The sequence below is a fragment of the Pseudomonas sp. GM41(2012) genome (assembly GCF_000282315.2).
Taxonomy (GTDB): domain Bacteria; phylum Pseudomonadota; class Gammaproteobacteria; order Pseudomonadales; family Pseudomonadaceae; genus Aquipseudomonas.
On the sequence record NZ_AKJN02000008.1, the window covers coordinates 56837 to 285708 of the forward strand.

216 protein-coding genes, 4 tRNA genes, 3 pseudogenes and 1 riboswitch (2 of these 224 running past the window's edge) are annotated in these 228872 nt (G+C 58.6%); of the genes and pseudogenes, 120 read left to right on the top strand and 103 right to left on the bottom strand.

Annotated elements, in window-relative coordinates:
• The 9 genes from rnhB to ispD form a co-directional block, all read left to right on the top strand.
• Positions 1-158: the 3' portion of a ribonuclease HII gene (gene rnhB, locus PMI27_RS08005; RefSeq protein WP_008154045.1), read on the top strand. It extends 469 nt beyond the left edge of the window; 158 of the gene's 627 nt are visible here — the last part of the coding sequence; the start codon falls outside the window, past its left edge; its stop codon occupies positions 156-158.
• An 83-nt stretch (positions 159-241) separates the two neighbouring features.
• On the top strand, positions 242-3763 hold the full coding sequence (gene dnaE / locus PMI27_RS08000; protein WP_008154042.1) for a DNA polymerase III subunit alpha: 3522 nt from the start codon (positions 242-244) through the stop codon (positions 3761-3763).
• 139 nt (positions 3764-3902) lie between these two features.
• Positions 3903-4850, top strand: coding sequence for an acetyl-CoA carboxylase carboxyltransferase subunit alpha (locus PMI27_RS07995; protein WP_008154040.1), 948 nt, complete (start codon positions 3903-3905; stop codon positions 4848-4850).
• Between the two features lie 123 nt (positions 4851-4973).
• The gene (tilS, locus tag PMI27_RS07990; protein ID WP_008154038.1) at positions 4974-6287 is read left to right on the top strand and encodes a tRNA lysidine(34) synthetase TilS; all 1314 of its coding nucleotides are present in this window, start codon (positions 4974-4976) and stop codon (positions 6285-6287) included.
• A gap of 274 nt (positions 6288-6561) precedes the next feature.
• Positions 6562-8193, top strand: a complete 1632-nt coding sequence (locus PMI27_RS07985) for a CTP synthase (protein ID WP_008154036.1) — start codon at positions 6562-6564, stop codon at positions 8191-8193.
• 5 nt (positions 8194-8198) lie between these two features.
• A complete protein-coding gene (gene kdsA, locus PMI27_RS07980; RefSeq protein WP_008154034.1) occupies positions 8199-9044 on the top strand; it encodes a 3-deoxy-8-phosphooctulonate synthase in 846 nt (281 codons plus the stop codon).
• Between the two features lie 147 nt (positions 9045-9191).
• Entirely contained in the window at positions 9192-10481 is a 1290-nt protein-coding gene (gene eno / locus PMI27_RS07975) for a phosphopyruvate hydratase (protein ID WP_008154033.1), read from the top strand.
• 171 nt (positions 10482-10652) lie between these two features.
• A complete protein-coding gene (gene ftsB, locus PMI27_RS07970) occupies positions 10653-10931 on the top strand; it encodes a cell division protein FtsB (RefSeq protein ID WP_008028992.1) in 279 nt (92 codons plus the stop codon).
• Positions 10928-11635, top strand: a complete 708-nt coding sequence (gene ispD, locus PMI27_RS07965; protein WP_008154030.1) for a 2-C-methyl-D-erythritol 4-phosphate cytidylyltransferase — start codon at positions 10928-10930, stop codon at positions 11633-11635. The genes ftsB and ispD overlap by 4 nt, the downstream gene beginning before the upstream one ends.
• Positions 11636-11713: 78 nt before the next feature.
• On the opposite strand, the gene PMI27_RS07960 is transcribed toward ispD, so the two are convergent.
• On the bottom strand, positions 11714-12610 hold the full coding sequence (locus PMI27_RS07960) for a LysR substrate-binding domain-containing protein (RefSeq protein ID WP_008154028.1): 897 nt from the start codon (positions 12608-12610) through the stop codon (positions 11714-11716).
• Positions 12611-12717: 107 nt separating this feature from the next.
• Here PMI27_RS07960 and PMI27_RS07955 point away from each other — a divergent pair, with 107 nt between their 5' ends.
• From PMI27_RS07955 to rpoS, 8 genes are all read left to right on the top strand, one after another.
• The gene (locus tag PMI27_RS07955) at positions 12718-13830 is read left to right on the top strand and encodes an S-(hydroxymethyl)glutathione dehydrogenase/class III alcohol dehydrogenase (RefSeq protein WP_008154027.1); all 1113 of its coding nucleotides are present in this window, start codon (positions 12718-12720) and stop codon (positions 13828-13830) included.
• Between the two features lie 8 nt (positions 13831-13838).
• Positions 13839-14684: an S-formylglutathione hydrolase gene (gene fghA / locus PMI27_RS07950; protein WP_008154025.1), complete on the top strand. Its 846-nt coding sequence runs from the start codon at positions 13839-13841 to the stop codon at positions 14682-14684.
• 43 nt (positions 14685-14727) lie between these two features.
• Complete coding sequence (gene ispF, locus PMI27_RS07945; protein ID WP_008154023.1) at positions 14728-15201, top strand: 2-C-methyl-D-erythritol 2,4-cyclodiphosphate synthase; 474 nt, start codon at positions 14728-14730, stop codon at positions 15199-15201.
• A complete protein-coding gene (gene truD / locus PMI27_RS07940) occupies positions 15198-16256 on the top strand; it encodes a tRNA pseudouridine(13) synthase TruD (protein ID WP_008154021.1) in 1059 nt (352 codons plus the stop codon). The genes ispF and truD overlap by 4 nt, the downstream gene beginning before the upstream one ends.
• Positions 16244-16993, top strand: coding sequence for a 5'/3'-nucleotidase SurE (gene surE / locus PMI27_RS07935; protein WP_008154019.1), 750 nt, complete (start codon positions 16244-16246; stop codon positions 16991-16993). Before truD ends, surE begins: the two co-directional genes overlap by 13 nt.
• 41 nt (positions 16994-17034) lie before the next feature.
• Positions 17035-17670, top strand: a complete 636-nt coding sequence (locus PMI27_RS07930) for a protein-L-isoaspartate(D-aspartate) O-methyltransferase (RefSeq protein WP_177327881.1) — start codon at positions 17035-17037, stop codon at positions 17668-17670.
• A gap of 211 nt (positions 17671-17881) precedes the next feature.
• Positions 17882-18739 (top strand): peptidoglycan DD-metalloendopeptidase family protein, encoded by an 858-nt coding sequence (locus PMI27_RS30660; RefSeq protein ID WP_008154014.1) that lies wholly within the window; start codon positions 17882-17884, stop codon positions 18737-18739.
• A gap of 105 nt (positions 18740-18844) precedes the next feature.
• Positions 18845-19852 carry an RNA polymerase sigma factor RpoS gene (rpoS, locus tag PMI27_RS07920; protein ID WP_008154012.1) on the top strand — a complete coding sequence of 336 codons (1008 nt, stop codon included), beginning with the start codon at positions 18845-18847 and terminating at the stop codon, positions 19850-19852.
• Between the two features lie 483 nt (positions 19853-20335).
• Here rpoS and fdxA read toward each other — a convergent pair whose 3' ends face one another.
• Together fdxA and mutS are read right to left on the bottom strand one after the other, a co-directional pair.
• On the bottom strand, positions 20336-20659 hold the full coding sequence (gene fdxA / locus PMI27_RS07915; protein ID WP_008154011.1) for a ferredoxin FdxA: 324 nt from the start codon (positions 20657-20659) through the stop codon (positions 20336-20338).
• A gap of 142 nt (positions 20660-20801) precedes the next feature.
• The gene (gene mutS / locus PMI27_RS07910) at positions 20802-23381 is read right to left on the bottom strand and encodes a DNA mismatch repair protein MutS (protein WP_008154009.1); all 2580 of its coding nucleotides are present in this window, start codon (positions 23379-23381) and stop codon (positions 20802-20804) included.
• A 211-nt stretch (positions 23382-23592) separates the two neighbouring features.
• On the opposite strand from mutS, the gene PMI27_RS07905 reads away from it, so the two are divergent.
• The 12 genes and pseudogenes from PMI27_RS07905 (at position 23593) to recX (ending at position 30955) form a co-directional block, all read left to right on the top strand.
• Positions 23593-24327 carry a LexA family transcriptional regulator gene (locus PMI27_RS07905; RefSeq protein WP_033053549.1) on the top strand — a complete coding sequence of 245 codons (735 nt, stop codon included), beginning with the start codon at positions 23593-23595 and terminating at the stop codon, positions 24325-24327.
• A gap of 493 nt (positions 24328-24820) precedes the next feature.
• On the top strand, positions 24821-25009 hold the full coding sequence (locus PMI27_RS30665) for a Com family DNA-binding transcriptional regulator (protein WP_081757428.1): 189 nt from the start codon (positions 24821-24823) through the stop codon (positions 25007-25009).
• Between the two features lie 7 nt (positions 25010-25016).
• Positions 25017-25598: a DUF642 domain-containing protein gene (locus PMI27_RS07900; protein ID WP_008154004.1), complete on the top strand. Its 582-nt coding sequence runs from the start codon at positions 25017-25019 to the stop codon at positions 25596-25598.
• Positions 25599-25727: 129 nt separating this feature from the next.
• Positions 25728-26075, top strand: coding sequence for a phage holin family protein (locus tag PMI27_RS07895; RefSeq protein ID WP_008154001.1), 348 nt, complete (start codon positions 25728-25730; stop codon positions 26073-26075).
• A gap of 130 nt (positions 26076-26205) precedes the next feature.
• Positions 26206-26649 carry a hypothetical protein gene (locus PMI27_RS31785; RefSeq protein ID WP_081757429.1) on the top strand — a complete coding sequence of 148 codons (444 nt, stop codon included), beginning with the start codon at positions 26206-26208 and terminating at the stop codon, positions 26647-26649.
• A gap of 24 nt (positions 26650-26673) precedes the next feature.
• Entirely contained in the window at positions 26674-27279 is a 606-nt protein-coding gene (locus PMI27_RS07890; protein ID WP_238545914.1) for a tail fiber assembly protein, read from the top strand.
• Positions 27280-27364: 85 nt separating this feature from the next.
• Positions 27365-27472 (top strand): annotated as a pseudogene (locus PMI27_RS32545) (gp53-like domain-containing protein); the annotation flags it as partial.
• A 208-nt stretch (positions 27473-27680) separates the two neighbouring features.
• Entirely contained in the window at positions 27681-28244 is a 564-nt protein-coding gene (locus tag PMI27_RS07885; RefSeq protein WP_008153997.1) for a glycoside hydrolase family 19 protein, read from the top strand.
• Positions 28226-28762: a lysis system i-spanin subunit Rz gene (locus PMI27_RS07880; RefSeq protein ID WP_008153995.1), complete on the top strand. Its 537-nt coding sequence runs from the start codon at positions 28226-28228 to the stop codon at positions 28760-28762. Before PMI27_RS07885 ends, PMI27_RS07880 begins: the two co-directional genes overlap by 19 nt.
• Positions 28763-28842: 80 nt before the next feature.
• Positions 28843-29343, top strand: coding sequence for a CinA family protein (locus tag PMI27_RS07875; RefSeq protein ID WP_008153993.1), 501 nt, complete (start codon positions 28843-28845; stop codon positions 29341-29343).
• A gap of 83 nt (positions 29344-29426) precedes the next feature.
• Positions 29427-30479, top strand: a complete 1053-nt coding sequence (gene recA / locus PMI27_RS07870) for a recombinase RecA (RefSeq protein WP_007907270.1) — start codon at positions 29427-29429, stop codon at positions 30477-30479.
• An 8-nt stretch (positions 30480-30487) separates the two neighbouring features.
• Entirely contained in the window at positions 30488-30955 is a 468-nt protein-coding gene (gene recX / locus PMI27_RS07865; RefSeq protein ID WP_008153991.1) for a recombination regulator RecX, read from the top strand.
• 42 nt (positions 30956-30997) lie between these two features.
• On the opposite strand, the gene PMI27_RS07860 is transcribed toward recX, so the two are convergent.
• Positions 30998-32116 carry a TIGR00730 family Rossman fold protein gene (locus PMI27_RS07860; protein WP_008153989.1) on the bottom strand — a complete coding sequence of 373 codons (1119 nt, stop codon included), beginning with the start codon at positions 32114-32116 and terminating at the stop codon, positions 30998-31000.
• A gap of 366 nt (positions 32117-32482) precedes the next feature.
• Here PMI27_RS07860 and PMI27_RS07855 point away from each other — a divergent pair, with 366 nt between their 5' ends.
• Positions 32483-32677 (top strand): hypothetical protein, encoded by a 195-nt coding sequence (locus tag PMI27_RS07855; RefSeq protein ID WP_008153987.1) that lies wholly within the window; start codon positions 32483-32485, stop codon positions 32675-32677.
• Here the strand turns inward: PMI27_RS07855 and PMI27_RS07850 are convergent, their stop codons facing one another.
• Entirely contained in the window at positions 32678-33103 is a 426-nt protein-coding gene (locus PMI27_RS07850) for a PA3611 family quorum-sensing-regulated virulence factor (RefSeq protein WP_008153984.1), read from the bottom strand.
• 189 nt (positions 33104-33292) lie between these two features.
• Here PMI27_RS07850 and PMI27_RS07845 point away from each other — a divergent pair, with 189 nt between their 5' ends.
• The 3 genes from PMI27_RS07845 (at position 33293) to PMI27_RS07835 (ending at position 35352) form a co-directional block, all read left to right on the top strand.
• Entirely contained in the window at positions 33293-34027 is a 735-nt protein-coding gene (locus PMI27_RS07845) for a tRNA-uridine aminocarboxypropyltransferase (protein ID WP_008153983.1), read from the top strand.
• A gap of 234 nt (positions 34028-34261) precedes the next feature.
• The gene (gene erdR / locus PMI27_RS07840) at positions 34262-34909 is read left to right on the top strand and encodes a response regulator transcription factor ErdR (RefSeq protein ID WP_008153980.1); all 648 of its coding nucleotides are present in this window, start codon (positions 34262-34264) and stop codon (positions 34907-34909) included.
• A gap of 80 nt (positions 34910-34989) precedes the next feature.
• Entirely contained in the window at positions 34990-35352 is a 363-nt protein-coding gene (locus tag PMI27_RS07835) for a diacylglycerol kinase (protein WP_008153979.1), read from the top strand.
• Here PMI27_RS07835 and PMI27_RS07830 read toward each other — a convergent pair.
• Positions 35349-36275 (bottom strand): LysR family transcriptional regulator, encoded by a 927-nt coding sequence (locus PMI27_RS07830; protein ID WP_008153977.1) that lies wholly within the window; start codon positions 36273-36275, stop codon positions 35349-35351. The genes PMI27_RS07835 and PMI27_RS07830 overlap by 4 nt on opposite strands.
• 150 nt (positions 36276-36425) lie before the next feature.
• On the opposite strand from PMI27_RS07830, the gene fpr reads away from it, so the two are divergent.
• Entirely contained in the window at positions 36426-37205 is a 780-nt protein-coding gene (gene fpr / locus PMI27_RS07825) for a ferredoxin-NADP reductase (protein WP_003443014.1), read from the top strand.
• Positions 37206-37341: 136 nt separating this feature from the next.
• On the opposite strand, the gene tsaA is transcribed toward fpr, so the two are convergent.
• The 6 genes from tsaA to rimO form a co-directional block, all read right to left on the bottom strand.
• Positions 37342-38043 (bottom strand): tRNA (N6-threonylcarbamoyladenosine(37)-N6)-methyltransferase TrmO, encoded by a 702-nt coding sequence (gene tsaA / locus PMI27_RS07820; protein ID WP_008153975.1) that lies wholly within the window; start codon positions 38041-38043, stop codon positions 37342-37344.
• A gap of 187 nt (positions 38044-38230) precedes the next feature.
• A complete protein-coding gene (locus tag PMI27_RS07815; protein ID WP_008153973.1) occupies positions 38231-39001 on the bottom strand; it encodes an SDR family oxidoreductase in 771 nt (256 codons plus the stop codon).
• Positions 39002-39172: 171 nt separating this feature from the next.
• A complete protein-coding gene (locus tag PMI27_RS07810) occupies positions 39173-39643 on the bottom strand; it encodes a DUF1456 family protein (RefSeq protein WP_008153972.1) in 471 nt (156 codons plus the stop codon).
• A 75-nt stretch (positions 39644-39718) separates the two neighbouring features.
• Entirely contained in the window at positions 39719-40429 is a 711-nt protein-coding gene (locus PMI27_RS07805) for an rRNA pseudouridine synthase (protein WP_008153970.1), read from the bottom strand.
• Between the two features lie 190 nt (positions 40430-40619).
• Positions 40620-41093, bottom strand: coding sequence for a GNAT family N-acetyltransferase (locus PMI27_RS07800; protein WP_008153969.1), 474 nt, complete (start codon positions 41091-41093; stop codon positions 40620-40622).
• 113 nt (positions 41094-41206) lie between these two features.
• The gene (gene rimO / locus PMI27_RS07795; protein ID WP_008153968.1) at positions 41207-42544 is read right to left on the bottom strand and encodes a 30S ribosomal protein S12 methylthiotransferase RimO; all 1338 of its coding nucleotides are present in this window, start codon (positions 42542-42544) and stop codon (positions 41207-41209) included.
• A 444-nt stretch (positions 42545-42988) separates the two neighbouring features.
• Between rimO and PMI27_RS07790 the strand changes: the two genes are divergently transcribed.
• Positions 42989-44890, top strand: coding sequence for a potassium transporter Kup (locus PMI27_RS07790; protein WP_008153965.1), 1902 nt, complete (start codon positions 42989-42991; stop codon positions 44888-44890).
• A 202-nt stretch (positions 44891-45092) separates the two neighbouring features.
• Here the strand turns inward: PMI27_RS07790 and PMI27_RS07785 are convergent, their stop codons facing one another.
• Positions 45093-45407 (bottom strand): DUF3077 domain-containing protein, encoded by a 315-nt coding sequence (locus PMI27_RS07785; RefSeq protein ID WP_008153963.1) that lies wholly within the window; start codon positions 45405-45407, stop codon positions 45093-45095.
• Positions 45408-45893: 486 nt separating this feature from the next.
• Between PMI27_RS07785 and PMI27_RS07780 the strand changes: the two genes are divergently transcribed.
• Entirely contained in the window at positions 45894-46661 is a 768-nt protein-coding gene (locus PMI27_RS07780; RefSeq protein WP_008153961.1) for a hypothetical protein, read from the top strand.
• Between the two features lies 1 nt (position 46662).
• On the top strand, positions 46663-47361 hold the full coding sequence (locus PMI27_RS07775) for a hypothetical protein (protein WP_008153959.1): 699 nt from the start codon (positions 46663-46665) through the stop codon (positions 47359-47361).
• A 789-nt stretch (positions 47362-48150) separates the two neighbouring features.
• Here the strand turns inward: PMI27_RS07775 and PMI27_RS07765 are convergent.
• The 5 genes from PMI27_RS07765 to PMI27_RS0229685 all read right to left on the bottom strand — a co-directional run bounded on the left by PMI27_RS07765 (position 48151) and on the right by PMI27_RS0229685 (position 53049).
• The gene (locus tag PMI27_RS07765; protein ID WP_008153954.1) at positions 48151-49446 is read right to left on the bottom strand and encodes a virulence factor family protein; all 1296 of its coding nucleotides are present in this window, start codon (positions 49444-49446) and stop codon (positions 48151-48153) included.
• Positions 49446-52088: a bifunctional lysylphosphatidylglycerol flippase/synthetase MprF gene (mprF, locus tag PMI27_RS07760; RefSeq protein WP_008153952.1), complete on the bottom strand. Its 2643-nt coding sequence runs from the start codon at positions 52086-52088 to the stop codon at positions 49446-49448. The genes PMI27_RS07765 and mprF overlap by 1 nt, the downstream gene beginning before the upstream one ends.
• A gap of 278 nt (positions 52089-52366) precedes the next feature.
• A tRNA-Met gene (locus PMI27_RS0229675) sits at positions 52367-52443 on the bottom strand.
• Positions 52444-52664: 221 nt separating this feature from the next.
• Positions 52665-52741: transfer RNA gene (locus tag PMI27_RS0229680), tRNA-Met, on the bottom strand.
• Positions 52742-52972: 231 nt separating this feature from the next.
• A tRNA-Met gene (locus tag PMI27_RS0229685) sits at positions 52973-53049 on the bottom strand.
• 300 nt (positions 53050-53349) lie between these two features.
• On the opposite strand from PMI27_RS0229685, the gene dinB reads away from it, so the two are divergent.
• Positions 53350-54411: a DNA polymerase IV gene (dinB, locus tag PMI27_RS07755; protein ID WP_008153950.1), complete on the top strand. Its 1062-nt coding sequence runs from the start codon at positions 53350-53352 to the stop codon at positions 54409-54411.
• 97 nt (positions 54412-54508) lie between these two features.
• Here the strand turns inward: dinB and PMI27_RS07750 are convergent, their stop codons facing one another.
• The 4 genes from PMI27_RS07750 to PMI27_RS07735 all read right to left on the bottom strand — a co-directional run bounded on the left by PMI27_RS07750 (position 54509) and on the right by PMI27_RS07735 (position 59303).
• Positions 54509-55462 carry a hypothetical protein gene (locus tag PMI27_RS07750; protein WP_008153945.1) on the bottom strand — a complete coding sequence of 318 codons (954 nt, stop codon included), beginning with the start codon at positions 55460-55462 and terminating at the stop codon, positions 54509-54511.
• 17 nt (positions 55463-55479) lie between these two features.
• Entirely contained in the window at positions 55480-57195 is a 1716-nt protein-coding gene (locus tag PMI27_RS07745) for a proline--tRNA ligase (protein ID WP_008153943.1), read from the bottom strand.
• A 144-nt stretch (positions 57196-57339) separates the two neighbouring features.
• The gene (locus PMI27_RS07740; protein WP_008153940.1) at positions 57340-58905 is read right to left on the bottom strand and encodes an AmpG family muropeptide MFS transporter; all 1566 of its coding nucleotides are present in this window, start codon (positions 58903-58905) and stop codon (positions 57340-57342) included.
• 44 nt (positions 58906-58949) lie between these two features.
• A complete protein-coding gene (locus tag PMI27_RS07735; protein WP_008153938.1) occupies positions 58950-59303 on the bottom strand; it encodes an MGMT family protein in 354 nt (117 codons plus the stop codon).
• 163 nt (positions 59304-59466) lie between these two features.
• Here PMI27_RS07735 and PMI27_RS07730 point away from each other — a divergent pair, with 163 nt between their 5' ends.
• Positions 59467-60474 carry a DUF481 domain-containing protein gene (locus PMI27_RS07730; protein ID WP_008153937.1) on the top strand — a complete coding sequence of 336 codons (1008 nt, stop codon included), beginning with the start codon at positions 59467-59469 and terminating at the stop codon, positions 60472-60474.
• Between the two features lie 170 nt (positions 60475-60644).
• On the opposite strand, the gene PMI27_RS07725 is transcribed toward PMI27_RS07730, so the two are convergent.
• Complete coding sequence (locus tag PMI27_RS07725; protein WP_002554837.1) at positions 60645-60854, bottom strand: cold-shock protein; 210 nt, start codon at positions 60852-60854, stop codon at positions 60645-60647.
• A 354-nt stretch (positions 60855-61208) separates the two neighbouring features.
• On the opposite strand from PMI27_RS07725, the gene dcd reads away from it, so the two are divergent.
• Both dcd and PMI27_RS07715 read left to right on the top strand, forming a co-directional pair.
• Complete coding sequence (gene dcd / locus PMI27_RS07720) at positions 61209-61775, top strand: dCTP deaminase (RefSeq protein WP_007904652.1); 567 nt, start codon at positions 61209-61211, stop codon at positions 61773-61775.
• Positions 61776-61881: 106 nt separating this feature from the next.
• The gene (locus PMI27_RS07715) at positions 61882-62091 is read left to right on the top strand and encodes a hypothetical protein (RefSeq protein WP_008153934.1); all 210 of its coding nucleotides are present in this window, start codon (positions 61882-61884) and stop codon (positions 62089-62091) included.
• Positions 62092-62202: 111 nt separating this feature from the next.
• Here PMI27_RS07715 and PMI27_RS07710 read toward each other — a convergent pair whose 3' ends face one another.
• The 9 genes from PMI27_RS07710 to PMI27_RS07670 form a co-directional block, all read right to left on the bottom strand.
• On the bottom strand, positions 62203-62967 hold the full coding sequence (locus PMI27_RS07710; protein WP_008153933.1) for an ABC transporter ATP-binding protein: 765 nt from the start codon (positions 62965-62967) through the stop codon (positions 62203-62205).
• A gap of 13 nt (positions 62968-62980) precedes the next feature.
• Complete coding sequence (locus PMI27_RS07705; protein WP_008153930.1) at positions 62981-64099, bottom strand: succinylglutamate desuccinylase/aspartoacylase family protein; 1119 nt, start codon at positions 64097-64099, stop codon at positions 62981-62983.
• Between the two features lie 24 nt (positions 64100-64123).
• Positions 64124-64834, bottom strand: a complete 711-nt coding sequence (locus tag PMI27_RS07700) for an ABC transporter permease (protein ID WP_008153929.1) — start codon at positions 64832-64834, stop codon at positions 64124-64126.
• A complete protein-coding gene (locus tag PMI27_RS07695; RefSeq protein WP_008153927.1) occupies positions 64831-65559 on the bottom strand; it encodes an ABC transporter permease in 729 nt (242 codons plus the stop codon). Before PMI27_RS07695 ends, PMI27_RS07700 begins: the two co-directional genes overlap by 4 nt.
• A gap of 56 nt (positions 65560-65615) precedes the next feature.
• Complete coding sequence (locus PMI27_RS07690; RefSeq protein ID WP_008153925.1) at positions 65616-66398, bottom strand: transporter substrate-binding domain-containing protein; 783 nt, start codon at positions 66396-66398, stop codon at positions 65616-65618.
• Between the two features lie 309 nt (positions 66399-66707).
• Positions 66708-68396, bottom strand: a complete 1689-nt coding sequence (locus PMI27_RS07685; RefSeq protein WP_008153924.1) for an ATP-dependent DNA ligase — start codon at positions 68394-68396, stop codon at positions 66708-66710.
• A complete protein-coding gene (locus PMI27_RS07680; protein ID WP_008153922.1) occupies positions 68393-69427 on the bottom strand; it encodes a ligase-associated DNA damage response exonuclease in 1035 nt (344 codons plus the stop codon). The genes PMI27_RS07685 and PMI27_RS07680 overlap by 4 nt, the downstream gene beginning before the upstream one ends.
• Positions 69428-69728: 301 nt before the next feature.
• The gene (locus PMI27_RS07675) at positions 69729-72179 is read right to left on the bottom strand and encodes a penicillin acylase family protein (RefSeq protein WP_008153920.1); all 2451 of its coding nucleotides are present in this window, start codon (positions 72177-72179) and stop codon (positions 69729-69731) included.
• 285 nt (positions 72180-72464) lie between these two features.
• Entirely contained in the window at positions 72465-73109 is a 645-nt protein-coding gene (locus tag PMI27_RS07670) for a glutathione binding-like protein (protein WP_008153917.1), read from the bottom strand.
• A 146-nt stretch (positions 73110-73255) separates the two neighbouring features.
• Here PMI27_RS07670 and PMI27_RS07665 point away from each other — a divergent pair, with 146 nt between their 5' ends.
• Positions 73256-73804, top strand: coding sequence for a cysteine hydrolase family protein (locus PMI27_RS07665; protein WP_008153915.1), 549 nt, complete (start codon positions 73256-73258; stop codon positions 73802-73804).
• 150 nt (positions 73805-73954) lie between these two features.
• Here PMI27_RS07665 and PMI27_RS07660 read toward each other — a convergent pair whose 3' ends face one another.
• Genes PMI27_RS07660 through PMI27_RS07645 form a run of 4 tightly spaced genes read right to left on the bottom strand, consistent with a single transcriptional unit; the run spans position 73955 to position 75678 of the window.
• Positions 73955-74164, bottom strand: coding sequence for an SEC-C metal-binding domain-containing protein (locus PMI27_RS07660; protein ID WP_007906737.1), 210 nt, complete (start codon positions 74162-74164; stop codon positions 73955-73957).
• Positions 74161-74655, bottom strand: a complete 495-nt coding sequence (locus PMI27_RS07655) for an LEA type 2 family protein (RefSeq protein WP_008153911.1) — start codon at positions 74653-74655, stop codon at positions 74161-74163. The genes PMI27_RS07660 and PMI27_RS07655 overlap by 4 nt, the downstream gene beginning before the upstream one ends.
• A gap of 44 nt (positions 74656-74699) precedes the next feature.
• Positions 74700-75176: a YchJ family protein gene (locus tag PMI27_RS07650; protein ID WP_008153910.1), complete on the bottom strand. Its 477-nt coding sequence runs from the start codon at positions 75174-75176 to the stop codon at positions 74700-74702.
• A gap of 4 nt (positions 75177-75180) precedes the next feature.
• Positions 75181-75678 carry a DUF6231 family protein gene (locus PMI27_RS07645; protein WP_008153909.1) on the bottom strand — a complete coding sequence of 166 codons (498 nt, stop codon included), beginning with the start codon at positions 75676-75678 and terminating at the stop codon, positions 75181-75183.
• A gap of 190 nt (positions 75679-75868) precedes the next feature.
• Between PMI27_RS07645 and PMI27_RS07640 the strand changes: the two genes are divergently transcribed.
• The 4 genes from PMI27_RS07640 (at position 75869) to PMI27_RS07625 (ending at position 78548) form a co-directional block, all read left to right on the top strand.
• On the top strand, positions 75869-76564 hold the full coding sequence (locus PMI27_RS07640) for an OmpA family protein (RefSeq protein WP_008153906.1): 696 nt from the start codon (positions 75869-75871) through the stop codon (positions 76562-76564).
• 89 nt (positions 76565-76653) lie between these two features.
• Entirely contained in the window at positions 76654-77370 is a 717-nt protein-coding gene (locus PMI27_RS07635; RefSeq protein WP_008153905.1) for an OmpA family protein, read from the top strand.
• A 148-nt stretch (positions 77371-77518) separates the two neighbouring features.
• Positions 77519-77797: a DUF1145 domain-containing protein gene (locus PMI27_RS07630; protein WP_033053458.1), complete on the top strand. Its 279-nt coding sequence runs from the start codon at positions 77519-77521 to the stop codon at positions 77795-77797.
• A complete protein-coding gene (locus PMI27_RS07625; RefSeq protein WP_008153903.1) occupies positions 77790-78548 on the top strand; it encodes a hypothetical protein in 759 nt (252 codons plus the stop codon). Before PMI27_RS07630 ends, PMI27_RS07625 begins: the two co-directional genes overlap by 8 nt.
• Before the next feature lie 145 nt (positions 78549-78693).
• Here PMI27_RS07625 and PMI27_RS07620 read toward each other — a convergent pair whose 3' ends face one another.
• Positions 78694-79158 carry a CopD family protein gene (locus PMI27_RS07620; RefSeq protein ID WP_008153902.1) on the bottom strand — a complete coding sequence of 155 codons (465 nt, stop codon included), beginning with the start codon at positions 79156-79158 and terminating at the stop codon, positions 78694-78696.
• Between the two features lie 99 nt (positions 79159-79257).
• On the opposite strand from PMI27_RS07620, the gene dinG reads away from it, so the two are divergent.
• The 5 genes from dinG to pdxH all read left to right on the top strand — a co-directional run bounded on the left by dinG (position 79258) and on the right by pdxH (position 87294).
• Positions 79258-81402, top strand: coding sequence for an ATP-dependent DNA helicase DinG (dinG, locus tag PMI27_RS07615; protein WP_008153901.1), 2145 nt, complete (start codon positions 79258-79260; stop codon positions 81400-81402).
• Positions 81403-81497: 95 nt separating this feature from the next.
• A complete protein-coding gene (locus tag PMI27_RS07610; RefSeq protein WP_008153900.1) occupies positions 81498-84020 on the top strand; it encodes a beta-galactosidase in 2523 nt (840 codons plus the stop codon).
• Between the two features lie 227 nt (positions 84021-84247).
• A complete protein-coding gene (locus tag PMI27_RS07605; protein WP_008153899.1) occupies positions 84248-85393 on the top strand; it encodes an EstA family serine hydrolase in 1146 nt (381 codons plus the stop codon).
• A 113-nt stretch (positions 85394-85506) separates the two neighbouring features.
• Positions 85507-86622: an OmpA family protein gene (locus PMI27_RS07600; protein ID WP_008153898.1), complete on the top strand. Its 1116-nt coding sequence runs from the start codon at positions 85507-85509 to the stop codon at positions 86620-86622.
• A 24-nt stretch (positions 86623-86646) separates the two neighbouring features.
• Entirely contained in the window at positions 86647-87294 is a 648-nt protein-coding gene (gene pdxH, locus PMI27_RS07595) for a pyridoxamine 5'-phosphate oxidase (RefSeq protein WP_008153897.1), read from the top strand.
• 5 nt (positions 87295-87299) lie between these two features.
• On the opposite strand, the gene PMI27_RS07590 is transcribed toward pdxH, so the two are convergent.
• Positions 87300-87536 (bottom strand): hypothetical protein, encoded by a 237-nt coding sequence (locus tag PMI27_RS07590; RefSeq protein WP_024164589.1) that lies wholly within the window; start codon positions 87534-87536, stop codon positions 87300-87302.
• Between the two features lie 168 nt (positions 87537-87704).
• Here PMI27_RS07590 and PMI27_RS07585 point away from each other — a divergent pair, with 168 nt between their 5' ends.
• Complete coding sequence (locus PMI27_RS07585; protein ID WP_008147278.1) at positions 87705-88169, top strand: glycine zipper 2TM domain-containing protein; 465 nt, start codon at positions 87705-87707, stop codon at positions 88167-88169.
• A gap of 83 nt (positions 88170-88252) precedes the next feature.
• On the opposite strand, the gene PMI27_RS07580 is transcribed toward PMI27_RS07585, so the two are convergent.
• The 3 genes from PMI27_RS07580 to nhaA all read right to left on the bottom strand — a co-directional run bounded on the left by PMI27_RS07580 (position 88253) and on the right by nhaA (position 90973).
• Positions 88253-88483, bottom strand: a complete 231-nt coding sequence (locus PMI27_RS07580; RefSeq protein ID WP_008147280.1) for a DUF7683 domain-containing protein — start codon at positions 88481-88483, stop codon at positions 88253-88255.
• A complete protein-coding gene (locus PMI27_RS07575; protein ID WP_008147282.1) occupies positions 88480-89664 on the bottom strand; it encodes a colicin E3/pyocin S6 family cytotoxin in 1185 nt (394 codons plus the stop codon). Before PMI27_RS07575 ends, PMI27_RS07580 begins: the two co-directional genes overlap by 4 nt.
• 121 nt (positions 89665-89785) lie before the next feature.
• On the bottom strand, positions 89786-90973 hold the full coding sequence (gene nhaA, locus PMI27_RS07570) for a Na+/H+ antiporter NhaA (RefSeq protein ID WP_008147284.1): 1188 nt from the start codon (positions 90971-90973) through the stop codon (positions 89786-89788).
• A 239-nt stretch (positions 90974-91212) separates the two neighbouring features.
• Between nhaA and PMI27_RS07565 the strand changes: the two genes are divergently transcribed.
• A complete protein-coding gene (locus tag PMI27_RS07565) occupies positions 91213-92307 on the top strand; it encodes a PLP-dependent cysteine synthase family protein (RefSeq protein ID WP_008147286.1) in 1095 nt (364 codons plus the stop codon).
• Between the two features lie 127 nt (positions 92308-92434).
• On the opposite strand, the gene PMI27_RS07560 is transcribed toward PMI27_RS07565, so the two are convergent.
• The 3 genes from PMI27_RS07560 to PMI27_RS07550 form a co-directional block, all read right to left on the bottom strand.
• Positions 92435-94048 (bottom strand): NAD(P)/FAD-dependent oxidoreductase, encoded by a 1614-nt coding sequence (locus PMI27_RS07560; RefSeq protein ID WP_008147288.1) that lies wholly within the window; start codon positions 94046-94048, stop codon positions 92435-92437.
• Positions 94049-94143: 95 nt separating this feature from the next.
• On the bottom strand, positions 94144-94797 hold the full coding sequence (locus PMI27_RS07555) for a COG3650 family protein (protein ID WP_008147289.1): 654 nt from the start codon (positions 94795-94797) through the stop codon (positions 94144-94146).
• 169 nt (positions 94798-94966) lie between these two features.
• A complete protein-coding gene (locus PMI27_RS07550) occupies positions 94967-95566 on the bottom strand; it encodes a short chain dehydrogenase (protein ID WP_008147290.1) in 600 nt (199 codons plus the stop codon).
• Positions 95567-95670: 104 nt separating this feature from the next.
• On the opposite strand from PMI27_RS07550, the gene PMI27_RS07545 reads away from it, so the two are divergent.
• Positions 95671-96594, top strand: a complete 924-nt coding sequence (locus PMI27_RS07545) for a LysR family transcriptional regulator (RefSeq protein ID WP_008147291.1) — start codon at positions 95671-95673, stop codon at positions 96592-96594.
• 399 nt (positions 96595-96993) lie between these two features.
• Here the strand turns inward: PMI27_RS07545 and PMI27_RS07540 are convergent, their stop codons facing one another.
• The 5 genes from PMI27_RS07540 to PMI27_RS07520 form a co-directional block, all read right to left on the bottom strand.
• Positions 96994-97695, bottom strand: coding sequence for an ABC transporter ATP-binding protein (locus PMI27_RS07540; protein ID WP_008147292.1), 702 nt, complete (start codon positions 97693-97695; stop codon positions 96994-96996).
• Positions 97696-98463 (bottom strand): high-affinity branched-chain amino acid ABC transporter ATP-binding protein LivG, encoded by a 768-nt coding sequence (gene livG / locus PMI27_RS07535; protein ID WP_008147293.1) that lies wholly within the window; start codon positions 98461-98463, stop codon positions 97696-97698.
• A complete protein-coding gene (locus PMI27_RS07530) occupies positions 98460-99716 on the bottom strand; it encodes a high-affinity branched-chain amino acid ABC transporter permease LivM (protein ID WP_008147294.1) in 1257 nt (418 codons plus the stop codon). The genes livG and PMI27_RS07530 overlap by 4 nt, the downstream gene beginning before the upstream one ends.
• A complete protein-coding gene (livH, locus tag PMI27_RS07525) occupies positions 99713-100636 on the bottom strand; it encodes a high-affinity branched-chain amino acid ABC transporter permease LivH (RefSeq protein ID WP_008147295.1) in 924 nt (307 codons plus the stop codon). The genes PMI27_RS07530 and livH overlap by 4 nt, the downstream gene beginning before the upstream one ends.
• Positions 100637-100868: 232 nt before the next feature.
• Entirely contained in the window at positions 100869-101996 is a 1128-nt protein-coding gene (locus tag PMI27_RS07520) for a branched-chain amino acid ABC transporter substrate-binding protein (protein WP_008147297.1), read from the bottom strand.
• 338 nt (positions 101997-102334) lie between these two features.
• Here PMI27_RS07520 and PMI27_RS07515 point away from each other — a divergent pair, with 338 nt between their 5' ends.
• Complete coding sequence (locus PMI27_RS07515; RefSeq protein WP_008147299.1) at positions 102335-102640, top strand: DUF2288 domain-containing protein; 306 nt, start codon at positions 102335-102337, stop codon at positions 102638-102640.
• 306 nt (positions 102641-102946) lie between these two features.
• Here PMI27_RS07515 and PMI27_RS07510 read toward each other — a convergent pair whose 3' ends face one another.
• Entirely contained in the window at positions 102947-105142 is a 2196-nt protein-coding gene (locus PMI27_RS07510) for a hypothetical protein (protein WP_008147301.1), read from the bottom strand.
• Positions 105143-105339: 197 nt separating this feature from the next.
• Here PMI27_RS07510 and PMI27_RS30680 point away from each other — a divergent pair, with 197 nt between their 5' ends.
• Positions 105340-106236: an NAD(P)-dependent oxidoreductase gene (locus PMI27_RS30680; RefSeq protein WP_008147303.1), complete on the top strand. Its 897-nt coding sequence runs from the start codon at positions 105340-105342 to the stop codon at positions 106234-106236.
• Here the strand turns inward: PMI27_RS30680 and PMI27_RS07505 are convergent.
• Positions 106127-108409 carry a putative bifunctional diguanylate cyclase/phosphodiesterase gene (locus tag PMI27_RS07505; RefSeq protein ID WP_081757430.1) on the bottom strand — a complete coding sequence of 761 codons (2283 nt, stop codon included), beginning with the start codon at positions 108407-108409 and terminating at the stop codon, positions 106127-106129. The genes PMI27_RS30680 and PMI27_RS07505 overlap by 110 nt on opposite strands.
• A 288-nt stretch (positions 108410-108697) precedes the next feature.
• Here PMI27_RS07505 and PMI27_RS07500 point away from each other — a divergent pair, with 288 nt between their 5' ends.
• Positions 108698-110047, top strand: coding sequence for a spinster family MFS transporter (locus tag PMI27_RS07500; RefSeq protein ID WP_008147308.1), 1350 nt, complete (start codon positions 108698-108700; stop codon positions 110045-110047).
• Between the two features lie 167 nt (positions 110048-110214).
• Here PMI27_RS07500 and rapA read toward each other — a convergent pair whose 3' ends face one another.
• Positions 110215-113061 carry an RNA polymerase-associated protein RapA gene (rapA, locus tag PMI27_RS07495; RefSeq protein WP_008147310.1) on the bottom strand — a complete coding sequence of 949 codons (2847 nt, stop codon included), beginning with the start codon at positions 113059-113061 and terminating at the stop codon, positions 110215-110217.
• Between the two features lie 252 nt (positions 113062-113313).
• Between rapA and PMI27_RS07490 the strand changes: the two genes are divergently transcribed.
• The 3 genes from PMI27_RS07490 (at position 113314) to ccoM (ending at position 114148) form a co-directional block, all read left to right on the top strand.
• Complete coding sequence (locus tag PMI27_RS07490; RefSeq protein ID WP_008147312.1) at positions 113314-113655, top strand: hypothetical protein; 342 nt, start codon at positions 113314-113316, stop codon at positions 113653-113655.
• 100 nt (positions 113656-113755) lie between these two features.
• Positions 113756-113917 carry a hypothetical protein gene (locus PMI27_RS31905; protein ID WP_095128014.1) on the top strand — a complete coding sequence of 54 codons (162 nt, stop codon included), beginning with the start codon at positions 113756-113758 and terminating at the stop codon, positions 113915-113917.
• A gap of 144 nt (positions 113918-114061) precedes the next feature.
• A complete protein-coding gene (gene ccoM, locus PMI27_RS32335; protein ID WP_033053460.1) occupies positions 114062-114148 on the top strand; it encodes a cytochrome c oxidase subunit CcoM in 87 nt (28 codons plus the stop codon).
• A 295-nt stretch (positions 114149-114443) separates the two neighbouring features.
• Here ccoM and PMI27_RS07480 read toward each other — a convergent pair whose 3' ends face one another.
• The 3 genes from PMI27_RS07480 to PMI27_RS32275 form a co-directional block, all read right to left on the bottom strand.
• Positions 114444-115919, bottom strand: coding sequence for an inorganic phosphate transporter (locus PMI27_RS07480; RefSeq protein WP_033053461.1), 1476 nt, complete (start codon positions 115917-115919; stop codon positions 114444-114446).
• A gap of 376 nt (positions 115920-116295) precedes the next feature.
• Positions 116296-116496, bottom strand: coding sequence for a hypothetical protein (locus PMI27_RS07475; RefSeq protein WP_007935837.1), 201 nt, complete (start codon positions 116494-116496; stop codon positions 116296-116298).
• Between the two features lie 47 nt (positions 116497-116543).
• A complete protein-coding gene (locus tag PMI27_RS32275) occupies positions 116544-116672 on the bottom strand; it encodes a hypothetical protein (RefSeq protein ID WP_008147315.1) in 129 nt (42 codons plus the stop codon).
• Positions 116673-117173: 501 nt separating this feature from the next.
• On the opposite strand from PMI27_RS32275, the gene pcaR reads away from it, so the two are divergent.
• The 11 genes from pcaR (at position 117174) to pcaC (ending at position 128181) form a co-directional block, all read left to right on the top strand.
• On the top strand, positions 117174-118016 hold the full coding sequence (gene pcaR, locus PMI27_RS07470; RefSeq protein ID WP_008147316.1) for a pca regulon transcriptional regulator PcaR: 843 nt from the start codon (positions 117174-117176) through the stop codon (positions 118014-118016).
• Positions 118017-118305: 289 nt separating this feature from the next.
• Positions 118306-119652: an MFS transporter gene (locus PMI27_RS07465; protein WP_008147321.1), complete on the top strand. Its 1347-nt coding sequence runs from the start codon at positions 118306-118308 to the stop codon at positions 119650-119652.
• A gap of 269 nt (positions 119653-119921) precedes the next feature.
• Positions 119922-120779 carry a CoA transferase subunit A gene (locus PMI27_RS07460; protein WP_008147322.1) on the top strand — a complete coding sequence of 286 codons (858 nt, stop codon included), beginning with the start codon at positions 119922-119924 and terminating at the stop codon, positions 120777-120779.
• Positions 120779-121558, top strand: a complete 780-nt coding sequence (locus PMI27_RS07455) for a CoA-transferase subunit beta (RefSeq protein WP_008147324.1) — start codon at positions 120779-120781, stop codon at positions 121556-121558. The genes PMI27_RS07460 and PMI27_RS07455 overlap by 1 nt, the downstream gene beginning before the upstream one ends.
• A complete protein-coding gene (pcaF, locus tag PMI27_RS07450) occupies positions 121555-122760 on the top strand; it encodes a 3-oxoadipyl-CoA thiolase (RefSeq protein WP_177327877.1) in 1206 nt (401 codons plus the stop codon). The genes PMI27_RS07455 and pcaF overlap by 4 nt, the downstream gene beginning before the upstream one ends.
• Before the next feature lie 37 nt (positions 122761-122797).
• On the top strand, positions 122798-123502 hold the full coding sequence (pcaH, locus tag PMI27_RS07445) for a protocatechuate 3,4-dioxygenase subunit beta (RefSeq protein WP_008147326.1): 705 nt from the start codon (positions 122798-122800) through the stop codon (positions 123500-123502).
• A gap of 1 nt (position 123503) precedes the next feature.
• Positions 123504-124070, top strand: coding sequence for a protocatechuate 3,4-dioxygenase subunit alpha (gene pcaG, locus PMI27_RS07440; protein WP_008147328.1), 567 nt, complete (start codon positions 123504-123506; stop codon positions 124068-124070).
• A gap of 190 nt (positions 124071-124260) precedes the next feature.
• The gene (locus tag PMI27_RS07435; protein ID WP_008147330.1) at positions 124261-125565 is read left to right on the top strand and encodes an MFS family transporter; all 1305 of its coding nucleotides are present in this window, start codon (positions 124261-124263) and stop codon (positions 125563-125565) included.
• A gap of 45 nt (positions 125566-125610) precedes the next feature.
• Positions 125611-126975 carry a 3-carboxy-cis,cis-muconate cycloisomerase gene (locus PMI27_RS07430; RefSeq protein ID WP_008147332.1) on the top strand — a complete coding sequence of 455 codons (1365 nt, stop codon included), beginning with the start codon at positions 125611-125613 and terminating at the stop codon, positions 126973-126975.
• 11 nt (positions 126976-126986) lie between these two features.
• Positions 126987-127778: a 3-oxoadipate enol-lactonase gene (gene pcaD / locus PMI27_RS07425; protein ID WP_008147334.1), complete on the top strand. Its 792-nt coding sequence runs from the start codon at positions 126987-126989 to the stop codon at positions 127776-127778.
• A 10-nt stretch (positions 127779-127788) separates the two neighbouring features.
• Complete coding sequence (pcaC, locus tag PMI27_RS07420; RefSeq protein WP_008147336.1) at positions 127789-128181, top strand: 4-carboxymuconolactone decarboxylase; 393 nt, start codon at positions 127789-127791, stop codon at positions 128179-128181.
• A gap of 95 nt (positions 128182-128276) precedes the next feature.
• On the opposite strand, the gene PMI27_RS07415 is transcribed toward pcaC, so the two are convergent.
• The 7 genes from PMI27_RS07415 to PMI27_RS07385 form a co-directional block, all read right to left on the bottom strand.
• Positions 128277-129095 carry a methyltransferase domain-containing protein gene (locus PMI27_RS07415; RefSeq protein ID WP_008147338.1) on the bottom strand — a complete coding sequence of 273 codons (819 nt, stop codon included), beginning with the start codon at positions 129093-129095 and terminating at the stop codon, positions 128277-128279.
• A gap of 20 nt (positions 129096-129115) precedes the next feature.
• The gene (locus PMI27_RS07410; protein ID WP_008147341.1) at positions 129116-129499 is read right to left on the bottom strand and encodes a DUF1641 domain-containing protein; all 384 of its coding nucleotides are present in this window, start codon (positions 129497-129499) and stop codon (positions 129116-129118) included.
• Positions 129500-129521: 22 nt separating this feature from the next.
• A complete protein-coding gene (locus PMI27_RS07405) occupies positions 129522-130712 on the bottom strand; it encodes an NAD(P)/FAD-dependent oxidoreductase (protein ID WP_008147344.1) in 1191 nt (396 codons plus the stop codon).
• A 196-nt stretch (positions 130713-130908) separates the two neighbouring features.
• Positions 130909-132168: an OprD family porin gene (locus PMI27_RS07400; protein WP_008147346.1), complete on the bottom strand. Its 1260-nt coding sequence runs from the start codon at positions 132166-132168 to the stop codon at positions 130909-130911.
• 455 nt (positions 132169-132623) lie between these two features.
• Positions 132624-134084 carry an efflux RND transporter outer membrane subunit EmhC gene (gene emhC, locus PMI27_RS07395; protein WP_024164590.1) on the bottom strand — a complete coding sequence of 487 codons (1461 nt, stop codon included), beginning with the start codon at positions 134082-134084 and terminating at the stop codon, positions 132624-132626.
• The gene (gene emhB, locus PMI27_RS07390) at positions 134081-137245 is read right to left on the bottom strand and encodes an efflux RND transporter permease subunit EmhB (protein WP_008152908.1); all 3165 of its coding nucleotides are present in this window, start codon (positions 137243-137245) and stop codon (positions 134081-134083) included. The genes emhC and emhB overlap by 4 nt, the downstream gene beginning before the upstream one ends.
• Positions 137246-137248: 3 nt before the next feature.
• Entirely contained in the window at positions 137249-138406 is a 1158-nt protein-coding gene (locus PMI27_RS07385; RefSeq protein ID WP_008152910.1) for an efflux RND transporter periplasmic adaptor subunit, read from the bottom strand.
• Positions 138407-138671: 265 nt separating this feature from the next.
• On the opposite strand from PMI27_RS07385, the gene emhR reads away from it, so the two are divergent.
• Entirely contained in the window at positions 138672-139304 is a 633-nt protein-coding gene (gene emhR, locus PMI27_RS07380) for an efflux system transcriptional repressor EmhR (protein WP_008152912.1), read from the top strand.
• A 155-nt stretch (positions 139305-139459) separates the two neighbouring features.
• Here emhR and PMI27_RS07375 read toward each other — a convergent pair whose 3' ends face one another.
• The 3 genes from PMI27_RS07375 to PMI27_RS07365 are packed head-to-tail and all read right to left on the bottom strand — an operon-like array spanning position 139460 to position 142034.
• Positions 139460-140509, bottom strand: a complete 1050-nt coding sequence (locus PMI27_RS07375) for an alkene reductase (RefSeq protein WP_008152914.1) — start codon at positions 140507-140509, stop codon at positions 139460-139462.
• A 21-nt stretch (positions 140510-140530) separates the two neighbouring features.
• Positions 140531-141697: an MFS transporter gene (locus PMI27_RS07370; protein ID WP_008152916.1), complete on the bottom strand. Its 1167-nt coding sequence runs from the start codon at positions 141695-141697 to the stop codon at positions 140531-140533.
• Between the two features lie 34 nt (positions 141698-141731).
• A complete protein-coding gene (locus PMI27_RS07365; RefSeq protein ID WP_007983055.1) occupies positions 141732-142034 on the bottom strand; it encodes an ArsR/SmtB family transcription factor in 303 nt (100 codons plus the stop codon).
• A 171-nt stretch (positions 142035-142205) separates the two neighbouring features.
• Here PMI27_RS07365 and PMI27_RS07360 point away from each other — a divergent pair, with 171 nt between their 5' ends.
• Positions 142206-142775, top strand: a complete 570-nt coding sequence (locus PMI27_RS07360) for an acyl carrier protein phosphodiesterase (protein ID WP_008152918.1) — start codon at positions 142206-142208, stop codon at positions 142773-142775.
• Positions 142776-142886: 111 nt separating this feature from the next.
• On the opposite strand, the gene PMI27_RS07355 is transcribed toward PMI27_RS07360, so the two are convergent.
• Entirely contained in the window at positions 142887-143681 is a 795-nt protein-coding gene (locus tag PMI27_RS07355) for a lysophospholipid acyltransferase family protein (RefSeq protein WP_008152921.1), read from the bottom strand.
• A complete protein-coding gene (gene olsB, locus PMI27_RS07350; RefSeq protein WP_008152922.1) occupies positions 143681-144436 on the bottom strand; it encodes an L-ornithine N(alpha)-acyltransferase in 756 nt (251 codons plus the stop codon). The genes PMI27_RS07355 and olsB overlap by 1 nt, the downstream gene beginning before the upstream one ends.
• A 154-nt stretch (positions 144437-144590) precedes the next feature.
• Between olsB and PMI27_RS07345 the strand changes: the two genes are divergently transcribed.
• From PMI27_RS07345 to PMI27_RS07325, 5 genes are all read left to right on the top strand, one after another.
• Positions 144591-145469: an acyl-CoA dehydrogenase family protein gene (locus tag PMI27_RS07345; protein ID WP_008152923.1), complete on the top strand. Its 879-nt coding sequence runs from the start codon at positions 144591-144593 to the stop codon at positions 145467-145469.
• Positions 145470-145626: 157 nt separating this feature from the next.
• On the top strand, positions 145627-146721 hold the full coding sequence (locus tag PMI27_RS07340; protein WP_008152927.1) for a serine hydrolase domain-containing protein: 1095 nt from the start codon (positions 145627-145629) through the stop codon (positions 146719-146721).
• Positions 146718-147047 carry a hypothetical protein gene (locus PMI27_RS07335; protein WP_008152929.1) on the top strand — a complete coding sequence of 110 codons (330 nt, stop codon included), beginning with the start codon at positions 146718-146720 and terminating at the stop codon, positions 147045-147047. The genes PMI27_RS07340 and PMI27_RS07335 overlap by 4 nt, the downstream gene beginning before the upstream one ends.
• A 165-nt stretch (positions 147048-147212) precedes the next feature.
• Positions 147213-147803, top strand: a complete 591-nt coding sequence (locus PMI27_RS07330) for a YceI family protein (RefSeq protein ID WP_008152931.1) — start codon at positions 147213-147215, stop codon at positions 147801-147803.
• 1 nt (position 147804) lies between these two features.
• Entirely contained in the window at positions 147805-148962 is a 1158-nt protein-coding gene (locus tag PMI27_RS07325) for a phospholipase D-like domain-containing protein (RefSeq protein ID WP_008152933.1), read from the top strand.
• Between the two features lie 146 nt (positions 148963-149108).
• Here the strand turns inward: PMI27_RS07325 and bglX are convergent, their stop codons facing one another.
• The gene (bglX, locus tag PMI27_RS07320; protein WP_008152935.1) at positions 149109-151400 is read right to left on the bottom strand and encodes a beta-glucosidase BglX; all 2292 of its coding nucleotides are present in this window, start codon (positions 151398-151400) and stop codon (positions 149109-149111) included.
• A 236-nt stretch (positions 151401-151636) separates the two neighbouring features.
• Between bglX and PMI27_RS07315 the strand changes: the two genes are divergently transcribed.
• From PMI27_RS07315 to PMI27_RS07300, 4 genes are all read left to right on the top strand, one after another.
• The gene (locus tag PMI27_RS07315; RefSeq protein WP_008152939.1) at positions 151637-152248 is read left to right on the top strand and encodes a LemA family protein; all 612 of its coding nucleotides are present in this window, start codon (positions 151637-151639) and stop codon (positions 152246-152248) included.
• A 43-nt stretch (positions 152249-152291) separates the two neighbouring features.
• Positions 152292-153044 carry a TPM domain-containing protein gene (locus PMI27_RS07310; protein WP_008152941.1) on the top strand — a complete coding sequence of 251 codons (753 nt, stop codon included), beginning with the start codon at positions 152292-152294 and terminating at the stop codon, positions 153042-153044.
• Positions 153045-153077: 33 nt separating this feature from the next.
• Positions 153078-153695, top strand: coding sequence for a TPM domain-containing protein (locus tag PMI27_RS07305; protein WP_008152943.1), 618 nt, complete (start codon positions 153078-153080; stop codon positions 153693-153695).
• A 295-nt stretch (positions 153696-153990) separates the two neighbouring features.
• Entirely contained in the window at positions 153991-155205 is a 1215-nt protein-coding gene (locus PMI27_RS07300) for a class I SAM-dependent methyltransferase (protein WP_008152945.1), read from the top strand.
• Positions 155206-155292: 87 nt separating this feature from the next.
• On the opposite strand, the gene PMI27_RS07295 is transcribed toward PMI27_RS07300, so the two are convergent.
• Positions 155293-156183 (bottom strand): DMT family transporter, encoded by an 891-nt coding sequence (locus PMI27_RS07295; RefSeq protein ID WP_033053553.1) that lies wholly within the window; start codon positions 156181-156183, stop codon positions 155293-155295.
• A gap of 294 nt (positions 156184-156477) precedes the next feature.
• On the opposite strand from PMI27_RS07295, the gene PMI27_RS07290 reads away from it, so the two are divergent.
• The 3 genes from PMI27_RS07290 to PMI27_RS07280 all read left to right on the top strand — a co-directional run bounded on the left by PMI27_RS07290 (position 156478) and on the right by PMI27_RS07280 (position 157906).
• On the top strand, positions 156478-157059 hold the full coding sequence (locus PMI27_RS07290; RefSeq protein WP_008152949.1) for a DJ-1/PfpI family protein: 582 nt from the start codon (positions 156478-156480) through the stop codon (positions 157057-157059).
• Between the two features lie 14 nt (positions 157060-157073).
• A complete protein-coding gene (locus PMI27_RS07285) occupies positions 157074-157379 on the top strand; it encodes a ribbon-helix-helix domain-containing protein (protein WP_008152951.1) in 306 nt (101 codons plus the stop codon).
• A gap of 182 nt (positions 157380-157561) precedes the next feature.
• Positions 157562-157906 carry a YegP family protein gene (locus PMI27_RS07280; protein ID WP_008152953.1) on the top strand — a complete coding sequence of 115 codons (345 nt, stop codon included), beginning with the start codon at positions 157562-157564 and terminating at the stop codon, positions 157904-157906.
• 133 nt (positions 157907-158039) lie between these two features.
• Here the strand turns inward: PMI27_RS07280 and PMI27_RS07275 are convergent, their stop codons facing one another.
• Both PMI27_RS07275 and PMI27_RS07270 read right to left on the bottom strand, forming a co-directional pair.
• Positions 158040-158927, bottom strand: coding sequence for a dihydrodipicolinate synthase family protein (locus PMI27_RS07275; protein ID WP_008152956.1), 888 nt, complete (start codon positions 158925-158927; stop codon positions 158040-158042).
• 29 nt (positions 158928-158956) lie between these two features.
• Entirely contained in the window at positions 158957-159739 is a 783-nt protein-coding gene (locus PMI27_RS07270) for an aldolase (protein ID WP_008152958.1), read from the bottom strand.
• Positions 159740-159898: 159 nt separating this feature from the next.
• Between PMI27_RS07270 and PMI27_RS07265 the strand changes: the two genes are divergently transcribed.
• The gene (locus PMI27_RS07265; RefSeq protein WP_008152960.1) at positions 159899-160441 is read left to right on the top strand and encodes a helix-turn-helix domain-containing protein; all 543 of its coding nucleotides are present in this window, start codon (positions 159899-159901) and stop codon (positions 160439-160441) included.
• Between the two features lie 102 nt (positions 160442-160543).
• Here PMI27_RS07265 and PMI27_RS07260 read toward each other — a convergent pair whose 3' ends face one another.
• Positions 160544-161563, bottom strand: coding sequence for a DUF4917 family protein (locus PMI27_RS07260; protein WP_008152962.1), 1020 nt, complete (start codon positions 161561-161563; stop codon positions 160544-160546).
• A gap of 156 nt (positions 161564-161719) precedes the next feature.
• Between PMI27_RS07260 and yiaY the strand changes: the two genes are divergently transcribed.
• Complete coding sequence (gene yiaY / locus PMI27_RS07255) at positions 161720-162868, top strand: L-threonine dehydrogenase (protein ID WP_008152963.1); 1149 nt, start codon at positions 161720-161722, stop codon at positions 162866-162868.
• Between the two features lie 48 nt (positions 162869-162916).
• On the opposite strand, the gene PMI27_RS07250 is transcribed toward yiaY, so the two are convergent.
• Positions 162917-164152: an aminotransferase class I/II-fold pyridoxal phosphate-dependent enzyme gene (locus PMI27_RS07250; RefSeq protein ID WP_008152965.1), complete on the bottom strand. Its 1236-nt coding sequence runs from the start codon at positions 164150-164152 to the stop codon at positions 162917-162919.
• 239 nt (positions 164153-164391) lie between these two features.
• Here PMI27_RS07250 and PMI27_RS07245 point away from each other — a divergent pair, with 239 nt between their 5' ends.
• The 4 genes from PMI27_RS07245 to PMI27_RS07230 all read left to right on the top strand — a co-directional run bounded on the left by PMI27_RS07245 (position 164392) and on the right by PMI27_RS07230 (position 169110).
• On the top strand, positions 164392-165300 hold the full coding sequence (locus PMI27_RS07245) for a LysR family transcriptional regulator (RefSeq protein ID WP_008152968.1): 909 nt from the start codon (positions 164392-164394) through the stop codon (positions 165298-165300).
• A 172-nt stretch (positions 165301-165472) separates the two neighbouring features.
• On the top strand, positions 165473-166666 hold the full coding sequence (locus tag PMI27_RS07240; protein WP_008152969.1) for a CaiB/BaiF CoA transferase family protein: 1194 nt from the start codon (positions 165473-165475) through the stop codon (positions 166664-166666).
• Entirely contained in the window at positions 166663-167589 is a 927-nt protein-coding gene (locus PMI27_RS07235; RefSeq protein ID WP_008152972.1) for a hydroxymethylglutaryl-CoA lyase, read from the top strand. The genes PMI27_RS07240 and PMI27_RS07235 overlap by 4 nt, the downstream gene beginning before the upstream one ends.
• A 189-nt stretch (positions 167590-167778) precedes the next feature.
• Entirely contained in the window at positions 167779-169110 is a 1332-nt protein-coding gene (locus PMI27_RS07230) for an MFS transporter (protein WP_008152974.1), read from the top strand.
• 79 nt (positions 169111-169189) lie between these two features.
• On the opposite strand, the pseudogene PMI27_RS30685 reads toward PMI27_RS07230, so the two are convergent.
• A pseudogene (locus PMI27_RS30685) lies at positions 169190-169366 on the bottom strand (DMT family transporter); the annotation flags it as partial.
• On the opposite strand from PMI27_RS30685, the pseudogene PMI27_RS32165 reads away from it, so the two are divergent.
• Positions 169366-169536, top strand: a pseudogene (locus tag PMI27_RS32165) (LysR family transcriptional regulator); the annotation flags it as partial. The pseudogenes PMI27_RS30685 and PMI27_RS32165 overlap by 1 nt on opposite strands.
• Before the next feature lie 113 nt (positions 169537-169649).
• On the opposite strand, the gene PMI27_RS0229705 reads toward PMI27_RS32165, so the two are convergent.
• Positions 169650-169841, bottom strand: coding sequence for a hypothetical protein (locus tag PMI27_RS0229705; RefSeq protein ID WP_008152977.1), 192 nt, complete (start codon positions 169839-169841; stop codon positions 169650-169652).
• A gap of 54 nt (positions 169842-169895) precedes the next feature.
• Here PMI27_RS0229705 and fos point away from each other — a divergent pair, with 54 nt between their 5' ends.
• The 5 genes from fos (at position 169896) to PMI27_RS07210 (ending at position 173301) form a co-directional block, all read left to right on the top strand.
• Positions 169896-170312, top strand: coding sequence for a fosfomycin resistance glutathione transferase (gene fos / locus PMI27_RS07225; protein ID WP_008152980.1), 417 nt, complete (start codon positions 169896-169898; stop codon positions 170310-170312).
• 62 nt (positions 170313-170374) lie between these two features.
• Positions 170375-171013, top strand: coding sequence for a LysE family translocator (locus PMI27_RS07220; RefSeq protein WP_008152981.1), 639 nt, complete (start codon positions 170375-170377; stop codon positions 171011-171013).
• 85 nt (positions 171014-171098) lie between these two features.
• Complete coding sequence (locus tag PMI27_RS07215; protein ID WP_008152983.1) at positions 171099-172448, top strand: sensor domain-containing protein; 1350 nt, start codon at positions 171099-171101, stop codon at positions 172446-172448.
• Between the two features lie 117 nt (positions 172449-172565).
• Positions 172566-172724, top strand: a complete 159-nt coding sequence (locus tag PMI27_RS30695; RefSeq protein WP_008152986.1) for a KGG domain-containing protein — start codon at positions 172566-172568, stop codon at positions 172722-172724.
• 73 nt (positions 172725-172797) lie between these two features.
• A complete protein-coding gene (locus tag PMI27_RS07210) occupies positions 172798-173301 on the top strand; it encodes a DUF4142 domain-containing protein (protein WP_008152987.1) in 504 nt (167 codons plus the stop codon).
• A gap of 46 nt (positions 173302-173347) precedes the next feature.
• Here the strand turns inward: PMI27_RS07210 and PMI27_RS07205 are convergent, their stop codons facing one another.
• From PMI27_RS07205 to PMI27_RS07195, 3 genes are all read right to left on the bottom strand, one after another.
• A complete protein-coding gene (locus PMI27_RS07205) occupies positions 173348-173758 on the bottom strand; it encodes a low affinity iron permease family protein (RefSeq protein WP_008152989.1) in 411 nt (136 codons plus the stop codon).
• 157 nt (positions 173759-173915) lie between these two features.
• Complete coding sequence (locus PMI27_RS07200) at positions 173916-174455, bottom strand: AidA/PixA family protein (RefSeq protein WP_008152991.1); 540 nt, start codon at positions 174453-174455, stop codon at positions 173916-173918.
• A 124-nt stretch (positions 174456-174579) separates the two neighbouring features.
• Positions 174580-175083: an inclusion body family protein gene (locus PMI27_RS07195; protein WP_008152993.1), complete on the bottom strand. Its 504-nt coding sequence runs from the start codon at positions 175081-175083 to the stop codon at positions 174580-174582.
• A gap of 436 nt (positions 175084-175519) precedes the next feature.
• Between PMI27_RS07195 and tam the strand changes: the two genes are divergently transcribed.
• Positions 175520-176290, top strand: a complete 771-nt coding sequence (gene tam / locus PMI27_RS07190; protein WP_008152995.1) for a trans-aconitate 2-methyltransferase — start codon at positions 175520-175522, stop codon at positions 176288-176290.
• A gap of 54 nt (positions 176291-176344) precedes the next feature.
• On the opposite strand, the gene PMI27_RS07185 is transcribed toward tam, so the two are convergent.
• Complete coding sequence (locus PMI27_RS07185) at positions 176345-176683, bottom strand: hypothetical protein (RefSeq protein WP_008152997.1); 339 nt, start codon at positions 176681-176683, stop codon at positions 176345-176347.
• Positions 176684-177123: 440 nt separating this feature from the next.
• Here PMI27_RS07185 and PMI27_RS07180 point away from each other — a divergent pair, with 440 nt between their 5' ends.
• The 5 genes from PMI27_RS07180 to PMI27_RS07160 are packed head-to-tail and all read left to right on the top strand — an operon-like array spanning position 177124 to position 182155.
• Positions 177124-178590: a cytochrome c oxidase subunit II gene (locus PMI27_RS07180; protein WP_008152999.1), complete on the top strand. Its 1467-nt coding sequence runs from the start codon at positions 177124-177126 to the stop codon at positions 178588-178590.
• Between the two features lie 49 nt (positions 178591-178639).
• Positions 178640-180415, top strand: coding sequence for a cytochrome c oxidase subunit I (gene ctaD / locus PMI27_RS07175; protein WP_008153001.1), 1776 nt, complete (start codon positions 178640-178642; stop codon positions 180413-180415).
• On the top strand, positions 180412-181104 hold the full coding sequence (locus PMI27_RS07170) for a cytochrome c oxidase subunit 3 (RefSeq protein ID WP_008153003.1): 693 nt from the start codon (positions 180412-180414) through the stop codon (positions 181102-181104). The genes ctaD and PMI27_RS07170 overlap by 4 nt, the downstream gene beginning before the upstream one ends.
• Positions 181105-181110: 6 nt before the next feature.
• On the top strand, positions 181111-181824 hold the full coding sequence (locus tag PMI27_RS07165) for a heme-copper oxidase subunit III family protein (protein WP_008153005.1): 714 nt from the start codon (positions 181111-181113) through the stop codon (positions 181822-181824).
• A 13-nt stretch (positions 181825-181837) separates the two neighbouring features.
• Positions 181838-182155, top strand: coding sequence for a cytochrome C oxidase subunit IV family protein (locus PMI27_RS07160; RefSeq protein ID WP_008074510.1), 318 nt, complete (start codon positions 181838-181840; stop codon positions 182153-182155).
• A 32-nt stretch (positions 182156-182187) separates the two neighbouring features.
• Here the strand turns inward: PMI27_RS07160 and PMI27_RS07155 are convergent, their stop codons facing one another.
• The 13 genes from PMI27_RS07155 to PMI27_RS07100 all read right to left on the bottom strand — a co-directional run bounded on the left by PMI27_RS07155 (position 182188) and on the right by PMI27_RS07100 (position 197242).
• Positions 182188-182748 (bottom strand): hypothetical protein, encoded by a 561-nt coding sequence (locus tag PMI27_RS07155; protein WP_008153007.1) that lies wholly within the window; start codon positions 182746-182748, stop codon positions 182188-182190.
• A gap of 274 nt (positions 182749-183022) precedes the next feature.
• Entirely contained in the window at positions 183023-184567 is a 1545-nt protein-coding gene (locus PMI27_RS07150; protein WP_008153009.1) for a Fic family protein, read from the bottom strand.
• A gap of 281 nt (positions 184568-184848) precedes the next feature.
• Positions 184849-184922 (bottom strand) — tRNA-Gly (locus PMI27_RS0229710).
• Positions 184923-185102: 180 nt separating this feature from the next.
• Positions 185103-185987 (bottom strand): alpha/beta fold hydrolase, encoded by an 885-nt coding sequence (locus PMI27_RS07145; RefSeq protein WP_008153011.1) that lies wholly within the window; start codon positions 185985-185987, stop codon positions 185103-185105.
• A 312-nt stretch (positions 185988-186299) separates the two neighbouring features.
• The gene (locus PMI27_RS07140) at positions 186300-186992 is read right to left on the bottom strand and encodes a pseudouridine synthase (protein ID WP_008153013.1); all 693 of its coding nucleotides are present in this window, start codon (positions 186990-186992) and stop codon (positions 186300-186302) included.
• A gap of 56 nt (positions 186993-187048) precedes the next feature.
• Positions 187049-187243 carry a cysteine-rich CWC family protein gene (locus PMI27_RS07135; protein ID WP_008153014.1) on the bottom strand — a complete coding sequence of 65 codons (195 nt, stop codon included), beginning with the start codon at positions 187241-187243 and terminating at the stop codon, positions 187049-187051.
• Positions 187244-187406: 163 nt separating this feature from the next.
• Entirely contained in the window at positions 187407-189179 is a 1773-nt protein-coding gene (gene atzF / locus PMI27_RS07130) for an allophanate hydrolase (protein ID WP_008153017.1), read from the bottom strand.
• Positions 189180-189204: 25 nt separating this feature from the next.
• Entirely contained in the window at positions 189205-192846 is a 3642-nt protein-coding gene (uca, locus tag PMI27_RS07125) for an urea carboxylase (protein ID WP_008153019.1), read from the bottom strand.
• Between the two features lie 307 nt (positions 192847-193153).
• Positions 193154-193807, bottom strand: coding sequence for an urea amidolyase associated protein UAAP2 (locus PMI27_RS07120; protein WP_008153021.1), 654 nt, complete (start codon positions 193805-193807; stop codon positions 193154-193156).
• Positions 193808-193818: 11 nt separating this feature from the next.
• Complete coding sequence (locus PMI27_RS07115) at positions 193819-194544, bottom strand: urea amidolyase associated protein UAAP1 (RefSeq protein ID WP_008153023.1); 726 nt, start codon at positions 194542-194544, stop codon at positions 193819-193821.
• A gap of 13 nt (positions 194545-194557) precedes the next feature.
• Positions 194558-195346, bottom strand: coding sequence for an ABC transporter ATP-binding protein (locus tag PMI27_RS07110; protein WP_008153024.1), 789 nt, complete (start codon positions 195344-195346; stop codon positions 194558-194560).
• Positions 195343-196158: an ABC transporter permease gene (locus PMI27_RS07105; RefSeq protein WP_008153026.1), complete on the bottom strand. Its 816-nt coding sequence runs from the start codon at positions 196156-196158 to the stop codon at positions 195343-195345. Before PMI27_RS07105 ends, PMI27_RS07110 begins: the two co-directional genes overlap by 4 nt.
• A gap of 16 nt (positions 196159-196174) precedes the next feature.
• Positions 196175-197242: a putative urea ABC transporter substrate-binding protein gene (locus PMI27_RS07100; RefSeq protein WP_008153028.1), complete on the bottom strand. Its 1068-nt coding sequence runs from the start codon at positions 197240-197242 to the stop codon at positions 196175-196177.
• 62 nt (positions 197243-197304) lie between these two features.
• A riboswitch (guanidine-I (ykkC/yxkD leader) is annotated at positions 197305-197405 on the bottom strand.
• 277 nt (positions 197406-197682) lie between these two features.
• On the opposite strand from PMI27_RS07100, the gene PMI27_RS07095 reads away from it, so the two are divergent.
• From PMI27_RS07095 to PMI27_RS07090, 5 genes are all read left to right on the top strand, one after another.
• On the top strand, positions 197683-197925 hold the full coding sequence (locus PMI27_RS07095; RefSeq protein ID WP_008153031.1) for a hypothetical protein: 243 nt from the start codon (positions 197683-197685) through the stop codon (positions 197923-197925).
• Between the two features lie 167 nt (positions 197926-198092).
• Positions 198093-198572 carry a hypothetical protein gene (locus PMI27_RS0229715; RefSeq protein WP_008153033.1) on the top strand — a complete coding sequence of 160 codons (480 nt, stop codon included), beginning with the start codon at positions 198093-198095 and terminating at the stop codon, positions 198570-198572.
• A 318-nt stretch (positions 198573-198890) separates the two neighbouring features.
• Positions 198891-200111: a glycosyltransferase family 4 protein gene (locus PMI27_RS30705; RefSeq protein ID WP_081757432.1), complete on the top strand. Its 1221-nt coding sequence runs from the start codon at positions 198891-198893 to the stop codon at positions 200109-200111.
• 31 nt (positions 200112-200142) lie between these two features.
• Positions 200143-201000: a hypothetical protein gene (locus PMI27_RS30710; protein ID WP_008153037.1), complete on the top strand. Its 858-nt coding sequence runs from the start codon at positions 200143-200145 to the stop codon at positions 200998-201000.
• A gap of 2 nt (positions 201001-201002) precedes the next feature.
• On the top strand, positions 201003-206594 hold the full coding sequence (locus PMI27_RS07090; RefSeq protein ID WP_008153039.1) for a calcium-binding protein: 5592 nt from the start codon (positions 201003-201005) through the stop codon (positions 206592-206594).
• Between the two features lie 162 nt (positions 206595-206756).
• Here PMI27_RS07090 and PMI27_RS07085 read toward each other — a convergent pair whose 3' ends face one another.
• Positions 206757-207860, bottom strand: coding sequence for an enoyl-CoA hydratase/isomerase family protein (locus PMI27_RS07085; RefSeq protein ID WP_008153041.1), 1104 nt, complete (start codon positions 207858-207860; stop codon positions 206757-206759).
• Positions 207861-207992: 132 nt separating this feature from the next.
• Here PMI27_RS07085 and ung point away from each other — a divergent pair, with 132 nt between their 5' ends.
• Both ung and PMI27_RS07075 read left to right on the top strand, forming a co-directional pair.
• Positions 207993-208688 carry a uracil-DNA glycosylase gene (ung, locus tag PMI27_RS07080; RefSeq protein WP_008153043.1) on the top strand — a complete coding sequence of 232 codons (696 nt, stop codon included), beginning with the start codon at positions 207993-207995 and terminating at the stop codon, positions 208686-208688.
• A 163-nt stretch (positions 208689-208851) separates the two neighbouring features.
• Entirely contained in the window at positions 208852-209295 is a 444-nt protein-coding gene (locus tag PMI27_RS07075; RefSeq protein WP_008153045.1) for a hypothetical protein, read from the top strand.
• A gap of 75 nt (positions 209296-209370) precedes the next feature.
• On the opposite strand, the gene PMI27_RS07070 is transcribed toward PMI27_RS07075, so the two are convergent.
• The 5 genes from PMI27_RS07070 to PMI27_RS07050 are packed head-to-tail and all read right to left on the bottom strand — an operon-like array spanning position 209371 to position 214747.
• Entirely contained in the window at positions 209371-210411 is a 1041-nt protein-coding gene (locus tag PMI27_RS07070) for an AbrB family transcriptional regulator (protein WP_008153047.1), read from the bottom strand.
• The gene (locus tag PMI27_RS07065) at positions 210404-211918 is read right to left on the bottom strand and encodes a tripartite tricarboxylate transporter permease (RefSeq protein ID WP_008153050.1); all 1515 of its coding nucleotides are present in this window, start codon (positions 211916-211918) and stop codon (positions 210404-210406) included. The genes PMI27_RS07070 and PMI27_RS07065 overlap by 8 nt, the downstream gene beginning before the upstream one ends.
• Before the next feature lies 1 nt (position 211919).
• Complete coding sequence (locus PMI27_RS07060) at positions 211920-212378, bottom strand: tripartite tricarboxylate transporter TctB family protein (protein WP_008153053.1); 459 nt, start codon at positions 212376-212378, stop codon at positions 211920-211922.
• Between the two features lie 59 nt (positions 212379-212437).
• A complete protein-coding gene (locus PMI27_RS07055; RefSeq protein WP_008153054.1) occupies positions 212438-213415 on the bottom strand; it encodes a Bug family tripartite tricarboxylate transporter substrate binding protein in 978 nt (325 codons plus the stop codon).
• A 39-nt stretch (positions 213416-213454) separates the two neighbouring features.
• A complete protein-coding gene (locus PMI27_RS07050; RefSeq protein WP_008153057.1) occupies positions 213455-214747 on the bottom strand; it encodes an OprD family porin in 1293 nt (430 codons plus the stop codon).
• Positions 214748-214980: 233 nt separating this feature from the next.
• Between PMI27_RS07050 and PMI27_RS07045 the strand changes: the two genes are divergently transcribed.
• Complete coding sequence (locus tag PMI27_RS07045; protein ID WP_008153060.1) at positions 214981-215652, top strand: response regulator; 672 nt, start codon at positions 214981-214983, stop codon at positions 215650-215652.
• Positions 215645-217030, top strand: a complete 1386-nt coding sequence (locus PMI27_RS07040; RefSeq protein ID WP_008153063.1) for a sensor histidine kinase — start codon at positions 215645-215647, stop codon at positions 217028-217030. Before PMI27_RS07045 ends, PMI27_RS07040 begins: the two co-directional genes overlap by 8 nt.
• A gap of 120 nt (positions 217031-217150) precedes the next feature.
• On the opposite strand, the gene PMI27_RS07035 is transcribed toward PMI27_RS07040, so the two are convergent.
• Together PMI27_RS07035 and ygfZ are read right to left on the bottom strand one after the other, a co-directional pair.
• Positions 217151-217972, bottom strand: a complete 822-nt coding sequence (locus tag PMI27_RS07035; RefSeq protein ID WP_008153066.1) for an HDOD domain-containing protein — start codon at positions 217970-217972, stop codon at positions 217151-217153.
• Positions 217973-218006: 34 nt separating this feature from the next.
• Positions 218007-218948, bottom strand: a complete 942-nt coding sequence (gene ygfZ / locus PMI27_RS07030; protein ID WP_008153069.1) for a CAF17-like 4Fe-4S cluster assembly/insertion protein YgfZ — start codon at positions 218946-218948, stop codon at positions 218007-218009.
• Between the two features lie 149 nt (positions 218949-219097).
• Here ygfZ and PMI27_RS07025 point away from each other — a divergent pair, with 149 nt between their 5' ends.
• On the top strand, positions 219098-219352 hold the full coding sequence (locus PMI27_RS07025; protein WP_007944081.1) for an FAD assembly factor SdhE: 255 nt from the start codon (positions 219098-219100) through the stop codon (positions 219350-219352).
• Complete coding sequence (locus PMI27_RS30715; protein ID WP_081757433.1) at positions 219336-219788, top strand: protein YgfX; 453 nt, start codon at positions 219336-219338, stop codon at positions 219786-219788. Before PMI27_RS07025 ends, PMI27_RS30715 begins: the two co-directional genes overlap by 17 nt.
• Here the strand turns inward: PMI27_RS30715 and nadB are convergent.
• Positions 219757-221373, bottom strand: coding sequence for an L-aspartate oxidase (gene nadB, locus PMI27_RS07020; RefSeq protein WP_008153071.1), 1617 nt, complete (start codon positions 221371-221373; stop codon positions 219757-219759). The two genes, PMI27_RS30715 and nadB, sit on opposite strands and share 32 nt — an antisense overlap.
• 558 nt (positions 221374-221931) lie before the next feature.
• On the opposite strand from nadB, the gene rpoE reads away from it, so the two are divergent.
• The 4 genes from rpoE (at position 221932) to PMI27_RS07000 (ending at position 225705) form a co-directional block, all read left to right on the top strand.
• Positions 221932-222513, top strand: a complete 582-nt coding sequence (rpoE, locus tag PMI27_RS07015) for an RNA polymerase sigma factor RpoE (RefSeq protein ID WP_007944079.1) — start codon at positions 221932-221934, stop codon at positions 222511-222513.
• Between the two features lie 30 nt (positions 222514-222543).
• On the top strand, positions 222544-223131 hold the full coding sequence (locus PMI27_RS07010) for a sigma-E factor negative regulatory protein (protein ID WP_008153074.1): 588 nt from the start codon (positions 222544-222546) through the stop codon (positions 223129-223131).
• Between the two features lie 8 nt (positions 223132-223139).
• A complete protein-coding gene (locus PMI27_RS07005) occupies positions 223140-224096 on the top strand; it encodes a MucB/RseB C-terminal domain-containing protein (protein WP_008153075.1) in 957 nt (318 codons plus the stop codon).
• 181 nt (positions 224097-224277) lie between these two features.
• Positions 224278-225705, top strand: a complete 1428-nt coding sequence (locus tag PMI27_RS07000) for a DegQ family serine endoprotease (protein ID WP_008153077.1) — start codon at positions 224278-224280, stop codon at positions 225703-225705.
• 77 nt (positions 225706-225782) lie between these two features.
• Here the strand turns inward: PMI27_RS07000 and PMI27_RS06995 are convergent, their stop codons facing one another.
• Positions 225783-227216: a M48 family metalloprotease gene (locus tag PMI27_RS06995; protein ID WP_008153079.1), complete on the bottom strand. Its 1434-nt coding sequence runs from the start codon at positions 227214-227216 to the stop codon at positions 225783-225785.
• A 98-nt stretch (positions 227217-227314) separates the two neighbouring features.
• Between PMI27_RS06995 and PMI27_RS06990 the strand changes: the two genes are divergently transcribed.
• Together PMI27_RS06990 and PMI27_RS06985 are read left to right on the top strand one after the other, a co-directional pair.
• Positions 227315-227554, top strand: coding sequence for a sulfurtransferase TusA family protein (locus tag PMI27_RS06990; protein WP_007930235.1), 240 nt, complete (start codon positions 227315-227317; stop codon positions 227552-227554).
• A gap of 31 nt (positions 227555-227585) precedes the next feature.
• Positions 227586-228656, top strand: coding sequence for an AI-2E family transporter (locus tag PMI27_RS06985; RefSeq protein WP_008153082.1), 1071 nt, complete (start codon positions 227586-227588; stop codon positions 228654-228656).
• A gap of 141 nt (positions 228657-228797) precedes the next feature.
• On the opposite strand, the gene PMI27_RS06980 is transcribed toward PMI27_RS06985, so the two are convergent.
• A protein-coding gene (locus tag PMI27_RS06980; protein WP_008153083.1) for a peroxiredoxin crosses the window boundary here: on the bottom strand, positions 228798-228872 show its 3' end. It continues 399 nt past the right edge of the window; 75 of the gene's 474 nt are visible here — the last part of the coding sequence; its start codon lies beyond the right edge, outside the window; the stop codon is at positions 228798-228800.

Genomic DNA, 228872 nt, shown 5'->3' on the forward strand with positions numbered 1-228872 from the left:
TGATTTACCCGGGTTACGGCATCGGCGGCCACAAAGGCTACCCGACGCCCGTTCACCTGGAGGCGCTGGCCCGCTTGGGTCCAACGCCGATTCACCGCCGCTCGTTCGCCCCGGTACGCCTGGCGTACGAGGCGCGGGAAAACCTGATCGAGAGTTAGTCGCAAGGCTGATGTTTTTGCCAAGGCCCGGTACAATCCGGGCCTTGTTGTCTTCACGTTTCTAGTTTCTAGACAGGATCACTATGCCGGCTTCATTCGTTCATCTACGCCTGCACACTGAGTACTCCCTGGTCGACGGTCTGGTGCGGATCAAACCGCTGGTCAAGACCCTGGTCGGCATGAACATGCCTGCCGTAGCGGTCACCGACCAGAACAACATGTGTTCCCTGGTCAAATTCTATAAAGCCGCCATGGGTGCCGGGATCAAGCCGATCTGCGGCGCCGACCTGTGGTTGTCGAACAAGGATCCGGATAACGCTCTGAGCCGGATCAGCCTGCTGGCGATGAACGCCGTGGGTTATCGCAACCTCACCGAACTGATCTCTCGCGGCTTCATCGACGGCCAGCGCAACGGCTCGGTCATCATCGAACGCGAATGGGTGGCCGAAGCCAGCGAAGGCTTGATCATGCTGTCGGCGGCGAAAGAAGGCGAGATCGGCCTGGCGATGCTCAGTGGCAACCCGGCCGAAGCGGAAAACCTGGCACGTGAATGGATGGCCGTGTTCCCGGATCGCTTTTACCTGGAAATCCAGCGCACCAACCGCCCCAACGACGAAGAACAGTTGCACGGTGCCGTGGCCCTGGCTGAAAAAATTGGTGCGCCGCTGGTCGCAACCAACGACGTGCGTTTCATCAAGCAGGAAGACTTCGCCGCCCACGAAACCCGCGTTTGCATCGGTGAGGGTCGTGCCCTCGACGATCCGCGGCGTTCGAAAAATTACAGCGATCAGCAATACCTCAAAAGCGCCGAGGAAATGGCCGAGCTGTTCAGCGACATTCCCGAAGCGCTGGAAAACACCGTCGAGATTGCCAAGCGCTGCAACATCGAAGTGAAGCTGGGCACTCACTTCCTGCCCAACTTCCCGATCCCCGATGGCATGACCATCGACGAGTATTTCCGCAAGGTTTCCTTCGATGGTCTGGAAGATCGCCTGAGCGTTCTGCTGCCCAGGGACACCACCGAAGACTACGAAACCAAACGTCAGGTTTACGTCGACCGGTTGAATTTCGAGCTGGATATCATCATCCAGATGGGTTTTCCCGGTTACTTCCTGATCGTTATGGACTTTATCCAGTGGGCCAAGAGCAACGGCGTGCCGGTGGGGCCGGGCCGTGGATCGGGTGCCGGGTCGCTGGTGGCCTACGTGCAGAAGATCACCGACCTTGACCCGCTGGAATATGACCTGCTGTTCGAACGTTTCCTTAACCCGGAACGGGTATCCATGCCCGACTTCGACGTCGACTTCTGCATGGACGGTCGTGACCGCGTGATCGATTATGTGGCCGAGAAATACGGCCGCAACGCGGTAAGCCAGATCATCACCTTCGGTTCCATGGCGGCCAAGGCTGTGGTCCGTGACGTGGCGCGGGTGCAGGGCAAGTCTTACGGTCTGGCGGATCGTCTGTCGAAGATGATTCCGTTTGAAGTCGGCATGACCCTGGAGAAGGCCTACGAGCAGGAAGAAATCCTGCGTGACTTCATCAAGGTTGATGAAGAGGCCGCAGAAATCTGGGAAATGGCCCGCAAGCTTGAAGGCGTTGTGCGTAACGTCGGTAAGCACGCCGGTGGTGTTGTTATTGCCCCGACCAAACTGACTGACTTCTCGCCGATTTATTGCGATGAGGCCGGTGATGGCCTGGTCACCCAGTTCGACAAGGACGACGTTGAGGCTGCTGGCCTGGTGAAGTTCGACTTCCTTGGTCTGCGGACCCTGACGGTCATCGACTGGGCGCTGAAAACCATCAACCGTGATCGCGCCAAGGTTGATGAGCCGCCGCTGGATATCGCGTTTATCCCGCTGGATGACAAGCCGACTTACCAGTTGCTGCAAAAAGCCGAAACCACCGCGGTGTTCCAGCTTGAGTCGCGCGGCATGAAAGAGCTGATCAAAAAGCTCAAGCCCGACTGCCTGGAAGACTTGATCGCACTGGTGGCCCTGTTCCGTCCGGGCCCGTTGCAATCGGGCATGGTGGACGACTTTATCAACCGTAAGCACGGTCGCGCCGAACTCGCGTACCCGCACTCGGACTACCAGTACGAAGGCCTCAAGCCGGTTCTGGCACCGACTTACGGCATCATCCTGTATCAGGAACAGGTGATGCAGATTGCCCAGGTCATGGCCGGTTACACCCTCGGCGGCGCGGACATGCTGCGTCGAGCCATGGGTAAGAAAAAACCCGAAGAAATGGCCAAGCAGCGCGGCGGTTTCATTGAAGGTTGCAAGACCAACAATATTGAGGCCGACCTGGCCGGTAACATTTTTGACCTGGTAGAGAAATTCGCCGGTTACGGCTTCAACAAATCCCACTCCGCCGCTTATGGCCTGGTGTCATACCAGACCGCTTGGCTGAAAACGCACTACCCGGCGCCATTCATGGCCGCGGTACTGTCGGCGGATATGCACAACACCGACAAGGTCGTGACCTTGATCGAAGAAATTCGCACCATGAAGCTGCGTCTCGACGCGCCGGATGTGAATACTTCGGAGTTCAAGTTCACGGTGAATGACGAAGGCCGGATTATCTACGGCCTCGGCGCGATCAAAGGTGTGGGCGAAGGTCCGGTGGAAGCCATCACCGAGGCGCGTCAGGAAGGTCCGTTCAAGGATCTGTTCGATTTCTGCGCCCGTGTCGATCTCAAACGTATCAACAAGCGCACCCTGGACGGTTTGATCCGCAGCGGTGCGTTGGATCGTCTGGGCCCTTACTTCCATGACGAGCAGAAAGCCTATCAGGCCAATATCGACCGCAACCGGGCGGTCTTGCTCAATGCCATGGAAGGGGCGATCAAGGCGGCCGAACAAACCGCGCGTACCCACGACAGCGGTCATGTCGACCTGTTTGGTGGTCTGTTCGTTGAAGAAGACGCCGATGTCTACGCCAATCACCGAAAAGCCAAGGAGCTGACCCTCAAGGAACGCCTGAAAGGGGAGAAAGACACCCTGGGCCTGTACCTGACCGGTCACCCGATCGACGAATACGAAGGTGAGATCCGCCGTTTCGCCCGTCAGCGCATCATCGACCTGAAACCGGCCCGTGATACCCAGACCGTCGCGGGCATGATCATCGCCCTGCGAGTCATGAAGAACAAAAAGGGCGACAAGATGGGTTTTATCACCCTCGACGACCGCTCGGGCCGGATCGAGGCGTCGTTGTTCGCCGAAGCATTCCATTCGGCGCAGTCGCTGTTGCAGACCGACGCAATGGTGGTGGTCGAAGGCGAAGTCAGTAACGACGATTTCTCCGGCGGGCTGCGGCTGCGGGTCAAGCGGGTGATGAGCATGGAAGATGCACGCACCAACCTGGCCGAAAGCCTGCGCTTGAAGCTGCAGACCCAGGATTTGAAAGGCGATCAGCTACGCTGGCTCGGTGAGTTGTTCAAGCGTCACCGTGGCGCGTGCCCGATCACTATGGAATACACCAGTCCCGATGCGAAGGCCTTGTTGCAGTTCGGCGAGACCTGGCGGATCGACCCGGCGGATGCCTTGATTCAAGCCCTGCGTGACCAGTTCGGGCGAGACAACGTCTTCCTCCAATACCGTTGACGGTCAGGTGCTATAGAAGCGCCTGATCTCGACCTGAATTTTTAATCTCGACCTGAACGCGCCTCTCCCTTAAGGTAGGGCGCGAATAGACAACCGGCCGGCCCAAGCTCTCTTGGATGTCGACCCAAGACGGACGCCTATGAACCCGAATTTTCTAGATTTCGAACAGCCGATCGCCGACCTGCAAGCCAAGATCGAAGAGTTGCGCTTGGTCGGTAATGACAATTCGCTGAATATCGGCGATGAGATCTCCCGCCTGCAGGACAAAAGCAGCACGCTGACCGAAGACATCTTCGGCAAGCTGACCAGCTGGCAGATCGCGCGTCTGGCGCGTCACCCGAAACGTCCGTACACCCTGGACTACATCGAACACATCTTCACCGAGTTCGATGAACTGCACGGCGACCGTCACTTCTCCGACGACGCTGCCATTGTCGGCGGCATTGCCCGTCTGGACGACCAGCCAGTAATGATCATCGGTCACCAGAAAGGCCGTGAAGTGCGCGAGAAAGTTCGCCGCAACTTCGGCATGCCGCGTCCGGAAGGCTACCGCAAGGCGTGCCGCCTGATGGAAATGGCCGAACGTTTCAAGATGCCGATCCTGACCTTCATCGACACCCCGGGTGCTTACCCTGGTATCGACGCTGAAGAGCGCAACCAGAGCGAAGCGATTGCCTGGAACCTGCGCGTCATGGCACGCCTGAAAACCCCAATCATCGCCACCGTGATCGGTGAAGGTGGTTCCGGTGGTGCTCTGGCGATCGGCGTTTGCGATCAACTGAACATGCTGCAGTACTCGACTTACGCGGTGATTTCACCGGAAGGTTGCGCCTCGATTCTGTGGAAGACCGCCGAAAAAGCGCCGGACGCTGCTGAGGCCATGGGTATCACTGCCGAGCGCCTGAAAGGCCTGGGTATTGTGGATAAAGTGATCAGCGAGCCTTTGGGCGGCGCACACCGTAATCCGGCTGCTGCGGCTGCATCGATCCGTGCCGAGCTGAGCTCGCAGCTGGCGATGTTGAAGAAGTTCGATAACGAAGCGCTGCTGGCCCGTCGTTACGAGCGTCTGATGAGCTACGGTCTCTGATCGATCGCTCCTCCATCATGTAGGAGCAAGGCTTGCCCGCGATAAGGACGCCTCGGTTTAACAGACCGACCGCGTTATCGTTCATCGCGAGCAAGCTCGGCTCCTACAGGTTTTGGTGCGTTCATGACTCTTTACGCAACGCTTCTCAAGCAACTTGCTCCGTGGCGCAACGCTACGGCCTGGCGCATCGCCTTCTCCGGTGGTCTCGACTCCACCGTTCTGTTGCACCTTCTCGTACACCTCGCAAAAACCGAATCCCTGCCGGCGCTAAGCGCCATCCATGTTCATCACGGCCTTCAGGCTGTGGCTGATGCGTGGCCGGCTCATTGTCAGTCGGTCTGTGATGCGCTGCGTGTGCCGCTGCAGGTTGTTCGTGTGCAGGTTCAACCCGGCGCCAGCCTTGAGCGTGCAGCCCGGGATGCGCGATATGCCGCGTTCATCGAGGCGACTCAGGCCAATGAAGTGTTGATGACTGCCCAGCACCGTGACGATCAAGCGGAAACGTTGTTGTTTCGGCTGTTGCGTGGGGCAGGGGTGAGAGGGTTGTCGGGGATGCCACGCCAGCGCCCGCTCGGTAAAGGGCTGCTGCTGCGGCCATTGCTCGATGTCACTCGGGCTGACCTTGAAGCTTATGCGGCGGAGCATCGGCTGAGCTGGATCGAAGACCCTTCGAACCAGGATCGGCAATTCTCGCGAAATTACCTGCGCCATCAGGTCTTCCCGGGATTGACCAAGCGCTGGCCGCAAGCGGTAACGACCATGGCCCGCAGCGCTGCGCACCTGGGCGAAGCGCAGGGATTGCTCGATGAACTTGCGCAAATCGACCTGGCCGGCGCCAGCACTGCCACTGATTTTGATTGGCTGGGATTGCCGTCCCTGGAACTGGGGGCATTGGCAACGCTGTCCGCAGCTCGTCAGCGTAATGCCTTAAGTCATTGGCTCGAACCGCTGACGCGACTGCCGGACAGTGACCATTGGTCGGGTTGGGAGAATTTACGTGATGCCACCGGCGATGCCTGCCCGATCTGGCGGCTGGCGGATGGCGAACTGCATCGGGCGGGTGGGCGTATCTGGTGGTTGTCCGGCAGCTGGTTGCGCACGTCGCCCGCCGTCGGAAACTGGCTTGATCCCTCGCTATCGCTGGTGTTGCCGGACAACGGCGTGCTCACACTTACCGGCCAAATCCCCGATGGCTTGCTGCATATCCGCTATCGTGAGGGAGGTGAGGTGATGAATTTGCCCGGTCGCGGCCATCGCGATCTGAAGCGATTGCTCAATGAAAGCGGCGTGCCGGGTTTCGTCCGTGGCAGATTGCCGCTGCTCTACCGAGACGAGCAATTGCTGGCGGTGGCCAACCTGCGGGGCTTGGATGGCAGTGCAAAGGACCATTGGAATTTGCATTGGCAGCCACCGCACGAAGATCTAGGTTTGAGCTGAAAGGGGCTTTCCGGTAGACTACGCTCCCTTCTTGATACAACTTCTGTGGATTCGCCTGAATTGCAGGAGTTGCCGATTACCAAGCAGTCTTTGCTGGGCGATTCCAAAAAATGTGTAGCGAGCAACGTACCGGTGTTTCATCTTCCGGTCTGTCCCAACGCGGCGGTTTTTTTGAAAGGTGCACTGTGATTAATGCAGGTGATCGGGGGCTTCGGCCTTCCTTCGCTTTCCCCGGCGGCTCGGACCGCTTTAACGCAGACTTCTAGGGTTTTTCATGACGCGCTACATATTCGTCACGGGCGGTGTTGTTTCTTCATTGGGGAAAGGCATCGCATCGGCTTCATTGGCGGCCATCCTGGAGGCGCGGGGACTTAAGGTCACCATGCTGAAGCTGGACCCGTACATCAACGTTGACCCGGGCACCATGAGCCCGTTCCAGCACGGTGAAGTGTTCGTCACCCACGACGGCGCCGAGACCGACCTGGACCTGGGCCACTACGAGCGGTTCATCCGCACGACCATGACCCAGAACAACAACTTCACCACCGGCCGTGTCTACGAACACGTCCTGCGCAAAGAGCGCCGTGGTGATTACCTGGGCGCCACCATTCAGGTGATCCCGCACATCACCGACGAAATCAAGCGCCGGATCATCAAGGGCGCCGGCGATGCCGACGTGGCCATGGTCGAGATCGGTGGCACCGTGGGTGACATCGAGTCCCAGCCGTTCCTCGAAGCGATCCGTCAATTGCGTTTCGAAGTCGGCGCCAAGCGCGCGATGCTGATGCACCTGACACTGGTGCCGTATATCGCCACTGCCGGCGAAACCAAAACCAAGCCTACTCAGCACTCGGTCAAGGAACTGCGTTCCATCGGCCTGCAGCCTGACGTGCTGGTCTGCCGTTCCGATCACCCGATCGACATCTCCTCGCGTCGCAAGATCGCTCAGTTCACCAACGTTGAAGAACGTGCGGTGATTGCGCTGGAAGACGCCGATACCATCTACAAGATCCCGGGCATCCTGCACTCCCAGGGCCTGGATGATTTCGTTGTCGAGCGTTTCGGCCTGCAATGTGGCAGCGCCGATCTGTCCGAGTGGGAAGCCGTGGTCGACGCCAAGCTCAACCCTGAGCATGAAGTCACCATCGCGATGGTCGGCAAGTACATGGAACTGCTGGACGCCTACAAGTCGCTGATCGAAGCGATGAGTCACGCCGGCATCAGCAACCGCACCAAGGTCAACCTGCGCTACATCGACTCCGAAGACATCGAAAACCAGGGCACTGCGCTGCTGGAAGGTGTCGACGCGATTCTGGTACCTGGTGGCTTCGGTCTGCGAGGCGTGGAAGGCAAGATCACTGCCGTTCAATTCGCTCGCGAAAACAAGGTTCCGTACCTGGGCATCTGCCTGGGCATGCAAGTGGCCGTGATCGAGTTCGCTCGTAACGTGCTGGGCTGGAAAGACGCCAACTCCACCGAGTTCGATCGCGCCAGCGGTCATCCGGTCGTGGGTCTGATCACCGAGTGGGAAGATGCCACCGGCGCCGTCGAAACCCGTACCGAAACGTCCGATCTGGGCGGCACCATGCGCCTTGGCGCTCAGGATTGCCTGCTGGAATCGGGTTCCCTGGTGCACGATTGCTACGCCAAGGACGTGATCGTCGAGCGTCACCGTCACCGCTACGAAGTGAACAACAACCTGCTGCCACAAATCATGGAAGCCGGTCTGAAAATCACTGGTCGTTCCGGTGATGGCGCCCTGGTAGAAGTGGTTGAAGCTCCGGATCATCCATGGTTCGTCGCTTGCCAGTTCCACCCTGAGTTCACCTCGACACCACGCGACGGTCACCCGTTGTTCAGCGGTTTCGTTAAAGCAGCTTTGGTTCAACACCAGAAGAAGGCGTAAATCCGATGGCCCAGAAGATCATCCGCGTAGGCGATATCGAGATTGCCAACGACAAGCCAATGGTGCTTTTCGGTGGCATGAACGTGCTGGAAAGCCGCGACATGGCGATGCAGGTCTGCGAAGAATACGTAAAGGTCACCCAGAAACTCGGTATCCCTTACGTGTTCAAGGCCAGCTTCGACAAGGCCAACCGTTCCTCCGTGACCTCTTACCGTGGCCCCGGCCTGGAAGAGGGCATGCGGATTTTCCAGGACATCAAGCAGGCGTTCGGCGTGCCGATCATCACCGACGTCCACGAGCCTGATCAGGCCGCGGTCGTCGCTGAAGTCTGCGATATCATCCAGCTGCCGGCCTTCTTGTCGCGCCAGACCGACCTGGTGGTTGCGATGGCCAAGACCGGTGCGGTGATCAACATCAAGAAAGCCCAGTTCCTCGCACCTCAGGAGATGAAACACATCCTGAACAAGTGCGTGGAAGCGGGTAACGATCAGTTGATCCTCTGCGAACGCGGTTCGAGCTTCGGTTACAACAACCTGGTCGTCGACATGCTTGGCTTCGGCATCATGAAGCAGTTCGAATACCCGGTGTTCTTCGACGTGACCCATGCGTTGCAAATGCCTGGCGGTCGTTCCGACTCCGCCGGTGGCCGTCGCGCTCAGGTCCTCGATCTGGCCAAGGCTGGCATGAGCCAGTCGCTGGCCGGTCTGTTTCTCGAAGCGCATCCGGACCCGGACAACGCCAAATGCGACGGCCCTTGCGCCTTGCGTCTGGACAAACTGGAGCCATTCCTGGCCCAGCTCAAAGCTTTGGACGAACTGGTGAAGAGTTTTCCGACGGTAGAAACCGCGTAATCCTCATTCTCCGTGTAGGAGCCGAGCTTGCTCGCGATGGCGCCCGAGAGAGCGCCATCAGCAAGCCGGTCTTATGCAACAATGTGACCCACAAGTTATAAATCGATCAGTACGAGCGTTTTCGTCAACTTTGGAGTGTTTACAACAATGGCAAAAATCGTCGACATCAAAGGTCGTGAAGTTCTCGACTCCCGTGGCAACCCCACCGTGGAAGCGGACGTGCTTCTCGATAACGGCATCATCGGCAGTGCTTGCGCGCCGTCCGGTGCTTCCACTGGCTCGCGTGAAGCGCTCGAGCTGCGTGATGGCGACAAGAGCCGTTACCTGGGCAAGGGCGTACTCAAAGCTGTCGCCAACATCAACGGTCCGATCCGCGACCTGTTGAAAGGTGCAGACCCAAGCGACCAGAAAGCGCTGGATCACGCAATGATCAAGCTCGACGGTACTGAAAACAAAGGCTCCCTGGGCGCCAACGCGATCCTCGCCGTTTCCCTGGCAGCCGCCAAGGCAGCCGCGCAGGACCAGGACCTGCCGCTGTACGCGCACATCGCCAACCTGAACGGCACCCCGGGTGTTTACTCGATGCCGGTTCCGATGATGAACATCATCAACGGTGGCGAGCACGCCGATAACAACGTCGACATCCAGGAATTCATGGTTCAGCCAGTAGGCGCCAAGTCTTTCTCGGAAGGTCTGCGCATGGGCACCGAGATTTTCCATCACCTGAAAGCTGTTCTGAAGGCCCGTGGCCTGAGCACTGCTGTGGGTGACGAAGGTGGTTTCGCACCGAACCTGGCCTCCAACGAAGACGCTTTGAAAGTGATCTCCGAAGCCGTGGCCAACGCCGGTTACAAGCTGGGCACCGACGTGACCCTGGCACTGGACTGCGCTGCCAGCGAATTCTACGAAGACGGTAAATACAACCTGTCCGGCGAAGGCCAGGTGTTCACCGCTGAAGGTTTCGCCGACTACCTGAAAGGCTTGACCGAGCGTTATCCGATCATCTCGATCGAAGACGGTCTGGACGAGTCCGACTGGGCTGGCTGGAAAATCCTCACCGACAAGATCGGCGAGAAGACTCAGCTGGTGGGCGACGACCTGTTCGTGACCAACACCAAGATCCTGAAAGAAGGCATCGATAAAAAGATCGCCAACTCGATCCTGATCAAGTTCAACCAGATCGGCACCCTGACCGAAACCCTGGAAGCCATCCAGATGGCCAAGGCCGCTGGTTACACCGCTGTGATCTCGCACCGCTCCGGCGAAACCGAAGATTCGACTATTGCCGACCTGGCTGTGGGCACCGCGGCTGGCCAGATCAAGACCGGTTCCCTGTGCCGTTCGGACCGTGTTTCCAAGTACAACCAACTGCTGCGTATCGAAGAGCAGTTGAATGGCAAAGCCAAGTACAACGGTCGCAGCGAATTCCGCGGCTGAGTAGCAAAGGGTAAAAAGACACCGGATTGTGTCGGAAAAATCGCTACAGCGATGGATTTGCCACTAATCTGATGCCTTATAAGCACAAGCCTGGGTCTTCCAGGCTTCGTGCTATCAGAAGCTTCAAAGTTTTGGCATGGCTGTCTTTTTTCACTGGATACCTGATATTCGATGCGCAGTCCCAATTGGTTGTTCCTCGTCTTGCTCCTGCTGCTGGCTGGCCTGCAATACCGCCTGTGGGTGGGTAATGGCAGTCTGGCGCAAGTGGCTGAACTGACTCAGCAGATCGCAGATCAACACGCTGAGAACGAGGGGCTGCTTGAGCGCAATCGGGTGATGGACGCTGAAGTCAGTGAATTGAAAAAGGGCATGGAGACCGTTGAAGAGCGGGCTCGTCATGAGTTGGGCATGGTCAAGGACGGTGAAACCCTTTACCAGTTGGCTCAATGAATCCCTCGTTACCAGCCTTCTGGGCTGTAATTCCTGCCGCGGGCGTCGGTGCCCGTATGGCCGCGGACCGTCCCAAGCAATACTTGCAACTGGGCGGGCGCACTATTCTCGAACACAGCCTCGGCTGTTTCCTTGATCATCCTTCCCTGAAAGGGTTGGTGGTCAGTCTTGCTGTTGATGATCCTTATTGGCCTAACCTGGCGTGTGCTGGCGATCCGCGAATTCAGCGGGTTGAAGGTGGCTCCGAGCGTTCCGGGTCGGTACTCAATGCGTTGCTGCATTTGCATGCGCAAGGCGCTGACGATGAGGATTGGGTGTTGGTTCACGATGCCGCGCGGCCGAATCTGAGCCGTGATGATCTGGACAAGTTGCTGGGTGAACTCGCAGATGATCCGGTTGGCGGACTGCTGGCGGTTCCGGCACGCGATACCCTCAAGCGGGTCGACAAGCACGGTCGCGTGGTCGAAACCGTGGATCGCAGTGTTATCTGGCAAGCCTATACGCCGCAGATGTTTCGCCTTGGTGCATTGCATCGGGCGTTGGCCGACAGCCTGGTGGCCGATGCGGTCATCACTGACGAAGCTTCAGCAATGGAGTGGGCAGGCCTGGCGCCGCGACTGATTGAAGGCCGGTCCGACAACCTCAAGGTCACGCGCCCCGAAGACCTGGAATGGTTGCGCCAGCGCTGGGCTAATCGCTGCTAAAAGATCGCAGCCTGCGGCAGCTCCTACAGGAAACCGCATTCCAATGTAGGAGCTGCCGCAGGCTGCGATCTTTTGATCTTAAACCCGATACTCCGGCCGCTCGGCCAACCCTTCTTTCAGATAATCCACCAGCTTGCGCACCTTCGGCGACAAATGCCGTTGCTGCGGATAAAGCGCCCACACGGCGGTGTTCGGCGGTTGGTGGGCTTCCAGCAGCGAAATCAACTCACCGCTTTTAAGGTGCTCCAGCACGTAATAGTCCGGCAACTGACACAAACCCACTCCCTGTAACGCCGCATCCAGCACCGCTTGCCCACTGTTGCAGCGCCAGTTTCCCTGCACCCGCTGGGAAAATTCCCGCCCGTTCTGTTCCAGTTGCCAGATGTCCGAGCTACCGATGAGGCAGTTGTGGCGGCTCAGTTCCGACAAGCTATGCGGGCGGCCGTAGCGTTCCAGATAGGATGGCGATGCGCACAGGTACATGCGTCGTGGCGCCAGGCGTGTCGCTACCAGCCGCGAGTCTTGCAGGCGACCGAGACGGATCGCCAGGTCCAGCCCTTCGTGCACGAGGTCGAGTTGACGATTGCTCAGTTCGATGTCGATTCGCAGTTGCGGATAGAGCCCCATGAAACGCGTCACCAGCGGCACGATAAATCGTTCGCCGTACGCCACGGCGCAGGTCATGCGCAGCATGCCTTTGGGTTCGCTGGTCAGGTCACCCACCGCTCGCAGTGCTTCTTCGCGACCATCCTGCAGGCGTTGGCAATGTTGCAGAAAGGTTTGCCCGGCTTCGGTCAGAGTGACCCGGCGGGTGCTGCGATAAAGCAGTCGCGTCTGAAGGCGCTCTTCGAGGCGTACTATTTGTCGACTGATGTGGGAGGAAGAAACCCCGAGGCGTTCCGCGGCAGCCGTGAACTGACTGCACTCGGCCACGGCGACGAACTCGTCGATCCCTTCCCAGCGGTTTTCGGACATCAAGGATTATCCCTGTATGGCAATAATGTTTTGCTTTTGTCCAGATTATTCACCGTCAGGCGCTGTATTACACTCACTGTCTCGTTTTAATTCACTGGAGAATCCACATGATCAAGTCGCGCGCTGCCGTTGCCTTCGAGGCCAAGAAACCCCTCGAGATCGTTGAAGTCGATGTCGCCATGCCCAAGGCCGGTGAAGTCCTGCTGCGTGTGGTTGCCTCCGGTGTCTGCCATACCGACGCCTACACGCTGTCGGGCGCGGACCCGGAAGGTATCTTCCCGTCGATCCTCGGTCACGAAGGTGGTGCGGTAGTCGAGGCGATCGGTGAAGGCGTAACCTCCGTCGCAGTCGGCGATCATGTGATCCCGCTGTACACCCCGGAATGTCGCCAGTGCAAATTCTGTCTGTCGGGTAAAACCAACCTGTGCCAGGCGATTCGCGCGACTCAGGGTAAAGGCCTGATGCCGGATGGCACTTCGCGCTTTTCCTACAAAGGCCAACCCATTTTCCACTACATGGGGACGTCGACGTTCTCCGAGTACACCGTGCTGCCGGAAATCTCTGTCGCCAAAATTCAAAAAGAAGCGCCACTGGAAAAAGTCTGCCTGCTGGGCTGCGGTGTCACCACCGGCATCGGTGCAGTGCTTAATACCGCCAAAGTAAAACCAGGTGATACCGTCGCCATTTTCGGCCTCGGCGGCATCGGTCTGTCGGCGGTGATCGGCGCCGTCAAAGCCAAGGCTGCGCGGATCATCGCCATCGACATCAACCCGGCCAAATTCGAGATCGCCAAGCAGTTGGGTGCAACCGATTGTGTGAACCCGAAAGATTTCGATCGTCCGATCCAGGAAGTCATCGTCGACATGACCGACGGCGGCGTCGACTTTTCCTTCGAATGCATCGGAAATGTCCAATTGATGCGTGCCGCACTTGAGTGCTGCCACAAGGGGTGGGGCGAGTCGGTAATCATCGGTGTCGCCGGTGCTGGCCAGGAAATCTCCACGCGTCCATTCCAGCTGGTGACCGGTCGCGTCTGGCGCGGTTCGGCGTTCGGCGGCGTGCGTGGCCGTACCGAGTTGCCAAGCTATGTCGAGATGGCTGAAACCGGCGAAATCCCGCTGGATACGTTCATCACCCACACCATGGGCCTGGAAGATATCAACAAGGCGTTCGACCTGATGCATGAAGGCAAGAGCATCCGTTCCGTCATCCATTTCTGAGGTCGGTCATGAGCCTGGAAAATATCTCCTGCCAGAAAAGCTTCGGCGGCTGGCACAAACGCTATCGGCACCGCTCCGATGTGCTCGGCTGCGACATGGTGTTTGCCGTGTACCTGCCGCCGCAAGCGGAGCAGGGCGGCAAACTGCCGGTGCTGTACTGGTTGTCCGGCCTGACCTGCACCGACGAAAACTTCATGCAAAAGGCCGGCGCGATGCGCATGGCCGCAGAGCTGGGGCTGATCATCGTTGCTCCGGACACCAGCCCTCGCGGTCCTGATGTGCCGGGTGATCCGGATGGCGCCTGGGACTTCGGTCTCGGCGCCGGGTTTTATCTGAATGCCACGCAGGAACCCTGGTCGCGGCACTATCGGATGCATGACTATGTCGTGCAGGAACTGCCCGCATTGGTCGAAGCCCATTTCCCGGCCTCGGACAAGCGCGGCATCAGCGGTCATTCCATGGGCGGCCACGGCGCGCTGGTCTGCGCGTTACGTAATCCGGGACGCTATCAGTCGGTCTCGGCGTTCTCGCCGATCAACAATCCGATGGACTGTCCTTGGGGGCAGAAAGCCTTTTCCCGCTACCTGGGGGAAGACCGATCGAAATGGCGCGAATGGGATGCCTGCGTCCTGATTGCCGAAGCGAACGAGAAGCTGCCGCTGCTGGTCGACCAAGGTGATCGCGACGATTTCCTGGCCACCCAGCTCAAGCCTGAAGCCTTGCAACAGGCCGCCAAACTGGCCGGTCATCCGCTGACGTTGCGCCTGCAACCCGGCTATGACCACAGCTATTTCTTCATCGCCAGCTTCATAGACGATCACTTACAGCATCACGCGCGCGCCCTAGGCGTGTAATGCAGGTAGAATCACGCCCTGACAAAAATCGGGGCGTTTTTTTATGCGTATTGGCCACGGCTATGATGTGCACCGTTTCGCTGAAGGCGATTTCATTACTCTGGGCGGCGTGCGCATTGCACACGGCTTCGGGCTGCTCGCTCATTCCGACGGTGACGTCCTGCTGCACGCCTTGAGCGATGCCTTGCTCGGCGCCGCTGCGCTGGGTGATATCGGCAAACATTTTCCGGACACCGACCCGACATACAAGGGCGCCGACAGCCGAGTGCTGTTGCGTCACGTCGTCGCACTGATCCACGCCAAGGGCTGGAAAGTCGGCAACGTCGATAACACCATCGTCGCCCAGGCGCCGAAAATGGCCCCGCATATCGAATCGATGCGCGCGCTGATTGCCGCGGATCTTCAAGTTGAGTTGGATCAAGTGAACGTGAAAGCTACCACCACCGAAAAGCTCGGCTTTGTCGGTCGCGAAGAAGGCATTGCCGTGCACTCCGTTGCCTTGTTGCTGCGCGCATGAACGAACTGCAATTGCTCGGCCCACGGGCCTATGGCGAAGCCCTCGGCACCGCAGTACTGAAAGCCACGGCGGAAGATTTTCAGGTCGATGAAGTCCTCAATATCCCCCTCAGTGGCGACGGCGAACACTTGTGGATCTGGGTGGAAAAACGCGGTCTGAATACCGAAGAAGCAGCACGGCGGATCGCCAAGGCGGCGGGCGTGCCGTTGCGCACTGTCAGCTACGCGGGCCTCAAGGATCGTCAGGCGCTGACTCGCCAGTGGTTCAGCGTGCAGCTGCCGGGCAAGGCTGATCCTGATCTGTCGGCGGCGGAAAACGATACGCTGAAGATCCTCAAGACCGGCCGGCACAAACGCAAGCTGCAACGCGGTGCTCACTCGGCCAATGGCTTCACGTTGCGACTGACGCAATTCGCTGGCGACAAAGCGGCGATCGACGAGCGTCTGCAACTGATCGCCAAGCAAGGTATTCCCAATTATTTCGGCGCCCAGCGTTTTGGGTTTGACGGCGGTAACGTGGTCGATGCCCGTGCCTGGGCGGCCCGTAAAGCGTTGCCGGAGCAGCGCAACGTGCGTTCGCGTCTGCTCTCCACAGCGCGCAGTTTTCTGTTTAATCAGGTGTTGGCGGCGCGTGTCGCCGATGGCAGCTGGCAGCGGGCCCAGGTTGGCGATCTGCTGGCCTTCACCGACAGTCGCAGCTTCTTTCCGGCAGGTGTTGCCGAGTGCAGCGACCCGCGTCTGGCGATTCTCGATCTGCACCCGACCGGTCCGCAGTGGGGCGAAGGTGACTCGCCGGCCACTGGCGCTGTCCATGAACTGGAGCAGGCAATCGCCACTCGCGAAGCGGACTTGCGTGATTGGTTGATTAACGCCGGTATGAGCCACGAACGTCGCATCCTGCGGCTGCCCATTAGTGGGTTGACGTGGCATTATCTCGAGCCTGACATTCTGCAACTGGAATTCGTCCTCCCGGCCGGATGCTTCGCCACCGTATTGGTGCGCGAGCTTGTTGATCTGGTGCCGGTGGGGCAGACGGACAGCCCATGCGTATTCTGATTTCTAACGACGATGGGGTAACCGCACCCGGTCTCGCCGCGCTTTATGCTGCGCTGGCGGATTACACCGAGTGCGTGGTTATCGCCCCGGACCAAGACAAAAGCGGCGCCAGCAGCTCGCTGACGCTCGACCGTCCGTTACACCCGCAAACCCTGGCCAACGGCTTTATCAGCCTCAATGGCACACCGACCGATTGTGTGCACCTGGGCCTCAATGGCTTGCTGGAACGCGAGGCGGACATGGTGGTTTCGGGCATCAACCTGGGCGCCAACCTGGGTGATGACGTGTTGTATTCCGGCACCGTGGCGGCGGCCCTTGAGGGACGTTTCCTGGCACGTCCTTCGTTTGCCTTTTCGTTGGTCTCACGGCAAGTGGAGAACCTTCCCACAGCCGCGTACTTTGCGCGCAAACTGGTAGAGGCTCACGCGGACCTTGAACTGCCACCGCGTACGGTACTGAACGTGAACATTCCCAATTTGCCGCTGGACCACATCCGCGGTATTCAGCTGACCCGCCTCGGACATCGCGCACGTGCTGCAGCGCCGATGAAAGTGGTCGATCCGCGCGGTAAATCCGGTTACTGGATTGCGGCGGCGGGGGATGCCGAAGACGGCGGCCCGGGCACCGATTTTCATGCGGTAATGCAAGGCTATGTTTCAATCACCCCACTGCAACTGGATCGCACCTTTAATGATGCCTTCAGAAGTCTCGATGGCTGGCTGGAGGGGCTGAACTAATGGCTCGTGAACAAGACGATATTCTGCGTCGTGGCATCGGGATGACCTCACAACGGACCCGTGAGCGCCTTATTCAGCGCCTGTATGAAGAGGGGATTTGCAACGCCAAGGTGCTGGAAGTCATTCGCCGTACACCGCGTCACCTGTTCGTCGATGAGGCGCTGGCTCACCGCGCCTACGAAGACACGGCATTGCCGATCGGCAATAACCAGACCATCTCGCAGCCTTATATGGTGGCTCGCATGAGCGAGCTGCTGCTGGAGGCAGGTCCTCTCGACAAGGTGATGGAAATCGGCACCGGATCGGGCTACCAGACGGCGGTGCTGTCGCAACTGGTCGAGCGGGTATTTTCCGTCGAACGCATCAAGGTTCTGCAAGACCGGGCCAAGGAACGCCTGGTTGAACTGAACCTGCGCAACGTGGTGTTCCGCTGGGGCGATGGTTGGGAAGGCTGGCCGGCGCTGGCACCTTACAACGGCATTATCGTGACTGCGGTGGCGACCGATGTACCTCAGGCGCTGCTTGATCAATTGGCACCGGGAGGGCGGCTGGTGATCCCGGTCGGATCGGGTGAGGTTCAACAATTGATGCTGATCATCCGGGAAGAGCAGGGCTTTTCCAGGCGTGTTCTGGGGGCTGTACGCTTCGTCCCGTTACTCAATGGGCCACTTGCCTGAGCATTTGTTTCAGGGCGCTGAATTCTCTTCGATTGCTTCTGTCTTACAGCGGCGTCGATCAGTTAAACGGGATTCATCGTCAGGCAGCAAACGTGTGCGCGAAGGCATTTCGCTTCATTAAAGGTAAAGCCTGCACGGCCCGTTATACTTGCGACATTTCATGCCGGAACACGGCAATCCACATTTTCAGCCACCACAAAGGGAGCGGCGGGTGAGTCTCACAGTCATTGCGCAGCGAATGGGTAAAAAGAGCTTTCAGCGCCTGGTGACTGGCCTTGTCTTGAGCACCTTGCTGGTCGGTTGCTCCAGCAACAAGTCGAGTGATGTACGCGTCGTCGAACGCAACAATGCCGTCGCCCAGCGTCCGGCAGTGACCACGGGTCAATACGTCGTCCGACCTAAAGACACCTTGTTCTCCATTGCCTTTCGCTACGGCTGGGACTACAAAGCCCTAGCGGCACGCAACAACATTCCTACGCCTTATACGATCCATCCGGGTCAGACGATTCGCTTTGACGGTCGCACCGGTTCAACGCCGACGCCGGTGGCCAGCTCCACCGATTCAACGCCTTCTTCGTCGCTGAAAACCACGGTTATCCGGCGCCAGGCGAATGGCGCAACCACGAGCACAACGGTGGTTGCACCGTCCGTCGGCAGCAAGCCGACCCCTGCTCCAATGCCTCCTGCCGGCCCGGCCCCGACCGGCTGGGGGTGGCCATCTAATGGCATTCTTATTGGAAAATTCTCTTCAAACGGGAGTTTGAATAAAGGAATTGATATCGCCGGGGATTTGGGACAGCCTGTTTTAGCTGCGTCTGATGGGACGGTGGTATACGCCGGGAGTGGCTTAAGGGGCTACGGCGAATTAGTCATCATCAAACACAGCGATACCTACGTTAGCGCCTACGGACATAACCGCAGGCTGTTGGTTCGGGAGGGGCAGCAGGTCAAGGTCGGACAGACAATTGCCGAAATGGGGTCAACGGGTACAGACCGGGTGAAGCTGCATTTTGAGATTCGCCGACAAGGTAAACCAGTAGATCCGCTGCAATTCCTGCCGCGTCGTTGATCGCTTTCCAGCCTGTTCCGTCGCGTAGAGGGAACAGGTTCCAGCGTTGCCAAGGATAAAGGCGCCGCTTGAGCCTGAGGTCGAACTCACCAAAGGACTATAACAATGGCTCTCAGTAAAGAAGTGCCGGAGTTTGACATCGACGATGAGGTTCTCCTGATGGAGACCGGCATCGGTACGGATTCGATGTCGAATGATGAAGGGGCTGCTCCACCTTCCGTTCGTGCCAAATCCAAACACTCCGCCTCGTTAAAGCAACACAAGTACATTGACTACACGCGTGCGCTCGATGCCACGCAGCTGTACCTCAATGAGATTGGTTTTTCCCCTTTGCTATCCCCCGAAGAAGAAGTTCATTTTGCGCGCTTGTCGCAAAGTGGAGATCCGGCCGGGCGCAAACGCATGATTGAAAGTAACCTGCGGCTGGTGGTGAAAATCGCCCGGCGTTACGTCAATCGTGGTCTGTCGCTACTTGACCTGATCGAAGAGGGCAACCTCGGTCTTATCCGGGCGGTAGAGAAGTTCGACCCCGAACGCGGCTTCCGCTTTTCGACCTACGCGACCTGGTGGATTCGTCAGACCATCGAGCGCGCGATCATGAATCAGACCCGGACCATCCGGTTGCCGATTCATGTGGTCAAGGAGCTCAACGTGTACCTGCGGGCTGCACGGGAGCTGACGCAAAAACTCGATCACGAACCCTCACCCGAAGAAATTGCCAACCTGCTGGAAAAACCAGTGGGCGAGGTCAAGCGCATGCTCGGCCTGAACGAGCGGGTTTCTTCGGTCGACGTCTCGCTGGGTCCGGATTCGGATAAAACCCTGCTGGACACCCTTACCGATGACCGTCCAACCGATCCATGTGAACTGTTGCAGGATGACGACCTGTCTCAGAGCATCGATCAATGGCTCTCGGAGCTGACCGACAAGCAACGTGAAGTGGTGATACGCCGCTTCGGCCTGCGCGGCCACGAGAGCAGCACGCTTGAAGATGTAGGCCTGGAGATTGGCCTGACCCGGGAGCGGGTCAGACAGATTCAGGTTGAAGGCCTGAAGCGTCTTCGGGAGATTCTCGAGAAGAATGGCCTGTCGAGCGAGTCGCTGTTTCAATAAGTAATTTGCTGGCTGGTATTAAGAAGCCCCGACTGGTTCGGGGTTTTTTATTACCTGGGAAACGGACTAGGAGTTCCCTCCGTCATCTCTCTGGTTTGTAGTCTCTCGCTGTAAGTGTTTGCTTACTCTTTCGTAAGTGTTCGCTAATTCAATGGGTAGCAGTCGTACATATTCCTACGTGAGAAAAGATTAACTAATTGATTTATAGGCTAATTTTTTTAGATGAATAGCTTGTGACAGGCAGTTTCAGCTATCGGGGGCGATTGCTCTTGGTAGGGAATTCTCTAGTATCTGAACTGTGTCGACGGACAGACACACCCTTCAAGGATGAGGGGGAAGGACATCGCAGGAAGCGATTCATCAGGACGATGAAAAGGAACACAGGGAATAGGGAAAAAACGTGGGCGGGTCAAACCGCCCCTTTTTTTGCCTGCAGAAAAGCAAAAAGGCCCGCAAGGGGCCTTTTCGAGAACGCGGGGGTAATCAGCGTTCGAGGTCTTTGATCTTGCCTTTGACGCCATCCCACTCTTCGGCATCGGGCAACGATTCTTTCTTCTCGGTGATGTTGGGCCAGATTTCCGCCAGCTCAACGTTCAGCTGAATAAATTGCTGCATGTCTTCCGGGACTTCATCTTCGGAGAAGATGGCCACGGCAGGGCATTCTGGTTCGCACAGTGCGCAGTCGATGCACTCATCCGGGTGAATCACCAGGAAATTCGGGCCTTCGTAAAAGCAGTCCACCGGACAGACTTCTACGCAGTCGGTGTACTTGCACTTGATGCAGTTGTCGGTGACGACGAAGGTCATTTCTAATTTTCTCCTCAGGCGGCGGCAGCGGAGCCCCTTCACGTTGGGGTCGCCAGGTTTGGGAGCGATAGTCTGCTGGTCAGGCTATAAGCCAGCAGCATCCCAAACCGCGCGAGATTCTAACAGCTTGCAGGCAAGTGCGTTAGATCCGTGTCTTTAGTGTATAGAGCATTTCGAGCGCACGACGCGGTGTCATGTCGTCCAGATCAAGTTTGGCCAGATCATCCAGCACCGGATGCGGCAGGCTGGCGAACATGTCGCTCTGCTGCGGAGCGGCCGGTTTGCCTTTGGCGGTCTTGGGAACTTCATGAGGCAGGGCGGTCGCTTCCAGCCGGCCCAGGTGTTCGCGAGCGCGCACGATCACTTCGCTCGGCACACCGGCCAACTGCGCAACCGCAAGGCCGTAGCTCTGGCTGGCAGGCCCTGGCAGCACGTGGTGCAGGAACACGATGCGTTCGTTGTGCTCGGTGGCATTAAGGTGCACGTTGGCCACCAGCGGCTGGGCTTCCGGCAACACGGTCAGCTCAAAGTAGTGGGTGGCGAACAGCGTATAAGCCCGCAGATGCGCCAGGCGTTCGGCCGCAGCCCACGCCAGGGACAGACCGTCGAAGGTGCTGGTGCCGCGACCAACTTCGTCCATCAGTACCAGGCTGCGCTCGGTGGCGTTGTGCAGAATGTTCGCTGTTTCGCTCATTTCGACCATGAAGGTCGAACGCCCGCCGGCCAGGTCATCGCTGGAGCCGATCCGGGTAAAGATCCGGTCCACCAGAGACAACTCGCAACTGGCTGCCGGCACGAAGCTGCCGATGTGTGCCAACAGCACGATCAGAGCGGTCTGGCGCATGTAGGTGGATTTACCACCCATGTTCGGACCGGTGATCACCAGCATGCGGGTGTTGTCGTCGAGGCTCAGGTCGTTGGCCACGAACGGCGTGGTCAGTACTTGCTCCACCACCGGGTGACGACCCTGGCTGATGCGCATGCACGGCTCACTGACGAAACGCGGGCAGTTCAGATCGAGGTTCAGCGCGCGTTCGGCAAGGTTACTCAGCACGTCCAGCTCGGCCAGTGCCGCGGCGGTGTCTTGCAGCGGTGGCAACTGGGAAATCAAATCTTCGAGCAGTGCTTCGTAGAGCATCTTCTCGCGCGCCAGGGCGCGGCTCTTCGCCGACAGGGCCTTGTCTTCGAACGCCTTCAGTTCCGGCGTAATGAAGCGCTCGGCACCTTTCAACGTCTGGCGACGGATATAGTCTGCCGGCGCCGATTCGGCCTGCTTGCTTGGCAACTCGATGAAGTAGCCATGAATGCGGTTGTAACCGACTTTCAGGTGCGACAGACCGGTACGGGCCTTCTCGCGTGCTTCAAGGTCGATCAGGAACTGCCCGGCGTTTTCGCTGAGCGATTGCAAGTCGTCCAGCTCGGCGTCGTAACCGGTTTTCAACACGCCGCCGTCACGGATGACCGCTGGTGGGTTGTCGATGATGGCTTTTTCCAGCAGGGCCGCCAGTTCCGGGTAGGTGCTGGTGGTCTTCGCCAGTTGAATGATGTGCGGAGCTTCCAGCTCGGTCATCGCCACTTGCAACTCAGGCAATGCACCGAGCGCATCGCGCAGGCGAGCCAGGTCACGAGGGCGGGCATTGCGCAGGCCGATCCGCGCCAGGATCCGCTCGATGTCGCCGATTTCCTTGAGCTGCGGTTGCAGTTTCTCGAAGCGGTAACCGTCGAGCAGGCAGGTGATCGAGGTCTGGCGCGCCAGCAATACGGTCAGATCCCGCAGCGGACGGTTCAGCCAACGGGTCAGCAGGCGGCTGCCCATGGCGGTCTGGCAGCGATCGACCACTGATTGCAACGTGTTGTCGCGACCGCCGGCCAGGTTGGTGTCCAGTTCCAGGTTGCGACGGCTCGCGCCGTCCAGCACCACGGTGTCGTCCAGGCGTTCATGACGCAGACTGCGCAAATGGGGCAGGGCGGTGCGCTGGGTTTCCTTGGCGTAACTGAGCAGGCAACCGGCGGCACCGATGGCCAGGGTCAGGTTCTCGCAGCCGAAACCTTTCAGGTCCTGGGTGGAAAACTGTTGGCAAAGACTTTTTAGTGCCGAATCGCGTTCGAAATCCCACGGCGCACGGCGACGAACCCCACGACGTTTCTCCGCCGGCAGGTCTTTCGGCCAATCATCCGGGATCATCAGCTCCACCGGATTGACGCGCTCCAGTTCTGCCAGCAGGTTTTCCCAGCCCTTGATCTCCAGCACGGTGAAGTTGCCGCTGGTGATATCCAGCACCGCCAGGCCGAACAGACGCTCGTCACCCAGCACCGCTGCAATCAGGTTATCCCGACGCTCATCCAGCAGCGCTTCATCGCTGACCGTACCCGGCGTGATGATCCGCACCACCTGACGATCCACCGGCCCCTTGCTGGTCGCCGGGTCGCCGACCTGCTCACAGATCACCACCGACTCGCCGAGCTTGACCAGTTTCGCCAGGTAACCTTCCGCGGCGTGGTAAGGAATCCCACACATCGGAATCGCCTGACCCGCCGACTGCCCACGGGCGGTCAGGGTGATGTCCAGCAATTTGGCAGCCTTCTTCGCATCTTCATAGAAGATCTCGTAAAAGTCGCCCATGCGGTAGAACATCAGCTGGTCAGGGTGCTGGTTTTTCAGGCGCCAGTACTGCTGCATCATTGGCGTGTGGGAGGACAGATCAGAGAGCGCTTTATTCATCGGATAATCAGGCAAATTCGTTGAAAGGTGTAGGGCAAAGGAGGGGCATCGGCCCGGCTTTTCCGCGATGGGCGCAAGGTTAACATGGGCGGTCCACCCGACGCAGGCATGAAAGCCCCGCGATACATTTCTTCTGTCTATGCACGACATATGCGCCATTTATGCAATTTGGCATTTGTCTTCCGCGAAAAGAACAAGCACTATGCGCTTTATGCAAAAACGCAATGTTTCTACCGTCTTAAGAGCGCTGCTCGATCAGCACGGGATCTCCCCCACGGAGCTTCACCGTCGCACCGGCGTGCCTCAATCCACTCTCTCGCGGATCCTCAGCGGGAAGATCGTCGATCCCTCGGATAAACATATCTCGAAGATTGCCGAGTACTTCGCCGTCAGCACCGACCAGTTGCGGGGCCGTGCGGATGTTGCGCCGGCAGCCAGCACCGGGCGCGATCAATTGCATTCGGAACTCAAGGACATAAGTCTGTGGGACGACGATACGCCCGTCGATGATGACGAGGTATCGGTCCCCTTTCTTCGCGAGGTTGAATTGGCTGCAGGATCAGGAAGGTTCGTCATCGAAGAGAGCGAGCGCTCTAGCCTGCGCTTCGGCAAGCGGAGTCTGCGCCACAACGGCGTGCAGTTCGACCAGGCAAAATGCGTGACGGTGCGCGGCAACAGTATGTTGCCGGTACTGCGCGACGGCGCCACCGTCGGCGTTAATGCCGGCAAGTGCGGGATCGGCGATATCGTGGATGGCGACCTTTATGCCATCAACCATAACGGCCAGCTGCGGGTGAAACAGCTTTATCGCCTGCCTACCGGGATACGCCTGCGCAGCTTCAATCGCGACGAACATCCGGACGAGGACTACACCTTCCAGGAAATCCAGGAAGAGCAGATTGTCATCCTCGGTCACGTCTTCTGGTGGGGCATGTACGCCCGTTAACCTCACCGCTGTCAGATAAAACCCGCCACCGTGTGGGTTTTTTTTCGCCTGCCAAAAACCAGTAGCGCCTTTGTCTGCGGGGCTTTTATGCGTCTGTGCATTTTTAGCGCATAAATAAATGCATCAATGCATTGACTGTATATGCATCCATGCATATTCTTTGTCTCAAGCCGCTCAACAAAGCAGCTCGAAGCAAAGCTCTTTAGTTCCACCACAAAGGCAGCGATGAACCGGCCTCAACGGTTCAGAGGGTTGGCAACTGACCCGGGTGTGCAGCGTAAAGCACCAGAAGCAGTTATCCGGCGGGCAGGGACCGCGGTCGGAAAAACAATATGAATGGACCCGTACCGCGCCAGTAGCGCCGAAAGGTCAATGCGAAGGATCGCATTCTGAAAAGCCCGGTTAGCGCCGGGCTTTTTGGAATGCCTACCTCGTCCGAGGTTTATCAACCTCAACTACAGAAAGGATTCGGCAGAAGCCAGGAGGCATCTCGATGTTGAAAGATTGCAGATGTGGGCAGTGCAAAAGACTTCTCGCCCGAGTGGGTGAGTACACCGAGCTCCAGATCAAATGTTCCCGATGCGGGACGCTGAATCATGTGAAGGCAACGAGCCTCGAGCGATCGCCTGTGAGCGATATGAGCGCTGCCTCAGCAGCGCAAATAACTCAATTAACTCAATAGGTGAACCATGAACGGTTTCAAGAAATATATTGCCCCGCTGTTGCTGTCCGCTGCTCTGCTCGGCGCTGGGGGCAACGCTGTTGCCGCCAACCTTTTGGTCAATGGCAGCTTTGAACTGCCAGGCTGCAGCGTTAGTTGCGTACTGGATACCACGCAGAAAGCCAACTTCATCACGGGTTGGACGACGTTTCTGTCCGGTGCCGAGTACTTCAATATGCCTGCCTCGATCGGCGGCTCTGTCGCCGCGGATGGCGTTGTAATTGTCGACTTGGCCAACAACGTTTATGGCAACGGCGGCGGCATTCAGCAGAACTTTGCCACCACGGTCGGCGCCAAATACCGATTGACCTTCAGTGCGGGTAATTCGCGCTATGCCAGTCGCTCCGGCGACGGTGTCATCCAGGTGAAAGTGGCGGGGCAAACCGCCACGTTCAACACCCCGTCCGCTAACGGTGGAACAGTCGAGTGGAACACCATCACGTACGACTTCACCGCCACCACGGCTCAAACGACGCTGGCCTTCTCCAACGAGCAGAACCCGTACGCCAATTTTGCCTTCATCGACAACGTAATCGTTGAGCCTATTTAAAACCTGGTCGCCTGCCATCCACAGGACTGGCAGTCGTTTCTCTGCACTTGAGCGACGACTGCTGATCACCAAGGCTGCATTCGAAACACACCATCCAATTACTCATTAATCACCCCCAGGAGGCGTGACATGACAAACGAGCAACAAGCGTTGCTGGACATGCCGATCTGGCTGGTCATCGTTCTCGCCCTGGTGGGTGGGGTTTCCGGCGAAATGTGGCGCGCCGACAAGGAGGGCGCCCGCGGCTGGTCATTGCTGCGGCGCCTGGCCTTGCGATCCGGGGCCTGCATGGTCTGCGGGGTCTCGGCCATCATGCTGCTGTATGCCGCCGGCGTGTCGATCTGGACGGCTTGCGCGTTCGGTTGCCTGACGGCGATGGCCGGGGCAGACGTTGCCATTGGCCTTTATGAGCGCTGGGCAGCCAAGCGGATTGGCGTTTGCGAAGTGCCGCCGCGAGATTCTCGCCAGGATCACTGAACACAAAGCCCAATGGAATGGCGAGCAGCGGTGCCGACCGGCATCCGACCCGCAAGGACGCGGGTTTTCCAAGGCCAGTACCTTTCACTCAATCCCGCCAACAAGGGGGGGTATTGCTTGGTGAAAAACCATGAAGATCACCCCCCTAATTTCCCAACTGTGTGATCACTGCCCAACCCTCGCCGGTCGCGTGGCTGCCGGCATCGACCTCGAAACGCTGCAAGTCAGTACCCCGAGGGTTGTTGACGAAGGTCGCAGTGTTGACCCAGGTCGAATGGCTGGTAATTGGCAAGTTGATATATTGAAGTCACACACACATGAACTAAAAAGCGACATGTTGGGTGTTCCCTCAGGTGCAGGGTCAGTCGCTCCCGATGCTCTATTCAATCAAGGTCCGAGCAGTCTTGGTTTTACCGAAGTAACCGAAGTAACCGAAGTAACCGAGGATACCGAGGATACCGAAGTTACCGAAGTAGCCGAAGTTGCAGGAGTTACAGGAGTTACAGGAGTTACAGGAGGTATAGAAACGCGTCCACGAAATGTTGCCTACCCAGGCAGAATAAAACTCATCTGAAATTAACGCTGGTCTGCGTTTTTAATGGATGCTCAAGATTTTTCAATAGAGGTGTTTATGGTTTATTACTATTTTTCTGAAACAACGCAGGAATTGTTCGGTCCGGTGGAGTTGCCGGTGATCCCCGGTATGGGCGTTGTCCTGCCAGGCAATGCGATAGAGTTGCCGGAAGCATTGCCGGTCGCCGAAACGGGCTATGTCTGGGTCTGGCGTAACGGTGCCGCTTCGCAACTGATCGATTTGCGCAACCGCGAGGCGTATCGCAAAGACACAGGTGGCGTTGAAATCTGGTTCGAGTTGGGCCCGTTGCCTGACTATCTGACCTTCAAGCCTCGTCCCGGCGAATATTATGTTTGGCTGAATGATGACTGGGTGCTGGACTTGGCTGCCGAACTAACAGGCAAAACCGCTCAAGCCAATGCCCAGCGAGACAGTCGTCTGTTTCAGATTGTTATTCGCGTCGCGCCGCTGCAATACGCTTATGAACTAGGTGAGGCCACCAGTGTTCAACTGGCCACTCTGCAAGAGTGGAAACGCTATACGCTCAAGTTGATGGACATTGAACAGCAACCGGACTTCCCGATGATCATTGACTGGCCGGCTTCACCTGTCAGTGGCGTAACCGTATAAACCCTGGAGCTTATTGATAACTGGAAGTGCAGTCGTGTGTTACCAGCACACGGCTGCCTGCAAAATACCAACGGAAGGATATACCGTGGACTATCCCAATAGTGTCCCCAGCGCCGGTTTGGTGGACGTCAAGTTTGTCGATGAAAACCCGATCACGGGGACTCCAGGTTCTTCGCTCGTGGCCACCATGTGGGCGGCGACGGGGCGATGGTCATCCTGGTCGGGGGACCGGTACCAAACAGGGCTGCCGCCTGAAAGCCCGGAATTTTTCCGATCAGGTACAGGCGGGATTGGCCGCAAGAGTCGTTCTTTCCTTTCAGCGAGCATCGACCCAGTGCGCCACTTTGGCTGGCTGGATATCTTTGGCACGAACCAGACACTCGTCAGGGCCTGGGGGCTATATGACAGTTACGCAGCAACAACTACAGATCGTTATGCCCAACGCCCGCTCCCAAGCGGGCGTTTTCATTTCCGCCCTGAACACAGCCATGTCTCACCGCAACATCAACACCCCAAAACGTATCGCCGCCTTCCTCGCGCAAGTCGGTCACGAATCGGGGCAGTTGCAATACGTGCTTGAGTTAGGGGGCGCTCAATACTTGAGCAAGTACGACACTGGCGCACTGGCTGTCCGCCTTGGCAATACGCCAGAGCCAGACGGCGACGGTCAAAAGTACCGCGGCCGAGGCCTGATTCAGATCACAGGACGCGACAATTATCGTCAGTGCAGTCTCGGACTCTTCGGTGATGATCGTTTACTGTTTTTGCCTGAACTACTGGAAAAACCCCAATGGGCCGCCGAATCAGCCGCCTGGTTCTGGGAGCAAAATGGCTTCAATGAACTGGCCGACCGCGACCAGTTCAACAGCATCACCCGTCGCATCAACGGCGGCCTGAACGGTTTGCAGGATCGCTTGCAACTCTGGGCGCGGGCGAGGGCGGTGTTATGCCAGCCTTCGGTTTGATCCCGATGTCTTACCGCGTCATTGGCATTGTTGTGTTTCTAACTGTGTTGGCCGGCGGATCGGCGGCGCTGGCCTGGCACTTTCAGGATTGGCGTTATGGCCGGCAACTGGCGGAACAGGCCACGCTGCACGCCGAGGCGCTGAATCAGCAGACTCTGGCAGCCGCAATGCAGCAACAGACCGAGCAGGGCAAGCGTCTAGCACTGGAGCGGCATCTTTCGACCAGCGAACAAACCCATTACCGAGCGCTTAGCGATGCCCAACGTGATCAAGGTCGCCTGCGCGATCGTCTTGCCACTGCTGATGTGCGCTTGTCAGTCCTCCTTGATGCCCATGACGCGGCCTCTGTCTGTGCAATGCCAACCGCCTCCGGAGCCTGCCGCGTGGATCATGGAACCGCGTGCGCCCGACTTGACCCTGCGCATGCTCAGCGAATTATCGCCATCACCGACGGCGGGGACCGCGGACTGATTGCCTTGCAGGCCTGTCAGGCTTATATCAGAGCCCTTGCTCGCTAACATTTTGATCAATCCTGCGCCTTGCAAGCGCGTTACGCTCGTGTACGGTAGTTCTCATTCCGCTTGCTCAGGAGATGACCGTGAAAGAAATCACCCAACTGGCCGCTGAACTTGGCAGGCGCATGCAGGTTCTCAATGCCCACGTCACCGCCGCAGAGTCTTGCACCGGCGGCGGGATCAGCGAGGCGATCACCCGGGTTCCGGGGAGTTCGGCATGGTTCGAGGCTGGTTACGTGACGTACTCCAACCGTCAAAAAATCTTGCAACTGAATGTGCCCGAGGCGTTGTTCGAGACGGTGGGAGCGGTGAGTCGCGAGGTGGTCGAGGCCATGGTCCGCGGCGCGCAGGAGAAAAGTCATGCGCATTTTGCCGTCGCGGTCAGCGGTGTGGCGGGGCCGGACGGCGGTTCCGCGAGCAAGCCGGTTGGCACCGTCTGGCTAGCCTGGGGCGTCGGGGAGGCGGTGTTCAGCGAGGTCCAGCACTTCCCCGGAAACCGCGACGAGGTCCGCCGACAAACGGTCAAGGCCGCGCTAGAGGGGCTGCTGCGCCATGCCACTGGAGAAATCTCAAATCAGGGGTAGGCGATCCTGAAACGCTGTGGAATAATACTGGCTACTTATACAGGTGTTGGCCGTCAGGCCTTATTGATTACGTGAGGACTTTAATGGACGACAACAAGAAGAAAGCCTTGGCTGCGGCCCTGGGTCAGATCGAACGTCAATTCGGCAAGGGTGCCGTAATGCGTATGGGCGATCAGGACCGTCAGGCGATCCCGGCTATCTCCACTGGCTCTCTGGGTCTGGACATCGCGCTCGGCATTGGCGGTCTGCCAAAAGGTCGTATCGTTGAAATCTACGGTCCTGAATCCTCCGGTAAAACCACGCTGACACTGTCGGTGATCGCCCAGGCTCAAAAAGCCGGCGCGACCTGCGCATTCGTCGATGCTGAACACGCCCTTGACCCTGAATACGCCGGCAAACTGGGCGTCAACGTCGACGACCTGCTGGTTTCGCAGCCGGACACCGGCGAGCAAGCCCTGGAAATCACCGACATGCTGGTGCGTTCCAACGCCGTTGACGTGATCATCGTCGACTCCGTGGCGGCTCTGGTTCCAAAGGCTGAAATCGAAGGCGAAATGGGTGACATGCACGTGGGCCTGCAAGCCCGCCTGATGTCCCAGGCGCTGCGTAAAATCACCGGTAACATCAAGAACGCCAACTGCCTGGTTATCTTCATCAACCAGATCCGTATGAAAATCGGTGTGATGTTCGGCAGCCCGGAAACCACCACCGGTGGTAACGCGCTGAAGTTCTACGCTTCGGTTCGTCTGGACATCCGCCGTACTGGCGCGGTGAAAGAAGGTGACGAAGTCGTCGGTAGCGAAACCCGCGTCAAAGTCGTTAAGAACAAGGTGGCTTCGCCGTTCCGTCAGGCTGAATTCCAGATTCTTTACGGCAAGGGCATCTACCTCAACGGTGAGATGATCGACCTGGGCGTGCTGCACGGTTTCGTTGAGAAGTCCGGCGCCTGGTATGCCTATGAAGGCACCAAGATCGGTCAGGGCAAGGCTAACTCGGCCAAGTTCCTGGCAGACAATCCGGAAATCGCCGCCAAGCTCGAGAAGCAACTGCGCGACAAGTTGCTGACTCCAGCGCCGGACGTTAAAGCATCGCCAGTCAAAGAGACTGCTGATGACCTGGCTGACGCTGATATCTGATTGATCCGATGACCGCCGTACTCGATACACTCGTCGCGGTGCGGCGAACCGCAATGGACCTGCTCGCGCGACGCGAGCACGGTCGAGTCGAGTTGACGCGTAAACTGCGTCAACGCGGCGCCCTCCCTGAAATGATCGACACGGCACTCGACCGCTTGACGGAAGAAGGCCTGCTGTCCGAGTCCCGCTACCTCGAAAGCTTTGTTTCCTACCGTTCCCGTTCCGGTTACGGCCCTTTGCGTATTCGCGAAGAGTTGAGCCAGCGCGGCCTGCAACGTAGCGACATCGAACTCGCTTTACGCGAGAGCGGTATCAACTGGCAGGAACAACTGGAAGACACCTGGCGGCGAAAGTTTTCCGGGCATTTACCGATAGACGCCCGGGAACGTGCCAAACAAGGCAGGTTCCTGAGTTATCGGGGATATTCCATGGAAATGATCAGCCGCTTGTTCAGCGGCCGAGGGATGGACGATTGACTGAAACGGCTCGCTATTTCGATAGCGGGCCGTTTTTTTTGCTTACGTAACCTTGGACGGCTCCCGCGAGCGCTGTTGCGCCTGGGGTTGGGATTGCGTCCAATTTTCCGGCAGGTTGATGTAGTCCACCAGTTCCCGCAGGCGTCCATGATCACGGGCGTTGAAGGTGAAAGCGAGTCGCGCCAGGTGGCTGAACTGCGGTTCGTCGTGTTCCTCTCCGCTGTAGGCGTGTTGATGGAAGTGATCGCTCAGACACAGGTCGGCAAATGCCTCCTGCATGTGTTCGAGCGCCTCGTCGCTGAGCTTGTGATTCATGCGGATCACGAATTGATGCTTGAGCCAGCGGCTGGAGTGGAAGTTGCTGTAGAACTGGTTGATCTGCTCCACAGCTTCTTCCGCGCTGTAGACCAGACTGACGAGTTTCATATCGGTCGGCAGGATGTAGCGATTTTCCTCCAGTTGATGGTGGATGAAGTCCAGCGCGCCTTGCCAGAATTTGCCGCCGGGAGCGTCCAGTAATATCACGGGCACCAGCGGGCTTTTGCCAGTCTGGATCAATGTCAGCACTTCCAGCGCTTCATCCAGGGTACCGAAACCGCCAGGGCACAGGACCAGCGCATCGGCTTCCTTGACGAAGAACAGCTTGCGGGTGAAGAAGAAGTGGAAAGGCAGCAGGTTGGTGGTGCCATTCACGGTGGGATTGGCATGCTGCTCGAAGGGCAGGGTGATATTGAATCCCAAACTGTGTGCCAGGCCAGCACCTTCGTGGGCCGCCGCCATGATGCCGCCACCGGCACCAGTGATGACCATCAGGTCTGAGCGCGCCAGCGCGGCGCCAAGTTCCCGGGCCAGACCGTACAAAGGATGTTCTATAGGTGTTCGGGCCGAGCCAAAAACGGTGACCTTTCGGCGCCCCCTGAATTGCTCCAGAACACGGAAAGCGTGTTCCAGTTCACGCAGGGCTTGAAGGGTGATCTTGGCATTCCAGCGGTTGTGATCTTCCTGGGCCATGCGTAGCACGGTCAGGATCATGTCGCGGTAGATCGGGATGTTCGGGCTGTTGGGTGAAACAAGGTTGAGTTGCTCTTCGACCTTGCTGATGAGGTCGTGGCCGCTTTCTTCAAAATGACGGCTCAGGAGGTCATTCGGTTGGTAAGGCATCAACTTCTCCTTCCATACAGGCTCTGTTTTTCCCTTGGATGAAGGAAACATTCGCACAACAAGACGCGCAATGGGCAGCCCTTTTCCTGCCCTGAAAAGTAAACGTGAACACTATGAATCTAGACCCTCATGGCGTTTTTCGCTGACTTGATCATTGCGCCGCAAAATCTTTCCTGGCAACCGCTTATTGGCGATTTTCAAGGTGCTTTCACCGCTCGTCTGAACGCAAGGCGAGTGTCCGACAGTCTGATTTACTAAATTACAGGCACGACACGACAACTTTGCGTCAAAGGCAGGACGCACGTTACAAGCGGTTCAAGGAATTTATCGCTCAAGCAAGGGCGAGGTGCAGGGAGGCGGGAAGGTATGACCAGAGTTATTCTGGAGATCGATACACAACTGTATCGATTACTGAAGTCATCGGCCGAGACCAATCATTTGAGTCTCGAAGAAGAGTGCTGCCGGCGTCTGGAGGGCGCCGACCGACGCTCGCGTTACTTGCAAGCGCTGTTGGCAGAACTGCGCGCCGAGGATGAACAGCGGCGCGCCAATTCCCGTTGATTACTTCTTCTTGGCCGGAGCCGCTTTCGGGCAGTCCGATTCCTGATAGCTGGCGGAGCCGACGGAGCGGTTGGTCTTCACTTCAGTGAAGTCGTAACGCATGACCGCGCCCTTGGCCATCAGTTTGCGGAACGATGGGTTGTTGCATACAGAGGCGCCAAGCTGGAAATACACAGCTTTCGGGTCGGCACGCATCTTGTTGGCGTGGCTGCTTTGTACGCTTAGATGGTTGATCAGCGTGTTGCCTTCGACGGTGTAGCCCTGATCAAGAATGTCTTCGTTGATCGCCCGTGGAGTACCAACACTGCTTTGTGTGGCGACGTTTCGCAGCTCTCTGTTGAGATTCTGCTCACTCAAGGAAGCAGCCTGAGCGCTGAAGGACGACGCCAGCAAAATGGCAGCGGTGGGAACGATAAGGCGCAGCATGAAACTCTCCTGGTTCAGTGACTGGTGGTTCGACCCGTCACATGACTGTGCGTTCAGTGGCGGCGAATTATAGGGGACGAGGCCTGGACGGTACAGGCTTGCGCCGGCTGCTCTGATAAACTGCCGCCACTTTCTGCCCTGCCGAGTGTTTTTCGTGTCGATTTTCTTCCCCTGCCGGCGTTGCCTGCGATGAACCCTGCAACCCCACGCTTTGCTGCGAACGCAGTCGCCCGCTTGCGCGATGAGCGAGAGGAAGAGGGCATCAAACCGATTCAGGCCCGAGGCTGGAGGGCACCGCGTTGCCGAGCCTGCCGCGTGATCGAGAGCCACTGCCTGTGCGCCTGGCGCCCGCAGGTGGAGGCCCGCTCTGGCGTGTGCCTGATCATGACCAACAAGGAAGTGTTCAAACCGAGCAACACCGGGTGGCTGATCGCGGATGTGGTGCGCGACAACCATGCGTTCATCTGGTCGCGTACGGAAGTTGATGAGCAACTGCTGGCGCTGCTGGCCGATCCGCAATGGCAGCCCTATCTGGTGTTTCCGGGTGAGTACGTCGAGCCCGAGCGTGTCACAAACAGCGTCGATGCCGATAGTTCGAAGCGTCCGCTGTTCATTCTGCTGGATGCCACCTGGACAGAAGCCCGGAAGATTTTCCGCAAAAGCCCCTACTTTGATCGGCTGCCGATCCTGAGCCTGTTGCCCGAGAAGTTGTCGCGGTACCGGTTGCGCCGATCAACCCGCAGCGAGCATTTATGCACAGCCGAAGTGGCGGCGTTGTGTCTCGATCTGGCGGGTGATACCGAGGCGGCGTCGGCACTGGACGCTTATTTCGACGTGTTCAGCCAACATTACCTTGATGCCAAACATCAGCTTGAAATGGATGTTTCAACACCGGCACACGCCGAACTGATGCCTTTTGTGTAAAACGGCGCCCCTGTCACGCGCTGATTGTCGCCCATACTGCAAAGAACTGTCCTGGCCATGCACCTTGACCACCCCGGCTTCGCTGGGCATGCTTGGCGCCGATTAGGGCGCGGCCAAAGTTTGATACGCCGTATTCTTTACGTGGATAGCCACGTGATTGGCGTTGAACGTGCCCTGTTGGTACAGCTCCGTGGCTGTACCTCGAGTTGTTAGAAAAACAGGATCATTTGAAAAATGGCCACATACGAAATCCTGATTGCCGATGACCACCCTCTTTTTCGTAGCGCCCTGCATCAAGCGTTGACCCTGGGCCTGGGCCCGGAAGTCCGTCTGGTGGAAGTGGCAAGCATTGCCGAGCTGGAAACCCGTCTGGACGAGAAGTCCGACTGGGATCTGGTGCTGCTGGACCTGAACATGCCGGGGGCCTACGGTTTTTCAGGGCTGGTGCTGTTGCGCGGTCAGTATCCGCAGATTCCGGTGGTCATGGTGTCGGCCCAGGAAGAAGCCTCGATCATGGTCAAGTCCCGTGAATTCGGCGCCAGCGGCTTCATCCCCAAGTCCAGTGATCTGAGCGTCATCCAGAAAGCCGTACGTACGGTGCTCGATGGTGATGTGTTCTGGCCACCCCAGGCGTTTGAGGCGGTCAGCGTTTCCGCTGAAGCCAAGGCCGCCAGCGAAGGCCTTGCGAGCCTGACGCCGCAGCAATTTCGTGTTCTGACCATGGTCTGTGAAGGTTTGTTGAACAAGCAGATTGCCTACGAGCTGAGCGTTTCCGAAGCGACGATCAAGGCCCACGTGACGGCGATTTTTCGCAAGCTGAATGTGCGGACCCGGACCCAGGCGGCGTTGCTTCTGCAACAACTTGAGTCAATTTCTAGCTAACCGGGCGCGGCGCGTTCACGCTTTTTTGACTGTGCTTAATCTAGCCTTCCCACTTCATTTTTTGGTCAGCTGCCTACTTTATGTCACCTTTCAAAGGCCAAACCGGCCTCAAACGCATCCTCAACGCCTCCGGTTATTCGCTGGACGGTCTGCGCGCAGCCTTCACCGGCGAAGCGGCCTTTCGGCAACTGGTGCTGCTCAACGTCATATTGATCCCGCTGTCGTTCTTCCTGAACGTCAGTCGCGTCGAGCAAGCGTTGCTGATTGCAGTCTGCCTGTTGGCGTTGATTGTCGAATTGCTCAATTCGGCAGTGGAAGCGGCCATCGACCGTATTTCCCTTGAATTGCACCCATTGTCCAAGAACGCCAAAGACATGGGCAGCGCCGCTCAGCTCGTAGCCTTGAGCATGATCGCGCTGGTCTGGGCGGTCATCCTGCTCTAAGCGATGGTGGGCAGAACGATCTCGTCGCTGCGCTGAACCCCAGCGGTGAACGCGCGGCACAGGTCGAGGAATTCACGCATCGCCGACGTCTGATATTTCTGTTTGTGCCAGATGAAATAGAACTGCCGCGCCAGATCCAGATCCGGTGTTTCTACGGGCACCAGGCTGCCGCGGCGGAATGCGTCGCGCAGTGCCAGGCGAGAAATGCAGCCAATCCCCAACCCGGACTCCACCGCACGCTTGATCGCTTCGGTGTGTTCCAGTTCCAGCCGGATATTCAGCGAGCTGCGATGGTGACGCATAGCCTGGTCAAAGGTCAGTCGCGTGCCGGAGCCCTGTTCCCGCAGAATCCAGGCCTCGTGGGTCAGCTCTTCCATGGTCGCCGTGCCGCGCTTGGCCAGTGGATGCTGGGGCGCACAGAACACCACCAATTCATCCTCGACCCAGCTCTGCACTTCGATGTCCGGATGACTGCAGTCGCCTTCGATTAGACCCAGATCAATTTCATAGTGGGCGACTTGCTGCACAATGTTGGCAGTGTTCTGCACGTGCAGCTTCACCTGGCTTTCCGGATGGCGCTGCATGAAGCTGCCGATCAGCAAGGTGGCCAGGTAATTGCCGATGGTCAGGGTCGCGCCGACCGCCAGAGAGCCGAATCCCGACTTGCCATTGAGCAAGTCTTCGATTTCTTTGGACTGGTCGAGCAGCGCCACCGCTTGCGGCAACAGCTGTTTACCGAGGGCGTTGAGGCTCAGCCGTTTGCCGGCGCGATCGAACAGCTGACAGCTGGACTGACGCTCTAGCTCGGTGATCGAGGTGCTCGCCGCCGATTGCGAGAGGTTGAGCAGACCCGCAGCACGGGATACGCTTTCCTGCTGGGCGACGGCGACGAATACTTGAAGTTGACGGAGAGTAAATCGCATATCGATATAACCGATAACCCTTATCTTAATAATCCAGTTAACAGATATTGTCGCTGCCATTAGAATGCGATGCAATTGCGCACAGCAGCTCATTTTTTGCAGAGCAGGCGCAGAGCACGCGCAGACCAAATCTCCAGGAGTCCCACGTACATGAGCAACATGAACCACGAGCGTGTCCTCAGTGTTCATCACTGGAACGACACTCTGTTCAGCTTCAAGTGCACCCGCGATCCGGGCCTGCGCTTCGAGAACGGTCAGTTCGTGATGATCGGCCTGCAACAGCCCAACGGCCGGCCGCTCATGCGCGCTTACTCGATTGCCAGCCCGAACTGGGAAGAGCATCTCGAGTTCTTCAGCATCAAGGTGCCTGATGGCCCGCTGACTTCCCAGCTGCAGCATCTGAAGGAAGGCGACGAGATCATCATCAGCAAGAAGCCTACCGGCACGCTGGTGCTGGATGACTTGAAGCCTGGCAAACATTTGTACCTGCTCAGCACCGGTACCGGGCTGGCGCCGTTCATGAGCGTCATCCAGGACCCGGAAACCTACGAGCGTTTCGAAAAAGTGATCCTGTGCCACGGCGTACGTTACGTCAACGAAGTCGCTTACCGCGAGTTCATCACCGAGCACTTGCCGCAGAACGAGTTCTTCGGCGAGGCCCTGCGTGACAAGTTGATCTACTACCCGACCGTGACCCGCGAGCCGTTCGAGAACGAAGGTCGCCTGACCGACCTGATGCGCAGCGGCAAGCTGTTCAGCGACATCGGTCTGCCACCGATCAACCCGCAAGACGACCGCGCCATGCTGTGCGGCAGCCCGAGCATGCTCGACGAGACCAGCGAAGTGTTGAACAGCTTCGGCCTGAAAGTGTCGCCGCGGATGCGCGAGCCGGGTGATTACCTGATCGAGCGAGCATTCGTCGAGAAGTAAGAAACCTGCATGACTGAAAAGCCCCCATTGCCTGTGCAGGCAATGGGGGCTTTTTTATGCCGGACACAAACCTTGTAGGAGCACGGCTTGCCCGCGATGGCGTCCCTGAGAGCGCCATCGCGAGCAAGCTTTGCTCCTACAAGTGGGGTACGGGGATAACCTCGAGAACGCGGATAACTCCGGCTTCGGGATAGTGCCAGCGCACATCCAGGTCCCAGAACTGCGCGCCGTACTCCCGTTCGGGTGTAGGAATCTGGTACGCCGGACGTGGGTCTTGTGCCAGGCATTGCTCGATCAACTCCACCAACGGTTCTTCAAGGCGCTGAGCATGGTCGTGAGCCTGTTGCAGCGCTGAATCCGTCCACTGCACGGGAATCAGCTGCGGCGCAGCGCTGGCGATGCTGTTGGAGGCCGTATCGATGATGTCGGCGTAAGGCACGTAGGGTTTGATGTCGAGAATCGGCGTGCCGTCCAGCAGGTCGATGCCGGATATCCACAGGCGATTGGCTTCAACCTTGTCCAGCTTCACCACGGATTGGCCGATGCCATTGGGCCGATGCGTCGCGCGGGTGGCGAACACACCCATGGATTTGTTACCGCCGAGACGAGGAGGGCGGACTTTCAGTCGTGGCTTTTCTTCCAGGGCCTGGTGAAACAGGAACAGCAGCCACACGTGGCTGACCTGTTCCAGACCTTGCACCGCATCGCCCTGATCGAACGGCGCCACCAGTTCCAGCACGCCGCGAGCGGCCGGGGCCAGTTGTGGCTGGCGCGGGATGGCGAACTTCTCCTTGAAACAGGAGCGCACGAAGCCGATGGGGGAAACGCTGTAGGTCATGGTCTGGGGTCGAGGCGGGGGTGTGGGCGGGCATGATAACCCGAGCGACCGTCAGATCGGTGGCGCCTGTCAGTCCGCCATCGCGAGCAGGCTCGCTCCCACATTTAATTTGCGGCGGGCACAAATGTTGTGGTCACAGCAAGCCCCTGTGGGAGCGAGCCTGCTCGCGATGGCCGCACCACCGATCTTAGAGGCTGAACCCACCATCCAAAGGAATAATATTCCCAGTCATATACGCCCCAGCCGTACTCGCCAGACTGATCGCCAGCGCCGCCATCTCTTCCTCCCGGCCCCAGCGTTTCATTGGAATCAACGCCGTATCGTCGGCCAGCGCCTGCTCATCATTGCCGATGTGCTGAGTCATCTTGCTCGGAAAACGCCCCGGCGCGATGACGTTGACGTTGATGTGCTGGCTCACCAACTCCCGCGCCAGAATCCGTGACAGTTGATGCAGGGCAGCTTTACTCGGCCCATAGGCATAAGCCTGCTCGCCGAAGGACGAAATGCCCGCCACTGAACCGATATTGATAATTCGCGCCGGATTCGCTGCCGAACCGGCCTTTCGCAGCAGCGGTAAAAACTGCTGAATGCAGTTGAACACCGAGGTCACGTTCAGCTGCATGACCTTTTCCCAGCCCTTGACCGGGTAGCTTTCCAGCGGCGCGCCCCACGTGGTGCCGGCGTTGTTCACCAGAATATCCAGATGAGTGATCTGCTCGCCCAGTCGCGTAGCCAGTTGAAGCACGCCTTCTTCGGTGGCGAGGTTGGCCGCCACTCCGTGGCAACGACCGAATGCGCTCAATTCATCAGCCGTTTGCTGACAGGCTTCGGCATCCCGGGCGCAGACGTACACGGTGGCGCCGGCCTCGACATAGGCCTTGGCGATCATTTTGCCGATACCACGGGTGCCGCCGGTCACCAGAGCGGTGCGGCCGTGCAGGGAAAAATACGGGTGCATGGCGAATCCTGAGAGCTGAGGGTCAATACACCCTAGTCGTCAGCCGCCGGAAGCGGAGCCACTATTTTTGCGAGGAATGAAGCTCTATGTGTAGGAGCAAAGCTTGCTCGCGATGGCGTCTTTGAAATCGCCATCGCCAGCAAGCTGTGCTCCTACAGGGCAGGGCGCCGATTACTGCGGGCGAACGCGCAGGGTCAGGCCCTTGAGGAAGTTGCGCAGCAACTGGTCGCCGCACGGGCGGTAGTTGGTGTGGCCGAACTTGCGGAACAGCGCGCTCAACTCAGGCTTGGACACCGGGAACTCGGAGGCCTTGAGGATGGCGTGCATGTCGTCTTCTTTCAGTTCGAAAGCCACACGCAGTTTCTTCAGGATGATGTTGTTGGTCACTGGTACTTCGATTGGCTGTGGCGGACGGCTTTCGTCCTTGCCGCGCTTGAAGATCACCAGGCCATCGAGGAAATGTGCAATGACTTCATCCGGGCAGCGTACGAAGCCTTCCTCGTCTTCCTCTTTCTTGTCGAGGTATGTCACCAGGTCTTCCAGGGCCACGTCCATGCCGCCGAGCTTGATGATCTCGATGACTTTCTTGTCGCTGATGTCGAGCATGTAGCGCACGCTGCGCAGTACGTCGTTATGAATCATGGTGTGCAGTCCTGATATTCAGCAGTGGGCGCCGCATAAACAGCGGCGCCAAAATGTGTGGCGGCGTGAAAAGTCTTAGAACTTCTCTTTGCCGGACAGGTAGCGCCATTGCCCCAACGGCACTTTGCCGATGGACACGCCGCCAATGCGGATGCGGCGGATGGCGACAACCTTCAGGCCTACGGCCTGGCAGAACAGGGCGATGACGCCCGGTTGTGGGTTCTTCATCGCAAAACGCAGGCGGTTTTCGTTCTGCCAGCTGGCTTTGACCGGCGGCAGTTCCTTGCCCTTGTAGGTCAGGCCGTGGTTCAGGCGGTTGAGGCCGTGAGCCACCATGTCGCCTTCAACTTCGACCACATACTCTTGCTCGATCTTGGCGGAGTCGGCAGTGAGTTTGCGCAGGATCTTCCAGTCCTGGGTGAACACCAAAAGACCGCTGGCGTTGGCCTGCAGGTCGGTGCTGGCGGTCAGGCGCAGGAAGTGGCCCTTGAGCGGACGTTTGCTGAAGCGGTGTTCTTCGCTCAAGGTCTCGGCGCTGATCGTTGCCATGGCCGTTTCCGCATCCATGCCCACGGGCACGTTCAGCAGGATGGTCACCGGTTCCGGCGCAGTGGCCTTGGCTTCCGGATCAAGCTCGACTTTCTGGTTCTCGACCTTGAACTGCGGCTCGTCGATGACTTCACCGTCCACGGTGACCCAGCCGCCCTCGATGAACAGCTCAGCCTCCCGACGGGAACAGCCGACGAGTTCGATGAGGCGTTTGGAGAGACGAATCGGGTCAGTCATGACAGGGCCGTAACAAAAAAGGGGTGGGCATTGTACCTGCCTGGCGCCGGTTAATCCCGGCTCCATTTGCGCCGTGTGGCTTTTTGTGGGAGTGAGCCTGCTCGCGATAGCGGTAGTCCAGTCAATTTATCTGTTGAATGACACACCGCTATCGCGAGCAGGCTCACTCCCACACTTAATCCGTGTTGTGTCAGCCATGCCGCGAATGTTGCTGGTTTTGGCGCAAACGCATGTGCAGCAGCGGATAAGGCTGGCCCATGCCATCGACTTCCGAACGGCCAATCACCTCGAAGCCCTGTTTGAAGTAGAACCCCAGCGCTTGCGGGTTCTGTTCGTTGACGTCCAGTTCATCGGCATTCAGGTGTTCCATCGCATAGCGTAGCAACTGCTTGCCCAGGCCCTGGCCACGGTGAGCCGGATCGATGAAGAGCATTTCGATCTTGCCTGCCGCAACCCCGGCGAACCCGGTGATGCGCTGGCGCGGGTCTTTGGTGCAGATCAGCATCACCGCATCGAGGTAGCGGGTCAGCACCAGGTTCTTCAACAATTCGATGTAGCTGTCCGGCAGAAAGTCATGGGTGGCACGCACCGAGGCTTCCCAGACCTGAGTGAGCTCTTCGTAGTCGCTCTGTTTCGGCGTGTGGATGACCGAATGTTGGCGCATGGCCGGCTGCCCCTTTTGCAGTTGATGGTGCGAATCCTTTCTCCCACAAAACGATAGACGTAAAAAAGCCCCGCATCTCGTCAAGAGAGCGGGGCTTTTCGTATTTTTTGCGTTTAGATCTGTTCAGCCCACAGGTCGTATTCGTCGGCGTCGGTCACTTTGCACCAGACTTTATCGCCTGGTTTCAGGTTGCTGCCGTTGTCGATGAACACATTGCCGTCGATTTCCGGGGCATCGAAGAAGCAGCGGCCAACCGCGCCTTGTTCGTCGACTTCATCGACCAGCACTTCGATTTCACGGCCGACGCGCATTTGCAGGCGTGCCGAACTGATGGCTTGCTGGTGCGCCATGAAGCGATCCCAGCGGTCTTGCTTGACGTCGTCCGGCACGATGGCCGCGTCCAGCAGGTTGGCCGGTGCGCCTTCGACCGGCGAGTACTGGAAGCAGCCGACGCGATCGAGTTGCGCTTCGGTCAGCCAGTTCAGCAGGTACTGGAAGTCTTCTTCGGTTTCGCCGGGGAAGCCGACGATGAAGGTCGAACGGATGATCAGGTCCGGGCAGATCTCGCGCCAGTTCTTGATGCGGGCCAGGGTCTTGTCTTCGAAGGCCGGGCGTTTCATCGCTTTGAGGATTTTCGGGCTGGCGTGCTGGAACGGGATGTCCAGGTACGGCAGGATCTTGCCGGCGGCCATCAGCGGAATCAGCTCGTCGACGTGCGGGTACGGGTAAACGTAGTGCAGACGAACCCAGACGCCGAGGGTGCTCAAGGCTTCGCAGAGTTCGGTCATGCGGGTTTTCACCGGCGCGCCGTTCCAGAAACCGGTGCGGTATTTCACGTCGACGCCGTAGGCGCTGGTGTCTTGCGAGATCACCAACAGCTCTTTGACGCCGGCCTTGACCAGGCGCTGAGCCTCGTCCAGTACGTCACCGACCGGGCGGCTGACCAGTTTGCCGCGCATCGACGGGATGATGCAGAAGCTGCAGCTGTGGTTGCAGCCTTCGGAAATCTTCAGGTAGGCATAGTGGCGCGGGGTCAGCTTGATGCCTTGCGGCGGCACCAGGTCGATCAGCGGGTTGTGATCCTGGCGCGGCGGCACGGCGTCGTGCACGGCGTTGACCACCTGCTCGTACTGCTGCGGACCGGTCACGGCCAATACGCTTGGGTGCACCTTGCGAATATTGCCTTCTTCGACGCCCATGCAGCCGGTCACGATGACCTTGCCGTTTTCCTTGATGGCTTCGCCGATCACTTCCAAAGACTCAGCCTTGGCCGAGTCGATGAAGCCGCAGGTGTTGACCACCACGACATCGGCGTCCTCGTAAGTGGACACAACGTCATAGCCTTCCATGCGCAGCTGGGTAAGGATGCGCTCGGAGTCGACCAGTGCTTTGGGGCAACCCAGGGATACGAAGCCAACCTTTGGATTGGCCGGCGCAGGAGTGGTGGACATGTCTAACCTCGGTATTTGTGACGCCTCCAGCCGAGGACGGCAAGGCGACAGACGGGCGCTTGGCGTCCTGCCTCGTGAATACGCTGCTTTTTGACGAGTGACTGTTGTAGCCAGGCAAGGCGCCGCGCCGAGTCATAGCTTGCTATGGCGAGAAGCGGCAACGCAGTATGGCAACAACAGGCGCCGTCAAAAAACAGCGGTATTCGCGAGGCAGGACGCTTAGCCTCTGATCAAAAAGTGCGCAATTCTAGCGATGAGAGGCGCACTTGACCAGCTTTATGCAGGGAAATACGACGAGTGCTGCGCTATGCTTCGCGCCTTTACGCTTTACCGATTTTTTACAGTCAACAAAACGTCTGTAACAGTAAGTAAAACGGTGCATGCTGCACGGCAAAGCATAGTGCTTCTTATAAGAAGTCCGGATCTGGGTAGTAGGAGTTTTGGATGGGGCAGGCAAGTAGTCAGGCGGCGGGCGCTGAGCATTCGGCGGCAAAACCGATCGGCATGCTGGTCGCGGCGGTCGGGGTGGTTTATGGCGATATCGGCACGAGCCCGCTGTACACCCTTAAAGAAGTGTTTTCCGGTGCCTATGGCGTGCCGGTCAACCATGACGGCGTGTTGGGCATCCTGGCGCTGATCTTCTGGTCGCTGATCTGGGTCGTTTCGATCAAGTACATGATGTTCGTACTGCGCGCCGACAACCAGGGCGAAGGCGGGATCATGGCCTTGACCGCCCTCGCTCGGCGGGCGGCGGCGGGGCATCCGAAGTTGCGTAGTTTGCTGGTGGTCTGCGGGCTGATCGGCGCGGCGTTGTTCTACGGCGACAGCATGATCACGCCGGCGATTTCCGTACTCTCGGCGATTGAAGGCCTGGGACTGGCTTTCGAGGGTATCGACCATTGGGTGGTGCCACTGTCGCTGATCGTGCTGGTGGCGCTGTTCCTGATTCAGAGTCACGGTACCGCGCGGATCGGCATTCTGTTCGGGCCGATCATGGTGACCTGGTTTGTGGTGCTGGGGGCGCTGGGTGTCTACGGCATCCTGCAGCACCCGGAAGTGCTGCAAGCGATGAACCCGGTCTGGGGCGTGCGCTTCTTCGTCGTGCACCCGGGCATGGGCGTGGCGATTCTCGGCGCGGTGGTGCTGGCGTTGACCGGTGCCGAAGCGCTGTACGCCGACATGGGCCACTTCGGTCGCAAGCCGATCGCTCGCGCATGGTTCATCCTTGTGCTGCCGGCACTGGTGCTGAACTACTTCGGCCAAGGCGCGTTGCTGCTCGGTGACCCGGAAGCCGCTCGTAACCCGTTCTACTTGTTGGCACCGAGCTGGGCGCTGATTCCGTTGGTGGGGTTGTCGACCCTTGCCACCGTGATTGCCTCCCAGGCGGTGATTTCCGGTGCGTTCTCACTGACCCGTCAGGCGATCCAGCTCGGCTACATTCCACGCATGCACATCCGGCACACCTCCAGTGCCGAACAAGGCCAGATCTACATTGGCGCGGTGAACTGGGCGCTGATGGTCGGCGTCATCCTGTTGGTGCTGGGCTTCGAGTCCTCCGGCGCGCTGGCTTCGGCTTACGGCGTGGCCGTGACGGGCACGATGCTGATGACCACCATCCTGGTGTCGGCGGTGATATTGCTGCTGTGGAAATGGCCGCCGGTCCTCGCGGTTCCGCTGTTGATCGGATTCCTCTTGGTGGACGGTCTGTACTTCGCTGCCAACGTGCCGAAAATCATTCAGGGCGGGGCGTTCCCGGTGATCGCCGGTATCGTGCTGTTTGTGCTGATGACCACCTGGAAGCGCGGCAAGCAACTGCTGGTCGATCGTCTCGACGAAGGTGGATTGCCGCTGCCGATCTTCATCAGCAGCATCGCCGTGCAACCACCGCATCGCGTTCAGGGCACCGCGGTGTTTCTGACCGCGCGCCCGGACGCCGTACCCCACGCGCTGTTGCACAACCTGCTGCATAACCAGGTGCTGCACGAGCAAGTGGTGCTGCTGACGGTGGTGTACGAAGACATCCCGCGGGTGCCTGCATCCCGGCGTTTCGAGGTTGACTCCTACGGCGAAGGTTTCTTCCGCGTAATCCTGCACTTTGGCTTCGTCGACGAGCCGGATGTGCCGCAAGCGCTGAAGCTGTGTCATCTCGATGACCTGGACTTCAGTCCGATGCGCACCACCTACTTCCTCAGCCGCGAGACGGTCATCGCTTCCAAACTCGAAGGTATGGCCCGCTGGCGTGAGGGGTTGTTCGCCTTCATGTTGCAGAACGCCAACGGCAATTTGCGCTTCTTCAATCTGCCGCTGAACCGGGTGATTGAACTGGGGACGCAGGTGGAGATGTAAGCCACAACAAAAAGCCCTCGTTGCCATTTCGGTAGCGGGGGCTTTTTTGTGTCTGATGACTTGAATCCACTTGCTATCCCCTTGTGGGAGCGAGCCTGCTCGCGATGAGGACCTGACATTCAACATGGATGTTGACTGGCAGAGCTCTATCGCGAGCAGGCTCGCTCCCACAAGGGCTGCGGTGTGATTTGCTTTCGGGCAGCTATTTTTTAGATTCGGCTTTTGTCCGGGCAGGTGGCGGTAGCGGCGTCAGTACCTTCACCGCATCATCAATCACGGCCTTACTCATTGCCGTCAGGTAATGCGCGGCCCAGGAGTGTCGGTCGGTGTCGCGGGCGTAGGCAGCATCTTTAGTCAGCTCCTTGGCAAGGAACAGAAAATCAGAGGCCATGGCTAGCGCGTCACCGAGGGGGACGTCTCGACTGACACGGAACAGTGCCTGGTTTGAGCAGTAGATGAAGGGGGTGAGGCCGATGGTTTTTAGTTCTGAGGGTGTGGACGGATTTGTTTTGCTCATTGTTTCGCTCCTTAAAACGAGGAGCTGCCGCATTCGTTACCACACGAATGGGTGGCAGCTGTACGCAGGGTGGTAAACCGGAGGAGCAAAGAAACCGGCAGACCCGAAGGTCTCTCACGCACAGCCGCCATAACACGGGATTACAGACGTAAAAACGCACGAAATCGTGATGGGAGCGGAGTTGCACTTTGCCTAACCGGGTTACCACACCCGATCGCTGAATGGTCAGCGACAGCCGGAGAGTATCCCGTCGAAGAAAAGCGCAACAAGGCATCAAAGTGCCCAAACGCGAGATTCGGAGTTTGCCTACAAGGTCTGCGGGTGTCATCCGATATTGCGACACCTTGAAGTAAACAAAACTAAACGCGGCGGGGCAGGTTTCCCGGTGAAACCTGATAAATATCGGAAGGTCTTGACGGCTCGATATTTTCAATGAGACAAGTGTCCACGTTTTATGGAATGTGGACACTTGGAGTTTCTAGCTTCATGAAGAGTCAAGATGTTTTGCTTTTGTTCAAGATGGCCAGCCTGCATGCCCAGGAAGAAAACCTCTTTGGGAAGATGGAATCTGAGTCGAATTCGAACAGGGTTGAGGAATTGTTGAAGCCCCGGCAGATAAATCGAATGACGGCAGGGGGGCGAGTGGGGGAGTCGCTAGCCACCTACCTTACTGGTGGTGAAGACGTGGTATTCCACCGCCGGGAGTTCGACTCATCCTTGGGCGAGGAGGATGGATGGGAGGGGTGGTCGGAATCCGTACCTTCTGCGCCGCTGACGAGCTGGAGTGAAGCTTACTCGTTGCGTGCGTTGTCAGCGTCTCTTGGGCTAAGCAAAAGTGAGATTTCCAACTCCATGGCAAGATGTCGCGAGTCTGGATTGCTGACCAATGACTACGACACCGGGCTTGCGAAAGTTAATCGGCGAGAGCTGCTGAAAATCACCGAGCACGCGCTGAAATACTTTTTTCCCGTGAAGCCGGGCGCAATGGTTCGCGGTATTCCAACAGGCTTCGCAGCACCAGCGCTGTCCAAAAGTATCAAGAGCGCGGGCGGGCTGATTCCGGTTTGGCCTGATGCACTCGGAACTGAGCGTGGTCAGGCGATAGAGCCGCTCTACAAAACTGTGCCGGAAGCGGTGAAGAAGGACAGAATCCTTTATCACTATCTTGCGCTTGTTGATGCGATCCGTCTTGGCGGCCCGCGAGAGTGTGGTGTGGCGGTTGGCATTCTAAAAGCAGGGATGGGGCTGAAATAACATGTCATCAAATGCTGATCACAACTATGAGCTCATAGAGTTTGTTGCAGACGGCTTGGGGGAGGAGTTTCTCGCTGAGGTTGCCTTCGTCGGCGGTTGCACCACGGCCATGCTGGTTACTGACGCTTCAGTGCTGGACGACATTCGTTTCACCGATGATGTTGACTTGGTGATCGAACTGGCAGGTATTAGCGCCTGGCAACGCCTCACAGAAAGGCTGGCGGCCAAGAACTTCAAGATCACCGGTGAGGATGAAGTTAACTGTCGTTTCCGCTTCAACGACGTTGTCGTTGATGTGATGCCTTCTGATCCTGCAGTTCTCGGATATGCCAATCGTTGGTTCGTGGAGGGGCTGTCGAGGGCTGATAAATTTACGTTGCCCAGTGGTACGGTCATCCAGATATTTAAACCGACCTACTTTCTTGCGACGAAGCTAGAGGCATTTAGCGGTCGCGGTGAGGGCGATCCGTACCACAAAGACGTCGAAGACATCATTATTTTGATTGATGGTCGTACAGAACTTTTGGAAGAAGTTCGCCAGGCTGAGCCTGAGCTCAAGGGCTTCATTACGACTGGAATTCGAAAGCTCACGGCGCTCAGTGGTATCGACTACGTGATTGAAAGCTCGGGCTCGGTGCAGGCGAATCCAGGTAGAGGGCGAATCATCCACATGCGCATGAAGGATCTGGGCAGCGCATGAGATACACGAGCAGGTCAGTAATCGGACGGACCAGGAAAGCCAATCATGACTGTGCTGGAGCGCTGTGCGACGGCGACAGAGGGCTGTTCGTCATCACGGACGGTACGTCGAAGCCCGGCAGTGGCCAACTGGCTGAATGTTTCGTAAGAGGTGTTTTAGCGGCCTACCCGAAACACATGGATCGGGAGGGTGATATCACTGAGCATGGAGCAGTTGAGCAAGTACTTGGTTCAGTGCTGGCCGAGCTTCACCCCACTTTGTATGCGGAGCAGACAGGAACTACGTGTTACCTGATCGGTTTTGCTGCTCATGGGAAGCTCACGCTTGCGTATGAGGGGGACTGTTCGTGCGGTGTAGTGACACCGGCAGGCACGATCGAGTGGATTACGCCGCCTCACTGCAAGGCCAATTGGAGGCGCGACCGTTCGCACTGTGAGCTGGCGCAAGATCCGGCTCGAAACTGGGTAACCCGATGCCTGAAGGTTAATCGTGCGCCGGCCCCTGACTTTGTTTTTCACCAATTGGCCGTCGGTGAGCGACTGTTGTTCGTAACCGATGGCTTCTGGGCGGAGTTAACGGAGTCGCAGCAACGCAGTTTGCTGGCAGCACCGGATAGCGACTTTATCGCTGTTGAAGATGACGTAACGTGGATAGATGTTCAGCTTTAGCTTTTGAAGCACAGAGCATCGACATGAAGTCCGGCTAGCGGGTAGCGCTTCAAGTTTGTACATGTAAAAAAGCCCCCGCAACCTTAAGGCTGCGGGGGCTTTTTCGTAGGCGGGACTCAGCTCACTCCTGAGCCGCCGTCTCCTTCGCTTGACGCTTCTCGATCACATCCACCAACCGCTGCGCCAATTTCGGGTAGTTCTCGTCGAAGTGATGACCGCCAGGCAGTTTCATCGCCTCTCCAACCGCGGTCTTGTCGGTACAGCCGCTCTCGTCGACTTCCTCTTCACCGTAGATGCACACCACTTTCTCCGGCGGCAGCTTGGCCATTTCCGGGCCGGTGGCGGCTTCTTTGCCGGCGTTGCCGAGCCAGCCTTCGACTTCAATTTCGAAGCTGCCGGTGCGGGCGAAGGCCAGCAGGATAATTGCGTCGACGCGTTGCTGCTCCGATGGCTCCAGGCGGTTGTAGATCGCCGGCAGGACGTCGGCGCCGAACGAGTAACCGGTCAGGATGAAGCGCTTGGTGCCCCATTTCTGCCGGTAATGCTGCATCAGCTCGGCGAGGTCCAGGGCGCTTTGCTCCGGGCTCTTGTGTTGCCAGTAGTAGCGCAGGGTGTCGATGCCGACGACGGGGTAGCCGATCTTCGCCATCTCGCCCGCGACGTCACGGTCAAGGTCGCGCCAGCCGCCGTCACCGGACAGGAACAGGGTCACGGTGTCCTTGGCTTGGCCGGCGGGCACTTCGACTACCGGGATCTGCAGGCCGCCAGCGGCTTTGTCACCGCCAACGAGGATCTTGCGCAGTTCGTTGTTCAGCACTTGCGGCAGGTTAATGTCGTAGTCGCTGATGCTGGTTTCGGCGTTGGGTTGGTCGCGCACGAAACCGGCGCTGGTGTCGTCCGGGTTGTCGTTCCAGGCCACCAGCCAGTGCCCGTGAGCGGCGCTTTTCGGTAGCAGGTGGGTGCAGCCTGGTTTTTCCAGGGCTAGGTCCACCGAGACGGCTTGAGCCTTGTCGTCCTTCTGCTCGGACAACCAGCGCCACGCCAGCACGGCGCCAGGGCCGATGCCGCTGACCAGGGTCGCCGGGCCTTTGAGTTCTCTCAGGGCCGATTGCAGGGCGCGACTTTGCAGCAGGCAGTCTTTGGGCAGGATCACCTGAACAATCTGCGCCGAGCCGCTGCGGCTCAGGGTCATCAACTGTTTGTTGCTGAGCTTCTGGTCTTCATTGACCGCCACCAGCACCTGGGCGCGTGGCGTGTTGCCGGGGATGACACGGGTCATCGCGGCGCCATCGGCCGGCGTCAGCTGTTCGAGGGTCGGTTCGGGTGCCGGGCGTTTCAGGTACCAGTAACCGCCACCGAGAATCAGGGCCAGCACTACCAGTGTGGCCAGTACGTACCGCAAGGAGCGTTGAATCATCAGCGTTTCACCAATCCAGTCAAGCCGCCCGCAATCAGGGCAGCAGTGTCGGCCAGGGCAACCAGCGGATCGAGTCCGGCGGGCACGGCCATATAACGGGGTTCCCAGTCAGGCTGGAATTTGTCTTTGAAACGGCGCAAACCTTGAAAGTTGTAGAGCTGCTCGCCACGGCGGAAAACCATCGAGCCCAGACGCTGGGTCAGGGGGGCGCCACGACGGGGTTGCAACCCCGACAACGGCACCATGCCCAGGCTAAAGCGCGCGTATCCATGATTTTTATAATGTTGAATCAGGCCGACCATCATGAACTCCATGGTCAGCTTGGGGGCATCCGGGTGCGCGCGCATCAGGTCGAGGCTGGCCAGGTCATGACCATAAGTCTCGAGCAGGTTGGCGAACGCCACTGGGCGCCCTTCGAAACGAATCACCGCAACGCGGAAATGTTTGAGGTAATCATCGCTGAAACGACCGAGGGAGAAGCCTTTCTCGCGCACGTTCTTGCCGGTCAGCCAGGCATCGGAAATTACCTTGAGTTCTTCCATCGGTGCTTGCCCTGGATCAAAGATCTCCAGCGACAGGCCATCGCGAGTGCCGCGGTTCCAGGTGTAGCGCAGGTCTTTCATCTCTTTGCCTTTGGCCTCGAGATCAAAGCGAAGCAGATCGACCCGGGCTTCTTCGCCGAGCTTGATCGCGGTCAGGCCGATGTCCATGTAGTACGGCAGGTTCTCGGCGCGCACTTGATAGAACACAGGGCGGGCGTGGTGGATGTCGCAGAGGTCGCGGAACTGCCAGATCATTTCCGCCCGCTGCTGGGTCGGGCCGATCGGGTCATACAAGGCCACCAGGCTGCGACCACGGCGGGCGTACATCAGGAACGCCTCGTCGTTGGGGTGAAACAGCAACGCCTTGTCACCGGTCAGGGCGAGGCCGCCATCCGGTTGTGCGGAGGCCATCAGGATCTTTACCGCGCGGTCCAGCTCATCGGCCGTTGGCAGATGAATCACCGGGCGCGCGGTGCGCAGCAGCCAGGTCAGGGACACCACCACCAGCAGCACGGCGGCGCCGAGCAGCGAGCGCAAGCCTCGCGGGGCATCGGCGTCGAGGGTGAACTGCCACCAGAGCTGATGGCTGTACGGGACGTCCTGATAGGCGAACAGCAACAGCCAGATCGACGCACCGAGTACGCACAGGCTCGCCACCAGATACAGCGGCGAGAACGGTACCTCGGTCAGACGGCTGGGGCGATAGAACGAGCTGCGGAAAACCCCCAGCAAGCTCGCAGTCAGGGTCAGCAGGCAGGCTTCTTCCCAATCGAAACCCTTGAGCAGAGAGAGCAGGGCAGCGACCAGCAACAAGATGGTGGTCAGCATCCAGGCGGCCGACAGTCGGCGGCGCAGCCCTTGAGCCAGCAGCAAGCAAAGCACGCCGATCAGGCTGGCACCGAAGTGCGAGGCGTCGACCAGTCGATGCGGGATCAGAAAACCGATGTGCTCCAGGCGTGTGTCGATTTCCGGGGTGGCGCCGGAGAACAGCAGCACCACGCCGGACAGAAAGACCAGTACCGCCAGAATCGGTGCGGCCAGGCCGGACGCAACCCTTAAGGACTGACGCGATTGAAACAGGCGCTGACCTTCGTTGATCAGCAGGAACACGCAGGCCACCAGCAATGGCAGCACCACGTAGATCAGGCGATAGAGCAGCAGGGCGGCAGCGAGTGGCGCAGCGCCGAGTGTGTTGGAGAAGGCGGCCAGCAGAATCGCTTCAAACACCCCGACCCCGCCGGGAACATGGCTGAGTACACCGGCGGCCAGGGCCAGCAGGTACACCAGCAGGAATGCGCCGAAGGGCGGCGCTTCAGGCAGCAACAGATAGAGCACGGTTGCCGCGGCGGCAACGTCCAGGGCCGTGATGATCAGTTGCAGGAACGTCAGGCGTCGGCCAGGCAGGCGCAAGGTGCGGCGTCCGACCTTGACCAGCAGGTTGTCCGGGTAAGGTTGCTCTGGCAGGCGGCGGCGGTAAATCCCGATGGCCAGTACGCTGAAGAGCAGCAAAACGGCCAGGGCGATGACACCCAGCAACATCTCGGACAGACCCAGGGCGGCAGAAGCGCCAGGCAGGTTGCTGAGGGTGGCGAGGGCGGCCAGTGGGGGCAGGGCGCAGCCGAGCGAGAGGCTGGCGAACAGCGTCATGTGAGCGACTTCAGAAGCGCCCAGGCCATGGCGTGCATATAAACGGTAACGAACCGAGCCTCCCGAGAGCATCGAAAGGCCGATGGCATTGCCGATGGCGAAGGCGGTGAACCCGCCCAGGGCCAGGATTCGCGGCGCCAGTGCCACGCCCGCGTAGCGGCTGGCCGACCATTCGTAGCCCAGCAGGATAATGAAGCCGACCACGGTCGCGCCCAGCGCACCCAATAATGCCGGTTTCGGAACGTCGAGAATCGAGTCGTGCAGAGCGTACAGATCGAGTTCGCTCAGCAGGTGGCGACAGGCAATCAGCGCGATAGCGAACAACAGCAAAGTGACGGCCAGGCCGATGGGCTGGCGGTATTTGCTGATTCGATCAAGCAAGCGCAGACGCTCGGCCTTGATCGGTTGTGTCGCTGTGACGGTGTCTTGTGGATCAGACGAGTTGGCGCGCATCAATCACCTCTTGGATTGTGCGCGACAGGATGGGGGTATCCAGCCAAGTTACCAATCCCTGTAGAAAAAAATAATCACAAATATTAACGCCTCTCACCGGGTATCGGCGATGGTACGTCATCAGTCGTAGAGGGTTCTGTCTGTGGCTCAGCATAGTCTGGGCTCAGAGCATGGGTGAACCCGAACGGCTCGCTACACAGTGGCAGATCATTGTTGCGAAAGGACTTTTTCAACAGATACAAAAAAGGCCACTCTTTCGAGTAGCCTTTTTTGATGTTTGGTTGCGGGAGCCGGATTTGAACCGACGACCTTCGGGTTATGAGCCCGACGAGCTACCAGACTGCTCCATCCCGCGTCTGTGTGGCGGCATTCTACAGGCGAACGCTGGAGTGTCAACCGTTAATCCCAGTATGGCTCAAATAAGTGTAAAACGACGGCGAACGGTTACAAGGGGGGCCTAAGTTTCGGAATCAGAACGATTTCTTGTTTCTGTGCCGTAAGGCATAGAGCGCTGATTTTTTATAAAACAGGCACGCACAAAAAAGGCCACTCTTTCGAGTAGCCTTTTTTGATGTTTGGTTGCGGGAGCCGGATTTGAACCGACGACCTTCGGGTTATGAGCCCGACGAGCTACCAGACTGCTCCATCCCGCGTCTGTGTGGCGGCATTCTACAGACGAACGCCTGAGTGTCTACCGTTAATCCTGAATAGGGTCAAATAAGCGTAAATGAGCGGCGAACGGTCATGGGGGGAGACTTAAGTTTCGGAATCAGAACGATTTCTCAATTCTGCGCCGTCAGCCGTTTCCCGCTCTTTCTATCTTGTGTTTACAAAAGAGACGCGCACAAAAAAGGCCACTCTTTCGAGTAGCCTTTTTTGATATTTGGTTGCGGGAGCCGGATTTGAACCGACGACCTTCGGGTTATGAGCCCGACGAGCTACCAGACTGCTCCATCCCGCGTCTGTGTGTCGGCATTCTACAGAGGATCGACAGGCTGTCAACCTTCAGTCCAGAGAAAACCTCTTCCCGTTCAATCGCTTAGCTAGAAACCAGGGCTGAGTGATTGGCTGTAAGGCCGGTGTGGCAAGGCTTTCGGTTCTATCAGGTGCAGCTTTTCGATTAAGAAAATAAATTTATCGGCGCTTTTCCTACAAGTAGAAAAGAACATTCAGAGTACTGGTGCTATATACAGGTGTCAGTGAGATACTGCCGATCTGACTCGCCAGTACGCCATTTCTTCACCATGAACACTGCTTTTATATGACGCAGCGAAAAATCATCCACGTCGATTGTGATTGCTTCTACGCCGCCATCGAGATGCGTGACGACCCGCGCCTGGCCGGGAAGCCTCTGGCAGTGGGCGGTTCCGCGGATCGACGTGGAGTGATCGCCACCTGCAATTATGAGGCGCGGGCTTATGGGGTGCGCTCGGCCATGTCTTCCGGACATGCCTTGAAGCTGTGCCCGGACCTGACCATTGTCAAGCCGCGCATGGATGCCTATAGAGAAGCCTCTAAGGAAATTCACACGATCTTTCGCGATTACACCGACTTGATCGAGCCGCTTTCCCTGGATGAGGCCTACCTCGACGTGTCTGACAGCGCGCATTTCGGTGGCAGCGCCACGCGGATCGCCCAGGACATTCGCCGTCGTGTCTCTAATCAACTGCACATCACTGTTTCAGCGGGCGTTGCGCCAAACAAGTTTCTGGCCAAGATCGCCAGCGACTGGAAGAAGCCCAACGGCTTGTTCGTCATTACGCCGGATCAGGTCGAGGATTTTGTCAGTGGTTTGCCGGTGAGCAAGTTGCACGGCGTTGGCAAAGTGACCGCAGACAAATTAGGCAGGCTTGGCATCGTCGATTGTTCGCATCTGCGCGAATGGGACAAGTTGGCGCTTGTGCGCGAATTCGGCAGCTTCGGCGAGCGACTCTGGAGCCTGGCTCGTGGGATCGATGACCGATTGGTGCACAACGACAGTCGTCGGCAGTCAATCAGTGTCGAAAACACCTACGACGTGGACTTGCCGGATCTGGTGAGCTGCCTCGATAAATTACCCGAGTTACTGGAAACCCTGGCCGGCCGCATGGCGCGAATCGACAGCAGCTATCGACCGGGCAAGCCGTTCGTCAAAGTGAAATTCCATGACTTCACCCAGACCACTCTGGAGCAGGCCGGGGCAGGGCGGGATTTGGGGAGCTATCAGTTGTTGCTGACCCAGGCGTTCAATCGTGGCGGGAAGCCGGTGCGGTTACTGGGAATTGGGGTACGGCTGGAGGATTTGCGGGGCGGGTTTGAGCAGATGGAGTTGTTTGAGCGTTAGTTCGGTGGTGAATGTCAGGACCTCTTCGCGGGCAAGCCTCGCTCCTACAAATTTATGCTTTCTGTAGGAGCGGGGCTTGCCCGCGAAGCTTTTGCTTTTAATTCGGTCCCGGATCCGCGACCAGTCGCCCAGCATCCTTGGTCAATGACTTGAGGAATTCGGTCTGCAGCTCGGGGTCGTTGCGCGTCAGTTCGATCAAACTCTGTTCCAGTTCGGTCGCTTCTTCTTCCAGCCCCAGTTCCGACAAACGTTTGACCCGGTGTACCCACTGGCTCACTTCGTCGTCTTCGAGGTCGTCGTAAATCAGCCCGTGAGCTTCGAGCAGCTTGCTGCGCAAGGAGCTACTGACCGCCAGAGACGAATTGGTGTGCACCTCGTCCTGAGCATCCTGGACACTGATCAGCAGCCGGCTCAGATGATTGATGTCGTGTTCGGCGAACGGGCTGTCCAGCAGGTTCACGCGCAATACACCGTTTTTGTCGGTGCTCATCTCGAACGTTTCCTTGCCGGCCTTGACCTCAACCGGACGCTCGCTCCATGGCAGGCTTGAGTATTCGGTGCGCTTGTCGAGCTGGACCTCGTCGATTCCCGCCAGGTTCTGTTGCGCGCGACCATGAGACTGCACGTTCATGAACGGGTTGAGCCCGGCGAAACCGTAGCTCAACCAGTCTTTCGTCACGCTGTCCGGCAGGTTGCCGAGGGCGAACACGTTGACCACGTTCGCACCGACACCGGCCACCACGGCCACCGCACCCAGCGGGATCTCGTAAGCCTCCCGCCAGGGTTGGTAGGGCGTGTAGCGGTCGTAGTGGCGTGTGACTTCGAATTCGGTGACTTCGAAAGTCTTCTGCTCGTGGATCTTCACCCGACGTTGCGGCAGCTCAAGCACCTTTGGCTCGCCGACATCAATCTGCAGGCTGTGATCGAGCAATTTACGCTCGACACGTTCCTCGTGCTCGCTACGTTGTGACATGTGATTGGCACAGCCGCTGACCAGCAGGGTGCCGCACAGGGCGGCACCACCGAGGCCTAAGGTGTTTCGCTTGAACATGACTTCTCTATCTGGTGTCAGCGGCGGATACGGGACTGAAGGAAGGCCAGCACGTCTGCGACCGGCAGCGCTTGCGCTTCAGGCTCGGTGCGGCTCTTGTATTCAAGATTGCCTTCGGCGAGGCCGCGGTCACTGACCACGATCCGGTGAGGAATGCCGATCAGCTCCATGTCCGCGAACTTGATGCCCGGGCTGGTTTTCTTGTCGCGGTCGTCCAGCAGTACTTCGAAGCCGGCGGCAGTCAATTCTGCATACAGCTTGTCGGTGGCTTCGCGAACCTGTTCGGTTTCGTAGCGCAGCGGTACCAGAGCGATCTGGAACGGGGCCAGCGTGTCGCTCCAGATGATCCCGTTGGCGTCGTTGTTCTGCTCGATGGCTGCAGCCACCACGCGGGACACGCCAATACCGTAGCAACCCATTTCCAGGGTGACAGGCTTGCCATTCTCGCCCAGCACTTCGCACTTCATCGCTTTGCTGTACTTGTTGCCCAGCTGGAAGATGTGCCCGACTTCGATGCCGCGCTTGATTTCCAGGGTGCCCTTGCCATCCGGGCTCGGGTCGCCGGCGACCACATTGCGCAGGTCGGCAACGGTCGGAACCGGCAGATCACGCTCCCAGTTCACGCCGAAGTAGTGTTTGTCATCGATGTTGGCACCGATGCCGAAGTCGCTCATCAATTCGACGGAACGGTCGATGATGATTGGCAGCGGCAGGTTCAGCGGGCCCAGGGAACCGGCGCCGGCGCCAATGGCGTCGCGCAGTTCGGCTTCGGAGGCCATGACCAGCGGGCTGGCAACGCCTGGCTGGTTGCCGGCCTTGATTTCGTTCAGCTCGTGGTCGCCACGGATGATCAGGGCAATCAGCTTGCCTTTCTCTTCAGCGTGAACCACCAGGGTCTTGATGGTCTTTTCAATCGGCAGGTTGAAGCCTTCGACCAGTTGCGCGATGGTCTTGGCGTTCGGTGTGTCGACCAGGCGCAGCTCTTCGGCAGGTGCAGCGCGGGAGGTCTCGCGTGGCACGGCTTCGGCTTTCTCGATGTTCGCCGCGTAGTCGGAGCCGTTGCTGAAGACGATATCGTCTTCGCCGGATTCGGCCAGCACGTGGAACTCGTGGGAGCCAGCACCACCGATCGAGCCGTTATCGGCTTCAACCGGGCGGAATTTCAGGCCCAGACGGGTGAACACGTTGCAATACGCCTGGTGCATACGGTCGTAGGTGACCTGCAGCGATGGCTGGTCAGCGTGGAAGGAATAGGCGTCCTTCATGATGAATTCGCGGCCGCGCATCAAACCGAAGCGTGGACGGATTTCGTCACGGAATTTGGTCTGGATCTGGTACAGGTTGATCGGCAGCTGTTTGTAGCTGCTCAACTCGTTGCGCATCAGGTCGGTGATGACTTCTTCGTGAGTCGGGCCGGCGCAGAAATCGCGACCGTGGCGATCCTTGAAACGCAACAATTCAGGGCCGTATTCTTCCCAGCGACCGGATTCCTGCCACAGCTCAGCCGGTTGGGTGCTCGGCATCAACACTTCGAGAGAGCCCGCGTCGTTCATTTCTTCACGAACGACGGCTTCGACCTTGCGCATCACTCGCAAGCCCATCGGCAGCCAGGTGTACAGGCCCGAGGCGAGTTTGCGGATCATGCCGGCGCGCAGCATCAGCTGATGGCTGATCACGACCGCGTCGGAAGGCGTTTCTTTCTGTGTGGCGAGCAAAAATTGACTGGTGCGCATGGTTGGCCGTTGTCGGTTGCTGATGACGAGAAATGACGGAGCATTGTACGGGCGAGATCTGCTGGCGTACAGGCGTGCGGTCGGCGGGGTGTGGCGGGAGGGCGGGAATCCCCGCGCCCTCTGCGCTGCTTCCTGCTAAAGAACCTACGATTCTTCCGCGACCTGGGTCGGAACCGGTTCTGGTGTCGGCGTTGGCGTCGGGCCTTCGCGGCGGCTTTCCTGGAACCAGTGCAACGCGATCAACAGCAGCGTCGGAACGCCCAGCAGGGCAGTGATCAGGAAGAAATTGTGATAACCGAATTTCTCCACCATGACCCCCGAGTAGCCGCCGATCAGGCGTGGCAGCAAGAGCATGATCGAGCTGAGCAGGGCGTACTGGGTCGCGGAGAACTTCAAGTTGGTCAGGCTCGACAGGTAGGCGACAAACGCCGAGGTCGCCAGGCCCGAACTGAAGTTATCCAGGGAAATGGTGAGGATCAGCATGTTCAGGTTGGCGCCCATGTCGGCGAGCATCAGGAACAGCAGGTTGGTGCCGGCTGATGCAATGCCGCCGATGAGCAGAATCGGCAAGATGCCGAAGCGCACAATCAGCAGGCCGCCCATGCCGGCGCCGACCAGGGTCATGATCAGGCCAAAGATCTTGCTGACGCTGGCAATCTGATCCTTGGTGAAGCCCTGGTCGATGTAGAACACGTTAGCCATCACGCCCATGACCGTATCGGACATCCGATAGGTGGCGATCAGCCCAAGCAGCAGGAACGCTTGCCAACGGTAGCGCAGGATAAAGTCGTTGATCGGCGTCAGTACCGGCGCCAGGCCACGGCGGCCAATGGCCGACAGGCATATAGCGGTGAGGGTGGTGTAGAGGATCGCCCGCAGGAACGCGCGGTCTTCGAGCAGCAGGTCGAGCACGCTCACGCCTTCGAACAGCACGCTGGCGAAATCGGTGTTGTACAGCTGGGTGAACATGGCCGGCACGGAAACCAGCAGCACGATCAGCACAAACACCGATGCCAGTTGATGCACAAAGCTGTAACGCCCGGCCTGAAGCTGCGTGCGTAGCGGCACCGGCGGTTCGCGCATGAAAAAGGAGGTCAGCAGCGCTGGAACCATCAAGGCGCCGAACAGGATGTAGGTGCCGGCCCATGCCGAATGCTTATAGTTGAAACCGGTGGAGCCGAAGCCTTCAGCGAAGAACAGGGCGCCGGCGGTGGCCAGCAGCGCGGCGATCCGATAACCAGACATGTAACTGGCGGCGAGCGCGGCCTGGCGGGTGTCGTCGGCGATTTCCAGGCGATAGGCGTCGACTGCGATGTCTTGCGTCGCCGAAGCGAAGGCGACAACCACAGCAATAGCGATCAGCCAGGACAAATGCTTTTGCGGGTCGCAGAAACCCATCCCGATCAGGCCGAGAATGACGAGCGCCTGGGAGAGCACCAGCCAGGAACGTCGGCGACCGAGCTTGCCGAGCAATGGCAGGCGCCATTGGTCGAGCAGCGGTGACCAGACCCATTTAAAGGCGTAGGCCAGGCCGATCAGGCTTGCATAGCCAATGGTTTCGCGCGCTACGCCAGCTTCGCGCAGCCAGACCGAAAGTGTCGAAAACACCAGCATGTAGGGCAGGCCGGCGGCGAAACCAAGCAGCAACAGTACAAGCGTCGAGGGGCTGGCATAGGCGGCGAGCGCAGCGCGCCAGGTTTTACGGGGCATGGGCTGGAGTCTGCCTCAAGAAATACGGAAACAAAGCGCGCACTCTAACCGCTGTGCTCTACCGGGCGCCAGCCATGGCGCTGAATATCAACACGATTGTTCAGGATACTGATGCCCTCCATGCGCAAACGCGCGCGTTGTTCATCCCCTGAAGGGCTGCCTGCAGGCAGGCTGATACGCCCGCCGGCGCCGAGCACGCGGTGCCAGGGTAATTTGCTGTCGCCCGGCAGTTGGCTCAGTGTCCGCCCGACGAAGCGGGCGGCGCGACCCAGTCCCGCCAGCTCGGCGAGCTGACCGTAACTCACGACTTTGCCTTCTGGGACTTGCGCCAGAGTCAGGTACAGCGCCGTGCGTCGGATTTGCGCCGGACTATCGGTTTCAGTGGTTGAGTCGGTCACGTCGGCAGTTCCTGAAAAAGTTCGCCTTACCGTCTGTAGAGTAAATCCTGGATCGCCTATTGAGAAATGAACTCAATAGAAATAGTCGGGTCAGTCCTTGTTAGGGCCTTATTCGTATGGATAATGCCGACTTTTTTTCGCAAATTTGAGCCTGTATTTGCTTATGTTGTCCAGAACCCTGCTGTGCCTTGCTGTCGCCAGTGCCTCCACGCCCTTGCTCGCCGATACCGTCTGGTTGAAGAACGGTGACAAGCTGAGCGGCAAGATCACCGTTTTTGATGGCGGCAAGCTGTTGATCCAGACCGAATACGCCGGTGCCGTCCCGATCGACTGGAAGCAGGTCAAAACCCTGGAAAGCGATCAGCAGTTGCTGGTCAAGCAGGACGCTTACACCGGTGAAAAGGCCAAGGCGCTGCATGCGGCAGAAGACGGCAAGGTCACCCTGGCCAATGGCGACGCTCCCAAGACTGTGGAGCTGGCAAGCATTCAGCAGATTCTCAAGCCCAAGCCTGTCATCGAGGATTTGGTGTGGAAGGGTAATGTCGATGCAGCGCTGGATTATCAGCGGGCCGAGAAAGACACCGACGATTACGATATCGACTTCAAGACCACTGCGCGTCATGGCAAATGGCGACACACCGCAGAAGGCGAGTACAACCGCGAATTTCAGGATGACGTGGTCACTACCGACAACTGGCGGGGCGAATACTCGCTCGACCGCTTCCTGACCGAGAAGTGGTTCTGGCAGGGCCGCGCAGTCTATAAACGCGACAAGGTCGAAGAACTCTCTCGTCAGCGCACCGTCGGTACCGGCCCCGGTTACCAATTCTGGGACGACGAGCTGGGCGCATTCTCGCTGGGGTCGCTGGTCAACCGCACGGACTATGAGTTCGCTGACGGCAGCAAGGAAAACTTCTACTCCCTGGCGATGAAGTGGGACTACAACCGCTACCTGATCGGCAAGAAGGTGGAATTCTTCACCAATGGCGAAGTAGGCAGGCCTTTGTCGGGCGTGGCGGATTACGCGCTCGATGCTGAAATGGGCTTGCGCTACAAAGTGACCGAATGGGCGTCGCTTAACCTGAAGGCCGAGAGAGACATCATCAGCGGCACCGACGAGGCTGATTTGGACAAGACCCGGTACACCGCCGGGTTTGGCGTGGCCTGGTAAGCGCCGCTTAAAGATCAAAAGATCGCAGCCTTCGGCAGCTCCTACATTGGATTGACATACATCCTGTAGGAGCTGCCGAAGGCTGCGATCTTTTTTTGCGTAGCAAAAACATACGCCCACAAAAAAGCCCCGCTTTTGAGGGCGGGGCTTTTTACTAAAGCAAGTACAAGTTAGATAACTTGAACTTCTTCAGCTTGCATGCCTTTCTGACCGCGGGTAGCGATGAAAGAAACCTGTTGGCCTTCTTTCAGGCTTTTGAAGCCGTCGGATTGGATAGCTTTGAAGTGAACGAACAGGTCGTCACCGGATTGTGGAGTGATGAAGCCGAAGCCTTTTTCATCGTTGAACCACTTAACGGTACCAGTTTGGCGATTAGACATGGTGTAACTCCTTGAACAAAGATAACTGCGACTCAGGAAGAACCCTGGCCGAGACTGAGTGCAAAGAGCAGGAAAAATTCTTGTAGATGGTTGGATCGAAATTCAACATATCGTGTAGAGATTCTCAGTGACACAAGCAGCACAGTGGCGCCACCTTAACCCTTTTTCCGGAACGTGCCAATGCTTGCGGCGAAGGTTTCTCTGTTTTCATGACTGACGGTCCGCTGGTTTTCCCCCAAGGGCCGGAAATTACGGGGGATTGCCAAGATTTGTGACCCGGACTTTGAACCCGAAGCGCGCGCCCGGTAAGATGCCGGACAGATTTTTTCCACCTCGCTATTCAGGACACCCGCCATGAGCATCAAATCGGACAAGTGGATTCGCCGCATGGCGCAAGAGCACGGCATGATCGAGCCCTTCGTAGAGCGCCAGGTGCGCGGCAGCGACGATAGCCGTGTGATCTCCTACGGCGTGTCAAGCTACGGCTACGATGTGCGTTGCACAAATCATTTCAAGGTGTTCACCAACATCAATTCGGCAATCGTCGACCCGAAAAACTTCGATGCCGGCAGCTTCGTCGACATCCACAGCGACGTGTGCATCATTCCGCCGAACTCCTTCGCCCTGGCCAGCACCGTCGAGTATTTCCGCATTCCGCGTAATGTATTGACCATTTGCCTGGGTAAAAGCACTTATGCGCGCTGCGGTATTATCGTCAACGTCACGCCGCTTGAGCCTGAGTGGGAGGGTCATGTGACCCTGGAGTTCTCCAACACCACCAATCTGCCGGCGAAAATCTACGCGAACGAAGGCGTGGCACAGATGCTGTTCCTTGAATCCGACGAAGAGTGCGAAGTGTCCTACAAAGACCGTGGCGGCAAATATCAGGGCCAGCGCGGCGTCACCCTGCCACGCACCTGATCCGTTCGTCTGGCAAGTCGTGGGAATTCTTGAGCGGGGAGACACTCTATTGGGTGTACTGCCCGGTTCGCGCAATGCGGACGGGGCCATCGCTCAGGAGTGCCCTATGAAGATCGATCCGCGAATAAGTGCCGAACTGGCAAGGCTTGAGCCCAATCAGGTTGGCGTTTTGGCCTGGTCCTTGTTGGCACATCCACCTATCAACATGGCAGGGGGCATCCCCGGTCAGCCTGATCCCGATACCCCCAACGAACAACCCACCGAGCCCGGTGAGCCTACGCTGCCGGATGAGCCGCCTCCCGCGCCTGTAGCCTGATACCAAAACGTGTGTAGGAGCAAAGCTTACTCGCGATGAACGATAACCCGGTCGTTAATGGACCGCGTCGCCTTCATCGCGAGCAAGCTTTGCTCCTACAGGGTTTTAGGGTTACTTGAGGTTGCCGCTCAGGAACTGCTTCAACCGCTCACTCTTCGGATTGCCCAACACGTCTTCCGGTGCACCTTCTTCCTCCACCAATCCCTGGTGCAGGAACAACACCTGATTCGAGACCTTACGGGCGAAGCTCATTTCGTGGGTCACCATGATCATGGTTCGGCCTTCCTCGGCCAGCCCCTGGATCACCCTGAGCACCTCACCCACCAGTTCAGGATCGAGGGCCGAAGTGGGTTCGTCGAACAGCATCACTTCTGGCTCCATGGCGAGTGCCCGGGCAATCGCCACGCGTTGCTGTTGACCACCGGAAAGAAACGCCGGGTATTGATCCGCCACGCGCGAGGCCAGGCCCACCTTGTCGAGATAGCGTCGGGCACGGTCTTCGGCTTCCTGCTTGCTGCATCCCAGCACCCGACGCGGGGCCATGGTGATGTTTTCCAGCACCGTCATGTGGCTCCACAGGTTGAAGTGCTGGAACACCATGGCCAGGCGGGTGCGGATCCGTTGCAGTTCATCGGCATCGGCCACGTGCATGCCGTGGCGATCCTTGATCATGCGGATGTTCTTGCCGTCCAGGCTCATGGCGCCGTCGTTGGGTTGTTCGAGAAAGTTGATGCAACGCAGGAAGGTGCTTTTGCCCGAGCCGCTGGCGCCGATCAGGCTGATGACGTCGCCGGTGTTGGCCTTGAGCGAAACGCCTTTGAGTACTTGATGTTCGCCATAGCTTTTATGCAGGCCTTCAATGGTCAGTTTGTACATGGGGCATGCATCCTCAAGGCGAAAGTAGGTAGCCGCTGCGATAGGCTTCGGTGCCCGCAATGTGGGCGATCACCATGCCGGCAGTGGCCATGCGCCGTAGCGAGCGGGCGTACATCAACCCGGCGACGGTGCAATGAACGGGGGTGACGCGGTCAAGGATCGGGTCGATGATTTCAGCAATCAGTTGCCCGGCTTCGAGGTATTCCCCTGGAAGCGCGGTGAACACCAGCAGCCCGCCGACCGGTGTCGCTACCGGTTCAACGCCGGCCAGCGGCGTAGCCGGGTAGGGCAGTTCAGGCAGCGACGCGGGTTCGCCGGCAATGGCGCCGAAGTGAGTCAGGTAATCGATCAGCGCCTGGCAATCAAGGCTGGCCAGCGGGTGATTGACGTCACCCTGGCCGCGCAATTCGACGGTGACCGAAAAACTGCCCAGCGGAATATCAAAGTGTTCGCCGAAGCGTTCCTTCAACTGCCACCAGAGCAGGGTGAAGCATTCGTCGAACGACTGACCGCCGGAGTCGGTAGCCAGCAGGCTGGCTTCGGCACCGATGTACCGCGCCAATGGCTCGACCTGCGGCCAGGCCTCGGGCGTGGTGTAAAGGTGCGCGACCGCTTCGAAATCGCAATGCAGGTCCAGCACCATGTCGGCATCGCAGGCCAGCCGTTGCAGAACCAGGCGCTGGGATTGCAGTTGCGTGCTGGCCGTCTGTTGGGCGAGGGCATTGCGCAGGCTGCTGCGAATCAGTTCGAGGTTGTGCTGCGGATCGTCGCCGAGCAGGCCTTCGATCTCGTTGCCAACGGCTTCGCTCAGATCGACGAACCAGCGATTGAAGTTCTGCCCGCTTTCGAGGTCGTAACGGCCCAGCGGCACATCCATCAGCACTTGTTCGAGGCCGACCGGGTTGGCCACCGGCACCAGCACGATTTCGCTGCGCAGACGGCCGGCGGCTTCGAGTTCCGCCAGACGCTGCTTGAGGTGCCAGGCAACCAGCATGCCGGGCATTTCGTCGGCATGCAGGGATGACTGGATGTAAATCTTGCCTTTGGCCGATGAGGGGCCGAAGTGAAAGCTGTGAATCTGTCGAGCGGTCCCCGGCAGCGGGGCCAGCAGGTCATGAATCTGGTGGCGCATGTCTCTTTATCCCTAAAGCGGGTCCTAGTGGGTCGGCCCGAGGAAGGCCAGCCATCGGCGTTCGGCGAGGCGGAACAGGCCGACCAGCGCAAAGGTAACGGTCAGGTAGATCAGCGCGGCGATGCCGAACGACTGGAAGGTCAGGAAGGTCGCCGAGTTGGCGTCCCGCGCGACTTTCAAGATGTCCGGGATGGTCGCGGTGAAGGCCACGGTGGTCGAGTGCAGCATCAGAATCACTTCGTTGCTGTAATAAGGCAACGAACGACGCAGGGCCGAAGGCATGATCACGTAGGCATAAAGCTTCCAGCCTGTCAGACCGTAAGCCTTGGCCGCTTCAACTTCACCATGCGCCATGCTGCGAATCGCCCCGGCGAAAATCTCCGTGGTGTAGGCGCAGGTGTTCAGGGCGAAGGCCAGGATCGTGCAGTTCATCGCATCGCGAAAGAACGCATCCAGCACCGGTTGGGCGCGCACGGCGGCCAGGCTGTAGATGCCGGTGTAGCAAATCAGCAGCTGGATATACAACGGCGTACCGCGGAACAGGTAGGTGTAGAACTGCACCGGCCAGCGGATATAGAAGTGCGGCGAAACCCGGGCGATGGACAGCGGAATCGACACCAGGAAGCCGATGAAGATCGACGCACTGAGCAGCCACATGGTCATGGCCAGGCCGGTGATGTTGTAGCCGTCGGTATAAAGGAAAGCTTTCCAGTATTCCTGCAAGAGTTCGATCATCGTACGGCCTCCCGGGAACCGGCGGCGTAGCGGCGTTCGAGCCAGCGCAGGACGAAGTTGGAGGCGCTGGTGATCAGCAGGTAAATCAACGCTGCAAGCACCAGGAAGTAGAACAGTTGATAAGTGCTTTTGCCTGCATCCTGCGCAGCCTTGACCAGGTCGGCGAGGCCGATGATCGAGACCAGTGCGGTGGCCTTGAGCATCACCATCCAGTTGTTACCGATACCCGGCAGGGCAAAACGCATCATCTGCGGGAACACCACGATCCAGAAACGCTGGCCGCGCTTGAGGCCATACGCGGTTGCCGCTTCGACCTGGCCCCGTGGAACCGCGAGAATCGCGCCACGGAAGGTTTCGGTGAAATACGCGCCATAAATGAAGCCCAGGGTGATGACCCCGGCGCTGAACGGGTTGATCTCGATGTATTCCCATTCCATGAAATCGGTAAACGACGTCAGCCAGGTCTGCAGGCTGTAGAAAATCAACAGCATCAGCACCAGGTCCGGCACACCGCGAATCAGTGTGGTGTAGAGCTGGGCCGGTACGCGCACCAGTTTGACTTTTGACAGCTTGGCACTGGCGCCGAGCAGCCCGAGCAAAACGGCCACCAACAGCGACAACACCGACAATTTGATGGTCATCCAGGTGCCTTCCATCAGCAACGGACCGAAGCCCTGAAGGCTGAAGGCTGAGAGCCCCAGGTTTTGTAGTAGGTTTTCGAACATAAATCAGCAACCTGATCGGGTGAAAAAAGCGCCCATCGCAAGATGGGCGCCGGGCATTATTTGCCGCTGTACAGATTCAGATCGCCAAAGTGTTTCTTCTGAATGGTGGCGTAGGTGCCATCGTCGTGTAACGCTTTGATACCTTTATCCAAAAGTGCCTTGAGGTCTTTGTTACCTTTCGAGATACCGACAGCCGTTTTGGCTGGCAGCAATTCGCTGTCCACTGGCTTGCTGATTTCGTAACCGGCGCCATTTGGCGACTTCAAAAAGCCCAGTTCGGCTTGCAGCATGTCCTGGATCGCCGCGTCGAGGCGACCGGAAGTCAGGTCCGAATACACCTGATCCTGGTTCTGATAGGCCTGGGTTTTCACGCCAGCCTTGTCCAGAACGGCTTTGGCATAGGCTTCCTGAATGGTGCCTTGCTCGTAGCCGACGGTCTTGCCCTTCAGCGAAGCGACGTCTTCGGTCAGGCCGGAACCTTTCTTGAACACGTAGGCGGTTGGACCGGAGAACAGCTCGCTGGAGAAGTCGATGACTTTTTCGCGGGCCGGGGTGACGGTCATCGAAGAGATCACACCGTCGAATTTATTGGCCTTCAGGCCCGGAATCATGCCGTCGAAATCGCTTTCGACCCATTTGCACTTGACCTTCAGCTCGGCGCAGATCGCGTTGCCCAGATCGATGTCGAAGCCTACCAGGCTACCGTCAGCCGCTTTTGACTCAAACGGCGCGTAGGAAGGATCAACGCCAAAACGCAATTCCTTGTATTCCTTGGCCAGCGCGGAACCGGCTGCCATGCACAACGCCAGTGCAGAAAGGGTCAGCAATGCTTTTTTCATTATTCAATCCCTAAAAACCAATATGAGCGCTTGTGGCGCAGAATTATTGTTACTGGAAAGCGTAAGACCCTATGAAAGTAGCAATTTCCGAACCAGAGTCCCGAACAAGTGTTTTAAAAGGTGATTCAAGAAATGGCAAGGAGGGATTTGTGCACGAAAACGGGCGTTGAAAATTTGCTGCACCAATATAGATCGGGTCACCACAAAACCCTGTGGGAGCGAGCCTGCTCGCGATAGCGGTGTGTCAGTTAACAATTTTCGACTGACACTCCCTCATCGCGAGCAGGCTCACTCCCACAGGGAGTTGGTTTAGCTCAACAGGTTCTGCAAAGTCCCCAGATTGTCCGCTTCCTCAACCGACTTATCCTGCCGCCAGCGCAACATCCTCGGGAACCGCACCGCAATCCCGCTCTTGTGGCGTCTGGACAAGGCGATGCCCTCAAATCCCAGTTCAAACACCAGGCTCGGCGTCACGCTACTCACCGGCCCGAATTTCTCTACGGTGGTCTTGCGCACGATGCTATCGACCTGGCGCATTTCTTCGTCGGTCAGCCCTGAATAGGCTTTGGCGAACGGCACCAGTGCGCGTTCGCTCGCGTCAGGCGGGCCGTCCCACACGGCGAAGGTGTAATCGCTGTAGAGACTGGCGCGGCGACCATGGCCGCGTTGCGCATAAATCAGTACCGCGTCGACGCTGAACGGGTCGACTTTCCATTTCCACCAGACCCCCATGTCCTTGGTCCGCCCGACGCCATACAACGCATCCCGGGCCTTGAGCATCATGCCTTCGACACCGAGCTTGCGGGAGGCTTGCCGTTGTCGGGCGAGGTCGAACCAGTCTTCGCCAGTGAGTACCGGTGAGGCGAGTAACACCGGGTTGTTGCCGCTGGCGACGACATGCTCCAGTTGAGTGCGACGCTTGGCCTGAGGCTGGTTGCGCCAGTCTTCACCCTGCCATTCCAGCAGGTCGTAGGCGAGGATCACCACCGGCACTTCTTCGAGGATTTTTTTGTCCAGGGTTTTACGACCGATCCGCTGTTGCAGCAGCGCGAATGGCTTTACCGCGGGGGCAGCCGGGGAATGAGGGTTGAAGGCGTCCTCGGTGGTGGGTTGTCCGGTTTTCCAGGCGACGATTTCACCGTCGATCACCGTACCGTCGGGCAAGCAGTGAACCAGGCTATCGAGTTCGGGGAAGCGCTCGGTGACCAGTTCTTCACCTCGCGACCAGATCCACAGTCGCCCGTCGCGTTTAACCACTTGAGCGCGGATGCCATCCCACTTCCATTCCACTTGCCAATGGCTGGCCGGGCCGAGCAGGGCTTCGAATTGTTCAACGGGTTGCGATAGCGCGTGAGCGAGGAAAAACGGGTAGGGCTGACCGCCCCGTTGGGCATGTTCGGCAGTCGATTCGGCGGCGATCAACTTCAAATAACCCGTCGCGTTCGGGCGGTTGGACAGGTCGGTGTAACCCACCAGCCGCTGGGCGACGCGTTTGCTGTCGAGCCCGGCCATGGCGGCCAAGGCGCGGGTCACCAGTAACTTGGAGACGCCGACGCGGAAACTGCCGGTGATCAATTTGATGCAGAGCATCAGGCTCTGGCGGTCCAGTTGCGACCACAATGCAGGCAGTCGCTCGGCGAGGATTTGCGGGGTTTCTCCGCGCAGCGGCAGCAGTTTGTGTTCAATCCAGACCGCCAATCCATCGTTGGAGCTGTGAAGCGCTTCGGGCAGCACCAGCGAAATGGTTTCCGCCAGATCGCCGACCGCCTGATAACTCTCTTCGAACAGCCACGGCGCGAGGCCGGAGATCTCAACCGCCAACTCTCGAAGGATGCGCACGGGCACCAGTTGCCGAGGCCGCCCACCGGACAAAAAGTAAACAGCCCATGCGGCATCTTCCGGCGCGGCCTCGGCGAAGTAGTTTTGCATCGCCACCAGTTTGGCGTTGCTCGACGTGGTGGCATCGAGTTCGGCGTACAAATCGGCGAACGCCTTCATGAGAGCACCTCGGCGCTCTCGGGTTCGACGGCTGCGTTTTCTTCCTCATCGTTGCCGTACTCGGTGCTGAAACTCATGGCATCGAGACCCTGTTCGCGCAGATGGCGCACCAGTACCCCGACCGAACCGTGGGTCACTATCACCCGCTCAGCACCGGTCTGTTCGATGGCCCAGAGCAGGCCCGGCCAGTCGGCGTGGTCAGACAATACAAAGCCACGATCCACGCCACGTCGCCGCCGTGTGCCACGCAAACGCATCCAGCCGCTGGCGAAACCATCACTGTAGTCGCCGAAGCGCCGCATCCAGGAGCTGCCGCCAGCCGAAGGCGGGGCCAGGACCAACGCCTTGCGCATCATGGGGTCGCTCTTTTTTACTTCGCCGGTATAGATCGTTGGCGGTAAATAAATACCCCCTTCGCGATAAACCTGATTGAGCGGTTCCACGGCGCCATGCACCAGAATGGGGCCGAGGTTGGCATCGATGCCGTGGAGAATTCGCTGCGCCTTGCCGAAGGCGTAGCAGAACAACACGCTGGTTTTGTCCGCGGCGGCGTTGGCTTGCCACCACTGATTGATCTCGGCAAAGACGTGCGTCTGGGGTTGCCAGCGATAAATCGGCAGGCCGAAGGTCGATTCGGTGATGAAGGTATCGCAGCGCACGGGTTCGAACGGCGCACAGGTGCCGTCGGGTTCGATTTTGTAGTCGCCCGAGGCGACCCAGACTTCGCCGCCATATTCCAGACGCACCTGTGCCGAGCCGAGGACGTGGCCGGCGGGGTGAAAACTCAGGGTGACGCCATTGTGGGTCAGGGGTTGACCGTAAGGCAGGGTTTGCAGGTTGATGTCCTGGCCCAGTCGCGCACGCAAAATCCCGTCGCCGGGAGCGGCCGCCAGATAGTGCCGGTTGCCGATGCGGGCATGGTCGCCGTGAGCGTGGGTAATGACTGAGCGTTCGACCGGCCGCCACGGGTCGATGTAGAAATCCCCGACCGGGCAGTACAAACCTTCAGGACGCGCGATAACAAGATCCATGTTGTTACCAAAATCGAGGGACTTGTTAGCTATGAGGTTTGCGCGAGGCTAGAAGTTCTATTATTTTTCGCCGTGGGGGAAGAATTGCGGCGAGTTGAAAATCCACCCCTCACCCCAGCCCTCCCGAAACGTCGGACCGCCCCAGAGGGGAGAGGGGGAAAGGGGGCCGATCTTCATGCTTTTCAAAACCTGAGTTCAACTCGGTAATTCAGGTCGATGTAGCTCCAAGAGCACCTCGGTCAGTCCCCTCTACCCTCTGGGGAGAGGGTTAGGGTGAGGGGTGGATCTAAATGACACTAAATTATTTGCCCGGTGTCAGCGTCAACCGCGTCTTCCCATACACCTTGTCAAAGTTCTGCGGTTGCATCGGCAAACTCATGTATTGCCCCTTCAGCCAAGGATCAATGCTGTCGAGGTAATTCGGACTCGCCGGATTACCGGATTGCCCCGTACCGTTCTGCCCCATCAGCGGTTCCGCCTGGCCGAAGTCGACGATAAAGCGCATGGCTGGCGCCAGCGTGGTGTTGAAATCCTGACCCCAGGCGAATGCTGCAGTATTCAGCGTGGTGTGGTCGCCACCGGCCGCCAGTGGACCGCGCACCGTCTGGCCACTGGCGTTTTTCCACTCGTAACGGTGCAGTTTGCCCCATTGCCAGGCTTTGTGATCGCCGCCCAACTGACTGTCGCCCGCGCTGATCGCTGCCGCCAGACTACGCGCGAGGATCGCCGGTTTATCTTCTTTCTGCGGCGTGCGAGCGTCATCCCAGAACGGACTGTCCTCACGCCCCAACAGGTGATCGGCCTGGGCTGCGTAGGACAACTTGCCGTTGGCGATAAAGGCTTTCCACGCAGGGCTGGTTTCCGGGCCCAGTTCGTCGAGGAAGATTTGCTGGGTGCTTTGCTGCAGGAACAACTCGTAAATAGCTGCATCGGCGGAGGTCGGGCTGAGTTTGCCGTCGAAGGCCATCAGGCGGGTATACGCCTCGCGAGCCTTGCCACGATCCGCCTCAGGCAACGCTTCAATGGCCTGCTTGAGTGGCTTGGCCATGCCCGGCGCTTCAAACATCTTCTTCAGCTTGGCAGCGAAAGTGGTGGTCTGGTCGTATTGCATGGCGATCAGGCTGCGCGTGTCGTGTTTGCCCACGCTCGCCAGTTCGGCCAGGCGTTCGCCACGCTCCGGCGCCGACCAGGAGTTGGACAACTGCATGCCGTAGCCATGCGGAATGACTCGCTGGTTGGCGGTGCCGAGCCAGCCTTGGGCCGGATCCTGGTCATAGGGGTGGAGCATCGGGTCGGCGTAACCATCCCAATCGTAACGACCTTCCCAGCCCGGTGACGGCAGCAGGCCTTCGCCTTCGCGACGGTTCGGGAAGCGACCGGTGACTTGCCAGCCGATGTTGCTGGCGTCGGCAAATACCAGGTTCAGCGCGATGGCGCGGATTTCGCGGCTGGCGTCCGAGGCTTTCTCGACGGTCTGGGCGCGGGACAGGTCGAAAAACGCGTCCAGGGTCTTGTCATCGGTGAAGTTCGGCGTCTGCAAGGCCAGGCCGAAACCGTTAGCCAGCGTCGTGCCTTGGGCACTGTTGAGCAGCGGGCCATGGCGGGTTTCGTACACCACTTCGCGAATCGGCCGCTGGCCTTTGACGAAGTAGGTTTCGTTGCGCACGATCGCCGGCTGCCATTTGCCACCCACCTCGTAGGAAAGACCATTGCCCTGGCGTTTGATTTTTTCCAGGAACAGGTCCTGGTTGTCGCCCATGACAGTGGTCATGCTCCACGCCACTTTGCCGTTGAAACCGCCGAGCACCATCGGCAAACCGGCAATCGTCACACCAGAAGCCTGGTACTTCGGCGTGCGAATCTGCACGTAACTGAACAACGATGGCACGCCCAGTGGGCCATGGCTGTCGCTGGCCAACAGGCTTTTGCCGCTGCGGCTGCGTTGCGGGCCGATCGCCCAGTTGTTCGACGAGGTGGCGCCCAGCAGATTCAGATCGGACAGTTGGTTCGTGGCTTTGCTGATCTCGGCCAGGCCCGGGACTTGCCCGTTGAGCTTGATGCCCTGAAGTTTTTCAGCTTCGGCCAGCGGCAGTTTTTCATCGGGGGCGGACGGGGTCAGCCACGGGAGTTTGTCGGTGCTGACGGTCTGGGCCAGCATCAGCGAGGCAATCTCTTCCGGCAGGTTGGCCGACTGGCTGAAGTTCAGCAGGCAAAAAATCAGCGCCGAGTCTTCCGGCTTCCAGTATTCAGGCTTGTAGCCGGTGGCTGCGAGGTCTGCCGGCAGTTTGTCGCGATAGCGGAACAGGTAGGCGTTAACGCCGCGGGCATAGACTTCGAAGAAGCGTTTGAGGCGCGGCGAAGACGCCTTGTACAGCTCGCCGGCGCTTTTCTTCAAATTGACGGCGCGCATGTAGCGGTCAGCGTCGAGCAGGTCCGAACCGGACATCTCCGACAAACGGCCCTGAGCCAACAGGCGCAGGGTGACCATTTGCGTGATGCGGTCGGTGGCGTGGACGTAACCCAGGGTGAACAGTGCGTCGTGGAAGGTGTTGCTTTCGATCAACGGCATGCCCATGGCATTGCGGCGTACCGAAACGTTCTGCGCCAAGCCCTTGAGCGGCTGCACGCCGGTGGTCGGCGGGAGGGTGTCCTGGGTGTTCCAGGTCTGACAACCGGTCAGGCTCAAAACACCGGCCACTGCTGCGGCAACGCCGAACCGGGGAAGAAAATGTGTAAGGGCTGGCGAGGCCATGGCAAAGCTCCTGCGGGGGGTAGCGTCATTAAAGGCGCTACGTTAGTGAGCAGGAGGTGGCCGCGCAAGCGGGCTATAGGGTTATTTCAAGATTTGTCCGATAAACACAATCTCTTGGGCAATGCATCCCTGTGGCGAGGGGACTTGTCCCCGTTCGGCTGCGAAGCAGTCGTAAAACCTGACAATGTGGTTTGACTGTAAGAATGCCGGGGCCGCTTCGCGACCCAACGGGGACAAGTCCCCTCGCCACATTGAAAGCATCACAACAGGGAATTGCGTCGTTTTTCAGGATTTAGGCGGATTGACCTTGGCCACCAGCGCATACGCCTTCACGGTCGCCGGACGGCTCTGGATGTGGTTGAACCAGCGCAGCACGTTGGGGAAGTCTTCCAGGTTCTGACTCTGCCACTTGTGGGAAACGATCCACGGGTAGATCGCCATGTCGGCAATGCTGTATTCGCTGCCGGCGACGAAGTCTTTATCGGCCAGCTGCTTGTCGAGTACCCCGTAGAGGCGGGCAGTCTCGTCGATGTAGCGCTTGATTGCGTAGGGGATTTTCTCCGGCGCGAATTGGCTGAAGTGATGATTCTGCCCGGCCATCGGCCCCAGGCCGCCCATCTGCCAGAACAACCATTGCAGCGCTTGTTGGCGACCGCGCAGGTCTTTGGGCAGGAACTTGCCGGTTTTCTCTGCCAGGTACAACAGAATCGCCCCGGACTCGAACAGTGCCAACGGCTCACCGCCATCAGCCGGTTCGGGATCGACGATGGCCGGAATTTTGTTGTTCGGGGAGATTTTCAGGAAATCGGGTTTGAACTGGTCGTTCTGGCTGATGTTGATCGGGTGCACGTTGTAGGGCAGGCCGGCTTCTTCCAGGAATATCGAGATTTTGTGGCCGTTGGGGGTGGTCCAGTAATACAGGTCGATCATGGAGTACTCCAAATCAAAAGATGTCGTTACTTGCGGACAGCAAACGCCGGCATCAGGTCGTCCTGTTTGCGTTCGATAGCTTGCCTGTAGGAACAGGTGATGCTGAAGTGCGGGAAATTCAATGACCCCGCATGAGAAAAACCGGCATGGAGCTCAAAACAAACGCGGCGCTGATCATCATCGATCAACAAAAAGGCATCCTGCATCCCAAACTTGGTCGCCGAAATAATCTTCAGGCCGAGCAGAGAATCCTCGATTTGCTAGGGCATTGGCGTCGAACCGGGCGACCGGTCATTCATGTGCAGCACTTGTCCCGGTCACCGGAATCGGTGTTCTGGCCGGAGCAGTCGGGGGTGGAATTTCAGGAGCGGTTCCAGCCACAGACCGGTGAGCAGCTTGTTCAAAAGCAGGTGCCGGATGCGTTTTGTGCGACGGGGCTTGAGAAAAGTTTGCGAGAGGCGGGGATCGATCAGTTGGTCATTGTCGGCGTAGCGACCAACAACTCGGTGGAATCCACGGTGCGAACGGCCGGGAATCTGGGGTTTGATACGTGGGTGGCGGAGGATGCGTGTTTTACCTTCGACAAGGCTGACTACTTTGGTAAAGCCCATACAGCCGAGGAAGTGCATGCGATGTCGCTAGGAAATTTGCACGGGGAATATGCGACGGTCGTGAGCACCGCACAGATTTTGTAGGAGCAAGGCTTGCCCGCGATGAACGATGATACGGTCCATCTGATACACCGCGGCGACCCAATCGCGGGCAAGCCTTGCTCCTACAGGGATCTGCTGCGCAACAAAATGCGAAGGTGATTCAACAGGCGAAAAAGAAATTCGCCCGAAGCATCAAGCGCCGTGGCACTTCTTGAATTTCTTGCCGTTGCCGCAGGGGCAAGGGTCGTTGCGGCCGACGTCTTTCAGGGCGTTGCGCACCGGTTCCTGATGAGCGTGGCCGCAGTTCGGGCCGTGGACATGGCCATGGTCGTGATCATGGTGGTCGTGATGGTCATGATCGTGGTTGCAGTCAGGGCCATGGACATGAGGTTGCTGGGTCATCGGTTTTGCTCCGGAATTAAATCGGCGGGGATTATCACGCCATTGCGCGCCAGGTGCACGTAGTGCGCGATGAATAAACCGGTTTCCAGTTCACCTTCCAGACGATAGGGGATGGGCTGATCGGGTTTTTTCAGCAGTTTCACCAGATCCCGTACCTTGGGCCACAGGTTGGTGCGGATCGGCACTTTAAAGTAGGCACTGTGTTTGGGGCCGACCGTAAACCAATGTTCGTGCTCGCCTTCGGTCAGCAGCATGTCGCCCAAGTGAATGCGGTACTCGATGCCTCGTACCGTCAGGTCACTGTCGTTGGGGTTGTCGACGCGAAAGTGCAGCAAGAATTTTTGCTGCATCAATTTGGCCTGGACCACTTCAACCTTGACCAGATGCACCTGCGGTTCCGGTTCATCATCGCTGAACCAGGACGCACAACCGCCAAGCCCCAGAAACAGGAACAAGGTGAGCATCTGTAAGACGCGCCGCTGACTGAGCATGGAGTAACTCCCTTTGATGCCCAGTCTAGCCTCTTGCGATTACCTCAACTGCTGAAATAACCCGCACAACATTTCTTGAATTTCTGTCCGCTGGCGCAAGGGCACGCATCGTTGCGCCCGGCCTTGAGTTGTACGGTGGGGTCGATGAAGTACCAGTGGCCGGCGTTCTGCACGAACGACGAGCGCTCGCGGTGGCTGTGTTCACCGCTACCGTCGTGCCAGCGCGCGGTAAAGGTCACGAAGGCATGTTCCGGCTGACCGCCCAAGACCTCGGAGCTTTCTACTTCAAGGCCCAGCCAGGTGCTTTGGGCGCTCCAGTCGCTGATGGACTGCCGATCCAGGCCTGCCTGTTGTGCGGGCAGGGTGGTCGCCACCAGATAATCGATCAGCCCCAGTACGTAGGCGCTGTAGCGCGAACGCATCAAGGCTTCGGCACATGGCGCCGGATGGCCGGCATGGTAATGGCCGCAGCAGGCATCAAGCGGGATGCCGCTACCGCAGGGGCAAATGGATGTACTCATTGCGTTACCACCAATATTTCCCGAAGTTTTCCGGATTGGCCCAGAACCGTGAGTTGAGCCAGTCGGGGACTTGTTTGTAGTCAAGCAGATCATAGGTGAACAGGGTCAGCACTTGATCGTCGCGCTGGAAGCGTTCGCTGGCTTGCAGGGCCAGGGAGAAAAAATCGGTCTCCTGCCAGCCGGCGGCCGGCAAGTCCGCCAGCACCGCGATGCGACTGGCGTTGAGATTACGGATCCCGCCCAGCAGGTTCAGGCCCTCGCGTTTGGGCAAGTGTTCGAGGCAATCGACCACCAGCGCCAGGTCAAACCGGCGCGCCGCCAGGTCGGCCGGCAACACCCCGGGTGCCGCATGGGCCACACACGTGTCCGGGTGCGCCAGCTTGAAAGCCTCCAGCGCGGGGAACTCGCTGGCGCCAATCAGCAACAGGCGCGCGGGGGCGTAACGATCAAGCAAAGCGGCCAACGCCTGCTGGGGCGTGCGCGAAGAAATACCTGCAATCATCGAAGATCCTCAATCAGAGCTGCCAAGACTAGCCTGCTCAAAGGGCCGGGCCTAGAGGTGGTTTGTCGCAAAAGCGTCGATCTACCGTGAACACAGGACAAAACTGCAATGGCCTATTGCTGGCGGAGATTAAAACTCGGGTCTTTACTACCTGAATCGGTTCTAAGCCGATCCCTCAGGAGAAAACTAGATGAGCATAGTTCGCACAGCATTACCCTTGGTTCTGCTAACCAGTGTGTTGACTGGTTGCGCAGGTTTGCAGAAAACCGACTGGCCGACCTGTGCGGCGGTCGGTGGCGTCGTGGGTGCCGGTCTCGGCGCGACCGAGAGCTCGGCATGGGCGGGGTATGGCGCGCTGCTTGTCGGCGGCACGGCTGCGGCCTATTGCTGGGTTCACGGTGATGGCGACGAAGACGGCGACGGCGTGCCGGATAGCCGCGACAAGTGCCCGGGAACACCTAGAGGCGTGCGCGTCGATGCCGACGGTTGCCCTCCACCGGTGCCTGCGCCAGTGGTCGAAGAAAAGGCCGTGGTTAAAGAAGAAGTCATCGTCATTCGCGATGTTCACTTCCAGTTCGACAAAGCCACACTGACCCCTTCCGATAAAGAGGTACTCAACACAATCGCCACTCGCCTGAAGCAGGAATCGAGCACCGCCCAACTGACTGTAACCGGTCACACCGACAGTGTTGGCAGCGATACCTATAACCAGAAACTGTCGGATCGTCGTGCGCACTCGGTGGTTGAATACCTGATTTCCCAAGGCGTCCCCCGCAGCGAATTCGTGTCTGTTACCGGTGCCGGTGAAAGCCAGCCGGTTGCCGATAACAAAACCGCTGACGGCCGCGCGTTGAACCGTCGCACGGAAATCAAAATCAACCGCTAACCTCTCGTACTCCGCGGCTTGTGCAGTCGCGGATGCGCGTCTTTACTCCTGTGTGACCGGCATTGGCCGGTAACACAGGAGCTTTCACCATGAGTGTTCTCACACGGACCGTCTTGCCGGTTGTGCTGCTGGGCAGCCTGTTGACCGGTTGCGCTACTCACAGCGATGGCACCGCCTCCCTCAATCAACGAACCTGGCCAATCTGCAGCGTTATCGGCGGCCTGGTCGGTGGCGGTCTGGGCGCTCTCGAAAGTAGCGGTTGGGCGGCCGGTGGCGCGGCGCTTGGTATCTTGACCGGTGGCTTGATCTGTTACGCCCAGGATGGCGACGAAGACGATGATGGAGTCTTCGATCGACGTGATCGCTGCCCTGATACGCCTGCCAATACCCCCGTCGAACATCATGGTTGCCCATTGCCGCAGTACCCGGCCAGCGTGAAACCTGAACCTGCGCAATCGGAGGTCATCACCCTGAACGACGCGGGCGACGTGCTGTTTGCCTTCAACCAATCCGAACTGACCCCTGCCGCGCAGAGCAAGCTGGATTCGCTGATGCCCAAACTGCAAAGCGCCGATGTGGTGAGCGTCAAGGTGATCGGTCATACCGACAACGTCGGCTCGGACACCTATAACCAGGCACTCTCGGAACGTCGCGCCAGTAGCGTGGCTGCCTACCTGTTGAGCCAGGGCCTGGCGCCGAACAAGCTCACCAGCGAGGGCAAGGGCCAAAGTCAGCCGGTGGCCGATAACGAAACGGAAGAAGGACGGGCGAAAAACCGTCGGGTGGAGTTGCACATCAATCGCTGACCCCTGTGATAGAGCCGTCGTTCCACAATTGAAGTCGGTCCGGCGGCCATTCGGCGGCCTTCATGAAGAATTTTCCGTTGCCCTCTGGCTTATCCCGCGTGTAAGCCGGTACTGTGCGCGCAAAGAATAATTCTCAGCGGGGGAGCGTATGAACGTGTTTTGGGGGCTGGGGAAGTTGTTGACCCTGCTGTTCTGGCTGGTGGTGCTGGTCAATCAGCTCATGCCGTTCGTCAATCCTCTGCATCTGCTGGTCGATCTGGCCGGCGGCCTGCTGGCCTGCCTTCATCTTCTTGAGGCGGTGTTCTGTTTCCGCAGCCTCAGAGGTCGCGCTCACCCTTGGCTTGATCGCCTGAAGATCCTCTTTTTCGGCGTTTTCCACTTGCAAACCATCCCGGCTCCGACCGCGTCTAAGGCTTCCCATGCGTAAACTCTGTCTGCTCGCTGCACTCATCAGCCCATTGGCCTGCGCCCAGGTGGTGAGCGTCGAAACCAACTCGCTGATGCGTTTGCCCAACACCGCCAGCACCTTGCAGCTGGAACGCCTGGAAGTGGCCGACTACGGCACGTTGTTGATTCCCTCGAACGTGATCGAAGTATCCGTCGGTGAATTGCGTCTGGGTCGTGAAGCGCGGATCGCCATCGTACCCGGCGAACAGCCGCTTGAGCTGAAGGTCAGTCGTGCGCAATTGTCGGAAGGCAGCCAGATCACGGCTCGCGGTGCGCCGGGGACTTACCTCAAGGCAGCCCGCTCCGGGCGTAACCTGAACGTGCAGATCAAGGCACTGAATGCGCCGCAATTGTTGGTGGACGCTCGCGGCGGTGCGGGCGCACCGGGTTTCGTCGGTCTCGATGGGGCCAACGGTCAGGCACCGGGTTGTACCTGGGGCCAGGCCGGTCGTGGTGCCGATGGCAGTGATGGTAGCGACGGTCAGCCTGGCGCGCCGGGTGCACTGGTTCGTCTGGAAGTGCCGCGCGATTACCCGGCGGAACTGATCAAGGTTCAGGTGGCCGGCGGTGACGGCGGTGTGGCCGGACCTGGCGGTAAACCGGGCGCGGGTGGCAAGGCCAAGGGCTGTTTCGTTTATAAGGCCGATGGCGGCAAGAACGGCCGCCCTGGTGCTGACGGACAGCCGGGGCCTGCCGGTGCGGCGGGTTCGGTGACCGTGCAGCGTCTGTAAGAGGTTTCTGGAATGTGTGTCGTCTGATCGATCGCTATCGCGGGCAAGCCTTGCTCCTACAGGTTTAATGTCGTTCATAAAAGTTGTGAACAACGCAAAATCTGTAGGAGCAAGGCTTGCCCGCGATAGCGTCAGCCCAGTCGCCTCAAAACATCGGTCGTGCCGCTGCAATCGCCACCAGCACCAACCCGACAATCAGATTAATCCCCACCAACTTGCGAATTTTCCCAAGCGTCGCCGCCCCGGTCGGCCAGTCCTGCGCCGCCACTGCCGTGCGCAACTCGGGCAACAACAACGCCTGAATCCGGATAAACAGCGCCGTCATTACCACGTACAACCCCATCATCACCTGCACATACCGCGGCGCTGCTTCAAAACCGCTGAACTGCAAATGAATCATGCCCACACCGCTGATCGGCAACAGCACCACCGCGATCCAGACCCAGCGGAAAAAACCTTGAAACACTTCTACCCACAGCTTCAATCGGGCAGGGCCTTCAAGTGCCTTCATCGCCGCGGGGCGCAAGACCATCCACGCGAAAAACATGCCGCCGACCCAGACCAGGGCTGACAGTACATGCAGGGTATAAACAAGGCCAAAAGGTGTCATTGGGGTACTCCGTTCTGCGCGGGATTAATTAGCGCGGTATGATAGCCGCCGAACCGAACCACTGAAAATTTATCCAGCGTTTTTTGCGCCCGACAATCCATGATTAGCACTGAACTCAAAACCACGATCCAGGGCGCCTACTCGCGTTTTCTTGAAGCCAAGAGCCTCAAGCCGCGCTACGGCCAACGCCTGATGATCGCCGAAATTGCCAAGGTCCTCGGTGACATCGACACCGACGACGAAGGCCGGCGCAGTGGCGACCCCGCGATTGTCGCGGTGGAAGCCGGCACCGGTACCGGCAAAACCGTGGCCTACAGCCTGGCCGCCATCCCCACGGCCAAGGCCGCCGGCAAACGCCTGGTGATTGCCACGGCCACCGTGGCCCTGCAAGAGCAGATCGTCTACAAGGATCTGCCCGACCTGATGCGCAACAGCGGGCTGAACTTCAGTTTCGCCCTGGCCAAGGGGCGCGGGCGCTACATGTGCCTGTCCAAGCTCGACATGTTGCTCCAGGAAGGTCACGCACAAACCGCCACGGCGCAGCTGTTTGAAGAAGAAGGTTTCAAGATCGAGGTCGACGAGGCCAGTCAGAAGCTGTTCACCAGCATGATCGAGAAACTCGCCGGCAATAAGTGGGACGGCGACCGTGACAGCTGGTCCACCGCATTGGAAGATGCCGACTGGGCGCGCCTGACCACCGATCACAGCCAGTGCACCAACCGCCATTGCCCGAACTTCGGCCAGTGCGCCTTCTACAAGGCCCGCGAAGGCATGGGCAAGGTCGATGTCATCGTCACCAACCACGACATGGTCCTGGCCGACCTGGCACTGGGCGGCGGCGCCGTGCTGCCGGACCCGCGCGACACCATCTACGTGTTCGACGAAGGCCACCACCTGCCGGACAAGGCCATCGGCCACTTCGCCCATTACACGCGTCTGCGTTCCACTGCCGACTGGCTGGAAACCACCGCCAAGAACCTCACCAAGTTGCTGGCACAACATCCGCTGCCGGGCGACCTGGGCAAGTTGATCGAGCAGGTGCCGGAACTCGCGCGGGAGATCAAGACCCAGCAGCAATTCATGTTCAGCGCCTGCGAGCAGGTCGCCGATTTCAAACCCGGCGAAGACGTCGAAGGCCGTGAGCGGCCGCGTCACCGTTTCGTCGGTGGGGTGATTCCCGAGCACATGCGCGAAATGGGCGTCGAGCTGAAGAAGGGTTTCGCCCGTCTGACCGATCTGTTTACCCGTCTCACCGAACTGCTCAAGGAAGGCATGGACGGCGAGGTCAACATCGGCATCGCCAGCAACCAGGCCGAAGAGTGGTACCCGCTGTTTGGCAGCCTGTTGTCCCGTTCTTCGGGCAATTGGGAGTTGTGGGTCGCGTTCACCGCTGAAGACCCGGAAGACAACCCGCCGATGGCCCGCTGGCTGACCCTGGCCGAAAGCGGGTCGCTGTTCGACATCGAGGTCAACGCCAGCCCGATCCTCGCGGCGGAAATGCTCCGTCGCAATTTGTGGAACGTGGCTTACGGCGCTCTGGTGACCTCCGCGACCCTGACCGCGCTCGGCACTTTCGATCGCTTCCGCATGCGCGCCGGCCTGCCGAAAAAAGCCGTGACCGCGGTGGTTCCGAGCCCGTTTCATCACGCCGACGCTGGCGTGCTGCGGGTGCCGGACCTGAAGGCCGATCCGCGTGATGCGCCGGCCCACACCGCAGCGATCATCCGCGACTTGCCAGCCTTGGTGGAAGGTTCGCGCGGCACCCTGGTGCTGTTCTCCTCGCGCAAACAGATGCAGGACGTGTTCGACGGCCTCGACCGCGACTGGCGCAAGCAAGTGTTCATTCAAGGCAACCTGTCGAAACAGGAAACCCTGAACAAGCACAAGGCGCGGGTCGATGGCGGCGATTCCAGTGTGTTGTTCGGCCTGGCGAGTTTTGCCGAAGGGGTCGACTTGCCGGGTGCGTACTGCGAGCACGTGGTGATCGCGAAGATTCCGTTCTCGGTGCCCGATGATCCGGTCGAAGCGGCCCTGGCCGAGTGGATCGAGGCTCGAGGTGGCAATCCGTTCATGGAAATCTCCGTGCCGGATGCTTCGCTGAAGCTGGTCCAGGCCTGCGGTCGCTTGCTGCGCACCGAAGAAGACCGCGGCACCATCACCTTGCTTGATCGACGCCTGGTCACCCAGCGTTATGGCAAGGCAATCCTCAATGCGTTGCCACCCTTCCGTCGTGAAATTTCCTGATACACCGGTGGGCAAATTTGCCCACCGCGTTGTCTATCTCTCTGCCATCGCTTTTCCACTGGCCCATTTGGGTCGTTAGGGAGAATTTCGTTCTCATGATTCGCCGTTCGCTGCGCCGTTCGATACCTGCCGTTTTCGCTCTGATGTTCGCAGCCCCTTTGCTGGCGGCTCCTGCCGGCCAACAGACGCTGTTCAACTTTGTGCGCCCCGCCGATGTGGTCCAGGTGGCGACTCAGGACGCCAGCCTGCCGCAATCCAACGCCGAGCAAACGGCCGAAGGCGAAGTGCTGCGTCGGGTGACGTTCAACCCGGCGGCACAACCGACCTTGCGTCTGACCCCGCAGACGGGCGCCTGGGACTGGTCGCAGTCGGGCTTCATGAGTTTGCGGATTCAGAGCGCAATGAACTGGGCTGTGACCCTGTACGTGAAAATCCAGAGCAACGATGGCAAGACGTTGGTCAGCCGCGTCGACTTGCCGGCCGGCCCTGCGCAAACCTTATTGGTGCCGTTGCAGCCCTTTACGCCATTGAGCCTGGGCCTGAAAGCCGGCCCGCCAATGCCGATGACGTTCGATGGCCAACGCGTATTGCTGGCCAGCAGCGCCGGTGAGCTGGAGCGCAGCCAGGTGGTGTCGGTGACCCTGTCGATGGATCAGCCGAAAGTCGCCCAGAGCATCCTGTTGGAACGCTTTGGTGTGCAGGACGGCGATGCGGTTACCCAAGCGGCTTTTGGCGGCCTTGTAGACGCTTACGGCCAGTCGACCCGGGCCAAATGGCCAGAGAAAATCGGCAGTGACGAGCAACTGAAAAGCGCGGCCGCCAAGGAACATCAGCAACTGAAAACCTGGCTGGCCGAGCGCGAGAAGTCGTCCCTGGACAAATTCGGTGGATGGAACAAAGGCCCGGCATTCAAGGCCAGCGGCTTTTTCCGCACCGAGAAACGCGACGGTCGCTGGTACCTGGTGACCCCGGAAGGCCATCCGTTCTATTCGCTCGGGGTCAACACCGTCACCCCGGACGTCGACCAGACCTACGTCGCCGGCCGCGAGTGGATGTTCGAGTCCCTGCCCAAACCCGACGAGCCGCTGGCCAGCCATTATGGCGAAGGCGATAACCGTGGTGGCAACGGCGTCGATCAGGGCCGAGGCTACAATGCCGGTCGCTGGTACGACTTCTATGGTGCCAACTTGCAGCGTCTGTATGGCCCGCCGTGTGTGGTGACCAGCGACACCAAAGCCGGTGTCGCCGAAGCGGCCAAGGCTGACGCGGTTGCGGCAACGGTGGAGAAGGCTGCTGAGCAACCGGTCGTTCCTTCGACGGCCGAATCCGGTGTCGCCGAAGCCGCCAAGATCGGCGCTGTTGAAGCGACCGCCGCGAAAGCAGCTGAGCAAACGCCTGCCGAGCCCTGCAAAGCGGTGGTTGATGAACAGCGCTGGGCCAGCCACACCCTTGATCGCCTGCAAGCCTGGGGCTTCAACACTATCGGCAACTGGAGCGCCCCGGCGCTGGCCAACGCTGATCGCGTGCCGTACACCTTGCCGCTGTCGATCGTCGGCGACTACGCCAGCATCAGCACCGGCACCGACTGGTGGGGCGGCATGCCCGATCCGTTCGACCCACGATTCGCCATGGCCACCGAACGTGCCGTGGCCATCGCCGCGCGCGACCATCGCGACGATCCATGGCTGATCGGCTACTTCGCCGACAACGAACTGGCCTGGGCCGGTCCCGGCGACGACCCGAAAGCCCGTTACGCCTTGGCCTACGGCACCTTGAAAATGACCACCGATGTGCCGGCCAAACGCGCATTCCTCAAGCAATTGCGGGATAAATACCGCAATCAGGCGGGCCTTTCCAAAGCCTGGGGCATTGATTTGCCGGCCTGGGAATTGATGGAAGACCCGGGCTTCGTGCCGCCGCTGCCAAGCGCCGAATACCCGGAAATCGAGGCTGACTTCAAATACTTCCAGAAGGTCTTCGCCGACACATACTTCAAGACCCTCTCCGATTCGCTCAAGTGGCACGCGCCGAATCAGCTGTTGCTGGGCGGCCGGTTTGCCATCAGCACCCCGGAAGCGGTTGAGTCCTGCGCCCAGTATTGCGACGTCCTGAGCTTCAACATGTACACCCTGCAACCGCAGGACGGTTACGACTTTGCCAAGCTGCGCAGCCTGGACAAACCGGTGCTGATCACCGAGTTCAACTTCGGCTCGGCCGATCGTGGCCCGTTCTGGGGCGGCGTGACGCAATTGGCCAAGGAAGAAGACCGTGGGCCGGCTTACGCCAATTTCCTCAAACAGGCGATGAGCGAACCGTCGATCGTCGGCGTGCACTGGTTCCAATACCTTGACCAACCGGTTACCGGTCGTCTACTGGATGGCGAGAACGGTCACTTCGGGCTGGTGGGCATTACCGATCTGCCGTTCCAGGGGTTCGTTGATAGCGTGCGCAAGAGCAATTTGCAGACCGTCGATCAGCTCGGCAAAGAGGCCGAGAAGGCCAAGACTGAGGCGGATAAAGCCGGTCAAGCAGCTGAGGGCGGCAGAAAAGGCGAGGCTGGCAAAGGCGCAGGGCAGGGCGCTGGCCATGCGGGTGGGCATTCCGGTAATGGGCATTAAGCATTGAGACCGAGTTATCGTTCATCGCGGGCAAGCCATGCTCCCACAGGATCTCCACACCTCTGTAGGAGCAAGGCTTGCCCGCGATAGCGCCCTCGGATTCACCACACATTTTCTGAACAAATCTATCGGCGGCTACGCCGCCCAGCCCGCAACAGTTCCCAAAAACCTCTAGGGCTGGAACAATGCGGGCCACTTTGTAGAGCTTTATATCCGGGGAGTTGCGGGTGCAGATTCAGGGTTTTTACGAGCTGAAGTTCGAAGCGGTGCGTGAAGCTTTCGCGGCGCTGTTCGACGATCCTCAGGAACGCGGTGCAGCGTTGTGCATCAAGATCGGCGGTGAAACCGTGGTCGACCTTTGGGCCGGCAGCGCTGACAAGGACGGCACCGAAGCCTGGCACAGCGACACCATCGCCAATCTGTTCTCCTGCACCAAGACCTTTACCGCGGTGACCGCCCTGCAACTGGTGGCCGAAGGCAAGCTGCAGCTGGATGCCCCGGTTGCCCGCTACTGGCCCGAGTTCGCCGCCGCCGGCAAAGAGTCCGTGACCCTGCGTCAATTGCTCTGCCATCAGGCCGGTCTGCCGGCGCTGCGTGAGCTATTGGCCCCGGAAGCCCTTTACGACTGGCAAACCATGGTTGACGCCCTGGCCGCCGAAGAACCGTGGTGGACGCCGGGAAATGGTCACGGTTATGCGGCTATCACCTACGGCTGGCTGGTCGGTGAGTTGCTGCGTCGTGCCGACGGTCGTGGGCCGGGTGAGTCCATCGTGGCGCGGGTCGCGAAGCCTTTGGGCCTGGATTTCCACGTCGGCCTGGCGGACCAGGAGTTCCATCGCGTGGCGCACATCGCCCGTGGCAAGGGCAATGTCGGCGATGCCGCCGCCCAGCGCTTGCTGCAAGTGACCATGCGCGAGCCGACGGCCATGACCACGAGGGCGTTCACTAACCCGCCGTCGATCATGACCAGCACCAACAAACCCGAGTGGCGACGCATGCAGCAGCCGGCCGCCAATGGCCACGGCAATGCCCGCAGCCTGGCCGGGTTCTACGCCGGTCTGCTCGATGGCAGCTTGCTGGAAAGCGAAATGCTCGAGGAACTGACGCGCGAGCACAGCCTCGGCGAGGACAAGACTTTACTGACCCGGACCCGTTTCGGCCTGGGTTGCATGCTCGATCAACCGGACGTCCCCAACGCCACCTACGGCCTCGGCCCTCGTGCGTTCGGTCATCCGGGTGCGGGCGGTTCCACCGGCTTTGCTGACCCGGAACACGATGTGGCCTTCGGCTTTGTGACAAATACCTTGGGACCGTACGTCTTGATGGATCCGCGTGCACAAAAGCTTGTGCGAGCACTGGCCACTTGTCTGTAAAACGCGCTCAGGGGTTCCAGGGCCGGAACCCCAAGGCCTTTATGGTTTCCAAGCGTCTGTTTATCCGGGTCATTCCGGCCTGATTTTTCATTACTTCATTTTGTGGATATCCAATGTCATCCAATAAAACTCTCGCTTTGGCCCTGTGCTTCGCTATCACCGGTTGCGCACAAACTCCACAAAATGACTCGGATGGCAGCAGCTGGTGGCCGTTCGGTTCTTCCGACAAAGTCGCCGCTAAAGGCCCGGCTCCAACCCCAGCCCCGGCACCTTTGAAGCCTGCCGCGACCGCTCCGGTGGCCAAGGCTGAAAGCTCCAACCCTTGGTACTGGCCATTCGGTTCCGAGGAAGTGCTCGACAAGAAGCCAGAGGTGAAAGCTGAAGCCAAGCCTGAAGCCAAACCGGTCGAGGTGGCCAAGGCCAAGGCTGAGGCCGATGCAGGTGGCAATTGGTGGTGGCCGTTCGGCGGCAAAGAGCAAAGCACTGCCAAAGCCGTGCCGATGCCTGATCCTAAAGTTACCCAGGCCTGGCTCGACGACTACGAACCGCGCCTGCGCGAAGCGATCAAGGGCAGTAACCTGACATTCGAACGCCGTGAAAACGTGCTGGTGGTGACCGCGCCGGTAGAAGGCTCGTTCAACCCTGACCGTCCGGCCATGCTGCTGCCGGTGACCCTCGGCCCGTTCACTCGCGTCGCGAAAATCCTTGAAGTCGATCCGAAAACTGCCGTGCTGGTTCTGGGCCACAGTGATACGTCGGGTGCTGCACCGGCCAACGTGAAACTGAGCCAGGAGCGTGCCCAGGCCGTGGCAGCGATTTTCCGCCTCAGCGGTCTGCAGCGTGATCGCCTGATGCTGCGCGGTATGGGTGGCGAAGCCCCGCGTGCTGCCAACGACAGCAATGAAGGCCGTGCCTTGAACCGTCGCGTCGAACTGCTGGTGACCCCGCAAAACACCATGGTCGCCTTGCTGAGCAAGTACAACATGCCGGCCCCGGCGCCAGTGAAGTTGGTCGCTGCCCAGGACGTCAAGCCAGTGGTCAAACCGGTCACTCCAGCGCCAGCCGCGAAGAAAGCCGATGTGCCTGCGGCGAAAAAAGCCCCGGCCAAGAAAGCCGCCGCCAAGAAGGCACCGGCTAAAACTGCAACGCCGGCGAAAAAGACTGCCCCGGCCAAAGCCGCTGCCGACACGAAAAAAGTCGCCGACGCCGCCGATACTGTAAAAAAGTAATTCGTTAACCAAAAGGAATGCGCCATGACCCAGGGCCTGGCTGATATGCGTCGCGACTACACCCGTGATGGCCTGACCGAGGCGCAAGCCCCGGCCGAGCCATTCGCGCTGTTCCATCAGTGGTTCGCCGACGCGGTGAAAACCGAGCAGGCGCCGGTGGAAGCCAACGCCATGACCCTGGCCACCGTCGATCAGGACGGTCGGCCGCATTGCCGCATTCTGCTGCTCAAGGGGCTGGACGAGCAGGGTTTCACCTTCTTCACCAACTACGACAGCGCCAAGGGCCAGCATCTGGCCGCGAACCCGTTCGCGGCCATGACCTTTTTCTGGCCGGCCCTTGAACGTCAGGTGCGCATCGAAGGCCGGGTGGTGAAGGTTACGCCCGAGGAGTCCGACGCCTACTTCCAGGTTCGGCCACTGGGCAGTCGTCTCGGTGCCTGGGCATCGCCCCAGAGTCGGGTGATCGCCGATCGTGCCGAGCTGGAAGCGCTGCTCAAGAACACCGAGCAACGTTTCAGCGACACGCAACCTCATTGCCCTGAGCATTGGGGTGGTTACCGTTTGTTACCGGAGCGCATCGAGTTCTGGCAAGGCCGTCCGAGCCGCCTGCACGATCGCCTCAACTACCGCTTTCAGGGCGCCGACTGGATTCTTGAACGTCTGGCACCTTAAGCCGTCTACCGATCGGAATAGCCTGCCGCAGCGGCTTCAAGCCACTGCGGCAGGTCTCGGCGCTTGATCTTCTGCGCTTGAGCGTTCGCCAGTTGTTGGAGCATGAACGCCTTTTTCTGCTCGTCTTTACCCGCCAGTGCCAACGCCAGATCGCGGTCCATCCAGCGTTTGATCCGCACGTATAGCCACCAGTGGAAATACAATCCGGCAACGGTAGTGACGACAATGATGAAGTAATCCATGACAATCCTTGGGGCAGCGGCGCAGATTCCGGAATTTGCCGCTACTGTGTGGTGAGTTCGTGGAGGTGCCTGTACCGGGCCTGAATCAAACCAATTTTATCCGGGCGAGGCCGTGACAGGCGTCAAGCTGCGGAGTTTAATGAATACCTGTCCTTTGGAGTTGATGCTATGCGTAAGTCTGTTCTGCTGGTTGCTTCCTTTTCCACGATGGCGATGTTGCTCACTGGCTGCCAATCGAGCCTGACCGGTGACTCCTATTCCCGTGACGAAGCGCGTCGCGTGCAGACCGTTCGCATGGGCACCATCGAATCCCTGCGGCCGGTCAAAATCGAAGGCACCAAAACCCCAATCGGCGGCCTTGCCGGTGCGGCGGTTGGCGGTGTTGGCGGTAGCGCTATCGGTGGCGGTCGCGGCAGCATCGTTGCTGCCGTTATCGGTGCAGTCGCCGGTGGCCTGGCAGGTTCTGCAGCTGAAGAAGGCCTGACCCGCACTCAGGGCGTGGAAATCACCGTGCGTGAAGACGACGGCAGCATGCGCGCCTACGTGCAACAGGTTCAGGAAAATGAAGTGTTCCGTGTTGGCGAGCGGGTGCGGATTGCTACTGTTGATGGGACGAGCCGCGTTTCGCACTAAGCGGGAATACGGGTAAAAGAAAACCCCGATCAGGTGACTGGTCGGGGTTTTCTTTTTGGAATGAAAGTCGAACGTTGCTATCTCTAGACGTTGCATGTCAGTTGAAATTGATATGTTGGATCATAAATTTTCTTTCCCAGTATTTCTTCCAGAGCATCCAGCTGCTCGGTCGAGAGGTTGTATCCCTCCCAGCCTTGTTGGTCCTTCGTCCATCCCATAATTGCTCTGAGTTCTTTATCGTAGCCCTTCGGTAATTCTTCTTCGAATGCGAGGCGCTCGGTTTTTTTATCAAATGCCTCTATGACGTAAATCATGGTTCTACTTTCCTAGTGTTATCCGCTGGTTTGGTCTGCTCGCCAGTACTCGGATCATATTCACCGAGATGACGGCCACGTTTGTCGTACATCTCGACAGCCCCATGCTGTGAGTCCCATTCAAAAATTTTCCCGTTTGGGTTTTTCCAGCGTTTTCTAAGGCCGCCGCCTCCTTTAACCGGGGTCTTACGAGTTGCTCTCGTAGCGTCGGGAAAAGCGGTCAGTCCCTTTGGCGCTGGATAATATTTGTGGTTAGAAACACTGACCACAATATAAACCGGCAATACTCCTGAGTTCGCGGGGAATACAAGAATGAAATCCTTGTAATCAGGCGGGTAAACCGGATTCACGATGATGCTATCCGCCGCTTTCGTCGGCGGATAAACCCAAATGTGCGGCGCTTGCGGCGCAGCCTCCAGCGCGGGAATACCGAGGATGTCGGAACCATCCACAGCCGGTGTCCAGATCAGCTCAACACCATCCCCCAGATCCGCCACCTGCTGACTGCCGCGCAAGCTGAACTGCACGACATCAACCATTTCCCAATCGCGGTTCTTGCCGGTGTAGAAACCGTATCCCTTGAGACTACCGTCAGCCTGTTGCTCGACCTGTAGACGAACACGGGTTCTGGCCTGTTTCAGGGCGCGCAACTGATCTTCGGTATAGAGCGCGCTGTCGCCCAGGTTTGGCGTCCAGAACAGCGCGACCACGCCGGCCAATACGGCGGATCCAGCAGTGCCAAGTGCAGCGGCCGGGGCGGCGAGCGCCGGGGCGTGAAGTGCCAGACGGCCAATGCCAAGCGAAACGGTGCTGCCGCTGATGGTTTCAAGATTCAGCAGCCCGGCATTGTCTGCCTCGCGAGCGCCGAGCCAGGCGACTTCTCCGTAGTCCTTGAGGCTGTCGGTAGGCACCATCCCCGAAGGATTCGAGTAATCGATGATGGCGTCCGGCAGCTTGCAGGACTTGGCAAAGACGCAGCCCGCGCGAACGGCTTCGTGCTTTTTCGCGACGACCTCACGACTCCGTTCGAAGGCGTCTTGCCTCGCGAGCATGGCGTCGTAAGCGTTTTGTCGGGCATCCCGCTCGGCCAGTTCGGTGGCCGTCATAAAGCGGTGAGTGACGTGATGACCGTCGCCTGACGGAGGGTTCTTGACCCGGGGAATGTCCTTATTGCCAGCCACTGATCTTCCTTGCGTTCGAACATCGACAGCCCCCAACAAAGGGGCAGTGCGACGTTAACGAACGAGGCTGATCGTGGCTGTAGGACGAGTCTTGAATGACTCTAAGAGTTGTCTCTGTTTATCAGGATTGCAGCGCGGCGCTCTTGCGACTCGCCGCCGCCGTGACCGCATAACCAATCAATGCTGCCAGTATCGAACCGGTCAAAATCCCCATCCGGTCCATCCCTGCGTATTCACTGACACCCGGCTCAAACGCCAGGGAGCCGACAAACAGGCTCATGGTGAAGCCGATGCCGCAGAGGATTGCCACGCCCATTACCTGGCCCCAGTTGGCGCCTTGGGGCAGGGCGGCAATGCCGATTTTCACGGCCAGCCAGGTCAGGCCGAAGACGCCGAGGGTTTTGCCCAGCAGCAGGCCGACCGCAATGCCCATCGGTACGTGGTGGGTGAAGCTTTCGACGGTCACGCCGCTCAGGGACAGGCCGGCGTTGGCGAAGGCGAACAGCGGCAGGATGCCGTAGGCCACCCATGGATGCAGGGCGTGTTCGAGGGTCAGCAGCGGCGAAGGTTCGGCGTTTTTCGTGCGCAGGGGGATGCAGAAGGCCAGGGTCACACCGGCCAGTGTCGCGTGGACGCCGCTCTTGAGCACGCAAACCCAAAGGATCAGGCCGATGATCATGTACGGCCCGAGCTTGACCACCCCGAGCCGGTTCATCGCGATCAGTGCCACGATGCACGTCGCGGCCAGAGACAGCGAAAGGGTCGAGAGCGTACCCGAGTAGAAGATCGCAATGACGATGATTGCGCCGAGGTCGTCAATAATCGCCAACGTCATCAGGAAAAGCTTCAGCGACACCGGTACCCGCTTACCCAGCAGGGCCAGTACGCCGAGGGCGAAGGCGATGTCGGTGGCCATCGGGATGGCCCAGCCACCCAAGGCTGCCGGGTCTTCACGGTTCAGAAACCAGTAGAGCAGCGCCGGAACCACCATGCCGCCAATCGCCGCCGCACCGGGCAGGACGATTTGCGACGGTTTCGACAGTTGACCGTCAAGGACTTCGCGCTTCACTTCCAGACCGATCAACAGGAAGAACAGGGCCATCAGGCCGTCGTTGATCCACAGCAGCGCCGGTTTGGCGATTTGCAACGCGCCGACCTGCGCCACGACCGGAGTGTCCAGAAAACTGCTGTAAAGCCACGACAGCGGCGAATTGTTGATGATCAACGCCAGGGCAGCAGCGGCGATCAATAACAGTCCGCTGGCAGCTTCCAACTGGAAGAAACGCGTGAAAGTGCTACGCAGAGGCAAGGTCGCTCTCCATCGATGAATTCAAAAGGTGGCACACCCTAACCCGTACCGTTAGTTGTTAAAACAAAAGTTATATTCTTTTTTGTTATATGCCGTTACAACGTGAACGATCAGCAGGGACCTGAGCCTAGCAGTTGTCGGGTGTATTGAACCTCAGCTGTACCTGTGCGGGATGTAGGTTTTTTCCTAAGCTTGTTAGCTGAGCCTTGCAACAAGGCCGACTCAACGAGAAAACCACCATGAGCGACAACCGACAGTGGGCCCGCGAAGCCATCCGGATCATCGAAGCCGACTTCCAGCGCAGCGCCGACACCCACCTGATTCCCTTGTCGCTGCCGGGTTTTCCGGGCATCGAGTTGTATTTCAAGGATGAGTCCAGTCATCCCACCGGCAGCCTGAAGCACCGCTTGGCGCGCTCGCTGTTTCTGTATGCACTGTGTAATGGCTGGCTCAAGCCCGGGGCGCCGGTGATTGAAGCGTCCAGCGGTTCGACGGCGATTTCCGAGGCGTACTTCGCCAGTTTGCTGGGCTTGCCGTTTATTGCGGTGATGCCGGCGAGCACCTCCAAAGAGAAGATCGCGCAGATCGCTTTCTACGGCGGCAAGAGTCATTTGGTCGACGATCCGACGCAGATCTACGCTGAATCCGAGCGCCTGGCCCGTGAACACGATGGGCATTTCATCGACCAGTTCACCTATGCCGAGCGCGCTACCGACTGGCGGGCGAACAACAACATCGCCGAGTCGATCTTCCAGCAAATGCGCTTCGAACTGCACCCCGAGCCGAGCTGGCTGATCTCCAGCCCCGGCACCGGCGGTACCACCGCGACGCTGGGCCGTTACGTGCGTTACCGCCAACATTGCACACGCGTGCTCTGCGCCGATGCCGAGCGCTCGGTGTTCTTCGATTACTACCAGACCGGCGACGCCAGTCTGCGCCTGGATTGCGGTTCGCGGATTGAAGGCATTGGCCGGCCTCGGGTAGAAGCGTCGTTCCTGCCCAAAGTGATCGATGCGATGGTCAAAGTGCCGGACGCGTTGTCTCTGGCGGCCATGCATTACCTGGCGCAGCGTTTGGGACGTCGGGTCGGCGGGTCGAGCGGGACCAACCTGATCGGCGCGTTGATGGCGGCCCAGCAGATGGCGGCGGCGGGGGAGTCGGGGTCAATCGTGGCGATTCTGTGTGATGGCGGCGAGCGCTATGCCACCACCTATTACGATCAGGATTGGCTCAAGGGCCAGGGGTATGAGTTGAGCGGTTTGATGGATGCCGTGGCGGCAAGTGTCGAGCGCGGCGAGCCGCTGCCGGCCACCGTGCTGCGCGCCAATATCTGAGATCTTTCAAGCACTGAAGATCCAAATGTGGGAGCGAGCCTGCTCGCGATAGCGGTAGATCAGTCAACATCTCTATTGAATGTTATGCCGCCATCGCGAGCAGGCTCGCTCCCACAGGGGATTTGTGTCAGGCCTCGAGGCCGAGGATGTCGCGGGCCACCGCTTCTGCAATCCGAATCCCGTCAACACCCGCCGACAGAATCCCGCCCGCATAACCCGCGCCTTCACCCGCCGGGAACAAGCCTTTCACGTTCAGGCTCTGCATCGACTCGTCACGGGTAATCCGCAGCGGCGACGATGTACGGGTCTCGATCCCGGTCAACACCGCGTCGTGCAGCGAGTAACCGCGAATCTGCTTCTCGAACGCCGGCAAGGCTTCGCGAATGGCTTCGATGGCGAACGCCGGCAAGGCCAACGCCAGATCACCCAAGGCAACGCCCGGTTTGTAGGACGGTTCTACGCTGCCCAACTCGGTGGACGGCTTGCCGGCAATGAAGTCGCCGACCAGTTGCGCCGGCGCTTCGTAGTTGCTGCCGCCCAGCACAAAGGCGTGGGATTCCAGGCGTTCCTGCAACTCGATACCCGCCAGCGGGCCGCCCGGATAATCGACTTCCGGGGTGATCCCTACGACGATCCCTGAGTTGGCGTTGCGCTCGTTACGCGAGTACTGGCTCATGCCGTTGGTGACCACGCGGCCCGGCTCGGACGTCGCCGCCACTACGGTGCCGCCAGGGCACATGCAGAAGCTGTAGACCGAACGTCCGTTGCTGGCGTGGTGCACCAGTTTGTAGTCGGCGGCCCCGAGTTTCGGGTGGCCGGCGTACTTGCCCAGACGCGCGCGGTCGATCAGCGATTGCGGGTGTTCGATGCGGAAACCCACTGAAAACGGCTTGGCTTCCATGAACACGCCACGGCCATGCAGCATGCGGAAGGTGTCCCGAGCGCTGTGGCCGAGGGCCAGAATCACGTGTTTCGAATGGATCTGCTCGCCGCCATTGAGCTCGACGCCGACCAGTTGGCCGTCCTCGATCAACACATCGGTCACCCGCTGCTGGAAGCGCACTTCGCCACCCAGCGCACGAATCTGCTCACGCATGTTTTCCACAACACCGGTCAGACGGAACGTACCGATGTGCGGTTTGCTGACGTAGAGAATTTCTTCCGGCGCACCTGCTTTGACGAACTCGTGCAGGACTTTGCGACCGATGAATTTCGGGTCCTTGATCTGGCTGTAAAGCTTGCCGTCAGAGAACGTCCCCGCGCCACCTTCGCCGAATTGCACGTTGGATTCCGGGTTAAGCACGCTTTTACGCCACAGACCCCAAGTGTCCTTGGTGCGCTGACGCACTTCGGTGCCGCGCTCGAGGATGATCGGCTTGAAGCCCATTTGCGCCAGCAGCAGCCCGGCGAAAATCCCGCACGGACCGAAGCCCACGACGACGGGACGTTGCTCAAGATCAGCCGGCGCCTGGCCGACCGCTTTGTAGCTGACATCCGGCGCCACGTTGACGTTACGGTCATCGGCGAACGTGTGCAGCACCGTCGCCTCATCGCGAACGTTGAGGTCGATGGTGTAGATGAAGCACAGTTCGGAGGACTTTTTGCGCGCATCGTAGCTGCGCTTGAACAAGGTGAAATCGAGCAGGTCATCACTGGTGATGCCCAGGCGCTGCACGATGGCAGGGCGCAGGTCTTCTTCGGGATGGTCGATCGGCAGCTTGAGTTCGGTGATTCGTAACATGACAGGATCCGGTTCGCGGGGCGCACAACTGCGCCAAGGCGTTTGAAGCCCGCGATTATAAGCCTCAAAGAATGATTCCCGTGAGGCTAAAACGATCAGTCGTTACGCGATCCGCCGAAATACCCGCAGCCACGCTGAACCTGGCCGTCGATGCGCAGTTCGGCGCTCATGTGCTGGACGCTGCCGGTGCTGCTGTCGACGCAACGTTGCGGCGCGACCCACAGTTCGATGTGCTGGTTATTGGCTTCGGTGCTGAGGTTGAAGCGACCATCGCCCAGTTGCTCTTCAACGTAAGGCACGGCCAATGGCGGCTGACCGGCGCGCTCGATGACCATGCCTTTGCCGCTGACTTTCACGTTCCACTCAGGCCCATGGCCGGCGGCGCGCAGTATCAGCACTTTGAAATTCGGATCGTTGCACGCGATGCCCGAGCGCTCGACGCGGTACAGCTGCGCAAGATCGAGGCGGCTGTCGACGACCCGCCCGCGTACGTCAGCAAAAAGCTTGCCTTGGTCATCGGCCAGGGTCGCAGCCTCTTGCAGGAGGCTAGTGCCGCCGGTGTCGTTGACCACATAACTGCGCTGTTCATTGCACGGCTGGAACAACAGCTTGCCGTCGGCCGCCGTCAACTGGCCCTGCATGCGGGTCTGGCCCACGTGGGAGGCACTTTCACGCGGGCCATCGAGCAACTGGCAGGCGGCAAACAGCGGAAGCAGGGCAACAAGGACTAAGGAACGGGCAACACGCATCTTTGAGTCTCCAGACAAGTGCCGCCACGTTACTCAGCCTGACCGTTCATCACAACCCCACTACTTTTGAATTCGATTCGCCCATCACTTGTAGGAGCACGGCTTGCCGGCGATGGCGTCTTCGATATCGCCATCGCCGGCAAGCCGTACTCCTACAGGTTGCGGCGGTTTAGCCCACGTGAAAGGTCTGACCTGTTTGCAGGCCCTCGACGCTTTTGGCGTAGGCCAATGCTACATCCGCTGCCGGAACCGGTTTGTAGCCGCGGAAGTACGGCGCGTACTTGCCCATGGCTTCGACCAGTACGTTCGGGCTCACCGAATTGACGCGCAGGCCGCGAGGCAGTTCGATCGCTGCGGCGCGAACGAAGCTGTCCAGAGCGCCATTGACCAGCGCTGCCGAGGCGCCGCTGCGGATCGGGTCGTGGCTGAGCACGCCTGTGGTGAAGGTGAACGAGGCGCCGTCGTTGGCGTACTCGCGGCCGATCAGCAGCAGATTGACCTGGCCCATCAACTTGTCTTTCAGGCCCAGCGCGAAGCTTTCTTCGGTCATTTCTCCGAGGGGGGCGAAGGTCACGTTGCCGGCGGCGCAGACCAGTGCATCGAACTTGCCGGTTTGCTCGAACAGCTTGCGAATCGATGCGCTGTCGCTGATATCCACATGGAAATCACCGCTGTTGCGACCGATGCGGATGATCTCGTGACGCTCGGACAGCTCCTTGTCGACCGCTGAACCGATGGTGCCGCCTGCGCCTATCAAAAGAATTTTCATGCTGCTGTTCCTTGAGTGGTTGAAAGTGGCTTCAGTCTAGAGTGGTTTTTTTCATCGATAAGCGTGCTAATAGGCAACCTTTGGTTTTCAAATGGAAACAATCCATGAGCGAAATGGATGATCTGGCGGCGTTCGCGATATTGATTGAAGCAGGCAGTTTCACACTGGCGGCGCAGCAGCTGGGGTGCAGCAAGGGGCAGTTATCCAAGCGCATCAGCCAACTGGAATCGCGGTTTTCAGTGGTGCTGCTGCAACGCACCACCCGCCGTTTGAGCCTGACCGCTGCGGGTGCGGCGCTGTTGCCGCAAGCCCAGGCGCTTGTAGTCCAAGTCGAGAGGGCGCGTCAGGCATTGGCGCGGCTGAAGGACGACATGGCCGGGCCGGTGCGTATGACGGTTCCGGTATCGCTGGGGGAAACCTTCTTCGATGGCTTGTTGCTGGAGTTCTCTGGCAAATATCCCGAGGTGCAGATCGAGCTGGACCTGAGCAACAACTACCGTGATTTGTCCCGCGACGGGTTTGATCTCGCGGTTCGCTCCGAGGTGGGCAATGACGAGCGCCTGGTGGCCCGACCGCTATTAGCCTGGCACGAAATGACCTGCGCCAGCCCGGCTTACCTTGAACAGTACGGCGAACCATTGACCCCGCAGGCCCTCGCTGAACATCGCTGTCTGCTCAACAGTCACTACAGCGGTCGCGAAGAGTGGCTCTATCACCAGCAACACGAATTGTTGCGGGTGCGCGTGTCGGGACCGTTCGCCAGCAACCATTACAGCCTGCTGAAAAAAGCGGCACTGGCCGGCGCCGGCATTGCGCGGTTGCCGTCCTACCTGCTGCAAGCGGAATTGGCTGACGGCCGTTTGCGCTGGCTCCTGCGGGACTATCAGACCCGCCGCATGCCGATGTACCTGGTGCACCCCTATCAGGGTGGATTGCCGAAGCGCACACAGGTGTTGGCGGACTATTTGATTGGCTGGTTCAAGCGCAGCGGTGAAGCGCTGGATCGGCTCCAGCACACCACAGGGTGATCTTTGTGGTCAGGAATCCTGTGGGTCGATTTGATCCAGCGCTCGATTCACAGCCAGTTCGCCACACCGATGGGCAGTGGCAGGGAAACGATAGAGGCCAGGCCCAAGGCGCACAAGCCGGCGGATTGGCGTAGTTGTAGGCAAAGACGCAAGGTGATGTAGCTTGCAGGAAGTAACACGGACACTGATTAAACACACTCTCCAAAACACCAAAAATCCTCTGTAGGAGCTGCCGCAGGCTGCGATCTTTTGATCTTGATCTTCGGTGGTTCTGGTGAAAATCAAGATCAAAAGATCGCAGCCTGCGGCAGCTCCTACAGAGGGTTTTTTTAGCGTTGATGAGTTTGTGGCGGGCACAAAAAAACGGCCCGAAGGCCGTTTTTTGTTTACCGCAAAGACTCAACCACCCAGGTACGCTTCACGCACTTTCGGGTCAGTCAGCAGCGCTTCCCCGGTGCCTGTCATCACCACCCGGCCGTTCTCCAGAACGTACGCACGGTCGGCAATTTTCAGCGCCTGGTTGGCGTTCTGCTCCACCAAAAACACCGTCACGCCATCCTTGCGCAGCTGTTCGATGATGTCGAAGATCTGCTGGATGATGATCGGTGCCAGGCCCAACGATGGTTCGTCGAGCAGCAACAACTTGGGTTTGCTCATCAGCGCACGGCCGATGGCGAGCATTTGTTGTTCGCCGCCGGACATGGTGCCGCCGCGTTGGGCGAAGCGTTCTTTCAGGCGTGGGAAAAGTCCGAGGACCTTGTCCATCTGTTCCTGATAATCGCCCTTGTCGGTGAAGAACCCACCCATGGCGAGGTTTTCTTCCACGGTCAGACGGGCAAACACCCGACGACCTTCCGGCACGACGGCGATGCTCTTGCGCATGATCTGCGAGGAACTCTGACCGACCAACTCCTCACCCATGTAGCGGATGCTGCCGCTGTGGGCTTGCGGTGAACCGCAGAGCGTCATCAGCAGGGTCGACTTGCCGGCACCGTTGGCGCCGATCAGGGTCACGATCTCGCCCTGGCGGACTTCGACGTTGACGCTGTGCAGGGCCTGGATCTTGCCGTAGAAGGTGGAAACGTTTTCGAATTGCAGCATTTACGCTTCCCCCAGGTAGGCTTTGATCACTTCGGGATTGTCGCGGATCTGTTCCGGCGTGCCGTCGGCCAGAGGTGTGCCCTGGTTGATCACGACGATGTGGTCGGAAATGCTCATGACCAGTTTCATGTCGTGTTCGATCAGCAGCACGGTGACATTGTGCTCTTCACGCAACATGCTGATCAGCGCCTTCAGGTCTTCGGTTTCCTTCGGGTTCAGGCCGGCGGCCGGTTCGTCGAGCATGAGGATCCGCGGACGGGTCATCATGCAGCGAGCGATTTCCAGACGACGTTGCTGACCGTAGGCCAGGGTGCCGGCCGGACGGTTGGCGAATGCCTTGAGGTTGACCTTGTCCAGCCAGAACTCGGCGAACTCCATGGCCTCGCGCTCGCTCTTGCGGAACGACGGGGTCTTGAACAGACCGGCCAGGAAGTTAGTGTTCAGGTGACGGTGCTGGGCGATCAAGAGGTTCTCGACCGCCGTCATGTCCTTGAACAACCGCACGTTCTGGAAGGTGCGCACCACGCCTTTGAGAGCGATCTTGTGGCCGGGCAGGCCCTGGATCGGCTCGCCGTCCAGCAGGATGCTGCCGCCACTCGGCTGATAGAAGCCGGTCAGGCAGTTGAACACGGTGGTCTTGCCGGCGCCGTTGGGGCCGATCAGTGCCACGACCTGTTTTTCCTTCACGCTCAGGGCTACGCCATTGACCGCCAGCAAGCCGCCGAAGCGCATGCTCAGATTTTCGACTTTAAGGATCTCGCGGCTCATTTGCGCAGCTCCATGTGAGGACGTTGCATGGGCAGCAGTCCTTGAGGACGCCAGATCATCATCAGCACCATCAAGGCGCCGAACATCAACATGCGGTATTCACTGAACTCACGCATCATTTCCGGCAACAGGATCATCACCGTGGCGGCGAGTACGACGCCCAGTTGCGAGCCCATGCCACCCAGCACCACGATGGCGAGGATGGTCGCCGACTCGATGAAGGTGAACGACTCTGGTGTCACCAGGCCCTGACGCGCGGCGAAGAAGCTGCCGGCGAAACCGGCGAAGCACGCACCGAGGGTGAAGGCCGAGAGCTTGATGACCGTAGGATTGAGACCCAGCGCACGGCAGGCGATTTCGTCTTCACGCAGCGCTTCCCAGGCACGGCCCAGTGGCATGCGCAGCAAGCGGTTGATCACGAACAGGGCAAACAGCGCCAGCAACAGCGCAACGAGGTAAAGGAAGATCACCTTGTTGATCGAGTTGTATTCCAGGCCGAAGTACTCGTGGAAGGTCTGCAGGCCTTCAGCGGCTTTACGTTCGAAGGTCAGGCCGAAGAACGTCGGTTTCTCGATGTTACTGATGCCGTTCGGACCCCCCGTGAGGCCGGTCAGGTTACGCAGGAACAGACGGATGATTTCACCGAACCCCAGGGTCACGATCGCCAGATAGTCACCGCGCAGACGCAGCACCGGGAAACCGAGCAGGAAGCCGAAGGTGGCCGCCATCATCCCGGCGATCGGCAGGCAGATCCAGAAACTCAGGCCGTAGTAGTGCGACAGCAGCGCATAGCTGTAGGCGCCGACGGCATAGAAGCCGACGTAACCGAGGTCGAGCAGACCGGCCAGACCGACCACGATGTTCAGGCCCAGGCCGAGCATCACGTAGATCAGCACCAGCGTGGCGATATCCACCGCACCGCGGGAGCCGAAGAACGGCCAGACCAGCGCACCGATGATCAACGCGATGATGATCCAGCGCTGAGTGGTCGGCAGGGTCAGGAATGTACTGGCCTTGGCCGGCATCACCGGCAGGTTTGGCGAGGATTTCCAGGCCGAGCTGATCTGCTGATCGAACAACACCCGCAGGAACATCAGCACCGAGCACACGGCGATGGTGATCAGTGTTGCGTTGCTGGTGCCATGAACTTCGAGGTTGATGCCGACAATGGTCAGTTTCAGACCGAGTACCGGGTAGGCAACGGCCCACACCAGCAAGGCGCTGAACAACGCCTGTTTAAGATTCCTAGTCATACTTTTTCAACCTCCGGACGGCCCAACAGGCCGGTTGGCCGGAACAACAACACCAGAACCAATAAGCCGAACGCCACGACGTCCTTGTACTGGTCGCCGAAGATATCGGCACCAAAGGCTTCCGCCACCCCCAGCACGATCCCGCCGAGCATGGCTCCGGGGATGCTGCCGATACCGCCCAGTACCGCTGCGGTGAAGGCTTTGAGGCCGACCAGGAAACCGGCGTTCGGGTTGATCACGCCGTATTGCATGCTCAGCAACACAGCCGCGATGGCTGCCAGTGCGGCACCGATGACAAAGGTCAGGGCGATGATGTTGTTGGTGTTGATACCCAAGAGGTTGGCCATCTTGATGTCTTCGGCACAGGCGCGGCAGGCGCGACCCAGGCGAGAGCGGGAGATGAACAACGTCAGGCCGAGCATGGCGACAAAGGTCACCACGAACACCACGATTTGCATGTAGGAAATCAGCACTTCATGTGCGCCACCTGGCCCGATGGAGAAGTTACCGGGGATCAGGTTGGGGATGGATTTGTCCTTGGAGTCTTGCGCCAGCAGAACCGTGTTCTGCAGGAAGATCGACATGCCGATGGCGGAAATCAGCGGGATCAGACGGTTGCTGCCGCGCAAAGGGCGGTAGGCGATCCGTTCGATGCTGTAACCGTAGGCACTGGTCACGACAATGGTCGCGAGAAAAGCGGCGGTCATCAACAGCGGAACACTGTCGAGTCCCATCATGGACAGGCCCGCAATGGCGATGAACGCCACGTAGGAACCAATCATGTACACCTCGCCGTGGGCGAAGTTGATCATTCCAATAATGCCGTAAACCATCGTATAGCCGATGGCGATCAGGGCATACGTGCTGCCAATGGTCAGACCATTAACCAGCTGTTGGAAGAAGTGATAGATGTCAGGCATTACAGCGCTCCTAAAAACCTGATACGCATTTCACTGGTGGAGTCATTTTCCCGCTCGAGCCCCGTGGATCTGCATCCACTTCGAACGCGAGGTTTGCCAGCGAACCGCTGATGACGGTTTTGAGATTTTCAGGTGGGGAGACTGGCGGATCACGCCAGCGCGGCCCAATACGTTCGTAAAACAAAGCCCACGGCACGCCGTGGGCTTTATTGGCAGTCAGTCAGGCAACGCCTTACTGAGGCTTGGCTTCAGTTTTAGGTTTGCCGAAGTGCCACTCGTAAACCACAAATTTGAAGTCTTTCAGGTCGCCCTTGGCGTCGAAGCTCAGGTCGCCAGTCGGGGTTTTGAAGGAACCTGCGTGGATGGCTTCAGCCACTTTGGCAGCGTCTTCGCTCTTGGCAGCCTTGATACCGTCGGCAATCACGGTCACAGCCGAGTAGGCCGGGAACACGAACGGACCGCTCGGGTCTTCTTTCTTGGCTTTGAACGCGTCAGCCAGGGCGACGTTGGCCGGATCCTGGTCGAAGGATTTCGGCAGGGTTACCAGCAGACCTTCGGAAGCGTCTTTGGCGATCTGCGAAATGGAGTCGTTACCCACGCCTTCCGGACCCATGAACTTGGCTTTCAGGCCTTTTTCCTGGGCTTGACGCAGGATCAGGCCCAGCTCCGGGTGGTAGCCGCCGTAGTAGACGAAGTCGACGTTGGCTTGCTTGAGCTTGGAGATCATCGAAGAGAAGTCTTTGTCGCCGGCGTTGATGCCTTCGAACACGGCAACCTTGACGTTTTTGCCTTCCAGGGTTTTCTTCACGGCGGTGGCGATGCCTTCACCGTATTGCTGTTTGTCGTGCAGAACAGCAACGATTTTCGGTTTTACGAAGTCGGCAATGTAGTTACCGGCGGCAGGGCCCTGGGCACTGTCCAGACCGATAGTACGGAAGATCATTTTGTAACCGCGATTGGTGATGTCCGGGCTGGTGGCAGCCGGGGTGATCATGATCACGCCTTCGTCTTCGTAAATGTCCGAAGCCGGTTGAGTGGAGCTGGAGCACAGGTGACCGACCACGAACTTGACGCCGTCGTTGACGACTTTGTTCGCGACCGCTACCGCTTGTTTTGGATCACAGGCGTCATCGTATTCAACGGCTTCGAGTTTCTTGCCGTCTACGCCGCCTTTGGCGTTGATCTGTTCGATGGCCATTTTGGCGCCACTGAACTGCATGTCGCCGTATTGGGCTACAGGGCCGGTTTTAGGGCCGGCGATGCCGATCTTGATGGTGTCAGCTGCGAACGAATGGCTGGCAACCCCGGCCAGAACCATAGCGGCAAACAGTTTGGAAATCTGCTTAGTAGCCTTAGTCATAGTGCTCCACTCTTACTGTTGTAGTTTTTATAGTCCTGGCGCCGTAGCAGCAGAACCGGGTCAGATATCTTCGATATCCTCCGGAAAATGCCCCCGGCAACTGTACCGGTACAGTGTAGAGCGCCAATTGTTAGCCTGGGAAGCTGGCGCCAGGGGGCAAAACCTGAGGGTGTCGCTTTTTTGAAAGAAAAAGACAGAATGGCGGCGGGGGTTATAGCTGAAATATCAGCAATCCTTGGCTTTCCTGCTGTTTTCAATCAGTAACTCTATTGCATCCGGGTTTTTCTGCCAGACCACCAACGTTATGATTACGTCGATTTCTTTTCCGGACAGGACCCATGACTCAAGAACCTAGCACCCTCTATGCCAAGCTGCTTGGTGAAACCGCATCTATTACCTGGAAGGAACTGGAGCCGTTCTTCGCCAAGGGTGCCCTATTGTGGGTCGACCCCGGTCTGGATTTGATTGCTGCAGCGGAGGCAGTCGCGACCGACGAAGGCGAGAAAGTGGCCGCCTGGCTGGCCGCCGACAAGGTCGCCAAGCTGTCTGAAACGCGGGCGCTGGATCTTTTCGAGCGCGATCCGGAGCTGTGGGCAGTGGTTGTTTCACCGTGGATTATGATCCAGGAAAGGGCGACGAGCTGAAGATGCGCACCCTATTGGTGCGCGACTTTGTCGGGCAAAAGTGTGTAGCCGAGTAGCGTGATGGCATGTTGCCGTAGAGAAAGGCCACAAGCGGGCCAGCATCACGGTGACGTAAACGTAACGGGAACAGTTTATCGAGCAGCCGATTGGCTGCTTAATTGTTTCTGGATGTTGGAATTTGTGGTGAATATAAGGCCGCCATCGCGAGCAAGCTCGGCTCCTACAGAGTTCGGTGCGTTCACAAGATTTGTGATCGACATCGTCCCTGTAGGAGCCGAGCTTGCTCGCGATTGGGCGCGCCGCTAATTAAGCGGTCTTGCCCGTATGGTTATTCAAAGAAATAACCTTGGTCTTGCCAATCCGGTGACGATAAATCTCGCGCAAGTACTTGATCGCCTTCTTCACGCAATCCCGGGACAGGCGAATGTCATTGATCGAGACGAACTTGTCTTTATCGTTGATCAGCTCGCGGTACTTCTTCTCGTACATCGGTTTGATCGCGTACCAGTTGGTGTCGAGGATCTTCGCCGGGTTCTCGAACTCATTAAGCAGCTCGTCGATACGGTCCTCGTCGAACTCTTCATTAATGATGAAGTCCAGGATCGAGTTATCCAGAGTCTCGTCAAAGCGGTACGGGTTTTTCGCGAAGCAACGCTTGATGAAGGCCACGATCAGCGTCAGGAAATCGTCCGACAGGCACGGGCTCTTGGCGATCAGGGTGGTCAGCGACAGGTTGGCCGAGGCGCCGATGACCAGCGCATAACGCTTGAGCGTGGTGTTCGGGAACAGGCTGTTGAGGTGGGTCTTCAACCGGTTCAAGTCCATGTAGGACAGCTTGTAGTCCTTTGGCAGCGAAACAATCGAGACCACCGACGAGCAGTTCTTGAAGAAGTGCAGGTCGTGCAACGCGGCCGCGTCATACCCCGAATTCTTGTACTGCTCCAGCGAGGCGCGATAGCGCTTGGATTCGATCGGCAACAGGCTGATGCCTTCGATCGCCTGGGTCACTTTGTTGAAGTGCGGCAAGTCGATGGAGCGGAAGAACAGGTCGTCGATGTTCAGGCGCTGCGGTTCTTTCTCGAACACCTTGAACTTGTCGCTGCTCGGCGGCGGTGTTTCCGGCACCACGGACTCGGCGTAGGCAATCGCTACGGGGCCGGCCAGGCTCATGAACAGGTCGTTGGCGTCGAGGCGAATGGTTTCGCCGATGTCGATGCCAGCCCGACGGAAATAGTTCTGGTCGTAGTCGGTGGTCACCGCCTGAGCCGTCAGAATGTTGAAGATCTGCTGTGAGATGTATTGGTTAGCGTGCTTTTCCATCGCGTTGACGTCGATGTTCTGAATGTTGCCGTCATCGCTTTCTTCGGCATAACGCATGATGTCGTTGGAGATCAGCATCATGGCGTTCCATGGGCGGATACGGCCCATGACACTGGCTTCGCTGCTGTCTTCGTTGTCGAAGTTGTAGGAGAAGTCCCACTCTTCAGACAGGTATTTACACAGCAGACGACCGGCGTTGATGTGCAGCGCCTCGGACATTTCGCTGCGGTGATCGGAAATGTTCGGCAGCACGCAGATGCCGCTGGTGAAGATCGGCTCGAAGACGAAGGAATGACCGCTCTTGCCGTCGTGTTCGTCCATCGGTTTGGTATCGAACGTCTTGTTCATGTACGAGTGCTGCTGGGCCAGGCCGAATTCCGAGGCCATGCCCGAACCGGTACCGCCGCCGGCACTGAAAATCGAGAAATACAGGCGCGACTGGTTGGCCTTGATCCCGCAGCTATCGATCAGGTACGAGTGAATCATCTTCCAGTCAGGGCTGGAGAAACGCTGGGTGTCCTTGTTCAGGATGATCTTGGCCAGGTACTGACCGAGGATCGGCGCGTTACCGGCACCACCCGCGTGGACTTCCGACAAGTCCATGATTTTCATTTTGCTGTAGTCGCGCAGGAAACCGCTTTTTTCGCCTTTGCGCGAGAAACGGATGCGGCCGGCGATGTCTTTGTCCAGGTCGCCGAGCATGACCAGCGGTTCTACCAGGAACACCGGTTTGGTGGCCTTGTTCGGCCCCAGGCGCAGGTTGTTGCGAATCCACTGTGCCGGGCTGTAGCCCTTTTCGGCGAAGCGTTTGTCCGGCGACAGACGATCTTCGTTATTGAATTCGTTGAGGTAGAACTTGCGGGCGTTGTACACCAGCTCCGCGACGTCCAGCGCGATGTTCGAGCCGCAGCGGCCCAGGCCGATCAGGCACACCGACGGGAATTCCTGATCGCTGTGATGTTCGCTGTCGCCTTCCAGATGCGGTGGGCGCGGGAACACCATGTCGCGCAGACCGTCGAGGTTATCGAGGATACGATCGGTATTGGTTTCGGTGAAGTACAGGTATTGCTGAGTTGCCAGCGGGCGCGATGGCGTCAATGGCTTCGACGGTGCGGGGCTGTTCGCCGCGGGGCTCAACGCCAGATCGGATATCGCAGTGGCCGGATTGTTTTTAGAAGTCATTGTGCGCCATGTACCTGGGCTGGTTGGTTGGGCGACAAGGTGTCGTCGAACCATCACGGATGGGATCTCGCGTTTTTTTTCAGCGCGTATTTGGCCCAAGCGTCAGGGCCTTGGCCTGAGCATCGCTCGGGGGAATCCTTTCCTAAGTCATGATGAATCGGCCAATATTTGCCGATCTTTAATCAAAAGGAGGCCAAATGATGGCAGCGTTACCTTCACTCGGGTTTGCCGGGGTCGGCCTGATGGGCTTGCCGATGTGCCGGCGCTTGCTGGCAGCGGGTTACCCGCTGACGGTGTGGAACCGCAATCCAGCCAAGTGCGCGCCGCTGGTCGAGGCCGGTGCACGACAGGTCGCCACGCCGGCTGAGCTGTGTCAGCACGCCGACGTGGTGATGTTGTGCCTGGCGGACACGTCGGTGGTTCGTGAGGTGGTGTTTGGCGCGGCAGGTATTGTACAAGGTGCGAAAAGCGGTCAATTGCTGGTGGATTTTTCCAGCCTGGAACCTACCGCGACGCGGGAAATGGCGACAGCGCTGGTCAGCCAAACCGGCATGAGCTGGCTGGATGCACCGGTGTCTGGCGGAGTGGTCGGCGCCGAGGCTGGCAGCCTGGCGATCATGGTGGGCGGTGAAACGGCGGATCTTGAACGCGTCAGGCCTGTGCTGTTGAGCCTCGGCCAGCGCGTGACCCACATGGGCGCCGTCGGAGCGGGGCAGGTGACCAAGGCCTGCAATCAGATGATCGTCGCCTGCAACGCGCTGGTGATCGCCGAAGTGGTGGCGTTGGCCGAACGTTCCGGGGTGCAGGCCAGTCTGATCGCCGAGGCTCTGGCAGGCGGGTTTGCCGATTCAAAGCCCTTGCAGATCCTCGGTCCGCAAATGGCCGAAAGCCGTTTCGAACCGGTGAAATGGCATGTGCGCACGCTGCTCAAGGACCTCGATACCGCGGTGAAGTTTTCCCGTGAGCAAGGCTCGGCCACGCCGATCAGTGGACTGGCCGCACAATTGATGCGACTGCATGGGAGCCAGGGATTCCTGGAAAAAGATCCGTCGACGCTAGTGCAGTTGTACCGCGAGCCAGACTCAAAGGGCTGACAGTGTGCAGGTGCTTGCGCTGGTTGATTTCGCTCAGCACCGGACGCAACTGCGCCAGCGGTATTGGACGACTGAGCAGGTAGCCCTGCACGAAGTCGCAGCCGTTACGCTCCAGAAACTCGTATTGCTCAAGGGTTTCGACGCCTTCGGTCACCACCTGCAAATGCAGCGTGTGGGCCATGACGATAATCGCTTGAACGATTTCCATGTCCTGGGTGGCCTTGGGAATGTCCTGGATGAACGAGCGGTCGATCTTCAGCGTGTTGAGTGGCAGTCGTTTGAGATAGGCCAGTGATGAGTAACCGGTGCCGAAGTCATCAATCGATAACGACACGCCGAGGGCACGAATCTGGCGCAGCAACACCAGCGTATCGGCGATGTTGCCCATCAGCGCATTTTCCGTCACTTCCAGTTCCAGCCGCTGCGGCGCCACTCCGGAGACCCGCAGCGCGTGTTCGATTTCATCGGCCAATGATTCGCGCGCCAGGTTCAGGGGCGAGCAGTTCACGGCGATGTGGAGTTCTTCGCAACCCTGACGCGACAACTCGCCCAGATCCTCACAGGCTTTGCGCAGGACCCAGTTGTCCAGTTCGGCAATCAGGCCGTTGGCCTCGGCGATGGCAATGAACCGGTCCGGCGCCAGCAGTCCGTGAACCGGATGTTGCCAGCGGACCAGCGCTTCAAGTTTGCTGACCTGAGCGGTTTTCAGGTCATAGATCGGTTGGTAATAGAGCATCAGTCCGGTGTTTTCGCGCAGGGCGTGGCGCAGTTCTTCTTCCAGTTGCAGTTCCAGCGTCGCGCGGGTTTTCAGGTTTTCGCTGAAGAAATTCAGGCCATTGCGCCCGCTGTCCTTGGACTGATACAGCGCCAGGTCAGCATTTTTCAGCAACTCTTCACAGGTCTTACCATCTTCCGGAAACACGCTGATGCCGATGCTGGTGGTCATGACCATGCGCCGCCCGGACAGCTCGATGGGCTCCTTCATTTTCGCCATGATGCGCTGGGCCATGTGCCGCGCTTCATCACGATCATGCAGGCTGATGAGGATGCAAAACTCGTCGCCTCCGAAGCGCGCAACCACATCTTCGTGGCTGCGCACCGAGCACTTTATGTGGCTGGCCAGGACTTTGAGCAATTCGTCGCCGGCATCATGGCCGAGGCTGTCGTTGATCCGCTTGAAATGGTCGATGTCCAGGAACAGCACCGCCAGCATGCCGCCTTCGTTGGTTTTCTCGATGAGTTTCTCGGCAAAAATCTGGTTGAAGCCACGGCGGTTGATCAGGTTGGTCAGGGGGTCGTAGTGCGCCACCTGTTGTAACGACATCCTCGCCTGGTCCAGTTGACTGAGCAGGGTGTTGACCCGTTGCAGGTCGTGCTCCTTGTTTTGCAGCTTCTTGTCCGCCAGCGCCGCGCTGATGCTGCTGCCGATGATCAGCAGCGTCATGACCGCCACTGTCAGACCCAGTTGCAGATGATTGTTTTCGCCGGGCAGCGGCTGAAGGCTGTCGGCGGGCAGCACCAGGTTGAAGGCGGCCATGCCGGTGAAGTGCATGCTGATGATGCCTGCCCCGAGCACCAGGCTGGCGCTGTATTTGAGCAGTTGATGGAACAGACCGGTGCCGTCGCGCAGATGACTTGATATCAGCAGCGCTGCAAGGCTGGCACCGATGGCGATCACAATGGAGAGGGCGAACAGCGTGGGTTTGTAATAGGCCATCGCACTCGAACGCATGGCGGTCATGCCCACGTAATGCATGGTGGCGATGCCCAGGCCAATGCAGATCGACGCCTGGAGATATTGCCAAAAACTCAGGCGGGGATGACTGAGAGCATGCATCGCCAGCCACGAGGCGAGCAGGGCGATCAACAGAGAAAGGAGAGTGATGGGCAAGTCATATTGAATGTCGATCGGCGCCTTGAATGCCAGCATGCCAATGAAGTGCATGGCCCAGATCCCGCCCGCCAGGCAACTGGCACCGACCCAGCGCCAGAGCCGCTGCGAGGCGGGTTTTTCCACGTGACCGACCCGTTCAGCCATGTCCAATGTGGCAAAGCTACCGACACAGGCGACCAAATAGGCCAGCAGAACCAGAAAAGGGTCATGTGTGCAGTTGAGTATTACCTGGCCGTTCGCCGTCAGCTCGGTAATGAAATGCAAACCAAGCCACTCCATAGCATGCCCCATTGTCATCCTGGCTGGCGCCATGAACGCTGGCGAATGCTCTGGAGTATAGAAGGCGTGTTTAGAGTGCAAACGATAGTGGCAAATTGGCCCTAACCATTTTGGAATGGGTGTTAGAGCGTTTGGAAATAAATGGTGTATCAGCTGCGACATCTTCCATGGGCGGATATCAGCTTTACAAATAATGACAGACAGCTCTGGCGGGCCTGACTAGATTGCAGGTTCCGGGCTCGGATGCGCTGGCAGTGAAGCCCCAATAACAATAAAAGAGACGGACCCATGCAGAACTCGACCCAAGCGGCGAATGCCTGGCGCATTCTGTTCCTGCTGTTCCTGGCCAACCTGTTCAACTTCTTCGATCGCACCATTCCGGCCATCATCATCGAACCGATCCGCATGGAATGGCACCTCAGCGACTTTCAACTGGGGATCATCGGTACCGCATTCACCCTCGTTTATGCCATTGCCGGCCTGCCTCTGGGGCGGATGGCCGATACCGGTTCGCGCAGCAAATTGATGGGCTGGGGCCTGGCGGCGTGGAGCGGGTTGACGGCGGTCAACGGATTGGTGGGGAGTTTCTGGGCGTTCCTGATCGTGCGCATGGGCATCGGCATCGGTGAAGCCAGTTACGCACCGGCCGCCAACTCGCTGATCGGCGACCTGTTCCCGGCCCACCGCCGGGCACGGGCGATGGGCATTTTCATGCTCGGCTTGCCGCTGGGGTTGCTGCTGGCGTTCTTCACCATCGGCGCGATGGTCAAGGCGTTCGACAGCTGGCGCGCGCCGTTCTTTATCGCGGCAGTGCCGGGGCTGATCCTGGCGATCTTCATGTTCTACATCAAAGAACCGAAACGCGGCGCCGCGGAGAGTGTGCAGGTTTCTCAGGAGCGTGTAGACCGGCCGATCCGTCGGGTGTTGGCGGTGCCGACGTTCCTGTGGCTGGTGATGGCGGGGCTGTGCTTCAACTTCGCCACGTATGCCTGCAACTCGTTTCTGGTGCCGATGCTGCAGCGCTATTTCCTGATGCCATTACAGGAAGCAGCGGTGGCGACCGGGGTGATCGTCGGCGTGACCGGGTTGTTCGGCCTGACACTGGGCGGTTGGGTCGCGGACAAGATTCACCAGCGGGTGGCCAATGGGCGACTGCTGTTTGCCGCGTTCAGCTTGATCATCTCGACGGTATGCACGGCGTGGGCGCTGCATTCCGGGCGGATCGAGATCGGCGTGTTTGTGGCGGTGTTCAGTGTGGGCTGGTTGTTTGCCTACAACTTTTACACCTGCGTTTACACCGCCATTCAGGACGTAGTCGAGCCGCGCTTGCGAGCTACGGCCATGGCGCTGTTCTTTGCCGGGTTGTATTTGCTGGGTGGTGGATTGGGGCCAGTGGTGGTGGGCGCATTGTCCGACCACTTTGCGCATACGGCGATGCTCTCGGCCGGAGCTGAACAGATGACTGAGGCGTTCAAGGCTGTCGGCTTGCATGACGCGATGTATTTGATCCCGGTGGCGCTGTTTTTCACCATGGTGTTTCTGTTCCTGGCTTCGCGGTGTTTTGTGCGCGATGCCAAGCGGATGAAGGAAGGGTTGGTTGCCGTGGTTGAGCCTGTGGGTTCTGCGGTGACTGCCTAATCGCCATCGCGAGCAGGCTCACTCCCACATGGGTATTGTGGCGCTCACAAATCCCCTGTGGGAGCGAGCCTGCTCGCGATGAGGCCATCAGCAACACCACAACAATCAAGCAGAAAAAAAGGCCCGCATCGCTGCGGGCCTTTTGTTTTAGCGGTGGGGCAGGGGACTTAACCCGCCACCAACACCCGAATCGCTTCCAGTCGCAGCGCAGCCTTGTCGAGCATGGCCAGGCCTTGCTCGCGTTGCTTGCGCAGGGCAACCAGCTCGCTGTCGCGCACGGTCGGGTTGACCGCTTGCAACGCGGTCAGGCGCGCCAGTTCTTCATCGGTGTCGGCGGCCAGGCGACGCTGCGCCTCAGCCACGCGCTCGGCGTGACGCGGGAAGATCTTCTCTTCACCGGCGTTGATCCGTGGCGTCAGCTGATCGCGCTGGGCCTGGATGAACTTGTTGGCGCTGGCACGCGGCACGCTTTCCAGCTGATCGTTAAGGGTTTCGAACGACACACGGGCCGACAGGTCGTTGCCATTGGCATCGAGCAGGCAGCGCAGGGCGGCCGGCGGCAGGTAACGGCCCAGTTGCAGCGAGCGCGGGGCAACCACTTCGCTGACGTAGAGCAGTTCCAGCAACACGGTGCCGGGCTTCAGCGCCTTGTTCTTGATCAGCGCCACGGCGGTGTTGCCCATGGAACCGGACAAGACAAGGTCCATGCCGCCCTGAACCATCGGGTGTTCCCAGGTAATGAACTGCATGTCTTCGCGAGACAGCGCCTGGTTGCGGTCGTAAGTGATGGTCACGCCTTCGTCGTCGCCCAGCGGGAAGCTGGCGTCGAGCATTTTTTCGCTCGGCTTGAGGATCAGCGCGTTTTCCGAATGGTCTTCGCTGTCGATGCCGAAGGCGTCGAACAGGGTTTCCATGTAGATCGGCAGGGCGAACTGGTCGTCTTGCTCAAGGATGTCCTCGACCAGTGCATCACCTTCGCCAGCGCCGCCGGAATTGAGTTCCAACAAGCGGTCACGGCCGGTGTGCAGCTCGGCTTCCATGCGTTCGCGCTCGGTGCGGGCTTCGTCGATCAGCGCTTGCCACTCGCCGTCGTCGGCATTTTCCAGCAGCGGCAGCAGGCGCGGGCCGAACTGATGCTGCAGGGCGTTGCCGGTCGGGCAGGTGTTGAGGAATGCGTTCAGCGCTTCGTGGTACCACTGGAACAGGCGCTCTTGCGGGCTGGTTTCCAGGTACGGCACGTGCAGTTCGATGATGTGTTTCTGGCCGATCCGGTCCAGACGACCGATACGCTGCTCCAGCAGGTCCGGGTGCGAGGGCAGATCGAACAGCACCAAGTGGTGCGAGAACTGGAAGTTACGACCTTCACTGCCGATTTCCGAGCAGATCAGCACTTGCGCGCCAAATTCTTCGTCGGCGAAGTAAGCGGCGGCGCGGTCACGCTCGAGGATGTTCATGCCTTCGTGGAAGACGGTGGCCGGGATGCCGGAACGCACGCGCAAGGCGTCTTCCAGGTCCATGGCGGTTTCGGCGTGGGCGCAGATCACCAGCACTTTGGTGCGCTTGAGCATCTTCAGCGTGTCGATCAGCCACTCGACGCGCGGGTCGAATTTCCACCAGCGTTCTTCTTCGCTGGCATCCGGCTGGGCCTGGAAGCTGACTTCCGGGTACAGCTCGGCGTGATCGCCCAATGGCAATTCGAGGTATTCGTCGGGGCATGGCAGCGGGTACGGATGCAGTTTGCGCTCCGGGAAACCCTGCACGGCGGCGCGGGTGTTGCGGAACAGCACGCGGCCGGTGCCGTGGCGGTCGAGCAGTTCGCGGACCAGACGGGCGCTGGCTTCGGTGTCGCCATCGTTGACGGCGGTCAGCAGCGCTTCGCCTTCGTTGCCGAGGAAACCGTGAATAGTCTTGTGCGCTTCAGGCGACAGGCGCCCTTTGTCCAGCAGCTCCTGGACGGCTTCGGCCACCGGGCGATAGTTTTCGCTCTCGGCGCGGAAGGCGTGCAGGTCATGGAAGCGGTTCGGATCGAGCAGGCGCAGACGCGCAAAGTGGCTGTCCTGACCCAGTTGTTCCGGGGTTGCGGTCAGCAGCAAAACGCCGGGAATGACTTCGGCCAGTTGTTCAACCAGCGAGTATTCCGGGCTGGCCTTGTCTTCATGCCACACCAGGTGGTGCGCTTCGTCGACGACCATCAGGTCCCAACCGGCGGCGAACAGCGCGTCCTGGGCCTTCTCGTCTTCCACCAGCCACTCGAGTGCAACCAGCGCGAGCTGGGTGTCTTCGAACGGGTTGGCGGCATCGCTTTCGATAAAGCGTTCTTCGTCGAACAGCGCAACTTGCAGGTTGAAGCGGCGGCGCATCTCGACCAGCCACTGGTGCTGAAGGTTCTCTGGAACCAGGATCAGCACGCGGTTGGCGCGGCCCGAGAGCAGTTGGCGATGGATCACCAGACCGGCTTCGATGGTTTTGCCCAGACCCACTTCGTCCGCCAGCAGAACCCGCGGCGCAATGCGGTCGGCGACTTCACGGGCGATGTGCAGCTGGTGCGCGATCGGTTGCGCACGCACGCCACCGAGGCCCCAAAGCGCGGACTGCAACTGGCGGCTGGTGTGTTCCAGGGTGTTGTACCGCAGGGAGAACCAGGCCAGCGGGTCGATCTGCCCGGCGAACAAACGATCGCTGGCCAGACGGAACTGAATGAAGTTCGACAGTTGGGTTTCCGGCAGGGTAACCACTTCGTTATGCCCGTTGAGGCCGTGGTAAACCAGCAGGCCGTCGACGTCGTCGACTTCCTGTACGGTCAGTTTCCAGCCTTCGAAGTGAGTGATCGAGTCACCCGGCGAAAACCGCACGCGGGTGAGGGGCGCATTCCGTAGCGCGTACTGGCGAGTCTCGCCAGTGGCCGGGTAGAGCACGGTCAACAAGCGGCCGTCCTGTGCCAGAACGGTGCCTAAACCCAGCTCGGCTTCGCTGTCACTGATCCAGCGTTGCCCCGGTTGATACTGCTGCGCCATGCTGCCTGACTCCCACCTTGAAAAAGCGGGCTATCTTAACGGAATCGGCCCTCCAGACCAAAAGGTTTACGGCGCAGGAGCTGCCGAAGGCTGCGATCTTTTGATCTTGGGGAACGCTTGAGCTCTATGTTGTCCGATAAAGATCGCAGCCTGCGGCAGCTCCTACAAGTGCCAAACGGATCACAGTTTGCGACCGATGGCTCAAGTCGGCATCCCCGCAGCCGACAGCCTGCTGACAGGAGACCAATAATTATGCTGCCACCGATGCTCCCCTTGAGTGCCGTGCCAATCACCTCACAGCAGGATCCGATTCGCCAGCGGCCGGATATTCCACCCGTGGTACCGGTGCAGGAAAGCTCCAACGAAAGCACCATCGACCTGCAGCAGCGCGATCCGGAAGAGGCGGCGTATCAGCTGCGCGAGGAACAGCGCCGCAAGCAGGAGCAGCAAAGGCGCCGCCGTGAAGCTGATGAAGATCCTGAAGAACACCTGGCGATTCCCGGTGACGAGCTCAACGCCGACAATACCGTGCCAGTGGCGCCATTGATGGAAGATCAGCCACGGCAGGGTTTGTGGGTCGATATCCAGATTTGAGCTCATGGCTGGTCAGCGCTGCCTTCAGACCGCATTATTGGCACATCCTTGCCTGCAGACGCGGCAACTGAACTTCATTCCAGGCGATGCACTGAGCACCATGAGCCAAGACGACAAACTGATCGACCTCAACGCCGAACGCGCCAAGCGGGTTCATGACCTTAATGAAAAGCGTCTGAACGAAGTGCGCCAGGCGTTCGAGCACGCCATGCCGTTGGGTAAAGCGAAGAAAAAGCCGAAGAACAAACCGAAAAAGCGTTGAAACACCCTGCATTGGTTGATGCAGGTCAGTTATTTCCCCTCCTTTACGCCCAGTCTCGGGCGACATTGATCCCGGTCAATTTCTTCTCCTGCCTGATTGGTTAACTTAGCCCCATCGCAACAAGGCAAGCGCAGGAGGCCAGTCATGTTTTTCGACAACGTGGTGATCGCCGGAGTGCTGACAGTCGGCCTCATGGTTCTGTTTTTTGCAGGGTTTGGATTTTTTATCTAGAAGGATTCGCACAAGCGCAAACCGTAGGTCTTTCTGGAAGCAATGAGCACGCAAGGCATTTTGGGCAACTTCGGTTGCCCTTTTTTTTGCGTCTGAAAATCTATCCAAATACGCCGACCCATTGTAGGAGCCGAGCTTGCTCGCGATGGGGCCATAACATTCAACATCCATTTTGCCTGTAAGGCCGCTATCGCGAGCAAGCTCGGCTCCTACAGGTTTTGTGGTGTTTTGAGTTTCCGGTGGGCAATAAAAAGGCGCGAACCTCACGGAACGCGCCTTTTTTAGCAGCGGTATATCAGCTGCCCAGTGCCTTCGACGCCAGCCAGAACAGGCCGGCCGACAGGGCCACTGTGGCTGGCAGGGTCAGAATCCAGGCCAGCAGGATGGTTTTGACGGTGCCACCTTGCAGGCCGCTTTTATTGGCGACCATGGTGCCGGCCACGCCCGAGGACAGGACGTGGGTGGTGGAAACCGGCAGGCTGAAGATGTTTGCCAGGCCGATCATGCACGCGGTGGTGATCTGTGCAGACATGCCTTGAGCGTAGGTCATGCCTTGCTTGCCGATCTTCTCGCCGATGGTCAGAACCACACGCTTCCAGCCAACCATGGTACCCAGGCCGAGAGCCAGAGCGACCGCCAGAATCACCCAGAACGGGGCATATTCGGTGGTGGTGGTCAGGTCTTTGCGTAGCTTGTCCAGGTCAGCCTTTTCACGGGCAGCGAGACCAGGAAGCTTGCTGACTTTCTTCGCAGTGTCGTCCAGGCAGAGCAGGTAGCGACGCACTTCGATGCGGCTTTCCGCCGGCAGCGAGTGGTAGTCCGCTACACCTTTAAGGGTGCCGAGCAGGGCGGTGATGGTCGGTTCGGTCTGTTGCGGATTGCAACGGAATTTCTCAGGCAGGTCGCCTTCCACGCTTTTGCCCAAGGCCAGGAATTCACCCAGCGTATCGGCATTGCGCTTGTAGAACTGGCTCAGGTGCAGGGTCGCGTCGCGAGTCCGTTCGATCTGGTAGGTTGTGCTGCCCAGGTCGAGTACGAACTGCGCCGGCACGATACCGATCAGCACCAGCATGATCAGGCCGATACCTTTCTGGCCATCGTTGGAACCGTGCACGAAGCTCACGGCCATGGCCGAGATCACCAGTACCAGACGGTTCCAGAACGGCGGGTGCTTCTTGTCATCAAGCTTGCGGCGCTGGTCCGGTGTCTTGTGCATCTTCGACAGCGGACGCCACCATTTCAGTCCGATGAGGACCAAGGCGGCAACGAGGAAACCGGCCATTGGCGAGAACACCAGGGATGCACCGATATCGATCGCTTTCTGCCAGTTCACGCCATCAGCCAACGGAATGTCGTTGATCAAGGCGTTGGCAAGGCCGACACCGAGGATCGACCCGATCAGCGTATGGGAGCTGGAAGCCGGGATACCGAAGTACCAGGTGCCCAGGTTCCAGGTGATAGCGGCGGCGAGCAGCGAGAACACCATGGCCAGCCCGTGACCGGTGTTCACATTGATCAGCAGCTCTACCGGCAGCAGGTGGACAATGGCATACGCCACGCCGACACCGCCCAGCAGCACGCCGAGGAAGTTGAACACACCGGAAAAGAACACCGCCAGATGGGGCGGCATGGCTTTGGTGTAGATAACAGTGGCCACCGCGTTAGCGGTGTCATGAAAGCCGTTGATGAACTCGAAGGCGAGGACAAAGGCCAGGGCGAGCAAGAGGCTCACAAGCACCCAAGCATCTAGTCCGCTGAATAAATCGATCATGAAGGTTTTCTGACCCGGTCGTAAGGGGGCGCGATTATGCCAGAAAAGACTGCTAATCAATGCACTTGCTGCTCATCGGTAACATTCTTCAACGAATTAATTTTCGGCAGCAGCCCAAGCCCCAGGTTTTTACTGGGTTTTGCAAGTCATTGAATTTCTTTGAAAAGGCCGCAGCCACAAGGCGTTCTCTCGTAGGAGCAAGAGGTTTTAACGCTTGTGTGAAATATCTGAAAAGAGGGCCAGACATGCGCCATTTACCTCATCCGGTGGGTGAGGTGGCCGCTGCCCGCTGGTAGCGGGCGCGAAAGGCATCATCGATACATCCCGTTTTTAACGGGTGCAGACGCAGACCCTTGAAAGGATTCAGGCCGAGGGCTTATGGCTCTTCGGCTTTGAGTTCCTTTTCCATTTTCTGCAATTCTTGAGTGAAAGCCTGATCCTGAACGGTGGCGCGTTTACGCCAGGGTTTGCGTTCCGGTTCGGGCTGAGCGGCGTAGGTGGTGACTTCCCCGCCGTAAACTTCCTTGTAACGTTGTTCCTGGCGCTCAAGTTCCGCGCGCAGTTCGTCTTTCGTCACAGTGCTACCTGATTGAGTTGAGATAAATTCTGGTGAAACGCGCTGCATCAAATGTATTTGACCATGCTCGCCGAAAGGACAAGGCCCGCAAAGGCATCATTTTTTACGGTGTTGCGATCAATTACTTCCATGTTGCAGGCGGCCACGGCACCAGAGATAAACAGCTGACGTAGCATCAGTTTCCTGTTTCAGCGAACACCTTGGCGAAGCATATGAAATGAGTGTCAGGCGTTTGCTGGGGGCAACGGCGATGGAACATCGCGCTACCGGGTGGCGGAATCGGCAATTAAAAACCGGTCACCACTGAATTTCATTATAGCGGTCGAATCGAAGAACACTATCGTCAAAGAGTTAAAAGTGGGTCTTGATGTGTGATTGTTTTGTTACTCGCAACTTTATACGGCTAACTAGGTCATTCGGCGGCACGACGTTACAGTGATGCCTTTCTGACGCCATCAAGTCAAACAAGTTAGGACAATTACATCGAGGCTTCTAGTCTGCGTCAGAGCCCGTGTAAAAACAGGTGCAAGCAAGCCCGTCCAATAATCGAATCGGCGGTCCGATTGCGATTATCGGTCGTTGGTTCGATAATCGCACAGTCTTGGCTGGCCGGGGTTGTGTGGGGGACCGGCTGCCGCTTGTAATAGCCGCTGAACCGTGTGGGAAAAGGACCTTTTATGAACGATCAAATGCGCAACTCCTTCGCTTCAGTGGCGCCGCCGATCGTTGCCTCGCCCGCCAAGCGGATCCAGGCACTGACCGGCGACCCGGATTTCATGACATCCCTGGCCCGTGGCCTGGCCGTGGTGCAAGCGTTCCAGGAACGCAAACGTCACCTCACCATCGCCCAGATCAGTCACCGCACGGAAATTCCCCGCGCCGCTGTGCGCCGTTGCCTGCACACGCTGATCAAACTCGGCTACGCCACCACCGACGGCCGAACCTATTCGCTGCTGCCAAAAGTACTGACGCTTGGCCATGCCTATGTGTCCTCGACGCCGCTGGCGGTTTCCGCTCAGCCCTACCTGGACCGCATGAGCGAGCAACTTCATGAAGCTTGCAACATGGCCACTCTGGAAGGCGATGACATTTTGTACATCGCTCGTTCGGCCACCACCCAGCGACTGATTTCCGTCGACCTGTCGGTCGGTGGACGTCTGCCCGCCTATTGCACTTCGATGGGCCGGATTCTTCTCGCAGCGCTGGACGATACATCACTGCGCGAGTACCTCGACCATGCAGAGCTGCAAGCCAAGACCAGCCGAACCCTGCACACCCCCGAGGCGTTGCTCGAATGCCTGCAAGAGGTGCGGCAGCAAGGCTGGTGCATCGTCGATCAGGAACTGGAACAAGGTCTGCGCTCGATTGCCGTTCCGGTGTACGACGCTTCCGGCCAAGTGGTTGCGGCGCTAAATGTCAGTACCCACGCCGGCCGAGTCAGCCGCAACGAGCTGGAACAACGTTTCCTGCCCGGCCTTCTGAGCGCGAGTCGCGACCTCAGCGCGCAACTCTTCGCCTAAGCTGTTCGATAAACGCACAGAGTCGCGTTTATCGAATTGACGCTCTTTCCCTTGGATCATTAATGTCGCGGCAGCGTCATCCGGCGCTGCTGTTCTCGCTCCATTGCCGGGCGACGACCCCAATAATAATGAGAAGAGGCACCTCCCATGCGTACGTTTCCCGACTGTCGCTGTTCCCATCGGTTTCCCTGCCGGAACCGCATCGCCTGATTCCGATACCCCTTTCTTGTGACAGCGTCAGCTTTGGCTGACACCTGTTCGACTGCGTTCTTTGCGTGGAATAAAAATAATGAACCAGCCTCAGTCTGCTGTAGGAAACTGCCTCGACGTGCAGTCCTTCATCAATGCTCAACCCATTTCGCGCTACCAATGGCGAGTGGTGATCCTGTGTTTCCTGATTGTTTTCCTCGATGGCCTCGACACGGCGGCCATGGGTTTCATCGCGCCCGCCCTGTCTCAGGATTGGGGCATCGACCGCGCCAGTCTCGGCCCGGTGATGAGCGCGGCACTGATCGGCATGGTCTTCGGTGCACTGGGTTCTGGCCCATTGGCTGACCGCTTCGGGCGAAAAATCGTACTGGTGGGCGCGGTGCTGTTGTTCGGCGCGTTCAGCCTGGCTTCGGCTTACAGCACCAACGTCGATCAGTTGCTGGTGCTGCGATTCCTCACCGGCCTGGGCCTGGGTGCCGGCATGCCGAACGCCACGACGCTGCTGTCCGAATACACCCCGGAGCGCAAGAAATCCCTGCTGGTGACCAGCATGTTCTGCGGCTTCAACCTCGGCATGGCGGGCGGCGGTTTCATTTCCGCCAAACTGATTCCGGCCTTTGGCTGGCACAGTCTGCTGATGATCGGCGGGATTTTGCCGCTGATCCTCGCCGTCGTATTGCTGTTCTGGCTGCCGGAATCGGCACGCTACCTCGTCGTCCGCAATCGCGGCACTGACAAAGTGCGCAAGACCCTGGCGCCTATCGATCCAATCGTCGTCGCCCAGGCTTCCAGCTTCAGCGTGCCGGAACAGAAAACCGTGAAGGCCCGCAATGTGTTCGCGGTGATCTTCTCCGGCACCTACAGCACCGGTACTTTGTTGCTGTGGCTGACCTATTTCATGGGGTTGGTGATCGTTTATCTGCTGACCAGTTGGCTGCCAACGCTGATGCGTGACAGTGGCGCGAGCATGGAGCAGGCGGCATTCATCGGCGCGTTGTTCCAGTTTGGCGGGGTGTTGAGCGCGGTGGGCGTGGGCTGGGCGATGGACCGGTTCAATCCGCACAAGGTTATCGGCATTTTCTATCTATTCGCCGGGGTGTTTGCCTACGCGGTAGGGCAGAGCCTGGGCAACATCACGCTATTGGCGACGTTGGTGCTCGTGGCCGGGATGTGCGTCAACGGCGCGCAATCGGCGATGCCTTCACTGGCGGCGCGGTTTTATCCGACGCAGGGGCGGGCGACCGGGGTGTCGTGGATGCTCGGGATTGGCCGCTTCGGCGCGATTCTCGGTGCGTGGATGGGCGCAACGCTGCTGGGGCTTGGTTGGAACTTTGAACAAGTGCTGACAGCGCTGGTGATTCCAGCGGCATTGGCGACCACGGCGGTGGTGATCAAGGGCATGGTCAGCCATGCGGATGCGACTTGAGGACAGACTTCTGATTTTTCGTTGAGCCTGCGGCCCTCATCGCGAGCAGGCTCGCTCCCACAGGAGAACGCGGTCAACTGTGGGAGTGAGCCTGCTCGCGATGCTTTTAAGGATCGGTAGGTAGACAACAATGTGTTCGATAAACGAACACTCAGTCGATTATCGGATTGTTTGGCGTTTTTCAGGGGCTTACTCTTCAGTCATTCCGGCGCTGCGCATCGCGCCTTTTTCTTCCACTGTCGGTTCATAACAAAACGGGAGCCTGCCCCATGGCTGAAATCCTTTCGCTGCACGACGCGGTGAAGCAATTCGTTAACGACGGCGATACCGTCGCGCTCGAAGGCTTCACTCACCTGATCCCTACGGCGGCGGGTCACGAAATCATTCGTCAGAGCAAGAAAGACCTGACCCTGGTGCGGATGACGCCTGACCTGATCTACGACCAGTTGATCGGCGCCGGTTGTGCTCGCAAGCTGATTTTCTCTTGGGGCGGAAACCCGGGCGTCGGTTCGCTGCATCGCCTGCGTGACGCCGTCGAGAAGCAGTGGCCGCACGCGCTGGAAATCGAAGAACACAGCCACGCCGACCTGGCCAATGCCTACGTCGCTGGCGCTTCCGGCCTACCGTTCGCGGTGCTGCGTGCCTACGCCGGCTCTGACCTGCCGAAGGTCAACCCGCTGATCAAAACCGTCACCTGCCCATTCACCGGTGAAGTATTGGCGGCCGTGCCTTCGGTGCGCCCGGACATCACCGTGATTCACGCGCAGAAAGCCGACCGCAAAGGCAACGTGTTGCTGTGGGGCATTCTCGGCGTGCAGAAAGAAGCGGCACTGGCTGCCAAACGCTGCATCGTCACCGTCGAAGAAATCGTCGACGACCTCAATGCACCGATGAACTCCTGCGTTCTGCCGACCTGGGCCTTGAGCGCGGTCTGCCATGTCCCTGGCGGCGCGCATCCGTCTTACGCTCACGGCTACAACGAACGTGATAACCGGTTCTACCAGGCTTGGGACCCGATTGCCCGCGACCGTGAAACCTTCACCGCGTGGATCAACGAGTACATCCACGGCTGCGCTGACTTCAGCGAGTTCCAGGCCAAACTGGCCGCTGCTTCGGAGGCCAAGTAATGACTTACACCACCAATGAAATGATGACCGTCGCCGCTGCCCGCCGTTTGAAAAACGGTTCGGTGTGTTTCGTCGGCATCGGCCTGCCGTCGAAAGCCGCCAACCTGGCGCGTCTGACTTCCTCGCCGGACGTCGTCCTTATCTACGAATCGGGTCCGATCGGTGCCAAGCCGAGCGTACTGCCGCTGTCGATCGGTGACGGTGAGCTGGCGGAAACCGCTGACACTGTCGTCCCGACCGGTGAGATTTTTCGCTATTGGTTGCAGGGCGGGCGCATCGACGTTGGTTTCCTCGGTGCCGCGCAAGTCGACCGTTTCGGCAACATCAACACCACCGTGGTCGGCGATTACCATCAGCCGAAAGTCCGTCTGCCGGGTGCCGGCGGTGCGCCGGAGATCGCTGGCTCGGCCAAAAGCGTGCTGATCATTCTCAAGCAGTCGGCGCGTTCCTTTGTCGACAAGCTCGACTTCATTACTTCGGTCGGCCATGGCGAGGGCGGTGATTCGCGCAAGCGTCTCGGCCTGCCGGGCGCCGGTCCGGTCGGCATCATTACCGACCTGTGCATCATGGAACCGGAAGCCGGCACCCATGAATTCGTGGTCACCGCTCTGCACCCAGGCGTGACCCGGGAGCAAGTGACTGCCGCCACCGGTTGGGCGATTCGTTTTGCCGAGCACGTTGAAAACACTGCCGAGCCGACCGAAGTCGAACTGAAGGCGCTGCGTGATCTGGAAGCCCGCACTGCCGCGGCCCACGGCCAAGCACCGGGAGAAGCATGATGCGTGACGTTTATATCTGCGACGCGATTCGCACCCCCATCGGCCGTTTCGGCGGAGGCCTGTCGGCGGTTCGCGCCGACGATCTGGCCGCCGTGCCAATCAAGGCGCTGATGGAGCGCAACCCGTCGGTGGACTGGAGCGCAGTGGACGAGGTGTTCCTCGGTTGCGCCAACCAGGCCGGCGAAGACAACCGCAACGTGGCGCGCATGGCGCTGTTGCTGGCGGGCCTGCCGGAAACCATTCCGGGCGTGACCCTCAATCGCCTCTGCGCCTCGGGTATGGACGCGATCGGCACTGCCTTCCGCGCCATCGCCAGTGGCGAGATGGAGCTGGCAATTGCTGGCGGCGTCGAGTCGATGTCCCGCGCACCGTTCGTTATGGGCAAAGCGGATGCGGCGTTCTCGCGCAACATGAAGCTGGAAGACACCACCATCGGCTGGCGCTTTATCAATCCGTTGATGAAAGCCCAATACGGCGTGGATGCGATGCCGCAGACCGGCGATAACGTGGCTGACGATTACGAAATTTCCCGCGAGGATCAGGACGCTTTCGCACTGCGCAGTCAGCAGCGGACTGCCGCCGCGCAGGCCGCAGGATTTTTCGCCGAAGAAATCGTTGAAGTGCGCATTGCCCACAAGAAGGGTGAAAGTATCGTCAGCCAGGATGAGCATCCGCGCGGCGACACTTCACTGGAAGTCCTGGCCAAACTCAAACCGGTCAATGGTCCGGACAAGACCGTCACCGCCGGCAACTCCTCGGGTGTGAACGACGGTGCGGCGGCGTTGATCCTGGCGTCCGCCGAAGCGGTGAAGAAACACGGCCTGACCGCCCGCGCCAAAGTGCTGGGCATGTCGAGCGCCGGTGTCGCCCCTCGGGTGATGGGCATTGGCCCGGTGCCGGCGGTGCGCAAACTGACCGAGCGCCTCGGCCTGGCCGTCAGCGATTTCGACGTGATCGAACTCAACGAAGCCTTCGCCAGCCAGGGTTTGGCGGTGCTGCGTGAACTGGGGCTGGCGGACGATGCGGCCCAGGTCAATCCGAACGGTGGCGCCATTGCCTTGGGCCATCCGTTGGGCATGAGCGGCGCCCGCCTGGTACTGACCGCGCTGCATCAGCTGGAAAAGACCGGTGGCAAGAAAGGTCTGGCGACCATGTGCGTCGGCGTTGGCCAAGGTCTGGCCCTGGCGATCGAACGGGTCTGACACGCGGCGTGACTAATAAGAACTGAGGAAATGCTCCATGACTGACAAGCCTGGTTACCGCCGCCCGCAAGAGGGCACCCAGCCGGACTACCTGCACCCGGCCTATCAATCCACCAACCGTCGCTCGCCGTCCAAGCCGTTGGTGTTTTTGCCCCATTCGTTGTCGGAAATTACCGGTCCGACTATCGGTGCCGAGCGCATTCAAGCGCAGGACAACGACCTGACTGCCCAGCACAAGGGCGAGCCACTGGGCGAGCGCATCATCATTCACGGCCGCGTGCTGGATGAAAACGGTTTGCCGGTGCCGGGGATTCTGGTGGAGATCTGGCAGGCCAACGCCGCCGGTCGCTACAACCATGATCGCGACCTGCACGATGCACCGCTGGACCCGAATTTCACCGGCACCGGCCGCACCGTGACCGACGCCGATGGCTGGTACCAATTCCAGACCATCAAGCCCGGCGCCTATCCGTGGGGCAACCACCACAACGCATGGCGCCCGGCGCACATCCATTTCTCACTGTTCGGGCCGAGTATTCTGACGCGCCTGGTCACTCAGATGTATTTTCCGGGCGATCCGCTGCTGGCGTATGACCCGATCTACAACTGCGTACCGGACACCAGCGCCAAAGAGCGTCTGATCGCCAGTTTCGACCTGGAAAAAACCATCCCTTCCTATGCCCTCGGTTATCGCTGGGACATCGTCTTGCGCGGCCGCGAAGCCACGCCGATGGAGAAATAAGATGACGCTGAACGCGACCACGTCCCACACCGTCGGGCCGTATTACCACATTGGCTTGACCTGGCTGAACCGCGAAAACCTGACCGTCGAACAAACCCTCGGCGAGCGCGTGGCGATCACCGGGCAAGTGATCGATGGCAACGGCGACGTCGTCAACGACGCGATGCTGGAAGTCTGGCAGGCCAACGCCGCCGGCAAGTATGACCACCCCGAAGACGATCAGGACAAACCCCTGGACCCGAACTTCGAAGGGTTTGGCCGGGTGCCGGTGGATGCCGAAGGGCGCTTTCGTTTCACCACGATCAAGCCGGGCACGGTTGAAGGCTTGAAAGGCTCGACTCAGGCGCCGCACCTGGTGGTGCTGGTGTTTGCTCGCGGGTTGGTGAAGCACTTGCTGACGCGGATTTACTTTGACGGCGAACCGGCCAACGTGGCGGATCCGCTGTTGGAATGTGTGCCGGCTGAACGTCGCAGCACCTTGCTGGCGAAGCAGGATGCGTCCGGTGTGTACCAGTGGAATGTGATCCTGCAAGGCACCGACGCCGAGACAGTGTTCTTCGACTATTGAGCGAACACACAACACCTGTGGGAGCGAGCCTGCTCGCGATTGCAGTGTGTCATTCAGCATTGATGGCACTGATACACCGCAATCGCGAGCAGGCTCACTCCTACAGGGGATCGCGTTGCTGATGTAACTGTGGAACGGGACTGTTGCAAAGTGTGTCTAGACTTTCACAGTCCCCATTGAGTAAAAAACAATGACAACTAACACCGCTACTACAGCCCTCTACACCGGCGAAGAGCGCAGTAAAAGGATCTTCGCGATTGTCGGCGCCTCGTCCGGCAACCTCGTCGAATGGTTCGACTTCTACGTCTATGCCTTCTGCGCGATCTATTTCGCCCCTGCCTTTTTTCCGTCCGATAACCCGACTGTGCAGCTGGTGAATACGGCTGGCGTATTCGCCGCCGGGTTCCTGATGCGGCCCATCGGCGGCTGGATCTTCGGCCGGCTAGCGGACAAGCACGGGCGCAAGAATTCGATGTTGATCTCGATTCTGATGATGTGCTTCGGTTCGTTGCTCATCGCTTGTCTGCCGACCTACAAGGACATCGGCGTCTGGGCGCCGATCATGCTGCTGTTCGCCCGCCTGATTCAGGGGTTGTCGGTGGGCGGTGAGTACGGCACCACCGCGACCTACATGAGTGAAGTGGCCCTCAAGGGCCAGCGCGGTTTCTTCGCCTCGTTCCAATACGTGACGCTGATCGGCGGGCAGTTGCTGGCGGTGTCGCTGGTGGTAATCCTGCAACAGTTCCTCACTGAGGATGATTTGCGCGCCTATGGCTGGCGGATTCCGTTTGTCGTCGGTGCGGCGGCGGCGTTGATTTCGCTGTTCCTGCGCCGTTCGCTCAAGGAAACCACCAGCAAGGAAATGCGCGAAAACAAGGACGCCGGCAGCATCCGTGCGCTGTTCCGCGACCATAAAGCGGCGTTCATCACCGTGCTCGGTTACACCGCTGGTGGCTCGCTGATTTTCTACACCTTCACCACGTACATGCAGAAATATCTTGTGAACACCGCCGGCATGCAGGCCAAGACCGCCAGCTACATCATGACCGGCGCGCTGTTCCTTTATATGTGCATGCAGCCGCTGTTCGGCATGCTCGCGGACAAGATCGGCCGACGTAACTCGATGCTGTGGTTCGGCGCTCTGGGGACGTTGTGCACCGTGCCGATCCTGCTGAGCCTGAAAAGCGTCAGCAGTCCGTTTCTGGCCTTTGTGCTGATTACCGTGGCACTGGCGATCGTCAGCTTTTACACCTCCATCAGTGGCTTGGTAAAAGCCGAAATGTTCCCGCCGGAAGTGCGCGCATTGGGCGTCGGCCTGGCTTATGCGGTGGCGAATGCAATCTTCGGTGGTTCGGCGGAATATGTGGCTCTGAGCCTCAAGGCCGGGGGCATGGAAAACTCCTTCTACTGGTACGTGACGGTGATGATGGCGGTGGCGTTCCTGTTCAGCCTGCGCTTGCCGAAACAGGCGAAGTATTTGGAAAACGACCTTTGATCTTTACCCGTGGGCCTGACCGGCCCACGCCTCCAGGGACTGTTTATGAACGAGCGACCGGGCAATCAATTGTTTGATGCCTATTTCACTGCCCGCGACATGCGTGAGGTGTTCTGCGATCAGGGTCGGGTTCAAGCGATGCTTGATTTCGAAGCGGCGCTGGCTCGGGCCGAGGCGCGAGTCGGGCTGATTCCGCAAACGGCTGTCGCGCCGATTGAAGCGGCCTGTCAGGCTGGGCATTACGACTTCGCGGCTCTCGGCGAGGCGATTGCCACGGCCGGTAATTCGGCCATTCCGTTGGTCAAGGCATTGGGTAAACAGATCGCGGCGAACCATGCCGAAGCCGAGCGCTATGTGCATCTGGGCGCTACCAGCCAGGACGTGATGGACACCGGTCTGGTGTTGCAACTGCGTGGGGCGCTGGAGCTGATCGAAAACGATCTGGCGCAACTGGGCGAAACGCTGGCGACCCAGGCGTTGCGCTACGTCGCCACACCGCTGGCCGGGCGCACCTGGTTACAGCACGCGACACCCGTCACCCTCGGCATGAAAATCGCCGGTTGGCTGGGCGCTGTCACTCGCAGCCGTCAACGTCTGCAACAACTCAAACCGCGACTGCTGGTGCTGCAATTCGGCGGCGCTTCTGGAACCCTCGCGGCCCTCGGCGAGCAGGCGATGCCGATTGCCCACGCGCTGGCTGAAGAATTGAAACTGACATTGCCGGATCAACCTTGGCACACCCAGCGAGATCGCTTGGTGGAGTTCGGCTCGGTACTGGGATTGATCGCCGGCAGCCTCGGTAAACTCGGCCGTGACATCAGCCTGTTGATGCAGACCGAAGCCGCTGAAGTGTTCGAACCTTCCGCACCGGGCAAGGGCGGCTCTTCGACCATGCCGCACAAACGCAACCCGGTGGGCGCGGCGGTGTTGATCGGTGCTGCGACGCGCGTTCCGGGTTTGCTCTCGACGCTATTCAGCGCCATGCCTCAAGAACACGAGCGCAGCCTGGGCCTGTGGCATGCCGAGTGGGAAACCCTGCCGGAGATTTGCTGCCTGGTGTCCGGCAGCTTGAAACAAGCGTTGCTGGTGACGGATGGGCTGGAAGTGGACGCCGAGCGCATGGCCCGCAACCTCGATCTGACCCAGGGCCTGGTGCTTGCCGAAGCGGTGAGCATCGTCCTCGCCCAACGGGTCGGCCGCGACACTGCGCACCATTTGCTGGAGCAATGCTGCAAGCGCGCAGTGGCTGAACAACGTCATCTGCGTGCAGTGCTCGGCGACGAACCGCAAGTAACCGCCGAACTCTCGCCTGCTGAACTCGATCATCTGCTGGACCCCGCCCATTACCTCGGTCAGGCCCATACCTGGGTCGAGCGAGCGGTGGCTGAACATTCTGCGTTGACTGCCTGAAGGAGATTGCTGTGGCTTTCGTACAACTCGCCGAGGGCGAACTACATTACCAACTTGATGGCCCGGCAGATGCGCCGGTGCTGGTGCTGTCCAACTCGCTGGGCACCGACCTGCACATGTGGGATGCGCAGATTGCGGCGTTCACCGAGCATTTTCGCGTGCTGCGTTTCGACACCCGAGGGCATGGCCAATCGCTGGTCACGCCGGGGCCGTACAACATCGAGCAACTGGGCCATGACGTGCTGGCGCTGCTGGATGCGTTGCACATCGAACGCGCGCATTTCTGCGGTCTGTCCATGGGCGGGCTGATTGGCCAGTGGCTGGGGATCAACGCGGGTGATCGCCTGAACAAACTGGTGGTGTGCAACACCGCGGCGAAAATCGGCGATCCGTCGGTGTGGAACCCGCGCATTGAAACCGTGCTGCGTGACGGTCCGGCCGCCATGGTCGCGCTACGTGATGCGTCGATTGCGCGCTGGTTCACCGCGGATTTTGCTGAAGCCAATCCTGCTGCCGCGAAAAAAATTACGGACATGCTCGCGGCCACCTCGCCTGAAGGCTATGCCGCGAACTGTGCCGCCGTGCGCGATGCCGATTTCCGCGATCAGCTGTCCTCGATCAAGGTGCCGCTGCTGGTCATCGCCGGCACCGAAGACGCGGTCACGCCGCCGTCCGGCGGGCACTTCATTCAGGAACACGTGCAGGGCGCCGAGTACGCCGAGTTCTATGCAGCGCACCTGTCCAACGTTCAGGCCGGTGCTGCGTTCAGCGAGCGCGTGTTGGCGTTTTTGTCAGCTCATTAAGGGGATTGTTGTGGACGAGAAACAACGTTACGACGAGGGCCTGAAAGTCCGTCGCGCGGTACTCGGCGACGCCCACGTCGACCGCAGCCTGAATGCGCTGACCGAGTTCAACTCGGAGTTTCAGGAGATGATCACCCGTCACGCCTGGGGCGACATCTGGACCCGTCCGGGGCTGCCGCGTCACACCCGCAGTCTGATCACCATCGCTATGCTGATCGGCATGAACCGCAATGAAGAACTCAAACTGCACCTGCGCGCCGCCGCCAACAACGGCGTGACCCGCGGCGAGATCAAGGAAGTGATCATGCAGAGCGCGATCTACTGCGGCATTCCCGCAGCGAACGCGACGTTCCACCTGGCGGAGTCGGTGTGGGATGAGCTTGGCGTCGAATCGCGGGAGTAGAGTAAGGGCTTCAAAAAAGATCGCAGCCTGCGGCAGCTCCTACAGGGGAATGCGTACACCTGTAGGAGCTGCCGCAGGCTGCGATCTTTTGATCTTCAAACCGTGGCGACGATGAAGATTCGCTTGAACGGAAACAACGTGTGCCCGTCAATCTCCGGCGGGTAATGCGCATGCACGCGCATCAGGTAGTGGTAGATGAACCGCGCCTGTTCATCGTCCTTCAGACCCTGCATCACCGGCCGCAGCGCCGAGACTTTGACCCAGTCATAGATCGGCGACTTGCCGTCGACAACCTGTAGCTGTTCGGTCTCCCAGATATCCAGTGTCCGGGTGATCGGCGAGAGCAATCGGTAGTAACTTTCCAAAGACAACAACGGCCGCGCCGCCATGGCCTCGCGTAACTGCGGGGTGCCGAGTGGTTCGCCTCCGGGGCCTGCTTCTTCAAGGGTGTCGAGCATCAGTTGGTACCACAGCGCATCCCGCCAGTCGGGCATGTGTGCGGCCAGGCATCCACCCGGATTGAGCTGGCCGAGCAGTCGCGGCAACAACTGTTCGTGACCGCTGACGAAGTGCAGTACGGCGGCGGCGAACAGCAGGTCCGCCGGTTGTTCGGGTTGCCAGTTGAGTAGATTGCAGTGTTTCCACGACGCCTTGATCGGCAGACAACGGGCTTCGTCCAGCATTTGCTCCGAACTGTCGATGCCCTGCAACTGCGCGCGAGGCCAACGCTTGGCCAATTGTTGCGTGGCGATGCCGGTGCCGCATCCCAGGTCGTAGATGCGCTTGGGCTGTTTGAGTTCGACACGGTCGAGCAATTCATTGACCGGTCGTTGCCTGAGGCGGGAAAACTGCTGGTACGCCTTGGCGTCCCAGTCGATACAGGCTTTCCCTGCCGATTCAAGTTTGACGCTCATGAGGTGATCCTCTCTGGCGGTTACAGTTGCCTTCCAATGACGTTCAGTGTTTTCAGGACGACCGCCACGCCTTTGCGCGTGTCCGGGTCGTTCAGCAGTTTGAGCAGCGCATAGGCACCCGGCGGCTCGGGGGCGGCGGCGACCTCGGCCTTCGCCAGGCGCACGGCGTTACTGACGGTCCAGGTGGCCGCCGTCGCGTTTTCGAACAGCCGCGCCAGTTTTTCCACCATCGCTGCGTCCAACAGGTCGGTCATGTCCGAGACCAGCGATAGCACATCGACAATGTTGTCCAGCCGACCGCCGTCGATCAGCGGCTGGAGTTTCGCCATCAAGGCGGCGAGTCCTGGTGTTGCGGGCATGCCGGCAGCGCTGGCCGCCAGGGTTTCATCTGATAGGTTCGTCATTGTTTACTCCTCCCTGAGCGGATCAAAGCATTCCACGGGCAACCGCCCAGTAGAGGCCACGATTGAAACCATTTCTCAGCAGACCGCCGAGTTTGGTCGGCGGTGTCGGCAGGACGTCATGGGCGTAGTCGTACCACAGCGGCATCCCGGCGTTGAGACCCATCTGCGCCACGGCCTGAACCCTTCCGTCGTAGACGCTGTTGGGCGCGCCGAGGCGAATCTCGGCAGCAATGTTGTTGGCGATGACCGGCGCCTGGTTATGGCAGGCACCACCGGCCTTGCTCACCGGCAGATCGACGGTGTCGCCAATCACATAGACGTGTTCCAGGCCGTAGACCTGCAGGGTCTCGTGGTGCGTCGGCAACCAACCTTCGTTGTTGGGCGCCTGGGACACTCCGGACTCCAGCACCGCATCGACGGCGCGGATCGGCGGTGTCGCCATCAGGATGTCGAAGGGTTGCTCTTCGCCTTCCTCGGAGTAGGCGATTTTTCGTTCGGGATCGACACGGCTGAGGGTGAAGCCGCGTTGGAAGCGGATGTTTTTCTGCTCGAAAATGCCGGGCAGGATTTCCCCGGTGGGGCGTTGCAGGAACAGGCAGTTACGCAGTAGCTGAGCCGTGGTCGGGTAGGTGTAGACGATTTCCACCTGGTTCCGCACGCCCCGACGACGCAGCAAGTCGTCGAGCATCAACGTCGTTTCTACCGGCGCAATGCCGCATTGGTGCGGCACGTTGGGTGTCTGCGGGAAAGACACCGTGATGAAGATCCGGCCTTTTTTGATCGTACTCAGACGTTCTGCCAACTGGCGGGCGGGCTGATATTGGTAGAAGTGGTCGCCGGCTTCTTTCAAGCCCTCGATGCGCTCCGGCGCGGGCACGCAACCGGTGGCAATGACCAGAAAGTCATAGCCATAACGCTTGCCGCTGCGGGTTTTCAGGGATTGTCCGGGGAAATCGAAACCCGTGACCTCTTCCACGAAAAAGCTGATTTCCGGGCGCAACAGTGAACGTTCCGGGCGCTTGAGTTCTTCTTCAAAGAACTGATTGAACGCCACGTACATGAACGCAGGTTTGTAGTAGTGATCGGGGGAATTGGACAGTAGGGCAATCGAGACTTCGCCGCGCAGGATTTCTGGATACAGCTTGCTGGCCAGTTGATTGGCCAACATGGTTCCACCTACGCCGCCACCGACGATAACTATTCGCTTGCTCATACCTGACCTCCGTGGTCATGGCAGCTTCGCGTACAGCATCCGGAGATAACGGAAGGAAAAAGGGGCTCCTACATCAGGATGGAGAATTAAACACGCTTCTTGACTGTATGCGCCCCTGTGCAAAGCGCCAGTGTGTACCGACCGGTGGTGAGAGGCAGGCGACCGTTTTCGTCCTGCGGTCGCTGCCTGAGTTGCGCTATAGCAAGCTGATCGGATAGCTGACGATCACCCGGTTCTCATCGAACTCGTTGTTGCTGAAGTCACGGCGAATGGTCGAGTTTCGCCATTTGACGTTGAGGTCTTTGAGCGCGCCGCTCTGCACGGTGTAGCCCAGTTCGCTTTCGCGGCCCCATTCCTTGCCGTCGGTGATGGTGCCGGTGTGCACGTTGTCGCCGCTGATGTAACGGTTCATCAGGGTCAGGCCGGGAATGCCAAGGGCGACGAAGTTGTAGTCATGCCGTACCTGCCAGGATTTTTCTTTCGCATTGTCATAACTGGCGTTGTAACTGTCGTTGGCCAGGGTGCCACCGCTGGTGCCGTTGACCCGCATCCAGGCGTTGTCGCCGGTGAGTTTTTGCAGGCCGACATAGAAGGTGTTGCCGCCGTATTTGGCCGAGAACAGGCCCGACCAGGTCTTGTTGTCCAGCTCGCCGGCCCGGGCGCTGCCGTCATCCTTGCCATAGAAGAAACCGAGGTTGGCGCCCAGGGTCCAGTCGCCAATGGGCTGGCTGTGGATCAGATTCACGTATTGCTGGCTGTAGATGTCCTTGAGTTCGGCGTTCCACACACTGATCTGGGTGCGCTTCTCGTTGAAGGCGTATTCGCCGCCCTGAAAGTTGAAGCGGTCGGAGGTGAACGCTGGTTTTCCGGTCATCGACATGTCGTTCATGCTGCTGTCGTCGCGCGGGCTGTTGGCGCGGAACTGGCCGCCGTAGAGCGTCAGGCCGTTGATTTCCTTCGAGGTGATCTGGCCGCCACGGAAGGTTTGCGGCAGGGAACGACCGTCGTCCGAACGCAGGATCGGCAGCACCGGCATCCATTCGCCCACCTTCACTTCGGTCTGCGACAGCTTGGCCTTCAACGCCACGTTGGTGCGACCGAAGTTGTCCGCCGGGCGACCGTCGTGATCCAGCGGCAGCAACTGCGTACCGCCGGTGCCTTTACCGCCGTCGAGTTTCACCGAGTACAGCCCCAGCACATCCATGCCGAACCCGACGGTGCCCTGGGTGAACCCGGACTTGGCGTCGAGGATGAAGCTTTGCGTCCACTCTTCTGCCTTGCCCTGGGCTTTGGTCGGGTTGGTGAAATTGCGATTGATGTAGAAGTTGCGCAGGTTCAGGTTGACCTTGGCACCTTCGACAAAGCCTGACTCCTCGGCCATGGCGGGCAGAGCCGTACTGGCCAGTGCGACGGCGAGTAGGCTGGGGAACAAGTATTGCGTGCTGGAAGGTGTCATGTGTGCGGGTCTCTCTAGTTTTTAGGTGTGAAACGGGGCGCTGCCGCAACCTTGGGGTTGCAGACAAGAATTCTGAATTCGGGATAAAAACGAATGGGATCAGCCGGACAGGGCAGGACGCGGGGGCATGGTGTCGAACCTGTTGTTATTGGTCTTGTGCGACGAATGGTGCGGGGGATGGGCGGGAGGGTTCAATCGGGGAAAGCGGGTTTTGGGCGATTATCGAACATAAGATTGGCTGGGGATTTGTGTTGTTTGGGCGGGCCTCATCGTCGGAACGCCGCCCGGAGCCGGCTCACTCCCACAGTTGATCTCTGCCGGTCATCAATATTGTGTTCAACCTAGATCTCCTGTGGGAGTGAGCCTGCTCGCGATGAGGCCAGTCCTGGCGCCACAATTTTCCTGCAGACAACAAAAAGCCCACCAATCGGTGGGCTTCTTGTTTTACAGCGCTATCAAAACAACTTCAGCTTCGGCGCTTCTTCTTTCAACGGCTCGTTCTTCGCCGTCTGCTCGTTCCAGCCACCGCCGAGTGCCTTGTACAGATTGACGGCACTGACCAGTTGCGCCAGACGGTCGGTGATCAATACCTGTTCGGCACTGAACAGCTGACGCTGGGCATCGAGGAAGGTCAGGTTGCTGTCGACACCAATGCGATAACGACGCTCGGCCAGACGGTAGTAGTCCTGGTTCGCGGTGACGAAATCACGCTGGGCCTGCAACTGATCGGTGTAGGTCTGGCGCGCGGCCAGGCCGTCGGCGACTTCCTGGAAGGCCGTTTGAATGGACTTCTCGTAGTTCGCCACGCCGATGTCTTTCTGGATTTTTGAATAATCCAGGCTGGCGCGCAGGCTGCCGGCGTTGAAGATCGGCAGGTTGATCTGCGGCTGGAACAACCAGGTACCCGAACCGCCCTTGAACAGACCGGACAGATCCGGGCTCAGGGTCCCGGCGTTGGCCGTCAGGCTGATGCTCGGGAAGAACGCGGCCCGCGCCGCGCCGATGTTGGCGTTGGCGGCTTTCAGGTTGTATTCGGCCTGAAGGATGTCCGGACGGCGTTGCAGCAAGTCCGATGGCAGACCGGCCGGCACTTCGCTCAGCAGGTCGTCAGCCAATGGCTTGGCCGCTTGCAGATTGGCCGGGACACCAGTGCCGAGCAGCAACACCAGGCTGTTTTCATCCTGGGCGACTTGACGGGTGTACTTGGCCAATTGCGCGCGGGCGTTTTCCACCGAGGTACGCGACTGGGCCAGGTCCAGCGCCGAGGCGACACCCACTTCGTTGCTGCGGGCGGTGAGCTTGTAGCTCTCCTCGAACGCACCCAGGGTGTCCTGGGTCAGTTTCAGCAGTTCCTTGTCGGCCTGCCAGGTCAGGTAGGCATTGGCCACACTGGCCACCAGGCTGATCTGGGTACTGCGTCGTGCTTCTTCGGTGGCGAAGTACTTCTGCAGGGCTTCTTCGCTCAGGCTGCGAACCCGACCGAACAGGTCGAGTTCATAGGCGCTGATGCCGACCGTCGCCGAGTAGGAACTGGTGATGTCCGCTTGGCCGGTCTGCGAGGCCCGGGCCGGGACCCGCTGACGGCTGCCGGTGCCGTTGGCCGACACGGCCGGGAACAGATCGGCACGCTGGATGCGGTATTGAGCCGCAAAGGCGTCGATGTTCAACGCAGCGACACGCAGGTCACGGTTGTTTTCCAGGGCGACCTGGATCAGTTGTTGCAGCGCCGGGTCATGGAAAAACTGCTTCCAGCCCTGTTCGGCGGCAGCCTGGGCAGGCGCCTGGGCCGGCGAATATGCCGGGCCTTGCGGGTACTGGCCCGCCACCGGTGCTTCAGGCTGCTGATAATCGGGTATCAGCGAGCAGCCACCGAGCACGAAGGCGGCAACAGCCAGGGAAAGTAGCGACTTGCTCATAAGCCAGCCTCTTTAGAAGGTTCTAGAGCGTCGTCCTGGTCAGCGATTTTGCGCTGCCCCATGGCCGACACGGTGACGAAAAACAGCGGGACCCAGAATATCGCCAAAACGGTGGCGGTGATCATACCGCCAATCACCACGGTACCGATGGCGTGTTGGCTACCCGAGCCGGCGCCAGTGGAAATGGCCAGCGGCACGACGCCGAGGACAAACGCCAGGGAGGTCATGATGATCGGACGCAAACGCATGCGGCAAGCCTCGATGGCGGCCTCCTGCAAGCTCTTGCCCTGTTCATGCAGGTCTTTGGCGAACTCGACGATCAGAATGGCGTTTTTCGCTGCCAGACCAATGGTGGTCAACAGACCCACCAGGAAGTACACGTCGTTGGACAGACCGCGCAAGCTGGTTGCCATCAAGGCACCGATAATCCCCAATGGCACCACGAGCACCACCGCAATCGGAATCGACCAGCTTTCATACAGCGCGGCCAGACACAGGAACACCATCAGGATCGACAACGCGAACAGCGCCGGCGCCTGCGAACCCGCCAGTCGTTCTTCGTACGACAGGCCGGTCCAGGAAATACCGACACCGGCCGGCAGTTTCTGGGCCAGGGCTTCGACTTCGGCCATGGCTTCACCGGTGGAATAGCCGGGTGCCGGGGCACCGAGGATTTCCATCGCTTCTACGCCGTTATAACGCGACAGCTTCGGCGCACCGTATATCCACTCACCCTTGGCGAATGCGGAGAATGGAACCATGGTGCCGGCGCTGTTGCGTACGTACCATTTCTTCACGTCTTCAGGGCTCATGCGCGCGCCCGGCTGGCCTTGCACGTAAACCTTCTTCACCCGACCGCGGTCGATGAAGTCGTTGACGTAGCTACTGCCCAGCGCAATCGACAGGGTGCTGTTGATGTCGGCGATGGTAATGCCCAGGGCACTGGCCTTCTCGTCATCGATTTCCAGTTGGTATTGCGGTTCGTCGTTCAGACCGTTCGGGCGGACCTGCGACAGCACCTTGCTCTGCGCCGCCATACCGAGGAACTGGTTGCGTGCAGCCATCAGTGCGTCGTGACCGATACCGGCACGGTCTTGCAGGAACACGTCGAAACCGGTGGCGTTACCCAGTTCCAGCACCGCCGGAGGTGCGAACGCAAACACCATGGCATCACGGAAGGTGAAGAAATGCTGTTGGGCACGGGCCGCGACTTTGAACACGCTGTTCTCGGCGTTACGTTCGTCCCACGGTCTGAGCATGATGAACGCCATACCCGAACTCTGACCACGGCCGGCGAAGTTGAAGCCGGTCACGGTAAACACCGAGGCCACCGCGTCACCTTCACCGCCGTCCTTGCCCGGACGCAGCAGGAACTCACGCATCTCGTCCACGACCACTTGCGTGCGCTGGGAACTGGAACCGGCCGGGGTTTGCACCTGGGCAAACAGTACACCTTGGTCTTCTTCCGGCAGGAACGCGGATGGAATACGCAGGAACAACCAGATCATGCCGACGACGATGATCACGTACACCAGCAGATACGGCACCTTGTTGCGCAGAATGTTGCCAACGCCGCGCTCGTAGCTTTTCACGCTACGGTCGAAGTTGCGGTTGAACCAGCCGAAAAATCCGCGTTTCGGGACGCCGTGCTCACCCTTGGGAATCGCTTTGAGCATGGTGGCGCAGAGCGCCGGGGTAAAGATCAGTGCGACCAGTACCGACAGGGCCATGGCCGAGACGATGGTGATCGAGAACTGCTTGTAGATCACACCGGTGGAACCGCCGAAGAATGCCATCGGCAACAGTACCGCCGAGAGCACCAGGGCAATACCGACCAGTGCACCCTGGATCTGCCCCATGGATTTCTTGGTGGCCTCCTTGGGTGACAGGCCTTCTTCGCTCATGACCCGTTCGACGTTCTCCACCACGACGATGGCGTCGTCCACCAGCAAACCGATGGCCAGCACCATACCGAACATGGTCAGGGTGTTGATGCTGAAACCGAACGCCGCGAGGATCCCGAAGGTCCCCAGCAATACGACGGGCACGGTCATCGTGGTGATGACGGTGGCGCGGAAGTTTTGCAGGAACAGGAACATCACCAGGAACACCAGCACGATCGCTTCGACCAGGGTTTCAACCACACCCTTGATCGACTCGGTCACCACCGGCGTGGTGTCGTACGGGAATACCACTTCCATCCCTTGCGGGAAGAACGGCTTGAGGGATTCGATGGTCTTGCGCAGTGCTTTTGCTGTGTCGAGGGCGTTGGCACCGTTGGCCAGTTTCACTGCCAGACCGGAGGCCGGGCTGCCGTTGAACTGGGCGCTGATCGAGTAGTTTTCACCACCCAGACCGACATCCGCCACGTCGCCGACACGCACTTGCGAACCATCCTTGTTGACCTTCAGCAGGATGGCCTTGAACTGCTCAGCCGTTTGCAGACGGGTCTTGCCGATGATCGTCGCGTTCAGTTGCTGACCGGCCACGGCAGGCAAGCCACCGAGTTGACCGGACGACACCTGGACGTTTTGCGCGGCGATGGCGGTTTTCACGTCGCCCGGGGTCAGGTTGAAGTTGTTCAACTTGGCCGGGTCGAGCCAGATCCGCATCGCGTACTGGGCACCGAAGACCTGGAAGTCACCCACACCGGCGGTCCGCGAAATCGGGTCCTGCATGTTCGACACGATGTAGTTGGACAGGTCGTCCTTGGTCATGCTGCCGTCGCGCGACACCACGCCGATCACCATCAGGAAGTTTTTCACTGCCTTGGTCACGCGGATACCCTGTTGCTGCACTTCTTGCGGCAGCAGCGGGGTGGCCAGGTTCAGCTTGTTCTGGACCTGAACCTGCGCGGTATCGGAGTTGGTGCCCTGCTCGAAGGTCGCGGTAATGGTCATGCTGCCGTCGGAGTTACTTTCCGAGGAGACATAACGCAGGTTATCGATACCGTTGAGCTGTTGCTCGATCACTTGCACCACAGTGTCCTGCACGGTTTGTGCAGACGCGCCCGGGTAGGTCACAGAGATCGCAATGGCCGGAGGCGCAATGCTCGGGTATTGGTTGATCGGCAGTTTGAGGATCGATAGTGCCCCGACCAGCATGATCACCAGGGCAATTACCCAGGCAAAAATCGGACGGTCGATAAAAAATCTGGACATGGTTTACTCCCCTTTGCCGCTGGAAGCCTTGTTAGCTACCTGTGCGGGTGCCGGGTTCTTTGCGCCAACGTTAGTCGCTTCACTGGCCTTCACTTCGACGCCAGGTTTAACGAATTGCAGTCCTTCGGTAATCAGGCGGTCGCCGGCCTTCAGGCCGTCTTCGATCAGCCATTGGTTGCCGACGGTGCGGCTGGCCTTGAGGTGACGCAATTCGACCTTGTTGTCCGGGCCGACGACCAGCGCGGTCGGGGTGCCTTTGAGATCACGGGTCACGCCTTGTTGCGGGGCGAGGATCGCCGCGCTGTTCACACCGGCCTGCAATTGGGCGTGTACAAACATGCCTGGTAGCAGGGTGTGGTCAGGGTTCGGGAATACCGCACGCAAGGTCACGGAACCGGTGGTCTGGTCCACCGAGACTTCCGAGAACTCGAGTTTGCCTTCCTGTTTGTACTGGCTGCCGTCTTCGAGGGTCAGCTTGACCGCGGCCGCGTTGTCGCCAGATTTTTGCAGACGACCGCTTTCCAGTTCGCGGCGCAGTTCCAGCAGCTCTACCGAAGACTGGGTCACGTCGACGTAGATCGGGTCGAGTTGCTGAATCACCGCCATCGCTTCGACCTGGCCGCTGGTGACCAGCGCGCCTTCAGTCACGGTGGAGCGGCCGATGCGGCCGGAGAGTGGCGCGTAAACCTTGGTGTAACGCACATTGATCTGGGCGCTTTGCAGGGCGGCTTCCGATTGCAACCGGTTGGCCAGGGCCGTGTCGTATTCCTGACGGCTCACAGCCTGTTCGCTGACCAACTGCTTGTAGCGGTCGGAAATCGATTTGGTCTGTTGCAGGTTGGCTTCGGCGCTTTTCAGGGTGGCGTCATACACCGCCGGATCAATCTGATACAGCTGCTGGCCGGCCTTGACGTCGCCGCCTTCCTTGAACAGGCGCTTGAGAATGATGCCGTTGACCTGAGGGCGAACTTCGGCGATGCGGTACGCGCTGGTACGGCCCGGAAGCTCGGAGGTCAGGGTAAAGGCTTGAGGTTGCAGAGTAACGACGCCGACCTGAGGGGGTGGTGCGGCAGGTGCCGCCTCTTCCTTTTTGCATCCGCTGAGCAGCGATGCCAAGGCGAGGGCGGTGACCAGAGCGGTAACAGCTGGCTTGAATTGCATGAAAATCCTCGGGTCAGGCGCGCAAATTGCGCACTCGAAAGGTGGAAAAGTAAAAAATGTGCGCTGAGTGGATAAGTAGCTTGCTAAGGAATATACTTACGTTCATGGTTGTTTGTAAATACCTTGGCCGCGTATCCACACCGTTACAAAAGCCGTTCAAGGGTTCGAATTGTAGGCCGGGGACGACGCCTGAGAGCGATCGCCCCACTTTTATTCAGCGGATGTTCAGACATCGCTGAAGCATCCTGATTGAGGTTGTACTGTCATGGTCCGTCGCACCAAAGAGGAAGCTCAAGAAACCCGCAGCCAGATACTGGAAGCGGCAGAAAAGGCCTTTTACGAAAGGGGCGTGGCGCGCACGACACTGGCGGATATCGCTACCCTGGCCGGGGTCACTCGCGGGGCCATCTATTGGCATTTCAGCAACAAGGCGGATCTGGTGCAGGCCATGCTTGATACCTTGCATGAGCCGCTGGATGAAATGGCCAAGGCCAGTGAAAGCGAAGATGAACTCGACCCCTTGGGCTGCATGCGCAAACTGCTGATTCATTTGTTTCATCAAGTTGCCATGGATCCGAAAACCCGACGCATCAATGAGATTCTGTTTCATAAGTGCGAATTCACCGATGAAATGTGCGACCTGCGCCAGCAGCGTCGAGAGGTCAGCCTTGATTGCAATGTGCGAATTGCCCTGGCGCTGAGTAATGCGGTCAATCGGGGACAGTTACCGGAAGACCTCGACACTGCGCGAGCGGCCATCAGCATTCATGCGTATATCGATGGCATTCTGTATCAGTGGCTGTTGGCGCCCGACAGCTTTCAACTGCATATCGATGCTGAGCGTTTGGTTGATACTGGGTTGGACATGCTGCGCTTGAGTCCCAGCCTGCGCAAATGAAACTAAATACCTAATGGGGGTGCTTTTATATACGGACCCTCGCCAGGTTGATAGGTAGTGAGCTACCTGATTTGTAGGGATTTTGTGAGTAACACGGTTGCAAAAAAAGCCCCGGCTCTTTCGAGTCGGGGCTTTTGCGTTTCAAGGGGAGAGGCTTACAACACCGGGTAGTCGATGTAGCCCACCGCGCCCTTGGAGTAAAACAGCTCAGGACGTGGCTCATTCAACGGCGCATCGGCCTTCAAGCGTGCCGGCAGGTCCGGGTTGGCAATGAATGGCACGCCGAAGGCCACCGCATCGGCCTTGCCGCTGGCGAGCCAGGCGTTGGCGCTGTCTTTGGTGAAGCGTTCGTTGACGATGTACGGGCCGCCGAACGCTTCTTTCAATTGTGGACCCAGGCTGTCGCCATCTTCTTTCTCGCGGGAGCAGATGAAGGCGATGCCACGTTTGCCCAGTTCGCGAGCGACGTAAGTGAAGGTCTCGGACAGGTTGTCGTCGCCCATGTCATGGAGGTCGGCACGGGGTGACAGGTGCACACCCACGCGGCCCGCGCCCCAGACTTCGATCGCGGCATCGGTCACTTCCAGCAACAGGCGAGCACGATTTTCCACGGAACCGCCGTAGTTGTCAGTGCGCTGGTTGGTGCTGCTTTGCAGGAACTGGTCGAGCAGGTAACCGTTGGCACCATGGATTTCTACACCGTCGAAACCGGCCGCCTTGGCGTTCTCGGCACCGACGCGGTAGGCGTCGACGATGTCGGCGATTTCAGCGGTTTCCAGGGCGCGTGGGGTTGGGAAGTCGGCCAGTGGGCGAACCAGGCTGACATGGCCTTTTGGCTGTATGGCGCTTGGTGCGACCGGCACTTCATCGTCCAGGTACGACCCGTGGGAAATACGGCCGACGTGCCACAGTTGCAGGAAAATCTTGCCGCCCGCGCCGTGGATAGCTTTGGTCACATTGGCCCAGCCACGCACTTGATCGTTGGACCAGATACCCGGGGTGTCCGGGTAGCCGACGCCCATCGGCGTGACCGAAGTGGCCTCGCTGAGGATCAGGCCGGCCGAGGCGCGTTGTACGTAGTACTCGGCCATCAGCGCGTTTGGCACGCGGCCTTCGTCGGCGCGGCAGCGGGTCAGCGGCGCCATGATGATGCGGTTGGCCAACTCGAGGTCGCCCAGTTTGATTGGATCGAAAATAGTCGTCATGAAATAGCTCTCTTGTAGAGATCAGTTGGTAGCAGGGGCCAGTTCGGGATTGCCGCTCTGACGGAAGGTAATCAGGGTCACCAGCAGGGCGAGTACCGCCAATGCTGCTGCCGCGAGAGGAACGCTGGTCAAGCCGAAGCCGTGGGCGATGACGCTGCCACCGACCCAGGCACCCAGTGCGTTGCCGATATTGAAAGCGCCGATGTTCAGGGTCGACACCAGGTTCGGTGCGGCCTTGCCGTAGGTCACCACGTTCACTTGCAGGGCGGGCACGGCGGCAAAGCACGCGGTGGCCCAGAGGAACAGGGTGATTTCGGTCGGAATCAGTGCAACGCTGGTCCAGGTCAGCACGGTCGAGATCACGGCCATCGAGATAAAGACGCCGATCAACGTTGCGGCCATGCCTTTGTCAGCCAGCTTGCCGCCGATGATGTTGCCGACCGTCAGGCCCAGGCCGATGAGCATCAGGGTCCAGGTCACGCCTTTGGGCGAGACGCCGGTGACATCGCCGAGCAGCGGGGCGACGTAGGTGAACAGGGTGAATACCGAAGCTGCGAACAACGCGGTCATGCTCAACGACAGCCAGATCCCGGCGCCTTTGAGGGCGCGCAGTTCGGCGCGCATGTCGAGTTTCTCTTCATCGCGCTTGGCCGGCAGGAAGCGGATCAGGCCGATCAACGCGATCACACCAATTACGGTCACCGCCCAGAAGGTCGAACGCCAGCCCGCTTCCTGGCCGAGCGCGGTACCCAGCGGAACGCCGAGTACGTTGGCCAGGGTCAGGCCGGTGAACATCAATGCCACGGCCGAAGCGCGCTTGTTCGCTGGCACCAGACCTGCCGCCACCACCGAACCGATACCGAAGAACGCACCATGGCAGAGGGCGGTGACCACACGGGCAAACATCAGCACGTTGTAGTCAGTGGCCATTGCACAAAGCAGGTTGCCGACGATGAAAATCCCCATCAACGCTACCAGCGCGGCCTTGCGCGGCAATCTGGAGGTGGCCAGTGCCATGAACGGCGCACCGATGGCCACGCCCAGGGCGTAACCGGTCACCAGCCAGCCGGCGCCGGGAATCGACACACCGAGGTCCGCCGCCACATCGGGCAGCAAGCCCATGATGACGAACTCGGTGGTGCCGATGGCGAAGGCGCTCAAGGCCAGAATGAGTAGCGAGAGGGGCATTGTTGATTCCTTGTCGGCTTGCTGACGTTAAGGGTCAGAGCTCTTTGCTGAAGGTCTTGAGGAATTCCTGAATGGTTTCCTCATTGCGTTTGAAAAAATGCCACTGGCCGACTTTGCGGCTGCTGATCAGGCCGGCGCGTTGCAGGGTTGCCAGGTGTGCAGACACCGTGGACTGCGACAAACCGCAACGCTGATCGATCTGCCCGGCGCAGACGCCGTGCTCGTTGCTGTGAGACTGATCGGGGAATTCGACGGTCGGGTCTTTGAGCCAGTGCAGGATTTCTCGCCGTACTGGGTGTGCCAGGGCTTTTATTATTTCGTCGAGATTGATGGTCATGGTGTTGGGCTCGTGATGAGTAAAACGCTATATCGCGATGAGGCGAACTTTAAATCGGTATTTCGCGATATACAAATATGATTTTGGTCTGACGACCGCATAATTCGGTATATCGAGTTATAACGATATGTTGAGTGTAACGATACTAAGGCGCAGTGCTAAGCTGCGCCCATGAACTATCTCGCACATCTGCACCTCGGTGGCCAGCGCCCCGGTCAATTGCTCGGCAGTCTGTATGGCGATTTCGTCAAAGGGCGGCTGCAAGGGCAGTTCGATCCGGAGATCGAAGCGGCCATCCAGCTGCATCGCAGCATCGATGTCTTTACCGACCGCCATCCGTTGGTGGACGTTTCGTTGTCACGGTTTTCCATGACCCGCAGGCGTTACGCCGGGATTGTGCTCGACGTGTTTTTCGACCATTGCCTGGCCCGGGACTGGACGCTGTACGCCGACCAGCCGCTGGAGCAATTCACTTCGGGTGTGTACCGGGTGCTGTGCGCCGAGGCGCAATTGCCGGAACGTCTGGCGCAGATCGCGCCGCATATGGTCGCCAATGACTGGTTGGGTTCTTACCGGGAGTTTGCGGTGTTGGAGCAGGTGCTGCGGGGGATTTCGCGGAGGCTGACGCGGCCGGAGGAGCTGGCCGCAGCGATGCAGGAATTGCGAGTGTTGTATGAACCGTTGAGCGATGACTTCAGATTGTTCTATCCACAGCTTCAGGACTTCGCCAAAAACCGCTGACACCCATCCCTGTAGGAGCAAAGCTTGCTCGCGATAAACGATAACGCGGTCATCCGTTAAACCGCGGTGATCCTATCGCGAGCAAGCTTTGCTCCTACAGAAAAGCGGGGGTTATGCGGCGATGAGTTCGCCGGCATGTTGGGGTTCCGCCGGTTTTTCCACTTCGCCAAACAACGCCTTCTGCACCGCCTGCTGCGCTTCAAACGCCAATGCCGCACGCTCGCGACCTTCACATGCGATCGGCTTGAGCAAATGAATCTCCACGTCCCCCCGATCATTTGCAAACAAGCGCATCAAGTGCGAGAGCAAATCATCATCGCCAATGAACGGCGCCAGCGAATCGAGCTTCCCGTCGCGCAGATAACGAATCGCCACCGGCTGCAACTTCACTTCGGAGTCGATCGCCGCAGACAGCAATCGACCGTGGAAAGTGCGCAACGAACGGCCATCGGTGGTGGTGCCTTCCGGGAACATCAGCAGTGGATGTTCCTGCTCCAGATGACGGGTCATTTGTTTGCGGATCAACTGGCTGTCGCCCGACCCTCGGCGAATGAACAGGCTGCCAGCCTTGGCCGCCAACCAGCCCGCCACCGGCCAGGTGCGCACTTCGGCCTTGGACAGGAACGACAGTGGCGTGAGCATGCCCAGCAGCGGAATGTCGGTCCAGGACACATGATTGCTGACCCAGAGCATCGGCGCCTTCGGCAATTCACCGTGCACGGTCACGCGAAAGGGCAGGGCATTGCTCAGGCGTGCCATGAAAAATCGCGACCAGCGCTGGCGACGGACCATCGAATGAGCAATCCCCAGGCGTTCGAACAGCCCGAACACACTGGCCATGCTCAACCCCAGCGCCACCACCACCAACACTCGCGCAATCCGCGCGTACACCCGTAACCGACTCATCACACGGCCGCCTTGAAGTGCTTGGCATAACGCGGGCAGAGCTCGTCGCGCTTGAGCAGGATGAACACGTCGGCGACCTGGAAATCTTCGTCCCAGCACGGCTCGCCGCAGATCTTCGCGCCAAGGCGCATGTAGGCCTTGAGCAGCGGTGGCATTTCGGCGATGACGTTGGACGGGATGTCGAGGCTCGGCAGCGGTTTTTTCGGTTCGGCCCGCAGGTGTTCCGTGCACAGATAACGTTCGCGCAAGCGCTGCATGATCGCGTGGGCCTGGATGCCGCCGTCCTGCATCGGGATGCTCGCGCAACCCATCAAATAGCTGTAGCCGCCCTGGTTCAGCACTTCGGCCAGTTCGCCCCAGAGTACGGCGATGGTGCCGCCGTTACGGTAGGCCGGGTCGACGCAAGTGCGGCCGATTTCCAGGATCGGGCCTTTGAGATGGACCAGGCCATGCAGGCTGAATTCTTCTTCGCTGTAGAACTTGCCCAGGCTGCTGGCGGCGGTGTGGTCGAGCAATCGGGTAGTCGCCACCAGTCGCCCGGTGTTCAAGTCACGCACGCCGATGTGGGCGCAGTGAACATCATAATCATCCATGTCCAGACCCAGCTCCGCGCCTTTCAGCTTGGCGTTGAATTCGCCGCTGAACACGTTGAAGCGCAAGGCCTGGGCTTCCTGCAAGGCCTCTGCGCCCACCAGGCGTTCGGCTTGCAGGCGGCGTTCATTGCCGGTGTCGCTGATGCGGGCGATCTGAGTCATTGCGAATCTCCGTACGGGCCGGTCACCCGTCTTGGGTTGCAGCCGATCGACTTTCTTTATGCAGCCGTGTTGTGCAAAGTCAGGCTATGTAGCCCCGGTGTCATCGCCATGAAGCTTTGGTGATGCTTATATGACAGCCTTTGAGGAGCCTCCTATGCCCTGGCAAAACCTGCTGCGCCGCTGCGAACGTCTGCCCGCCAACCCGGACCTGGGCGAGGGTTTCGCGACCTTGTTGCACCAGTTGGGTAACGTCACGCCGTTCGAACTGGCGGTGGCCGGCGGGCGTTTGATGTCGACGCCGGGGCTGGCGTTTCTGGTGGGCTATCAGGCGGCGTTGCGCATGCTCTGGCCGAGCGCGCCGCTGAGCCTCGGCGCGTTGTGCGCGACCGAACAGCGCAGCCTGCGGGTGGCGGACATGCAGACCCGTCTGCACGATTTGCGCCTGAGCGGGCGCAAGGATTTTGTCACCGCAGGCGATGCTGCCGATTGGCTGCTGATCGCTGCTCGCAGTGAAGCTCCCGAGGAAAAACCGCGCCTGAGTCTGGCGGTGGTCTATCCCGATGAACCCGGCGTGCGTCTGGAAAAGTTACCGGCGATCCCGTTGATGCCAGACATCAGCCATGGTCGATTGCTTCTCGATAACGCTCAGTGCGAACTGTTGGCGGGGGATGGCTGGGAGGCTTACATCAAACCGTTCCGCACCCTTGAGGACATTTACGTTCTGAGCGCCATGACCGCCTGGCTGTACGGCATCGGTCAGGACAGCGACTGGCCGCAAGCCTTGCAACTGCGTTTGCTGGCGCTGCTGGCCGGGTGCGCGGAAGTCAGCCGGCAGGCGCCGAATAATCCGTCCGGGCATGTGTTACTCGGAGGCTTGTTTGCGCAGTTCGATGGGCTCAAGGCTGAGGTGACTCAGGCACTGGCCGATGGCCCGCCGCATTGGGCGGCGATGTGGCAGCGTGATCAGGGCGTGATGGATTTGGCGGCGGGGGCGCGGGGGAAGCGGTTGGCCAAGGCGTTGGCGGCGATCTGACGGGCCTCATCGCGGGCAAGCCTTGCTCCTACAGGTATTGCACGGTCCTTGTAGGAGCAAGGCTTGCCCGCGATGGCGGCCTCATGGGCGCCGCAAATTTCAAAACTGTCATCAACCGCGACTAGGCTCAGCAGGTCCATCCTTCCGAGCCCCCACCATGTTCAAAGGCTTGTCCCTGATTGTAGGGCTGTTGCTCAGCCTCACGGCCCACGCCGAATATTGGCCTGCCGAGCAATGGTCAACCGGTCCGACAGTCAGCGGGCCGGCGCTTCAAGCGCTGGAGGCTTACGCCTTCCCACCCCGTGATGAGGCCACCCGAAAAGGCATCCGCACCGACGCCTTGCTGGTGATCCGCGACGGTCAACTGATCTACGAACGCTACGCCGGTCCGACCACCGCCGACACCCCGCACCTGACCTGGTCCATCAGCAAAAGCCTGATGGCCACGGTCCTCGGCGTGGCCTATGGCGAAGGCCTGTTCAAGCTCCAGGACCCGGTGCAGACATTTTATCCACCGCTGGAAAAACACCCGACGATGACCATGGCCGACCTGCTGCATTGGGCCTCGGGCCTGGACTGGCAGGAAGACTATGAATACGCGCCGTTGAAATCCTCGGTGGTCGCGATGCTCTACACCCGTGGTCACCCGGACATGGCCGCATTCACCGCCGATCACGCTGAATACGCCAAACCCGGTCAGGCATTCCGTTACTCCAGCGGTGACAGCAATTTGTTATCCGCTGCACTGAAAACCATCGTCGGCCCGACCCGCTATCCAGACTATCCATGGACTGCGTTGTTCGAGCCTTTGGGGATTCGCCACGCTGTCTGGGAAAGCGATGCCACGGGAACCTTCGTCGCTTCGTCCTACGCCTATCTCACCGCCCGGGACCTCGCGCGAATTGGTCTGCTGATGGCCCGCGACGGCCGCTGGGGCGAGCGGCAATTGCTGCCCAGAGACTGGGTCACGTTCAACCGCGAACCTTTCGCTCACTATCAAGCCAATCAGGACGACGCCGTGCCCGGCGGCCATTGGTGGCTTAACCGCGTGGTGGAAGGCGCCGCAAAACCATGGCCCGATGCACCCGCCGACACTTTCGCCGCACTGGGTCATTGGGGGCAGGCGATGTACGTGATTCCCGGCGAAAACCTGGTGATCGTGCGCTACGGCGATGACCGCGATGGCAGCTACCGGCACAACGATTTGCTCAAACTCGCGCTCCGGGCATTTGCCGCGAAGGTGCAGCCATGAAGCGTCGCAGCTTTGTTCGTCGCCGACCGTTCAGCACGCTGTTGTTGATCCTGTTGATCGCCTTGCTCGGCTGGATCTGGCAAGAGCGCGTGGCGCTGTGGGCATTCCCGGACATCATCAGCGGCTATACCGCCAAGGAATATTGTTCGTGCCGTTACGTGATGAACAACCCGGCCGAGTACTGCCACAGCTATGTGAAGCAGTGGCTGCCGCCCAGCGGCTTTACTGATGACCCCGCCAGCAAACGCGTCACCGTCAGCGGAATGGGCCGCAACAACAGCGCGCAATGGATCAGCGAACGCCAAGGCTGCCGGTTGATGCCCTGAAAAGATCGCAGCCTTCGGCAGCTCCTACGGGGGGCACCCGCTACTTCATGGTTGCACGCGGTCGATGTAGGAGCTGCCGAAGGCTGCGATCTTTTGATCTTGCGGTTTGCAATGCGCCCACGGGCGGTTAAGGTTCGTGCAGGTTTATCTGCCCCACGAGTCTCTATGTTCAACCGCTTCCTCTGCAAAACACTCGCCTTCCTGCTGTTGGCCAGCGCCACGCTGTCGGCCCACGCCGATTGGTATCTGGACGGCGAGTCCTCGCGGCTGTCGTTCATCAGCACCAAAAACACCAATATCTCCGAAGTGCAGCGCTTTCTGGTGCTGCACGGCAAGGTCGATCCCAAAGGCCTGGCCGAGGTGGAAGTCGAGCTGGACTCGGTCAACAGTGGCATCCCGCTGCGCGATGAACGGATGCGCAAGGACCTGTTTGAAATCCAGACTTTCCCCCAAGCGCTGATCACCACGCAGATCGATCTGCGGCCAATCAACGATCTGGCGCCTGGTGCGCAACTTGAGTTGCGCCTGCCGCTGACCGTCAACCTTCATGGCAAACAACACGAATACAACGCCGAACTGCTGGCGACTCGTCTCGATGACCGGCGCTTCCAGGTGGTGACCCTCGAACCGCTGATCATCAATGCCGCGGATTTCGACCTGGCCCCCGGTCTGGAAAGTTTGCGTAAGGTCGCCGGTTTGTCGGCCATCAGTCTGTCGGTGCCGGTGGGTGCGGTACTGATTTTCACGGCGCGCTGACATGGCCGGCGCAATTTTCCCCTGGCGTGAAGGCAACCGTTTTGAACTGTTAATCGACGGTCCGCAGTTTTTCCCACGGATGTTGGTCGCGATTGCCCGCGCCGAAGAGCAGGTCGAACTGGAGCTGTACCTGGTGGAGGCGGGCGCTTGTGCCGAAGCGATGGTTCAGGCGTTGGTCCAGGCTGCCGAACGTGGCGTGCGCGTGCGCTGCCTGTTCGATGATTACGGCAGCCTCGCGTTCACCCTGACCTTGCGCCAGCGATTGATGGCGGCGGGCGTGGAACTGCGTTTTTACAATCGCCTGAGCTGGCGGCGCTGGGTCGGCAACTTCTACCGCGATCACCGCAAGTTGTTGCTGGTCGATCAGAGCATGGCCGTGGTGGGCGGCACCGGGGTGACCGATGAATTCTGGACGCCGGGCGAAGACACCAGCGAATGGCACGAAGTGATGGTGGAAATCACCGGTCCTTTGGTCATCGACTGGCAGTTGCTGTTCGACCGTCAATGGATTGCCAACCGCCATCGGCGCGCCTGGAAACCGGCTTCGCATTTCGGCTTGCCGCGTCTGCCACGCGTGCCGTCCGTGGGTGAGGGCATGGGCCGGGTCGCCTATGCCGACGCCCGCCAGCACCGGGACATCCTGCAATCATTGACTCGCGCGCTGAACAGCGGCCAGCAGCGGATCTGGCTGGCGACGCCGTATTTCCTGCCAACCTGGAAAGTCCGCCGCTCACTGCGCCGGGCTGCCGCCCGAGGTGTTGATGTGCGTCTGCTGCTGACCGGGCCGCGCACCGATCACCCGTCGGTACGTTATGCGGGGCATCGCTACTACCCGCGATTACTCAAGGCCGGGGTGACGATCTTCGAATACCAGCCGTGTTTCCTGCACTTGAAAATGGTCCTGATCGACGACTGGGTGAGCATCGGCTCGTGCAATTTCGATCACTGGAATTTGCGCTTCAACCTGGAAGCCAACCTTGAGGCGCTGGACCCGGGGCTGACGCGTGCGGTGGCGGCAAGTTTCGAGAGGGACTTTGCGCAGAGCCAGGAAGTCAGCCTGGAAGCATGGCAACGCCGGCCGCTGTGGCGGCGGGTGAAGCAAAGGATTTGGGGATGGGTGGATCGATTGGTGGTGAATCTGCTGGATCGACGCGGATAGTCGTCACACCAGAAACCACTGTGGGAGTGAGCCTGCTCGCGATGGCGGCATAACATTCTACAAAGATGCTGAATGTTATGGCCTCATCGTCGGAACGCCGCCCGGAGCAGGCTCGCTCCCACAGTTTTATTGCGGTGTTTCAGGTATTACAGCAGTTCAAAGCTCTGCTGCGTCACGTCCTGTGAATCCAGGCCGATCTCCACGTTGAACTTGCCCGGTTCGGCAGCGAACTTGAGCTGTGTATTGAAGAACTTCAGGTCATCCTCTGTGATGGTGAAGCGCACGACTTTCTGTTCGCCAGCCTTGAGCATGACTTTCTGGAAGTTCTTCAGTTCCTTGATCGGGCGGATCATCGAGCCGGTCACGTCCTGGATGTACAACTGCACCACGGTTTCGCCGTCACGTTTGCCGGTGTTTTTCACCATGACGCTGGCGTCGAGCTTGCCGGTTTTGTTCAGTGTGGTCGACGACAGCGCCATGTCGCTCAGGCTGAAATTGGTGTAGCTCAGGCCGAAACCAAACGGGAACAGCGGCCCGGTAGTGTCATCGAAATACTGCGAGGTGTAGTTGCCCGGTTTGCCCGGCGTGAACGGCCGGCCAATGCTCAGGTGGTTGTAGTAGGTCGGAATCTGACCCACCGAGCGCGGGAAGGTGATCGGCAATTTGCCCGACGGGTTGTAGTCGCCGAACAGCACGTCGGCGATGGCGTTGCCGCCTTCAGTGCCGCTGAACCAGGTTTCCAGGATCGCGTCAGCCTGTTCCTTCTCTTCGAGAATCGACAGCGGACGGCCGTTCATCAACACCAGCACCAGCGGTTTGCCGGTGGCCTTCAGGGCCTTGATCAAGTCGCGCTGGTTGGCCGGGATGTTCAGGTCGGTGCGGCTCGACGATTCGTGGGACATGCCACGGGATTCGCCCACTGCTGCCACCACCACATCGGCATCCTTGGCGGCTTTCACCGCTTCGTCGATCAGCACTTGGGCCGAACGCGGATCGTCCACCACTTCCGGTGCGTCGAAGTTGAGGAAGTTCAGGTAATCCAGGACTTTCTTGTCACTGGTGATGTTGGCGCCACGGGCGTAGATCAGCGTCGATTGCGCGCCCAGTGCCGTGGTCATGCCGTCGAACAGGGTCACCGATTGCGCGGGTTTACCGGCGGCGGCCCAACTGCCCATCATGTCGATCGGTGCCTTGGCCAGCGGGCCGACCAGGGCGATTTTCGCGGTTTTCTTCAGCGGCAGGGTTTCGCCCTGGTTCTTCAGCAACACCATGCTGCGACGCGCGACATCACGGGCCTCGGTGCGGTGCAAGCGGCTTTCGGCGTACGTGTCGGCCGGATCATCCTCAGCCTTGCCGATGCGCAGGTACGGGTCCTTGAACAGGCCCATGTCGTACTTGGCGGCGAGCACTTCACGCACGGCGTTGTCGATGTCGCTTTGCTGGATCTCACCCGCCTTCAACAGCCCCGGCAGCTCTTTGCCGTAGAGGGTGTCGTTCATGCTCATGTCGATGCCAGCCTTGATCGCCAGCTTCGCGGCTTCGCGACCGTCACGGGCAACGCCGTGTTTGATCAACTCGAAAATCGCCCCGTGGTCGCTGACGGCCAGGCCCTTGAAGCCCCATTGTTTGCGCAACAGGTCGTTCATCAGCCAGGTGTTGGCGGTGGCCGGCACGCCGTTGATCGAGTTCAGCGCGACCATTACCCCGCCAGCACCGGCGTCGATAGCCGCACGGTACGGTGGCAGGTAGTCCTGGAACATCTTGACCGGGCTCATGTCGACGACGTTGTAGTCACGACCGCCCTCGACCGCGCCGTACAGGGCAAAGTGCTTGACGCTGGCCATGATGCTGTCGGCCGCGTTCGCGCCGGTGCCCTGGAAGGCTTTGACCATCACGCCGGCGATGCGCGACACCAGGTACGTGTCTTCACCGAAGCCTTCGGAAGTCCGTCCCCAGCGCGGGTCGCGGGAGATGTCGACCATCGGCGCGAAGGTGATGTCGAGGCTGTCCGCCGCGGCTTCCTTGGCGGCGATGCGCCCGGACAGGCCGATGGCGTCCATGTCCCAACTCGAGGCCAAGGCTATCGGAATCGGGAAAATGGTGCGGTGGCCGTGGATCACGTCATAGGCGAAGAACATCGGGATCTTCAGCCGGCTGCGCATGGCCGCGTCCTGCATCGGACGGTTTTCCGGGCGGGTGATCGAGTTGAACGTACCACCGATATTGCCGGCAGCGATTTCCTTGCGGATCAGCTCCCGAGGCATTTCCGGGCCGATGCTGATCAGGCGCAACTGGCCGATCTTTTCATCGAGGGTCATTTGCTTCATCAGGTTGCTGATGAACGCGTCCTTGTTTTCCAGAGGAGCGGGCGTCGTGGCGGCCAATACGTTATGACTGGCCAGGCTGACGAACAGGCCCAGCAAACACAGCTTCTTCATGAATAGTTTTCTCAAAAGCCTAAACGGCAGTGAATACGCGCCGATCAGCCAAAATTTAGGGAGCGACTATTGTTGTTCAGGTAAATGCAGCACACTTCTGCGTGTTTTCGTGCTGGCGCATCTTTTAGCCCATTGGCTCGATGCAATCCAGTGGCGGCGGCAGATTATGCCCCAAGAGCCGGGTTCAAAGTTCGAAGGTTGTTTTTCAACGGAATGTGCAAGGGAGCATCAACCAGATGAATGTACGACACCACTATCGGTCGAGCCTGCAAGTCGCAGCCTTGATGTTGCTGACCACACTGCTGGCCGGCTGCGGCATCAACACGATTCCGACACTCGACGAACAGGCCAAGGCCGCCTGGGGCCAGGTGCAGAACCAGTACCAGCGCCGCGCCGACCTGATTCCCAACCTGGTGGAAACCGTCAAGGGCTACGCCAAGCACGAAGAAGAAACCCTGACCGCCGTGATTGAAGCCCGGGCCAAGGCCACGTCGATCCAGGTCGATGCCAAAACCCTGGATAACCCGGAAAAACTCAAACAGTTCCAGCAGGCCCAGGATCAACTGACCGGTGCCTTGAGCCGTTTGATGGTGGTGTCCGAGCGTTACCCGGACCTCAAGGCCAACCAGAATTTCCTGGCCCTGCAATCGCAACTTGAAGGCACCGAGAACCGCATTGCCGTGGCGCGCCGGGACTTCATCCTCGCCGTGCAGAAATACAACACGGAACTGCGTACCTTCCCCGGTCGCCTGTGGCACTCGGTGATGTACAGCGATTTGCCGATCCGCGAAACTTTCGAGGCCACCAGCCCCGATGCGGAAAAAGCGCCTCAAGTGAAGTTCCAGTAAGCGCCGCAAGGGGCTTGAAGCATCACCAAGGATGAGGTTGCCAATGCGTGTGTTGAAAGTTGGCCTGGTGCTGTTGCTCTGGGTGTTTGCCCTGACGGCCCAGGCTGCGTTGAAGTTTCCGGAACTGACCGGGCGGGTGGTCGATAACGCCCAGATGATCGAGCCTGCGGTGCGTGAGCAGCTGACGCAACAGCTTCAGGCCCATGAAAAAGCCACCGGCGAGCAGCTGGTGGTGGTGACGTTGCCGGATTTGCAGGGTACCGACATTGCGGACTTCGGTTATCAACTGGGGCGCTACTGGGGTATCGGCCAGAAGGACAAGAACAACGGCGCGCTGCTGATCGTCGCGCGCGATGATCGCAAGCTGCGGATTGAAGTCGGTTATGGCCTGGAAGATCGGCTGACCGATGCGCAGAGCTCGGTGATCATCAATCAGGTGATCACCCCGGCGTTCAAGACCGGTAACTTCAGCAAGGGCATCAGCGACGGAGTCGCGGCAATGCTTGTGGTGCTGGGCGGCAATCCGCTGGATGAGCCGTCCACGGTGTATGACTCCGGCGGCAATCAGGAAAGCGACTTCGTCTCACGGCATCCGGGGATCTTCGTGTTTCTGGTGATGCTGTTCATCCTGACGATGTTTGTCTGTCAGATGCTCGGGATCCTGCCCAGCGGCGGCGGTCGAGGCGGTTCGAGCGGCGGGTTCGGCGGTGGAGGTTTTGGTGGTGGCGGTGGAGGCGGGGGCTTCAGCGGCGGCGGGGGCAGTTTCGGGGGAGGCGGTTCCTCGGGCGGCTGGTGATCACATAACAATAACGAGTGGGCATTCTTAAACATGGCATTACTGACTGAACACGAACAACGCAAAGTTGCCGAGGCGATTGCCCGGGTCGAGCGCGACACCGACGCCGAACTGGTGACCGTGCTCGCGGCCCGCGCCGACGACTATGCGTACATCCCGCTGCTCTGGGCCAGCCTGCTGGCGCTGGTCGTGCCGGGTGTCGTGCATTACCTGACCGGCTGGCTGACCATGCACAGCTTGCTGCTGGTGCAATGGATCACGTTCATCGTGCTGTGCCTGGTGTTCAGGATTCCAAAAATCACCACGCACCTGATCCCGCGCTCGGTGCGTCACTGGCGCGCCTCGAACCTGGCGCGCCGGCAGTTTCTGGAGCAGAACCTGCACCACACGGTGGGCAGCACCGGCATGCTGATTTTCGTCTGCGAGGCTGAACGCTATGTGGAAATTCTGGTGGATGAAGGGATTTCCAAACGGCTGGACAACAAGAACTGGGATGGAATTGTTGCGGCGTTTACTCAGCAGGTGAAGCAGGGGCAGACGTTGCAGGGGTTTGTGACATGTGTGGAGGCGTGTGGCGAGTTGCTCAAGGTGCATGTGCCGGTGACGCATGTGAGGAATGAGTTGCCGAATCGGTTGGTGGTGTTGGGGTAGGCTTCTGGATTCTTGTTCGACTTAGATCCCGCCCCTCACCCCAGCCCTCTCCCCAAAGGGGAGAGGGAGCCGACCGAGTGGTACTTTCGAGCTGCATCGACCTGAAATTTCGAGTCGAACTCAGGTGTTGAAAAGCACGGAGATCTGCTCCCTTTCCCCCTCTCCCCATTGGGGAGAGGGCTGGGGTGAGGGGTGGTTTTCAAGCCGTTCGGTAAATAACTGCGTGTCCCAAACCCCCATCCCCCCTAAAATACCCGCCATTCCCCGATCCGCACCGCCCGAGGCCGTTTTTCCCATGTCTGTCACCGCCACTCCCGCCAGCCTCGCGCCGGATCACCACGCCCAGTTCATCGACCTGCTGCAATCCAGCCTCGACGATAACGCCTTCATCAAACTGGTGCTGGCCAAATACGTCGGCACTGAAGTGGATTTGCAGCGGCTGATCATCAAGCAACTGACAGTCAAGGATCAGTCCTGCCTGTCCTTCGTTTACCGCTACAAAACCCGCGACATCACCAAGAATTTGCCGATTGCCGAGGGCGTAGCGACCATCGCCGCACTCTTGCCGGCATCGTTCAAAAATGCGCATTTGCTGTCGCTGACGGATGAAGCTCAGCTGGAATACAGCAAAAAGGGCAAGTCTTCGCTGTTCAAGAGCAAACCTCAGCAATTGCGTGAAGTGCCGTCCGCTGAGCATAACCGCGAGAAGAACCGCTTTCTCGACCTGAGCCGGCCGTTCCTGGCTGACCTTGGTGTGACGAACAGTAAGCACGAGCTGATCCCGGCGATGTCGCGCAAGTGGAAGCAGATCAACAAGTTCATCGAAGTCTTCAGCCATGCGCTGACCACCTCACCGCTGGCGCTGGACAAACCGGTTCAGGTGGCGGATTTCGGCTCGGGCAAGGGTTACCTGACGTTCGCGATCCATGACTATCTGCGCAACACCTTGAGGGCCGAAGGCGTGGTGACCGGCGTCGAGTTGCGCGAAGAGATGGTGGATTTGTGCAACGCCGCGGCCGAAAAGCTCGAGCATCCAGGGCTGGTGTTCAAGTGCGGCGATGTGCGTAGCGTGGCGCCGAGCGAGCTGGACGTGATGATCGCCCTGCATGCCTGCGACATCGCCACCGACTACGCGATCCACACCGGTATTCGTTCCGGCGCCTCGATCATCATGTGCTCGCCGTGCTGCCACAAGCAGATCCGCCTGCAGATCCAGAGCCCGGCGCTGCTCAAGCCGATGCTGCAATACGGTCTGCATTTGGGCCAGCAAGCGGAAATGGTCACCGACAGTTTGCGCGCGTTGTTCCTGGAAGCCTGCGGTTACGAGACCAAGGTGTTCGAGTTCATCTCACTGGACCACACCAACAAGAACAAGATGATCCTGGCGGTCAAACGTGCCGAGCCGGTTGATCCGGCCCAGCTGTTGGTGAAGATTCAGGAATTGAAGGATTTCTACCACATCAGCGAACATTGCCTGGAAACCCTGCTGCGGGCTGACGGCTACCTCTGATCACAACCCCTGTAGGAGCATAGCTTGCTCGCGATAGCGATCTTGAGGACGTCATCGCGAGCAAGCTTTGCTCCTACGGGGCGGGGATCAGGCTGTGGCAACCTGCGCTGGCTTGACGGCCGTCTTGCGCCCCAGCATCACGGTCACGATCACCCCGGCGGCAAACAGCCAGGTGATCGGCTCGATGTGTTCGCCGAAGAACAGCGCCGAAAAGGCGATGGTGAAGAAGATCTGCAACAGCTGGATCTGACTGACCCGGGCAATCCCCCCCATCGCCAACCCGGCGTACCAGGCAAAGAAACCGATGAACTGCGAGAACAGCGAGACGTAACCGAAGGCCCACCAGGTCTTGGCCGAAATCTGGCCCTGATGTTGCAGCGCCAGGTACAGCACCGGCCCGATCAGCAACGGCGTCGACAGCACCAGTGCCCAGCAGATCACCTGCCAACCGCCCATCTCCTTGGCCAACCGGCCGCCCTCGGCATAACCCAGGCCGCCAACGGCAATCGCCCCGAGCATCAGCAAATCACCGGCCTGAATGCTGCCGGCCCCGCTGATCAGCGCATAACCCAGCACCAGCGCGCTGCCCAGCGCAGCGCAGGCCCAGAAGGCTTTCGACGGGCGTTCGTGGGACAACCACGCGGCGTACAGCGCCACGCACAACGGCTGTAAGCCGTTGACCAGCGCACCGTGAGACGCCGGCAAGGTTTGCATGGCCCAGGCCGACAACACCGGGAAACCGAGGATCACCCCGGCAATCACCAGGGTCAGGCCTTTGACCTGTTTCCAGGTCGGCCATTTTTCCCGACGCCAGAGCAACAGCAACGCCGCCGGAACCGCCGCGAACAGCGCGCGGCCCAGGCCGTTGAGCAGCGGATGGAGTTCCTGCACGACGATCCGTGTGAAGGGCAGGGTGAGGCTGAAAATCACAACGCCGAGCAGGCCGAGGGCCATGCCGGTGTTTTCGCGCGAGGACATGATGGCAACCAGAATCGAGGGTGGCGGGAAGACCTTCATCTAGCCATAAACCCGGCGTTTGCAGCTGTTACAGCTAGGCGCAGAGTTATCCGTACAGTTGCGAGTAATGCTCGCAACGTAGGAGCTGCCGAAGGCTGCGATCTTTTGACTTTGATTTTTAAAGATCAAAAGATCGCAGCCTTCGGCAGCTCCTACGGGGGATTGGCGTAGTAGTCGGGTATTACCTGCCATGCTGATTAAGGACTACCTTGAATACTCCTGCAGGCCCACGTATTTCCCAGAGGAGTCCTCCCCATGGCAGCTAAAAAAATTCTGATGCTGGTCGGCGATTACGTCGAAGACTACGAAGTGATGGTGCCGTTTCAGGCGCTGCTGATGGTCGGCCACACAGTGCACGCCGTTTGCCCGGACAAAACCGCCGGTCAGACCGTACGCACGGCAATCCATGACTTCGAAGGCGACCAGACCTACAGCGAAAAACCCGGTCACCTGTTTGCCCTTAACTTCGACTTCGCCAAGGTCAAGTCCGAGGACTACGACGCCCTGCTGGTACCGGGTGGTCGTGCGCCGGAGTACCTGCGCCTGAACGAAAAAGTCCTGGAACTGGTGCGAGCGTTCGACAAGGCCGGCAAACCGATCGCCGCCGTGTGTCACGGCGCACAATTGTTGGCGGCCGCGGGGATTCTCGAAGGTCGCGAATGCAGCGCCTACCCGGCCTGTGCTCCGGAAGTGCGCCTGGCGGGCGGTACGTTCATCGATATCCCGGTGACGGAAGGTCATGTTCAGGGCAATCTGGCCACTGCTCCGGCCTGGCCGGCGCACCCGAGCTGGCTCGCCGGTTTCCTCGGGTTGCTGGGCACCAAAATCACGCTGTAACGAGGGACCTTTCCATGTGCGAGCTCTACGTCAAAGCCGATCCGATTCTCTACGAATCGCGCTCCCGCTCGCTGCGCATCTGCGGGGTGGTCACCACCCTGCGACTGGAGAATCAGTTCTGGGACATCCTCAGCGAAATCGCCGAGGTCGACGGCATGACCACCAACCAGTTGATCGCCAAGCTGTATGAAGAGGTGATGGACTACCGCGGCGAGGTGGTGAATTTCGCCTCGTTTTTGCGGGTCAGTTGTACGCGCTATTTGAGTCAGCGACGGGTGCAGGCGCCGGAGTTATCGGTGGTGCGTGCGGCGGTGAAGTAGGTAGATTTTGTGCTGACCTTACCGGCCTCATCGCGAGCAGGCTCGCTCCCACAGGGGAATTGTGTACATCGATCCATTGTGGGAGCGAGCCTGCTCGCGATGAGGCCCAGACAGGCGACAGATGTCCCGGCCTGGTCTTTACTCTGAAGCGCGAAACCTCTCAATTGCCAAGGAGAAAGAGCATGTCTGGATGGTATGAAGTGAGTAAAAGCAGCAATGGTCAGTTCAAGTTTGTACTGAAGGCCGCTAACGCGGAAACCATTCTGACCAGCGAGCTGTACACCACTCGCGCTGCCGCTGACAAAGGCATCGTGTCGGTTCAGAGCAACAGCCCGAAGGATGAACGCTACGAGAAGAAAACCACCAAGGATGGCCATCCTTATTTCAACCTCAAGGCTGCTAACCACGAGATCATCGGTAGCAGCGAGGCTTACACCTCCGCTGCCGCGCTGGAGAAAGGCATCGCCAGCGTCAAAGCCAACGGGCCGACCACGGTGATCAAGGACAAGACCCTGCCGGTGCTTTGAACCCCGATACAAATCTCCTGTGGGAGCGAGCCTGCTCGCGATAGCGGTCTTCCATTCAACATTTTTGTCGAATGTTCAGCCGCCTTCGCGAGCAGGCTCGCTCCCACATTGGTTTTTTGTGTGTATTCGTGGATCAGCGCAATGCGGTCAACAATTCCTGCAGTTGACTGCAACCCGCCTCGCCGAGTGGAAACACCGGCAACCGCGGGTCACCCGCTTCCAGCCCGGTGGCGCGCAAACCGGCCTTGATCGTCGCCGGCAAGCCACCTTTCAGAATGAAATCCAACAGCGGCAACTGGCGATAAAACAGTTCGCGTGCCTTGCCCAGATCGTTGGCCAATACCGCTTCATACAAATCAAGATTGAGCTGCGGGATCAGGTTCGGTGCCGCTGTGCACCAGCCTTTCGCGCCTGCCGCAAAGGCTTCCAGCGCCAATGGATTACAGCCGTTGTAGAACGGCACCCGACCTTCGCCCAATCGTTGCAGCTGGTGCATGCGCTGGATGTCGCCGGTGCTTTCCTTGACCATCGTCACGTTGTCCACGGCATTGAAAATCCGCAGGATCAGGTCCACCGACATGTCGGTGCCGCTGGTGGCCGGGTTGTTGTAGAGCATGATCGGTACGCCGATGTTCTCGCCGATGGCGCGGTAGTGGGCGAGGATTTCCGCTTCGCTGAGTTTCCAGTAGGACGTCGGCAGCACCATCACCACATCGGCGCCGTGGGCTTCGGCGAAACGTGCGCGGCGTACTGCTTTGGCGGTGGTCAGGTCGGACACGCTGACAATGGTCGGCACGCGTTTGGCCACGTGTTTGACGCTGAATTCACTGACCTGATCCCATTCCGCGTCGCTCAGGTAAGCGCCTTCGCCGGTGCTGCCCAGCGGTGCGATGGCGTGCACGCCGTCGTCGATCAGGCGATCGATGGAACGCCCGAGCGCTTCGAGATCAACGCCCTCACCGTTGGCGGTGAACGGAGTGATGGTGTAGCCGATGATGCCGTGAATGTTTGGGGTCGACATGGCGACTCTCCTCTTGAAAATGAGTGGTTTCAGTTCAGGCAATCGGCGTGTTGACGCAGGTTCTGCCGAGCGTAGTAGTTGAAAGCGGCGGCGTGACGTTTCGGCCTGGCGATCCAGTCATGGGCTTCGCGGCCCAGCGCTGGCAGGATCGACTTGATGGTCCCGGCGCTCATGGCCAGCAGTTGCAGCTTGGCGGCGCGTTCAATCAATTGCGCAATGACACAGGCTTCTTCGATGGTCGCGCCGGTGGACAATTGGCCGTGGTGCGAAAGCAGGATCGCTCGTTTGTCGCCCAGGGCGGCGGCAATCAGTTCACCTTCCTCGTTGCCCACCGGCACGCCCGGCCAGCCTTCGAGAAACGCGCAATCGTCGTAGAGCGGGCAGAGGTCCATGTGGGAAATATGCAGCGGCACTTCGAGCATCGACAGCGCGGCAACGTGGGTCGGATGCGTGTGAATGATGCAGTTCACGTCTGGCCGCGCGCGGTACACCCAGCTGTGGAAACGGTTGGCCGGGTTGGGCATGCCGTGGCCTTCAAGCACGTCCAGGTCTTCGTTGACCAGCAGCAGATTGCTGGCGGTGATTTCGTCGAAACCCAGGCCCAGTTGTTGAGTGTAGTAGGTGCCGGGTTGCGGGCCGCGGGCGGTAATCTGCCCGGCCAGGCCAGCGTCGTGGCCGTTCTCGAACAGAATCCGGCAGGTCAGGGCCAGCTTTTGCCGGTCGGTCCACGTATTATCCGCCAGGGTATTTTGCATCTGGGTCAGCGCTTGCTTGACCAGTTGCTCTTTGGGTAGTGCTAAGGTCTTGGCCATATCGGTGTCCTTTGGGTGGTTCAATGGACGTCGGTTTTGCCGTTCACTCGTTGCTCGCAAGGTCATGGGTGAATGCAAATGACACAAGCGATGCTATATGACACCTTGTGTCATAAGCAAGAAAGAATCGTTGCTCCCTTGATGGATTAATCGCTCTACATGTCTATCCGTTTGAAATTACTGAGAAAAAAACTCGGCGTGACGCTGGAGGCCTTGGCCGAAAAGTCCGGCATGACCAAGAGCTATCTGTCGAAAGTCGAACGTGGGTTGAACACTCCGTCGATCGCTGCCGCGTTGAAACTGGCCAAGGCACTGAACGTGAAGGTCGAGGAGTTGTTCTCCGAAGACAACGTCAGCCTCGACAGTTACAGCCTGGTGCGCAGCGATGAGCGCCAGTCCCTGGCAGCCAACGATGACAGCCCGGGTTACGCGGTGTTGGCCCGTCAGGTCAGCGAGCGCAGTTTGCTGCCGTTCATGATTTACCCGCCGACCGAGTTTGCCGACAAGACCTTCAAGGAACATTTGGGCGAGGAGTTTCTGTTCGTGCATGAGGGGCAGGTGGAAGTGGACTTCATGAACGAGCGGGTGCTGCTCAATCGTGGGGACGCGCTGCATTTCAATGCGCAGAAACCGCATCGGATACGGTCAGTGGGCGAGGTTCAGGCGCAGTTGCTGGTGGTGGTGCATAGCGTCGAGGAATGAGTCGATTGGTCTGACGCCTTCGCGAGCAAGCCCGCTCCCACATTGGAAATGCGTTCCCTGTGGGAGCGAGCCTGCTCGCGAAGACATTAGCCGCGTCGCCGCCTAAACCTCGACGGGAACCGTTAGCTTTGGACTCCCCAACGCATGCGTCTTCGAATCAAAAAACCGCAACTCACTCCCGGTGCCTTCAAACACCTTCGCGTAGTGCCGCTTCTGGTGCTGAATGAACGCCTTGCTGCGCGGATAAATCGAGATCGCCACCCTTTGCGGTTTCGCCTGGCGCAAGGCGTGAATGATGTGGCTGTCCTGCTCACCCAAGGCATGGCCAAACAGGCACAACCCGTCGCCATGGCCAAGTAGCTGGTCGTAGCAGAACGACAGATAGTCCGAGCTGCGAATGGTTTTGAGCTTGTCCTGCGCCGGACCTTCATTGACGAACAGCGGCACGTCATCGAGGGTCTTGATCGTGTTGTTGATCGCGAAACTGCCGAGCAACGTGCCCTCGGTCGACATCAGTTTGCGCGCCGTACCGTCCTGATTACGCACCAGATGCAACCCGCCGTGCAGGTAAAGCAGGCGGGTTTTATCGGTCGTCGTGGCGCTCAGATCAAAGCTTGATTCTGCACCCTGAAACAGGTCGCTGATCGCATCAGGCTGGTGCTGGGTCGCCCAGTAATTGAGCAGGTCGTAGTTGGTGGTGAACACGGTCCGGTAGCGGCCCAGTTCCTGATTGATCATCGCCAGCGACGAAGGCACCACCAGCCGCCACGGGATGTGCACCGCGTGCACGGTGTTGATCAGTGCTTCCTTGATCGCGTAGTAACGATTGCGCGGCGCGGCGGAACTCACGGCCAGGGCCTTGTTGACCCGGCTGGTGGTTTTCAGCGCGCTGAGCACCTGCTCGAAGCTGCGCGTCTGCAGGGCGTCGAACACGCTCAGCTCGGACTGGCTCAGGGGTTTTTCTTCGACGGTACGGGCGTTTTCGAACAGCGAGTCGTAGCCGAAATCGTCCCACACGGCGCGACTGGCGCCGTTGCCCACCAGCAGGCCACTGAACGAGGCGGTGGCGCGCAAGGCGTTCCAGTCTTCAAGTTGGGCATCAACATCCTGGAAATCGGTCATTGCGTTCAAAGTCTCAAAGCAGAAGGTCTGATGGGCGGCGACTTTATCACGACCAAGACTTGAGCCAGATCAAGTTACTGCGTGACCGATAGGTCGATCCTGTGGGTACCCGCTGGATCGGCGCTACCGATTCGGCATCAGCCAGGAGACTCGCTCATGAGCAGCACGTTTTTCATCCCCGCCGTGAACATCATGGGCATCGGTTGCCTCGACGAAGCCATGGACGCCATTCGCAAGTATGGTTTTCGCAAGGCACTGATCGTCACCGACGCCGGGCTGGCCAAGGCGGGTGTAGCGAAAATGATTGCCGAGAAGCTGGCGATGCAGGACATCGATTCGGTGATTTTCGACGGTGCCAAGCCTAACCCGAGCATCGCCAACGTCGAGAGCGGTCTGGGTCTGCTGAAGGAAACCCGCTGTGATTTCGTGGTGTCCCTGGGCGGCGGTTCGCCCCATGACTGCGCCAAAGGCATCGCGTTGTGCGCGACCAACGGCGGGCAGATTGGCGATTACGAAGGCGTCGATCAATCCAGCCAGCCGCAACTGCCGCTGATTGCCATCAACACCACCGCCGGCACCGCCAGCGAGATGACCCGTTTCTGCATCATCACCGACGAGTCCCGTCACGTGAAAATGGCCATTGTCGATCGCAACGTTACGCCGCTGCTGTCGGTCAACGACCCGGCGCTGATGGTCGCCATGCCCAAGGGCCTGACGGCTGCCACTGGCATGGACGCGTTGACTCACGCTATCGAAGCCTACGTTTCCACGGCGGCCAATCCGATCACCGATGCCTGCGCACTGAAGGCGATCACGTTGATCAGCAACAACCTGCGCCTGGCCGTCCGCGACGGCAGTGACATGGCCGCGCGGGAAAACATGGCTTACGCACAGTTCCTCGCTGGCATGGCGTTCAATAATGCATCCCTGGGTTTTGTCCACGCCATGGCTCACCAGTTGGGCGGGTTCTACGACTTGCCGCATGGTGTGTGCAACGCGGTCTTGCTGCCCCACGTACAAAGCTTTAACGCGCTGGTTTGCGCCGATCGCCTCACCGATGTCGCCCTTGCGATGGGCGTCGATGTTCGCGGTTTCACCCCGGAAGCGGGCGCCCAGGCGGCCATCGTGGCGATCCGCAGCCTGTCCAAGGACGTGGAAATCCCCGCCGGTTTGCGTGAGCTCGGCGCCAAGCTCAACGACATCCCGATGCTCGCCAGCAATGCCTTGAAAGATGCGTGTGGCCTGACCAATCCTCGCGTGGCGGATCAGCGCCAGATCGAGGAGATTTTCCGCAGCGCGTTTTAGGAAGTCTTGCGGCCCCCTGGAAGCCTGCGAGGCTTCCAGGGTTTCAGTTCAACAGCCGATTTCCCGGCCTCGAGTGCGTAAAAGCTCGGTAATGAGTTCACAAAAGTGGCGGATCAGCATCGGCTCCATGTCGGCGCGCAGGGTGATTCTGATGGCTGCCTTGCCTTGTGCGACCACCGGGAAAAAAACCGCCGAGGTGAAGAAACCGTGATTGGCCAGTTCCATGGCGATGCTGTTGGCGAGCGTTGCTTCGCCGCAGCTGACCAATCGAATGGCCATGTTGCTGTTGTGTTGATCGGTGCGTATGAGGCTGTCGAAGAGCCGGATATTAACCTGAAGTTTTTCCTGCAACGCGGCAAATTCCAGCGTGCGATGTAGCAGGATGGACGCTCTGCCCGCGCCAATGGCTGCACTGTCCAGGCTTTGCGACCAATTGCTTGGGCCGCCGTAACGGGCAATGAGCCTCTTCTGCCGTTCATTGCCCAGCATGACCAGACCACCGCCGGCGCCAAACGAGTTGGCCAGCGAGGCGACGATCAGGCAGTCATTTTCCAGGGCGTGCAACCTGGGGCGTATGAGGCCTGCTCCCGATGTTCCGACGGCAGACAGCGCGTGGGAATCGTCCAGGTAGAGAAACAACCCATAGCGGTCCTTGAGATACAAAAGACTGTCCATGTCCGCGACCCCGCCCATGCTGTAGGCGCTGTCTGCGACATACGCGACGGTGCGGTGTTGCTGACACTGCGTCTCGAGAAAATCCATGTCGTTATGAGGACTGGTCACGACCGTGGTTTCATCCGCGCAGGCGGCTTTGAGGTGATTCATCGAGTAGTGCGCCAACCGGTCAAAGACCATCACGGGAGGGCGGTTTTCCGTGAACACGCCGCTGGCCAGCAACGGCAGGATTCCGGCACTTGCCGCACTGCACGACAAGGTGCTCAGGCAGCTGGCGCCGAACAACTCGGACAGTTCGGTTTCGTACTGTTCCAGAATCGCCAGCTTGCAGCGGTTCTTTGAGTTGGCGACGCGAAGGGTGCCGGTTTCCCACAGGGTATTCATGGCGCCGTCGAGAATGTCGGGATGGTGATCCAGGCCCAGGTACGACGTCGTGCAGAAATGATGAAACGCGCGCCCGTGCTGATCGAGCATCCGGTTGGCACTTTTGATTTCGACGTTAAGCCCCGAAATTTTCCCGGCTTCAGCGCTTTCCCAATCGTGATCGGCCAACGCGATGACTTTGCGGTAGTTGGTGTAGCGGTTTGCCGCGTGTGCTGTCTGGTCCATGTGAAAATGACTTTCCTTGAATGAAACGATCCATGAGTTTGTTGCAGTTCGTGTGTGTTTCCAGACTTTACAGAGCGCGGCGAAGGCTTTGAATCGGCTGTTTCCGGTAGGGCTGAGTGTTACAAGAGATTTATGTGTAGGACGATGCCTCGTGATGTTGTGGGCAATTTGCTTTGCCGAGTCGCGTAGAAACCGGGCTATCCTGCCGACTCAGTCGAACAGAAGTCATCGAGCCCTCCATGCTGCAAAAAAGCCTGATCCGCCGCCTCGACCTGATCACTCTCCAGCTGTTTGTCGCCGTTCATGAGGAGGGCACGCTGACCCGTGCCGCCGCGCGTGAAGCCATCGCCGTGTCGGCGGCCAGCAAGCGGCTGATGGAGTTGGAAGAAGCGTTGGGCATCAGCCTGTTCGTGCGCCAGGCCAAGGGCATGACCCTTACGCCGGCCGGTGAAACCTTGTTGCACCATGCTCGGCAGATGCTGTTCAACGTCGAGAAAATGGGGCTCGAACTAGGCGAACACAGTCACGGTATCCGCGGCTATGTGCGGATGCTCGCCAACCTGTCGGCGATCATTCAATTCCTGCCCGAAGACCTGCGGGACTTTTCCGAGCGTCATCCTCAGGTCAAGACCGACCTCGAAGAACGCCCCAGCAGCGGGGTGATTCAGGGTGTGCTGGATGGCGTGGCGGACCTTGGGATCTGCTCCAGTGACAGCGACGTCAAAGGTCTGCACAGCGTGCTTTATCGACAGGACAAACTGATGGTGTTGATGCTGCCCGATCATCCGTTGGCGAGTCGTTCCAGCCTGGCTTTCGCCGATACGCTGGGCAGCGATTACGTCGGTCTGCATTCCGCCAGTTCGATCAATATGCGTACCCACGCAGCCGCGCGAGAGGCCGGCAAAGTGCTGCGGCTGCGGATTCATGTACCGGGTTTCGACGCCATGTGCCGGATGGTCCAGGCCAACATGGGCATCGGCATCCTGCCGCAAAAAGCCTATGAGCTGTTTGGCCGGGCGTTGGGCTTGCACGCGGTGCCGTTGACGGATGACTGGTCGGATCGCGCGTTGGTTCTAGTGGTACGCGATGAAGCGGCGCTGTCGCCGGTGAGCCGGATGTTGTTTGAGCATTTGCGTGGGCAGGTCTGATCATTCTCGATTGGATGGACTGGCCCCATCGCGAGCAGGCTGACCTGAGGTCGCGGTCATCTCAGGGCGTTCGCGTTTCGCGAACGCTCGTTGCCAACTGAAGGTTGGATTCCAGCCCTCGTGGTCCTCTAGCCTTGGCACATATTCCAAGAACAACATGAGGTACCCCGCGATGACTGCCCCTTTAAGTGCAATCAAAGTGATCGAGATCGGCACGCTGATCGCCGCGCCGTTCGCCGCGCGCATGCTCGCCGAGTTCGGCGCCGAAGTGATCAAGATCGAAGCCATGGGTCAGGGCGACCCGCTGCGCAAATGGCGCAAGCTGCACGAAGGCACGTCGCTGTGGTGGTACCTGCAATCGCGAAACAAGAAGTCTCTGGCGCTGAATCTCAAATCACCTGAAGGCATCGAACTGGTCAAGCAACTGGCGACCAGCGCCGACGTGCTGATCGAAAACCTGCGCCCCGGCGCCCTGGAGAAACTCGGTCTGGGCTGGGACGTGTTGCACGCCCTCAACCCTAACCTGACGCTGGTGCGTATATCCGGTTATGGCCAGACCGGCCCATACCGTGATCGTCCGGGGTTCGGTGCAATCGGCGAGGCCATGGGCGGAATCCGCTACACCACCGGCACCCCCGGTTCACCACCCGCCCGGGTGGGTGTCAGCCTCGGCGATTCCCTAGCTTCGTTGCATGCGGTAATAGGTGCCTTGATGTCGCTGCTGCGGGTCAAGACCGGGCAGGGCGGTGGGCAAGTGGTCGATGTGTCGCTGGCTGAAAGTGTGTTCAACGTCATGGAAAGTCTGGTGCCCGAATACGACATGCTCGGCCATGTTCGGGAGCGCAGCGGCGGGGCCTTGCCGGGCATCGCGCCGTCCAACACTTATCTGACGGCCGATGGTGCCTACGTGGTGATCGCCGGCAACAGCGACCCGATCTACAAGCGCTTGATGGACGTCATCGGTCGCCGTGATCTGGCCGATGCGCCGGAGTTCGCCCATAACGACGGGCGTGCCGCCAAGAGCAACGTGCTCGACGCGGCGATCACTCACTGGACCAGCAGCCTGCCGATCGACGATGTGTTGTCGGCACTGGAAGCGGCCGAAGTCCCGGCCGGGCGCATCTATTCAGTCGCCGACATCGTCGCCGATCCGCACTATCAGGCGCGGGACATGCTGCTCAATGCCGACCTGCCCGGCGGTGCCACGGTGAAGATGCCCGGCATCGTGCCGAAAATGTCCGAGACGCCCGGTGGCGTGAACTGGTCCGGACCTGCGTTGGGCCAGCACACCGACGGCATCCTCGCGGGGCTGGGCCTTACGGATTCGGACATCGAACGGCTGAAAGCTCAAGGGGTGGTGCAATGATCACTGATTTTTCCGAGACCCTGATTGTTCAGGAAGTCTCCCCCCGCGACGGCTTGCAGATCGAGCCGACCTGGGTCGAAACCGTCGACAAGATTGCCTTGATCGATCAGCTGTCGCTGGCCGGTTTCAGCCGCATCGAAGCAGGCTCGTTCGTTTCGCCCAAGGCGATTCCGGCGCTGCGTGATGGTGAACAGGTGTTCAAGGGTATCACCCGGCAACCGGGGGTGATTTACGTCGCGTTGATCCCCAACCTCAAAGGCGCGCAACGGGCGCTGGCGACCAGGGCCGACGAGTTGAACCTGGTGATGTCCGCCAGCCAGACCCACAACCAGGCCAACATGCGCATGCGTTGCGAAGCCTCATTGGCCGCGTTCGGCGAGATCGTGCAATACGTGGGAGGGACGACGGTGCGACTCAATGCCAGCATCGCCACCACCTTCGGCTGCCCGTTCGAAGGCAAGATCGACGAGGATCGCGTGCTGCAAATCGTCGAGGCGTATCAGGAGCTCGGAATCCAGGGCATTACCCTGGCCGACACCACCGGCATGGCCAATCCGCGGCAGGTTGATCGTCTGGTGCGGCGGGTCTTGCAGCGCGTTTCGCCAGCTGATTTGACCCTGCATTTCCACAACACTCGCGGGCTCGGTCTCTGCAACGTGCTGGCCGCCTACGAGGCCGGTGCCCGACGCTTTGACGCGGCACTGGGCGGGCTCGGCGGTTGCCCGTTCGCGCCGGGTGCCTCGGGCAATATTTGCACCGAGGATTTGGTCAACCTGTGCGATGAAATCGGCATTCACACCGGCATCGATCTGCCGCTGTTACTGCAATTGTCGCGAGGATTACCCGCGCTGCTGGGCCACGAAGTGCCCGGTCAGCTGGCCAAGGCCGGACGCAATTGCGATCTGCATCCAAGCCCTTCCTGACTCCAACAAACCCTTGTAGGAGCCGAGCTTGCTCGCGATGACTGAGTCACATCCAACATTGATGTCGACTGACCCACCGCAATCGTCGGATCGCCGCCCGGACCAAGCTCGGCTCCTACAGAAAGCAGCATCTCAACCAGACAACAAAAACAATCGGACACCCACGGGCAGTCCGCCTGGAGAACCATCATGAGCCTTAATGTACTGGAGGCGGGCGCGAGCCCGTCCGTTAGCCACGACGAAGAAAAAGCCCTGGTCAGCAAAGTCGCCTGGCGCCTGATGCCGTTGATCATGGTCTGCTACCTGTTTGCGTTTTTCGACCGCATCAACATCAGCTTCGCCAAGTTCCAGTTGCAGACCGACCTGAGCCTGAGCGACACCGCTTACGGCCTCGGCGCCGGGTTGTTCGTGGTCGGTTACGTGATCTTCGAAGTGCCGAGCAACATGATGCTGTACAAGGTCGGCGCCCGGCGCTGGATCGCCCGGATCATGATGTCCTGGGGCCTCGCCACTGCGGCCATGGTCTTCGTCAATAGCGAATGGCAGTTCTACGCGCTGCGCTTTGTGATTGGCGCGATGGAGGCCGGTTTTGCGCCGGGAGTCCTGTATTACCTGACGCTGTGGTTCCCGCAGCACTATCGCGGACGCATCACGTCGATGTTGTTTCTGTCGTCGGCGTTTGCCGGTCTGGTCGGCGCACCGTTCTCCGGGCTGGTGCTGCAACACCTCGACGGCTTCCTCGATATGCGCGGCTGGCACTGGCTATTTCTGCTGGGCGGCGTGCCTTGCATCGGCCTCGGCTTGCTGGTGCTGACGTTGCTCAAGGACCGCATCGAAGACGCCCATTGGCTGACGCCGTCAGAGAAAACGCTGCTGGCCAGCCGTATTGCGCACCATGAACCGCACAAGAGTGGCGGCTCATTGCTCGCCGCGCTGCGGATTCCGGGTTTCCTGACTCTCGGGCTGATCTACTTCCTGATTCAGGTGGCATCCTATGGCTTGAACTTCTGGGCCCCGCAACTGATTCGCAGCGCCGGCACCGAGAGTCCGGTGATGATCGGTTTGCTGACCGCCATCCCTTACATCTGCGGCGCCATCAGCATGGTGGTGATCGGGCGGTTGTCCGACTCGACTGGCGAGCGACGCAAGTTTGTCGCAGGTCTGGTTGCGGTGGGCGCGGTGGGGTTCTTCTGTGCGGGGATCTTCGCTAACCACACGACCTTCCTGATTGTCGCGCTGGGCTTGCTCGGTGCCGGGATCATCGCCTCCATCCCGAGCTTCTGGACCCTGCCGCCCAAACTGCTGGCCGGTGCTGGGGCAGGGGCTGCTGGCGGGATCGCGGTGATCAACACCCTCGGCCAGTTCGGCGGCATCGTCAGTCCGGTGATGGTGGGGCGGATCAAGGACCTGACCGGCAGCACCACGCCGGCACTGTATGTCATCGGCGTCGCTGCGCTGATCGCCGTCGCGCTGCTGCTGTGGGGGTTGCCGCAGAAGCTGCGCACGCTCGACAAGTTTTAAAAGATCGCCCCCTTCGGCAGCTCCTACCTGGGACCACGCATCCCTGTAGGAGCTGCCGGAGGCTGCGATCTTTTGATTTTCAAGAGGCTGCAATCACCGCTTTGGCCGGTGTAGCGCTGAACTGAATCAACACCACTCCCGCCATTAACAACACCGCCCCAAACACCCGCGGCAATGTCATCTCCCGCTCCACCAACCCAAACCACCCGAAGTGATCCAGCACTAGCGACGGAACCACCTGTCCTGCCAGCGCCAGTTGCTTCCCGAGGGGTGCTCAACATCAATGAGCAGTCGTTGATCGTGGTCCCCCCGCCGTTTCACATTCCGTCGTTTACGTTTGTGTTGGTTTGGCACAAGCGGCGGGGTGGGGATCAGGCGTTGAACTGGTTGAATGGGCGGATTGGGGAGGGGATTGGACGCGGTTGATGACGCAATGCTGTTCACTTAAACGTGGTATTTCAGGTATGCCTGCATTTGTGGCAAGGAGGCTTATCGGAATGCCGGTAGATGACGAGTATTTTTGGTTTGAAAGCGGCGCATCAGCTGATGTTTGTCACCCACTTGCTTAAAACCGCTTTCATTTCTTTTGGGCTCGCGAAATCACCGCTATCCGCTTCAGTCAGCGCTTGCTGGATTTCGTCGAATAGCAAGGCCTGGTGTGCTGAGTGCCTGTGCGATATGTCTGCTGTATAAAACGCATCGCTGTGTTTTTTGGTTTTAGGCTTTTCCACTGCTTTTGCGCTCCAGATACCGTTGGTTCAGAGCATACCCGTGAGGAAATAAAATTGCTGACAGGCCTCAACCACCTGACCCTCGCCGTCACCGACTTGAACCGCAGCGTGGCGTTCTATCACGACCTGCTGCAACTTCAGCTTGAAGCCACGTGGGACACTGGCGCCTATCTCTCGCTGCCGGGTCTTTGGTTGTGCCTTTCCCTCGATCCACTGCGCAACTCTGAACCCGCCGCCGAATACACCCATTTCGCCTTCAGCATTAACGCAACAGACTTCCCGCTCTTCGTCGAACGCCTGCGATCCGCCGACGTCCGGGAATGGCGTGATAACCGGAGCGAAGGCGCATCCTTCTATTTCCTCGACCCAGACGGGCACAAGCTCGAAGCCCATGTCGGCGACCTGGCGTCACGGCTGGCAGCCTGTCGTGAGCGTCCGTATGCGGGAATGAAGTTCTTCGACGATCTGTAAGTCGGGTTCCGGGAACCTGAGATAGACTTGCGTGCATTCGCCCAGCCTCAACAGGACATCCAATGACCCCATCGCTGCTAATGGCTGTTCTCGCCTCTGGCTTTATCTACGGCATCACGCCGGGGCCGGGTGTGTTGGCGGTGTTCGGCATCGGTGCGGCGCGTGGTCGGAGGGCCGGGGCGGGGTTTCTCTGCGGGCATTTGCTGGGGGATGTGGTCTGGTGCAGCACTGCGCTGATCGCGATTGTCGGTGCGCGGGAAATCGGCAGTACCGCATTCGATGTGCTGGGAGTACTCAGCGGGCTGTACCTGTTTTGGCTCGGTCTGCGCGCGGTTCGCGCTCGTCGCAGCAGTGACGAAGCACCTCAAGGCCCGATGCGGCAGCCGTTTTGGCACGGCATTCTGTTTGGCCTGACCAATCCGAAGGCTTACCCGGTGGCGGTAGCGACTTTTACGGCGCTGCTGTCCAGCCGTGCCGAATTGCTGCACTGGTCGATGCTGCCGTGGCTGATTGTCCTGAGCTTCGTCGGTGGCCTCATGGCCTACGCTATCCTCATTGGCATTGTCGGTGCGCGGCAGGTGCGCATGTTGTACCAGCGCCATGAGCTGTTGATTACCCGGTTGTGTGGGGTGATGTTTATCGGATTCGCCATCAATGCCCTGGCGCATGCATTGCCGGGGCTGGTGACGAACAAGGCGTGAGGCTGATTGCAAGGAGGCGTCAGCTGTACTGATGGGGCAGGGAAGGTTCTTTATTGCTGCATTGGCCGGACACGCTCACCGCACTATGGCAACCAGAAATTCCGCGCCGTTGGCGAGTTACATTGATCTCTTGCTGGACGCCGTCTGTGCGGTCGACAAACAAGGTCGCTTCGTATTTGTCAGCGCGGCCTGCGAGCGTATTTTCGGTTATACCCCCGAAGAGCTGATCGGCCAGCCGATGATCGATCTGGTGCATCCCGCCGATCGTCAGCGCACCCTCGATGCCGCGCGGGAGATCATGGGCGGCGACCCCAAACTCAATTTCGAAAACCGCTACCTGCGCAAGGATGGCCGAGTGGCGCACATCCTCTGGTCGGCACGCTGGTCGGAGGTCGATCAACTGCGCATCGCCGTGGCGCGCGACATCACCGAGCGCAAGCAGGCCGAATCCCGGCAAGCGGCGTTGTATGCGATCTCCGAAGCGGCCCACGCGACGGAAGATTTACTGGCGCTGTTCAAGCGCATCCATTTGATCATCGGTGAATGGCTGCCGGCGCTGAATTTCTCCGTGGCGTTGTATGACGAACACTGTGCACAGCTGAATTTCCCTTATCACGTGGACGACCTGGAACTGCAACCCGAGCAGCCCGGGACTGTCACCGGACGCCTCTGTGCCGAGGTGATTCGCAGCGGCCAGCCGATTCTGCTGACCCCGGATCAGGACAATTTGCCGGAAGGGTTTGAGGCGCTGGTCGCGGGCCAGCATTCGCCTTGCTGGCTGGGTGTGCCGTTGAGTTCACAAAACGGCACCATCGGTGCGCTGATCGTTAAAAGTGTGCCCGGTGGTGAGCGCTACACCGAGCAGGACAAGGAACTGCTGCAATACGTTTGCGCCCAGGTCGCCACCGCGATTGAGCGCAAGCAACTGCATGCCCGACTGCAGCGCATGGCCCAGTACGACCAGCTGACTCAGCTGCCCAACCGAGAGTTACTCCGTGACCGGCTTAAAGATTCACTGTCGCTGGCGCGGGCGGACTCCGGCCGAATGGCACTGCTGTACGTCGACCTCGACCGCTTCAAGCAAGTCAACGACACCCACGGTCATGCGGTCGGCGACATGCTGCTGCAAGCGGTCGCCAACCGGCTCAAAGGCTGCGTGCGAGAAACCGACACGGTGGCGCGTATCGGCGGTGATGAGTTTGTAGTGTTGTTGCACAGCATCCACGCCTCGGAAGACGCCGACAGCGTGGCGGGGAAAATCCGACAGGTTTTGGCTCAACCCCTGCGTCTGGACGGCCACAGCCTGATCATCCAGACGAGCATCGGCGTTGCGCGATACCCCGACGACGGCACTGAAGAAAAGCAATTGTTCCGGCATGCCGATGAGGCCATGTACGCCGCCAAGCGCCAACATCACCAACGCCTCGGGGCCTGAAAAATCTGCCACCGTTCGTCGCGGCGTTTTCAACTTTTCTAAACCTTTGCGGTGATCGAAATTCTGACTCTATGCGGGCTCCTGCTCGCCGCGATCATCACCAAGAGGTAGAGAATCATGCCTAATTCAAGAAACTCGAACTCGGGAAACTTCGCCAACGATCGAACGAAGGCGTCTGAAGCCGGTCGCAAAGGTGGGAAAACTACCACCACGACTGTCGATAAAGACCCTTCGAAACCCGATATGGGCCGCAAAGGTGGTCAGAAATCGAAGTAGCGGTGAAGGTAGTTTTGATTGAGAGGCGGGAGCGTAAGCTCCCGTTTGAATTTTTTACGAGGAGGGCGCGACCATGAGCCGGATGGCCACCCGATTACGCAATGCCAGTTTTGCCACGTTGCTGGGCCTGTGCGCCAGCAGTGCCTTTGCCCAGTCCCCCGCCGAATTCATTAACGATGCATCGGCCAAAGGCATGGCCGATATCGAAGCCAGCCGCCTGGCGCACCAGAAAACCGAATCCAAAGAGGTCAAGGACTACACCATCGTCGTCATCAACGACCGCACCACCGCCAACCAGCACCTGGCGAAAATCGCCAAGCAACTGGATTTGCCGGTGGCTCCGCGCGAAGAGGTCGTCGATAAGGCCAAAGCCTTGATGCCGCAAGTACAGGACGGCGCAAGCTTCGACCAGGCCTACGCGGCCAGTCAGGTGAAAACCACCCAGGAAGCCATCGAACAGCTTCAACAGGCAGCGCAGACCACCGACGTGCCTGAAATCAAAGCCTTCGCCGAAGAAACGTTGCCCAAACTGCAGAACCACCTGCAAATGGCCAAGGCGCTGCAAGCCAGTCGCTAACCCACGAAGCACGCGGGTGCCATCGGGCCACCCGCGATGATCCCGATCAGCATTCATTCAAATCCTGCTTGCCTTTTTCCTGGACGACGGTGCCGTCCAGGGAAATCGTTTCGCCCTCGCCAAGTTGCCGATACTGCTTTCTCAGCGCTTCCAACTGCTTGAGGTCCAGCGCCTCAAGCCCCAGCATCGCGTTCTGCGCCTCCTTCGTCACCCGCAGCAACTCATCGACCTTCAAGTGCAAAATGTCCGTGTCGCGGTTCTGGGTGTTCTGGATCAGGAATACCATCAGGAACGTGATGATGGTGGTCGACGTATTGATAATCAGCTGCCAGGTGTCGTTGAAGTGAAAAATCGGCCCACTCAGACCCCACAGAAAAATCAGAATGATCGCCCCCATGAACGTCTTGGGGCTGCCCGCCCACAGGGCAAGTTTCTGAGCGACTTTTGCGAATTTCATAGCCGTGCTCCTTATCGGGATGCGCCTGATTTTCAGACAGCGACGGCGAGTTGGAAATTCTAATTACATTTGCATGTTCAATAAAAAAACCGGCTCTTGAGGCTAATGGCTTAACTGATCGTCATTAGCCTCAAGGGCCGGTTTTTTGGGTTTCTATTCACTCCACCAACTTCACGTCCACCGACCAACTGAAGTACCCCAATGCCTCGCAGCTTTTATTGATCAGCATGAATTGCAGTTCGCACGCCGCCGCCCCAGCCGCCAATTGCGTGCAGTGCCAATAATGATCATCGGCCGTGTGGCTGCCCGGTTGGGTCGGGTTTTCGGGATCGGGTGCGGGGACTGTCAGGTTGGCGTGAACGACCAATTCAGGCGGTGAAAGTACCCCGGCATTACCTACTGACATCCCGTAGAACACCACGCTGTGTTCGGCGAGCAAGCTGACGGTCCTGCCACGGATGTGGAAGTCCTTTCCGTTGCTGGCGAGAAACGTCATAAGGCTGTCATTTATTGCACTTTGTGGTGTTTGGGTGCCGCTGATGGCAAAGATAAAGCCTTCTTCAATCCTGGTCGGGGTTTCGGGCTCAAGACTGGGCTGCGGATAGCGTGAAAGCAGTGATTCGGCATCGACGATCAGCAGCACGTTATTGGCTGGCGCGATACTCGTCGAAGGGGAGGCAATCGGTTCGGAAGTCATCATGGATTCCTTTCATGATGTTGATTCAAGACGGCAGCCGCATCGGTTCAAGCAAGACATCCCGTCCCGGCCGAAGCGGCAACGAACTCGGTAGGCCCCTCGTCGCCAAGGGGCCTGGTCATCGTCAGTTTCGGATGGTAATGAACGGATCCCACGAGCAGCAGCCTACAATCTTGCAGTCGCGATCAACGATCAGGAAATGGAAGTGGTAGGTCACGCTACCGCACGAAAGTGTTTCCGAAGACCAGTAATGGTTATCGACTTTCTGGCAGCTCGGAACCGACGGGTTGCTGGTGTTGGGAACGGCAACGCACGCTGTGGCCTTGCGGGGCGTGGGTGTGGAGATCAACTCGTTGCCGACGTTGCCAACGAACTTGTAGAAAATCACTGCAGTCTCGAAGCTCTGCGACAGACTGGTTTCACGCCAGCGAATCAAGTCGCCTACCTGGGCTTTCAAGTTGAGTTCGCCACCGGCCTGGCCGCTGACCACGTTGTTCTGATTGGTCACCATGTACACATGATTGACGTCGATTAACGTCGGCGCGGCAGGGTTTTTGCTGATGTTCGGGTAGTTTTTCAGAATGGTTTCAGTGTCGATTGAAACAAGTACATCCGTGACTCGAGACATAGTAAAGCTCCTTGTTCATAGTGAATGCCTGGCATCTTCCAGGCACAACAACGCTTGCTTGCCTTACGGCCGTTGCGAACACACTACGGGCGGAACCCACCTGTCACGGGCATGAGCTGGCCTTGCTCCTTGCGTGCAAACTAACGGGTTCGGGTTCCTTCCGACGGGCCGCGATAGGACTATAGGTGTGAATTTTAGGCTGTCAAAATTGCTTGGCTTCTAGATCGACGAACGGTCGGTTTGGTTATGACTTCAGAAGATTTTGCGATAAAAAATGCTCATTCAAGTCCTCTTTGTACGTTTGCTCCCGTGGGTATTGGCCGGTTAACTGACCGCTTTCGCCATAGGTCGGATAGGGCAAAGCGCACCGGTCGAGGTATCGTAGCGAACCGGTTTTCCGCCTCTTGCTACAACAACGCACCGACAGGAGAACGCAATGAGTTGGTCCGCCAAGCAATACGTCGCTTTTGAAGATGAACGCACACGCCCCGCCCGTGACTTGTTGGCCGCAATCCCTGCTGTAGACGCGCGCTCGGCAATCGACATCGGTTGCGGCCCCGGTAATTCGACCGAGTTGCTGGTTGAGCGCTTCGCCAATGCCACGGTGCGTGGCCTGGACAGTTCGACCGATATGATCGACGCCGCCCGCAAGCGCTTGCCGCAGGTGCAATTCGATACGGCTGATATTGATACCTGGAACGAAAACGGCCCGTTCGATGTGATTTTCGCCAACGCGGTGTTGCAGTGGCTACCTGATCACGCGAAGTTGCTGCCTGCACTGGCGAGCAAGCTGACCCCTGGCGGCAGCCTGGCGATCCAGATGCCGGACAATCTCAACGAACCTTCGCATCGCTTGATGCGCGAAGTTGCAGCCGATGGTCCATGGGTTGGCAAACTGGCGGACGCCGCCGGGCAGCGGACAGAGATGGCAGATGCCAGTGGTTATTACTCGATGCTGCGGGCCCACTGTTCCCGTGTCGATGTGTGGCGCACGACTTACCATCATCCACTTGCTGGCGGCGCGTCTGGTGTGGTCGAGTGGTTCAAGGGCAGCGGATTGCGGCCGTTTCTTGATCCACTGGATGAGGCGGAGCGGGCGCAGTACCTCAAGCAGTATCAAGCGGCAATCGAGCGGGCCTATCCACCGTTAGCCGATGGTTCAGTGCTGCTGCCGTTCCCACGGTTGTTTATCGTTGCGACGCGCTGATGCATTAATGAAAAAGGGACAGGTCCCGCTCTTTTCGTCTGTCCCCTTCACTAGCTAATCAAGCAGCTGATCAATCAAAACCGCGTTGCTATAAATCAAGCTTCCATCACTCGCTCGATGCCCGACCAAATGGAACTGACCGCGCTCGTTGTGTATATAGACGCGCATTTGGCAGTCGGACAAAGGGCCGTATCCCTCTGGCAATTTCAACTCCAGCGTGTCCATGTCGACATCGACCATGGCTTCACGCTCATGGGTCTTCTGCAGGCGTTCTTCCGCGTCCTCCAGCCCCTTATGGAGGTCGCCATCGACGTAAAAATGGATTTCACCCATCGGGGTCGACTTTTGTGCTCCGTTGACTTTGCACCAGCCTTCGATCGTCAAGGCACTCATGACGAAATCTCCGTTGTGGACGGCTGGACTCTATAGCTCTTGGCCGTCACTTGTCTGACCACTATGCATAGGCAAGGACTTTTGCGGGCGCTTTTAGCCGATCTTTGCCTTCCGTAATCAGACCTGATTATAGCTGGCAACCGGGCTTCGCTTACTCGACGTGTTGTCCAGGCGAGAGTGTTGCTTAATAGTTACAGTTATATATAGCGAATCGGTTTCAAGTGATCAAGTTGACGCTGAAGTTGGAATATCCAGACTCCAATGGTTTTCACGAAAAGCGCTTGTTCCGGCCATGAACTATACTTCCTGCGGACTTTGCCACGAAGATAGGTGGTATTTGTCTAGCCTGTTTTGGCGTCAGATTATTATTGATTTGACGATGTTGTTCTGTGGCGATGCTTAGGCGTACCGATGAGTAACAGGAATAGGATGACGGCAAAATGGCAATGGCAATTATTCTTGTACTAATCGTTATTGCGTCCGTGCTGTTCCATTTATTAGCGCCTTGGCATGCGGCACCGCCAGCCTCCAACTGGGGGTCAATAGACACCACCCTGTTCATCACCCTGATCATCAGCGGAATATTTTTCATCGCCGTCACTCTATTCATGGCGGTGGCCTTGATACGTTTCCGTCACAAGGAAGGCGGCAGGGCGGCCTACCAGCCAGAAAGTAAAAAGTTGGAAACCGGGTTGATTATCGTGACCTCGATAGGTATTGCCGCGATGTTGGCGCCAGGCCTGGTTGTTTATGATGATTTCATCCGGGTGCCAAAAAATGCCTATGAACTCGAAGTGGTCGCCCAGCAGTGGCAATGGGCTTTTCGTTTTCCGGGTCAGGATGGAAAGCTGGGAAAGTCAGACATCAAGTTTGTTGACTCGGTCAATCCTCTCGGCCTTGATCCCAAAGATTCTGCCGGGCAGGATGATGTACTAATAAGAAGCAATGAAGTTCACCTTCCACTCGATCAGCCGGTGAAAGTCTTATTGCGTTCCAAAGATGTACTGCACGATTTCTATATACCGCAGATTCGCAGCAAGATGGACATGGTGCCTGGGATGGTGTCGTACTTTTGGTTTACACCGACGGTAATCGGGAAGTATGAAATACTGTGTGCCGAGTATTGTGGTGTCGGTCATTACAACATGCGCGGCTATATGATCGTAGAAGACCGGACCGCCTTCGAACAATGGCTTAACCGCCAACCGACTTTTGCGCAGACATTAACGACGGCTGCCAAACCCAGTCGGGACAGCGTGCTGGAAAAAGGTCGCCAGTTGGTTGAAAAGCTTGGCTGCAGTGCCTGCCATAGCCAGGATGGAACTGCCAGTCTCGGCCCGGGATGGAAGGGGCTGTACGGCCGCACTGAACAGCTTGCCGATGGGACCAGCGTGCTCGTCGATGAGGCCTACGTGAAAGAGTCGATCCTCGATCCGAAGGCTCGACTGGTACAGGGTTATCCGCCAGTCATGGTGGCCTATACTCTCACTGAAGATGAACTGGGTGCTGTCGTCGCCCTGATCAAATCACTGGGTGTCGCGCAGCAAGAACCTTCTATCGGCGAAAAACTGGACGGAGGTGACGACTTGGCGACGCAGGGGCAGCGGCTGGCCCAGTCGCTCGGCTGTCTGGCCTGCCACAGTGTCGATGGCAGCAAGGGCGTCGGCCCCAGCTGGCAGGGCCTGTATAACGAGCCCGTAACCCTTGCCGACGGTTCGACGATAAAGGCCGATGAGGGCTATATAAAAGAGTCGGTGCTTAATCCCGGTGCCAAAATCGTCAAGGGCTACGCAGCCATCATGCCGGCCTTTACCCCGAGTGATCAGGAGTTGAACGCACTGATCGCTTTTATCAAATCCAAAGCGAATGCCGACGCTGATACGAGCAAGGCGGAGCCAGGGAAGTAGCCGTAAAGCAGCCAGGAATGCACCGAAACTTCGACAGGAGGATGACGTGATGGCCTATGCGGAGCAAGCCGAAACAGAAGCACTACACGAGCCCAAAAGTTTCCTGACCAAATATATCTGGAGTCAGGACCACAAGGTCATCGCCATTCAGTATTCCTTGACGGCTATTTTCGTGGGCGTTATCGCCGTGGTGTTGTCCGACTTGATGCGCATACAGATTGGCTTCCCCGGCAGTTTGGCGTTCATGGACGCCAGTGCTTACTATCAGGCGATGACCATGCACGGCATGATCATGGTCATTTATTTGCTGACGGCCTTGTTTCTGGGTGGCTTCGGTAACTATCTGATCCCGCTGATGGTGGGCGCCCGCGACATGGTCTTCCCCTATGTCAACATGCTGAGTTACTGGTTCTACCTGCTGGCGGTAGTGGTGTTGCTTTCCAGTTTCTTTGTTCCTGGCGGCCCCACCGGTTCGGGCTGGACGCTCTATCCGCCACAGTCCATTTCCCAGGGGACACCGGGGGTCGAGTGGGGCATCGTCATGATGCTCGTCTCACTGGCGATTTTTATCGTCGCAGCCACCATGGGCGGGTTGAACTACGTCACCACGGTGTTGCAGGCGCGCACGCACGGCATGACATTGTTTCGCATGCCGCTTTCCGTATGGGGCATTTTCATGGCCTCGATCATGGCTTTGCTGGCCTTCCCGGCGTTGTTTGTCAGTGCGGTCATGATGCTGTTTGACAAGCTGTTGGGCACCAGCTTCTTTATGCCGGCGATGATCTCGCTGGGGCAGCAGCTCGATCACCAGGGTGGCAGCCCCATATTATTCCAGCACCTGTTCTGGTTCTTCGGCCACCCGGAGGTCTACATCGTTGCGCTCCCTGCGTTTGGTCTGGTCTCCGATTTGATCAGCACGCATGCGCGTAAAAATATCTTCGGCTACCGAATGATGGTGTGGGCCATTATTGCAATCGGCGTACTCAGCTTTGTGGTCTGGGCGCACCACATGTATGTCAGCGGAATGAACCCGTACTTTGGCTTTTTCTTCGCCGTCACCACCTTGATCATCGCGGTGCCGACCGCACTGAAAGTCTACAACTGGGTGCTGACCCTGTGGCGGGGCGACATTCATCTGACCGTGCCGATGCTGTTTGCCCTGGCCTTTATCGTCACCTTCCTGGTCGGCGGTCTGACCGGGTTGTTTCTCGGCAATGTGATCGTGGATATACCGCTCTCGGACACCTATTTCGTCGTCGCCCATTTTCATATGGTCATGGGGGTCGCACCGGTACTGGTGGTGTTCGGCGGTATTTATCACTGGTTCCCGAAAGTCACCGGGCGCATGTGGAACGACACCCTGGGCAAGTTGCATTTCTGGATTACCTTTCTGGGCACCTACGCCATTTTCTTCCCCATGCACTATCTGGGTTTTCAGGGGATGCCACGCCGCTACTACGCCTATGAAAACTACGCGTTCATCCCGCAGTCGGCGCATGAGTTGAATGCCTTCATTACGGTGATCGCATTGGCCGTCGGCGTTTCCCAGTTGTTGTTCCTGTTCAACCTGGCCTGGAGTGCATTCAAGGGCAGGCCCGCAGGCAGTAATCCCTGGGGCGCGGCCAGTCTGGAATGGCAAACGCCGAACACCCCGCCGATACACGGTAACTGGGGAGCGAAGCTGCCGGTCGTGCATCGCTGGGCCTATGACTACAGTGTGCCGGGGATAGGGCAGGATTTCGTTCCGCAGACAGTCTCCGCCGAGGAGTTGGAGCAGATGCGGCAACTGAGTGCCGGAACCAAGATAGCGGACGTTAGAACATGAGCAGGTTGCTATTGAGAAACGCCGACGGCGCTGACCCCGGCGGCAGCTGGAATCGCGATCCGGAGGGTATTCAGGCCGGCGAAGGTGCCGATCGAAACCAAATTGCAAGAACAGGCCTGCGCTTATTTCTGGCCGTGGTGAGTTCGTTATTCTTTCTCTTCTTGCTCGCCTTTATCGCCCGTTCACAAATGACTGACTGGCTCCCCCTGACAGAGCCCATGGCGCCGTTAGCCAATCTAAGGCAGTTATGGCTGAATTCGGTTTTTCTGGTAGTCAGTTGCGTCGCACTGCAGTGGTCGCGTATGGCCGCCCGACGGGGGCGACTGGGTGCAACTGTGATGGGTTTTGCATTGGCGGGCGTATTCGCCATTGCTTTTCTGGCGGGGCAGTTCTGGGTCTGGCAGCAGTTTGTCGCCTGGGGTTACTTTCTTGCCAGCAATCCGGCCAACAGCTTCTTCTACCTGTTGACCGGCCTGCATGCGCTCCACCTGCTGGGCGGGCTGATAGCCTGGGGCATCATCGTTGCTAAATACCTGCAGCGCGTGCCGTTACCGCAACTTAGCGCCAGCGTAGAGCTGTGTGCCATCTATTGGCATTACTTACTGGGTCTTTGGTTCGTGCTATTCGCTTTGCTGGCCAGCACACCGCAAACCTATGAAGCCATCGCCAGATTCTGCGGCCTGAGGTGAAAAGCCATGGCATCGCACCCACTTTCCCCAAGCGAGACCAGTTCATCCAATCCACCCGGCTCACCGCTTGTACCAGGATGGGAGGGCATCGCCAGCGACTGGTCCTCGGATAAGGAGGCTTTCAAGCAGGTGCCTTGGGGCAAGGCGATGATGTGGATATTCCTGCTCAGCGATACGTTTATATTCACCTGTTTTTTAACCGGCTACATGTCGGTTCGCATGACCATCACCAGCGCCTGGCCGAACCCCAGTGAAGTGTTCGCATTGACGATCGGCGGCAGAGAAATCCCGCTCATTCTGATCGCCATCATGACCTTTGTGCTGATCAGTAGCAGCGGCACCATGGCCATGGCAGTCAATTTCGCCTATCGCCGTGATCGTGCGAAAACCACTGCCCTGATGCTGGCGACCGCTGCCTTGGGTGTGACCTTCGTCGGCATGCAGGCATTCGAATGGAGCAAGCTCATCGCAGAAGGCGTGCGTCCCTGGGGGAACCCTATGGGGGCGGCGCAGTTTGGCGCCAGCTTTTTCATGATTACCGGTTTTCACGGACTGCATGTGTCAATCGGCGCCATCTATCTCAGCATTGTGGCGTTGAAAGTACTGCGGGGAGATTATGAGCGCTCCGGAAACTATCAGAACGTCGAGATAGCCGGGCTTTATTGGCACTTCGTGGATTTGGTGTGGGTGTTTATTTTTGCTTTCTTCTATTTATGGTAGAGGAGCACGGGTGATGGCACATGCTCAAGGTCAGCAACATCCAATCAGCTTGTACCTTAAAATCTGGGGGCTGTTATTCGTCCTCAGCACGCTGTCGTACCTTGTCGACTATTTCCACTTTCATGGTTACCTTCGGTGGTCCCTGATTATCACTTTCATGTTGTTGAAGGCAGGTTTAATTGTCTCCATCTTCATGCATATGGCCTGGGAACGGTTGGCCATGGTCTACGCCATACTGGTGCCACCGTTGTGTTTGCTGGTGCTCGTCGGACTGATGGCCACCGAGGCGGACTATGTATTCCTCAGCCGGGTTATTTCCTTCGGCCAATAAGCAGCTTCCGGATGGCCATCAGTCTCCAGGGGCTATCCCGATATCACTCGCTTGAACTGATGCCACTTGTGCTGCCAGGCTACTGTCCAGTGGGGGGCGGCCGTTCCCGTGCCGGCAATCTCCAGCGCTGGGTGATGTTCGATAACCCCGTCCAATACCGACTCCTGAGCCGGCTCGACATCTACGAAGAAAATATGTTTTCCCTCTTCTACCACCTGTTTAAAACTGCGGAAGTGAGTGTTTGGCACCTGAATACCAAAAAAACCGCCTTCCCAGATGCAGAAGCCACATACAACAATGGCAAGAAAGATAAACGGCATCCAGCCTGCGGCGGATTCGGTCCAGCCCAGCCAATAGGCGCCGCCAAGAACCAGCGCCGCGAGTGGCACACCGATCACTGCACCAATTTCGCCAGAGCGGACAACATCCTGCTCCATTAACGAGGTAATTTCGTGAAGGTGATGTTGTTCAACATCGGCAACGTGCTGACTGAGCACATGAATTTGTTCGGAATTAATGCCGCTGGCTTCCAGCTCAATTTCAACGGCTTCAAGATCGTCGAGGTTGTTGCTGATGTAATAGTGTCGATTCATGCCACACCTCCCATCTCGCGCTTGCCGTAGACCTCCTTTGTCTTGCAGCTGCCAGTCGAGATTTGCAGTCGGTATCGGTACCCGTGGGCAACGCTTTACGCTTCATTCAAAGCATAAAAAAGTATAGCACTGCATATCATTCAGGCATGGGGACGGGGAGCATGCGGTCTGATGCTCCCGGCAGGTTTCCTGGCACCTCAAATCCTGGGCATAAAAAAGAGCCATCAAGGCCATTTCTCTGATCCACCCAAAGCCTTATCTAATCCGTCGAAAATCACTCCTTGCCGGCCCCCATCTCCCGATCCTCAAACGCAGAACGCACCGCCTCTACGACAAGTTCCGACGTGCCCTGATCTTCAAGTTGTGGGTACCCTTTCTTTAGCTTGCCGGACACCACCCAGCCATTCTCCTTGATGGAGCGGATAATGCGGTTTGCGTCCTGATCTGGCATCTCCAGCACCTCTTTTAGCTGCTCCTGAGCTCGCTGAAAGATCACCAGTACTTTGGCTTCATCTGCCATTTCCTTTTGGATCGTGTGCTTGACGACGCGTGCGGTGTACAGGACGTGCTCGGTCAGGTCGGGATACCGCCAGGCAAAGCATGCGTCCTCGTATTCATCGAAGATGAAGTTACTGAGAGTGCCGTCCTCGTAGGTCACGAGTTCGCCGAACCGATAGGCCGTCGCGTAGCGTCGCATGAACGGTCGCGAGAACACTTCGAGCGTACGATCGTAGCCGGCCCTGAAGTCGATCGAACTGGTAATGGTGGCTGACACCGGCAGTATCACGCCGTCCGGCACTGCCTTATCTCGAATCAAGGTGTCGTTGATCAGGAAGCGATGAATCCGGCCATTGCCATCTCGCATGGGGTGGATATACACGAAGCCAAATGCCAACACAGCGGCACGTGCCAGTGACTCCGCACCACGCGTTGCGACCTCAAACTCAGTAAGTCCTGCTAATAGCTGAGCAAGATCTGCGAAATGGGGGGCGATGTAATGCACGATGTCCTCGCGCATTGTGGCTTGGCCCACAAACACAGGAGAGCTGCGCAAGCCCAGTCCGATGGCATCACGCCCCAGGATGCCGGCTTGCAAGGACTGCAGGCTGTCGTTGCTCAACGGGTTTTTGATGTGACCGCAGTGCTGGGCAATGACATGGGCAAAGCGCTGAATGCGATCGGCCTGGTCTGCTTCCTTCTCGATGAGAAAACTCGCGCGCGATTCCTTGAACGTCAGCCAACTGGCCGTACGCATCAGGATGTCGGAGCCATAGGCGTGATCCAACTCTTCCAATGCTTCGCGCAAATCGAATTGCAGAGCTTCCTGTACTGATGGGGTACGACGAATCAAGGGGCAGAACTCAGCCGTGCCCGGCAGGTTGTTATTGATTCGCCAGCGTCGCGTTCGCAGTGACTCGCAACGAGTCAGGTATTTTTGGGGCGAAACTGCATCGACATAGGCGCCATTGGTCACGTCAGGCATATCCAGACGTCCCCCTGTCAGCCATTCGTAAAGAAACCCGGTGCGCCGTGCGTACTGGCCGAAAGGCTCTCGTCGACACCAGTCTTCGATAGGTTGCGGGCCTATCGCCGCAAACAGGCGAGAGAAGAACTCAAGATGAATTTCTTCGTACTTGAGACCGAATTCGAAATGCCCTGCGAAATCGTCTTCGGGCCTGTAACTTGGCGGATACCGGTTCTCCACATTCCCGTCACTCTCGCGGCTGAGACGTGCAGTGCCGATCTCAGACTCGACACGCAGAGGCTGTGCAAGTGCGATGTCGTAGCGATCGGCGAGGGCCTTGAAACCGACTGGCATTGACGAATTCCTTAACAGGGTAGTTAAAACGCTAATAAAACACCAATATGGCGCGAAAACGTTAATTTCTTACGATGCGAAAATACTAACCCTGTGTGAATTTTGATACTAGAACTGTCATTCCCCAAAAAAACGTTAACGAATCTCAGCTTAGCCATAACTGCCCTAAGGGCAAAAGGCAATTCCACCAAACTCCAGACACAAAAAAACCGGCCATCAAGGCCGGTTTTTTCTTTACCTGCATCCCCCGTCAAAAAACCACGTGAGACGAAAAAATCGATTGGAGCGGGTGAAGGGAATCGAACCCTCGTTATCAGCTTGGGAAGCTGGAGTAATGCCATTATACGACACCCGCTCAGAGCGGTGACTTTGTACCAGATGTGGGCGTGGAAATGAAGTTTTTCTTTGTGTGGGACGGCTTTAGCGCAGGTGAAACAAAAACAGCGACCGCATGATGGTCAATCGCGGGCAAGCCTTGCTCCTACAGGAATGCATTCAACACCGTAGGGCTAAGCTTGCTCGCGATGACACTGTTTCAGATGGCCAATGCATGTTGGTCCTGGACGTAGTGATAACGCGGTCGACTTTCGTGTTGCGAAGGTTTCAGAAAGCCCAGCAATGCGTTGCGGCTGTCTCGGCAAGCAGCTTTGTGTTCCATGTCGAGAAAGTGGCCGGTGGCCTGCAGGGTGGTGAAAGTAGCGTGTTGCACGTGGTTGGCGAACAGTTGGGCGCCGTCGGCAGCGGTGTACTCGTCCCATTCGCCGTTCATGAACAGCACCGGCACGTTGACTTTCTCCGCGGCTTTGAAGAAGCACTGGCGATCACTTTGCAGCAGATCGCTGATGTGGAAGTGCATCTGCCCGTATTCATGCTCGGCCAGGGAACTGACGTGCCGATAATTGAAGCGCTTGAACAGTGTCGGCAGGTGTTTGCCGATGGTGCTGTTCACCAGGTTGCCGACCCGGTCACCGTCCCGGCTACCGAGGTAATCAATGCCGCGCTCGAGGTAGTCGAGCATGTGCGCGTTGATCTCCGGAGAGAACGAGCTGATCACGGCTTTTTCGATGCGTCGTGGCTGGTGGGCCAGGGCGACCAGGGTCGCGGCGCCACCCCAGGAAAACGACAGCACGTGTTCGGCGGCGAAGTGGTCGATCAGCTCCAGGAGGATCTGCCCTTCGATTTCCTTGGTCAGCAATTTCTCGTGCAGGTTGTGGGCTTTCGACTTGCCCGCGTAGGGCTGGTCGTAGCAGACCACATTGAACTGCGGGTGAAGGTTTTTCACGGTCTGTGCAAACGACGCAGTCGTGGCCATCGAGCCGTTGACCAAAATAATGGTCTTCTCTGCGGCGTCTGCGCGATAGAACTCCGTGTAAACCCGATACTGACCCTGTATATCCAGCACAGCGATTTCTGGCCTCATGTCATAAGACTCCAAGCAAGCGGGTATGCGCGCAAATGAGATTGCACGAGCTTTGTGACAGGTAGGCATACGCCTGGAATTTTTGAGCCCATGTCGATCCAGTGCAGTCCGGTCGACGGGTATTGTTATTGGCGGGCAGTCTGCCGGGGGAAAGCGGAACCTGAGGGTTCTCTACCGGCAAAAAGTTTCTTAGAAGTATGTTGTGACTCGTCGGTCACATTTCGGCCGACGTCCTGATTCAAGCAGGGGTCACGTCATCGCGCAAGTATCTTTGGAAAATTGTTCGACAACTTCTGCTGAGCGGTCGTCTGCTTAGATCAATTGAATCTCTTCGGTGCGTAATGCGCGGTACTCGCCCGGTTTCAGGGCACTGTCGAGCACCAGCGGGCCCATGCTTTCGCGGTGCAGGCGCAGCACCTTGTTGTCGAAATGGCCGAACATCCGCTTCACCTGATGGTAACGGCCCTCGACGATGCTCAGTCGTGCGCAGGTTGGTCCGAGTACGGCCAGCTCGGCGGGTTGGGTGGTGAGGTCTTCGAAGGCGAAGTACAGGCCTTCGGTGAATTTCAATGCGTATTGCGGGCCAATCTCTTGCTCGGTCTCAACGTAGTAGACCTTGGGCAGTTTGGTTTTCGGCTGGGTCAGGCGTCGCGACCAACTGCCGTCGTTGGTGATCAGCATCAGACCGGTGGTGTTGAAGTCCAGGCGGCCGGCGATGTGCAGGTCCTCCTTGTCCGGCTCATGGATCAGGTCGAGCACGGTCGGATGTTGCGGATCGCGGGTGGCACTGACGCAGCCAGGCGGTTTGTGCAGCATGAAATAGCGTGCAGGCTTGCCGACTTGCAGTACCTCGTCGTTGACCTCGACGCGGCTGAACTCGAGTACCTCGGCGTGCGGGTCGCTGACGATTTTTCCGTCGATGCTGACGCGCTTTTCCACCAGCAACAAACGCACCTGCTTACGGTTGAAGCGCGGCAGGTTGCTGAGGAAACGGTCAATGCGCATGACGAGGGATCGGTAGGAAAGGGGCGCGTATCTTACGTGATCGGTTGTGCGGTTGCTTACAGCTGCGCCTCGACTTGCGCGCAGCGTGGGCACAAACAGGATTTGTCGCGCAGTTCGGGCGGCAGTGCTTCGAGCACCGCCGGGTCGATGCTGACGCCGTAGCACCAGCAGGCCCGATCGGCGGTTCGCGGGTCGGCCAGGGTGCAGTCGTTGGAGGCGCCGCAGGCCGGGCAGAAATCTGGCTTATTCATGTAGGGTTATTCATAACTGGAGTGAGGCATTTCCACGCAGGGGCGGTTACGGCCGGCTTGTTTGGCCCGGTACATCGCATGATCGGCCCTCGAGAGCAGCGTGTGCAAGGCGAATGATCGTTCACACCCCCTGAGTTGATCGTCCCCACGCGCGTGGGAACTATCATTTGGCGAGGTAAGCACGCCATCCGCCTAAATGGCTGATATTGGCTGCACCCTCCAACCCATACGCCTCACAAATAAACCCACTCTCCCAGCGCCCATCCGCCAATTGCACCTTGCCCAACCCCAACGGTGCCGGAATCCCGGTCAAAAACGAGCCCAACTCACGGCTCGGCAATTCCCAAACCTCCACCGCAATCGCCACACCCCCGTCCTTCACGCGAACCATCCCGGGACGAAACGGCGGGCCGCCGGCCAGGGCATACAGTTGATAGTCCGGCGAGCTGAACGTCGTCTCGACCCGTCGAGCCCCGCGCTGCTGGAGCTGCCAGTTCAGCGCCAACCCATCCAGATGCGCGCCACACACCACCAGTCGCGCCCGGTCATTACGTGCGACAGCCGACGGAACCGGTGTTGCCAAACCTTGCTGGCGCTGCAAGGCATCCGCCACACCCAACAAATACTGATCAGTGAACGCCCGCCCGAACAACGTCACGCCCCAAGGCAAACCATTGCCCATGAAACCGCTGGGCACAGCGACGGCGGCGTAATCGAGCAGGTTCATGAAGTTGGTGTAGTAGCCCAGTTCCGAATTGCGCAGCACCGGCTCGGCGTCCAGTTCCGCCAGCGTGACGGGGCGGCCGATGGTGGGTGTGAGCACGCAGTCGAGGCCGTCCAGCGCCTGGTCGCACAGGGCTTTCAGCGCTTGCAGCCGGTACTGGGCGCGGAAGGTTTGCACGCCGTTCACCGCTGGAGCCTTGGCCAACACCGCGCGAATCACCGGCAGTACAGCTTCAGGATTTTGCTCCATCAGTTCGCCGGCGACGCTGTAGCGCTCGGCCACCCACGGCCCTTCATAGAGTAAACGCGCCGCTTCAAGGAACGGCGACAAATCCAGTTCCACGGCTTCACCGCCCAAAGCCTTGAGCTGGTCGATGGCGTCACCGAATAACAACGGGCCTTCAGGGCAGCCGAAGAACTCCAGATCCTGAGCACGCGGCACGCCAAAGCGGAAGGGCCGAGGTGCACCAAACGCCGAGCCGTCATTCCACAACGGATTACTGCGGCTGTATTCATCGCGGGGGTCAAGGTGCGCAGTGAGCGCGAGCAACTGACTGGCTTCGCGAGCCGTCGCGGTGAAGGTGGTCACACAATCGAGGGTGCGGCAGGCCGGCACCACACCGGCCGTGGAGATCAGCCCTTTGCTGGCTTTCAACCCCACCAGATTGTTCAGCGCCGCCGGCACACGGCCGGAACCCGCCGTGTCCGTGCCCAGGGAAAAACTCGCCACGCCGAGCGCCACCGCCAGTGAAGACCCGGCGCTGGAGCCGCCCGACGGATACTCCGGCAACACGCTGTTCGGGCACGCGCCATACGGTGAGCGACTGCCGTTAAGCCCGGTGGCGAATTGATCAAGATTGGTCTTGCCCAACGGAATCGCCCCCAATGCCAGCAACTGCTCGACGATGGTCGCCGAACGCTCCGGCACATAGGCAAATGCAGGGCACGCTGCGGTCGTCGGAATGCCCGCCAGGTCGATGTTGTCCTTGATCGCGAATGGCACGCCGAACAGCGGCAAGCTGTCGAGGTCGCGACCGTCGAGTGCGGCGAGGTACGGTTCCAGTTCTTCAACACTGAGCAAGTGGATGAACAGGTGATAGTCCGGGTTCAACGCCGCGGCTTTATCGCGCAAGCTCAGCAGCAGTTCACGGGGCGTGATGTCGCCGATGCGATAAGCGCTGCGCAGGGCGTCGAGTTGCAGATTGATGTTCATGGCGTTAATCCTTTTCAAAATGAGTTCAGTCGAGTTCCAGCACCACGACGCGCTGTCCGGCGCGCACGGCCGAACCCGGTTGCACACGAATCTCGCGTACCACTCCGGCCACGGGCGCGAGCAATGGGATTTCCATCTTCATCGACTCCAGAATCACCAGCACATCACCCGCGGCAACCCGGCTACCGGTTTCAACCTGAACCTGCCAGAGGTTGCCGGCGATGTGGCTCTCGACGCTCTGTTGACCGCTGGCCAGCGGTGCGTCGTCAGTGACTTCCGGGACCCGTTCTTCACTGTCGAAATGCGCCTGGCCACTGGCGATCCAACGCTCGCGTTCGGCGTTGAACGCGCCTTTTTGCTGATCGCGAAACGCGGCAATGCTCTCGGCTTCCTTCGTCAGGAAGGCTTGGTAATCCGCCAGATTCAGCTGACTGTGCTCGATGTTCAGATCGAAGCGCCCGAGGGGGAAATCCCGTCGAATGCGCAGCAGTTCATCGGCACTGACCGGGTAGAAACGGATCTGATCGAAGAAGCGCAGCAGCCACGGTTTGCCATCGAATGCGGCGACCTCGCGATAGCGATTCCACATCTGCAACGTGCGGCCGACGAACTGATAACCGCCAGGGCCTTCCATGCCGTATACACACATGTAGGCGCCACCGATGCCCACCGAGTTTTCCGCGGTCCAGGTGCGGGCCGGGTTGTATTTGGTGGTCACCAGACGATGACGCGGATCGAGTGGCGTGGCGACCGGCGCACCGAGGTAGACGTCGCCCAGGCCCATCACCAGGTAGCTGGCGTCGAACACCGTGCGCTGCACTTCATCGAGGTTTGGCAGGTCGTTGATGCGGCGGATGAACTCCAGATTGCTCGGGCACCACGGGGCATCCTTGCGCACGGTGGTCATGTATTTTTCGATCGCCAACTGGCAGGCCGGGTCGTCCCAGGACAGCGGCAGATGAACGATGCGCGAGGGCACTTGCAGGTCCTTGGCGGCGCACACGGCGTCCCATTCGCCAGCGACGATGCCGAGCAGATCGGCCATCGGCAGTTGCTCGGGTTGGTAGTGCACTTGCAGCGAGCGGATGCCGGGGGTGAGGTCGATCACGCCGTGCAGGTGTTTGCTTTCCAGGGCCTGCATGAGGGCGTGAGCGCGGAAGCGTAGGACCAGGTTGAGTTCCGGGGCGCCGATTTCGAGAAGCAGGTGAGTATCCCCCGACAGCCTTGCCACCAGACGCGTATCACCCTGACCCAAATCCAACACCACAGGCGACACAACCCCCGGTAGGAGTGAGCCTGCTCGCGATGGCGGTGTGTCAGTCACATCAATGTTGGCTGTACTGCCGCCATCGCGAGCAGGCTCACTCCTACAGGGGGAATTCCATTTCAGGGCGAGGGTGCGGGCGGTCTTGAGATCGACCGGGAGGAACTGCACTTTGTCCCCAGCCTTGAGCTGGCCAAGCTGCCAAAGGTCGGCTTCGATCACCGTCACCGGGCAGACAAACCCGCCGAGGCTTGGGCCGTCGGGACCGAGTATTACCGGCATGTCACCGGTGAAATCCACCGCGCCAATGGCGTACGGATTGTCATGGATATTCGACGGATGCAGACCCGCTTCGCCACCATCGGCACGCACCCATTCAGGCTTCGGCCCGATCAACCGCACACCGGTTCGGCTGGAGTTGAAATGCACTTCCCACTCGGTCGCGAAGAACGTGCCGATGTAGTTTTCAGTGAAGTATTCCGGTGCGCCATGCGGGCCGTAGATCACGCGGATTTGTCGTACGGCAGGCAACTCAGCGATTTCAGGCAGTTCCGCACCGACGCTACGGTCACTCAACACCGGCACATGCAACACATCCCCCGCCCGCAACGCACGACCACCATGCCCACCAAACTGGCCGAGGGTGAAGGTGCTTTTGCTGCCCAGATAATCCGGTACTTGCAAACCACCGCGCAGGCACAGATAGCTGCGGGCGCCCGCACCGGCAATCGTACCAAGGCTCAAAGTAGCGCCCGCCGGTACCAGCAAAGCCGTGTTCATCGGCACCACTTCACCATTAAGGGTCAGTGGAATCACCGCCCCGGTCACCGCCACCACCGCGTCACAATTGAAGCGCAGCAGCGGCCCGCTCATAGTGATTTCCAGCGCAGCGGCGCCTTCATCGGTGCCCAGCAAAAGGTTGCCCACACGCAACGCGCGACTGTCCATCGGCCCCGACGGCGGCACGCCCACGGCCCAGTAACCGAGACGGCCGGGATAGTCCTGAACGCTGGTCTGAGTCCCGGCGCTGAGCACTTCAAACGTGTTCGCCTGATACACCAGACCTTCCAGGCAACGGGTCCACGGCTGGCCGCTGGCGAATGGCGCATCCAGCAAAATCTGCCGCAAATAATCGCGGTTGGTTTCCACCCCGTAGAGCAGGCTGTCGCCCAATGCCTGATGCAGATCGGCAGCGGCTTCTTCGCGGGTCGACGCCCAACTGATGACCTTGGCGATCATCGGATCGAAGTACGGCGGGATCTCGCAACCGGCCTCAACCCAGGTGTCGATACGCAGGTGTTTGCCATCGGCGGCAGGGAAGTTCACGGCGGTCAGCAAGCCTGGACTCGGCTGGAAATCGCGACCGGGATCTTCGGCATACAGCCGTGCCTGAATCGCATGGCCGCAGGCTTTCAAACCTTGGCTCAGCTCGCTCAACGGCGGCAAATCACCTGCCGCCAGTTCGACCATCCAACGCACCAGATCCACGCCCCAGACTTGCTCGGTGACGCCGTGCTCCACCTGCAAACGGGTGTTCACTTCGAGAAAGTAGAAACGCTGAGCCTCGCTGTCGAAGACGAATTCGACGGTGCCGGCGTTGCGGTAATTCACTGCTTTCGCCAGTTTGATCGCCGCCGCACACAGCTCCTCAGCCATGCCCTCGGGGAGGTTCGGTGCCGGGGTTTCTTCGAGGACTTTCTGGTTGCGCCGCTGCACCGAGCAGTCGCGCACGCCGAGGGCAATCACTTCGCCCTGGCCGTCGCCGAACACCTGGACTTCCAGATGTCGGGCGCGCTGGATGTACTTTTCGATGAACACGCCGGCGTCGCTGAAGTTGTTCTGGCCGAGGCGTTTGACGGCTTCAAAGGATTCGCTCAACTCGGCCGCACTGCGACACACGCGCATACCGATGCCGCCACCGCCGGCGGTGCTTTTGAGCATCACCGGGTAGCCGACCTGTTCGCCGGCCATCAGCGCCGCGTCGAGGCTGTCGAGCAACTCGGTGCCTTCCAGCATCGGCACGCCGTGTCGCTTGGCCAAGGCGCGGGCGGTGTGCTTGAGGCCGAACACGCGCAGCTGTTCTGGCGTCGGGCCGATGAAGGCGATGTTGGCGGCTTCGCACGCTTCGGCGAACGCGGCGTTTTCCGAGAGAAAACCGTAGCCGGGATGGATCGCGGTGGCGCCGGTGGATTTGGCGATGGTGAGGATTTTCTCGACGGCCAGATAGGTGCCGGCGGCTGCGCCTTCACCGAGGCTGTGGGCTTCATCGGCTCGCAGAATGTGCAAACTGGCGGCATCGGCTTCGGAGTAAACGGCAACGCCCTGGACCTGCAACTCACGCAGGGTACGCAGGATGCGACAGGCAATGGCGCCACGGTTGGCAATCAGGACTTTTTCGAACATGGCATAACCCCTGGAGGCGATAACGCATCAGCCTCGACCTGGGATGCGGGCCGTCCCGCAGTTTTTCGATAGGCGCCGAGGTCGTCCCCGACGGAAAAATCAGTTCATTTCAAAACACCACCGAACCCCTGTGGGAGTGAGCCTGCTCGCGATAGCGGTGTATCAGTCGACATTAATGGTGAATGTGCTGACGCTATCGCGAGCAGGCTCGCTCCCACATTGGATTTAGGGAGTTTTTACTGTTTGAGGCACTGGCCTGAACGGGCCTGGCACAGGGCAAACAACCATCTACGCAACCGCGCGAATTTCAGTTCCATACCAGCAGCTCCGCAGGGGTCGGGTTGTAGGCGTTGCACGGGTTGTTCAGTTGCGGGCAGTTGGAGATCAGCACGATCACGTCCATCTCGGCCCGAAGGTCGACGTACTTGCCCGGCGCCGAAATCCCGTCCTCAAACGTCAGCCCGCCATCCGCCGTGACCGGGACGTTCATGAAGAAGTTGATGTTCGGCCCGATGTCGCCCTTGCCCAATCGCCCGTCGTGGACGCAGGCCCGCAGGTAGTTGTCGCGGCAGCTGTGCATGTAGCGTTTCTCCAACGCATATCGCACGGTGTTGCTCTCTTGTGCGCAAGCGCCGCCGAGGGTGTCGTGCCGGCCGCAGGTGTCGGCAACGATGGTCAGCATCGGCTTGCCGAGGTTGGAATAAAGTACGCTGCCGGTGCTCAGGTAGACGCTGTTCTGTCGGCGCAACGTGCGTTGCACGTCATAGCGTTCCTTCGGGTTGGCAACGCTGTAGAACAACGTGTCGACGGCCTGATTGCCCTCCAGGTCGAGGATGCGCAAGGTCTGGCCAGCCTTGACCTCCATCAGCCACGGTTCGCCGGCCGGGATGGTGGCGCGGTAGACCGCGGTGTCTGGTTGCCTGCTTGTGTGAACGGCAGCAGTAGCGATTGCGAGTGACATGGCAGCGATCCTCAGGCGAACAGACGGTCGGTGTTGATGAAGCCGCGCTCGTTTTCCGGGCGCGAGGTGCGGCAGTGTTCGGCGACGCTGGCATCGGCGTTCATCCAGCTCAACTTCAATTGTTTCGGCGCGTATTCAGGTGAAGGGTCCATCGGATGTTGCAGCGCGGTGAGCACCACCAGCGTGTCCATCGGCGCATACAACTCGATGTAGTCGCCGGCCCTGGAATTGCCTTCGACGAAATGAAAACGCCCGGCCTCATCGACGTTCACGCGACTGAACAGGTTGAGGGTCATCAGCAAATCGGACAGGCCCAACCCCCACTTGCCCAACTCCACCAACAGGTTGTCGGTGCCGTTGCGGAAGAAGCCGTTGCGCAGTTCCTGATAGCGCCCCGCGCCGTATTTTTCTGCGACCTCTTCAGCGCAGAGCACACCGCCGAGGCTGTCGCTCCAGCCGCAGGTGTCGGTGGTAATGGCGGCCAGCACGCGGCCCATGTCCGAGTACAGGCAATGGCCGGTGGTGAGCTTGGCCGTGTGTTGGCATTTGAGGCTGTCGGGCAGGTTCAGGCGTTCGGTTTTTTCGTTGGCGTTGAGCAACGTCAGGCTGACGTTGGCACCTCCGCGCAGGTCGGTCAGGCGCAGCAGTTGGCCGCGTTTCAGGACGAAGGAACGATGGCCGCCACCGGGGAGCATTTCTTCGGCGAAGGGCGGGAACAGCTGGGTCGAATCAGTCATATGAAAAGTCCTCTTAAGCGGTACGAAGCGTGCCTGCCAGCTCAGCCGGCAAGGCATCGACGGCGGCACGGATGGTGCGGCGGTCGCTGTTCAAAGGGATGTCGTAAGTGATGCGCGCGCCATAGGCGCCGGGGGCGTGCGGGTCGAGGCGGACCTTGTCGAACACCAGCAGGCGAGTGCCGAGGCTGAAGCCTTCGGACAGGTCATGGGTGACCATGAACACCGTCAGTTGCGTCTCGCGCCACAGCTCCAGCAACAGGCCGTGCATGTCTTTGCGGATGCCCGGATCGAGGGCGCCGAACGGTTCGTCGAGCAGCAACACGCGCGGCTTCATGATCAGCGCCTGGGCAATCGCCAGTCGTTGTTGCATGCCGCCGGAGAGCTGCGCCGGGTACTTGTCCAGCGAATGGCCGAGGCCGACTTTGTGCAGCAGCACTGAGGCTTGTTCGCGTGCGTCTTTTTTAGCGCTGCCGAACAACCGCCCGAGCAGCGGCGAGCGCGGCAGTTCAAGGCCCAGGGCGACGTTGTCCAGCACCGTTAAATGCGGGAACACCGAGTAGCGCTGGAACACCACGCCACGGCTGGCATCCGGCTCGCCGGCCAAGGCCTGACCATCCAACAGAATCTCGCCGCGACTGGCGCGTTCCTGGCCCAGCAATAGCCGCAGGAAGGTCGATTTGCCGCAGCCGGAAGCGCCGACCAGCGTGCAGAACTCACCTTCGTTGACGTTCAGGTTCAGCCCTTCGAGCACCACCTGATCGGCGTATTGCTGCCAGACGTTTTTCACCGTGATGAAGCTCATGCGCGGGCCCCCTCATACCAAGGGAACGCCCGCTGGGTCAGGCGCTTCAGGCCCCAATCCATCAGCCAGGCGAGCAGGGTGATCCACACCACGTAGGGCAAAATCACATCCATCGCCAGGTAGCGGCGCACCAGGAAAATCCGGTAACCGAGGCCGTCGGTGGAGGCGATGGCTTCGGCGGCGATCAGGAACAACCACGCTGAGCCAAGCATCAGCCGCAGCGAGATCAGCAGCCGTGGCAGCAATTGCGGCAGCACCACGCGCAGCATCAGCGTCCAGGTCGAAGCGCCGAGGGTCTGGGCCTTGATCAGCAACTCGACAGGAATTTCCCGGGCGCGTTGCTCCAGATCACGGGCCAGGCACGGGGTGATGCCGATCACGATCAGCATCACTTTCGACAACTCCCCCAAGCCGAATACGATGAACAGAATCGGTAGAATCGCCAGTGGCGGCACCATCGACAGCACCGTCAACAACGGTGACAACGGCGCGCCAAACAGCGGCAATGTCCCGGCGGCAATGCCCAGGCTCAGCCCGGCCAGCGCACTGATACCGAGGCCAATGGCCAGGCGTCGCAGGCTGGACGCGGTGTCTTGCCACAACACGTATTCGCCGGTGCGGGTGTCGGCGGTGAAGGCCAGGCGTTTCACCGCGTCGGTCATCTGCACGGCGCTCGGCAGCAGCTTGTCGTTGGGGTTGTCCGTCAGCCGCTCGGCCGAGCCCATGAAGTAGGCGAACAGCACCAGGGCGAACGGCAGGATCACTAACAGCAGGCGACTCGGGCGATCCGGGTGGCGATTGATCAGGCGCATGGCCAGGTCCTCCTGATTACAGCTTGGCGTCGGCGGCCAACTGCACGTAGGTCGGGTCGAAGCGCAGCTTGAGGTTGCTCTTGTCGCCGCTGGTCACGCCGTTGGCGAACGCCATGCCGACTGCGCTGGTGTCCTTGGCGCCTTCACCCAGCAAGCCGTGCTGGAACGAAAACTCGGCCACCTTGCGCATGGTTTCCGGCAGTTGCTTGCTGGTGGAGAACGCCAGGGCTTCTTTGGGGGTGGCGAACAATTTGGTGGTGTCCAGTTGCGACTGGAAACCGGCCAGATCGGTGCCCGAGGCTTTGGCCATGTGTTCGAGCGCGGCTTTGCTGGCGGCGTTTTTGGCGTTCATCAACTCGACCACTTCGAACCAGGCGCCGGTCAGCGCTTTGCCCAGGGCCGGGTTGTCTTTGAGGGTGGCGCTGTTGACCACCATCATGTCCATGATTTCGCCGGGGATCTGGCTGGAGTTGAACACTTCGGTCACCGCAGGCTTGGCCTTGATGTCCGAAAGCATCGGGTTCCAGGTGGTGACGGCGTTGACTTGATCGGTGTTGAAGGCCGCCGAGATGTCGGCGTCGGAGGTGTTGACCACTTTCAGGTCTTTCTCGGTGAGATCGACCGAATCCAGCGCCCGGGCCAGCAAGTAGTGGGAGACGGAGAGCTCCACCAGATTGACGTCCATGCCTTTGAGATCGGTGACTTTCTTGCCGTTGCCCTTGAGCACAATGCCGTCGTTGCCGTTGGAGAAGTCGCTGACGATCAGCGCGGTGCTGTCGACGCCGCCGGCCGCCGGAATGGTCAGCGCGTCCATGTTGGTCATGGTGCAGCCATCGAACTGGCCGGCGGTGTATTGGTTGATCGATTCGACATAGTCGTTGAGCTGCACCACATCAATCTTGATGCCGTACTTCTTCGCCCATTTGTCGATGATGCCTTGGCTGCCGGCGTATTCCCACGGCATCCAGCCGGCGTAGATGGTCCAGCAGACGCTGAAGTGGTCTTTCTGTGCGGCTTGGGACGAGACGCTCACGAGGGCTGCGAAAGCAGTGGCGAGCAGGGCGGGTAAACGAAGCTTGAGCATGGGTGGTTCTCCAGTTGATCAAGGGCGGGCAGGAGTCAACGCGGCACCGTGAACGGTGGCTTGTCTCCCGGGCTTTTATCCCGCCGTGTAACCTCAACTGGAGGTCGCCAACTCTCGGACCAGCCACTCGCCTTAGCGAGCCGGAACCCTAGTCAGCCATTGCAAATTGTGGTGCCGCGAACCTGTGATGACTCCTGCACGTCATTGCTAAAGCGAGAGCCGTGCCAAGTCGGCTTGAGCGCTCTAGCGTGGGCGTTTACGCAATTGGCGCGTTGGGGAGAGGTGGCTGCGTCGCCTTGTGATGGTGCATGGGTGCACCGCAATGGATCGGGCCGGCCGCTGATCTGAAGGTCCAGGCGGCTCGGCACTCGATGGAGTATTTCCAGTCAAAACAGGTGTCAGCCGGCGTGTTCCGGCTGTGGGTCTTTCAGGAGGCCGCCATGTTTCGTCGACTGTTGTTTGGTGTTGTTCTCGGTCTGGGGTTGTCCGGCTGCTACTACTACGCCGGTGGCTACGATGTGTATTCCGCGCCTTATTACTACCCCGGCTATTCACCCTATTCCTACTATTACGGACCGCGCTATTACTATGGTCCGCGTTTTTATGGTGGCTATCGTTACTACTATTGGGGCGGGCATTCGCCTCGTTATTACGGAGGTGGATATCGCGGTGGCCACCATTAATCAGCGGGTGAATGGATGAAAAACCTTTCATCGGCGACTTGTTTCAATCTGTTTCAGGAACGCACCAGATTTGGAAAACGATGTCTGATCTTTCGACAGTCACCGAATAATTGACTGTCGCCTGCCAGCGTCGCTGGTGTGGCTCACTCGCGGTCCAGGAGGCCGCCATGTATCTGCGAATTCTTCTGATTGCTGTATTGGGATTGTCTCTTGGTGCATGCGTGCCCTATTCCGATGGAGGAGCCAGCTACTACAGTTCCGAGGTCTATACCTCGCCAGCCTATTATGACGGCGGACCTTCCTATGCAGGCGGCGGCGGTTACTACACGCAACCACGCCGGTACTACGCACCGCCAGCGCGGTATTACCAGCCAACACCACGGTATTACTACCAGCCGCGGGTTTATCAACCGGCACCGCGTTATTACCAGTCGTCGCCACGAGGCGATTACCGGGGTCATCAGAATCGCGGCTGGGATGGCCATAACCGTGGTGGCTGGGATGACCATAACCGCGGCGGTTGGGACGGCCGTAACCGCGGTGGAAACAACGACTATCGCGGCGGCCATTTCGGACGCGACAACCGTGGCGGAAGGGGCGACCACAACGGTCGCGGTGATAACGATGGCCGAGGCGGCCGTTGGTAGTCCTCACAAAAACCACTACAAAAAAGCGGCGCATCAAGCGCCGCTTTTTTTTGGGCTGAGACAGGCATCGCTCGTTGGGTCGTGACTGGCGTTGGAGGTGAAGGCCACAACGAAAATCGTACAGCCCGGCGGCGGGAAAGAAAGCGGGGCGCTCCTGCTCGATTCGAAAAATCAGTCATCTTGCCCATCTCCTCGGGTGTTCTCGGAACCCTCCTACAGTTTTACTGCTGCGCATTTGTTAGCGTTTGTGCATTCACATTGATGTTGGAAAAAACTTCAATTTAACGGGGGTATCCAAGGAATAAAGTCGGTCAAATCATGAATTTACTCATTATTCATCAAAATTTCCCCGGTCAATTTCGGCATGTTGCATTGGCGGCGCTGAGTCGACCAGGCATGTCAGTTACTGCGATAGGGCGAGATACTGCTCCAGGTGTTCCTGGAATAAAGCTCTTTCGATATCGGCCTGTAAGAAAAAGATCAGGTGGTGTTCATCCGTATTTGCATAAATATGAAGAATCGATACTAGATGGTCAGCAAGTCCTTAGAGTGTTGGCGAAGCTCAAGCAAGAAGGTTATTACCCTGATGTGATACTCGCTCATCCGGGATGGGGTGACACACTGTTCGTAAAGGATGTTTATCCTGACATTCCGCTCATTCATTTCTGTGAATATTATTATCATTCAACGGGTACGGATATGGGGTTCGATCCGGAATTTCCGTGTGCCGTAGATGCATCATCAAGGCTTCGTCTCTTGAATTCGATGCATCTTTTGAACCTTGAGCAATGTGATGTAGGAATTTCGCCAACACACTGGCAGCGCAGTCTGTTCCCGCCCATTTATCACTCTAAAATTCATGTGATTCATGAGGGCATCCCTTTGCAATCTCCCGGGCCTGTGCCGGTTGCTTCTGTAACGTTACCCAGCGGGCACGTGATAAAAGCCGGACAATCAATCGTGACGTACGTTGCCAGAAACCTCGAACCCTATCGTGGATTTCATAGTTTCATGAGGTCCATTCCATACATTCAAGCCCAGTGCCCAGACGCCCAAATCGTAATAGTAGGTGGAGATGGCGTAAGTTATGGGCGCATGCCTATAGGGTATGACAACTGGCGCAGCAAAATGGTGGCTGAATTAAAAGTGGATCTTTCAAAGGTGCACTTTGCCGGCAAACTGCCTTATGCAACTTATAGAGCTGTTTTGCGGGTTTCAGATGTTCATGTTTATTTAACTTATCCCTTCGTTCTGTCTTGGTCATTGCTAGAGGCTATGGCGTCTGGATGTGTCGTTGTAGGTTCCGATACCGCTCCAGTCAAGGAAGTGATTGTTGACGGTGTAAATGGATTACTGGTGGGTTTCTTTGATGGTGAAGCGATAGCGGGAAAGGTTTGCAATGTTCTACGGTTTCCGGATGATTTTAGTTTAATTAAAAAATCTTCGAAATTGACAGCGAGCAGGTTCGATGTAAAGGATGGAGTAAAAGGCTATTTTGAGATTTTTGATCGCGTGATGTCTGGTTGTTGTTCTAGATAAGTTTTTTGATCATTTTAAAATGGAGTTTGAAATGCGTAAATTGTTTCGCAAGGGCGTAAGTCGGTGGTGTAAGGCGATACTGAAGTACGGTTTGGTTTTGGCTCTGTGCTATTGGGTTGTGGATTTTTATATTGAATGGGAACGCATGGCAGAAGCACGAGAACATCGTTATCAGGAATCAAAAAAATGTAGTCAAAAACTTGCAGGTATGGAACACGTTCCTATATTGGGAGGGGGGCTCCTTGATAGAACTAAAATACCAGGGTTTCATTTTGGTTCTTCAACGAGGGACGGGCTGTGTATTGCAGATGTTCTTGAGGGTTCTTTTTGGTGGACGGGGACTGAACTCCGCACAGAGTATCAGGAGAGCGGGAAAGAGCCTCCATCCAGTTGGGGGCATTTCAATGTGGCGGCCAGGCTATACACCAGAAAACCATCTACCGAACCATACAATATGGGATATCAGGTTGTTGATTGGCCTGAAGAACTCACTGTGATACTAAAAAATTACCCGGGCTTGGAACTCTGGCTTGATGCTCCCCCTCCTAGTATTAAGAATGAGTTCTCAATAAAAAATTTTGTAATTCGTGATTGGCGTCGACGTGACGGAACACCTCGCGTTATAGCTTGTAACGGTTTGGGTTCTCCGGCCAAGGAAGTTTTGGCAAGTGGTCTTAGTAGGAAAGACCTACTGAGATTTAATAAATCACAATTGGAAAGTTTAGATTTTGGTGATTTGGATGCCTATTGCACGGTCGGGTTACATGATTTTGATTTTGCAGGAGGCGATGCTCGTGTGGGAACTGGAACGGGGTCGCTACTTGGCGCTCCCATAGCGCTTCAGTTGATTAGTGAATATCTTTCGCGTTCCATAATTACAGGGAAGTAATAATGAGCTATGTTTTTAATGATTCAGAGAAAAGGAAAATTTTCGATGCTGTCAGTAAGTGCGATGGGATGGTATTTGAACCGAAAAGAAAATTTTATGATGCGGTAGCGATAGAGGGGCGAAATTGTGCACCTTTCTATCAGGCGTTATCAGATATTATTGGTGAGAAACTTTCTGGGCGAGATTTTTTCGATTCACATGTCAAGGGTACGTTAAAGAGTGCCAAATTGTGGCTTGATGTGGCGATTGATGCCAATGGAGGGCGCGGTGCTTACTCTGCTTTGATCCGTGCTTATACGGTACGGCAAGGACAATTGAGGTTGAATGAAAAGTTTAGTGCAGAGTTGATGCAGGAGTCATCTAATGGGGTGGCAGTCAATTTCGTTAACTCTCTGATACACGGATCAGTAATAGATGATTTGGATCCGTGGACAGTGCCTTTAATTAGTCAGATCGCTTCCATCGACGCAAGAGCCGTTGGTGAAATATTGTTCAGGCGGAAGATTGGTAAAGAAGACACTGCCTCAAGTCGTAATTCAGGATGGTCGGGCACAATCGCCTTTAGCCTGTTGGGTGGGGAGTTTCCCCATGAAACGTGGAGGTTAATATCGGCAGGTGATCCCGGATCGGAAATAAAAGGCAGTCATGAACAAGCAAAGGTTAATAGAATCGATGATTTCAAGAACATCCTGTTTGCCATAGACTCATACAGTGTGGCGCTTGAAGCGGTGATCAAAAATTTTGGCAGGAATATTTTTGAGAGCTTGTTTTCAGTTGTGCCAGAGCAGATAAATGTGGCGCTTAGTAGTGGGAGTGTTAATCCGTTAATCCAGTATGTGGTTAAAGGCACGCCTATTTCGCCAGTGGTTAATCTGATATTAAGATACGGCGTGAATGCCTTTTTTGACATGTTTAGACGAACCTACGAAGGTGACGCTACTTTTACGGCGACTACGGATGAAACGTTTGCTGCTAACGCCTATACATTTTTCTCATCGCTATCACCGAGTCAATCCCAAAGCATTGTTGCCAAGACGATTGGGGAGTACGGCAGCGCTTCGGAGTGGGGCGTACTAGCCGCCGCGGATACGTCTACCGGGCAGGCGTTACGTAACTCTCTCAAACACCTGAGTGAAATAGTTATAGAAAGAGGCGAAGATTTTTCAGGTCATGGTCTGGAACTCTATGACCCGAAAACTGGCGAAGGTGCCATTACTGAACAATGGCTATTTGATCGCGCAGATATGTTAGGCCGCCTGATAGCCAGTGCCAACGGATCATTCGGTGAAAACACGGCTCAGAAGTTCTCTTACTCAGATCTAGCATCAGGTAAACAAGCGCCAATGACTACAGGGGTTTCAAATCCGCTGGTTATGTTTGGTGATGAGGGAAGCCGTTCGTTCAGCGGTGGAACAAACATCGACCATCTCTATGGTGGGGCGGGCAATGACACGATCAACGGCCTGGACGGACATGATCATATTGAAGGTGATCATGGTAACGACTCGTTAACCGGCGGAGACGGGAATGATGCGCTGCACGGGATGTCCGGTGATGATGTATTAGTGGGGGGTAAAGGTAACGATATTCTGATTGGCGGTGCAGGCAATGATCGATATGAATTTTCGAGTGGCGATGGAGTCGATCAGATTTTCGATTTGAACGCCGATGGTCAGATACTTATAAATGGCCTTCCGATTCCCCTCCCTAAACGTAGTGGTCCTCTGAGCAATACCTGGATTACTGAAGATGGCACTATTATTTTAACCCTCATCGAAGAATTCTCTGGAAGTACACTTACTATCAAACACGGTCAGAATGACGTGATTCTTATTAAACACTACACGCCAGGAAAGTTGGGTATTCGGCTCCCTGATTACGAAGGTAAACCCTTGTCAGGCTCCGATCTAATCGTCGTGGGCGATTGGAAAGCAAAAGATATCGACCCGAATGTTCCCGGTGATCAGTTCTCTTACGATGAGTTGGGGAACGTTTTGGTGCGAGAGGTTAAGCAGAGAAATAAGGCCGACTCGCTTTACGGATCGCCGAACGACGACGTCATTATTGGGCTTGGTGGTTCTGATCGGTTATTCGGTAAAGCTGGAAATGACCGGTTGTTTGGAGATAAGCAATCAACAATCGAACAAGCGTTGGCTGATGGAGACCTTCGCGGGAAGGATAGTCGTGGCGATTGGCTTGATGGGGGACAGGGAGATGATCTACTTGTGGGCACCGGGTCCCGAGACGTGCTGCTCGGCGGCATCGGTCGAGATACGCTAATTGGAGGCGCCGGCGATGACAATTTATCCGGTGATGATGTGACCGGTGTGTTGGAGAAAAACTGGAATTTTAAAAGGGTTGACGTTCCGCTCGGTAAGGGGGGCGTCAGCATGCGAAACGTGTATGCCAAAGCGTCCCTCAGCAACCCATTGGAGGGTGGCAATGACATTCTTTACGGTCAAGGTGGCCGGGATTTTATCAATGGCGGCTGGGGGGACGATTTGCTCGATGGCGGAACTGAAAACGATGTCCTGAGCGGCGATGGGGGAAATGACACGCTTAGTGGCGGGGACGGCAACGACACATTGGCGGGAGACAACCTTGATTGGGCTGGTGGTCTCCAAAGCAGACACCACGGCAACGATTTGTTGGTTGGGGGGGATGGCAATGATGAACTTGCTGGAAACGGTGGTAGCGATGTGTTGTACGGCGGAATGGGTAACGATGATTTAAAAGGAGATGACCCTGTATTGCGGGGTATTGAGGGTGATGCCGCAAATTATTTTGGTAACGATTTTCTTGATGGTGGTGCCGGTGACGACACCCTTCAAGGTGGCGGTGCTGATGATTCACTTTATGGCGGTGCAGGTAACGATAATTTATCTGGCGATTACATCGATCACCCAGCTCGTCACCACGGTAACGATTTTCTTGATGGCGGTGTTGGTGATGACTCGCTTTTCGGCATGGGTGGCTCCGATACGTTGATAGGGGGGCAAGGGAATGACGCCTTGGATGGAGATGAGCACAACCTGAAAGCGGGAGTAACTAATGATGACTACATTCAAGGAAATGAAGGAAACGACACGCTCTGGGGAGGCTTGGGCGCCGATACGCTTTATGGAGGTGCTGATAATGACTTCTTGCTGGGTGATTATGAACAAACGCCCGAAACAGAACATGGTGCAGATTATCTTGATGGAGGTTCAGGGAACGACACTCTGTTAGGCGGTGGTGGAAACGACACGTTATATGGTGGTGCAGGTGTGGACTATCTTCGCGGTGGCCCCGGCAATAACGTTTTTGGAGGAGGCATCGGCAACGACTATCTGGATGGGCAAGACGGTGATGATACTTATTATTTCGGTGCCGGTGATGGTCTCGACGTTATCGCAGATGCAGGCGGAAATAACGTCATAAAATTTGGATCTGGATTTACTGCGGATAGTTTAAAGGCTGACATCATTGTTGTTGATATTGGGCCGGTGTTACGGCTGTCAAATGGTTCAGGTGACGCCATTCTGATCCGTAACTTTGAAAAATGGCAAAATTCATCATTTAGTTTCAGTGACGGGGATACTTTAAATTTTCAGGATGTTATGAAAATAGTCCAGCGACCGGCAGACGTTTCGCCTTTGGCAGAAACATCTCTGGTAGGTGGTGCAGACGGAAGTAGCGTCGAGGTTACAGATAGCCATAGTGTTACGGAGCAATCTGGAGATAATGACAATTCTAATGGGGCGGCGGGCACCAATAACGCCGCGGCCGATACTCCTCGCCTTGAAGGTGATAGTGGAAAACTGTGGGGCGAAGAGTTTCTGGCGAATATGAAAAAGCGCCGCTCGGCATTGTTACTGGCATCGGGGTTCGTGCTAAATGCTCAGGGCGCCTGGAGTAAAAACCATATTACTGATGATGAGTACGGCTATCACGAACAAACTAATTTAATGCTTGAAAGCTTCCAGGCAGGAACATTGTCGGAAACCCCGGATCGAATGAGTCTTGTTCCTGGTAGAGCAGTACTCAGTGTGAGATCCGCAAATACAACGTCCCGCACTGAGTCAATACCTTCAGCGGTAGGCGGGCTGAAATATACGCCAAAACAAGAGCCGCAATACTATCCCTCTGGCTCAAGCTATAGTGGATTTGCTTTAAGTGCTGGTGAAGTTGTCGTCGAAAATAAAAGCGTCACAGGTGTCGTTCAAGGTTGGTATGTTTATCCTGCTGGAAGCTTTGAAAATGGTGCGGTTAGTTATAAGCAGTTCAGATGGGATGTCACGACTGAAACCATTAAGCACCAAGTTGTTCAGGGCGATGATGCAGGCGGTAGAGTAAATCTCGAAGGTGGCAATATTTTCCATGGCGGGACGGGCGATGATTTAGTAGTCACCTGTAAGGATCCCGACGTTTATTATGGTGAGCATGAAGGTAAGACACCCGGCGCGTTTCTTTCAGGCGGGGCAGGAAACGATACGCTACTTGGATCAGATGGTGCAGATTATTTAATCAGTGGTTCAGGGCATGATTGGCTTTACGGTGAGGAGGGACCTGACACTTATATAATAGGCGCGCATGCTGGAGCGACTACCATTGTTGCGGATATATTAAGCCCTGTTTTTCACCGTCCTGAAGTTGGGGTTGCTGGGTGGAAATCTGAGTTCGGACTAGACGATACTGATACCGTTAGACTTCCGGATGGGATAATTCTTGAGCAGTTGCAATTAAGCTGGGGTGCCGTATTGGTTGAAGCGGTCAATATAGAGCTATCACCAGAACCACAGCGCGGCACCTATCGCAGTCCACCCCGAGGGCTGATGCTGTACTCAACGCTGGATATTTCCTGGGGTAAGGAACAACAAGTTCGTATTGTATTGCCGAATGCAAGTGATCTTGGTGGTTCTGGTATTGAGGTTATAAAGTTTGCAGATGGTGCGACCATTCGCTTGGAACAGCTTATCGCTAACAGCAAATTAGGCCCTGCTCCTGATAATTACCACGGTGGCGTTTTTGTGGCGGGTGCTCCTTTGGTCAGATCTTCTCGTGATAATAAAGCGCTTCCTCTCGTTGGTGGTCGAGGTGATGACACTTTGAGTGGGGCAGGTGAGATAAGAGGCATGCAGGGAGATGACTCGATTTCGGGCGGTCCAGGAGACGATGTTCTTTGGGGAGGACCGGGTGACGACACTCTAGCAGGTGGCTCGGGCAATGACGTTTACAAATATGACGGGCTGGGAAGAGATTTGATCGTTAATGCATCTGGCGGTATTGATGGAATCGATTTTACGGATTTCGATGCATCCATCCAACAGCTGAAATTTCACCGCGATAATGATGATCTCGTCGTAGTGGTGAATTATGGTTCGTCTCCGAAGATACGAGTGGTTAATCATTTTTCAGGAGGCGATGCTGCGATAAGTTTTATAAGAGTACAAGGAGTTGACAGAACTCCTCAAGATTACACTGCGGATCAACTTGTTGAGCTTCTACACGCTTTGCCCCCGCTAAGGGATGTGGAAGACATCTTGTTGCGTAATGACGATGAAGCGTTGCAGGCCGTGAAGGAAATAATGCAATTTTATGAGCTTAACGGTTAATTATTACTTCGATGCCAAACAGGTGATGACTACAAACAATTCCTCCGCTTGCGGTAAGAGGCTCGTGCCGGAAATAGGGTAGGAACGAAGTGCAGTAGCATGGCTTGCCCGCGATAAGGCCTTGAGATAGCCATCGCGGGCAATGCCCCGATTTCAGTATTCCTACAGATCGGCCAGAGGATGCCGGCCTTCCCAGGCCTTGTGGAAATGCGCTTCTACCACCGCATCCGGCAGGTTATTGATGTCTGGCCAGTGCCAATGCGGTTTTTGATCCTTGTCGATCAACCGTGCGCGCACGCCTTCGCTGAACTCAGGATGACGGCAGCAGTTGAGGCTCATGGTGTATTCCATCTGAAAGACTTGAGCCAGCGACATGTGCCGGGCGCGGGCGATCTGTTCCCACACTAGATGAGCGGTCAGGGGCGAGCCTTCGCTCATGGTTTTCGCGGCACGGCTGAGCAGCAGATCCGTGCTGTCACGCAGCTGGCTGATGGCCTTCCAGGCGCAGCGCACGTCACTGACATCCAGCAGCTCATCGATCTGCTGGCGTCGTGGCAGCCACTGGGCTTCGGGCATTTGCGCGATGGCTTCCTGCTGCAAGGCCTTGAGCAGGCTGTTCAGCTGCATCGGCGTCTGTTCCTGCCAGTTCAACTGCAGAAGGCCTTCCATCAGCTCTTCCTGCTGTTCATCGAGCAGGAAACGGTCGGCCAGGTCCAGATCGATCGCATCGCGACCGTTTATATGGGCGCCGGTCAGGCCGAGAAACAATCCGAGCTTGCCGGGCAGACGCGACAGAAACCAACTGGCCCCGACATCCGGGTACAAACCGATGCTGATCTCCGGCATCGCCAACCGGCTGCTCGGCGTAACAATTCTAATGCCCGCCCCTTGCAGCAGCCCCATGCCGCCGCCGAGCACATAGCCATGCCCCCAGCAGATCAGCGGTTTAGGATAAGTGTGCAGATTGAAGTCCAGGCGATATTCCGCCGCAAAGAAATGCGCGGCCAGCGGCGGCACTTCGCCAGGATGGGCACGACAGGCTTCCACCAGGCTGCGGACTTCGCCACCGGCGCAAAAGGCTTTGGCACCGTTGCCGCGCAGCACGACGCAGACGATTTGTGGCTCTTTGGCCCAGACGTCCAGTTGATCGCGCAAGGCGTTGATCATCGGCAAGGACAGGGCATTGAGGGACTTTTCGGCATCCAGGCTGGCGACTCCGATGCGTGCGCCGTCGGTGCCAGTGAGTTCTTCGAAGTGCAGATTCATCGTGACCTCGATCGGGAATTTGAGCGTTCAGTATGATCGCTATGTAGGAAAGTGCCGGATCTGCGTCAGATCAATTGACAAGCGTGATGGGCTTTCCTAGGGTTCGCCCCATTGTTTTTGCCGGATGTAACCATGACTGCTGACGACCGTATCAAACTCGAACCGAGCTGGAAGGAGGCACTGCGTGCCGAATTCGACCAGCCCTACATGGCAGAGTTGCGCAACTTCCTGCAAGAGGAGCGCGCGGCCGGCAAGGAAATCTACCCGCCAGGACCGATGATTTTCAACGCGCTCAATTCGACGCCGCTGGATAAAGTCAAAGTCGTCATCCTCGGCCAGGACCCGTACCACGGTCCGGGACAGGCCCACGGCTTGTGCTTTTCAGTGCAACCGGGCGTGCCGGCGCCGCCGTCGCTGGTGAATATCTATAAGGAGTTGAAGCGCGATCTGAACATCGACATCCCGACCCACGGTTGCCTGCAAAGCTGGGCTGACCAGGGCGTGCTGATGATCAACACCACCATGACCGTTGAACGCGCCAACGCCAACGCCCACGCGGGCAAAGGCTGGCAACACTTTACCGATCGGATTATCGAAGTGGTCAGCGAACACCAGCCACACTTGGTGTTCCTGCTGTGGGGCGCGCATGCCCAGAGCAAGCAGAAACTGATCGATGCCACCAAGCATCTGGTGCTGACGTCGGTGCATCCGTCACCGCTGTCCGCCTATCGCGGCTTTCTTGGGTGCGGGCATTTCAGCCGAACCAATAAGTTTCTTGAGCAGAATGGTGAAACACCGATTGAGTGGCGGTTGCCGCCGGTTATGTAACGATCACCACCAGCCAAAGAGCCGTTCGTCAGATATCACCTGATACCTGTTATTTCTGACAGTAGACGTGATAGGGCACCATCTGTTTAATTGATCTTCGACGGGCTTGCACTCTTGCACTAGTGAAGCTCTATCGGGTTTGTTAATTGAACAGGAGTTCGTTATGAATAAGCTGGAACGCGAAGAAATAAACGCCTTACCAAAACAAACAGGAAGCTTATCTGCGAAAACAACGCGCTGGCCCACTTCCGATCCTCGAAATACTATCGACACGCACGATGTATTTTTTCGCGACTACATGCCAGATTATTATGATGTGGGCGGCCGAGTTGAAGGGGATGATTACTTCACCTCGGTGATCTTTGAGATTCCGAAAAATGTTCAAAGTGGAGAACACGATGTCGGACAGGGCGGGATTGATGCCCGGTACTATGTTCTCGTGGGCGAGGAGGAGGAGTCCTACAGGGCTGTAAGTGGGAAAATAAAACTCTCCGTCAAATCTGAAGGCATTCATTTCGAGGCCGAGGATTTTCACTTCGTAGGCCGTAGAGGAAGTGCCGGCAAGACTGTTGAACTCATTTTGGGGAAATTCAGTATCTCGCGGTGATACTCCAGAAGTGCTCCAAGGCAATACTCTCTCCAAGAGTGGGGCACTTCTTTCCTTTAACTAAAAACAAAATCCTCACGGCCGTTCTGGCGTCCTGCTCCAATACTTGAACAACGGCTCCGCCAGAAACAACACAAACAACAACCGCATCACTTGCATCGCCGTCACCAGCGGCACTGACAACTGCAACGTCTCTGCCGTCAGGCTCATCTCCGCAATCCCGCCGGGCATCATGCCTAACGTCAGCGAACGCAAATCCAGATGCGTCAGCGCACTCAACCCCAATGCTGCCAGCGTGGCGATCAACATGGTCAAAACTGTGCCAATCAACGTCCGGCCCATAAAAGAAGGCGCACGCCGGAAAAACTGCCGATTGAAGTGACACCCCAACCCGCTGCCAATCAACCATTGGCCGATCTGGCTGCCGCCGTTGGGCAAACTGATGTGCAGGTCCCAGCCAATGCTTACCGCCGCACTCACCAGCAACGGACCGAACAGCCATGGATTGGGTTGACGCAGACGCTCCCAGAGCCAGGCGGCGAGGGCGCCCGCGGGGAATAGAAGTGCCAGCCAGCGCCAGTCAACGGAAGTGGCATGGGACAGCGGTGCTCCGTCACCCAGCAAATACTTGAACGCCGCCGGTACACACAGCACCACCACCAACACCCGCAGACTTTGCCCCGCCGCCACACGACTGAGCACAGCGCCGTTACGCGCGCCGAGGTTGACCATCTCCCCGGAGCCGCCCGGCATGCTGGAAAAGAAAGCTGTGGCGCGATCCTCACCGGTACGCCGCATCAACCAGACCCCGACCACGGCCGAGAGGCTGGTGACCAATGCACCGAAGAAGATCAGACCGAAGTGGCTCAGGACCTGCTCCATCACCACCGGGGTGAAGTGCAGGCCGATGCCGATGCCGACAATCCACTGGCCGCACTTGCGGCCGCCAGGGATTTCCGCCAATTGCCAAGGTGTCAGGCAACGCACCAGGATGATCGCCAACAATGAGCCGACCATCCACGGCAGTGGCCAGCCAATCTGGCTGGCCAGGTAACCGCCCAGTAGACCGACCAGCGGAGTTCCCCACCAGGCGTTGAAGGGTGTTCGATCAGACATCGGCGATAACGCGCCGGGCGACCGAACGTTTGCGCCAGATTCGCAGGATCGGCATGAGCAGCATGATTGCGGTCAGCACCCAGACACCGAAGGTGATCGGGCTGGACCAGAGGATTTCCAGTGCGCCGTTGGAAATCGACAGGGCACGACGCAGGTTCTGCTCCATCAGGCCGCCGAGAATGAAGCCCAACAGAACCGGCGACAACGGGAAATCCAGCTTGCGCAGGATGTAGCCGAAGATGCCGATGCCGATCATCAGGAACAAGTCGAAGGTGGTGGCATGCACTGCGTAGACGCCGATCCCGGTGATGATCGCAATCACTGGCACCAGCGCCCAGTTCGGCACGGCCAGGATGCGCGTGAAGATGCGGATCATCGGGATGTTGAGGATCACCAGCATGATGTTGGCGATGAACAACGAAGCGATCAGGCCCCAGACAATGTCCGGTTGCTGCTGGAACAACAGCGGGCCCGGGGTGATGTTGTACAGCGACAGCGCGCCGATCATCACCGCCGTGGTACCGGAACCTGGAACGCCGAGCGTCAGCATCGGCACCAGGGCACCGCAGGCTGCGCCGCCGATGGCGGTTTCCGGCGCCGCGAGGCCACGCATGTCGCCTTGTCCGAACGTGCCATTGGCGCCGGCGATACGTTTTTCGGTCATGTAGGCCACGGCACTGGCCAGTGTTGCGCCGGCACCCGGCAGAACGCCCATGATGAAACCGAGCAGGCCACAACGGATGTTCACCACGAACACCGACGACGCTTCCTTGAAGTTGAACATCATCCGGCCGGTCGCTTTCACCGCTTCCTGGCCGCGATGGGTTTTTTCCAGCAGCAGAAGGATTTCACTGATGGAGAACAAGCCCAATACCAGCACAACGAACTGAATGCCGTCGGTCAAGTGGATGTTGTCCCCGGTGAAACGGTACACGCCGCTGTTGGCATCGATCCCGACGGTCGACAAAAACAAACCGATCAGCGCGGCGATAAAAGTCTTCAGTGGTCGATCACCGGCCATGCCGCCGAGGCAGACAATCGCGAACACCATCAGCACGAAATACTCTGCCGGTCCAAAGGCAATCGCCCATTTCGCCAGCAGCGGGGCGAACAGCACCATGCCGCAAGTCGCGATGAACGCACCGATGAACGAACTCCACGCCGACAGCGACAACGCTACACCCGCCAGACCCTTGCGAGCCATCGGGTAACCGTCGAGGGTGGTCATGACGGTGGAGGCTTCGCCCGGAATGTTCAGCAGGATCGAGCTGATCCGGCCGCCGTATTCACAACCCAGGTACACCGCCGCCAGCAGGATCAGCGCCGACTCCGGCGGCAGACCGAGGGCGAACGCAATCGGAATCAGCAATGCCACGCCGTTGATCGGGCCCAGGCCTGGCAACAGCCCGACGACGGTGCCGATCAGGGTGCCGCACAGCGCGGTCACCAGGTTGTACGGGCTCAGCGCGACGCCGAAACCCTGACCCAAATAGCCAAGAGTATCCATATCAGTTCTCCAGAACGTCGAGCACGCCCAGCGGCAGTGGCACGTCCATCACCTTGTCGAACAGCAGATAAAGACCGATAGCCATCAGGCTGATGATCACCGTGCTGGGTAGCCAGCGGCCGCCATACAGGCGTGCCATAGGGATTCCAATCAGAATGCTGGCGACGATGAAACCAAGGGGTTCGAAGCTCCCGGCGAACACCAGCAACAGCAACACGCAGAAGCCGATTTTGGTCAGGGTTTCACGGTCGAGTTTCGGGTCGTCGTCACTGTGCACGATCGGTGTCGGACGAAACACCATGTACAACAGACCAAGGCCCATCAGGCCGAGCATCAATAGCGGAAAGGCTCGGGGCCCCACCGGTTCGTAGGAAAAAGCCGCTTGATACGGCCACGCCATCAGCGCCAGGCCAACACAGACCAGCAACAGCGCCGAAGCAAAAATGCGTTGTAAGAGCATGAGAAACTCCTGTGCCGCGGCCCCGCAGAACGGGGGCCGCAGCCGCTAGACAGAGGCGATCACTGAATCAGGCCGAACTCTTTGGCCAGCACTTTGTAGTCGGCGACCTGCTTCTTCACGTAGGTGTCCAGCTCCGGGCCGGTCATGGCGAACGGGAACAGTTCACGCTGATCGCGCAACTTGGCGAACTCTTCAGAAGCCAGCAGTTTGTCGAAAGCGTCTTTCCACCAGGCGTAGTCTTCATCGCTGACTTTTGGCCCGAGGTAGAAGCCGCGAACCACTGGCCAGACGATGTCGTAGCCTTGCTCTTTGGCGGTCGGAATGTCTTTCATTTCCGGCTCGTCCAGGCGCTTCTCGGAGAACACGGCCAGCAGGCGCATGTCGCCGCTCTGGATGTGCGGCATGGAGTCGGAGATGTCGGTGCTGCCGACCTGGATGTGGCCGCCGAGCAGGGCGGTGGCGATTTCACCGCCGCCTTCGAGGGCGACGTAACGCAGGTCGCGCGGGTTGATTCCGGCAGCCTTGGCGATCAGGGCGGTCTGCATCCAGTCCTGGCTGCCAACGGTGCCGCCGGAGCCGATCACCACTTTGCTCGGATCTTTCTTCAACGCCTGAACCAGATCGTCCAGGGTCTTGTAAGGCGAATCGCTTTTCACCGCGATGGCGCCATAGCTTGTTCCAACGGCGGCCAGCCAGCGCACGGCGCTTTCATCAAAACGGCCGAACTTGCCTTGGGCCAGGTTCAACAGCGAACCGCTGGACCACGCCACCAGCGTGCCGGCATCGGCCGGACGCTGGGCGACCACTGCGTTGTACGCCACCGCGCCGACACCGCCGGGCATGTAGGTCACGCGCATCGGTTTGGTCAGCAGTTTCTGATTCACCAGCGCGCTTTGCGCCAGCTTGCAGGTCAGGTCGAAACCGCCGCCGGGCGAGGCCGGGGCGATGCATTCCGGGCGTTTGGGTTCGGCGAGCAATTGGCCGGCGAACAGCAGGGCGCTGGCGGTGAGAGCAACTTTACGCAGTGATAAGTTCATTCAAGTCTCCTGGGGAGTTGTTGTTATAGGTTTACTGAATTACCAAAGGGCAACGCTATAGCTCACCAGCAGACGCACTTCATCGGCATCGCGAGCGGAGTAGTTGGAGCGGTAAGTGGCATTACGCAGGCGCACGGCGACATCCTTGAGCGCGCCGCTTTGTACGACGTATTTGATTTCGGTGTTGCGTTCCCACTCTTTGCCTTCGTCACCGTTCTTGAGCTTGATGTTGTCACCGCTCAGGTAACGGCTCATGAAACTCAGGCCGGGAATGCCGAGTTTGGCGAAGTCATAGTCGTAGCGCGCCTGCCAGGAGCGTTCTTCGGCGCCGGCAAAGTCGTTGATCTGAACGAAGTTGACCAGGTACGGGTCACTGCCATCGACATAAGGGAACGCGCTGTCGCCGGACATGTGCTGATAGCCGGCGCTGAATTTATGCCCACTCAAGGCGTAGCTCACCAGGCCGTTGAGGGATTTGTTGTCGATCTTGCCGCCACGGGCCGCGCCCTCGTCATCACTGATGGCCAGGCGCAGATCGGTGCCGAAAGTGCCGGGGCCGAACGGTTGCGAAGCGACAACACCGAGGAAGTGCTGGTTGTAGACTTCATCAAGTTGCGCGAAGTGGTAGCTGCCGGTGATCTTGTCCGTGAACTTGTAATCCACGCCGCCAAAATCAAAGTGCTTGCCGGCCACGGTGCCAGCGAAGCGGCTGTTCTTGTTGTTGAGGGCGATGTCCTCGAAGTCGGTGCTGTCGCGGTCCTTGGCTTTCTCCAGACGCCCGCCGGTGAAGGTCAGGTTCTTGATCTCTTTGGAGGTCAGCAGGCCGCCTTCGAAGGTCTGCGGCAGGATGCGTCCGTCGTTGGCCTTGAGGATCGGCAGTTCCGGAATCAGGCTGCCGATTTTAAGTTCCGTGGCGGAGATTTTCACTTTGCCGGTCAGGCCAAGCTTGGAATACTCATTGGCCGCGCGGCCGTCGTCATGGGTTGGCAGCAGGCCGGTGCCGGTGCGGTCGGGACTCGAATCGAGTTTGACCCCCAGCATGCCCAGCGCATCGACACCGAACCCCACGGTGCCGTCGGTGTAACCCGATTGCAGATTGAGCATGAAGCCCTGGGCCCATTCGTCCCGCTTGGATTGCTGGGCGCTGGTACCGTCGCGAAAGTCGCGGTTGAAATACATGTTGCGGGTTTCGAGGGTTGCCGTACTGTCTTCGAAGAAGGCAGCCTGGCTCAACGGCGAAAAGCCGGCGAGGGCGGCGGCACTGGCAAGGGCGGTGTGGCTGAGGCGGGAAAAGCGAGCAGGCGGGCAAGCCTGAGGCTGCATGGACAGCATCTTGAAGTACTCCGTTTATTGTTCTTATTGGCGAAAACGCTTCGAGGCGTTTTTCGTACGCTATGTGCGGTAGCGACGGCAGTCGAAACTGTCCGTGGCTGGACTCTAACCGGCCAACCTTTCGCTAACCTTTCAGAAGACTTTCACGGTTTTCGGGCTTCACAGCGGCGGTTGCGGCTGTAAACTCCGCGCCAAAGAATGGCGTCGGCCATCCCTGAATGAGGTAAGGATCCATGCGTGTTCTGCTCGTCGAAGACCATCTGCAGCTCGCCGAAAGTGTCGCCCAGGCACTCAAGAGCACCGGGCTGACCGTGGATGTGCTGCACGACGGCGTGGCGGCCGACCTGGCGTTGAGCAGCGAGGAATACGCCATGGCGATTCTCGACGTCGGCCTGCCACGCATGGATGGCTTCGAAGTGCTGGCGCGCCTGCGGGCGCGGGGCAAAAACCTGCCAGTGTTGATGTTGACCGCCCGCAGCGACGTCAAGGATCGGGTCCACGGCCTGAACCTTGGCGCTGATGATTACCTGGCCAAACCTTTCGAGCTGACCGAACTCGAAGCCCGGGTCAAAGCCTTGCTGCGCCGCAGTGTGCTCGGCGGTGAACGTCTGCAGCGCTGCGGTGTGCTGGCCTATGACCTGGACACCCGGCGCTTCACCCTCGGCGAAGAGTTGCTGACCCTGACCTCCCGCGAGCAGGCGGTGCTCGAAGCCCTGATTGCCCGTCCCGGTCGGGTGATGAGCAAAGAGCAACTGGCCTCGCAAGTATTCGGACTGGACGAAGAGGCCAGCCCCGACGCCATCGAGATCTATGTCCATCGCCTGCGCAAAAAGCTCGACGGCCAACCGGTCGTCATCGTGACCTTCCGCGGTCTCGGCTACTTGCTGGAAAGCCGCGATGCATAAGCCCAGCAGCCTGCGTTGGCGGTTGCTGTGGAATCTGGCGTTGTTGCTGGTGGTGTTGATGTTGGCCAGTGGTTTGAGCGCTTACTGGAACGGTCGCGAAGCGGCCGACACCGCCTATGACCGGACCTTGTTGGCCTCTGCGAGAACCATCGCTGCGGGCGTCTCCCAGCGTGATGGCTCGCTGAGCGCCGACGTACCGTACGTGGCCCTCGATACCTTCGCCTACGACAGTGCGGGACGGATTTTTTACCTGGTCAATGACATCAATCAGAAGCTGATTTCCGGTTACGAAAACCTTCCGCCACCGCCGCCGGGAACGCCGCGCACCGATGACTATCCGGCACTGGCGCGTTTCTATAACGCCAAGTATCAGGGGCAGAACGTGCGCGTGGTGAGCCTGCTCAAACCCGTGAGCGACCCGAATATGAACGGCATGGCGGAAATCCGCGTGGCGGAAACCGATGAGGCGCGGGTCAGCATGGCACGCAGCCTGGCGGCGGACACGTTGCTGCGTCTGGGCATGCTGGCGATGGGTGCGTTGTTGTTGGTGTGGTTTGCGGTCAGCGCCGCGTTGCGTCCGCTGGAACGCTTGCGCACCGCGGTGGAAGAACGTCAGTCGGACGATCTGCGGCCATTACCGTTGGTGGAAGTGCAACGCGAATTATGGCCGCTGGTGCGCGCGCTCAATCACTTTACCGAGCGCTTGCGCGGGCAGTTCGAGCGTCAGGCGCAGTTCATCGCCGATGCCGCCCATGAGCTGCGTACGCCCCTGGCGGCGCTCAAGGCACGACTGGAGCTGGGTTTGCGCTCGACTGAACCTGAAACCTGGCACAGTACATTGGAAACCGTCGCCCAAGGCACGGACCGTTTGACTCACCTTGCCAATCAATTGCTCTCGCTGGCACGGGTCGAAAACGGTGCCCGGGCCATCGCCGAGGGCGGCGCGCAGTTGCTTGACCTCAGTCAGCTGGCTCGCGAACTCGGCATGGCCATGGCGCCGCTGGCCCATGCACGCGGTGTTGCGCTGGCGCTGGAAGCGGACGAACCGGTGTGGTTGCGCGGCGAGCCAACGCTGTTGAACGAACTGTTGAGCAATCTGGTGGATAACGCGCTGGCGCACACGCCGTCGGGTGGCAACGTGATTCTTCGGGTCACGGCACCGGCCGTGTTGGAGGTCGAGGACGACGGCCCAGGCATTCCTCTTGAAGAGCGCGATCGGGTGTTCGAGCGCTTTTACCGGCGCAACCAGCAGGTGGCCGGTTCAGGGTTGGGACTGGCGATTGTTGGCGAGATCTGTCGCGCACACCTGGCTCAAATCAGCCTGCACGATGGCGAGCAGGCGGGGTTGAAGGTGCGGGTGAGTTTTATTGCTGGGTAGTTTTGTAGTGTCTGGACTGGCCTCATCGCGAGCAGGCTCGCTCCCACACTGAATCTTTGTAATACCGAAGCTCCCTGTGGGAGTGAGCCTGCTCGCGATGAGGCCGCTGCAATTCCTCGATCAATAAAACATCGACCGCGACTCTTCCAGATCGCGGCACATCGCCTCGTTCTCCGGATCAATCCCCAGCTTTTTGAACGCCGGCACGCTGAATACGTCGATACGGGCGAGGGGATGATCGGTGTCCTTGTGGCAATACAGGCTGGCCACTTGCACCAGATCGACATAGTCGACCCGCTCGGACTGTCGATTGAAGTCCAGATAAAGCCCCGGCACCTGTACCAGCATCTCCGGAAACTCCCAGACCCTGAGCAGTTTGTCGCCGAGCAGTGGATGAATGTGATCGATCACATGGTTGAGGCTGACCGGGTCAGCCAGCAGTTCATAGTGATCTTCGGCGTAGGTCAGGATCGGCAACACACCGATCTGATGCACCAGTCCGCCAAGGGCTGCCTGGTCGGGCTTGAGTTGCGTGTACCGGCGGCACAATGCATAGCTGATCCCGGCGATTTCCAGGCTTTTGCGCCAGACATCGCGCATTTTCTGTTCCACCACCTCGGAGCGGGCGTTGAAAATCTGTTCCATGACCAGACCGATGGCCAGGTTGCTGCTGTAATTGACGCCCAATCGAGTGATTGCAGTGTGCAGGTCAGTGACTTCCTGGGTCGCGCGCAACAGCGGGCTATTGACCACTTTGATCAGACGCGCCGACAGCGCGGTATCGCGGCCGATCACTTTGCTCAGGGTGCTGACACTGATTTCCGGGTCTTCGGCGGCCTTGCGAATCTGCAGGGCCACTTCCGGTAACGTTGGCAGAACCAGGTCATCGTTATCGATGGCCTCAACCAAATCCTGTTGGACCTTTTCCGCCAGCTCGCTCATTTCGTTTCTCTAGGTATTGCGACAAATGCTGCTGTTAACGCTGGATTTCGCGATCGCGATCCAGTTCGTAAGGCAGGTCGAGCAGGTGCAGGGCTGGCCCTTCGAGCGCGCCCAGATGGATATCACCCCCGTCCGCTGCTTCGGCTTGCAGCACGGCCAGGAGTTCAATGTTTTGCCCGGCGTTGGCGGCCAGCACCACTTCGCCGATAGAGCTGCCGTGGGTAGGGGAAAACAATGGTGTGCCCGGTTCAGGCAACTCGTTGGCATCCAGTGTCAGGCGATACAAGCGGCGCTTGAGTTTGCCCAGGTACTGCATGCGCGCAACGATTTCCTGGCCGGTGTAGCAACCTTTCTTGAAGCTCACGCCACCTACGGCTTGCAGATTGAGCATCTGCGGGATGAACAGTTCGCGAGTGCTCGGCATGACCTGACCGATCCCTGCGCGGATCTGGCCCAACAGCCATTGATTCAGATCGCCTTCGGCCAACACAGCGGACAGCTTGCCCTTGATAAGGTCGGCCTGGTCGGCGGCGACCCAGAGTTCGGCGCGGTCCGGCGAGACGCGAATGGCGATCAAGCCGTCATTGCGCGCGACACTGTCGGTGTCAGCCGGAAGATCAAGGCCGAGGCTGATCAGTGCCGCATCGCCGTGGTCGATGCCGAAGCGGACCCAGGCTGCACTTTCATCGGTCAGTTTGGACTTGGAAAACACCGCGTACTTTTTCAGGTCCGCCAGTTGCGGTTCCAGCAGTTCGGTGGCCATGGCCATCAGAACGCCGTCGCCTTCCAGCAGGATGCGGAAACTCGACTGCATCCGGCCCTTCTGCGTGCAGCGGGCGCCGAGGCTGGCCTGGGTGTCACTCAGGTAATTGAGGTTGCAGGTCAATTGGCCTTGCAGGAATTTGCCGGCATCCGCGCCGCGTACTGCGAGAACGCCTTCGTGAGACAGGGTGCAGAAAAAAGCAGAATCGGCCATGGGTCATCGCAGTGTAAAGAGTCTGGGGGACATCATAAGGGGGCGCTCTCGAAATGGGTAGTTCACAAAGGATCGTTGGTGGCCGACCAAAGCCGAGTGTTCGACTCCGCCTGGGGCTGTATACTTGCCGCCTATTTGAGGAGCGCTCCATGGTCGAAGATGTTGAACTGAATCGCCTCTACTGGCACAGCCGCCGCGGCATGCTTGAGCTTGACGTGTTGCTGGTACCGTTCGTGAAAGAGGTCTATCCGCACCTCAATGATGTCGACCGCGATTGCTACCGCAAGCTGCTCGAATGCGAAGATCAGGACATGTTCGGCTGGTTCATGGAACGCGCCGAATCGGAAGATCCGGAGCTTCAGCGCATGGTTCGCATGATTCTGGATCGTGTCCAGCCCAAGTAATGCGTTCGAATGCCGCTGGCATGCCTCACGGCAATTGCTGGCGGCGTATCTTCTGGCCCAGCTGTTCGCGCTGGGTTCGCTGTGTCTTCTCTCTCTACCGGTCTGGGCCAGTCTGCTCGGCGCTTTTTGCTGTCTGGCTCACGGCGCTTGGGCGTTACCGCGTCAGATTCTGCTGACACACCCAAGGGCATTTCGCGGCTTGCGTCGCAATGCCGATGGCTGGCAGTTGTGGAATCAGGAGGACGGTTGGCAGTCGGTGCAGTTACGACCGGACAGCCTGGCGCTGCCGTTGCTCGTTGTGCTGCGTTTTCGACTGCGAGACGAGCGGCGGGTCAGATCAATCTGCGTTCCCCGCGACTCGCAGGCGGCGGATCTGCACCGACGCCTGCGGGTTCGGCTCACGTTCAGTCGACGTAGGTGGGCGGAACCAGAATAGTGTCCAGGGCAACCGGCAGCATGTTCGGATAGTCGAGGGTGTAATGCAGGCCGCGACTCTCCTTGCGTTCCATGGCTGACTGAATCATCAGCTCAGCCACTTGGGCCAGGTTACGCAGTTCGATCAAGTCCCGACTGACCTTGTAGTTGCTGTAGAACTCGTCGATTTCATCCAGCAACAGACGTACGCGGTGCTGTGCCCGTTGCAAGCGCTTGTTGGTGCGCACAATGCCGACGTAGTCCCACATGAATCGCCGCAGTTCGTCCCAGTTGTGCGCAATGATCACGTCCTCATCGGAGTCGGTGACCTGGCTCGCATCCCAGACGGGCAGGGCGGTTGGAATCGAAACCTGCGGCAGCTGCTCAAGAATGTCCGCCGCCGCGGAACGCGCGTAAACGAAACACTCGAGTAACGAGTTGCTGGCCATGCGGTTGGCACCGTGCAGGCCGGTGAAGCTGGTTTCGCCAATGGCATAGAGTCCCGGCACGTCGGTGCGACCCTGCTGATCGACCATCACGCCGCCACACGTGTAGTGCGCCGCCGGAACCACTGGAATCGGTTGCTTGGTGATGTCGATGGAGAATTCGAGGCAGCGTTCGTACACCGTCGGGAAGTGAGTCTTGATGAACGCTTCCGGCTTGTGGCTGATGTCCAGATAGACACAATCGACGCCCAGGCGCTTCATTTCATGGTCGATGGCGCGGGCGACGATGTCCCGTGGCGCCAGCTCGGCGCGAGGGTCGAAGCGTTGCATGAAGCGTTCGCCGTTAGGCAGCTTCAGGTGTGCGCCTTCGCCGCGCAGGGCTTCGGTGATCAGGAAACTCTTGGCTTGCGGGTGATACAGGCAAGTGGGGTGGAACTGGTTGAACTCCAGATTCGCCACCCGGCAGCCCGAACGCCAGGCCATGGCAATGCCATCACCGCAGGCGCCGTCGGGGTTGCTGGTATAGAGATAGACCTTTGCCGCGCCGCCCGATGCGAGGATCACAAAGCGAGCGGCGTAGGTGTCGACTTCACCGGTCCCGCGATTGAGGACGTAGGCGCCGAGGCAGCGATCACCTTCAAGGCCCAGGCGCTTTTCGGTGATCAGGTCGACCGCGACCCGCTGCTCCAGCAGTTCGATGTTCGGTCGTTGCCTGGCCTTGTCGAGCAAGGTTCTGAAAATCGCTGCGCCCGTGGCATCGGCGGCATGGATGATGCGCCGATGGCTGTGACCGCCTTCGCGGGTCAGGTGGAACTCGAATCCGCCATCTTCGGTACCGGACTGTTCATCGCGGGTGAAGGGCACACCTTGGTCGATCAGCCATTGAATCGCCTCTTTACTGTGCTCGACGGTAAAGCGCACGGCGTCTTCGTGGCACAGGCCGCCGCCAGCATTGAGGGTGTCATCGACATGTGATTCAACGGTGTCGGTGTCATCCAGGACGGCAGCGACGCCACCCTGGGCCCAGAAAGTCGAGCCATTGGCGAGGTCGCCTTTGCTCAGTACGGCGATGCGCAAATGACCGGGCAAGGTCAGCGCCAGGCTCAAGCCGGCAGCACCGCTGCCAATTACCAGAACATCGTGTTGAAACTGTTGGCTCATTTCAGGATTCCGCTCAAAGCGACCCGGGTCGGGGTTGGCGCAAGACACCTGGATCGGCGAGTCAAGACAGCCACACAGCCCACTAGTATATAGAGGGGGGGAGCGGCACAATAGCGAGCACACATGGCATTGTGAAACTACTGTGACGGAAAATACCTGACGCTTCGTCGGATGGTTTTTCGGCCGGTTCGGCGACAAGACGACTGTATCAGCGATTTAACAGTCTTTTTCTATTCACGGTTGCACAATGTCGGTCTTGCGCAGCTATAAATATTTGGAACTTTTGCCAAAGGCCCAAGATCAATAGACCGTTGCCTGATTCAAGGGACAGTGTCGGCTTCAACGCGGGATCTGTGATTTGATCCTTGCGGGCGAATCCGATGACAAGATTATTCGCGCAGCCGGGTTAACCCGCGCTGCGCTTTTCGTGCGTGCCAAATCAGAGCCCGCAGGAAACTTGCTTGGAGGGGGAGAACTTTTGCGAAAAGCCCGAGTCTATGTTTGCAAGTCTGGTTGTTTAGTTATGCAAGCCTCCTCCGAGCTTATCGAGGAGTGTTCATGCTAACCCAGGAAGAGGATCAGCAGCTGGTCGAGCGCGTTCAACGCGGCGACAAGCGAGCTTTCGATCTGCTAGTGCTGAAATACCAGCACAAAATTCTCGGGTTGATCGTGCGTTTCGTGCACGACACCCATGAAGCCCAGGATGTGGCGCAGGAAGCCTTTATCAAGGCGTACCGTGCACTTGGAAATTTTCGCGGAGACAGCGCGTTTTATACGTGGCTTTACCGCATCGCCATCAACACGGCGAAAAACTATCTGGTTTCACGCGGCCGTCGGCCGCCGGATAGCGATGTCAGTTCCGAGGATGCAGAGTTCTACGATGGCGATCATGGCCTCAAGGATCTCGAGTCGCCAGAACGTGCATTGCTGCGGGATGAGATCGAAGGCACCGTCCATCGAACCATTCAGCAACTGCCAGAAGATTTGCGTACGGCCTTAACTTTACGTGAATTCGATGGTCTGAGTTACGAGGACATTGCGGCCGTCATGCAGTGTCCGGTGGGTACCGTGCGCTCCCGGATTTTCCGCGCTCGGGAAGCCATCGATAAAGCCCTGCAGCCGTTGTTGCAGGAAAACTGAGACAGCGGCGACAGCCAAGAGAGGAACGCCATGAGTCGTGAAGCCCTGCAGGAATCGCTGTCCGCAGTGATGGATAACGAAGCGGACGAATTGGAATTGCGTCGGGTATTGAATGCCTTTGACGATGTAGAAACCCGTGATACCTGGGCTCGTTATCAAATCGCTCGGGCAGTTATGCACAAGGATTTGCTGCTTCCACGTCTGGATATCGCTGCGGCAGTCTCTGCTGCGCTGGCTGACGAAGCCGTACCTGCAAAAACCTCCCGTGGTCCATGGCGCAACCTGGGTCGTCTAGCGGTCGCTGCTTCGGTAACCCTCGCCGTACTGGCAGGTGTTCGTCTGTATAACCAGGACGAGATCGCTGGGGTCGAACTGGCTCAACAATCCAGTCAACCAGGTCTGGCCGTTCCTCAGGTCAAGGGTCCAGCTGTATTAGCAGGCTACAATGAGAGTTCGGAAGCCACTGGCCCTATGGCCAACGGCGTATTGCAAGGTCAGCCAGGCTGGCACGATCAGCGTCTGCCAGGCTATTTGCGCCAACATGCGCAGCAGGCTGCACTGAAAGGTACTGAGAGCGCTCTGCCTTACGCTCGTGCAGCAAGTCTGGAAAACCGTTAAGGAGGATCATGCGCGCCATCCCTCTACTTACGCTTCTGCTCGGTGGCTGGTTTGTTGTTCCAGCCCATGCTGATGAAGCCCAGGACTGGTTGACCCGTCTGGGCCAAGCCGAGCAACAGCAAAGCTTTCACGGTACATTCGTCTACGAGCGTAACGGTAGTTTTTCTACCCACAACATCTGGCACCGCGTCCAGGATGGTAAGGTCCGCGAGCGTTTACTCCAGCTCGACGGCTCGGCACAGGAAGTCGTGCGCATTGATGGGCGTACTCAATGCGTCAGCGGCATTCTGATAGCAGGGCTTGGAGATTCCCCCAGCTCCGCTGCTCGTGCACTCGATCCACAAAAGCTAAAGAATTGGTACGACCTTGCCGTCATTGGCAAGTCGCGTGTGGCCGGGCGTGCGGCAGTAATCGTTTCACTGACACCTCGCGATCAACACCGCTACGGTTTTGAATTGCATCTGGATAAAGAAACCGGCCTGCCTCTCAAATCATTGCTTCTGAATGAACGAGGGCAGTTGCTGGAGCGATTCCAGTTCACGCAACTGGATACCGCCGATCTTCCCTCCGACAGCGACTTGCAGCCTAGTGCCGATTGCAAAACTATTGCCCTCGACAGTGACAAGGCTTCTGCAACCAAGGCCGCGCAAGTATGGCGTTCGGACTGGTTACCGCCTGGTTTCGAGCTGACCAGCAGTACCTCCCGCAAGGATCCAGAGACCAAAACCCAAGTCAACAGTCTGATGTATGACGATGGTCTGGCCCGTTTCTCGGTTTTCCTTGAGCCGTTGAATGGCGCAACAATTACTGACACTCGCACCCAGTTGGGGCCGACCGTTGCAGTTTCCCGACGCTTGACTACCCCGCAAGGCGAGATGATGGTGACCGTGGTCGGTGAGATTCCGATTGGCACCGCTGAACGGATTGCGCTATCCATGCGCAGCGACGCCACTGCAACCAAGTAGTGAGCTGAAATCGAAATGTTTGGTGAGCATTTCAACTTGCAAATATCCCCGATTTTTTCTATAGGTCAGAGCCTCTCGGCTCTGGCCTTGTTTGTTGTTCCCGGAACAAAAATACCGGCGTATCGTTCCCGGTGTTCCTTGCTCCATATCGCTTAACCATGCTCGTCGTAACGGGAGCCGTATGTCGATACCACGCTTGAAGTCTTATCTCTCTATTTTTGCCACCGTGCTGGTGCTTGGTCAGGCGGTCGCTGTTCAAGCGGCTGAGTTGCCTGATTTCACTCAGTTGGTCGAGCAGGCCTCGCCCGCGGTGGTAAACATCAGTACTACGCAGAAACTGCCTGATCGCAAAGTGAGCGAGCAGATGCCCGACCTTGAAGGCTTGCCGCCCATGTTGCGCGAGTTCTTCGAACGCGGTATGCCGCCACAGCCGCGTACGCCCCGCGGTGATCGTCAACGTGAAGCCCAATCCCTGGGGTCGGGTTTCATCATCTCGTCTGATGGCTACATCCTGACCAACAACCATGTGATTGCCGATGCAGACGAAATCCTCGTCCGCCTCGCTGACCGCAGCGAATTGAAAGCCAAACTGGTTGGCACCGATCCGCGTTCCGACGTGGCTCTGCTGAAAATCGAAGGCAAGGATCTGCCGGTCCTCAAGCTCGGCAAATCCCAGGACCTGAAGGCCGGCCAATGGGTTGTGGCAATTGGCTCGCCATTTGGTTTCGACCATACCGTGACCCAAGGTATCGTCAGCGCCATCGGTCGCAGCCTGCCGAACGAAAACTATGTGCCGTTCATCCAGACTGACGTGCCGATCAACCCGGGTAACTCGGGTGGTCCGCTGTTCAACCTGGCGGGTGAAGTGGTCGGCATCAACTCGCAGATCTACACCCGTTCCGGCGGCTTCATGGGCGTGTCGTTCGCGATCCCGATCGACGTCGCCATGGACGTTTCCAATCAGCTCAAAAGCGGTGGCAAAGTTAGCCGTGGCTGGTTGGGGGTGGTGATTCAGGAAGTGAACAAGGACCTGGCCGAGTCGTTCGGTCTGGAGAAGCCAGCTGGCGCGCTGGTGGCTCAGATCCAGGATGACGGCCCGGCTGCCAAGGGTGGCCTGCAAGTCGGGGACGTGATCCTGAGCATGAATGGCCAACCGATCGTCATGTCCGCCGATCTGCCACACCTGGTGGGCGCGCTCAAGGCCGGCTCGAAAGCTGATCTGGAAGTGATTCGTGAAGGTAAGCGCAAGAATGTCGAGTTGACTGTCGGCGCTATCCCGGAAGAAGGCAAAGAGCTGGATGCGCTGCCGAAATCTACCACCGAGCGCAGCAGCAATCGGCTGGGTGTTTCCGTGGTCGAGCTGACGGATGAACAGAAGAAAACCTACGACCTCAAAGGCGGCGTCGTGATCAAGGAAGTCCAGGACGGTCCTGCTTCTCTGATTGGCCTGCAGCCAGGCGATGTGATCACTCACCTGAATAATCAGGCAATCGGTTCCACCAAGGAGTTCACGGATATCGCCAAGGCGCTGCCGAAGAACCGCTCGGTGTCGATGCGGGTTCTGCGTCAAGGTCGCGCCAGTTTCATCACCTTCAAACTGGCTGAATAATCCGGTTGTTGGCTGAATAAAAAACCGTCTCGAAAGAGGCGGTTTTTTTGTGCCTGTCATTTTGTTTGAGAAGCAGATCAGCCCATCATGTCCTTGATCATGCGCTCCTGTTCCATCAGCTCACGTTGCCGTGCATCGATCCGCGATGACAGCGGGAAGTTGGTGCCTGCCTTGCGCTTGGCGAAGTCCAGTTGCTGAATGGCCTGACGGTAATCCCCGACCAGGGCGAAATACTCGGCGCGGGCCTGATGCAGGCCGATGATGTTGCCTGACAGACCGCGAGTCTCGGCCACCATGTACCAGACGTCCGGATCGTCAGGACGGCTCTTGAGCAGATTCTCCAGTGCTTTTTCCGCTTCGGGCGCACGGTTCTGCTTGAGCAGCAGGTCAACGCGCACTGAATTCAGCGGATAGTTGCCGGGATACTGCGTCAACATTCGGTCAACCCGGGACTGGGCGTCCGGCAGGCGATTGTTGGTGATGTCCAGATCGACTTGCGCCAGGTTGTAGATGATCTCGTTCGGCGACTTGGCCAGAAGCAGCTTGAGGTTTTCCCGTGCTTCATTCAGCTGGCCGCCCTTGATCTGGGCGATGGCCAGGCCATAGCGAGCGACATCATTTTTCGGGTTCTCATCAAGCTGGGCGCGAAAGCGTTTGGCGCCCAGGCCTGGGGTTTCTTCATAGATCAACTGGACCCGTGCCCGAATCAGCTGATAACGCATCGTGTCTTCGATGCCGCCGGGTTTTGCCTGTTCGGCGCGGTTGCGCGTGTCAGCGATCCGCGACTCGGTCACCGGGTGAGTCAGCAGAAATTCCGGTGGCTTGGCGTCAAAACGGTATTGGCGCGCCAATCGCTCGAACATGGTCGGCATCGACCGCGGGTCGTAACCGGCCTTTTCCAGATTGAGGATGCCAATGCGGTCAGCTTCCTGTTCGTTCTGGCGAGAGAAACGCCGTTGTTCCTGAATGGCTGCCGCCTGCGTGCCCGCAATGGCCGCGATCCCGGCATCGCCGGCGCCGGCTGCGGCAATCACGATCCCGGCCAGCAGCGCGGCCATCATCGGCACCTGCATGCGCTGTTGGGCTTCGACGCCACGGGCGAAGTGGCGTTGCGACAAGTGAGCCAATTCGTGAGCGAGTACGGAGGCGTATTCGCCTTCGGTCTGGGCATTGAGGAACAAGCCGCCGTTAACCCCGACAATACCGCCCGGTGCGGCGAAGGCGTTGAGTTGCGGGCTGTTGATCAGGATGAACTCCAGGCGTCGGTCATTGACCTGGCTGGTCTCTACCAGCCTGTAGACGCTGGATTCGACGTAGTCCTTGAGCTGTGGATCGTTGAGCTGCGAAACCTGGCTGCGCAACAGCGCCAGCCAGGCACGGCCCAACTGATGTTCCTGCTGCGGCGAGACGATGGCAGAACTGGCGTCGCCGAGTGACGGCAGGTCGTCGGCGAAGCCCGGTGAGGCGAGCAGGCAAGCGAGCGTCAGCAGGGTAGGGCGCAAAAAAGTCATGCACAAAGCCTTAGTCGACAAAGACCTTACTGTAGCCGGACACTACGCTTCGGACCAGATATTCTAGCCGCTCGACCACCTGTCCCCGGAGTGATGCAATGACCGACGCTGTAGCCCATGACGCCGAGCTCGACGCCAGCGGCCTGAATTGCCCCTTGCCGTTGCTCAAGGCCAAGATGGAACTCAATCGACTGGCCAGCGGCGCAGTGCTGAAGGTAATTGCCACCGATGCGGGCTCGCAGCGCGACTTCCGCACCTTTGCCCGATTGGCGGGTCATACGCTGCTTCGTGAAGAAGATGAGGCGGGTGTTTACCGCTACTGGTTGAAAAAAGCCTGAATTCTGCGGCGTTCGTTTCTAAGGATTATTGATGTTCAAAGTGTTACGCGACTGGATTCAGCGCTACTTCTCTGATGAAGAGGCCGTTGTGCTGGCGGTCCTGCTGTTTCTGGCGTTTACCGCCGTGCTCACGCTGGGCGGCATGCTTGCGCCAGTGCTGGCCGGGATGGTGCTGGCGTATCTGATGCAAGGGTTGGTCGTCACTCTCGAACGCCTGCGCATGCCGGGCGGGGTGGCGGTGGGACTGGTCTTTGCGTTGTTCATGGGGCTATTGCTGGTGTTCATCGTGGTTGTGGTGCCGTTGCTCTGGCATCAGTTGATTACGCTGTTCAACGAGTTACCCGGCATGCTCGCCAAGTGGCAGTCACTGTTATTGCTGCTGCCCGAGCGCTACCCGCATCTGGTGTCCGATGAGCAGGTGCTGCAGGCCATCGAAGTGGCGCGGGGCGAGATTGGCAAGTTCGGCCAGTGGGCGCTGACCTTCTCGCTGTCGAGTCTGCCGTTGCTGGTGAACATCATGATCTACCTGGTGCTGGTGCCGATCCTGGTGTTTTTCTTTCTCAAGGACCGGGAGATGATCGGTCGGTGGGTGCGTGGTTACTTGCCCCGTGAGCGGGCGCTGATCACCCGCGTCGCTCATGAGATGAACCGGCAGATTGCCAATTACATTCGCGGCAAGGTCATCGAGATTTTCATTTGCGGTGGCGTGACCTATATAGGTTTCGTTGTTCTGGGCCTCAACTACGCGGCACTGCTGGCATTACTGGTGGGCGTGTCGGTGGTGGTGCCTTACGTCGGCGCTGTGGTGGTGACCGTGCCGGTCATGCTGATTGCGCTGTTCCAGTGGGGCTGGAGTGATCAGTTCATCTATTTGATGGCGGTCTACGGGATCATCCAGACGCTGGACGGCAACGTGCTGGTGCCGCTGCTGTTCTCGGAAGCGGTCAATCTGCATCCGGTGGCGATCATCTGCGCGGTGTTGTTGTTTGGCGGATTGTGGGGATTCTGGGGGGTATTCTTTGCGATCCCCCTGGCGACCTTGTTCAAGGCGGTGCTGGACGCGTGGCCACGCAAGGAACCGGTGGTGGCGCCGCTGCTTTAACTGCCGGGCTTGATTCTTGAGTAGGGCATAAGGCCTCTTCGCGAGCAGGCTCACTCCCACATTAAACCGCGTTTGTCTGGACAGCTCGGTCAACTGTGGGAGCGAGCCTGCTCGCGAAAGCGTCCGAAAGGACGCTAAAAATCAGGCCTTGTTCAGCGCCTGAGCTGCAGCCAGAACAGCATCCACATGTCCCGGCACCTTCACACCACGCCATTC

Bases quoted from the DNA above. Each gene is read 5' to 3' on its own strand.
- PMI27_RS07850 (WP_008153984.1), bottom strand. From the start codon at position 33,103: ATGCTGCGCCTTATCGTTCCCACCGCTGCCATTTTGCTGGCGTCGTCC.
- pcaR (WP_008147316.1), top strand. From the start codon at position 117,174: ATGAACGATCAAATGCGCAACTCCTTCGCTTCAGTGGCGCCGCCGATC.
- PMI27_RS07360 (WP_008152918.1), top strand. From the start codon at position 142,206: ATGAACTATCTCGCACATCTGCACCTCGGTGGCCAGCGCCCCGGTCAA.
- PMI27_RS07665 (WP_008153915.1), top strand. From the start codon at position 73,256: ATGGAGCTCAAAACAAACGCGGCGCTGATCATCATCGATCAACAAAAA.
- PMI27_RS07200 (WP_008152991.1), bottom strand. From the start codon at position 174,455: ATGACTTCCGAACCGATTGCCTCCCCTTCGACGAGTATCGCGCCAGCC.
- PMI27_RS07895 (WP_008154001.1), top strand. From the start codon at position 25,728: ATGACAAACGAGCAACAAGCGTTGCTGGACATGCCGATCTGGCTGGTC.
- PMI27_RS07155 (WP_008153007.1), bottom strand. From the start codon at position 182,748: ATGAATCGACACTATTACATCAGCAACAACCTCGACGATCTTGAAGCC.
- PMI27_RS07325 (WP_008152933.1), top strand. From the start codon at position 147,805: ATGGCCGGCGCAATTTTCCCCTGGCGTGAAGGCAACCGTTTTGAACTG.
- PMI27_RS07170 (WP_008153003.1), top strand. From the start codon at position 180,412: ATGAGCAGGTTGCTATTGAGAAACGCCGACGGCGCTGACCCCGGCGGC.
- PMI27_RS07145 (WP_008153011.1), bottom strand. From the start codon at position 185,987: ATGAGGCCAGAAATCGCTGTGCTGGATATACAGGGTCAGTATCGGGTT.
- PMI27_RS07240 (WP_008152969.1), top strand. From the start codon at position 165,473: ATGACTGCCCCTTTAAGTGCAATCAAAGTGATCGAGATCGGCACGCTG.
- dnaE (WP_008154042.1), top strand. From the start codon at position 242: ATGCCGGCTTCATTCGTTCATCTACGCCTGCACACTGAGTACTCCCTG.
- PMI27_RS07075 (WP_008153045.1), top strand. From the start codon at position 208,852: ATGAATAAGCTGGAACGCGAAGAAATAAACGCCTTACCAAAACAAACA.
- PMI27_RS07340 (WP_008152927.1), top strand. From the start codon at position 145,627: ATGTTCAAAGGCTTGTCCCTGATTGTAGGGCTGTTGCTCAGCCTCACG.
- emhB (WP_008152908.1), bottom strand. From the start codon at position 137,245: ATGTCCAGATTTTTTATCGACCGTCCGATTTTTGCCTGGGTAATTGCC.
- PMI27_RS06985 (WP_008153082.1), top strand. From the start codon at position 227,586: ATGTTCAAAGTGTTACGCGACTGGATTCAGCGCTACTTCTCTGATGAA.
- PMI27_RS07855 (WP_008153987.1), top strand. From the start codon at position 32,483: ATGACCAGAGTTATTCTGGAGATCGATACACAACTGTATCGATTACTG.
- PMI27_RS07135 (WP_008153014.1), bottom strand. From the start codon at position 187,243: ATGAATAAGCCAGATTTCTGCCCGGCCTGCGGCGCCTCCAACGACTGC.
- erdR (WP_008153980.1), top strand. From the start codon at position 34,262: ATGGCCACATACGAAATCCTGATTGCCGATGACCACCCTCTTTTTCGT.
- livG (WP_008147293.1), bottom strand. From the start codon at position 98,463: ATGAGCCGCGAGATCCTTAAAGTCGAAAATCTGAGCATGCGCTTCGGC.
- emhR (WP_008152912.1), top strand. From the start codon at position 138,672: ATGGTCCGTCGCACCAAAGAGGAAGCTCAAGAAACCCGCAGCCAGATA.
- ctaD (WP_008153001.1), top strand. From the start codon at position 178,640: ATGGCCTATGCGGAGCAAGCCGAAACAGAAGCACTACACGAGCCCAAA.
- PMI27_RS07725 (WP_002554837.1), bottom strand. From the start codon at position 60,854: ATGTCTAATCGCCAAACTGGTACCGTTAAGTGGTTCAACGATGAAAAA.
- PMI27_RS07830 (WP_008153977.1), bottom strand. From the start codon at position 36,275: ATGCGATTTACTCTCCGTCAACTTCAAGTATTCGTCGCCGTCGCCCAG.
- ftsB (WP_008028992.1), top strand. From the start codon at position 10,653: ATGCGCAGTCCCAATTGGTTGTTCCTCGTCTTGCTCCTGCTGCTGGCT.
- PMI27_RS07635 (WP_008153905.1), top strand. From the start codon at position 76,654: ATGAGTGTTCTCACACGGACCGTCTTGCCGGTTGTGCTGCTGGGCAGC.
- PMI27_RS07290 (WP_008152949.1), top strand. From the start codon at position 156,478: ATGGCAGCTAAAAAAATTCTGATGCTGGTCGGCGATTACGTCGAAGAC.
- PMI27_RS07295 (WP_033053553.1), bottom strand. From the start codon at position 156,183: ATGTCCTCGCGCGAAAACACCGGCATGGCCCTCGGCCTGCTCGGCGTT.
- PMI27_RS07800 (WP_008153969.1), bottom strand. From the start codon at position 41,093: ATGCGCCAACATTCGGTCATCCACACGCCGAAACAGAGCGACTACGAA.
- PMI27_RS07400 (WP_008147346.1), bottom strand. From the start codon at position 132,168: ATGACACCTTCCAGCACGCAATACTTGTTCCCCAGCCTACTCGCCGTC.
- PMI27_RS07095 (WP_008153031.1), top strand. From the start codon at position 197,683: ATGTTTCGTCGACTGTTGTTTGGTGTTGTTCTCGGTCTGGGGTTGTCC.
- PMI27_RS07710 (WP_008153933.1), bottom strand. From the start codon at position 62,967: ATGTACAAACTGACCATTGAAGGCCTGCATAAAAGCTATGGCGAACAT.
- PMI27_RS07630 (WP_033053458.1), top strand. From the start codon at position 77,519: ATGAACGTGTTTTGGGGGCTGGGGAAGTTGTTGACCCTGCTGTTCTGG.
- PMI27_RS07600 (WP_008153898.1), top strand. From the start codon at position 85,507: ATGTCATCCAATAAAACTCTCGCTTTGGCCCTGTGCTTCGCTATCACC.
- PMI27_RS07650 (WP_008153910.1), bottom strand. From the start codon at position 75,176: ATGAGTACATCCATTTGCCCCTGCGGTAGCGGCATCCCGCTTGATGCC.
- pcaF (WP_177327877.1), top strand. From the start codon at position 121,555: ATGATGCGTGACGTTTATATCTGCGACGCGATTCGCACCCCCATCGGC.
- atzF (WP_008153017.1), bottom strand. From the start codon at position 189,179: ATGAACATCAATCTGCAACTCGACGCCCTGCGCAGCGCTTATCGCATC.
- mprF (WP_008153952.1), bottom strand. From the start codon at position 52,088: ATGCGCGCCAACTCGTCTGATCCACAAGACACCGTCACAGCGACACAA.
- PMI27_RS07505 (WP_081757430.1), bottom strand. From the start codon at position 108,409: ATGGAGTGGCTTGGTTTGCATTTCATTACCGAGCTGACGGCGAACGGC.
- mutS (WP_008154009.1), bottom strand. From the start codon at position 23,381: ATGAATAAAGCGCTCTCTGATCTGTCCTCCCACACGCCAATGATGCAG.
- PMI27_RS07195 (WP_008152993.1), bottom strand. From the start codon at position 175,083: ATGTCTCGAGTCACGGATGTACTTGTTTCAATCGACACTGAAACCATT.
- PMI27_RS07900 (WP_008154004.1), top strand. From the start codon at position 25,017: ATGAACGGTTTCAAGAAATATATTGCCCCGCTGTTGCTGTCCGCTGCT.
- bglX (WP_008152935.1), bottom strand. From the start codon at position 151,400: ATGAAGAAGCTGTGTTTGCTGGGCCTGTTCGTCAGCCTGGCCAGTCAT.
- PMI27_RS07105 (WP_008153026.1), bottom strand. From the start codon at position 196,158: ATGCGCCTGATCAATCGCCACCCGGATCGCCCGAGTCGCCTGCTGTTA.
- uca (WP_008153019.1), bottom strand. From the start codon at position 192,846: ATGTTCGAAAAAGTCCTGATTGCCAACCGTGGCGCCATTGCCTGTCGC.
- PMI27_RS07645 (WP_008153909.1), bottom strand. From the start codon at position 75,678: ATGATTGCAGGTATTTCTTCGCGCACGCCCCAGCAGGCGTTGGCCGCT.
- PMI27_RS07805 (WP_008153970.1), bottom strand. From the start codon at position 40,429: ATGACTGACCCGATTCGTCTCTCCAAACGCCTCATCGAACTCGTCGGC.
- PMI27_RS07310 (WP_008152941.1), top strand. From the start codon at position 152,292: ATGCGTGTGTTGAAAGTTGGCCTGGTGCTGTTGCTCTGGGTGTTTGCC.
- pcaG (WP_008147328.1), top strand. From the start codon at position 123,504: ATGACGCTGAACGCGACCACGTCCCACACCGTCGGGCCGTATTACCAC.
- PMI27_RS07705 (WP_008153930.1), bottom strand. From the start codon at position 64,099: ATGCGCCACCAGATTCATGACCTGCTGGCCCCGCTGCCGGGGACCGCT.
- recX (WP_008153991.1), top strand. From the start codon at position 30,488: ATGACCGCCGTACTCGATACACTCGTCGCGGTGCGGCGAACCGCAATG.
- pdxH (WP_008153897.1), top strand. From the start codon at position 86,647: ATGACCCAGGGCCTGGCTGATATGCGTCGCGACTACACCCGTGATGGC.
- PMI27_RS07110 (WP_008153024.1), bottom strand. From the start codon at position 195,346: ATGAGCTTCATCACGGTGAAAAACGTCTGGCAGCAATACGCCGATCAG.
- PMI27_RS07115 (WP_008153023.1), bottom strand. From the start codon at position 194,544: ATGACTGATTCGACCCAGCTGTTCCCGCCCTTCGCCGAAGAAATGCTC.
- ccoM (WP_033053460.1), top strand. From the start codon at position 114,062: ATGTTTTTCGACAACGTGGTGATCGCCGGAGTGCTGACAGTCGGCCTC.
- PMI27_RS07680 (WP_008153922.1), bottom strand. From the start codon at position 69,427: ATGGATCTTGTTATCGCGCGTCCTGAAGGTTTGTACTGCCCGGTCGGG.
- PMI27_RS07460 (WP_008147322.1), top strand. From the start codon at position 119,922: ATGGCTGAAATCCTTTCGCTGCACGACGCGGTGAAGCAATTCGTTAAC.
- PMI27_RS07265 (WP_008152960.1), top strand. From the start codon at position 159,899: ATGTCTATCCGTTTGAAATTACTGAGAAAAAAACTCGGCGTGACGCTG.
- PMI27_RS07165 (WP_008153005.1), top strand. From the start codon at position 181,111: ATGGCATCGCACCCACTTTCCCCAAGCGAGACCAGTTCATCCAATCCA.
- PMI27_RS07300 (WP_008152945.1), top strand. From the start codon at position 153,991: ATGTCTGTCACCGCCACTCCCGCCAGCCTCGCGCCGGATCACCACGCC.
- PMI27_RS07565 (WP_008147286.1), top strand. From the start codon at position 91,213: ATGAGCGACAACCGACAGTGGGCCCGCGAAGCCATCCGGATCATCGAA.
- PMI27_RS30705 (WP_081757432.1), top strand. From the start codon at position 198,891: ATGAATTTACTCATTATTCATCAAAATTTCCCCGGTCAATTTCGGCAT.
- ygfZ (WP_008153069.1), bottom strand. From the start codon at position 218,948: ATGGCCGATTCTGCTTTTTTCTGCACCCTGTCTCACGAAGGCGTTCTC.
- rpoE (WP_007944079.1), top strand. From the start codon at position 221,932: ATGCTAACCCAGGAAGAGGATCAGCAGCTGGTCGAGCGCGTTCAACGC.
- PMI27_RS07960 (WP_008154028.1), bottom strand. From the start codon at position 12,610: ATGTCCGAAAACCGCTGGGAAGGGATCGACGAGTTCGTCGCCGTGGCC.
- PMI27_RS07330 (WP_008152931.1), top strand. From the start codon at position 147,213: ATGTTCAACCGCTTCCTCTGCAAAACACTCGCCTTCCTGCTGTTGGCC.
- PMI27_RS07035 (WP_008153066.1), bottom strand. From the start codon at position 217,972: ATGAGCGAGCTGGCGGAAAAGGTCCAACAGGATTTGGTTGAGGCCATC.
- PMI27_RS07520 (WP_008147297.1), bottom strand. From the start codon at position 101,996: ATGACTAAGGCTACTAAGCAGATTTCCAAACTGTTTGCCGCTATGGTT.
- PMI27_RS07740 (WP_008153940.1), bottom strand. From the start codon at position 58,905: ATGCCCCGTAAAACCTGGCGCGCTGCGCTCGCCGCCTATGCCAGCCCC.
- PMI27_RS07490 (WP_008147312.1), top strand. From the start codon at position 113,314: ATGCTGCCACCGATGCTCCCCTTGAGTGCCGTGCCAATCACCTCACAG.
- livH (WP_008147295.1), bottom strand. From the start codon at position 100,636: ATGCCTGACATCTATCACTTCTTCCAACAGCTGGTTAATGGTCTGACC.
- PMI27_RS07365 (WP_007983055.1), bottom strand. From the start codon at position 142,034: ATGACCATCAATCTCGACGAAATAATAAAAGCCCTGGCACACCCAGTA.
- PMI27_RS30710 (WP_008153037.1), top strand. From the start codon at position 200,143: ATGCGTAAATTGTTTCGCAAGGGCGTAAGTCGGTGGTGTAAGGCGATA.
- PMI27_RS07370 (WP_008152916.1), bottom strand. From the start codon at position 141,697: ATGCCCCTCTCGCTACTCATTCTGGCCTTGAGCGCCTTCGCCATCGGC.
- PMI27_RS07245 (WP_008152968.1), top strand. From the start codon at position 164,392: ATGCTGCAAAAAAGCCTGATCCGCCGCCTCGACCTGATCACTCTCCAG.
- PMI27_RS07205 (WP_008152989.1), bottom strand. From the start codon at position 173,758: ATGAAATTCGCAAAAGTCGCTCAGAAACTTGCCCTGTGGGCGGGCAGC.
- PMI27_RS07280 (WP_008152953.1), top strand. From the start codon at position 157,562: ATGTCTGGATGGTATGAAGTGAGTAAAAGCAGCAATGGTCAGTTCAAG.
- PMI27_RS07545 (WP_008147291.1), top strand. From the start codon at position 95,671: ATGAGCGAAATGGATGATCTGGCGGCGTTCGCGATATTGATTGAAGCA.
- PMI27_RS07510 (WP_008147301.1), bottom strand. From the start codon at position 105,142: ATGACTTCTAAAAACAATCCGGCCACTGCGATATCCGATCTGGCGTTG.
- PMI27_RS07670 (WP_008153917.1), bottom strand. From the start codon at position 73,109: ATGATCGACCTGTATTACTGGACCACCCCCAACGGCCACAAAATCTCG.
- rimO (WP_008153968.1), bottom strand. From the start codon at position 42,544: ATGTCCACCACTCCTGCGCCGGCCAATCCAAAGGTTGGCTTCGTATCC.
- tilS (WP_008154038.1), top strand. From the start codon at position 4,974: ATGACTCTTTACGCAACGCTTCTCAAGCAACTTGCTCCGTGGCGCAAC.
- PMI27_RS07140 (WP_008153013.1), bottom strand. From the start codon at position 186,992: ATGCGCATTGACCGTTTCCTCAGCAACCTGCCGCGCTTCAACCGTAAG.
- PMI27_RS07550 (WP_008147290.1), bottom strand. From the start codon at position 95,566: ATGAAAATTCTTTTGATAGGCGCAGGCGGCACCATCGGTTCAGCGGTC.
- PMI27_RS07750 (WP_008153945.1), bottom strand. From the start codon at position 55,462: ATGTTCAAGCGAAACACCTTAGGCCTCGGTGGTGCCGCCCTGTGCGGC.
- dcd (WP_007904652.1), top strand. From the start codon at position 61,209: ATGAGCATCAAATCGGACAAGTGGATTCGCCGCATGGCGCAAGAGCAC.
- PMI27_RS07375 (WP_008152914.1), bottom strand. From the start codon at position 140,509: ATGACGACTATTTTCGATCCAATCAAACTGGGCGACCTCGAGTTGGCC.
- PMI27_RS07000 (WP_008153077.1), top strand. From the start codon at position 224,278: ATGTCGATACCACGCTTGAAGTCTTATCTCTCTATTTTTGCCACCGTG.
- PMI27_RS07085 (WP_008153041.1), bottom strand. From the start codon at position 207,860: ATGAATCTGCACTTCGAAGAACTCACTGGCACCGACGGCGCACGCATC.
- PMI27_RS07180 (WP_008152999.1), top strand. From the start codon at position 177,124: ATGGCAATGGCAATTATTCTTGTACTAATCGTTATTGCGTCCGTGCTG.
- PMI27_RS07745 (WP_008153943.1), bottom strand. From the start codon at position 57,195: ATGCGCACCAGTCAATTTTTGCTCGCCACACAGAAAGAAACGCCTTCC.
- PMI27_RS07250 (WP_008152965.1), bottom strand. From the start codon at position 164,152: ATGGACCAGACAGCACACGCGGCAAACCGCTACACCAACTACCGCAAA.
- PMI27_RS07845 (WP_008153983.1), top strand. From the start codon at position 33,293: ATGAACCCTGCAACCCCACGCTTTGCTGCGAACGCAGTCGCCCGCTTG.
- PMI27_RS07985 (WP_008154036.1), top strand. From the start codon at position 6,562: ATGACGCGCTACATATTCGTCACGGGCGGTGTTGTTTCTTCATTGGGG.
- PMI27_RS32275 (WP_008147315.1), bottom strand. From the start codon at position 116,672: ATGCTACGTCAGCTGTTTATCTCTGGTGCCGTGGCCGCCTGCAACATG.
- PMI27_RS07590 (WP_024164589.1), bottom strand. From the start codon at position 87,536: ATGGATTACTTCATCATTGTCGTCACTACCGTTGCCGGATTGTATTTC.
- PMI27_RS07090 (WP_008153039.1), top strand. From the start codon at position 201,003: ATGAGCTATGTTTTTAATGATTCAGAGAAAAGGAAAATTTTCGATGCT.
- PMI27_RS07555 (WP_008147289.1), bottom strand. From the start codon at position 94,797: ATGCGTGTTGCCCGTTCCTTAGTCCTTGTTGCCCTGCTTCCGCTGTTT.
- PMI27_RS07640 (WP_008153906.1), top strand. From the start codon at position 75,869: ATGAGCATAGTTCGCACAGCATTACCCTTGGTTCTGCTAACCAGTGTG.
- PMI27_RS07100 (WP_008153028.1), bottom strand. From the start codon at position 197,242: ATGCTCAAGCTTCGTTTACCCGCCCTGCTCGCCACTGCTTTCGCAGCC.
- PMI27_RS07905 (WP_033053549.1), top strand. From the start codon at position 23,593: ATGCAAAAACGCAATGTTTCTACCGTCTTAAGAGCGCTGCTCGATCAG.
- fpr (WP_003443014.1), top strand. From the start codon at position 36,426: ATGAGCAACATGAACCACGAGCGTGTCCTCAGTGTTCATCACTGGAAC.
- PMI27_RS07285 (WP_008152951.1), top strand. From the start codon at position 157,074: ATGTGCGAGCTCTACGTCAAAGCCGATCCGATTCTCTACGAATCGCGC.
- PMI27_RS07210 (WP_008152987.1), top strand. From the start codon at position 172,798: ATGAGCCGGATGGCCACCCGATTACGCAATGCCAGTTTTGCCACGTTG.
- fghA (WP_008154025.1), top strand. From the start codon at position 13,839: ATGAGCCTGGAAAATATCTCCTGCCAGAAAAGCTTCGGCGGCTGGCAC.
- kdsA (WP_008154034.1), top strand. From the start codon at position 8,199: ATGGCCCAGAAGATCATCCGCGTAGGCGATATCGAGATTGCCAACGAC.
- PMI27_RS07315 (WP_008152939.1), top strand. From the start codon at position 151,637: ATGAATGTACGACACCACTATCGGTCGAGCCTGCAAGTCGCAGCCTTG.
- PMI27_RS07260 (WP_008152962.1), bottom strand. From the start codon at position 161,563: ATGACCGATTTCCAGGATGTTGATGCCCAACTTGAAGACTGGAACGCC.
- PMI27_RS07580 (WP_008147280.1), bottom strand. From the start codon at position 88,483: ATGATTTACGTCATAGAGGCATTTGATAAAAAAACCGAGCGCCTCGCA.
- PMI27_RS07610 (WP_008153900.1), top strand. From the start codon at position 81,498: ATGATTCGCCGTTCGCTGCGCCGTTCGATACCTGCCGTTTTCGCTCTG.
- tam (WP_008152995.1), top strand. From the start codon at position 175,520: ATGAGTTGGTCCGCCAAGCAATACGTCGCTTTTGAAGATGAACGCACA.
- PMI27_RS07355 (WP_008152921.1), bottom strand. From the start codon at position 143,681: ATGAGTCGGTTACGGGTGTACGCGCGGATTGCGCGAGTGTTGGTGGTG.
- PMI27_RS07930 (WP_177327881.1), top strand. From the start codon at position 17,035: ATGACCTCACAACGGACCCGTGAGCGCCTTATTCAGCGCCTGTATGAA.
- PMI27_RS07995 (WP_008154040.1), top strand. From the start codon at position 3,903: ATGAACCCGAATTTTCTAGATTTCGAACAGCCGATCGCCGACCTGCAA.
- PMI27_RS07160 (WP_008074510.1), top strand. From the start codon at position 181,838: ATGGCACATGCTCAAGGTCAGCAACATCCAATCAGCTTGTACCTTAAA.
- PMI27_RS07230 (WP_008152974.1), top strand. From the start codon at position 167,779: ATGAGCCTTAATGTACTGGAGGCGGGCGCGAGCCCGTCCGTTAGCCAC.
- PMI27_RS07690 (WP_008153925.1), bottom strand. From the start codon at position 66,398: ATGAAAAAAGCATTGCTGACCCTTTCTGCACTGGCGTTGTGCATGGCA.
- PMI27_RS07815 (WP_008153973.1), bottom strand. From the start codon at position 39,001: ATGCACCCGTATTTTTCCCTGCACGGCCGCACCGCTCTGGTGACCGGC.
- PMI27_RS07585 (WP_008147278.1), top strand. From the start codon at position 87,705: ATGCGTAAGTCTGTTCTGCTGGTTGCTTCCTTTTCCACGATGGCGATG.
- PMI27_RS07695 (WP_008153927.1), bottom strand. From the start codon at position 65,559: ATGTTCGAAAACCTACTACAAAACCTGGGGCTCTCAGCCTTCAGCCTT.
- PMI27_RS07810 (WP_008153972.1), bottom strand. From the start codon at position 39,643: ATGATTCATAACGACGTACTGCGCAGCGTGCGCTACATGCTCGACATC.
- PMI27_RS07500 (WP_008147308.1), top strand. From the start codon at position 108,698: ATGCAGAACTCGACCCAAGCGGCGAATGCCTGGCGCATTCTGTTCCTG.
- yiaY (WP_008152963.1), top strand. From the start codon at position 161,720: ATGAGCAGCACGTTTTTCATCCCCGCCGTGAACATCATGGGCATCGGT.
- PMI27_RS07005 (WP_008153075.1), top strand. From the start codon at position 223,140: ATGCGCGCCATCCCTCTACTTACGCTTCTGCTCGGTGGCTGGTTTGTT.
- PMI27_RS07415 (WP_008147338.1), bottom strand. From the start codon at position 129,095: ATGAGCGTCAAACTTGAATCGGCAGGGAAAGCCTGTATCGACTGGGAC.
- PMI27_RS07010 (WP_008153074.1), top strand. From the start codon at position 222,544: ATGAGTCGTGAAGCCCTGCAGGAATCGCTGTCCGCAGTGATGGATAAC.
- PMI27_RS07775 (WP_008153959.1), top strand. From the start codon at position 46,663: ATGTCATCAAATGCTGATCACAACTATGAGCTCATAGAGTTTGTTGCA.
- PMI27_RS07120 (WP_008153021.1), bottom strand. From the start codon at position 193,807: ATGTCACTCGCAATCGCTACTGCTGCCGTTCACACAAGCAGGCAACCA.
- PMI27_RS07730 (WP_008153937.1), top strand. From the start codon at position 59,467: ATGTTGTCCAGAACCCTGCTGTGCCTTGCTGTCGCCAGTGCCTCCACG.
- PMI27_RS07215 (WP_008152983.1), top strand. From the start codon at position 171,099: ATGGCAACCAGAAATTCCGCGCCGTTGGCGAGTTACATTGATCTCTTG.
- PMI27_RS07335 (WP_008152929.1), top strand. From the start codon at position 146,718: ATGAAGCGTCGCAGCTTTGTTCGTCGCCGACCGTTCAGCACGCTGTTG.
- PMI27_RS07660 (WP_007906737.1), bottom strand. From the start codon at position 74,164: ATGACCCAGCAACCTCATGTCCATGGCCCTGACTGCAACCACGATCAT.
- PMI27_RS07625 (WP_008153903.1), top strand. From the start codon at position 77,790: ATGCGTAAACTCTGTCTGCTCGCTGCACTCATCAGCCCATTGGCCTGC.
- emhC (WP_024164590.1), bottom strand. From the start codon at position 134,084: ATGAGCAAGTCGCTACTTTCCCTGGCTGTTGCCGCCTTCGTGCTCGGT.
- PMI27_RS07955 (WP_008154027.1), top strand. From the start codon at position 12,718: ATGATCAAGTCGCGCGCTGCCGTTGCCTTCGAGGCCAAGAAACCCCTC.
- ispD (WP_008154030.1), top strand. From the start codon at position 10,928: ATGAATCCCTCGTTACCAGCCTTCTGGGCTGTAATTCCTGCCGCGGGC.
- PMI27_RS07560 (WP_008147288.1), bottom strand. From the start codon at position 94,048: ATGTTACGAATCACCGAACTCAAGCTGCCGATCGACCATCCCGAAGAA.
- PMI27_RS07765 (WP_008153954.1), bottom strand. From the start codon at position 49,446: ATGATTCAACGCTCCTTGCGGTACGTACTGGCCACACTGGTAGTGCTG.
- PMI27_RS07685 (WP_008153924.1), bottom strand. From the start codon at position 68,396: ATGAAGGCGTTCGCCGATTTGTACGCCGAACTCGATGCCACCACGTCG.
- PMI27_RS30665 (WP_081757428.1), top strand. From the start codon at position 24,821: ATGTTGAAAGATTGCAGATGTGGGCAGTGCAAAAGACTTCTCGCCCGA.
- PMI27_RS30680 (WP_008147303.1), top strand. From the start codon at position 105,340: ATGATGGCAGCGTTACCTTCACTCGGGTTTGCCGGGGTCGGCCTGATG.
- PMI27_RS07455 (WP_008147324.1), top strand. From the start codon at position 120,779: ATGACTTACACCACCAATGAAATGATGACCGTCGCCGCTGCCCGCCGT.
- dinB (WP_008153950.1), top strand. From the start codon at position 53,350: ATGACGCAGCGAAAAATCATCCACGTCGATTGTGATTGCTTCTACGCC.
- PMI27_RS07675 (WP_008153920.1), bottom strand. From the start codon at position 72,179: ATGGCCTCGCCAGCCCTTACACATTTTCTTCCCCGGTTCGGCGTTGCC.
- rapA (WP_008147310.1), bottom strand. From the start codon at position 113,061: ATGGCGCAGCAGTATCAACCGGGGCAACGCTGGATCAGTGACAGCGAA.
- PMI27_RS07620 (WP_008153902.1), bottom strand. From the start codon at position 79,158: ATGACACCTTTTGGCCTTGTTTATACCCTGCATGTACTGTCAGCCCTG.
- PMI27_RS07465 (WP_008147321.1), top strand. From the start codon at position 118,306: ATGAACCAGCCTCAGTCTGCTGTAGGAAACTGCCTCGACGTGCAGTCC.
- PMI27_RS0229715 (WP_008153033.1), top strand. From the start codon at position 198,093: ATGTATCTGCGAATTCTTCTGATTGCTGTATTGGGATTGTCTCTTGGT.
- PMI27_RS31785 (WP_081757429.1), top strand. From the start codon at position 26,206: ATGAAGATCACCCCCCTAATTTCCCAACTGTGTGATCACTGCCCAACC.
- PMI27_RS07715 (WP_008153934.1), top strand. From the start codon at position 61,882: ATGAAGATCGATCCGCGAATAAGTGCCGAACTGGCAAGGCTTGAGCCC.
- PMI27_RS07150 (WP_008153009.1), bottom strand. From the start codon at position 184,567: ATGCCAGTCGGTTTCAAGGCCCTCGCCGATCGCTACGACATCGCACTT.
- tsaA (WP_008153975.1), bottom strand. From the start codon at position 38,043: ATGACCTACAGCGTTTCCCCCATCGGCTTCGTGCGCTCCTGTTTCAAG.
- pcaH (WP_008147326.1), top strand. From the start codon at position 122,798: ATGACTGACAAGCCTGGTTACCGCCGCCCGCAAGAGGGCACCCAGCCG.
- PMI27_RS07835 (WP_008153979.1), top strand. From the start codon at position 34,990: ATGTCACCTTTCAAAGGCCAAACCGGCCTCAAACGCATCCTCAACGCC.
- PMI27_RS07540 (WP_008147292.1), bottom strand. From the start codon at position 97,695: ATGCTGCAATTCGAAAACGTTTCCACCTTCTACGGCAAGATCCAGGCC.
- PMI27_RS07435 (WP_008147330.1), top strand. From the start codon at position 124,261: ATGACAACTAACACCGCTACTACAGCCCTCTACACCGGCGAAGAGCGC.
- PMI27_RS07890 (WP_238545914.1), top strand. From the start codon at position 26,674: ATGGATGCTCAAGATTTTTCAATAGAGGTGTTTATGGTTTATTACTAT.
- ung (WP_008153043.1), top strand. From the start codon at position 207,993: ATGACTGCTGACGACCGTATCAAACTCGAACCGAGCTGGAAGGAGGCA.
- PMI27_RS07305 (WP_008152943.1), top strand. From the start codon at position 153,078: ATGGCATTACTGACTGAACACGAACAACGCAAAGTTGCCGAGGCGATT.
- PMI27_RS31905 (WP_095128014.1), top strand. From the start codon at position 113,756: ATGAGCCAAGACGACAAACTGATCGACCTCAACGCCGAACGCGCCAAG.
- PMI27_RS07270 (WP_008152958.1), bottom strand. From the start codon at position 159,739: ATGGCCAAGACCTTAGCACTACCCAAAGAGCAACTGGTCAAGCAAGCG.
- PMI27_RS07780 (WP_008153961.1), top strand. From the start codon at position 45,894: ATGAAGAGTCAAGATGTTTTGCTTTTGTTCAAGATGGCCAGCCTGCAT.
- surE (WP_008154019.1), top strand. From the start codon at position 16,244: ATGCGTATTCTGATTTCTAACGACGATGGGGTAACCGCACCCGGTCTC.
- ispF (WP_008154023.1), top strand. From the start codon at position 14,728: ATGCGTATTGGCCACGGCTATGATGTGCACCGTTTCGCTGAAGGCGAT.
- PMI27_RS07885 (WP_008153997.1), top strand. From the start codon at position 27,681: ATGACAGTTACGCAGCAACAACTACAGATCGTTATGCCCAACGCCCGC.
- PMI27_RS07405 (WP_008147344.1), bottom strand. From the start codon at position 130,712: ATGAGCAAGCGAATAGTTATCGTCGGTGGCGGCGTAGGTGGAACCATG.
- dinG (WP_008153901.1), top strand. From the start codon at position 79,258: ATGATTAGCACTGAACTCAAAACCACGATCCAGGGCGCCTACTCGCGT.
- PMI27_RS07185 (WP_008152997.1), bottom strand. From the start codon at position 176,683: ATGAGTGCCTTGACGATCGAAGGCTGGTGCAAAGTCAACGGAGCACAA.
- PMI27_RS07515 (WP_008147299.1), top strand. From the start codon at position 102,335: ATGACTCAAGAACCTAGCACCCTCTATGCCAAGCTGCTTGGTGAAACC.
- PMI27_RS07655 (WP_008153911.1), bottom strand. From the start codon at position 74,655: ATGCTCAGTCAGCGGCGCGTCTTACAGATGCTCACCTTGTTCCTGTTT.
- PMI27_RS07235 (WP_008152972.1), top strand. From the start codon at position 166,663: ATGATCACTGATTTTTCCGAGACCCTGATTGTTCAGGAAGTCTCCCCC.
- PMI27_RS07880 (WP_008153995.1), top strand. From the start codon at position 28,226: ATGCCAGCCTTCGGTTTGATCCCGATGTCTTACCGCGTCATTGGCATT.
- PMI27_RS07070 (WP_008153047.1), bottom strand. From the start codon at position 210,411: ATGTCTGATCGAACACCCTTCAACGCCTGGTGGGGAACTCCGCTGGTC.
- nadB (WP_008153071.1), bottom strand. From the start codon at position 221,373: ATGAGCCAACAGTTTCAACACGATGTTCTGGTAATTGGCAGCGGTGCT.
- PMI27_RS07700 (WP_008153929.1), bottom strand. From the start codon at position 64,834: ATGATCGAACTCTTGCAGGAATACTGGAAAGCTTTCCTTTATACCGAC.
- PMI27_RS07025 (WP_007944081.1), top strand. From the start codon at position 219,098: ATGGTCGAAGATGTTGAACTGAATCGCCTCTACTGGCACAGCCGCCGC.
- PMI27_RS07480 (WP_033053461.1), bottom strand. From the start codon at position 115,919: ATGATCGATTTATTCAGCGGACTAGATGCTTGGGTGCTTGTGAGCCTC.
- PMI27_RS07220 (WP_008152981.1), top strand. From the start codon at position 170,375: ATGACCCCATCGCTGCTAATGGCTGTTCTCGCCTCTGGCTTTATCTAC.
- PMI27_RS07055 (WP_008153054.1), bottom strand. From the start codon at position 213,415: ATGAACTTATCACTGCGTAAAGTTGCTCTCACCGCCAGCGCCCTGCTG.
- PMI27_RS07275 (WP_008152956.1), bottom strand. From the start codon at position 158,927: ATGTCGACCCCAAACATTCACGGCATCATCGGCTACACCATCACTCCG.
- PMI27_RS30695 (WP_008152986.1), top strand. From the start codon at position 172,566: ATGCCTAATTCAAGAAACTCGAACTCGGGAAACTTCGCCAACGATCGA.
- truD (WP_008154021.1), top strand. From the start codon at position 15,198: ATGAACGAACTGCAATTGCTCGGCCCACGGGCCTATGGCGAAGCCCTC.
- PMI27_RS07785 (WP_008153963.1), bottom strand. From the start codon at position 45,407: ATGAGCAAAACAAATCCGTCCACACCCTCAGAACTAAAAACCATCGGC.
- PMI27_RS06990 (WP_007930235.1), top strand. From the start codon at position 227,315: ATGACCGACGCTGTAGCCCATGACGCCGAGCTCGACGCCAGCGGCCTG.
- PMI27_RS07860 (WP_008153989.1), bottom strand. From the start codon at position 32,116: ATGCCTTACCAACCGAATGACCTCCTGAGCCGTCATTTTGAAGAAAGC.
- PMI27_RS07385 (WP_008152910.1), bottom strand. From the start codon at position 138,406: ATGCAATTCAAGCCAGCTGTTACCGCTCTGGTCACCGCCCTCGCCTTG.
- PMI27_RS07410 (WP_008147341.1), bottom strand. From the start codon at position 129,499: ATGACGAACCTATCAGATGAAACCCTGGCGGCCAGCGCTGCCGGCATG.
- PMI27_RS07430 (WP_008147332.1), top strand. From the start codon at position 125,611: ATGAACGAGCGACCGGGCAATCAATTGTTTGATGCCTATTTCACTGCC.
- recA (WP_007907270.1), top strand. From the start codon at position 29,427: ATGGACGACAACAAGAAGAAAGCCTTGGCTGCGGCCCTGGGTCAGATC.
- PMI27_RS07060 (WP_008153053.1), bottom strand. From the start codon at position 212,378: ATGCTCTTACAACGCATTTTTGCTTCGGCGCTGTTGCTGGTCTGTGTT.
- PMI27_RS07045 (WP_008153060.1), top strand. From the start codon at position 214,981: ATGCGTGTTCTGCTCGTCGAAGACCATCTGCAGCTCGCCGAAAGTGTC.
- PMI27_RS07345 (WP_008152923.1), top strand. From the start codon at position 144,591: ATGCCCTGGCAAAACCTGCTGCGCCGCTGCGAACGTCTGCCCGCCAAC.
- PMI27_RS07530 (WP_008147294.1), bottom strand. From the start codon at position 99,716: ATGACTAGGAATCTTAAACAGGCGTTGTTCAGCGCCTTGCTGGTGTGG.
- rpoS (WP_008154012.1), top strand. From the start codon at position 18,845: ATGGCTCTCAGTAAAGAAGTGCCGGAGTTTGACATCGACGATGAGGTT.
- fdxA (WP_008154011.1), bottom strand. From the start codon at position 20,659: ATGACCTTCGTCGTCACCGACAACTGCATCAAGTGCAAGTACACCGAC.
- PMI27_RS07065 (WP_008153050.1), bottom strand. From the start codon at position 211,918: ATGGATACTCTTGGCTATTTGGGTCAGGGTTTCGGCGTCGCGCTGAGC.
- PMI27_RS07790 (WP_008153965.1), top strand. From the start codon at position 42,989: ATGGGGCAGGCAAGTAGTCAGGCGGCGGGCGCTGAGCATTCGGCGGCA.
- olsB (WP_008152922.1), bottom strand. From the start codon at position 144,436: ATGACTCAGATCGCCCGCATCAGCGACACCGGCAATGAACGCCGCCTG.
- PMI27_RS07050 (WP_008153057.1), bottom strand. From the start codon at position 214,747: ATGCTGTCCATGCAGCCTCAGGCTTGCCCGCCTGCTCGCTTTTCCCGC.
- eno (WP_008154033.1), top strand. From the start codon at position 9,192: ATGGCAAAAATCGTCGACATCAAAGGTCGTGAAGTTCTCGACTCCCGT.
- PMI27_RS06995 (WP_008153079.1), bottom strand. From the start codon at position 227,216: ATGACTTTTTTGCGCCCTACCCTGCTGACGCTCGCTTGCCTGCTCGCC.
- PMI27_RS07040 (WP_008153063.1), top strand. From the start codon at position 215,645: ATGCATAAGCCCAGCAGCCTGCGTTGGCGGTTGCTGTGGAATCTGGCG.